This window comes from Dorea acetigenes, assembly GCF_025567385.1.
GTDB lineage: Bacteria > Bacillota > Clostridia > Lachnospirales > Lachnospiraceae > Claveliimonas > Claveliimonas acetigenes.
Genome location: NZ_JAOQJU010000001.1, coordinates 230,685 through 461,370 on the forward strand (window position 1 = coordinate 230,685; position 230,686 = coordinate 461,370).

The following is a 230,686-nucleotide window of genomic DNA, read 5'->3' on the forward strand; positions in this document are numbered from 1 at the left end:
TAGAGCGCAAGGATATTCCGGAACATCCGCAGCGGAGCCGGCTTTTGCGGGCGCTGGGATGCGAGGGGGAAGAGGCAGAAGTACATGAACCGGTGACCTTGGGCAAGGGGAGACATGCCTTTTTGCTCTGTACGGATGGATTCTGGGAGTATTTTAGCGATGAAGAAATCGGTGAAGTATTGGATATTTCTGCAACAGCAGAGGAGTGGCTTACCAAATTACATGGGCGGCTGAAAAAACGCTGCGGAAGTGAAAATGATAATAATACTGCGACAGCAGTTATTCTGGAGGTATAGGGATGAAGGGAAGAAAGAGGAAGAATCTGAGGTATCCATATATTTCTGTACTGCTTCTTTTGGGAGCGCTGTTCTTTTCATCCATTCCGGCAGAGGCTTCTTCCGGCGGATTTCTGGAAGGATATGAAACAGAAGAAGGACAAATAAAACTTTTTTGTGACATTCCGGAAAATGGAGAAGCAGCCGCAGAGGAAACGCAATTTGCGGTTACACTGAGTTCTCAGGAACTTCCGGCATTGGGGATTACTACGGCAGGAGAAGAACATACACCCATGACTTTTTATTGCCTTGTGGATGTCTCCGGTTCTATGGGACAGGAGCAGATGGATCAGGCGAAGGCAGTATTGACGGCAATCAGTCAGGGGATGAACGAGAACGATAATATGGTGATAAGCTCTCTTGGCAACCAGCTCTCGGACAGTGGTTTTTTGTCTGATAAAAATGCGATTAACGCAGAAATCCAGAATCTGCAGATTGGAAATGAGGATACGAATTTATACGCGGGGATTGTAAAAAGTATTGATATATTGAAAACGGACATCAGGGTGAACCCGAAAAAATGCCTGTTAATCTTGTCGGATGGGCAGGACGACCAGAAAAGCGGCATTACCCAGAGTGAGGCAGAGCAGGCGGTCCTGGATTCATCGATACCGATTTATACAGTGGCGACACTGCCAAGCGATCCCTCTGGCGGGCAGCTTGAATTTGCGAAGCTGTTGGGCAGTTTTGCAAGGATATCGGTGGGTGGAATCCATTACGCACCGGTTGTGGATGGTACAGATGCATCATCGGTTGGACAGGCCATTTTGCAAAAAGAGAGGAACTGTGTGGTTCTGACGCTGGATACTTCGCAGGTCGATGCGGAGGGAAAGGATATTCTGCTTTTACGGGTAATCTATACGGCAAAAGACCAGACTGTCCTCGAAGATACGATGGAGATTTTTTCAGAAGACCTGAAGATTGCGGAGGCGCCGGATACGGAAGAAGGTGCAGAACCCGGATCGGAACCTGAATCAGAGCCAGAAGAACCGGAACCGGAACCTGCCCGGGAGCCGGAACCGGAACCTGAATCAGAGCCGGATCATCGGTTGTGGATTGCCATAGGGGTACTTGCGGTGCTTGTTATTATAGCAGGAATCCTCGCCGTCTTTTTCGCTAAAAAGAAGAAGGGGGAAAAATTGTCTGCAGAAGAGTCCGGGGCAGGGGACTTCGGGGTGGAAGATTACGAGGAGAAAAAAGCGGATGAAATAGAACCTTCAAAAGAGGATGGACAGGCGGAGCAGAAGGAGAACAGGCGGATTGTGTACGAAGTGCGGTTTACGGCTATCGGGTATGAAAATATTTGCCGTACGCTGCAGATGGAAGAGGGGCGTGTTATGACGCTTGGGCGCGACAAACGCTCAGAACTCATCCTGAATCCGGAAGATAAACGGTTGTCGGGCGTCCACTGTAAAGTATGCTGCGAGAAGAATCAATTCAATATCCAGGATATGGATTCGCGGAACGGAACCTTTGTCAACGGTGTCCCGATCAGGAACCTTGGAATGACGGCAGTGGAAAACGGCCACACTGCCCGGATGGGAAGCTACGAATACAGGATTACGATTATGAGAAAAGAGGAGTAGAGGAATGGAGATAAACAGATGTGTGGGATGTATGAACGAGCTGAAGCCCGGGGAAAGATATTGTCCTGTCTGCGGCTGTGACAATCTGAATATTGAACAGCCGTCGTATGCGCTGCGTCCCCATACGATTTTACACGGAAGATATCTGATTGGCAAAGTTCTTGGAAAAGGGGGATTCGGAATCACATATATCGGCCTGGATCTGACCCTGAATGTGAAAGTTGCCGTGAAAGAGTATTTTCCCATGGGGGAAGTATCCAGGGAGCAGGGGCATTCGGCAGCCCTGCGGTGGAATCCGTCGCGGGCGGGCACAGAACACCGGCAGAAGGGATATGACAGTTTCCTGAAGGAAGCCCGCAAGATGGCAAAGATTGATCAGATTCCCTCAATTGTCCGGGTGCGGGATACCTTTCTGGAAAATGAGACCGCCTACATTGTAATGGATTACGCAGAGGGAGTTACATTAAAAGAAAAGCTCCTGAAAAACGGAACCATGACATTTTCGGAATGTGTTCAGTTATTCAGCCCGATGATAGAAGATCTGGCAAAGGTACATAAGCAGGGGATGATCCACAGGGATATCAGCCCGGACAATATTATGGTTCAGCCGGACGGCAGTGTCCGGCTTCTGGATCTGGGGGCTGCCAAGGATACAACGGCTGCGCAGGGGCCGGAAAGCCAGTTGGTTACCAAGAAAGGCTTCAGCCCTCTGGAACAGTATATGGATGCGGGAAAAATCGGCCCGTGGACGGATGTGTATGCGCTGTGCGCCACCATCTACTATTGCCTTACGGGAAAAGTGCTTCCCGCTTCCATGGATCGGATAGACCATGAAGAGCTGCAGTTCCCGGAAAAGATGCGGGAGCCGTTGTCGCCGAAAGCAGCAGGCGCATTAAAAGCGGGGCTGGCGGTGAAACCGGAAAAGCGTATAAAAAGCATGGAGGAATTGCTTCAGAGGCTGCAAAGCGGGAAGCCGCCGAAGCCACCTAAACCAAAATGGCTGCGCCTGGCACTGGCAGCCGCCTGTATTGCCCTTGTTCTGGGAGCAGGGATCTTCCTTGCCGGAAGAGGCGGCGGAGTAACGGTGGAACGCATGGGGAATTCCAATGCGAATATGCTTAATTATGGAGGCTTTGCAGTAATCGCTAATGAATATGAATATTTTATCGGCGCCGACAACGCCTTGTATATGTGTGCTTATGACAAGGAGGAACAGACTTTTTACATGGGGGACAGCCAGAAAATGGCAGACTATGGCGCCTATATTAATCTGAGTGAAGAGTCTGTCTATTATATAACGACAGATTATGTAGAGAATGCGATTTACCGGATGAACCTTGACGGAACAGAAGCAGAAAAAATTCTGGTAAGTGAAGACGGAAAATTTTTCGGATGTATGCAATATGCTGCATTATCCAATGGAGAAGAATACCTCTATTATACGTTGGAAAAAGAACCTGGTACATACCTCTATGAATTATACCGGTATAATCTGAAGGATGGCGTTTCAGAACTTTTGACAGATGACGACGTAGTCTGGTTCAATCTTTATGGGAGCAGTCTCTATATGATTCTTGCGCAGGATATAGGTACGGATCCTAAAAGCGTTTTGGTTCGCGCGGATCTGGAAGCCGGGGAACAGGAAATCCTGGACGATGAAAAAATGTATAGCAGAGGCTTTGTGGAAGAGGATACGATGTTTCTGTATTCCGATAAACAAGAATCTTTAGTTGTCTGCGATCTTGACGGAGAAGAGGACAGCAGTTTGGAAGGTTTTTATGATATTGACATTGATCCAAACGGGACGATTGGCTATGGAGAGGGGTGGATTTACTATGCAAGCAGAGAAGATCAGCAGATCCATCGGGTACGGGCAAACGGAACCGGAGACAGAGTTGTGATAGAGAATCATACTGGCGTAAACATTTGTTACGACGATCATGCACTCTGGTTTATAGCGCAGAATGGCGAGGAATATACCTCTGAAATCCAGTTATATATTGCGGGAGCCGACGGCAGTTATATCTTCGAATTATTCGAACCGGAGTCGGGATGGAGATTGCCGGAAGCCATGATTGCAGATTTTGATTATGAAAAGAGCGGGGATGGGATTGCCATTACCGGATACCACGGGAAGCGGAAAGAATTTTCCATACCGGACGAGATAGAAGGGCTGCCGGTGAAGACAATCGCAGAGGAAGCATTCATGGAAAGCGACGTAGTAAGAGTGGGGCTTCCGCAGACGGTGGAGACGATTGAAACTCAGGCATTTTGTACCTGTACAAGCCTTCAATTTATCGGTCTCCCGGAAGGTCTTGTAGAAATCGGGATAGGCGCTTTTGGAGCTTGCTTTTCCCTGACGCAGGTCGAATTTCCGGAAAGCCTGCAGAAGATAGGAGGGCTGGCATTTCATGGGACCCCATTATCGGAAGTTTATATTCCGGCAAATGTAGAATCTATCGAAACAGGGGCATTTTCCCTGAGTCAGGATGCGAAACTGACAGAATTTAAAGTCAGCGAGGAAAATGAGAGATTTTATCAGCAGGATGGCGTTTTATACGTTACCGAAGAGGACATTAAATTGCTTGTAAGTTATCCTCAGGGCAGGGAAGGGGAATTTGCGATTCCTGACGATGTAGACGGGATTGCACCTTATGCATTTGCCAATTGTCATAAGATGACGTCCGTGAAAATACCGGAATCGGTTATTCGTATTTTTGAGAATGCATTCTATAACTGCGAACATCTGGGCACCATCTCTGTGGCGAAAGGATGCCAGGTAGAAGACCTGGGAGATAACAGCCCGAAGGTAGAGTACTATTAAGAAGGAGGGAAAATTGTGATGAAGATAAGTGAGAGTGGGAAGTCAAAGAAGAAATGGCTGATCGTAGCTCTGGCAATCGTTTTGGTGATTGGAATTTTTGCGGCTATAGGCGTCATGAATGGCAGTCAGGAAGAACCGGAATATTCAGAAGACTCCGGCAACGAGGAAGACCAGTCGGTATATTCACCCGATTCCGCTAATGAGGAAGACCAGGGAGAAGTAGAAGAAGTAGAAGCTGATTCTGATTATTCTGATTTTGTCTGGATGAAAAATGAAACTGGAGATGGGATTGTCATTTATGGATATAACGGAGAAGAGACAGAGGTGCAGATACCGGCTGAGATAGACGGAATGTCTGTAACGGAGATTGGCGAAAAAGCTTTTTACATTAACTCTTTTTTAACAGCAGTGAACTTGCCGGACAGTATTGTGAAGATTGGAAAAGATGCTTTTAATGGTTGTTTTAATTTGGCAGAAGTGAACTTGCCGGATAGTGTTGCAGAGATTGGTGAATATGCTTTTTGCGGTTGCAGTTCTTTAATAGAAGTGAACTTGCCGGACAGTGTTGCAGAGATTGGATCAAGCACTTTCCTCAGCTGTACTTCTTTGACAAAAGTAGATTTACCGGACGGTCTGAATAAGATAGGAATGTGCGCTTTCTCTTGGTGTGAGAATCTGAGAGAAATAGATTTCCAGGATTGCAGTGGTCTGCAGGAGATTGGGATGCTTGCATTTAGTGAATGTGGGAATCTGGGAAGCATTTCCGTTCCCCAAGGCTGTAAAGTAGAGGATCAGGGTGAGAACAGCCCCCGGATAGAATACTATTAAGAAAGGGCAGTGTGTGATGGAAATAAACAGGTGCTTAGGATGCATGAATGAGTTGGAGGCAGGGACAAGATATTGCCCTGCCTGCGGCTTCGATAATCAGAATACAGAACAGGCGCCGTATGCCTTGCGGTGCAATTCCATTCTGCACGGCAGATACCTGGTGGGAAAGGTGCTTGGGAAAGGCGGATTTGGAATTACTTATATCGGTCTGGATCTGACGCTGGAAATCAAGGTCGCTATTAAGGAATACTTCCCCATGGGAGAAGCAACCCGGGAACAGAGCGGCACGTCCGCTCTGCAGTGGAACTATTTTGGAGAAGGAGCCGCTCTGCGCCGGAAAGGCTATGAGAGTTTCCTGAAGGAAGCACGGAAAATGGCGAAGCTGGATCAGGTGCCATCCATTGTCCGGGTGCGGGATACCTTTCTGGAAAATGAGACTGCCTATATCGTGATGGACTATGTGGAGGGGACGACGTTAAAAGAAGCGCTACGGAAAAACGGAACGATGACATTCTCGGAGTGTGTCAAATTCCTCCGCCCCATGCTGTTGGATCTGGAGAAGGTACATAAGCAAGGCATGATTCACAGGGATATCAGCCCGGACAACATTATGGTGAAAAAGGACGGTAGCGTGTGTCTGCTGGATCTTGGTGCGGCAAAAGATATGACGGCGGTGAAGGGACCGGAATCCCAGATGGTTACGAAGAAGGGGTTCAGTCCGCTGGAGCAATACGCGGACGAGGGGAACATCGGTCCCTGGACCGATGTGTACGCCCTGTGCGCTACGATATATTATTGTATCACGGGCAAAGTCCTCCCGGCGGCAATAGACCGGATAGAGAAGGATAATCTGCAGTTCCCGGAACACCTGCGGGAACCGCTGACGCCAGAAGCGACGGATGCACTGACGGCAGGACTGGCACTTAAGTCGGGAGAACGGATTCAGAGCGTGGAAGACCTGCTTAGCAGGTTCGAAACCGGGAATCAGGAGCCGTCCAGGGAAGAGACGGAAGAGACGGATCAGTCAGAAGAGATTCGGGCATCTGTAGAAAAGAAGAAGGGAACGGAAGAAAAAACTCCGCGGTCAAGGAAGAAATGGCTGATAGCGGCGCTGACGGTAGTTGCGGTGGCTGGGGTATTTACAGCTATAGGCAGCTTAGGGGGAAGTCAGGAGAAGTCGGCTTATTCGGATGCTTCGGGGGATGAGAAAGACCAGGGAAAAGAAGCAGAATCTGATTATTCCGATTTTAACTGGGAAAAAAATGAAACTGAGGATGGGATTATCATTACTGAATATAATGGGAAAGAGACAAAGGTGCGGATACCGGGGGAGATAGAAGGATTGCCTGTAAAAAAGATTGGCTCTTGGACTTTTAATGAGTGCAATTTTTTGGAAGAAGTGGAATTGCCGGACGGTGTTGAAGAGATTGGACAATGCGTTTTTTGGTATTGTTCCTCTTTAGAAAAAATAAGCTTGTCAGATAGACTTGTATAGATTGGTGATTCCGCTTTTTTGGGTTGTTCTTCTTTAACAGAAGTAAATTTGCCGGACGGTGTTGTAAGTATTGGAGCTAGAGCTTTTGATGACTGTACTTCTTTGACAGAGATAAATTTGCCGGACAGTGTTGAAATACTCGGCAATAGTGTTTTTGCTGGTTGTGTTTCTCTGAAAGAAGTAAAATTGCCGGATGAGATTGGATTCATTGATTTTTGTGTTTTTAATGGCTACGATTCTTTAACAAAAGTAGAATTGCCGGACAGTGTTGAAAAGATTGGCAGCGATGCTTTTAATGGCTGCATTTCTTTGAAAGAGATAAATTTGCCAGACAGTATTATAGTAATTTGGGATAATACTTTCAAGGGATGCAGTAGTTTAACAAAAGTAAATTTACCGGACAGTTTGGAGAGAATAAGGGAGAATGCCTTTTTGGATTGTAAACAGCTGAGAGAAATAGATGTCCAGGATTGTGGTAGTTTACAGGAGATTGGGCTGAAAGCATTTAAGGGGTGTGACAATCTTGAAAGTATTTCCGTTCCCCAAGGCTGTATAGTAGAGGATCAGGGTGAGAACAGTCCCCGGATAGAATATTATTAAGGCGTTTGCCAATAATTTTATAATGGGAAGAAAAAGCGCATCGGTGCAGCAGAAAGATAGCTGTATCGGATGTGCTTTTTTAAACGGAAATTTTTTTCAAACATTTTTAGCGAGTCTGCTATCGTTTATATCAAGCGAGGGGCGCCGCATATGGAAGTGAACCGCAGATTACAGCTCTCCCTTCAAGCCTTTCATATAGGCGATTGCCAATTGCTTTTTGGCGTCCGGGAGGGAATTGAAAATCTTCAGGCATTGCTGCTGTTCTTCCGACATATGCTTCAGATCACGGCCGGGATCGAAGAAATCAGCAAGGGATATTCCGAAACCGGAGCAGATTTTCTCCAGGGTAGTTAAGGATGGCAGGTTGTTGTTATTTAAAAGTGTGCTGATGGTGGAATAAGATAGCCCTGATGATTTTGCAAGCTGATAGTAGGACCAGTCTCTCTCTGCACAAAGTTCTTTAATATGTAAAACAGGATCATTGACTGACATAATGTTTACCCTCCGTGTTGTCTTTTTATATATTATATGCAAAAAATAATCGAAACAAAAGACGTGTATAATCGTTGTAAGCATAACGAATATACGATATAATGTGATTATATGATGTTGGGGTCAAAAGCCCCCAACTATGATGCCCACGGATTGCGACGCGTAGCTAGTCCTTTAGGGTTCCGTGCTACGCATCTACGTTTCACTTCGGTCGTTGCTAAACGAGTGCCACTGGCACTCAGCAACCCACAATCCTACCCAATATTCGCATATCGTGGGATGTACATCCCACTTTTATGCTCATATCGGGGCGGGTTCCAAGGTCTTCCCCCACTTATGAGCAAGCTCACGTGGATCCAGACCTTTTGACCCTGGCATCATTATATCTTGACAGCAGAAAAAGGCAAGGGGCGACAGAAATTTCAGTTATGATTTGGAAAGTGTGGCATTATGAGGAAAAATGAAAAGTTATTATTGCTGCAGGCGTTGAAAGGGGAGGCCGCTGCATGGAGAAAACTGGCTTTGCAGATATCGGCGGAGGAGGAAGAGGGCATAGATCAGGAATTGTGCCGTGTTCTTTTGAATCAGGCGATGGAGCTTGGAGATGAGGAAAGTTTTTTCCTGTATTATCGGATGTTCCCGGAAGAGAATATACAGTTTGACGATGAATCGTATAAGGAAATGACGATGGAATATCTGGAGACGGATGACCCGCAGGTAAAAGAAGGATTAAAAAGATATTTAACATTTTTTCGGGAAAAGAGGCAGATGAATAATTAGTATCAGTTCAGCCACAACAGCTCGAATTAGCTGCTTCGCAGCTTATTTCGCCGCATACGCGGCTAAATTCTCGCTTATGGCAGAACGCCATATACAAAGTACACAAAAAATCTTCATTTTCAAACAAGTTTGAACTCAGATTTTTGTGACTTTGTGCAAGGCTGAACTGATATAATAATTACTCAGAAAAGAGTTGCATATTATGCAAAATAAGTGTATAATCATGCAATACCAAAAATTTCTTTACAATAAGAAGAAAGTGGTATACACTTTAACGGGTGGCTTTGTACGCCCGATGCGAAAGAGAGGATGATAGCAATGATTAAAGTTGGAATTATCGGATCTACCGGGTACGCCGGAGGCGAGCTGGTGAGAATCCTGACCGGACATAGAGAGGCAGAGATTGTGTGGTATGGTTCCAGAAGTTATATAGATCAGAAATATGCAAGTGTATATCAGAATATGTTTCAGCTTGTGGATGCAAGATGTATGGATGATAATATGGAAGAGCTTGCGAAGCAGGCGGACGTGATTTTCACGGCAACACCTCAGGGACTATGTGCATCTTTGGTAAATGAAGAGATTCTGTCTCAGACAAAGATTATTGATCTGAGTGCAGATTTCCGCATTAAGGATGTGGCGGTCTATGAGAAATGGTATAATCTTGAGCATAAAAGCCCGCAGTTTATTGAAGAGGCAGTCTACGGGCTTTGTGAGATTAACAGAGAAGATGTGAAGAAGGCAAGACTGGTAGCGAATCCCGGATGTTATACCACCTGTTCGATTCTGACGGCATATCCGTTGGCGAAGGAAGGTATTATTGATATGAAGACGCTGATCGTGGACGCGAAATCGGGAACGTCCGGTGCGGGAAGAGGGGCGAAGGTTCCGAACCTGTATTGTGAGGTTAATGAGAATATGAAGGCATATGGCGTGGCGTCCCACAGGCATACGCCGGAGATTGAGGAGCAGTTAAGTTATGCTTCGGGAGAAGAGGTTGTGATTAATTTTACGCCCCATCTTGTGCCGATGAACAGAGGAATCCTGGCGACAGAGTATGCGTCTCTTAAAAAAGATGTGACCTATGAAGAAGTGAAAGCAATCTACGATAAGTATTATAAAGATGAGAAGTTTGTCCGTGTGCTGGATGAAGGCGTATATCCGGAAACCAAATGGGTGGAAGGCAGTAATTATGTAGATATTAACTTTAAGATTGATCCGAGAACGAACCGTATTATTATGATGGGGGCAATTGATAACCTGGTGAAGGGCGCTGCCGGGCAGGCAGTGCAGAATATGAACCTGATGTTCGGGCTTGACGAGGCGGAGGGACTGAATCTGGTTCCTATGTTCCCGTAGAGAGGTGTTTTATGATTAGGGCAATGACGATTGAGGATTACGATGAGGTCTATCATTTGTGGAAGAAAATCCGTGGATTCGGAATCCGGAGTGTGGATGATTCCCGGGAGGGAATTGCCAGATTCTTAAGACGGAATCCGACCACCAGTGTAGTGGCAGTGGAGGATGGCAGAATCGTAGGGAGCATCCTGTGCGGCCATGACGGAAGACGGGGATGCTTCTATCACGTGTGTGTGGAGGAAGCATACCGCAGGCATGGGATTGGCAAGGCAATGGTTGTCAGGGCGATGGAAGCTCTGAAGGCGGAGGAAATCAATAAGGTCTGTCTGATTGCGTTTACCCAGAATGATATTGGCAATGCTTTTTGGAATAGAATAGGCTGGACAAGAAGGCTGGATCTGAATTATTATGATTTTACGTTGAATGAAGCAAATATTACGGCATTTAATGAAGGATAGCGGTGAAAGTTAGGAGAGTGGATGGAATGGAGATTATCAAAGGCGGCGTGACCGCAGCAAAAGGATTTGAGGCAGCAAGCACAGCGGCAGGGATTAAGTATACGGACCGTACGGATATGGCGATGATTTACAGCCAGGTGCCATGTGAGGCGGCGGGAACATTTACAACGAACGTAGTGAAGGCGGCTCCTGTCAAATGGGATCGGCAGGTGGTAGACAGCGGAAAGAAAGTTCAGGCTGTCATTGTAAACTCAGGAATTGCTAATGCGTGTACAGGTGCAGAAGGTTTTGGGTATTGTAAGGATACTGCAGACGCAGCGGCTGAGGCGCTGGGAATTGATGCAGAGGGTGTGTTGATTGGTTCTACCGGCGTCATCGGCAAACAGATGCCGATGGATAAACTGACTGCAGGAATTCAGGTTCTTGCGGGCAAGAAGAATGATTCTTTGGAAAATGGTACGGAGGCTGCCAAAGCCATTATGACTACCGATACCTGTGAGAAAGAGCTGGCGGTTACCATTGAAGCAGGCGGCAAGACAGTAACCATCGGTGGAATGGCAAAGGGTTCCGGCATGATTCATCCCAATATGTGTACCATGCTTGCATTTATTACGACGGATGCAGTGATTACAAAGGAAGCGCTTCAGAAGGCGCTCAGTGAAGATATCAAGGATACCTACAATATGATTTCCGTGGACGGCGACACTTCTACCAATGATACCGTTCTCCTTCTGGCGAATGGAATGGCGGAGAATGAGGTGATTTCGTATGGCACGGCAGCTTATGAAGATTTTAAGACGGCGCTTCATACGATTAATGAATACCTTGCAAAGAAGATTGCAGGAGACGGTGAAGGTGCAACTGCATTATTTGAAGCAAAGGTAGTAGGAGCAGAGAGCGTGGAGCAGGCGAGGGTACTTGCGAAGGCAATTGTGTGCTCCAATCTTACCAAGGCGGCGATTGCGGGACACGACGCTAACTGGGGAAGGATTCTCTGTGCGATGGGATATTCCGGGGCACAGTTTGACCCGGAGAAGGTGGATCTGTTCTTCGAGAGCAAGGCAGGAAGAATCCAGATTGCCAGCGATGGAACTGCCGTGGATTACAGCGAAGAAGAAGCTACGAAGATCCTTTCTGAAGCAGAGGTGACGGCAGTTGCAGATGTGAAGGCGGGAACATTTACGGCAACGGCATGGGGATGCGATCTGACCCATGGATATATTGATATTAACGCAGATTACAGGAGTTAAGGAAATGGACAAGAGTATGCAGAAATATCTGGACAAGGCGGAGGTGCTGATTGAGGCGCTTCCTTATATCCAGAGATTTAACAGGAAAGTAATTGTAGTAAAATACGGCGGAAGCGCTATGGTAGACGAAGTTCTTAAGGAACAAGTGATTCAGGATGTTACTCTGCTGAAGCTGGTTGGCTTCAAGCCTATCATCGTGCATGGCGGCGGCAAGGAAATCAGCCGATGGGTCGGCAAGGTGGGCATGGAACCTTCTTTTGTAAATGGCCTGCGGGTAACGGATGAGGCAACCATGGAACTGGCGGAAATGGTTCTTGGCAAGGTGAATAAAGAGCTGGTACAGCTTGTGCAGGGGCTTGGCGTTCGCGCCATCGGTATCAGCGGTAAGGACGGCGGCCTTCTGAAGGTTAGGAAAAAGTATGCCGACGGCGAAGATATCGGATTTGTGGGAGATGTGAAGGAAGTGAATGCAGAGATTCTGTATGATCTGCTGGAGAAGGATTTTCTTCCGATTGTATGTCCGGTGGGACTGGATGATAAGTTCTACACCTACAATATCAATGCAGACGATGCAGCGTGCGCGATTGCGCGGGCGATGCATGCGGAGAAGCTGGCGTTCCTGACAGATATTGAAGGGGTCTATAAAGACCCGAAGGATCCGGAGACACTGATTTCTGAGCTTCGGGTGTCGGAGGCGCACAAACTGATGGAAGAAGGCTATATCGGAGGCGGGATGCTTCCGAAGCTTAACAACTGTATTGAGGCGATTGAAAATGGTGTGTCAAGGGTACATATTCTGGATGGGCGGATTCCACACTGTCTGCTGCTTGAGATTTTTACCAACCAGGGAATCGGAACGGCAATCCTGGACGATGGCGGGGAAATGTATTCCGGCAAATAAGAAGTAATAAAATACCAATTATCGGATATACTAAGGCGGAAAAAGAAAGCGGAGGTATATCGGATGATTGGTTTTTTTATTGCGCTTTTATCGGGTGCGCTGATGAGTGTGCAGGGGGTTTTTAATACGCAGGTAACAAAGACAACGGGAATGTGGGTCAGCAATGGCTGGGTACAGTTCAGCGCTTTTATTGTCTGTCTTGTTATGTGGCTGATTATGGGACGGGACAGCGTTGCTGCTATCGGGAAAGTGGAGCCGAAATACATGCTTCTCGGAGGCGTGATTGGCGCAGGAATTACCTGGACGGTCATAAAGAGTATGGCGCAGCTTGGGCCGGCAAAGGCAGCGCTTCTGATTGTTATTTCCCAGTTGATTGTTGCTTATGTAATTGAGCTTTTCGGACTGTTTGGCGTGGAGAAAGAGCCGCTTGAATGGCGGAAGGTAGGAGGCATGGCGCTGGCGTTGATTGGAGTTGCAATTTTTCAATGGAAATAGTACAATAACATTGTCTGGGCATAAGAGGGATATTTACAGTTTCGACATGCTGTAAAGGAGAGTTTTTATGCATAGAATAAGAAAAAATCATCGTTATGGTACAAAAGGAATCTGCCTTTTGCTGGCTGCGATGCTGGCAGTTTCGGCAGTCGGCTGCAGGAAGGAAGAGGCGGTTTCTCTGGAAGAAGCAGATTTTTCTCTGGAAGAGGAAGGGCAGGAAACCGGGAGCGAGGAAGTCGCCGGAAGTGATGCCTCCGATGGAGCCGAGGAAGGGCAGCCGGAGCAGATTTATGTATATGTCTGCGGACAGGTAGCAAATCCGGGCGTCTATGAATTGCCGCCCGGAAGCCGTGTATTTGAGGCGATCAATGCTGCGGGAGGCCTTCTGGATGCTGCGGCAGGTTACATGCTGAATCAGGCGGAGAAGATGGAGGACGGACAGAAGATTTATGTGCCATCGGAAGAGGAAGCGCAGGCAGGGGAGGCTGTGCCGGGACAGGCAGACGGCATGCCGGCAGGAAGCGCAGGCCCGGAAAGCGGCGAAGACAGCGACGGCAAGATAAATATTAATTCTGCCACGAAAGACGAGCTGATGACACTCTCAGGAATCGGAGAGAAGAAGGCACAGGCTATTATCAGTTACCGGGAGAGCCATGGTGGCTTTCAGTCCGCAGAGGAGCTGATGGAAGTGGAAGGGATTAAGACGGGAACCTACGAGAAGATAAAAGACAGAATTAAGATATAGCGAGGGAGAATGGTTATATGGGTAAAAAAGTGTTGGTTGTAGATGATGAAAAGTTAATCGTGAAGGGAATCCGTTTCAGTCTGGAGCAGGACGGGATGGAAGTGGACTGTGCCTACGACGGGGAAGAAGCTCTGAAGCTTACCAGAGAGAATCTGTATGACATTGTTTTGTTGGATGTGATGCTTCCGAAGGCAGATGGTTTTACGGTGTGCCAGCAGATCCGGGAATATTCAGATGTTCCGATTATCATGCTTACAGCGAAAGGAGACGATATGGATAAAATCCTGGGGCTGGAGTATGGAGCAGATGATTACATAACAAAACCTTTTAATATTCTGGAAGTGAAGGCGAGGATTAAGGCAATTATGCGCCGTACCGGAAAGAAAAAAGATGGAGACGGGGATGATAAAGTCCTGGTAAAAGGTGAAATGAAGATTGACTGTGAGAGCAGACGGGTGTTCATTGGTGAAAAAGAAATCAATCTTACAGCGAAGGAATTCGATCTTCTGGAGCTTCTTGCTATGAATCCAAACAAAGTGTACAGCAGAGAGAATCTTCTGAATATTGTGTGGGGATATGAATATCCGGGCGATGCAAGAACTGTTGACGTCCATATCCGGCGGTTGAGAGAGAAGATTGAGACGAATCCGAGTGATCCGAAATATGTGTACACGAAGTGGGGAGTTGGTTATTATTTTAGAGGTTAAGAAGTTTGTGAAATTCCGGTTTTTGAAGAGCCTCCGCCTCCGTATCGTCCTGATTCTGATGCTGGTAGGAATTCTCCCCTGTATTGTCATGAAGGCGATTGTTCTTGAAAGCTATGAGAAGAGAGCTGTGGACGTTCGGACAGCAGAAATACAAAATCAATGTACGATTCTATGTAATTCACTGGGCAATTCTAATTATCTGGCAGACGGCACTTCGGAAATCCTTCAGGCAGAATTGATACAGTTATCTAATATATACAGCGGCAGAGTGATGGTGATTGATAACGAGTTCCGGGTTGTAGAGGATACCTATAACCTTGACAGAGGCAAAACCATTGTGTCGGGAAATGTAATAAAGAGCTTTGCCGGAAAGGGAACCAGCCAGTATGATGACAAGAATAGTTATATTGAAGTAACGATGCCCGTTACGGCAGAAGGCAGCGATGCGGTACTGGGCGTAATACTTGTGAGTGTATCCACAGATACGATTGTGGCTACCATGGATGTGTTGGAAGGAAAAGCAAACATTGTAGAAGTTATCCTGGTTTTTGTCATTATTATATTGGCGGTTCTTGTCGGTACGAAGATGCTGCGGCCTTTTGACAGGATTACTAAATCCATTGAGGACGTGACAGAAGGATACGATGATAATTATCTTCATGAGGATACTTATACAGAAACCCATCTTATTTCGGAGGCATTTAATAAGATGCTGGGAAGGCAGAAAGTGCTGAATGATTCCCGGCAGGAATTTGTGGCGAACGTATCTCATGAGCTGAAGACGCCTCTGACATCTATGAAGGTTCTTGCGGATTCGCTTCTGGCTCAGCAGGACGCTCCCGTGGAACTGTACCAGGAGTTTATGGCAGACATGTCAGAAGAAATTGAAAGAGAAGACAAGATTATCAATGATCTGTTGTCATTGGTTAAGATGGATAAAGCGGCTGCGGAGATTAATATAAAGTCCGAGAATATTAATGAGCTGGTGGAACGGATCCTGAAACGGCTGCGTCCAATTGCAGCTGTCAGGAATATTGAACTGGTTTATGAGAGTTTCCGGCCGGTTACGGCAGAAGTGGATGAAGTGAAGCTGACACTTGCCGTATCCAATCTGGTTGAAAATGCAATTAAGTATAACAATGAAAATGGCTGGGTGCACGTTTCTTTGAATGCAGACCACAAGTTTTTCTATATAGAAGTGGCTGATTCGGGAATGGGGATTCCGGAAGAAGCGCAGGAGCATATATTTGAGCGTTTTTATCGGGTGGATAAGTCTCATTCCAGAGAAATCGGCGGAACAGGGCTGGGGCTTGCGATTGCCAGGAATGCAGTTGTTATGCACAGAGGTTCTATTAAAGTGTACAGTCAGATGGGAGAAGGTACTACATTTACTGTGCGGATCCCTATCAGCTATGCAGCGTAAGGAGGGCGGATATGAGGAAAAAGATATGGCGTATGCTTGCTTTGTTCCTGGGAATTATTCTGCTTGCTGCGTGCGGCAGGAGCCGGGAGCCGAAAGACGGAGAAGAGTATGTATATTGTCTGAGCACGGACGGAATGAATCTTATAAAGCAGGTGTGTTCATGGAGCAGTGAAAATCCGCTGGGAGAGGTGGACAATATACTGGATGCAATGAAGAATCCGGAGCAGTCTGTAGACTGTAAGTCTGCAATCCCTTCCGACGTGGAGGTTATAGATTTTACATTGGAGGATGGCAGGCTTGATTTACATTTTAATGAAGCTTACAGGAAGATGCAGAAGACAGAAGAACTGCTCTGCCGGGCAGCAGTGGTACAATCACTGACGCAGATTGCGGATGTGAATCTGGTGAAGTTTTATGTGGGAGACGAGACGCTTACACGAAGCGACGGTACGGAAGTGGGGTATATGCGGGAGGAAGATTTTCTGCAAAATGCGGGAGCCAGCCTACATTCTTATCAGGAAGCGTCCCTGAAGCTTTATTATGTAAACGCCTCCGGAGATAAGCTGGTAAGTGAGACGATGAAGGTGCGGTATAACAGTAATATGTCTATTGAAAAGGTTATCGTGGAGCAGTTGATTAAAGGCCCCAGGAGCAAGGAAATGCAGGCGGCGATTCCGTCGGAGACAAAGCTCCTTGGCATATCGGTGAGAGATGGAATCTGTTATGTGAATTTTAATGAAGGGTTTCTGTCGCCGAATTATAGTATTGATCCCACGGTTGCCCTGAGTTCTCTTGCCAATTCGATTATTGAGGGAGGAACGGCAAATCAGGTGCAGATAGCGGTAAATGGGGATACGAATGTCCTGTTTCAGGATGTGGTTGATCTCAGCAAGCCGATTGAAAGAAATCTTGACGTAGTGGAGGAAAACAATTAGTTTTGAAAGAAAGAAAATTATTTACTATATGTCTTTCTTTTATTATCGTTCTATTTGTGGTGACTTTTTTTCTTGGAGGGTATTTTCCTGGAATATCAGGACCCTCCGAAATAGAACGGTCTGTCCCGGACGGCGGAAGCGTGGTTGCTGCGGGACGGGTATACAGAAGAGAGCAGAAATCAGATTATCAGATCTTATATCTTAAAAATGTATCTGTTTATTATCAGGAAAAATCATTCAAAGAGTCCAGGTTGATTATTTATGATGAAGAAAAAGAAAGAATTGGCATTGGCAATCGGATTGTAGTGAAGGGAGAAGTTTCTTATTTCGATCCGGCAGGTAATCCCGGCAATTTTGACAGAAAATTTTATTATCAGAAACAGAAAATCCATGTTTCTGTATGGAGTGATACGGTCAGAGTCGCGAACGGGGGCGTGTATCCTGTTCGGAATGCACTGGCGGATATCAGAGAGCATTGGAAAGAAGTGTTGATTTCTTATGCCGGGGAAGAAGACGGCAGTATTCTATGCGCTGTGATTCTTGGTGATAAGTCAGGGATGGAAGAAGAGATGAAAGAACTCTATCAGAAAAATGGAATTGCACATATTCTTGCAATTTCGGGGCTGCATCTGTCTTTTGCAGGAACTGTGATTTACCGCCTTCTGCGAAAATGCAGCGGTTCCTATCTGGCAGGGGGATGCGCGGGACTCCTGTTCATGGCGCTTTATATTTTGATGATAGGGGTGAGTGTATCTGCCCTTCGGGCAGTTATTATGTATATGTTTCGGGTGGGAGCGGATATGTCAGGGAGAGTTTACGACGGGGCTACCGCGATAGCGGCTGCCATGCTAACAGTCATTATTTGGCGTCCCCTGTCTTTCTATGATGCCGGGTTTCAGTTATCTTTTGGGGCCGTAGTAGGAATGATGGTTCTCAGCCCTCTATTATCTTCAAAAAAGAAATCAAATAATTTCTTAAAAAACGGATTTATAACAAGTTTTAGTATTAATCTGGCAACATTTCCTATGATTTTATATCACTTCTATGAAATTCCTTTGTATTCTGTTTTCCTGAATCTGGTAGTCATTCCGCTTATGAGTGTCCTGCTGGCGGCAGGGATGGCGGGAAGCGCCTGTGTGTGTATCTGCCCTCCGGTGGGAATGGTGTTTATAAAGGTGTGCAGCAAAATTCTGTGGGTTTATGAAGTCTTATGCAAAGGGGCAGAGAAGCTCCCTTTGAACCGTATCATTACCGGACAGCCAAAAATATGCTGGATTGTACTGTATTACATGTTGCTGTTTCTTGGCGTGGCAGCGGCGCTTTCCCGGAAAAAAGAAAAGGATGCCATATCGGACAGGATTTTTGTGGAAAGAAGAGCAGCGGTTTTGTCCGGTGGTTTTCTGGGCGTTATGCTGATTTTTCTGACCTGCCCGGCTGTGAGACATGATGACCTGGAGGTTACGATGCTGGATGTAGGGCAGGGAGAGTGTATTTTCCTGAGAAATGAGAAGGGAATCAGTATGCTGGTGGACGGTGGAAGCAGTGATGTGAAGCAGGTAGGAAAATACAGGATAGAACCGTTTCTGGAAGCCCGGGGAGCGGGGTGCCTGGATTATGTATTTATTTCCCACGGGGATGCAGATCACAGGAATGGAGTTGAACAGTTACTGGAGAGGCAGGAACAGGGGGTGAAGGTGAATTGTCTTGTTCTGCCGGAGAAAAACGTCTGGGATGAAGGGCTGGAAGAGCTTGCAGGGAAAGCGGTGGAGCAGGGGACGAAGGTGGTGATTCTAAAGCAGGGAGATAAGATTGAGGCAGAGGGGCTTGTAGTTACCTGTCTCCTTCCGGAAAGAGATTATGCCGGCGAGAAGGGAAATGAGGCTTCCATGGTGCTGGATATTCGTTATGGATATTTTGACATGCTTCTGACGGGAGATCTGGGAGCGGAAGGAGAGAGAAGGCTTGCACAGAATCATGAGAAAGATTATGATGTTCTGAAAGTGGCACATCATGGTTCTGATTTTTCCTCCGATGAAGAATTCCTTTCGGCAGTAAAGCCGGAAGTTGCCCTGATTTCAGCGGGAAAAGAAAATCGTTACGGACATCCCGGAAAGGAGACCATCGCAAGACTTAAGAATGCGGGATGCCGGATATACTGTACGAAAGAAACAGGGGCGGTTATTCTGAAAACAGATGAAAAAACTATAGCCAAGCCGGAAATTTTCAAGTATAATGGAAGCTATGAAAAGTTTGAATGAAGATATAAAGGCAGGAAAATTTAAGAATGTATACCTTCTTTTTGGAGAAGAGGCTTATTTAAAAAAACAGTATAAAGACCGTCTCACGAAAGCCATGCTGCCGGAGGGAGATACCATGAATTATGCCTATTATGAAGGAAAGGGAATCAGTATTCCGGGAATTATTGACCTGGCGGAGACGATGCCCTTTTTTGCGGAGAGAAGGCTGATTGTAATCGAAAATTCCGGTTTCTTTAAAAATGCGGCGCCGGAGCTGGCAGACTATATTAAGACGATGCCAGAGACTACGCATTTCCTGTTTGTGGAAGAGGAAGTGGATAAGCGCGGCAGGATGTATAAAGCTGTGAAGGACAAAGGGCGTGTGGCGGAGATGACGCGCCAGGATGAGAAGACACTGCTGATTTGGCTTGGCAGGACGGTGCGGCGGGAGGGAAAGCAGATACAGGAATCTACCCTCCGCTATCTGCTTTCTATAGCGGGAACTGATATGGAGAACCTGGAAAAGGAATTGGAGAAGCTTTTGTGTTATACCATGGACAAAACAGAGATTACCAGGGAAGATATTGACGCGATCTGCACGGTTCAGATTACGAACAAGATTTTTGATATGGTGGAGGCTGTAGCATTGAAAAAGCAGAAGACAGCGCTGAATTATTATTATGATCTGCTTGCGCTGAAGGAACCACCTATGCGCATCCTTTATCTTTTGAGCAGACAGTTTAAACAGCTTCTGGAAGTGCGGGAACTTTCTAAAAAAGGGTATGGGAAGAAGCAGATTGCAGAGGCGGCAGGACTCCATCCTTTTGTAGCGGGCAAGTATATTTCCCAGTGTAAGGCGTTTTCAGGCAGTGAGCTGCGCAGGATTCTGGAAGAAGCGGCGGATCTGGAGGAACGGGTGAAGACGGGAAGATTGAATGACAGAATGAGCGTTGAGCTTTTTATAGTAAAGTATAGTGGAAAGGAGCGATGAAATTGGCAGGAATTGATCAGAGTAAAATTAGAAATTTTTGTATTATTGCCCATATAGACCATGGCAAATCTACATTGGCAGACCGTATTATTGAGATGACAGGACTTCTCACCAGCCGTGAGATGCAGTCCCAGGTTCTGGATAATATGGAGCTGGAAAGAGAGAGAGGAATTACCATTAAGGCACAGACCGTGCGTACGGTATATAAGGCGAAGGATGGGGAGGAGTATATCTTCAACCTGATTGATACGCCGGGACATGTGGATTTTAATTATGAAGTGTCCAGAAGCCTTGCCGCCTGCGATGGTGCAATCCTTGTGGTAGATGCAGCACAGGGGGTGGAGGCACAGACCCTGGCAAATGTATATCTTGCCCTAGATCACGACCTGGATGTGATGCCGGTAATCAATAAGATTGATCTGCCAAGTGCAGAGCCGGAGCGGGTGATAGAGGAAATTGAGGATGTGATTGGGATTGAGGCGGAGGATGCCCCTCTCATTTCAGCGAAAACCGGACTGAACGTAGAAGAAGTCCTGGAACAAATTGTGTTGAAAATTCCGGCGCCGGAAGGAGATCCGGATGCTCCGCTGAAAGCGTTGATCTTTGATTCTGTATATGATTCCTATAAGGGCGTGATTGTGTTTTGCAGAATTAAGGAAGGCAGCGTGAAGAAAGGCACGCCAATCCGCATGATGGCAACGGGAGCAACGGCGGAGGTTGTGGAAGTAGGATATTTTGGCGCAGGTCAGTTTATCCCCTGTGATGAGCTGAGTGCGGGGATGGTTGGTTATCTAACTGCCAGCTTGAAGAATGTGAAGGATACCCGTGTGGGTGATACGGTTACTAACGATAAGAATCCTTGTGCAGAGCCGCTGCCGGGATATAAAAAGGTAAATCCGATGGTATATTGCGGAATGTATCCGGCGGACGGAGCAAAATATCCTGATCTCAGAGACGCCCTGGAGAAGCTTCAGCTAAACGATGCTTCCCTACAGTTTGAGCCTGAGACTTCGGTCGCTTTGGGATTTGGGTTCCGCTGCGGATTTCTGGGACTTTTGCATCTGGAGATTATTCAGGAACGTCTGGAAAGAGAGTATAATCTGGATCTGGTAACCACAGCGCCCAGCGTTATTTATAAAGTGCATAAGACAAACGGCGAAGTCATTGACCTGACGAATCCGACCAATCTTCCGGATGCATCCGAGATTGAATATATGGAAGAACCTATGGTAAAAGCAGAGATTATGGTTACTTCTGAATTTATCGGCGCAATTATGGATCTGTGTCAGGAGCGCAGAGGCATTTATCAGGGAATGGAATATATCGAAGAGACGAGAGCCGTGCTCCGCTACCATCTGCCGCTCAATGAAATTATCTATGATTTCTTTGACGCACTGAAATCCCGTTCCAGAGGGTATGCTTCCTTTGATTATGAGATGCTGGGCTATCAGCAGTCTGAGCTTGTGAAGCTGGATATCCTGATTAATAAGGAAGAAGTGGATGCGCTTTCCTTTATCGTGCATGCGGGAACGGCATACGAGCGTGGAAGAAAGATGTGCGAGAAATTGAAAGAAGAAATCCCGAGACAGCTCTTTGAAATCCCGATTCAGGCGGCTGTGGGCAGCAAGATTATTGCCCGTGAGACAGTAAAAGCCATGCGTAAGGATGTGCTTGCCAAGTGTTACGGCGGTGATATTACCCGTAAGAAGAAGCTTTTGGAAAAACAGAAGGAAGGAAAGAAGCGGATGCGCCAGGTGGGTAATGTGGAAATCCCGCAGAAAGCATTTATGAGCGTGCTGAAACTGGACGATAAATAAAGGGAGAGTCATATGAGAGAACTGGAGTTGTATATTCATATACCCTTTTGTGTGAGAAAATGTAAATATTGTGATTTTCTGTCTGCCCCTGCCGATGCAGGGGAGCGGCAGAAATATGTGGAAAGCCTTTGCAGGAAAATCCGGTCTTACGGTGCGCTTGCGAAGGCTTATCATGTTGTCAGTATTTTCCTGGGAGGAGGGACGCCCTCCGTGCTTGACGCGGGGCAGACAGAGAAAATATTTGACGCAGTCTATGATACATTTATGGTGGATAAGGATGCCGAGATAACCACAGAGCTAAATCCGGGAACGGTGACAGAAGAAAAGCTTAGAATGTATCAAAAGGTGGGGATAAACCGCCTGAGCATCGGTCTGCAGTCTGTCAACAATCATGAGCTAAGGATGCTGGGAAGAATCCATACGTACGAAGATTTCATTGACACCTTTGTAATGGCTAGAAAGACAGGATTTGACAATGTGAATGTGGATTTGATTTCTGCCATACCCGGACAGACGGTGGAAAGCTGGGAAGATACGCTGCGCACGGTGGCGGAGCTTGAGCCGGAGCACATTTCCGCATATAGCCTGATAATCGAAGAAGGCACGCCATTTTATGAGATATATGGGGAAGAAGGTGCGGCATCGGGCGGAATGGCAGTATTATCTGGTGAGGGTGCAGCGCTTCCGGACGAGGACGCAGAGCGGGAGATGTATCAGAGAACGAAGCGGATTCTGGAAGAATACGGTTATCGCCGTTATGAAATATCCAACTATGCAAAAGAAGGTTTCCGGTGCCGCCATAACCTCGGTTATTGGGAACGTCGGGAATATCTGGGAATCGGACTGGGAGCCGCATCATTGATTGATAATGTCAGGTGGAATGAGTACGCCTCCGTGGAAGAATTTTGCCGGAAATATGGGGAAGGGATAGAGATTGTTCCGGAATTTATCTGTGTCAATGAACCGGAGAGTATTACAGGAAGTAAAGTGAAGGTCCCAAGAGAGGATGGAGAGCGGTTAAGTGTAAAAGAACAGATGGGAGAATTCATGTTCCTTGGGCTGAGGAAGATGGAGGGAATTTCGAAGGAGCGCTTCCTGCGGACGTTTCATGAGCCTGTGGAGAAAGTTTATGCAGACCAGATTCCTGATTTGTGTGAAAAAGGTCTGTTAGAGTGTGAAGGAGATTTCATCCGTCTTACGGAGAGAGGGATAGATATCAGTAATTATGTAATGAGTGAATTTATTTGACTTTTATTATAAAAATACAGATAAACTGTCACGCATAAATAAATGTAACAGTTTATCTGTATTTGTTAAAAATCAAATTTTTATGCGCCCTTGTGTGCCAGCGCAGCTTCCACGAATCCCTTAAATAATGGATGTGGCCTGTTTGGTCTGGATTTCAATTCGGGATGTGCCTGGGTAGCAATGAACCAGGGGTGTTCCGGTATCTCTATCATCTCAACGATTCTTCCGTCTGGGGACAGTCCGGAGAGCATCATGCCATGCTCTGTAAGAGCGTCACGGTAGTCGTTATTTACTTCATAGCGGTGCCTGTGGCGTTCTTTGATTTCTTCTGTTCCATATAATTTGTAAGCTTTTGAATCCTTGTCGAGGATACATGGGTAAGCGCCAAGACGCAGGGTTCCGCCGATATTTTCAATACCAATCTGTTCCGGCATAATATGGATGACCGGATGTGTGGTCTGGGAGTCCAGCTCTACGCTGTGGGCGTCGTTGTAGCCGATGACATTGCGTGCAAATTCCACAATAGCAAGCTGCATACCGAGACACAGGCCCAGGAAGGGAACTTGGTGGGTTCTGGCGTAGCGGATTGCTTCGATTTTGCCGTCAATGCCGCGGTCGCCGAATCCGCCCGGGACGAGGATGCCGCTTACATCGCCCAAAATCTCTTCCACGTTATCTGCAGTTACCGTTTCAGAATCCACCCATTTAATATTAACGGTGGCATGGCTGAAAATACCGCCGTGCTTGAGGGCTTCGACGACGCTGATATATGCATCGTGAAGCTGGATATATTTTCCTACAAGGGCAATGGTGACTTCCGTATTCGGATGACGCAGGTAGTCTACCATTTCAGCCCAGTCTTTCAGATCCGGTTCCGGACAGTCTAAATGAAGGCATTCACAGACAACCCCTGCCAGGTTTTCTTTCTCCATCGCCAGAGGCGCTTCATAGAGATACTCTACATCCAGGTTCTGCAGTACATGGTTGGCAGGTACATTACAGAATAGTGCAATCTTGTCTTTTATGCCGTTGCCCAGAGGATATTCTGAACGGCATACAATCACATCCGGCTGAATCCCCATTCCCTGAAGATCTTTTACGCTGGCCTGCGTCGGTTTCGTTTTCATTTCCTGGGAGGCGCGCAGGTAAGGAATCAGGGTGACATGGATTAAAATAACATTTTCATGTCCCTTTTCATGCTGGAACTGCCGGATTGCCTCCAGAAATGGCTGGCTTTCAATGTCTCCTACCGTTCCGCCTACTTCGATAATGGCAATTTCTGTATCCGTTGCTGCCGGGTTGCGGTAGAAACGGTCTTTGATTTCGTTGGTAATGTGAGGGATAACCTGAACGGTTCCTCCGCCAAAATCCCCGCGCCGTTCCTTCTGCAGGACGGACCAGTAAATCTTGCCGGTGGTTACATTGGAATTCTTGCTCAGGCTTTCGTCAATAAATCGCTCGTAATGTCCCAGGTCTAAGTCTGTCTCGGCACCGTCATCGGTGACAAATACTTCTCCGTGCTGCACCGGATTCATCGTTCCCGGGTCAATATTGATGTAAGGATCGAATTTCTGCATAGTCACCGTGTAACCACGGGCTTTCAGAAGGCGCCCTAATGATGCCGCTGTAATGCCTTTTCCTAGTCCTGATACTACACCGCCTGTAACAAATACGTATTTTACTGCCATAATTGCCTCCTTGTGTGAATGATTTCCGCCTTTTTAAAAACAGTATTATACAACTTTTTTTCTAAAAAATACAGCTTTTTTTTCATACTTTGCTTCAAATGTTGCCTGGATGGACAGCTTTTTAAATTGTTTCATATCAACAGAGCTTACCATAACAGAAGTATGAGCCTGGCATCCCTTTAGTTTGGGAAGCTGTTCCAGGGCAAGTTGTGCATATTTATCCATTGCCGCACTGACGGACAAGGCAATCAGCACTTCGTCAGTATGGAGCCTGGGGTTTTTACTCCCCAGATAGTTTACTTTGAGCTTTTGGATTGGCTCGATGGCGTCAGGAGAGATTACATGCTTTTCATGGTCAATGCCGGCCAGCTCCTTCAGGGCATTCAAAAGAAGCGCCGCAGAAGCTCCCAGCAGTTTGGAAGTCTTTCCTGTGATGATCCGTCCGTCGGGAAGTTCAAGTGCCGCTGCAGGACCGCCTGTCCTTTCGGCACAGGCAAGGGCGGCATCTACGACGGGGCGGTCGTGTACTGTAATTCCTGCCTGGTTCATCAGCATTTCTATCTTATAGACTTCTTCTTCGGAGCAGGATCCAATCAGAAGACGGCGAAGTGCGTCATAATATCTGCGGATGATTTCCTGGCAGGAAGCCTTTTGGCATATCTCGTCATTGCAGATGCAGTTTCCGGCCATGTTTACACCCATATCGGTAGGGGAGTTGTAAGGGCTTTTCCCGTAAATCCGTTCAAATGTTGCACGGAGCACAGGGAAAATCTCTACATCCCGGTTGTAGTTGACCGTAGTTTTTCCATAAGCTTCCAGGTGGAAAGGGTCGATCATATTTACGTCATTCAGATCGGCGGTTGCAGCCTCATAGGCAAGGTTTACCGGATGCTTCAGCGGGATATTCCAGATGGGGAAGGTCTCGAACTTTGCATATCCGGCGCGGATTCCACGCTTGTGCTCATGATAAAGCTGCGACAGGCAGGTGGCCATTTTGCCGCTTCCGGGGCCGGGAGCGGTAATGACTACCAATGGCCGCGTGGTTTCGATATAGTCGTTCTTTCCATAGCCGTCGTCGCTGACAATTAATGGGACATTGCTGGGATAGCCCGGAATCATATAGTGGATATATACCCGGATTCCCAGCCGCTCTAAGCGGGACTTGAACAGATCTGCACTGCTCTGGCCGGTGTACTGCGTGATAACGACGCTGCTTACATAAAGTCCGTTGTTGGTATAGGCTTCCATAAGTCTTAATACATCAGAATCGTAGGTGATTCCCAGATCTCCGCGGATTTTATTCTTCTCAATGTCTCCGGCGCTGATGACAATAACGATTTCAGCCTGGTCGGAAAGTTCTTTCAGCAGCCGGAGTTTGCTGTCCGGGCAAAAGCCGGGAAGAACTCTTGAGGCATGGTAGTCGTCAAATAGTTTTCCGCCGAATTCCAGATATAATTTGTTATCAAATTGATTAATCCGCTCACGGATGTGTGCGGATTGCATGTTAAGATATTTTTCGTTGTCAAATCCAATATTCATTTGTAACTCCCTCGTATTCCTCAAATTAAAATAAGTATACTACATTATAAGGCCAGTTTACAATCTTTTCATAATGTTTTTGCTTGTTTTTATTGATTTTAAATGAGGCTGTCCGTATAATAAAATGGTAGTGTCAGGATGTGTCGGCACTAAAATACTAGGAGGAGAAATATGGATAATCAAAATAATCAGAATAGAAATAAGAAGCCGAATCAGGATAACCGACAGGGATTCCCGTTTATTATTCTTGTGACATTGCTTACAGCGATACTGGTTCTTGCTCTGTATCAATTTCAGGGAGCAACGAATGCACAGGAGATTACTTACAATGAATTCCTGAAGATGATTGATGACGGAAAGGTAGATAAGGTTACGATTAGCAGTGATCAGATCACAATTACGGAGAAGAAACAGGCAGGAAGTAATTTTTCCAGACAATATTATACCGGAATCATCAATGATGATAAGCTGGTGGAAAGGCTGGAAGATGCAGGCGTTGAATTTACACAGGAAATTCCGGATGCTACATCAGCTATTATTTTAAATGTGCTTCTTACGTTTCTGCCTATTGTCCTGATAGCGGGATTCTTTGTATGGATGACAAGGAAGATGTCGAAAGGCGGCGGCATGATGGGCATTGGAAAAAGCAATGCCAAGATGTATGTAGAGAAGGAAACCGGAGTTACCTTCAAGGACGTGGCAGGCCAGGACGAAGCGAAGGAATCCCTGCAGGAAGTTGTGGATTTTCTGCACAATCCGGGCAAATATACCGGCGTGGGGGCGAAGCTGCCTAAGGGAGCGCTTTTGGTGGGGCCTCCGGGAACCGGTAAGACGCTGCTTGCGAAGGCAGTTGCAGGCGAGGCAAAGGTTCCGTTCTTTTCTTTGTCAGGATCTGCTTTTGTGGAAATGTACGTAGGTGTTGGAGCGTCGCGAGTGAGAGACCTGTTTAAACAGGCACAGCAGATGGCGCCATGTATTATATTTATCGATGAGATTGATGCAATTGGTAAGAGCCGTGATAATCAATTGGGAGGAAATGATGAGCGTGAGCAGACGCTGAACCAGCTTCTGGCAGAGATGGATGGCTTTGATACGAATAAAGGCTTGCTTTTGCTGGCGGCGACTAACCGTCCGGAGATTCTGGATCCGGCGCTTTTGCGTCCGGGGCGGTTTGACAGAAGAATTATTGTGGAACGTCCTGATCTGAAGGGACGTATTGACGTACTGAAAGTGCATTCCAAGGATGTGCGCATGGATGAGACGGTTGATTTGGAGGCGATTGCGCTTGCAACATCCGGTGCTGTCGGATCTGATCTTGCGAATATGATTAATGAGGCGGCAATCAATGCTGTTAAGCATGGACGGAATGCTGTATCCCAGAGTGATCTGTTTGAGGCGGTAGAAGTAGTGCTGGTAGGTAAGGAAAAGAAAGACCGCATTATGAGCCAGGAAGAGCGGCGGATTGTTTCCTATCATGAGGTAGGACATGCACTGGTAAGTGCTTTGCAGAAGGATGCGGAGCCGGTACAGAAGATTACAATTGTACCAAGAACTATGGGAGCGCTTGGATATGTGATGCAGACGCCGGAAGAAGAGAAGTTCCTGAATACGAAGAAAGAGCTGGAGGCGATGCTGGTGGGGATGCTGGCAGGCCGGGCGGCAGAGGAGATTGTATTTGATACGGTTACGACAGGAGCTTCTAATGATATTGAAAAGGCGACGAAGATTGCAAGAGAAATGATTACGCAATATGGTATGAGCGACCGGTTCGGACTGATAGGACTGGAATCTATCCAGAATCGATATCTGGATGGAAGGGCAGTTATGAATTGCGGTGAGAAGACTGCCTCTGAGATTGATGAGGAAGTTATGAAGATGCTGAAGAAGGCTTACGAGGAGGCGAAGAGGCTTCTTGGCGAGCACAGAGAATCGCTTGACAAGATTGCGGCATTTCTGATTGAGAAAGAGACCATTACAGGCAAGGAATTTATGGAGATATTTCATAAAGTCGAGGGCATTGATCCGGAGGAGAAGAAAGAGCCGGAAGAGCGTATTGGCATGAAAACAATATAGGAAATGTATAAAACTCCCGTCCCTTTATTTCAGGGGCGGGAGTTTTAGGCAGTGGGAAAAGAGCAGCAGGATGTAGGCGGGAAGGAAATTGGTATGTTTGATATTCAGGAGGAGTTGAAGAAATTGCCCGGTAGACCGGGCGTCTATCTCATGCATGATGAGAAAGATGAGATTATCTATGTAGGAAAAGCAATCAGTTTAAAGAACCGTGTCCGCCAGTATTTCCAGAGCAGCAGAAATAAGGGCGTCAAAATTGAACAGATGGTAACACATATTGCCAGGTTTGAGTATATTGTGACAGATTCCGAGCTGGAAGCGCTGGTGTTGGAATGTAATCTGATTAAGGAGCACAGACCTAAGTATAATACGATGCTGATGGATGATAAGGCTTATCCATTTATCAAAGTAACTGTCGACGAGCCTTTTCCAAGAATTATGCTGGCGCGCAGAATTGTGAAGGATAAGGCGAAGTATTTTGGACCTTATACCAGTGCCGGAGCTGTAAAAGACACAATAGAGTTAATCAGAAAACTTTATAATATTAGAAGCTGCAGCAGAAGGCTGCCAAGAGATATTGGAAAAGAGAGGCCTTGTTTGAATTATCACATTCATCAGTGTAAGGCACCGTGTCAGGGATATATTTCGCAGGAAGATTACAGAAAGGCAATTGATGAAGTGTTGTCCTTTTTGAATGGAAATTACGATGGTGTTCTGAAAAATCTGGAAAAGAAGATGACAGATGCTTCTGAGGCGATGGAATTTGAAAAGGCAATCGAATACCGGGAGTTGATTGGCAGTGTGCAAAAAATAGCACAGAAGCAGAAAATTACGGACACAGCAGGAGAGGATAGAGATATTCTGGCGGTTGCTGTAGAAAATACAGACGCAGTGGTTCAGGTGTTTTTTATTCGCGGCGGCCGCCTGATTGGGCGGGATCATTTTTATCTGAGATTGACCGGAGAAGAGTCGACTAGTGAAATCCTATCCAGTTTTTTGAAACAGTTTTATGCCGGAACACCCTATATTCCGGCGGAACTTATGCTGCCGGAGGAGGTGGAGGACGCAGCTTTGCTGGAAGAATGGCTTTCCGGGAAGCGGGGACATAAGGTTCATATTAAAGTACCCAAGAAAGGTACTAAAGAAAAATTAGTGGAGTTAGCAGGGGAAAATGCCCGATTGGTCCTTAGTAAGGATAAGGAACGGCTGAAGAGAGAAGAAGGACGTACGATAGGAGCAGTAAAAGAAATTGAAAAATTGCTTGGGCTGGAAAGGGTTGTAAGGATGGAGGCTTATGATATTTCCAATATCAGCGGTTTTGCCTCGGTTGGTTCCATGGTGGTTTATGAAAAAGGAAAGCCGAAGCGGAATGATTACCGCAAATTTAAGATAAAAAGTGTGCAGGGACCGGATGATTACGCAAGTATGAATGAGGTATTAACCAGAAGATTTCAGCATGGATTGAATGACCAGAAGGAAGGAAAGGATATGGGAAGTTTCCAGGCTTTTCCGGACCTGATTCTGATGGACGGCGGAAAAGGTCAGGTGAATGTGGCGCTTCAGGTTCTGGAAAAGCTGGGACTTCATATTCCGGTCTGTGGGATGGTGAAGGATGACAACCACCGGACGAGAGGCTTATATTATCAGAATAGAGAAATCCCGATAGACAAGAACTCCGAGGGCTTTAAGCTGATTACACGAATTCAGGATGAGGCACACAGGTTTGCAATTGAGTTTCATCGTAAGCTGAGAAGCCAGGGGCAGATTCATTCTGTTTTGGATGACATACCAGGTGTCGGGCCTGCAAGGCGGAAAGACCTTATGCGGCATTTCCAGAATCTGGATGCAATAAAGAGCGCTGAGGTAGAGGAATTAAAAAAACTGCCCAGTATGAATGAAAAATCTGCACAAGAGGTATATAAGTTTTTCCATTAATGTGGTAAGATGAGGACAGGAGCCGTGGCTGACGGTACAAAGCGGCAGAAGCAGTATGTTGGAGAAGAGCGGCGAATGCAGAAAAGAAAGGAAAATAATCATGGCGAAAGTTGAAATGCAAAAGATCGTGGAAAAGATGAATTTAAAGAATCTGACTCCGGATGTATCATTGGAGGACCGGGCGGTGGGAGTACCTGACACAAACAGGCCTGCGCTGCAGCTGACAGGTTTTTTTGAACATTTTGATTATAAGAGGGTACAGATTATCGGATATGTGGAATATACCTTTTTAAAGACAGTGGATGAAAAAGAGAAGGAGAGGATATACGATACGCTGCTGTCTTATCAGATTCCCTGCATCGTATTCTGCAGAGACCTGCAGCCGGAGCCGATGCTTTTGGAGAAGGCAAATGAGAGGCAGGTTCCTGTTTTTTCAACAAATGTAAAGACATCTGCTTTTACTGCAGAATTAATCCGCTGGCTGAATGTTGAGCTGGCTCCGTGTATTTCGATACATGGTGTGTTGGTGGATGTTTATGGTGTGGGCGTCTTGATTATGGGTGAAAGCGGAATCGGAAAGAGCGAAGCAGCGCTGGAATTGATTAAGAGAGGCCATCGTCTTGTCAGTGACGATGTGGTAGAGATACACAAGGTCAGTGATGATACGCTGGTGGGAAATGCCCCCGATATTACGAAGCATCTGATTGAACTTCGGGGAATTGGAATTGTAGATGTTAAGACGTTGTTCGGTGTGCTCAGCGTAAAAGAAACACAGAATATAGACATGGTTATTACGTTGGAAGACTGGAATAAAGATAAGGAATACGACCGTCTGGGTCTGGAGGAACAGTACACAGAATTTCTGGGAAACAAAGTGGTATGCTATTCACTGCCAATCCGTCCCGGAAGAAATCTGGCGATCATTGTCGAGACGGCGGCAATCAACCACAGGCAGAAGAAGATGGGATACAATGCGGCTCAGGAGCTTTATAGAAGAGTTCAGCAGAATTTGATTAATAAGTAGAGGATTGGATATGGAATATTGTTTTGGAGTGGATATTGGCGGTACTACCGTGAAGATGGGATTGTTTTCGGCGGAAGGTGAGCTGATTCACAAGTGGGAGATTAAAACACAGACGCAGAATGAGGGAGAGAGAATTCTTCCCGATGTGGCGGAATCTATCCTTCGAGAGATGGACGAAAGAGACATTACGGCAGGTCAGGTATTAGGAGTGGGCGTGGGTATTCCGGCGCCTGTAAATAGCGAAGGTATTGTGCAGAATACCGCTAATCTTGGCTGGGGATATAAGGATGTGAAGGGAGAGCTTAGCAAATTGTTGTCCGGGCTAGAAGTAAGAGCCGGCAACGATGCCAATGTAGCCGCTCTTGGTGAAATGTGGATGGGCGGCGGCCAGGGACGGAAGAATGTGGTTATGGTTACTTTAGGGACCGGCGTAGGCGGTGGAATTATCCATAATGGCAGAATTGTAGTAGGTGAGAATGGCGCTGGCGGAGAGATTGGGCACATCTGTGTGAATTACGAGGAAAAAGAGAAGTGCGGATGTGGAAAGACCGGGTGTCTTGAACAGTATGCATCAGCGACGGGAATTGCGAGATTAGCGAGAAGGCGGCTTGCCAAGTATCATGAACAAACGATTTTAAACAGGGAAGATATTAGTGCAAAGACAGTTTTTGACGCGGTGAAGAAGAAAGATGAAGTAGCAATTAAAATAGCGGAAGAATTTGGTGTATATCTGGGACATGCGCTGGCAAATATTGCAGTTATCTTTGACCCGGCAGTAATCGTAATCGGCGGAGGCGTCTCCAGGGCGGGAGAGGTATTGCTCCCCTTCATTGAAAAGCCCTTTCGGGAAAGAGCCTTTTTTGCAAACCAGAATACGGAATTTGCATTAGCTATGCTTGGAAATGATGCGGGAATATATGGAGCCGCAAAATTAGTTCTTGATGAGTAATATAGACAGATGAAATGCCAGCATTTTGCTGGCATTTTATAATTTGTGTATTTTTATTTGCAGTTTTAGGTTCCTGATTCCGTTGACGGGATGTCTTCTGTGGATGGAATATCTTCGGGTTCTTCCGGTTCCTCCGGCTCATAGCTCGGTGTTTCATCCCAAGTGTCGGAAGGTGTATCGTTGTAATTGTCAGAACCAGAAGATCCGGAAGTTCCAGAAGATCCGGAAGAACTTTCTTCATCTTCATCTTCATCATCGTAGTAATCATAATAAGACCAATGATCTCCATCGCATCCCTCTGTTGGCACAGTTTCCGGTGAAAAATATTCTGAGACAGAAGGACAGCCGGAACGTGCCAGCAGACCGGTCTCTGTGCATACCCATTTCTTTTCAACAGAGTTGGGCATTGTGAATTCTTTGTATTCAAGATTCTCATGTATCCGACTCATGATGCTTCGCCAGAGGCGGAACCGGAATGTGGTATCAATATTGGTTAAGGATTTGTTCTCGTCATATCCGCCCCATACTGCACAGGTATAATATGGAGTATAGCCACAGAACCATAAGGTCTGATCGTGGTCTGTTGTACCTGTTTTTCCGGCTACCGGCATATTGTTGAGGGAAGCAGCGCTTCCCGTACCGCTTTCCACTACGTCTTCCATTGCGCTTGTCAGCAGAGCAGCAGTGGTTTCTTTAATCACGGTATGAGTATCGGATGCTCCTTCCAGAAGTACATTGCCATCATGATCCAAAATTTTGGTGTACAGGGTCGGTCTGTTATATACTCCTTTATTTGCTATGGCAGCAAATGCTGCGCACAGTTCATAGTTATAGACACCCTTTGTCAATCCACCCAAGGCGAGAGATTCTACTTTGTCAGATTCTTCCAAAGTAGTGAATCCGAATTTCTCAGCGTATTCGTATCCTACCTGAGGCGTAATCTCGTTAATCATCTTAACGGCACATACATTTTGGGAATACTTGATTGCAGTGCGCATGGTAATGTCGCCCATGTAGTTGTTCGTGGCATTCTTAAGGGGCGTGCCGTCGGAATATTCCCATGGCTCGTCTCTGATAACTGTGGCAAGAGTTGCTTCGCCGGTATCCAGAGCCGGAGCGTAGGTTGAAAGAATCTTAAAACAAGAACCAGGTTGTCTTGGGGATCCTTTGTAGGCTCGGTTCAGGCTCAGGCTTGTAGTCTTGGCGCCACGTCCTCCTACCATAGCTTTGACCTGTCCGGTTGCCTGATCGATAATTGTAACGGCAGCCTGGGGCTGAGGCGTCAGGTTGATGACTTCGTCATAGGTATCTCCTTCTCTGGCTATGGTAGTTTTCCATTCTGCAATCATAGCCTGTGCTTCCTCCTCACTGGAGAAGAGAAGTCCCTGTTCATCCCCATAAGTATTCTGGACATATTGATTGATATGGCCGGAACTGTAATTTTCAACCGTTCCGTCTGCCCGGGTAACAGTCAGGGCGTAATCCAGACCAACTTCCACAAGCCATGGATAATTCTCATCATTATTCATTTCTTCGTCGCAGATCTGCTGCATAGCAAGATTCTGGGTTGTGTATATCTGTAAGCCGCCGCTGTATAAGGCATTATAAGCACGTGTCTCTGAAAAACCGAGACGATCCTGCAGATCTTCGATAATCTGCTGGGACAGTGCGTCTGTAAAATACGTGGTCGGCGTATCATCCGTAATCTGGCTGTTTACATTCTGGATTCTGGCATAAACATCATCTGCCTTGGCACTGTCATATTCCTCACGGGTAATATATCCCTGATCCAGCATTTTCTGCAGGACTTCATCGCGGCGTCTCTGGTTGGCCTCCGGATTATCAATCGGGTTCAAGGTTGTAGGACTCTGAGTAATACCCGCAATAACCGCCGCCTCAGAAAGGGTTAGTTCCGATGCATCCTTATTGAAATAACGCATGGACGCGGACTGAATGCCCAGCGTATTCTGCCCCAGATTGATGGTGTTCAGGTAACTTTCCAGAATCTCGTCCTTTGACATCTGCTTTTCGATTTTCAGGGCAAGATACTGCTCCTGAATCTTTCGCTCAGCTCTTTCAAAGAAGGTGTTTTCGGATACGAAATTGGGGAAAATATTATTTTTAATCAGCTGCTGGGTAATCGTACTGGCGCCTTCCGTAAAATGTCCGCCATTTGCAACGCCCCGGACAAATGCTCTGGCGATACCCATGGGATCAATTCCGTTGTGTTCATAGAACCGCTCGTCCTCAATTGCCACAAATGCATGCTGTACATCCTCCGAAATCTCGGAAATGGACTTGTAGACACGGTTCGAGCCTGAGGTTACAAAGCGTTCAATTTCCGTGACGCCGTCGTCTGCATAAGCAATAGAAGTATAACCGCTTGGCCGTACATCTTCGGCGGTTATGTCCGGTGAATCATCAATAATCTTCTTCAGGAACACAAACCCGGCAATGATACAGGCGATGACAATAAGAAGCAGGCATAATAAAAAAGCTTTGAAGAGCCTTACGCCTATCCGCTTGCTTTGCATAGTCGCTTTTGATGTGATTTCCTTCTGTTTCTTAGAAGCTTTATTTTTTCCATAATTCATGAAGCTATGCCTCCTTTTATACTTGTTCCATTATAACAAACTTGCCTATTGAAATAAAGAAAAAAATGAAAACTTCACATTTCAGTAGGAAAATCTTAAGAAATTCGTTATAGTATATGTAGAAACAAAAAGAAAAGGTGAAAATTATGTTGAAGAATTATCGAACAGTATACCAAGGCGGAGAAGGAGAAATTGTTGAAAAAAAATCCAGGTTTATCGCGACGGTGATACCGGCGGCAGAAGAAGAAGAAGCGCTGGCATTTATAGAAGCTATGAACAAGAAATACTGGAATGCAACGCATAATTGTTTTGCGTATGTGATTGGAGAGCGAAATGAAATCCAACGCTGCAGTGATGATGGAGAGCCTTCCGGCACGGCGGGGAAACCAATGTTGGATGTGCTTTTGGGAGAAGAATTGCATAATACTGCGGTGGTAGTGACCAGATATTTTGGCGGTACGCTTTTAGGAACCGGCGGTTTGGTGCGTGCTTATTCTTCGGCGGTAAAAGCGGGGCTTGCTTCATCTGTGATTATAACCAAAAAGCAGGGGATTAAACTGGAAATCACCACAGAATATACCGGGTTGGGGAAAATCCAGTATATACTGGCGGAAAAGGGAATGACGGTTCTGGATACTCTCTATACGGATAAAGTGGAGATGACGGTTCTGGTTCCGGCGCGGGAGCTTGAAGGTCTGAAAGCTGCAATTATGGAGGGAACCAATGGCAGGGTGCGCATGGAAGAAGGTGAGACATGCTATTATGCGGAAATAGAAGGTAAAAACAGGGTCCTGGAAGACTGAGTTTCCAGGACCCCGATGGAGATATTATGAAGAAATCAACGGAATTCAGGTTCGATCAGACCAAAAGTTCCGTTTTTACGCTTATAGACTACATTTACTTCTTCTGTTTCTGCGTTGCAGAACACGAAGAAATCATGGCCCAGAAGCTCCATCTGTACACAGGCATCTTCCGGGTACATCGGTTTGATGCCGAATTTTTTGGAGCGTACAATTTTAATTTCATCGTCATCATCGGGCTCGTCAGAATCAAAAAACGCCTGATTAAAATTAACGCCCTCCTGATGCCTTGCTACTAGTTTGTTTTTATATTTCCTAAGCTGGCGCTCTATGACTTCTTCTACAAGATCGATGGATACATACATATCGCTGCTTACTTGCTCGGACCGGATCAAGTCCCCCTTGACCGGGATGGTAACTTCAATTTTCTGACGCTCTTTTTCTACGCTTAATGTAACAATGATTTCCGTATCGGGAGTGAAATATCTTTCTAACTTCTCCAGTTTGTTCATAATTGTCTTTTTCAGACTTGGTGTTACTTCGATGTTTTTTCCACTGATGATAAACTTCATGTTGTTCAACCCCTTTTCGGTATAATTTCAAATAGACAGGGAAATTGCCCGTTAATATCTGATAAAAATATCATTGTGCAATAATCTATCTGATATATTGAGTATACCATGTTTGTCGCCTAATGTATAGCTCTGATTACCTCAATTCTTGAAATTTTTCCGTTATACATTTTGGCGACCCGCAGACCGCAGTCAGAAAAGTAGGTACAGGCACCGACTCCTATTTCCACCTCATCTTCTTTAAATTTTTTCAGGATGATGTCACAGAGAGTTTCGTCATCCTCATAAGGGATGGACATTTCCATAATTTTATTGACGACTTTTACTTTGGATGTTGCCCGGAAAATATTCTTATCTGAGATGTCGAAATCACAGAAGAGAAATTTTCTTGTAGCAAAAAGTACGGCAATGGCACAGACCCCAATCAGACTGCTGAGGGCAGAAGAGTGGTCGATGATAATCTGCCTTGCAATTGCAAATAAAAGAACTTCGAATACAGTGTCCGGTGTGTGGCAGTACATCATGCGGATCAGTTCAACACCGATAATCAGATTGAAGCAGGCTTCCAGAAGATCTTCGTAATTGGGGTAAGCGCTCAGGTTAGGAATGTTAGCTAATGATCCGGCGAGACGGATACTAAGGAGGATGATTCCGATTGCAAGCATAACAGAGATGAAAAACTCCAGAATCATCGCTACACGGGATAAGATTGCTGTTGCATATTTTTTCATGGCATCCTCCTTTTGGCTATTTGCTGAGATTGCTTCGTTTCCTTAACTTCGGATCCAGGATTTTCTTGCGGATGCGAAGTGACTTGGGAGTAATTTCAAGAAGCTCGTCCGTATCGATGAAATCCAGTGCCTGTTCCAGACTAAGTATACGGGGCGGCGTCAGCCGGAGCGCTTCGTCTGCGCTGGAAGAGCGGGTGTTGGTAAGGTGCTTGGTCTTGCAGACATTTACCTCAATGTCGTCGGTCTTGCCATTCTGTCCGATTACCATGCCGGAATATACCTTTTCGCCGGGACCGATAAATAAGGTTCCGCGCTCCTGCGCACTGTAAAGGCCGTAGGTTACGGATTCTCCGGTTTCAAAAGCAATCAGGGATCCCTGTTTGCGGTACTGGATGTCTCCTTTGTACGGGGCATAACCGTCAAAAGAAGTGTTCATAATACCGTTTCCTTTGGTATCGGTAAGAAACTCTCCCCGGTAACCAATTAAGCCGCGGGCGGGAATGGAGAACTCCAGACGGGTATAGCCGCCGCTGATAGATCCCATATTGCGCAGTTCGCCCTTTCGCTGTCCCAGTTTTTCAATTACGACCCCGGTAAATTCATCCGGAACGTCAATATAGGCAATTTCCATAGGCTCAAGTAGTTTGCCCTTTTCATCCCTTTTATACAGAACCTCCGCCTTGCTGACCGCAAATTCGTATCCTTCTCGGCGCATATTTTCGATAAGTACGGATAAATGCAGTTCCCCGCGCCCGGATACTTTGTAGCTGTCGGTACTGTCAGTCTCTTCGACACGGAGGCTGACATCTGTGTTCAACTCACGGAACAGCCTGTCACGGATGTGGCGTGAAGTCACGTATTTCCCTTCCTGTCCCGCAAAGGGGCTGTCATTGACGATGAACTGCATAGCAATGGTAGGTTCGGAAATCTTCTGGAAAGGAATTGCTACCGGGTTCTCAGGTGAGCAGATGGTGTCTCCGATGGAAATGTCGGAAATACCGGAAATAGCAACGATGGAGCCGATGGTAGCTTCTTTTACATCTACCTTTTCCAGACCGTCAAATTCATATAATTTACTGATGCGGACCTTTTCCCGGCGTTCCGGGTCATGTTCATTTACAACGGTCATATCTTGATTTACCCGGATAGTTCCGTTGTCAACCTTGCCAATTCCAATACGGCCGACATATTCGTTGTAATCAATAGTACTGATCAGTACCTGGGTGTCAGCGTCCGGATCGCCCTCCGGCGCCGGTATATAGTCAAGAATTGTCTCGAAAAGAGGAATCATATTTTCCGGTCCGTCTTCCAGTTCCAGCACGGCGTAACCCGCTTTTGCCGAGGCATAAACGAAGGGGCAGTCAAGCTGTTCGTCGGAGGCTTCCAGATCAATGAAAAGCTCCAGCACTTCATCAATGACTTCTTCCGGCCTTGCCTCCGGACGGTCAATTTTATTGATACATACGATAACCGGAAGTTTCAGATCCAGTGCCTTTCTGAGTACAAATTTGGTCTGCGGCATGGCGCCTTCAAATGCGTCTACCACAAGGATGACGCCATTTACCATTTTCAGTACACGTTCTACCTCGCCGCCAAAGTCGGCGTGTCCCGGAGTATCAATGATGTTGATTTTAGTTCCTTTATAATAGACGGCTGTATTTTTGGAAAGAATCGTAATTCCACGTTCGCGCTCGATGTCGTTAGAGTCCATGACACGTTCTTCTACCTGCTGGTTTTCACGGAACACACCGCTTTGCTTTAATAATTCATCTACCAGGGTAGTCTTGCCATGGTCAACATGGGCAATGATTGCAATGTTACGGATGTCTTCTCTCTTAGTCTTCATAAAAACCTTCCTTTTCTATCTTTATTATACAAATAAAATATCTGGCGGTATTATACCACATTTTCAGAAATTTACAAGAATTATAAAAGTGTGGTTCTAAGATGGGGTTTCCCGGCATAGATTAAATAGTGACTTTATATTAGTAAAATACGATTCAGAGGAAGGGAGAAAAAAAGTCATGTCAGATAAGATTATTGAAAATAATCAGGTAACAATTATGGGAAGAGTGGCATCAGAGTTTGTGTACAGCCACGAAGTATTCGGGGAAGGATTCTATATGGTAGATGTCCTTGTGAAACGATTAAGTAACTCAGAGGACAGAATCCCGCTGATGGTATCCGAGCGGCTGATTGATGTAACGCAGGATTATACGGGAGAATTCATTGTGGCCAGCGGACAGTTCCGCTCATATAACAGGCATGATGAACAAAAGAACCGGTTAATTTTATCGGTGTTTGTGAGGGAGATTGTCTTTGCCCAGGAAGAATTGGATGGTGCGAAGACCAATACAATTTTCCTGGATGGCTATATCTGCAAGGAGCCGGTTTACCGGAAGACTCCGCTGGGAAGGGAAATTGCGGATCTGCTTTTGGCAGTAAACCGCCCTTATGGGAAATCGGATTACATTCCTTGTATCTGCTGGGGGAGAAACGCCAGGTTTGCAGCAGGCTTTCAGGTAGGAGAACATGTACAGATTCTGGGAAGGATTCAGAGCAGAGAATATGTGAAAAAGCTGTCGGAGACGGAGACACAGAAAAGAGTGGCATATGAAGTTTCTGTGAGTAAATTGGAATGTATGGAAGATTAGCCGAAAAACAGATAAAATAGAGAGCCTGACAGAAAGGGATTCATTGACATTAGAAATGAATAATGATAAACTTTTTTAAAGATACTAAATTAGGAAGTCAGGAGGAAGAATATGGCTATTTTTACAGGTGCAGGTGTAGCGCTGGTTACACCGTTTCACAAAGATGGAAGTATTAATTATGATAAACTGGATGAGCTGATTGACTATCACTGCGAGAATGGAACAGATAGTATTATTATATGTGGTACGACAGGAGAATCTTCTACTTTATCAGAAGAAGAGCATATGGAGTGCATCAAATTTACAATTGAGAGGACGAAGAAGAGACTCCCGGTAATTGCAGGTACCGGTTCTAACGCTACATATACGACAATTGATATGTCGAAAGAGGCAGTGGAATACGGGGCAGACGGTCTGCTTCTGGTGACACCTTACTATAATAAGGCGACACAGAAAGGACTGATTGCCCACTATAAGGCAGTGGCTGCAGAGGCGAAAGCGCCGATTATTATGTATAGTGTTGCCAGCAGAACGGGGCTCAATATCGCTCCGGAGACGGCGGCTACCCTGATAAAAGAAGTGGATAATATTGTCGGGATTAAAGAAGCTTCCGGTAATATCAGCCAGGTGGCAAAGATTATGAGCCTGACGGATGGGAAGGCAGATCTGTATTCCGGCAATGACGACCAGATTGTGCCGCTTTTGTCCCTGGGAGCAAAGGGCGTGATTTCCGTGCTCTCGAACGTGGCACCGAGGGAAACCCATGACATTTGCGCGAAGTTTTTTGATGGAGATGTGAAGGGAGCCTGTGAATTGCAGCTTAAAGCAATTCCGTTGATTGAGCAGCTGTTTAGTGAAGTGAACCCGATTCCGGTCAAGAAGGCTGTGAATCTTATGGGAATGGAATGCGGCGGCGTGCGCATGCCGCTTACAGAGCTTACTCCGGAGCATGAGAAAACGCTGGCGCAGGCAATGAAGGATTTTGGCATTAAGCTGGCATAAGACGGCAGGAGGAGAGACGTATGGTACGAGTGATAATGCATGGCTGCAATGGGAAGATGGGGCAGGTGATTACCCGGATTATTGAAGAAGATCCGGAAGTGGAGATTGTTGCGGGCGTGGACGCCTATATGGGAATAACGAATACTTATCCGGTAGTTGAAAGTATTGAGAAATGTGACATTCCGGCGGATGTGGTTATTGATTTTTCCAATGCGGCAGCAGTAGACGGAGTATTGGATTACTGTGCGGAAAGACGGATTCCCGTGGTGCTCTGTACGACAGGGCTTTCAGAAACCCAGCTGCAGCATATGGAAGAAGCGGCAAAGGAGACGGCGGTACTGAAGTCGGCAAATATGTCCCTGGGAATCAATCTTCTGATGAAGCTTTTGAAGGATGCAGCAAAGGTACTGGGAACAGCCGGATTTGATGTTGAGATTGTAGAGAAGCATCATAATCAGAAGGTAGATGCCCCCAGCGGGACGGCGTTGGCACTGGCGGATTCTGTGAATGAAGCGTTGGAAGAAGCGTGTACCTACAATTTTGACAGAAGTAAGGACAGAAAGAAAAGAGAGAAGAATGAGATTGGTATTGCTGCTGTCCGGGGAGGCACGATTGTCGGCGAGCATGAAGTGATTTTTGCAGGAACCGATGAAGTGATAGAATTTAAGCATACGGCATATTCGAAGGCGATTTTCGGCAAGGGAGCTGTGGAAGCGGCGAAGTTCCTCGCAGGAAAGCCTGCCGGTCGCTATGATATGTCTGATGTGATTCAATTATAAAACCGAAAGATAAAGGGTACGTATGGGAGGTAAAGAATATGGAGGATCTGAAATTCAAGTATTTGGAAAGACTTTCTGAAATTTATCCCACCATCGCTCAGGCATCGACGGAAGTGATTAATCTGCAGGCGATTCTGAATCTGCCGAAGGGAACGGAACATTTTCTTACAGATATTCATGGGGAATATGAGGCGTTTGCCCATGTTCTTAAGAATGGCTCTGGTTCCGTGCGCCGTAAAGTGGATGCTGTTTTCGGAAATACTATGAGTAGCAGGGACAAACAGGCCCTTGCTACTCTTATTTATTATCCGAGAGAGAAGATGGATAGGGTTAAGAAGGAAGAAAACAACATGGAGGATTGGTACAAGATTACACTGTACCGTCTGATTGAGGTGTGTAAAAGAACGGCTAGTAAGTATACCCGTTCCAAGGTGCGCAAGGCGCTGCCAAAGGATTTTGCCTATGTGATTGAAGAATTGATTACGGAGAAAGCAGAGCTTACGGACAAAGAATCTTACTACAACGAGATTGTGAATACGATCATCCGCGTCCGCAGGGCGGAAGAATTTATTATTGCGCTCAGCGAGCTGATCCAGCGGCTGACGGTGGATCATTTACACATTGTGGGGGATATTTACGACAGAGGACCGGGTCCTCATATTATTATGGATAAGTTAATGCAGTATCACAGTGTGGATATCCAGTGGGGAAACCATGATATTTTGTGGATGGGAGCAGCAGCGGGACAAAGAGGCTGCATTGCCAATGTGATCCGTATCTGCGCCAGATATGGGAATCTGGATATTCTGGAGGACGGGTATGGGATTAATTTACTGCCCCTTGCTACATTTGCACTGTCTAAGTATGCAGATGACCCTTGCGAGTGCTTTGGGTTAAAGGGAAGCACCAGCTTTACGGCGCAGGAAAAAGAGATGGAGATAAAAATGCACAAAGCAATCTCGATTATCCAGTTTAAGGTGGAGGGACAGATTATCCGTAAGAACCCTGGGTTCAAGATGGAAGGGAGAAATCTGCTGCACCGCATTGATTTTGAGAAGGGAACCATTGATTTGGATGGGCAGAAGTATGAACTTCTGGATAAGAATTTTCCAACAATTGACCCAAGGCATCCTTATACGTTGACAAAAGAAGAAGAGGATATCATGGAGCGTCTGGAGAGAGCCTTTTTGAACTGTGAGAAACTTCAGGAACACATGCGTTTTCTCCTGAATAAGGGAGGACTCTATAAGGTATATAATAACAATCTTCTGTATCATGGCTGTATTCCTCTGAATGAAGACGGAAGTATGAAGCAGGTAAAGATTTATGGTAAAACATATAAGGGAAAGGAACTCTACGAAGTTCTGGAAAGTTATGTGCGCAAGGGATTCTTTGCGGTAGAGACAAAGGAGAAGGAACGGGGCAGGGATATGATGTGGTATATCTGGCTGAACGAGAATTCCCCCTTGTTCGGAAAAGACAAGATGGCTACCTTTGAGCGTTATTTTCTGGCGGAAAAGGAGACGCATCTGGAAAAAAAGAATCCTTACTATTCGCTTCTTGAAAATGAGAAAGTGGTGGACAGCATCCTGGCAGAATTCGGACTGTCCGGCGAGTGCATCCATATTGTAAACGGACATGTACCGGTGAGAAGCAAAAATGGTGAAAGCCCTATCAAGTGCGGCGGCAAGGTATTGGTAATTGACGGCGGATTTTCTAAAGCCTACCAGAAAGAAACGGGAATTGCCGGATACACATTAATTTATAATTCGTATGGACTGATTCTGACGGCCCACGATCCTTTTGAGTCTACGGAAGCAGCAATCGAGAAAGGCAGTGACATTCATTCTGACAGCATTATCGTAAAACGGGTAATGGCCAGGAAGCGTGTAGAGGACACCGATGACGGTAAAAGACTGAAGGAGAGGATCCGGGATTTGGAATTTTTGCTGGAAGCATACCGGAGCGGCCGTATTACAGAAAAAATATAAAATAAAAATGTAAAAAACTACCTTTCATGCCGGAGTATATATTTAAAAAAAATGCAGATATTACTAGAAACATAAAACTGACATGAAAGGAAGTAAAAAGATGAAAAAGTTTAAAAAATTAATGACAGCATTACTTTGTGTGGGAGTATTGTGCGGGCTTACGGGTTGTGGAAACAATGGAAAAGCTGATGATGATGTGGCAAATAACAATTCTGCAACGGAAAACAGCGGTGTAGAAAATAACGAAGATAAGAATAATGATTCTAAGACGGATAACAATCATACAAATGGAACCAACGACGGTGAGGGCGTAATGGATGAAATCGGCGATGATGTACGTGATGGTGCCGAGGATATTGAAAATGACCTGGATGGAAATGACGATAGAAACCGTACGGATAACGACGCTGATAATGCCAATAATACCGATCGCAATACTGACAGCAACACGGGAAATAACAGATAACTGCACAGAAAAAAACATACCACAGGTAGATTTCCAGACGTACCTGTGGTATGATGCTTTCAGGCAAAAGACAGGAATAACGTGAATGATAAGTAAGGGAGATACATAGAATGGAAAAGAAATTATTGATGGGTAATGAGGCGATTGCTCTTGGTGCGATTCGTGCGGGAGTGAATCTGGTTGCCGGTTATCCCGGAACGCCGTCTACAGAGATTCTGGAGACGGTGGCAAAATATAATGACGGAAGTATCCATGTGGAATGGTCTGTAAATGAGAAAGCGGCGCTTGAGGTGGCCGCAGGCGGAGCCTACGCGGGAGCAAGAACGCTGGTGACTATGAAGCAGGTAGGGTTGAATGTGGCGTCTGACCCGCTGATGAGCCTTGCTTATATTGGAGTGAAGGGCGGCATGGTAATCGTATCGGCGGATGACCCGGGCCCGATTTCTTCTCAGACGGAGCAGGATACGAGGCTTTTTGCATTGTTCTCCAAGCTTCCGGTATTTGACCCGGCTTCTCCGGAAGAAGCCTATGAGATGATTGGGGATGCATTTGCATATTCGGAAAAATACGGGACTCCTGTTTTGTTCCGCCCGACCACCAGAGTCTGTCATGGCTGCGCGGTGGTGGAGATGAAAGAGAAGGAAAAAAGGGAGAGGCCGGAAGGCTTCGTAAGAGATACGGAGAGATGGGTAATCTTCCCCAGACTGTCCTATCAGAATCATATAAAGATTGAAGAAAGAAATGAATTACTTTCTAAAGTGCTTTCTTCCTATACATATAATAGGATTGAAAATAATAAAACGGGGAAGAAGGGAGTTGCCGCGGGTGGAATCAGCTATGCTTATGTGAAAGAATCATTGCCGGAAAATATTCCGCTGCTGCGCGTGGCGACGCCGCATCCTTTTCCGGAACCACTTGCGGCAGAATTCCTTAAGAGTGTGGAGGAAGTGCTGGTGCTGGAAGAACTGGAGCCGGTAATCGAAAAAGAATTGCTGAGAATTGCAGGGAAATATCATCTTCCTGTCACCATAAAAGGAAAGCTCACCAAAGACACCAAAATTGCCGGGGAGAACAGTGTAGAGAGTGTTCGGGAAGATTTAAAGCGCTTTTTGCCGGAGTGCGCGTCGCTTCAGACCGTTTGGGAGGCGGCAGAACAGGCAGAAGATATGCCGCAGCTTCCGGTACGCCCTCCGGTACTCTGTGCGGGATGTCCTCACAGAGCGTCTTTTTACGCGGTAAAGCAGGCGGTGAAGGGGAGAAAGGCGGTATTCTCCGGAGATATCGGATGTTACACTTTGGGCAACTCAAAGCCTTTGGATATGGTAGATACCTGCCTTTGCATGGGAGCGGATGTAACCATTGCACAGGGAATCCATATTGTGGAACCGGATACATTGAACTTTGCATTTATCGGGGATTCGACTTTTTTCGCGTCAGGGATTACCGGAGTGGTGAATGCGGTTTATAATCAGAATGACATTATTCTGATCGTGCTTGATAATTCTACCACGGCAATGACCGGACATCAGCCACATCCGGGAACCGGAAAGACGATGATGGGAGATGTAGTGAATCAGATCAGTATTGAGAAGATACTGGAAGCAGTGGGGGTAGCAAAGATTGCGTATGCCAATCCACTGCATTTGGAAGAAGCAATCCGGGCCGTCCAGGATGTAGCGGACGAGAAAGGGGTGCGCGCCGTTATTTTCAAATCCCCGTGTATTGCGGTGAGCAGGCCGGAGAGGATGTATCAGGTGGAAGAAGAGACTTGTACCGGCTGCAGACAATGTATCAGGGAGCTTGGATGCCCGGCAATTGTAACGGATGAGGGCAGGGTGAAGATAGAGCCTTCCCTCTGTTTTGGATGTACAGTTTGTTCCCAGGTATGTAAATTCGGAGCAATAAAGGAGGTGCCGTTTAATGCGTAAAAATTGTCTGTTATGCGGTGTAGGCGGTCAGGGTGTTGTGCTGGCTTCTAAGCTGATTGCTTATGCGGCGCTGGATAAAGGGATGTTTGTAAGGACAACGGAGACGATTGGTATGGCACAGAGAGGCGGCTCTGTGGTGAGCCATGTGAGGATGGGGGAAGAAATCCATTCTCCTATGATTCCCAAAGGGCAGGCAGATGTTATTCTTGCTTTTGAGCCGGCTGAAGCAGTGCGCAGTCTTCCCTATCTGCGGGAAGGAGGAATGCTGATTGTAAACCGGAAAGCGGTGAAACCGGTGACGGCTACCCTTGGCGGAGGACAGTATGATGGGCATGAAATGCTGGATTTTCTGAAAAAGAAGGTGGACAACCTTCTGATTATGGATGGAGAAGCTGTCTGCAGACAGGCAGGATCCGCGAAGGTGCTGAATGTAGCGCTGCTGGGAGCTGCCGCAGCCAGTGGTGCTCTGGATATTTCTATACCGGATATGGAAGTGGAGATAAAGAAGAAGGTTAAGCCGCAGTTTGTGGAGCTGAATCAGAAGGCGCTTGCCCTGGGCGCAGCAATTGCCGGTGCGCAAAGGAAAGCGGATGGGACAAAGACAGAAGTAAGATAGGATGAGACGGAGGACGGAGTTATGAAAATGACAGAACTGCAGATGAGGCTAATTAAAGAAAACCTGAAAGTATTAACCTCAAAAGACTGCTTTTATAAAGAAAAATTCAAAGATATTGATGTGGAAGCCATTCAGACACAGGAAGATTTTGAGAAGCTTCCATTTACATGGAAGGGAGATCTGCGGGAAGCGTATCCATTGGGACTCCAGGCAGTGCCGGATGAGGAAATTGTAAGAATTCATTCCTCGTCAGGTACAACAGGAACCCCTGTTATTATCCCTTATACGCAGAAGGATGTGGATGATTGGGCGAAGATGTTCGCACGCTGCTATGAGATGGCGGGCATCACTGCTCTTGACCGTATCCATATTACGCCGGGCTATGGTCTGTGGACAGCGGGAATTGGGTTTCAGTTGGGAGCAGAGCGGCTGGGAGCTATGACAATCCCGATGGGGCCGGGCAATACGGACAAGCAGCTTCGGATGATGCAGGACATGAAGTCTACGGTTCTCTGCGCAACCTCTTCCTACGCACTTCTTTTGGCAGAAGAGATTGCAAAACGAGGGCTGACGGATAAAATTTATCTGAAAAAGGGCGTAATCGGCTCTGAGCGGTGGGGCGATAAGATGCGCAAAAGGATTGCGGCAGAGCTGGGAGTGCAGCTTTATGACATTTACGGGTTGACGGAAGTGTACGGGCCGGGGATTGCCATGAGCTGTGATTATGAATGCGGGATGCATTATTGGGATGATTATGTGTATTTTGAAATCGTTGATCCGAAGACCGGAAAGAATGTACCGGACGGCGAGATTGGCGAGCTGGTAATTACGACCCTCAGAAAACAGGGGGCGCCCCTGATCCGTTACCGTACTCATGACTTGACAAGATTTGTACTGGGAGACTGCCCGTGCGGCTCCAGATTCCCGAGAATTGATACACTGATCGGACGTACGGATGATATGGTAAAGGTAAAGGGGGTTAATATTTTCCCGAGCCAGATTGAAGAGATGTTAAAGGATGTGCCGGAGGCATCCAGTGAGTATCAGTTTATGTTAGACCATTTGAATGGTAAGGATGTCTGCACTTTGTTTGTAGAGATAAATACGGGAGTGGAGAAAAGTCAGGCAGAAAAGGCGGTACAGCAGGCATTTAAAGAAAAAATCGGAATTACGGTGCTTGTAAAACCGGTTTCTATAGGAGAACTGCCCCGCAGCGAGAAGAAATCTACACGGATTTTTGATAACAGATATTAGGAGATATTTATGAGATTCAGACCATGCATTGATATACACAACGGTAAAGTAAAGCAGATTGTGGGAGGAAGCTTAAGAGACAGCGGCGACCGGGCACAGGAAAACTTCGCGTCGGAATACGACAGCGCTTATTATGCAAAATTGTATAAAAAAGACGGGCTGACGGGAGGACATATTATCCTTTTAAATCCGGCTTCTTCTGAGTATTATGTAGCTACAAAGGAACAGGCATTGCGCGCATTGCGTGCTTTTCCCGGCGGAATGCAGATTGGCGGCGGGATTACGGCGGAAAATGGAGTGGAATATATCCGTGCGGGTGCAAGTCATGTGATTGTTACCTCCTATGTTTTCCGGGACGGAGAAGTTCTGTGGGACAATCTGAAGAAGCTGGTGGCAGCAGTGGGAAGAGAGCATGTTGTCATTGATGTAAGCTGCAGGAAGAAGGGCGGGGAGTATTATATTGTAACAGACCGCTGGCAGACATTTACCAGAATGAAAGTAACCGTAGGAATGTTGGAAAAACTGTCCGGTTATTGCGATGAATTCCTGGTTCACGGGGTGGACGCAGAAGGAAAATCTTCCGGTGTGGAAGAAGAGCTGGTGAAGGTTCTTGCCGGATACGCGGGACGCCCGGTTACTTACGCGGGAGGCATCGGAAGTATGGAGGATTTGGACCGGTTTAAGCAGATCAGTAAAGGCAGACTTGACTTTACTATCGGCAGTGCGCTGGATCTGTTTGGCGGGAAACTGCCTTATGAAACGGTAAAAAAGGAATATGGACAGTCTATGAGCAGTCTGTGAACAGTTTATAAATTGGTTGAATTGCTTGCATGATAGTGCTAAAATGGTGAGTGAATCTTTTGAATATTGGACAAGGAGTTAGGAAATACCATGGGTTTTTTACAAAAAATATTTGGGACACACAGCGAGAATGAATTGAAGAGGATTTATCCGATTGTTGACCATATTGAAGAGCTTGAACCTCAGATGAAGGAATTATCCGATGAAGAGCTGAGAGATAAGACGAAGGAATTTAAGAGAAGGCTGGCGGATGGAGAGACGTTAGATGATATTCTTCCGGAAGCATTTGCTGTAGTGAGAGAAGCGGCATCACGTGTTCTGGGAATGCGTCATTACCGGGTACAGTTGATTGGCGGAATTATTCTGCATCAGGGGCGTATTGCCGAGATGAAGACCGGTGAAGGTAAGACCCTTGTGTCGACGCTTCCGGCATATCTGAATGCTCTTACCGGAGAAGGGGTACACATCGTTACGGTCAATGATTACCTTGCCAAACGTGATGCGGAGTGGATGGGGCAGGTTCATGAGTTCTTGGGACTTAAGGTCGGTGTTGTGCTGAATAGCATGGATAAGGATGAAAGACGGGAAGCATATAACTGCGATATTACCTATGTGACGAATAATGAATTAGGTTTTGATTATCTGCGAGACAACATGGTAATCTACAAAGAACAGCTTGTTCAGAGAGGATTGAAATTTGCAATTATCGATGAGGTGGACTCGGTATTGATTGATGAGGCGAGAACTCCGTTGATTATTTCGGGGCAGAGCAGTAAGTCCACGAAACTTTATGAAGCGTGTGACATCCTGGCGCGCCAGTTAGAGCGGGGTGAGGCAAGCGGAGAGTTCTCCAAGATGAACGCTATTATGGGTGAAGAAATTGAGGAGACGGGAGACTTTATTGTAAATGAGAAAGAGAAGAATGTAAATCTGACCGAAGATGGCGTGAAGAAGGTTGAGAAGTTCTTCCACATTGACAACCTTGCCGATGCAGAGAACCTGGAGATTCAGCATAATATTATTCTTGCTCTGCGTGCGCATAATCTGATGTTCCGTGACCAGGATTATGTGGTGAAGGACGATGAAGTACTGATTGTAGATGAATTTACCGGACGTATTATGCCGGGGCGCCGTTATTCTGACGGACTTCATCAGGCGATAGAAGCGAAAGAGCATGTGAAGGTAAAGAGAGAAAGCAAGACGCTGGCTACGATTACCTTCCAGAATTTATTTAATAAATTTGAGAAGAAGAGCGGTATGACGGGTACTGCCCTTACAGAAGAGAAGGAATTCCGGGAGATTTACGGCATGGATGTTGTAGAAATCCCTACCAATGTTCCGGTTGCCCGTGTGGATCTGGAGGATGCGGTATATAAGACGCAGAAAGAGAAGTTCCGCGCGGTATGTGATGCCGTGGAGGAGGCACATGCCAAAGGCCAGCCGGTTTTGGTTGGTACGATTACGATTGAGGTATCAGAACTTCTGAGCGGTATGCTGAAAAGAAGAGGAATCCAGCATAATGTCCTGAATGCGAAGTTTCATGAGATGGAAGCGGAGATTGTAGCGCAGGCAGGCCAGCATGGCGCAGTTACCATTGCCACCAACATGGCAGGACGTGGTACGGATATTAAGTTGGACGATGCGGCGAGAGAGGTGGGCGGACTTAAGATTATCGGTACGGAGCGGCATGAATCCAGGCGTATCGATAACCAGCTGCGCGGACGTTCCGGGCGTCAGGGGGATCCGGGTGAATCCAGATTCTACATTTCCCTGGAGGATGATTTGATGCGTCTATTCGGTTCAGAGAAGCTGATGAATGTGTTTAATACACTTGGAGTGGAAGACGGAGAACAGATTGAACATAAGATGCTGACGGGCGCTATTGAGAGAGCGCAGCAGAAGATAGAGAGTAATAACTTTGGCATTCGTAAGAATCTTTTGGATTATGACCAGGTTATGAATGAGCAGAGAGAAATTATATATGAAGAGAGGCGTCGGGTTCTGGATGGCGAGAGTATGCGGGATTCCATTTATCATATGATAAATGAATACGTGGAGAATCTTGTGGACAGCAACATTTCGCCGGATCAGGAGCCGGAGGACTGGGCGCTGGCAGATTTGAATGTGACTCTTCATAATACGATTCCGATGGAACCTGTGAGCTTAGAGGAAGTAAAGAACTTAAATCAGAAAGAGTTTAAGCATATGCTGAAAGAACGTGCGGTCAAGGCTTACGAGATGAAAGAAGCGGAATTCCCGGAAGCGGAGCAGCTCAGAGAGATTGAACGTGTAGTTCTTTTGAAGGTGATTGATGGCAAATGGATGGATCATATCAATGACATGGATCAGCTCCGGACGGGAATCGGCCTGCAGGCATATGGACAGAGAGATCCGAAGATTGAATATAAGATGGTTGGATATGAGATGTTCGACGAGATGACGAAAGCGATTACGGCAGATACCATCCGTACGTTGTTCCATATTCGGATTGAACAGAAGGTAGAGCGTGAAGAGGTGGCGAAAGTAACCGGAACGAACAAAGATGACAGTGCGGTCCGCGCGCCTAAGAAGCGTGAGACGAAGAAGATATATCCGAATGATCCGTGCCCGTGCGGAAGCGGTAAAAAATATAAGCAGTGTTGTGGAAGAAAATGATGAAAGAGGTGATAGAGTGGTAGAACTGGATCAGTTTAAAAGTATCATCAGCTCTTATGAAGAACCTCTCGCTGAAATGAGGGATTCACTTTGACGTCTCCGGCAAAGAAAAGCGAGTAGAAGAGCTGGAGCGAAAGATAGAAGAGCCGGGATTCTGGGATGACACAGAAAAATCCCAGAATATAATGAAAGAATTGAAGAACTTGAAGGATTGTCTGGAAGAGATGCAGAGTCTGGAGGAAAAGTATGAGGACATACAGATTCTTCTGGAGATGGCATATGAGGAAAGCGATCCGTCCATGGTTCCGGAGATTGAAGAGGAAGTCCGGGGATTTGAAAATCAGTACGAAGCTCTGAGAATCCGGACTCTGCTGTCGGGAGAATATGACCGCTACAATGCGATTGTCACACTGCATGCGGGGGCGGGAGGCACGGAGTCCTGCGACTGGGCAGGGATGCTGTACCGTATGTACGGACGCTGGGCAGAGCAGAAGGGCTTCGGAATTACTGTGCTGGATTATCTGGATGGTGATATTACCGGGATTAAGAATGTAACTTTTGAAGTCTGCGGAGAGAATGCATATGGTTATCTGAAGTCCGAAAAAGGCGTACACCGCCTGGTTCGGATTTCCCCGTTTAATGCGGCAGGCAAACGGCAGACGTCATTTGCGTCCTGCGATGTGGTGCCGGATATTGAGGATACCATTGATATTGAAATTGCGGAAGACGATTTGAAAATTGACACCTACCGTGCCAGCGGCGCCGGAGGTCAGCATGTCAATAAGACTTCTTCGGCTATCCGCATTACCCATCTGCCTACCGGGATTGTGGTACAGTGCCAGAATGAACGGTCTCAGCATCATAACAAAGAGAAGGCGATGCAGATGCTGAAGGCAAAGCTTACTCTGCTGAAAGAGCAGGAGCAGGCAGAGAAGGTGTCCGACATCCGCGGTGAAGTGAAAGAAATCGGATTTGGCAATCAGATACGTTCCTATGTTATGCAGCCGTATACGTTGGTGAAGGATCACCGGACAGGTGAGGAGACCGGCAATGTGGCAGCAGTTCTGGATGGGGCAATTGATATATTTATTAACGCATATTTAAAACAGAAAGGTCAGTAGCGATACGAGGGAGAAGATATGGTAAATGTAGCAGTACTTGGATATGGAACAGTTGGATCTGGTGTGGTGGAGGTTATCCGCACAAACCAGGAGGTTATCAATCAGCGGGTGGGTGAAACACTGAATTTAAAATATGTGCTGGATTTACGGGATTTTCCCGGAGACCCGGTACAGGAGATCATTACCCATGATTTTGAAGAGATTGTTCAGGATAAAGAAGTAGATATTGTAGTGGAGGTTATGGGAGGAATCGAGCCGGCCTACACATTTGTGAAGCGTTCGCTGGAAGCAGGGAAGAGTGTGGCAACCTCCAATAAAGCTCTGGTGGCAAAACACGGCGCGGAGCTTTTAAAGATTGCGAAGGAGAAGAATGTGAATTTCTTGTTTGAGGCAAGCGTAGGTGGAGGAATTCCGATTCTGCGGCCGCTTCATTCTTCGCTTACCGGAGATGTGGTGGAAGAAATTACGGGGATTTTGAATGGGACCACCAATTATATGTTGACAAAGATGTTCTATGAAGGCGCTAATTATGATGAAGTCCTGAAAGAAGCCCAGGATAACGGGTATGCGGAACGCAATCCGGAAGCAGATGTAGAAGGTTACGATGCCTGCCGCAAAATTGCAATTCTTGCGTCTATCATTTCAGGAAAACAGGTGGATTTTGAAGATATTTATTGTGAGGGCATTACGAAGATCACGGCAGATGATATGAAATATGCGAAAGAGATGGGGATGACGATCAAGCTTCTTGCTACCTGTAAGCGGGAAGGAGATAAGATTTGTGCTATGGTTTCTCCGTGCCTGCTCCATAAGAGTCATCCGTTATTTAATATCGACGGAGTGTTCAATTCTATCTTTGTACATGGAAATATGCTGGGAGATGCGATGTTCTACGGAAGCGGGGCAGGAAAGCTGCCGACAGCAAGTGCGGTAGTAGGAGATATCGTGGAAGAGGCGAAGAATCCAGGTAGGAATTTAGGTGTTATGTGGAGTGAGGAGAAACTGGAGCTGGAAGGAAAAGAGGAATTGAAGAGACGCTTTTTTGTCCGGATGAAAGGTTCTCCGGAAGTTGTAAAAGGAAAGCTTGCGGCGGATTTCGGTGAGATTGAATTTGTGAACATCGAAGGTATGCAGGGTGAGTTTGGATTCGTTACGGCATTGATGCCGGAGGGCGAATATGAAAAGAAAGCGGTAGCTTATCAGAGTGAGATTATCAGCATGATAAGAGTGGAAAAGTAAGAATCGGCGGATGGAAAGAGGGCGGCAGTTATGAAGTATGTGATTGTTCTTAGTGATGGAATGGCAGGAAGACCGTTAGAAGAGCTTGGCGGCAAAACGACACTGGAGGCGGCGGCAACTCCGGTTATGGACCGGCTGGCGCAGAAGGCGGAAATCGGGATGGCGGCGATGGTTCCGGAAGGAATGGCGCCGGGAAGTGATACGGCGAATTTGTCTGTAATGGGTTATGATCCCAGGGAGTATTATACAGGGCGTTCTCCTCTGGAGGCTCTCAGTATAGGCGTGGATATGGCAGATTCGGATGTGTCTTTTCGCTGCAATATTGTGACGCTTTCGGAGGAAGAAGAACCGTATGAAGAAAAGATCATGCTGGATCACAGTTCTGATGAGATTCCGACAGAAGAAGCGGCAGTATTGGTAGATGCCCTGAAGGAAGGACTGGAGAGAGAAGGCTATTCCTTTTATGTAGGAACCAGCTACAGGCATCTTTTGATTCAGAAGAACGGGAAACTCATAGAGCTGACTCCGCCTCATGATATCTTGACGAAGCGAGTGGGAGAGTATCTGCCTCAGGATGAAGTGCTTAGAGATATGATGAAGAAGAGTTATGAGATATTAAATCATCATCCGATAAATGAAGAGCGCAGAAGGAGAGGGCTGAAGCCGGCGAATTCTGCCTGGTTCTGGGGAGCCGGCACAAGACCGTCCCTTGCACCTTTTGAAGAGAAGACCGGAAAGAAAGGCGTAATGATTTCTGCGGTAGATCTTTTGAAAGGAATTGCCGTAGGTGCCGGAATGGATCGGGTCATTGTGGAAGGAGCCAATGGAGGGTTGCATACCAATTACGCCGGTAAAGCGGACGCAGCGGTAGATGCCCTGCTGCATCAGGGTTATGATTTTGCATATGTCCATGTAGAGGCTCCGGATGAGATGGGGCATCAGGGAAGTGTGGCTGATAAGATTACTGCGATTGAACAAGTGGATGAAAAGGTAGTGGGAAGAATTGTGGAAGGACTTGATGAAGCGGGTGAAGATTACCGTATTATGGTGCTTCCGGATCATCCGACTCCCATTTGTGTGCGTACGCACACGAGCGAACCGATTCCTTACCTGATTTATGATAGTAGGCGGACGGTGGACGGCGTCCATACATATAGTGAAGTAAAGGCAGCAGAAAGCGAATGGAAGTGGCCGGAAGGATATCGGCTGATTGAGCATTTACTGGAGATTTAGGGAAAAGGATGAGAGACAAAAAACAGGAGGGCGTATGTTAGTAGTAAAGAAGTTCGGCGGCAGTTCTGTCGCTAATAAAGAACGTATCTTCAATGTTGCAAAAAGATGCATTGAAGATTATAAAGCGGGGCATGATGTGGTGGTGGTTCTCTCTGCCATGGGAGATACTACCGATGAACTGATTGAGCTTGCGCATAGTATTAATCCAAATGCCAAGAAAAGGGAGATGGATATGCTTATGACTACGGGAGAACAGGTGTCTGTTTCCCTGATGGCGATGGCAATGCATGCGCTGGATGTACCTGCCGTGTCATTGAATGCATTTCAGGCAGGAATGGTGTCCACCTCCAGTTATGGCAACGCCAGATTTAAAAGGATTGACACGAAGCGTATTCAGCACGAGCTGGATGCAAGAAAAATCGTTATTGTGACAGGATTCCAGGGAGTGAACAAGTACGATGATATCACAACTCTGGGAAGAGGCGGTTCGGATACAACGGCGGTTGCGCTGGCGGCGGTGCTCCATGCAGATAAATGTGAGATTTATACAGATGTGGATGGTGTTTACACTGCGGATCCCCGTGTAGTGAAGAATGCAAGGAAACTGGATGCCATTACTTATGATGAGATGCTGGAACTGGCAACGGTAGGAGCAAAGGTACTGCACGGCAGGTCTGTGGAGATGGCAAAGAAATATGGAGTGGAGCTGGTAGTACGGTCGAGTCTGAATCGTTCGGAGGGAACCGTTGTCAAGGAGAAGGTAAAGATGGAAAAAATGTTAATTACAGGCGTGGCAGCCGATAAAAATACAGCGAGGATTTCAGCGATAGGAGTAGAAGATAAACCGGGAACAGCGTTTAAAATCTTTAATACCATGTCAAAGAATCATATTAACGTAGATATTATTCTTCAGTCAGTAGGCAGAGAGGGGACGAAAGATATATCCTTTACTGTTTCAGAGGATGATTTGGAACCTGCCCTTCAGATTTTGGAAGAACATAAGGAAGCTCTGACAATCCAGCAGATTTCCTACAATAGGGATGTGGCGAAAATCTCTGTAGTCGGCGCGGGAATGATGAGTAATCCAGGCGTGGCAGCGAAAATGTTTGAATCTTTGTATAATTCCAGGATTAACATTAATATGATTTCGACCTCTGAAATCCGTATTACAGTCCTGGTTGATGAAAAGGATATTGACAAGGCGATGAATGCAGTCCATGAAGGCTTTGCACTGGCATTGACCGATTAATTATTTTGAATGTGAATCAAGAAAACCGGTAATGATACGTTTGTTGTCATCAGAAAGAGAGCGGAATTTTGTAATCAGCTCCGTCTCTTCTTCTTTGAGATAGAGCGTATTTCCGGTTTTGATGTCAAGTGCCATGTAATATGGCACTTTTTCTTCGGAAAAGCTTTGGACAGGATTGGAAAGGTTGCCATTTACCAGCTGTTCTAAAGTTACATGATAAAAGGAAGCAAGGCGCAGCAAAGAATCCAGATCAGGGGTACGCTTACTATTCTCATAGTTTGAGTACGCCTGTCTGGAGATGTTAAGCATATCACTTAAATCACCCTGGTTCAGATTGTTTGCATCCCTTAAAGCACGAAGGTTCTTCGCAAGCTGAATATTGGCCATTGCCATACCTCCATCTGTTATTACAGGTTTAGTATAGCAATTAACCAGAAAAATAGATAATTATGCGCCGAAAAGAAGCTAAGTGGCGGAATGCAACAAAATGTTGCTCAAGGTGCTGTTATGGTAGGCGGGCGAGAAGGTCACATCCTCTGCAAACCAGGAGGGGGGGACGAAGGTGTCTGCCGCCTCTACGGAAGGAAATTCTACTTCTGCTAAGACTAGGGGAGCAAGATCGCCGTGGAAAGTATCAAGTTCAATGAAGAGGTTGTCCGTGTAAGGAATGACCTGTCTTGTCTTTTTTATCAATCTTCCGTCAATCTTTGTTTTTAAGTGTTCATATGCATTGGCGGTGAGAGGAAGATTGTATTCTTCCCGAACCATGAGGCCTTTAGATTTGTAGGTCAGAATATAGTCCTCATTATCCTTGCGGATTCGTACCACCGGACCTGTGCAGAGGTATCCCTGTTCGATATGGTGGGTTTCTGTGACAGTTAAGTTTTCGGGGATGTGGTGAATCAGATATTTTCGTTCGATTTCCATGTATGGACTCCTTTCCGTCTGTAAAAAGTAATTATTAAATATTACCATTCACAGCACCCCACCCGCATGCGCATTCGTCGCATCTTCGATGCTCCAGTCCCGCTCCTTACGGAGCTAAGAATGCTTATGCGGGTGGGGTGACTGCTCCACAGACCGGATTTGAAATCCAATATATCTTCTTACGTGCAAGCACGACGAATCCATATTGAATTTCAAATCGGCTGTGAATGGTAATATTAAAATCATAATATAAAAAAAGTAAATTGTAAATGCATTGATTTTTTTGAGGTTGTTTGTTACTGTTTAAGAGAAGATATTTTTAGGAGGGTCAATAATGAGAAAAGTAGCGGTGTTATTAGCAGATGGATTTGAAGAGATAGAAGCATTGACTGTTGTGGATCTGCTGAGACGTTCCATGATATATGTGGATACAGTATCTATTACGGAGGAATATATGGTACACGGTGCACATGGGATCGGCGTGCAGACAGAAGATACATTTGAAGAAGTGAATTTTGCAGAATTTGATATGGTCATTCTTCCGGGAGGACAGCCCGGAACTACGAATTTAAGTGAACATGAGGGTGTGAAACGAGTCATACAGGCTTTCTGTGAAGAAGGAAAATATGTGGGAGCAATCTGCGCGGCACCGGGAATCCTGGGGAACATGGGGCTTCTGAAGGGAAAACGGGCAACCTGTTATCCGTCCGTGGAGGAGCAGCTTCAGGGAGCTGTAATTGTGAAAGCTCCGGTAGTACAGGACGGTAATATTATTACCAGCCGCGGAATGGGGACGGCGATTGATTTCGGATTGAAGCTGGTGGAAATCCTTTTTGATAAGGCGGAAGCTACTGCGCTTGCAGAGACAATCATATATTTGAAATAAATGCTGGCTATTTTGCAGGATTTGTGTTATACTCTCTTAATGAGTATTTATGTAGTCGACCTGTTCTTTAGACTACGAGAAGGCAGGATAGAAATAGGAGGAAGTTATTCATGAGTTTACAGGTAGAAAAACTGGAAAAAAACATGGCGAAGCTTACAATTGAGGTTTCGGCAGAAGAGTTGGAGAAGGCACTTCAAAGTGCATATCAGAAGCAGAAATCTAAAATTAGTATCCCGGGATTCCGTAAGGGAAAGGTTCCGCGTCAGATGATTGAGAAAATGTACGGCGCTGCTATTTTCTATGATGATGCAGTCAATGAATTGATTCCAAAGGCATATTCCGACGCATATGATGAATGTGAGCTGGATATTGTGTCTCAGCCGGAGATTAATGTTGTTCAGATTGAGAAGGGCAAACCATTTATTTTTACAGCAGAAGTTGCAACGAAGCCGGAGGTAACTCTTGGAGAGTACAAAGGGCTGAAAGTAGACAAGATTTCTACCCGTGTCACACAGAAGGAAGTAGATGCGAAGATTCAGGAAGAGGCAGAGAAGAATGCGCGGACGATTACCGTAGAAGATCGCCCGGTACAAGATGGCGATGAAGTAATCCTCGACTTTGAAGGTTTTGTAGACGGTGTTGCATTTGAAGGCGGAAAGGGAGAAAATTATCCGCTGACAATCGGATCCGGTGCCTTTATCCCAGGATTTGAGGAACAACTGGTAGGGGCAGAATCTGGAAAAGAAGTGGAAGTCAATGTAACCTTCCCAGAGGATTATCAGGCGGAAGACCTGAAGGGAAAAGCGGCAGTATTTAAATGTACCGTGCATGAGATTAAGGCAAAAGAGCTTCCGGAGATTGACGATGAATTTGCGGCGGAAGTATCAGAATTCGATACTTTAGAGGAATATAAGGCAGACGTTAAGGCGAAGATCAAAGAGCAGAAAGAGACAGAAGGAAAGACGAAGAAGGAAGATCAGGCTGTGGAGCAGGCTGTTGCCAATGCTACTATGGAAATTCCGGAGCCAATGATCAATACGCAGACCAGACAGATGGCAGATGATTTTGCTCAGAGAATGATGCAGCAGGGTCTTACTATGGAACAGTATTTCCAGTTTACCGGATTGACAGAAGAGAAGATGCTGGAAGATTTGCGCCCGCAGGCGCTGAAGCGCATTCAGACACGTTTGGTTCTGGAAGCAATTGCCCAGGCTGAGAATATTGAAATCAGTGATGAGAAGCTTGATGAAGAGATTGCCAAGATGGCAGAGGCCTACAATATGGAAGCTGATAAGCTGAAAGAGTACATGGGCGAAAATGAAAAGAAACAGATGAAAGAAGATATAGCAGTTCAGGAGGCAGTAACCTTCCTGGTAGAGAATGCAGAAGAGAAATAGTATTTGCTACCAGTGACAGACATCATAGTTAGGGGGTATTTACATGAGTCTGGTACCTTATGTCGTTGAACAGACGAGTCGTGGGGAGCGTTCCTACGATATTTATTCAAGATTATTAAAAGACAGAATTATTTTTCTTGGAGAAGAAGTGACGGATACAGCGGCAAGTATCATTGTTGCGCAGTTAATGTTCCTGGAAGCAGAGGATCCGGAGAAGGATATCCATCTGTACATTAACAGTCCGGGCGGCTCTGTGACTGCCGGACTTGCGATTTACGATACGATGCAGTATATCAAATGTGATGTAGCCACCTACTGTATTGGAATGGCGGCAAGCATGGGTTCTTTTCTTCTCTCAGGAGGGGCAAAAGGTAAGCGTTTCGCGCTGCCAAATGCAGAGATTATGATTCATCAGCCGTCAGGCGGCGCGCAGGGACAGGCAACTGAGATTCAGATTGCCGCAGAACATATTCTGAAGACGCGTCAGAAGCTGAATCAGATTCTGGCAGAGAATACAGGACAGCCGATTGAAGTTATTAGTGCAGATACAGACAGAGACAATTTCATGTCTGCAATAGAAGCAAAAGAGTACGGCTTGATAGATGAAGTAATCACGAACCGTAAATAAAAAACAGGACGGGTATACTGTAAACAGTCTGCCTGTCCTTAGTTTGTCTTAGTCAAAGCGGTGCTTTAAGCATGGAATGAAAGACGGCTGAAATGTTTAGAAACAGAGAGGTGAAAGTATGGCAGGAAGAAATGATGAGCAGATTAGGTGCTCTTTTTGTAATAAAACCCAGGCGCAGGTACGTAAGTTGATCGCGGGGCCCGGCGGAGTCTATATCTGTGATTCCTGTGTAGATGTTTGTGCAGAGATTATAGAAGAAGAATTTGAGTATGATAACAGGCGTACGAATCCATTTGATGAAATCAATCTGCTTAAGCCGGAAGAAATCAAGGCGTTCCTGGATGATTATGTAATCGGGCAGGAAGAAGCGAAGAAGGTACTGTCTGTTGCGGTATATAACCATTATAAAAGGATTATGGCAGAGAAGGATCTGGGGGTAGAGCTTAAAAAGAGCAATGTCCTGATGCTGGGTCCTACCGGCTGCGGTAAGACACTTCTGGCGCAGACGCTGGCAAAGATACTGAATGTACCGTTTGCCATTGCTGATGCAACGGCGCTTACGGAAGCGGGGTATGTAGGTGAAGATGTGGAAAATATCCTGCTGAAAGTTATTCAGGCGGCGGACGGCGATATTGAGCGGGCAGAATACGGAATTATTTATATTGATGAGATAGATAAAATTACAAGAAAATCAGAGAATCCGTCTATTACGAGAGATGTGTCGGGCGAAGGCGTTCAGCAGGCGCTCCTTAAGATTATTGAAGGCACGGTGGCAAGCGTACCGCCCCAGGGCGGGAGAAAGCATCCGCATCAGGAATTGATTCAGATTGATACGACAAATATTCTATTCATCTGCGGAGGTGCGTTTGAAGGACTGGACAAGATTATTGAGACCCGTCTGGATAAGAAATCGATAGGATTTAATGCAGAGATTGCCGAGAAGCATGAGGACGATACAGATAGGCTTTTGAAGCAGGTTCTGCCCCAGGATCTTGTGAAATTCGGATTAATTCCGGAGTTGGTAGGGCGTGTTCCGGTGACTGTTTCACTGGAGATGTTGGATAGAGATGCGTTGATTAGGATTCTGACGGAGCCAAAGAGCGCCATTGTGAAGCAATACCAGAAGATGCTGGAGCTGGACGGTGTTGATCTTATCTTTGACCAGGCTGCGCTTGAGGCAATTGCAGATACGTCCCTGAAGAGAAAAACCGGTGCGCGGGGGCTTCGTGCAATTATGGAAAATATTATGATGGATACCATGTATCATGCCCCGTCGGATGAGACGCTGGTTTCCTGCCGCATTACAGAAGATGTGGTGAAGGATAAGAGCGCACCAATTTATGAGCATGACCAGGAGAGAAGACCAGAGAGTGCATAAGACATAGGCGGACGCAGAAAAAGCAGCGTCCGCTTTATTATATAACAGGAGGAAATATGGAAAGAGAAGTAAGAAGCCTTCCCATGGTTGCCCTTCGGGGAATGACGGTTCTCCCGGAGATGGTGATACATTTTGATGTTAGCAGACAGGCTTCGATAGAAGCAATCAATGCAGCTATGCTGGAAGAAGGTCAGAAGATTTTTCTGACAGGACAGAAGGATTTTAATATCGAAGAGCCGGGAATCGGGGACGTTTTCCGGGTTGGGACAATAGCCGCTGTGAAGCAGGTGGTGAAGCTGCCGAAGAACATTTTGCGTGTCCTGGTTGCAGGAGAGAGGAGAGCGGGATTGAATGTGTTGGAATTTACGGATCCCTATCTGCGGGCGAATGTTACGGTTATAGAGGATGTTGATGATATCCGGGAGCAATTTGGTGAGAATGATGCAGATACGAATCTGGAAGCTATGGCAAGAGGCCTGAAGGAAATCTATACGGAATTTATGCTGAAAAACCCGAAATTTCCCAAAGATATGGTGAAACAGATTAACGAATATACGGATCTTAAGAAGGTCATAGATATGATTGCTGCAAATTGTCCGTTGAGCGATACGGATCAGCAGGAAATCCTGGAGGAAGCAAGTTTACTGAAACGGTATCATCTTCTTGCTTTTAAGATCGTGAATGAGATGCAGATTATGGATATAAAGGAAGATATCCAGAATAAGGTGAAAGAGCGTGTAGATAAACATCAAAGAGAATATATCCTGAGAGAACAGCTCAAATTAATCCGGGAAGAGCTGGGAGAAGATAATACGCTTACCGATGCGGAAGAGTTTCAGGAGGCGGCTGATAAGCTGGAAGCTCCGGAAGAAGTAAAGGAAAAACTTAACAAAGAAATCAAGCGGTTTAAAAGTTCTATGAATAGTCCGGCAGAGAGCGGCGTTATACGTACCTATATCGAGACGATGCTGGAGATGCCATGGGATAAGATGTCGGAAGATAATGAAGATATTGCCTATGCGAAACAAGTACTGGAAGAAGACCATTACGGACTTGAGAAAGTGAAGGAGCGTGTGCTGGAATTTCTGGCAGTGCGCACACTTACGAAAAAGGGAGACAGCCCAATCCTCTGTCTTGTGGGGCCGCCGGGAACCGGCAAAACATCTGTCGCCCGTTCATTGGCGAGGGCGTTGAACCGTTCTTATGTCAGAATTTCTCTCGGAGGAGTAAGGGATGAAGCAGAGATCCGAGGACATCGAAAGACCTATGTGGGGGCGATGCCGGGCAGGATTGCGAATGGACTGAAAAGCGCAGGAGTGAAGAATCCGTTGATGCTTCTGGATGAAATTGATAAGGTCAGTACAGATTATAAGGGAGACACTTTTTCCGCGCTTCTGGAAGTACTGGATAGTGAGCAGAACAAAAAGTTCCGGGATCATTATCTGGAGGTTCCGATAGATCTGTCTGAGGTACTGTTTGTGACAACAGCAAATACGCTTCAGACGATTCCGAAACCCCTTCTTGACCGTATGGAGATTATTGAGGTCAGCAGTTATACTGAGAATGAGAAGATTCATATTGCTATGGAGCATTTGATTCCAAAGCAGCTTGACAAGCATGGGCTGAAGCCGGGACAACTTACGATTAGTAAGGGAGCCGTGTGGAAGATGGCAAGGAATTATACCAAGGAAGCCGGTGTAAGGCAGTTGGAGCGTAAAATCGGGGATATATGCAGAAAAGCAGCCAGGGAAATTCTGGAGAATCAAAAAGAGAGAATTCGGGTGACGGAAAATAACCTGCATAAATATCTGGGGCAGGAATTATATACCTATCAGATGGCGAATCAGGTTGATGAGATTGGAATTGTCCGGGGACTTGCGTGGACCAGTGTGGGCGGTGATACTCTGCAGATTGAGGTTAATGTGATGCCGGGGAAGGGAGAAATCCTTTTGACCGGGCAGATGGGTGATGTGATGAAGGAATCGGCGAGAACAGGAATCAGTTATATTCGTTCCATAAGCAGGAATCACGGCATCGCGGATGATTTCTTTGAAGAACACGATATTCATATACATATTCCGGAGGGAGCGGTTCCCAAGGATGGCCCGTCTGCGGGAATTACCATGGCGACAGCAATGTTTTCCGCTGTTACAGAGCAGAAGGTGCGCGCTGATATTGCCATGACAGGTGAGATTACCCTGCGTGGGCGCGTGCTGCCCATCGGAGGGCTGAAGGAAAAGCTTCTTGCAGCGAAGAGCGCCGGGATACGGACGGTTCTGATTCCCGGAGAAAATGAAAAGGATGTCGGAGAATTGTCGGCCGAGATTACAAAGGGACTGCAGATTCTGCCTGTATCCCATATGAATGAAGTGCTTGAACAGGCGTTGGTAAAGGAAATTTAGATTTAAGAAGAATGAGGAAAATAGAATGATTATAAAGAATGTAAATCTGGAAACGGTGTGCGGAATTACGAGCAAACTTCCGGAAAATGATAAACCGGAGATTGCATTTGCCGGAAAATCCAATGTAGGCAAATCTTCCCTGATTAATGCGCTGATGAACCGGAAGTCTTATGCGAGAATATCGGCGACGCCGGGGAAGACCCAGACCATTAATTATTATAATATCAATGATGAGCTGTATCTGGTGGATCTTCCGGGATATGGATATGCAAAGGTTTCTGAGCAGGAAAAGGCACAGTGGGGACGGATGATTGAGAATTATCTCCATTCTTCCAGGCAACTGAAAGCAATTTTTCTGTTAATAGATATCCGGCACGAACCGTCGGCGAATGATAAGATGATGTATGAATGGGTAGTTGCCCAGGGATACAATCCGATTATTATTGCCACCAAATTGGATAAGCTGAAGAGAAGCCAGGTGGATAAGCATGTGAAAATGGTGAAGCAGGGATTAAATCTTATCCCGGGAACGATAGTGATTCCCTTTTCAGCAGAGACAAAGCAGGGGAGAGAGGAAATCTGGGAGCTGACAGAGACAGAATTTCTGGGAAAAGAGACAGAATAGGCGAAATGAGGTGACAGAGTATGCAGATGAATGTCAGGGAGCGGCTGCAGGATAACCGTCCGTATTGGAAGGTAATTGTCAGTCTGGCTTTCAGCCTGATCGGAACCATCTTATTTATCTATATTGGGATATGGGCGCTTTCTTTCTTCATGCCTTTTGTCATAGGGTGGTTTCTGGCATTTGTAGCAAGCCCGCTGGTGCTTTGGCTGGAGAAAAGACTGAAGATTGTAAAGAAGCTTAGCTCTGCCATCGTGGTAATCCTGGTTTTAGTAGGATGCGTGGCGCTAATTTATTTTGCGGGCAGTAAGTTGTGGAATGAAGTTTCCAGCTTGATTCGGAACTTCCCTGAGCTGTATCAGGATTTGGAAAAGGGACTTACAGAAATTAGTGGAAAAGGCAGCCAGTTTTTTAAACTCCTGCCGGAAGGTGTACAGAACGGTTTTCAGACAATGGCAGCGAATTTAGATAAGACGGCAGGAGATCTGATTGCCGGGATTAGCGAACCCACCGTGGAGGCTGCGGGAAACTTCGCGAAAGGAATTCCCTCTATTTTGGTTTCGACGATTGTAACCATTATTTCCGCATATTTTTTTATCTCAGACAGAGAGGCTGTACTGATTTGGGCGAAGAAAATTTCTCCTGAACCGATTGTTAAGAGAATGACGATGGTTATGGATAACCTGAAATATGCGGTAGGAGGGTACTTGAAAGCCCAGTTTAAGATTATGGGAGTGGTATTTTTGATTTTATTGTTAGGGTTTTCCGTGATGCGAATTCATTTCTCCATTCTTTTGGCGATGGGAATTGCTTTTTTGGATTTCCTGCCCTTTTTTGGAACAGGAACAGCCTTACTGCCCTGGGCTCTCTATAAATTACTTGTAGGTGACTATAGGACAATGGCAGGACTTATCATTATTTACGCGGTTACTCAGATTGTGCGTCAGATCATCCAGCCGAAGCTTGTGGGAGACAGCATGGGAATGAATCCTCTGTTTACGCTGGTGCTTTTGTATGTGGGATATAAAGCCGGAAGTGTATTGGGAATGATATTGGCAGTGCCGATTGGCATGATTATTGTAAATTTGTACAAAGCCGGGGCGTTTGATTATATTCTGGACGATGTAAAGATTCTTGCAGAGGGAGTGCTGAGCCTGCGGGTGAAGAAGTAACAGGAATTACCGTTAAAATTCCGATAAACAGGCGGCGCCAGCCATTCACCCTCATTCAGAGTTTTTTCAGGCAGAAGCGGTTATAGGTTTCTCTGGCTTCCTTATATTTTCTTCGGGTAATATGAATCATTTTCCCGTTGGACATGAGGAAAGAATCCTTTGTCAGTTTCACTACTTCATGCAGATTGATAATCATACCCTTGATAGGGGAGAAGAAATAGCCGTAAGGGAGCAGGAGGTCTTCCAACTCTGCCTGTGAGATACGCAGGGAGTACGAATCTTCTGTTTTGAAATAAAATGTAACTACATGATTGAAATAATTGGTATAGAGAATCTGGCGGAGCCGGACGGAATAACCATTCGGAAGAATCATTGTCTGGGATAGCTCCATACGCTTAAGGTTCAGCCGCCGGAACATTGCGGAGACATTTTCCTGTGTGAGAGGCTTGCGCAGGTAGTAGTCAGCGTTCACCTCATAGCTCTCGGAAGCGAATTCATTGCTGGCTGAACAGAAAATCAGATGTACAGTATCGTCAGACTGTCGGATCTTACGTGCAAGCTCTATTCCGCTTAGACCATTCATAAAAATATCCAGGATAATAACATCGTAGATTTCTGTCCGTTCCCGGCCAAGAAAAGACTCTCCGCTGGGGTAGGCATCTATTTTATAATCCGGGCAGCCAATGGAGGATAATTCTGTAAGGATCATTTCTGACAGTAGGGAAATCTGTGTGCTGTCGTCGTCAATTAAAGCAATTCTCATAGTATCCCTCTTTAAATCGTAATTCTAATGTCAATGCATGGAAGTTCTAATGTTCTTTATATGCTGACATTATTTAAATCATAGCATAAAACATAGCATTTGTCTTTTTTTATTTTTCTACCAATTAAGTTATTTTTTAACCAAAAAAGTCAGGAGGATGGAAGTAGAGGACAGAATATTTATATAATAAGTGTTGTAGTTTTATAACAGGGAGGAGATTGCGATGAAAAGAAAGAGAAAAATATTCCCACTTTTGTTATTTACAATGTTGATATTGGGAGCCGCCGGAGGAGCTGCTTTTGCCAACGGCGGAGGGATTGCGCCGGAAGCGCCGACCTATGAGGACTTAAGTAATGGTGATTCCAATCATACAGCTATTGCTGTTACGATTAAATGTGTAGAAGATCATACAGCATGTTATAGTACGGAATATAAATTATTTGAGAATACAAGCAGTAAAGTAGGATATAGTCTGGGTGAAGTGCAGTGGGATGTAGAGACAGAGCGCTGGTATTGTGATGTTACGATTATTCCAGATGATTATATTACAAGTTACAGTAAATCCAGCCGTGCAAAATATACCGCACATGAGCTTACAGAGAATGAAGAAAAAACAAAAGTGATTCGGTTCTGGTACATGGAAGAATATGCCGCTAAGGGTACGAATCCGTGGAGGACAGAGGATGGCTACAGCGGTACCGGAGGCAATCCGCCACAGCGCAAGGTAACATTTGAGGTGATACATACTGTGATTCCTCGTGCCATTACCTGTAAATTGGACAATGTTACTTCGGATACAATAAATCTGAGTGCGGATGTCAGCCAGAAAGCTGGCGATAATGAGGTGGTTTATTATGCTATGAGCACTACGCCAGACGCAGATCCATCTACATTAAGCTTCATCCCTTTTTCTGAGTTTACGGCGGAATGGGATGGAATTTTGCCTAACACAACTTACTATTTCTGGGCTAAAGTAAATCAGAGCAACAGCACAGGACTTGTGGAAGCCATCAGTGAACCGATTGCAGTTACCACGCTTTGTTCGCACACGGATGATGCATCCATATTGACGCATCACGGGAGAGTGGAGGCATCCTGTACGACGGCAGGAAGCACCGAATACTGGAGCTGTGAAGTATGTGGAAAGAACTTCGCAGATGCAGAAGGAAATACAGAAATAGATGCGGTGGATATGGTGATTCCGGCAATGGGACATGATTTTGGCGAGTGGGAGACGGCAGCCGCTCCAAGTTGTACCGGACAGGGCAGTGAACAGCGTACTTGCAGCAGGTGTGAATACAAGGAATATAGAGACATGGATCCTGTAGGGCATGACTGGGAGGATGACTTTACTGTTGACCAGGAGCCTGCATGTACGCAGGACGGCAGTAAATCAATCCATTGCAGCAGATGTGACGCCATAAAGGATAGTACAGTGATTCCGGCAACTGGACATAGTTATACGGCTTATGTAACTGAGACGGTTGCTACCTGTACGGAGAAGGGAACAGAGAAAGCTGTCTGTGATAATGGATGCGGAGAGACAGACGTCCGTGAACTGCCTGCTCTCGGCCATGAGTGGAGCGATCCGGAGTGGAAATGGGCAGAAGATTATAGTAGTGCTGTAATAAGTTTTACTTGTAAGAGAGACGAAGCGCATGTGGAAAATGTGGAAGCAAAAATCAGTAAGAACACAACAGCCGCTACTTGTACAGAAGCAGGCAGTATGAAGTATAGCGCAAGCGCTTCGTTTGAAGGAAAAGTATATACAGATGAAAAAACAGAAATAATTGCTGCAGTCGGACATCGTTTTAAATGGGTGATAGATAAAGAGGCTACTGCGACAGAAAAAGGTTCTAAGCACGAGGAGTGTGAAGTGTGCGGCAACAAGAAGGATGCGGTTGAGATTCCGGCAACAGGTACGGTCACGACAAATTCCAATGGGAATAATTCTGCGACAGGTACTGTGAGCAATACAAGTAGTAGTTCCGGCAGTCCGAAAACCGGAGATGACAGCTATATGATCTTGTGGATCGTGTCTATGGGAATGGCGCTGATTGTTTTGGCAGGAACGGTGATTTACAGACGAAGGGTAAGATAGTGAAAGAAAGGAATTTGCGGCAAGAGTAGTCTGTTGTAAAAGGAGTTTGTTCAGGGAGAGATGTGACTCGGATGAGTTACACCTCTCTTTGTGTTTTTAAGGACTTTCTTCACTCTTTTATTTTGGCTGTATTGGTGTTATAATGTAGAAAAATGTCTGCAGTCAGACAAAGGAAAGGATACATAAAATGTTTTCAATGAAACAGACAGCTGTATATTTTAAAAAGATAGCAAGAATTGCAATCCGGGAGAAAGCCTGGAAGTTTGTTGTGTTTGCGGTGATTATTGCAGCACTCGTAGCATCTGTTGTGGGGGAGAATATGTTTACTACATATGAGAGTACAAAATCAGGCTTTTTTACGATTGTATCTGCCTGTATCTGGATAGGTATTTTTAATTCCGTCCAGTCTATTTGTAAAGAACATGAGATTATCCGTTCTGAGTACAGGCAGGGGATGCGGTTATCTTCTTATATCTTTGCGAATGTGGGCTGGCAATTTTTGCTGTGCCTGATCCAGAGCTGTGTGATTTTTGGTGTGTGTCTGGTATTCATTGATTTTAATACAGAAGGGATTATTACAAGTGCTTATGTTGAGTATTTTATTACCATATTCTTGTTGACATTTGGATCGGCAATTATGGGAATCATGCTGTCATCCATAGCGGGAAACCCGACGACGGCGATGACAATCATGCCATTTGTACTGATTTTACAGTTGATTATGAGTGGCGTGCTGTTTGAATTAAGCGGAATGAGCAAGAAGATTGCCTATATTACTTTTAGTAAATGGGGAATGTCTGCATTTGGCAGTATAGCCGACTTGAACAATGCAAAGTATCCGCTAAAGATCAGTGCGGCATACCCGATGGTGGAACGTCTGGAGACAGAAGCCTGTTATGACTGTGTGGCGGAAAATCTGTTTACGGCATGGGGATGGTGTGTTGGCCTTCTGATTTGCTGTATCGGAATTAGTATACTGAGTCTGAAGATTAAAAACAGAGATTCATAGAGTGAGGCGAGGGTGAGAGTACATGGTGGATGAAAACAGGACATTTATTTACAGGGCGCCGGAGAAACAGGGGCGGTCGGCGTCTTTGATTATTCTGGATGCGGGAAATAAGCCGACGGTTATTTCACTTCAGGGGAATATGACCCTGGGCAGAGTGTATGAAAAGTCATCCTGTGATATTTGTGTCCATTCCAGGATCACGGGAAGACGGCATGGAGAATTTGTCTATGAAGAGAGGACAGGAGATTATTATTATATTGACAATAATAGCATGAACGGTACTTATGTAAATGGGAGGAAGCTTCTGCCTTATGATGCACGAGGCTCTGCTCCGCATAAACTTGAGGAAGGAGATATACTCCGAATTGACAAGAGCCGACTTGACGACCCGCATCCGGAAGCTGTTCTTATGATTTTCACATACAGTTATGTGAAAGGATCCAGATGGACTTCCTGTCCCGTGGGTGTTAGCGGAAGTATTTCGATCGGAAGGGATGAAAGAAATACCCTTGTTTTGGATGATATGATGGTTTCGCGCAGACATGCGGTAATCTGGCAGAATGGGCAGCAGTGGTGGATTGAAGATATGCAGAGCCAGAATGGAGTGCGCCTCAATGGCCGGGAAGTGCATGGGCGAGAGAGGCTGCGTAATCATGACGTATTATTTATCGGAAATACACTTATGATTTTCTGGTTTCAGACGATAATATATAATTGTTTTGGAGAGCCGGAAGGAAGGCTGTCTGTGAATATCAAAAAGAAAGATGTTAATTTTGGCAGGAAGATATTGATTCGGGATATTCATTTTGAAGCGGAAAGCACAGATTTTGTATTAATCCTTGGTGGGTCAGGAGCCGGGAAGACGACACTGATTAATGCAATATTAGGTGAGAAAAAGGCAGATGGAGAGATATTGCTGGACGGCCAGGATTTGTACAAAAATTTTAAAAGCATGAAGACGAAGATTGGCCTGGTTCCGCAGTTTTTGAATCTCAGACTGAGCGATAAGGTTCGGGAGACGCTTATGGATGTGGCTGAGATAAAACTGAATAAGAATGATTATTCTAAAGAGGATAAGAAAAAGAGAGTACAGGAGACGATGGAAAAGGTCGGCGTTCAGAAGCTGGAGAACCATCTGATTAGCCAGTTGAGCGGAGGGCAGAAGAAGAAAGTATCCGTTGCCGCCCAGTTGATAGGATTCCAGAAAGTCTTTATATGTGATGAGCCAGACTCTGGCCTGGATGCGGCCTCCAGGATGCAGCAGATGGAGATTTTGAAGGAGATTGCAGATAATGGGAAAATTGTTATGGTTATTTCTCATGAGCCGGATGACGCTGTTGACAGCCAGACTGGAAAGAGCCTTTTTACAAAGGTGCTCGTGATAGCAAAGAGTACCAATGACCAGAGCGGTCATATGGCATTTTACGGAGACGTAGAAGAGGCAAAACATTTCTTCGGAGTAAGCCGGCTGCAGGACATTATGCTGGAGATTAATCCGCCTTACGAAGGAGGAAAAGGAAAAGCAGATTACTATATTCAGAAATACAGGAATAGAGTACACGGATAAGGGAGATAGCAAGGATGAAAAAATATTGTTTGAATTGTATGAGAGAGGTTACATCCGGAACATTTTGTGCGGATTGTGTGAATCTGAATATTCGGGAGACGGCGCCCCATCAACTGAAGCCGGGGACTATCCTGAAAGAGAAATATCTGGTCGGGACGGCCATAGGCGAGGGCGGATTCGGAATTACTTACATAGGAAGGGATCTTGTGCTTGATAAAAAAGTGGCAATTAAAGAATTTTATCCACTTGGCCATATTAATAGGAATAGTGAGACGTCTTCTCATCTAACCATTGCGACGGAAGAACAGAGAGATATGGTAAGGAAAGGGATAGACAGATTCCTGGATGAGGCGAGAAATATAGCACAGTTCTCAGAAGAACCGGGAATTGTGGATGTGAAAGATTTTTTTGAGGAAAATGATACTGCATATATTATAATGGAATATCTGGAGGGAAGGACGCTGGCTTCCCACATAAAGGAATTCGGTGCTATGAGCGCAGAGAAGGTATTTGAATTGATGATCCCGATTATGGGAGCGCTTGCCAAAATCCATAAATTAGGCGTAATCCACCGTGATATCAGCCCGGATAATATTATGTATCTGAATACAGGCGTGCTGAAGTTGATGGATTTCGGGGCGGCGCGGCATTATATGGAAAGAGACCGGGAGCTTACAAGTACGATTAAGAGAGGCTATGCTCCGGTGGAACAATATACAAGAAATAGTGAGCAGGGACCGTGGACGGATGTGTACGGGTTATGCGCAACTATGTATAAGTGTATTACCGGAGTGACCCCTGCGGATGCATTGGAACGGATGTCCCATGATGACATCAGACGTCCTTCCACATTTGGAGTGAGGATTACGAAGTCGTTGGAAGATGCGCTTATGTATGGGCTTGCCCTGCATGCAGAAAACCGCTGCAGGAGTATGGAAGAGCTTTTGAATCTTGTCCAAAATGGAATGAGAGAGATGCAGGAAGCGGAAGCAGATGAAGACTATACGGTATATGCTGACCGGACAGTTTATACGGAACAAGGGAGAACTACAGGTCCCGGTGGCTATACGGAGCAGGGAGGATACACAGGCTCCGGCAGTTATACGGAGCAGAGAGGATACACAGGTCCCGGTGGTTATACGGAGCAGAAAGGATACACAGGTCCCGGCGGTTATACAGGGCAGGATTGGTATACAGATCAGAGGTTTGCATCGAATATTCCGGAAGATGACAGCAGGAACCAGAAGAATAACAATACGGGCAGAAAAAAATTCCTGATACTGGCTATAGCAGGAGGGCTGGCGATTCTTGCCGCTGCATTTTTCCTTATATGGGGCATCGCTTTTCATGATGATGAAGAAAAAATAGAGACTATTGGCGATTATTATGTAACAGGCTGCAAGGAAGTTATGAAGGTTCGCGAAACAGAAGATAAAGACAGTAAAGTCGTAGCGAAGCTTGACAATGGCGAAAAAGTAGCTTTGATGGAAAAGAGCGAGGGAAATTACTGGAAGGTATATATAGAAGCAGAAGAAATCATCGGTTATATTGACTATCATTATTTAACCAATAAAGAGGATGCGGTAACCGATCCGGTTACGAGATATGTCCAGGTAGAAGAAGGAAACAGACTGTCTATATTAAATACGCCGGATGCGGATGGCGCGGCGATTGGAATGGCTGAGCGGGGAGACGAAGTGACTGTGCTTGCGAAGCCGAATGATACCTATGCCTATATTTATAATTCAGAAAAAAGAGCTTATGGATATGTAGAGCGAAGTAAACTGAGCGAAGAAGAGCCTGAGGAGAAGGCGAAGGAAGAAGAGACGGAAGCAAAACAGGAGGATACGCAGCCTGCGCAGGCACAGACACAGCCTGCCGGAGATATCTTAGGTGCGGGCAGTCCGCCTTCCACTTATCAGGGAATCTACTATGTAAATGTAGCGAGCGGATATCTGGCGCTGCGCAATGCGAAAGCCTATGATGTGTCAAACGAAATCGGAAAGATGTATAATGGAGATTATGTACAGGCAATCCGGACGAATGAGCAGTATTGGTATGTATATAGTCCAAGTCTGGGGGCTTACGGCTATACAAACAGCAGCTATTTGACTTCGTCTGCCACAAGCAGTCCGCAGGTATCTTCCGGCAGCAATGTATATTATGCCAGTGTGTCCAGCGGGTATCTGGCGCTACGCAATGCGATGGCCTATGATGTTACCAATGAGATTGGCAAGATTGCAAATGGACAGGAAGTAGATGTTGTGGATTCGTCTACGGGAACATACTGGTATGTGTATGTACCGGCGCTGAACCAGTACGGGTATGTGAATAGCAACTACCTGAGGAGATAGAGTATGAAGAGCAGATTAAAAAAAATCCTGATTATAGTGCTGGCTGCTGTTCTGGCAGTATCTGCAGGGGCAGTAATTTGGAAAGTGCGGCAGGGGACTTCATCTGCTAATAAAGAGGGAGAAGTAGTTGAAGGGGAAGTCGTAGACGATTCGGAAATGTCTGAGGCGGAAGCCGGGAAGGAAGTGCCCGGGATTAAGATTGAGAAGGCACAGCCACAGGAATCTGAGCAGACAGAACAGCCCTCTTCGGAAAACAATCAGCCTTCAGAGAATACACCGGAACAGACAACCACCCCGCAGTCTGCAGGACAGACCGGGATAAGTGAGATACAAGCCCGGTTGGAGAACCTGGTTTATACAGAATACGGCGCAGGCGGCAAGGTTGCAGTCTGTACCGGCAGGGTGAATGAAAACGATATGGCAATGGTTAACGGAGGCGCGATGCAGGCGGCCAGCCTGATTAAGCTGTATGTGGCAGGATGCGTGTATGAGAATTACGGCTTAGTCAGTGCATATGAGTCCTATAGCGGCGAGACGGAATCTCTGATTAGTATTATGATAACGGTCAGTGATAATACGGCATGTAATACTCTGGTAACCAGATTGGGAGACGGAGATGCACAGACCGGAATGGCTCGTGTGAATCAATATTGCGCGAATCATGGGTTTTCTGACACACACATGGGGCGGTTGATGCTGCAGCCAAATGATGTGGATGATAACTACACGTCGGTACGCGATTGCTGTAACTATCTGAAAATGGCGAGTGCGGGCCAGCTGCAGGGCTCTTCCAGTGTGCTTGGTTATATGAATCAACAGCAGAGAAGAAGCAAAATTCCGGCAGGACTGCCGACAGGCGTAACGGTGGGCAATAAGACGGGCGAGCTTTCTAATGTGGAAAATGATGCAGCAATCGTATACAGTGCCGGTGGTACGTATGTATTATGTGTGATGTCAGAGAATCTTTCGGACACATACCAGGCGCAGCAGTTCATAGCACGAACATCCAGCGTGGTGTATGAGGCTATGCAATAGTTTTACTTTTCTATTGACATATCTTTAAAAGCATTATAAAATATAACAGTGATATATAACACTGTTATAAAATTGTGGAGAAAGTATTTATGAGCGAAGCAGAACAGACAACTTTGGATTCCATCCATTCAGCGGCTATGCAGGAATTTCTTGAAAAGGGTTTCAGGACCGCCTCCCTGCGGAACATTGTCAAGATGGCGGGTGTGACTACGGGAGCCTTTTATGGCTATTATAGCAGTAAGGAAGAGTTATTCGAGTCATTGGTAGGAGAGCAGTATCATACTTTTTTGAATGAATATAAAAAGACGATACGGGAATTCCGCGAGATGTCTCCGCAAAAACAAATGGAGAATCTGGGTACCTTTTCTTTTCAGTGTGTACGGAATATGCTCTTGTATGCGTATGACAATCTGACGGAATTTAAACTTCTGCTTTGCTGCTCGGAAGGTACTCGTTTTGCCGGGCTGCTGGACGAGATGGTGGAGATTGAGACAGAAGCGACGCATGATTTTCAAAAAATCCTTGATAGTATCGGAAAACCTTCGCCGCATATTGATCCAATGCTGGAACATATTTTGATTACCGGGATGTTTAACACGTATTTTGAGTTGATTATCCATGAGATGCCGATAGAACGGGCAGAAATTTATCTGTCCGAGATGTGGGATTTTTATTGTGCGGGATGGTATAAAATTATGGGACAGTAGCATTATGCTACAGAAAAATAGAATCCTTGTAAAATGTGGATTCTATTCTTTTCCCCGCAAGTTAGTTAAGGCTAATAAAAGTTTGGAGAGAATAATGGAACGACTGCAGCGTTCCCTTATTATATATTATAAAAAGAGGAGGTTTTATCTTTGAAAAAAGAGTCTAATCTGAAGAAACTTTTAGGTTATGCCGGAAACTATAAATATTTAACGATAGCTTCCTGGGTGTTGAGTGCTTTTAGTGCGTTTGTGGCATTGCTTCCTTTTGTGTACATCTGGAAAGTTATAAAGGAAGTTCTGGAAGTTGCCCCGAATTATGCAGAAGCACAGAATTTGGCATATAATGGCTGGATGGCAGTATTATCTGCGGTTGCAGCAATTCTTATTTATGTGATGGCCCTGCTGTGTTCGCATTTGGCGGCGTTCCGCGTACAGGCAAATATTCGGATGAAAGCGATGCATCATATTGTAACATTACCGGTAGGATTTATGGACAGCGTTGGAAGTGGCAAAATCAGAAAAATCGTATATGAATCCAGCGCGGCGACAGAGACCTATCTTGCCCATCAGCTTCCGGATAAAGCAAATGCTCTTGCAACGCCTGTGGGGCTGTTGATTTTGCTTATGGTTTTTGATTGGCGGCTGGGACTTTTAAGTCTTTTGCCCATTGCAGCGGCATTTATAATTATGAGTGTGATGACAGGAAAGCGCATGGCAGAGAAGATGAAGGAATATAATGACGCACTGGCACAGATGTCCAATGAGGCAGTGGAATATGTAAGAGGAATATCCGTTGTTAAGACATTTGGGCAATCCGTATTTTCTTTTAAACGATTTAAAGAGTCTATAGATAATTATGAAAAATGGGTGATTGCATACACAAAGGATCTGCGTCTGCCGATGATGGTCTATACAACTCTTGTAAATGGTGTTTTCGCGGTACTGATTGCGGCGGCGCTGGTGATGACATCGGACGGTGTGACAAATGAGTTCCTTCTGAATCTGATGTATTACATTATCATTACGCCGATTATTACACTAACCCTTACAAAAATCATGTATGCAAGTGAGAATAAGTTGATTGTGGCAGATGCTATGTCACGAATTGATAGTATTTTAGAAAGAAAGCCGCTGCCGGAAACGAAAAATCCCAGGCATCCGGAAAATAATTCTGTTGAGCTTGACCGGGTTTCCTTCTGCTATAAGGAAGGGGATAAGAATGCATTGGATCAGGTTTCCATTAAAATTCATGCAGGCGAACATGTTGCCTTCGTGGGACCTTCCGGCGGCGGGAAAACGACGCTTGCGAGTGTTGTGGCAAGGTTCTGGGATGTAAATAGCGGCTCTGTAAAAATCGGAGGCGTAGATGTAAGGGATATCCCGAAGGAAGAACTGATGAATATGGTTTCCTTTGTGTTTCAGGATTCAAAGCTTTTGAAAACATCCATTCTTGAAAACGTGCGGATAGCGAGGCCGGATGCTTCCCGGGAAGAAGTTTTGGAAGCGCTTCGCGACGCACAGTGCGGCGACATACTGGATAAACTGCCGGAAGGCGTGGATACAGTTGTGGGTGCAAAGGGGATATACCTGTCAGGAGGAGAGCAGCAGAGAATTGCTATTGCCCGTGTTATGCTGAAAAATACGCCTATTCTTATATTGGACGAAGCCACGGCATTTGCAGACCCTGATAATGAAGCGAAGGTACAGGCGGCGTTCCGTATGCTTGCGAAGGGGAAAACGGTACTGATGATTGCACACAGGCTGTCTACCGTAACGGGTATGGACAGGATTGTTGTAATAAAAGATGGAAAAATTGCAGACAGCGGAACGCATGAACAATTAAAAGAAAAAGATGGTCTGTATGCTGAAATGTGGAAGCAGTACAACAAGGCTGCAAAATGGAAAGTGGGTGTTGTGAATGATTGAGAATTAAAACACACCTTTGCCCTGTCCGAGAAAGGGGCAAAGGACATGGTTAAGGCGTTTCTTGCATGTATTCTGCATAATATTTCTATGATGATTCCGGTAATTCTTTTGTACAACCTTGTCAGTGACCTGTTGGATGGAGGAATACCGAATGGGAAAATTGCATTTTACATAGGAGGTATCATCCTTGCGCTTGGAATTATATGTTTCACCTATTATCTTCAATATAATGCGACTTTTTTTGCTACCTATGTAGAAAGCGGAGTACGCAGGCTTGCCCTCGCGGAAAAATTAAGAAAAATCCCTCTGGCTTTTTTCGGAAAGAAGGATTTGGCGGACTTAACGAATGTTATTATGGGCGACTGCGCTTCTCTGGAAAGCGGCTTGTCACATTGGGTCCCGGAGCTGATTGGCTCCGTTGTATCGACACTGTTGATTGCGGTTGGTATCTTTATTTTTAATTGGAAAATGGCTCTTGCTTCTTTGTGGGTATTGCCGGTTTCTTTTGGCATTCTGATTCTTGCATCGGGTTCAATGAGGAAATCGGAGCGAAAAGTGAATGCATCTCAGGTCTCCTGCTCTGATGGAATACAAGAGTGCCTGGAAGCTATGAAGGACTTAAAGGCCAATAATGCGGAGCAGGAATATTTGAAAGGGTTGGATGAAAAAATAAAGCTGGTTGAAAAACAGACCGTATTCAGTGAGCTTACGCATGCAGTATACAACACTTCAGCCAGAATGGTATTAAAGATAGGAATTGCTACTACAGTCTTGGCCGGAGGAATGCTGCTGGCTTCCGGACAGATTACCCTGCTTACATTCTTTGCATTTTTGATATTGGTTTCTCGTGTCTATGACCCGCTGATTGCTGCTTTGGATAATCTGGTGGCAGTTATGATGATGTTGAATATCCAGTGCAGACGGATGGATGAAATCTTAAGTTATCCTGAGCAAGGAGGAACGGACAGATTGACAAACCAGGGATACGATATTACCTTTGAAAATGTGGGGTTTTCTTATAATAGTGGGGAAACGGTATTAAAGGATGTATCTTTTACTGCAAAACAAGGAGAGGTTACCGCTTTAGTGGGTCCATCCGGCGGCGGGAAAACAACGGTGTCACGTCTTGCTGCAAGATTTTGGGATATACAGAAAGGAAAAATCAGTGTGGGAGGCATGGATATCTCGGAGATTGATCCGGAAACACTGATGTCGCTGTATTCCATTGTGTTTCAGGATGTTACTTTGTTTAATAACACCATTATGGAAAATATCCGCCTGGGCCGGAAAGATGCAACAGATGAGGAAGTCCTTGCGGCGGCAAGACTTGCAAATGTAGATGAATTTGCTGCAAAGCTGCCGGACGGCTATCGCAGCATGATTGGAGAAAATGGCTGTGAACTTTCAGGAGGAGAACGCCAGCGTATTTCCATTGCAAGAGCATTTCTGAAAAATGCACCGATTATTCTTATGGACGAAGCAACCGCTTCTCTTGACGTAGAGAACGAAACACTGATTCAGGAATCTTTGTCAAGGTTGATTGAAAACAAGACAGTGATGATTATTGCACATCGTATGCGTACCGTAGCTGGAGCGGATAAGATTGTGGTGCTTGCAGACGGAAGGGTGGCAGAACAAGGGCATCCCGATATGCTTCTTAAAAAGGATGGTTTTTACGCCCGGATGGTAAGACTTCAGACACAGAATCAGGAGTGGGTAATGTAACTCCAAATGGAGTGCTGACAATTTTAAATGAGGAGAGATGAGGAAGTATTAAGGCGTGTGAGATGTTACCATTTCATGCGTCTTTTTTTGGTGTGCCCGGTGGCGCACGTTCTGACGGGTGAAAGTCCCTAATCCGCCTGGAATTGTATTTAGTAGTTATGGAGCGAGTATAAGAGGGAAAGAGATAGCAATATATACTTGACTTTTAAATATTACAGATGTAATATTTAATAAACCTGTTATATCAAATGGAACCTAAAAAATTTAATTTTAAATATTACAATCGTAAGAAAGGAGATTGGTATGAAAACCAAAAAGATTTTGGGATTTATTTTTGTTGTATTATGCATATGTACTGGTTGTAGAAAAGAAGCTGCAAATGAAATGCAAGATAACACAGAGAAGCAGGATATGAGTGAAAGCCAGTCGAGTGTTTGCGATAATTCCATAAAAGTGGCGGAAATTTACAGAGATATTTATGAAAGAGCAGTAGAAGAAAATGCTTTGGATATACTGGAAATAGAGGAAGAAATTATAAATTGTCTGGGAAGTGCGGGATATGTAGCAGTAGACGGAGAAAATCAGATTGATATGGTTCATTACGAGAGAGTAATAAAATTTTGTGAAAGTGCTCGGAATGGAGAAAATGCGGAGATAGATATTGTCTCATTGTTATCATTAGATGGATTTGTACATTATTATCTGAACGCAGCTAAAGGAGAAATAAAAGTAACGCTAGTTACAGTTCGGTGGGAAGAAGGGTTCCCCGAAGTGACTTACTATCATGAATTTTCTGCATACACATGGAAATACACAGATGGAGGTTACCTTTTTATTGAAGAATATCATCCGTTCGGCTATGACGGTGCTCCGGGACAAAAAGGATTTCGTGTCATGCCCCTTGATAAAACTTGCAGGGAATTGAATCGGAAATATGTGATGCCGATTGGGTACGAATGCAACAATATGTTGATTACAGATTGGAATGAACAGAATTATGCGGATTTAGATTTTTATGATATGTATGAAATCTTGTATTATTTGGAAACTGGCAGTTATGTTTCTTATGAAAATAATTATAATGGAACGGAGTATGAGATACCGAAATCAGATTTTGAAGAGGTAATCCAGATGTATTTTCAAATAGAGAGTCAGGAAATCGAAAATCATACCGTCTATAATACAGAGCGACAGACATATCGCTATCGGGCGAGAGGTCTATATGATGCCGAATTTCCATATGAGCCATATCCAGAAGTGATTGCTTATGAAGAACAAAGAGATGGGACAGTAAAATTGACAATAAAGGCAGTTTGGGAAAGAGAAAAGCAGGATCAGGCTTTTTTCAGTGAATTAGTTGTACGTCCGTTAGAAGATGGACGGTATCAATATGTATCAAATCAAGTGATTGAGACAGGAGAAAAGCAAGAGCCGGTCTGGTATATGCCCCGTCTGACAGATGAAGAATGGGAGATATACTACGGAGGAAAGCAGGAGTAAGATAAGGAGGTATCGTGATTTGGAAGATATAAAGTGGTTAAAATAGCGGAACAACCCCAAAATAGTTTATCTGAAACAGTAAATGAAACAGATGCGAATTATACGCCTACATATTTTGGAATCTCTATGCCGGAAGTGACGGGGATACGGGAAAATGATGACGGAACGATGACATTAACGGTAGAAGCAGTATGCGATATGGTTATTTGTAATGACGCAGTTATCACACATGAACTTACTGTACAATTTAAAGACGATGGAACTTTTCAATATTTGAGAAATGAAATACTTGATGATGGAATACAAAACATACCGGATTACCAATACCGTATTCAGGTAAAGTAGTTGTATGAGGTAACCAAATGAAAAAAGGAATTAAAATTATAATATATTTTGTGGGCATAATTGTCATACTGGCTGCTGTGTTTTATTTGAGCCTTTTTTATGTAACAAATTGCAAGAAAATTGACTGTGATGTTTCGGTTTCTCCTAATCAAAACTATGAGTTGACGCTTCAGCAAATCGGAGAGCCAGACTGGCCATTTGGATCGGTAAGCGGAAGGTTGGTTCTTGTGGGGAATAATAGAAAAATAGTTCAGGCAGATTTTGAATTGCGTAATGACGGTGCGTCAATAAGCGATGTTTGCAATGCATAAGGTTTTTTGGAAAAACAGAATGTTTATTGCAGAAAAGCTTATTTTAGAGAAACAGTATCTAAAGGCAGAAGAACTTTTAAGTAGAGATAAAGAGAAATTTCTTTATAATGAAGTGATTCGAAATTATTTATTAGGGGGCTGCTATGATAAATTGGGAGAGCAGGAGTCGGCTAAAAAATACATGGAATATGTGAAACAATATGGGAACACAATGCCTTGCAAAAAGCAGGCGCAGGAATGGTTAGAGACGAAGTTACAGGGGAGACTGATAAGCATATAACAGTCTCCCCTGTAGAATATATGATCAAAGAATGTTAAGGAGATAGCAGATTAGTTCCATATTTGCAGATCAGAGAGAATGGATGTAGTGATCTCTGCCGCCTTGCTTCCGGTTGTCTCAGATTCACCTTGAATATTTGTGGCAAAATAATAGACATTTCCGGATTTTTCAAGAAAACCGATAAACCATCCGTTCACGTCCTGCCCATCGACACGTCCGGTTCCTGTTTTCCCGTAAAATGAACCTTCGCTGTTAGAAATCAGGAGAATGGAATTTTTTACAGCCGCTATATTTTCAGGAGAAAATTCAAATTCGTTATCATGAAATTCCTCTAACATTTCAATCTGTTCCAGCGCAGATATTTTCAGAGAATCGTCTGTCCAGTATAAATCCGTATCGGTGCTTGCTGTTTGATTTCCGTATCCTATTTCATGCAGATATTTTTTTACAGAATCAAGTCCTATTTGTGAATCAATGGATTGAAAGTACCAGTTTACGGAATTTTGCATAGCAGAATTTAAATTTTGATCCGCTTCCCAGGCATCAAAAGGATAATCTTCTCCGTTCCATACCATGTTAGAATGTTGCGGTGTGATGATGTCATTTTCTAAACCTAGCAGAGCATCATAAATTTTGTAAGTGGAATTTGGCGCTATACGTTTTTGTGCTGAATCCCTATTGTATATGTTCCATGAGCCTGCATTGGAATCGTATAGGACAAAACAGCCCTCGTACCCGTCAAAATTTCGTGTCAGGTCAATATAAGTGATATTTTTCTCATCTTCATTGAAATTGTATTGGTCATAGCCGGAGGCATGAATAGAAAGAACCGGCGCACACCCTAACAATAGGCAGGCAACAAAGACAAATGCGATGATTCCCTGTATTTTTTGGGTCAGGGGTTGCTTTTTGAAATTTGCAATGCTTAAAATTCTCTTTTTCATTTGTTTCATACTGCCGCTGATTCCGGTGGCAAATGGAAATGGCGACAGAGATATTTTTTCTGCAAAATTAATCAATGTATTTCCGTATGCCTCATAATCAGTTTCGTTTAGTAGTTGCAGTACAGAACAGTCACAGGCAATTTCTCTGTCGCAGCGCATTTCCTTTAAGGAATACCAGATCAGAGGATGAAACCAATACAAAATACCAATCAGATTCATAATATGTCCGATCAGGGCATCTTTATATCGATAGTGCTGCAGCTCATGTAAAATCATAAAACGCATATCTGCCGGGTGCAAGTCGGAAATCAGATGGATCGGAATGTAAATACGGGGTTTGATAAAACCGACAGTTACCGGAGATTTCAAAAAAGCAGTACTGTACACAGGAATTTCCTTCTTAATTCCGGATTCAGCAATACAGTTTTGAAAGATTACTTTTACTTGTTTGTTTTGCAGTGGCAGTGCAGATTGTTCTATGGTACGCAGTCGTTTCAATGAGCGACAAATCAGTAATATCATTGCAAATATTCCAATTCCCCAAATAACCAAAAGAAACGTATTTACATAGGATGGAGTTTGGCTGCTGACAGAAACTGCAAAGTCATTCACTTTGCTGAAAGCAGAATCTGAAGCAGCGAGAGTTGTGCCGGACATATCTGTAACTGCATTTTCTGCCTGTGTTCCCCATTGAAAGTTGTACCATGAAAGGAAAGATGTAACGGGCAAGGAACGGATTGGCAGGAAAGGTATTGCAAGAATAACTAGCAGTATGAACCAAAGATTGTACTGCATACGGGCGGATAAATGATTCCTCAACAACCGCTTGAAAGTAATAATGATGCCGATAAATAAGCATATCAGTACATTGCATATAAGGAAATGAATCCCAAAGTGATACAAGCAGACCGCCTCCTTTATTACTTATGCTCAGATAGAAGATGACGCAGTGAAGTAATTTCCTCTTTGGACAAATCATCATTTTCAAGATAAGAAGACAACATGGCAGAGATGTTGCCGTTATAGTACCGTTTCAGAAAAGAATTGCTTTCCTGACGGATATATTCGCCTTCATCTACTAAAGGTGTGTAAACAAATACACGACTTTGTTTTTCGTAGGTAAGAGCTTTCTTAGCAACCAGTCTTTTTAACATGGTCTGTATGGTTTTCGGACTCCAGTTGGTAGTTTTTGTTAGCTTATCAGTCACTTCATTTGTGCTGATAGGGGCATATTTCCATACAACTTTCATGACTTCAAACTCTGCCTCTGAAATTTGTGGTAATTTACTCATAGAATTCCCTCCAAATCTTACATATGTAATAAAGATATTATATAAAGATTTGTTGGAAAAGTCAAAGGGATGCTATAAAAGTATTAGATGGATCCTTAACAGATGAAATGAAATTACTATTAGAATGTGTTAATATGGATTGACACAAACAAAAACATAGAGTAATATTATATAGAACACTTGTTCTTGGAACTCGTTTTTAAAATTTTGTAGAACCTTTGAAAATGATATAATTTGGATGTGATAATTTCGGTTGGGTATCGTGTGAAATCTCATCGTGGAACACAATTTCGTATTTGCCCCATATTTTGTGGACTATACGGATTGAATGGACAGGATAAAACTATTTGGACTGAATGGGTTTAGTGACCTCCATTCGTAAAGGGAATAAAAGAAATCATTGTATTTGACAAGAAGTAATAGAAAAATCATATTGAATGTTCTAAGAAGGGAAGCGAATTATGAAAAAGAAAAACGAAGTATCAATCATACGTTCTTCAGCAGCGGAATACTTGACTTTTATTACGGCTACTGGTGAAAGCGATGTAAATGCGATATATTTTGAAGAGAATGTCTGGCTTACACAGAAAATGATGGGTCTGCTTTATAATGTGGAAACACATACAATTAATTATCACCTGAAAAAAATATTTGCAGATGGTGAGTTGGATGAAAATTCAGTTATTCGAAAATTTCGAATAACTGCCGATGATGGGAAAAACTATAATACGAACCATTATAATTTAAAAGCGATTATAGCTGTAGGAAATAAAGTGGATTCCCCGAGAGCAGTTCAGTTTCGAAAGTGGGCTATGATAATTTAAAGTTAATGAGAAGATTTTATCTTAGTTGGTCGCACTATATTATTTTGATGAGAATTTCTAATATAGATGAGAGACATTTTTATGAGATAGAAGCGTATAGAAATGGCTGGAGCAAAGATGAATTGGCACGACAATATGGAAGCTCTTTATATGAACGATTGGCGTTAAGCAGAAATAAAGAGGAAGTAATGCGCCTTGCAATGGAAGGTCAATCTAAAATCATAGATAATTTACAAAAATTTTTGTTGGAACTAGGAAGAGGGTTTACTTTTGTTGGAAGGCAAGTAAGGTTTACGTTTGAAGAGGAGCACTTTAGAGTAGATTTAGTATTTTATAATCGTTTACTTCGTTGTTTTGTATTGTTTGATTTGAAAATTGGACAATTGAAGCATCAAGATATAGGACAAATGCAGATGTATGTTAATTATTATGATCGGAAAGTAAAACTGGAAGATGAAAATCCAACTGTTGGTATTATTATTTGTAAAGATAAGAAAGATGCAATTGTAGAAATGACACTGCCTAAGGACAATAATCAAATCTTTGCAAGCAAATATCAAACTGTTTTGCCGAGTAAAGAAAAATTGAGGATGTTGTTAAATGAAAAGGATACAGAATAAATTGTGTTGTATGAGATAAAGTGACTATCGAGTTTTTCTCGAGGATTCAAACATAGAGGAGTATTATATGGATCATTTTGAATTAGTATCAGAATACGCCCCCACCGGCGATCAGCCGCAGGCGATCGAACAATTAGTAAAAGGCTTTAAAGAAGGCAACCAGTGCCAGACCCTCTTAGGTGTCACAGGCTCAGGCAAGACCTTTACGATGGCCAACGTCATTCAACAATTAAATAAACCAACCCTTATCATCGCCCATAATAAGACGCTTGCGGCGCAGTTATACGGTGAATTTAAGGAGTTTTTTCCCAACAATGCGGTGGAGTATTTTGTCTCCTATTATGATTACTACCAGCCGGAGGCTTATGTACCCTCATCAGATACCTACATTGCTAAGGATTCTTCTATTAATGATGAGATTGACAAGCTGCGTCATTCTGCTACGGCAGCGCTCTCTGAGCGTAGAGATGTTATCATTGTTGCCAGCGTATCCTGTATTTACGGTTTGGGTTCACCCATTGATTATCAGGAGATGGTGATTTCCTTGCGGCCCGGTATGGAAAAAGACAGGGACGACGTAATCCGCAAGCTGATCGAAATTCAATACGACAGGAACGAGATGGACTTTCACAGAGGGACGTTCCGTGTACGGGGTGATGTGTTGGAGATTATTCCGGCGTACACGGAAAATGTGGCGTACCGGATAGAATTTTTCGGAGATGAAGTGGACAGAATTACAGAGATAGACGTTTTGACGGGAGAGATTAAGAGCTCGTTGAACCATGTGGCAATCTTTCCTGCTTCCCACTATGTGGTATCTAAGGAAAGTATGGATCGTGCGATTGCTGATATTGAGGTGGAACTGGAAGAGCAGATCCGGTACTTCAAAGGGGAAGGGAAACTACTGGAAGCGCAGAGAATTTCTGAACGGACGAATTTCGATATTGAGATGATGCGGGAGACGGGATTCTGTTCCGGTATTGAGAATTACTCCAGACATCTGACAGGGCTTGCGCCGGGACAGCCACCTCATACACTGATTGATTATTTCCCGGATGATTTCATTATGATGATTGACGAGTCGCATATGACGGTGCCGCAGGTGGGCGGGATGTATCACGGGGATCAGTCCAGGAAACGGACGCTGGTAGAGTATGGATTTCGTCTGCCGTCGGCATTGGACAACAGACCCTTGAGTTTTGATGAGTTTGAGAGTAAGATTAATCAGGTTCTGTTCGTATCAGCGACGCCGGGATCTTATGAGGAGCGCAATGAACTGCTCCGTGCGGAACAGGTAATCCGCCCGACAGGGCTTTTGGATCCGGAGATAGAAGTGCGTCCCGTAGAAGGGCAGATTGATGACCTTGTGGGAGAAGTGAATCGGGAGATTGCAAAGAAGCATAAAATCCTGGTGACAACGCTTACCAAAAGGATGGCTGAGGATCTGACGGATTATATGAAGGAGCTTGGTATCCGGGTGAAATATCTTCATTCTGATATTGATACGCTGGAACGGGCAGAGATTGTAAGGGATATGCGTCTGGATGTGTTTGATGTATTGGTAGGAATTAATTTGCTGCGGGAAGGGCTTGATATTCCGGAAATTGCCCTGGTGGTAATCCTGGATGCGGATAAAGAAGGCTTCCTGCGTTCTACGACTTCGCTGATACAGACGGTAGGGCGTGCGGCGCGTAATTCAGAAGGCCATGTCATTATGTATGCGGATAATATGACAGATTCTATGAAGGTGGCGATTGAAGAAACGAAGAGAAGACGCCGGATTCAGATGCAGTATAACGAAGAGCATGGGATTACTCCGCAGTCTATCCATAAGTCGGTCAGGGATTTGATTAGCATTTCCAAGAAGGTTGCGGCAGAAGAGCTCCGCATGGAGAAGGATCCGGAATCTATGAATAAAGAAGAACTGGAGAAGCTGATTAAAGATATTACGAAACAGATGAAAAAGGCAGCCGCAGAACTGAATTTTGAGGCGGCGGCAGAGCTGCGGGATAAAATGACGGAATTAAAAATACAGCTGAATGATATAAAAGATTAAGAAGGGCAAAAAAAGATGACATTAGATAATAATAAGCAGTATATAAAAATCAGAGGAGCGAACGAACACAACCTGAAGAATATTGATTTGGATATTCCGAGAAATGAGCTGGTAGTGCTGACCGGGCTTTCCGGGTCGGGAAAATCTTCGCTTGCCTTTGACACGATTTATGCAGAAGGACAAAGAAGATATATGGAGTCGCTGTCTTCTTATGCGAGACAGTTTCTGGGACAGATGGAGAAGCCGAATGTGGAAAGCATTGAGGGACTGTCGCCTGCTATTTCCATCGACCAGAAGTCAACGAATCGGAATCCCAGATCAACAGTGGGAACCGTGACAGAGATTTACGATTATTTCCGGCTGCTTTATGCCAGGATAGGAATTCCACATTGCCCGAAATGTGGCAGGGAAATTAAGAAGCAGACGGTAGACCAGATGGTAGATCAGATTATGGAGCTTCCCCAGGGGACGAAGATCCAACTTTTGGCACCGGTAGTCAGAGGAAGAAAGGGATACCACGCAAAGTTATTTGAACAGGCAAGGAAAAGCGGATATGTCCGTGTGCGTGTGGATGGGAATTTATATGAATTGTCAGAAGAGATCGCACTTGACAAGAATATTAAGCATAATATTGAGATTATCGTGGACCGTCTTGTAGTGAAGCCGGGGATTGAAAAGAGGCTTACAGATTCTGTAGAGAGCGTGCTGCACCTGGCAGAAGGTTTGCTGATCGTAGACGTTATCGGGGGAGAACCGATTAATTTCAGCCAGAGTTTCTCCTGCCCTGACTGTGGAATCAGCATTGATGAGATTGAGCCGAGAAGTTTTTCCTTTAACAATCCTTTTGGAGCATGTCCGGTGTGTTTCGGTCTGGGGTATAAAATGGAATTTGATGAAGACCTAATGATACCGGATAAGTCGTTGAGCATTAACCAGGGGGCGATTGCTGCCATGGGATGGCAGTCCTGTACATCGAAAGGAAGTTTTACACGTGCAATCCTGGATGCGCTTACGGAGGAGTACCACTTCTCATTGGATACGCCTTTTGAGGAGTACCCTCAGGAAATTCATGATATCCTGATTCATGGTACGAATGGAAGGGAAGTGAAAGTACACTATAAAGGGCAGCGTGGGGAAGGTGTTTATGATGTTGCGTTTGAAGGGTTGATCCGCAATATGGAGCGTAAGTACAGAGAGACGGGCTCCGAGATAATGAAAGCGGAATATGAAGAGTTTATGCGGATTACACCGTGCCATGAGTGCGGCGGCCAGAGGCTGAAAAAAAGTGCGCTGGCGGTTACTGTGGGAGAGAAGAATATTGCGGAGATTACAGCTCTGTCGGTTGATAAACTGCAGAAATTTCTTGATACACTGGAACTTACCAGGCAGCAGCACTTGATCGGGGATCAGATATTAAAGGAAATCAAGGCAAGACTGCAGTTTCTGTTGGACGTAGGGCTGGATTATCTGACGTTGGCGAGGGCAACAGGCTCTTTGTCAGGAGGAGAAGCGCAGAGGATCCGGTTAGCAACACAAATAGGTTCTGGTTTGGTGGGTGTGGCATATATTTTAGATGAGCCGAGTATTGGGCTTCATCAGCGGGATAATGATAAGCTTCTGGCAACCTTGAATCATTTGCGGGATTTAGGAAATTCTGTCATTGTGGTAGAACATGACGAGGATACGATGCTGGCAGCAGATTGCGTGGTGGATATTGGACCGGGAGCCGGAGAGCATGGTGGGGAAGTGATTGCCCAGGGTACGGCGCAGGATATTATGAAAAATGAGAAATCAATTACGGGAGCTTATCTAAGCGGAAGGATTCGGATTCCGGTGCCGGAAGAGCGGAAAACGCCGACGGGCTGGCTGAAGGTTGTAGGAGCACAGGAAAATAACCTGAAAAATATTGATGTGAAATTCCCACTTGGCGTGATGACCTGTGTGACAGGAGTATCCGGTTCAGGAAAGAGTTCATTGGTGAATGAGATCCTGTATAAGACCCTTGCTAAGGAATTGAACCGCGCGAGGACGATTCCCGGGAAGCATAAGAAGATTGAAGGAATACGGCAGCTTGACAAGGTAATCAATATTGATCAGTCTCCCATTGGCCGGACGCCGCGTTCCAATCCTGCAACGTATACCGGGGTGTTTGATTTGATTCGGGATCTTTTTGCTGCGACACCAGATGCAAAAGCCCGGGGATATAAAAAAGGACGTTTTAGTTTTAATGTAAAAGGCGGGCGCTGCGAGGCATGTGCCGGTGATGGAATTCTGAAGATAGAGATGCATTTTCTGCCGGATGTCTATGTCCCATGTGAAGTGTGTGGGGGAAAAAGGTATAATCGGGAGACCTTGGAGGTACACTACAAGGGGAAGAATATTTATGATGTACTGGATATGACTGTGGAAGAGGCCATGCATTTCTTTGAACATGTACCAAGTATCCGAAGGAAGATGGAAACTCTTTATGATGTGGGATTGTCTTATATTCGGCTGGGACAGCCTTCTACTACGTTGTCCGGAGGAGAGGCTCAGAGGATAAAACTTGCGACGGAACTAAGCAAAAGAAGCACAGGGAAGACGATTTATATTTTGGATGAGCCAACGACGGGACTTCATTTTGCAGATGTGCATAAGCTGACGGAGATTCTGAGAAGACTTGCGTCAGATGGAAATACTGTAATTGTTATTGAACACAATCTGGATGTGATTAAGACGGCAGATTATATTATTGATATCGGGCCGGAGGGCGGCGATAAGGGTGGAACCGTGATTGCAGAAGGCACACCGGAAGAAGTGGCGGATAACCCTGCTTCCTATACCGGAAAGTATATCAGAGGAATGCTTGACAGATACTATGCTGATGAAAATAAGAAATAATGGCTTTTTATTTTAGAAAAACATGGTAAGATATAAGAAGTGCTTAGCACTTGGTAACAGATAGAGCAGAACGAAAGGGGAACGGGGATGTCAGTGGATATTGGAATTGATCTTGGAACAGCCAGTGTTCTTGTATATGTGAAAGGTAAGGGTGTTATATTAAAGGAACCGTCTGTCGTGGCATTTGACAGAGATACAAATTCTATCAAAGCGATTGGTGAGGAAGCGCGCCTGATGCTGGGGAGAACGCCGGGCAATATTGTAGCGGTCAGACCACTTAGACAAGGCGTGATCTCAGATTATACCGTAACGGAAAAAATGATAAAATATTTTGTGCAGAAGGCAATGGGAAGGCGGACATTCAAAAAGCCGCGTATCAGTATCTGTGTGCCAAGCGGTGTGACAGAAGTAGAGAGAAAGGCGGTAGAAGAAGCGACCTATGCGGCAGGAGCAAGGGAAGTCCTTTTGATTGAAGAACCGGTTGCGGCTGCAATCGGCGCCGGAATTGATATTTCCAAGCCTTGCGGCAATATGATTGTAGATATTGGAGGCGGTACTGCAGATATAGCTGTTATTTCTCTTGGGGGTACAGTTGTCAACACTTCGATTAAGATAGCCGGTGACGATTTTGATGAGGCAATTGTCAGATATATCCGTAAGAAGCATAATCTTTTAATCGGGGACCAGACGGCGGAAGATATTAAGATTAAGATTGGTACGACCTATCCTCTTGTGGAAGAAGAAACCATGGAGGTAAGAGGAAGAAATCTGGTAACGGGACTGCCTAAGACAATTACCGTAACGTCCTCTGAGACAGAGGAAGCTTTTCGGGATGCTACGGGGCAGATTGTAAATGCTGTGATTGGAGTTCTGGAGAAAACGCCGCCGGAGTTGTCGGCTGATATCCTTGACCGGGGAATTATGCTTACGGGCGGAGGGGCGATGCTCCGTGGCCTGGAAGAATTGATTGGTGAAAAGACAGGAATCAATACGATGACGGCTGAAGAACCCATGAAGGTAGTGGCAATAGGGACAGGTCAGTATGTGGAATTTATGGCAGGACGCAGGGATTTTTAGGAACTATGGAAGAAATAAAAGGATATGTAGAGCATATTGTATTTAGAAATGAGGATAATGGATATACGGTATTTCATTTGAATAATGATGATGGCGAGCTGACCTGTGTAGGGACATTTCACTATATTGCTGAGGGAGAGCTTTTAAAGCTTCGCGGCGATTATGTGAATCACAGTCTCTATGGCGTGCAGCTTCAGGTGAAGGAATCGGAAGTGTGCGAGCCGGAAGATTTGATTTCTATTGAGCGTTATCTTGGTTCAGGAGCTGTAAAAGGTTTAGGAGCAGCGCTTGCAGGGAGGATTGTGCGAAAATTTAAAGAAGATACTTTTCGGATTATTGAAGAAGAGCCGGAGCGGCTGGCAGAGATTAAAGGAATCAGCGAGCGCAAGGCAAGGGAAATTGCCGTGCAGGTAGAAGAAAAGAAGGATATGCGTAAAGCAATGATATTTCTTCAGAAATATGGCATTTCTACTTCCCTTGCAGCAAAAATCTATCAACGGTATGGAAATGGAATTTATCGCGTGATTGAAGAAAATCCCTATCAAATGGCAGATGACATTGCCGGAATTGGATTTAAGACGGCAGATGAGATAGCCGGGAAAGTGGGGATACATACGGATTCCGATTATCGCATCCGAAGCGGGCTTCTCTATACACTCCTGCAAAGTGTCGGCGAAGGCCATGTTTATTTGAGCCAGGAGGTTTTGCTTGCCAGAACAGGAGATCTTCTTGGGGTAGAGATAGAGCATATTGAAAAATATCTGATGGATTTGTCCATGGAACGGAAGATTATCCTGAAAGAGAAAAAAGAAGAGCGCCGCGTATATGCCGCCAATTATTATTATATGGAACTGAATACTGCAAAAATGCTTCATGATCTGAATGTCAGATTTGAAGAATCAGACGCTGCTGTCAGCCGGCGCCTTGCGCAGATTGAGAAAAATATGGATATTCCGTTGGATTCTATGCAGCGTACGGCGGTCATTGAGGCGGCGAAGAATGGGCTTCTGATTCTAACCGGAGGTCCGGGAACAGGTAAAACGACAACAATTAATGCTGTTATCCGATATTTTGAAAGCGAAGGAATGGATATTTATCTGGCAGCGCCAACAGGAAGGGCGGCAAAGAGAATGACGGAAGCCACCGGGTGTGAGGCACAGACGATTCACCGACTGCTGGAGGTAAGCGGGAATCCTGAAGAAGAGCAGAAGAATGGGTTTCAGCGCAACAGGGAGAATCCCTTGGAAGCGGATGTCGTGATTATCGACGAGATGTCAATGGTGGATCTGCCGCTGATGCATGCTCTGCTGAGCGCGATATGTGTAGGAACGCGGCTGATCCTGGTGGGCGACGGCAATCAGCTTCCTTCTGTGGGGCCGGGAAGCGTTTTGAAAGACATGATTGATTCTCATTGCTTTTCGGTGGTGATGCTGACAAAAATATTTCGTCAGGCAGGCGAAAGCGATATTGTTGTAAATGCGCATAAAATTAACAGAGGAGAGCCGGTTGTACTGGATAATAAGAGCAGAGATTTCTTTTTCCTGAAGCGGCAGGATGCCAATGTAATTATCAGTGTATTGCTTACTTTGATTCAAAAGAAGCTGCCGGGATATGTTCATGCCGATACCTATGATATCCAGGTATTGACGCCGATGCGGAAAGGATTGCTGGGAGTAGAACGCTTAAACGGCATTTTACAGGAATACCTGAATCCTCCTGCACAGAATAAAGAAGAGAAGGAATTTGGTGAAAAAAAATTCCGTGTCGGCGATAAAGTAATGCAGATCAAGAATAATTATCAGCTGGAATGGGAAGTATCTACGAAATATGGAATGACGATTGATAAAGGAATGGGGGTTTTCAATGGAGACATGGGAATCATCAGGGCTATCAATTCATTTGACGAAACCTTGCAGGTGGAGTATGATGAACATAGAGTAGTTACGTATCCTTTTGAACTGTTGGACGAGTTGGAACTTGCCTATGCGATTACCATACATAAAGCACAGGGGAGCGAATATCCGGCAGTAGTGATTCCGCTTCTCCAGGGCCCAAGGCAGCTTTATCACCGTAATCTTTTGTATACTGCAGTGACGAGGGCAAAAAAATGTGTGACGTTGGTTGGCAGTGAGCAGGTATTTCAGGAAATGATAAGAAATACAAATGAGCAGAACAGAAATACCAGTCTTGCCGAGAGGATCAGAGAATTTTGCTTATGAAAAGAAGAATTATGAAGTGTATCGCAGAGGGAGGAAGGAAAATCCTGGGGCTTCTTTATCCCCATACCTGTCCCCTCTGTGGGAAAACGACAGCAGAAGAAATCTGCGGAGCGTGTGCAGATAAGCTTCTGTTTATTGCAGAGCCAAGGTGCATGAAATGCGGAAAACCAATCCGCAGCGATGAAGAAGAGTATTGTTATGACTGTGCACACAGGCAGCATGAATATGAAAGAGGATACGGAATGTGGGTGCATCAGGGTGATGTGCAGGCTTCTGTTTATCGTTTCAAATATCAGAATCGAAGAATCTATAGTGAATTCTATGCGAAAATGCTGGCAGAGCAATATGGATCGGCAGTTCGCCGTTGGAAAATCTGTCTGATTATTCCAATACCCCTTTATCGAAAAAGAAGAAGACAGAGAGGATATAACCAGTCTGAATTGGTAGCAAAAAAGCTTGGAAAAATACTGGACATTCCGGTGGACTCCAAAAATCTCCGGCGGGTACGCAATACCAATCCACAAAAGAAAATGAACGCAAGAGGGAGAAGAACCAATCTTAGGAATGCCTTTAGGGTGCGGGACGGGTTCGCCCCGGTGCAATCAGTGTTATTAATTGATGACATTTATACTACAGGGAATACCATCGATTGTGCTGCACGGGAATTGAAAAAAGCAGGCGTTCAAAAAGTGTATTTTTTAACCATAAGTATTGGACAAGGATACTGATATTTGTTATACTTAAAATGATGTTTAAATGGAGAAAGTATAGTTTAGAGGTGTACTATGTTAGATGAACGGAAAGTGAAGCTGATGACGAAGATGGCCCTTTATGAGCAGAAGGAGGGCAAGGAGGATTTTAAGGTCAGTGCATATTATAGAAAAGATTACGCAAGTGTGCATACAATATATTCCATTCTCTGGATGACGGTTGGGTACATTTTACTGATTGTTTTGATTGGTTTTGCTGCCATGGATTCGCTGACAGCAAATATGACATTGTCAGTTATTGTCCTTTTGACTGGCAGTATTATAATAGGATATTTTCTGGTTGTATTTATTGGCGGGGTGGCTTCACATCAGTTTTATAATAACAAACATCAGGAAGCCAGATCGAGAGTTAAAAAATACAATCATCATTTGATAAGATTATTAAAGATGTACGAAAAGGAGAAGCGGTAAGATGGAGAGTTTATTTGTGTTGAAGGGACAGCTGCAGAGGTTCTATGCGAAATATTCAAAGATTGTTGATAAAACAGTCCAGTTTGTGCTGGCGCTGGTCACATTCTATATGATTAACCGTGATATAGGATTTATGAAGGAACTGACGAATCCGGTTATCACGCTGGGGCTTGCGGTTGTGTGTACATTTTTGCCTTCTGCCGTTACGGTGCTGGCTGCAGCGGTAATGATTCTGCTTCATATGTTTTCGGTATCTATGGGAATGGCTGTGGTTACGGCAGTAGTTTTTTTGATTATGTTTATTTTTTACATCAGGTTTACTCCTAAAAAAGCAATTATCATTCTGTTGGTGCCGGTTGCGTTTATGCTGAAGATTCCTTATACAGTTCCGATGGCGTTTGGGCTGCTTGGGACTCCTGCGTATGTGATTCCGATTACCTGCGGTACTTTTGTGTATTATATGATTGATTATGTGAAGACTGCGGCGCCTACTCTGGCGACTGCGGAGGATGCATCTGCGGTTTCTCAGGTTACCGCGCAGGTTACTACTTATGCAAAACAGGTGTTTCGAAGTAAGGAAATGTGGGTTGTTATAGCGGCATTTGCTATTTGTCTGCTTGTTACTTATACGGTGAGAAGGATGTCTATAGACCATTCATGGAAGATCGCACTGCTGGTTGGCGCACTGTTGAATATTCTGATTATAGGCGGGGGCGACATGATTCTGGATGTGGGAGCTTCTTATCTGGAGCTGATAGGCGGTAATGTGGCGGCGATTGTGATTGGACTGGTATTGGAATTTCTATTCTTTTCTGTGGATTATTCCAGAAGTGAAAGTATGCAGTTTGAAGACGATGAATATTACTATTATGTAAAAGCAGTGCCGAAGATTGTTGTCGCTGCTCCGGAGAAAACGGTAAAGAGAATTAACAAAAGAGAAAATGTGTCTGAGACGGAGATTATTGATACAGATGAAATTCGCAGAAAGGCTTCCGTCCAGTCTGCGAAAAAGCATCAGAGTAAAAAGCGGCAGGAAACGAAAAATGGCGGCAAGACCGGAAATATGGATCACCTGCTCTTGACGCAGAGCCTGAGAAAAGAATTTGATTTAGATAAATAAACGGGGTGTGAATGGATGGAACAGAGGATTACGCAATTCCTGACGAAATATGTAAAGGGATGGTATTTCCCGGAGATGCGTATAACTGATGTGGTAGAAATTATCATTATTACTTTTCTTGTATATCAGATTGTGGTTTGGATAAAGAATACGAAAGCATGGATGTTGTTAAAGGGAATTACGGTTTTGAGTATTTTTATTCTTTTGGCATTCATTTTCCAGATGCATACGATTTTGTGGCTGGCAGAGAATGCTGTGACTGTAATGGCTACGGCTGCGGTTGTCGTGTTTCAGCCGGAACTCAGAAGAGCGCTGGAGAAGCTGGGAGAAAAGAAATTTCTTACATCGGTTGTGCCGTTTGATATGAACCGGGAAAGCGTGCGGTTTGGTGATGAGACGATAGAGGGAATTGTGAGTGCGTCTTTTAGCATGGGCAAAGTAAAAACAGGCGCTTTAATCGTGGTGGAACAGGCGATTAAATTGACAGAATATGAAAGTACGGGTATCAAATTGGACTGCATTGTGTCAAAGCAGGTTCTTATCAATATTTTTGAACATAATACGCCACTGCACGATGGCGCGATTATTGTGCGGGGAGACAGAATCGTGTCGGCAACTTGTTATCTGCCGTTGTCTGATAATATGGGACTCAGTAAAGACCTGGGTACGAGACATAGGGCGGCTGTTGGAATGAGTGAGGTTAGTGATGCGTTGATCGTGGTGGTGTCAGAAGAGACGGGTCAGGTATCTGTGGCTCAGGGAGGACAACTGACCCGGGGAGTGGACAAAGAAGAACTTTGGAAGAGACTGGAACATATTCAGAATAAGAAAGCTGATTCTGCCGGGATTTTAACAAGATGGAAAGGAAGACTGATGAATGAAAAAAAGTCTGACAAATAATATAGGATTGAAATTGTTAGCTTTTGTCATTGCTTTCCTACTGTGGCTGTTTGTTGTAAATACGGATGATCCGATTATTGATCAGGTGTATAAAAATATAACGGTGACGGTGGAACATGAAGAAGTCATTACGCAGGCAGAGACAAAGAAAACATATCAGATTGTTGATAATACGCAGGCGGTAGACGTTACAGTAACGGCGAAGCGTTCTGTGCTGAACAAAATAAAAGCGGAAGATATTGTGGCAATAGCAGATATGAAGGAACTGCATTTGGATTCGATGGTGCCGATCGAAGTGCAGATTCCGGGCTATGAAGATTCTTATGAAGAGGTGGTGACTAATCCGCGCAACTTGCAGGTGAAGATTGAGGAAAATGTAAGTAAGACGCTACCGATTACGCCGACGACGACAGGAACGGTCCGAGACGGATATTTTTTGGGTGAAGTGAAGGCAGATCCGGAAAAAGTTACGCTGAATGGGCCGGAATCCATTATTAATACGATTACGAAAGTGGTTGCGGAGGTGAGCGTGTCCGGCCTCTCACAGGATGCAAACCTGGAATCATCTATTATTTTATACAATTCCGATAATGAAGTGATTGATCAGTCGCGGCTTGGCAATAATCTTGGAAATATCGGAGTCAGTGTGCATGTTAGCCTTCTGAAGGTTAAATCGGTGCCTGTTTCCGTGGATACTTCCGGCATCGTCGCAGAAGATGGATTTTCTATTGCGGATATTGTTTATGAACCGCAGGAAATTCAGATTGCAGGAGAGGAGGAAGTGCTGGAATCGCTTTCTGCTATTGAAATTCCCGCGGAAGCATTTGATACGGAACCTGTATCTAAGAAGACGGAGATGACAATAGATATTAAGCCATATCTGCCGGATGATGTGAAGCTTGTAGATGAGAATGGCAATAATATTCTGGTAACAGTCTCTGTTGAAAAGGATGGGACAAAGAGCTTCAATCTCCCGATAGGCTCGATTTCCGTAAAGAATTTGAGCGATAGCCTTAAAATGAGTTTTGCCACTCAGGACGATCTGGAAGTGCATGTGCGGGGGAAAAAAGAGGTTTTAGAAAACTTTTCCATTGAACAGGCGGCAAGCATAGATTTGAAGGATTTGGACGAAGCCGGGGAATATACTGTACCGGTGAAAATAAATCTTCCAAGCGGGTGTACATTAGAGGGTGACGTGGAAATTGCAGTGAAGCTGGAAGAAAAGCAATAAGTAAATGGAGGGAAATTATGGTTAGCAAAAAGGTTAAAATTATCAACCCTACAGGCCTTCATTTAAGACCTGCCGGCATGTTTTGCAACACAGCGGTAAAATTTAAAAGCAAGGTTCTTTTTCAGCATGGTACGACACAGGCGAATGCTAAGAGTGTGCTGAGTGTGCTTGGCGCATGCGTGAAACAGGGAGATGAGATTGAGCTGATCTGTGAAGGAGAGGATGAAGGAGAGGCTCTTGCAGCGATGGTAAGTGCGGTTGAGGATGGGCTTGGTGAGTAAAAATGATTCATTAGCAGAGCAGGCATTTTGCGGCAATATCACAGAATGCCTGTTTCTGTGTTGATTATAGCGTTTGAAGTGCATATAGAAGAAATTGGAGAGTACATGAAATGAATAAATTGAAAAAAGCTTTTGTTCTGGTCGGTATGGTGACTGCTGTTCCGATCACGGTAATAGCGTTGCTTGTGGTTTTTAGCATCCAGTGGATGTTTCATACATGGAGCAATTTGACAATGGAAGAATTGATGTTTCATTTACAGGCTCCGCTGGAAGGTACAAATGAAGGGATGATTGTGGATTACTTGAATACTTGTGCTGTTCCGGCAATCCTGATACTGCTTACGATGATTCTGATATTACTTAGCTGCCGGAAGCAGAAGAAATGTTTTTGGATTACACTTATATCAGTAGTGGTTTCTGTTTCGGCTATGGCGACATCGGTGAGAGCTGCGTGGAACAAACTGGATGTTGGAGGATATACAGAATCTCAAAGCACATACTCGACTTTTGTTGACGATTATTATGTGGATCCGGCTGGGGTTGAAATTACTTTTCCGGAACAAAAGAGGAACCTTATTTACATATTTCTTGAATCCATGGAAACTACTTATACGGATATAGAGAATGGAGGAGGGTTTGAAGAAAATTTCATACCGGAGCTGACAAAACTGGCACAGGAAAATGAAGATTTTTCGGGAAATGATAATCAGTTAAACGGCGGCTATCCAATGCCGGGAGCAACTTGGACAATGGGAGCAATGTTTGCACAGACGTCGGGGCTTCCGCTGAATATTCCGATTGACGATAATGCTATGAATACGCAGGATTCTTTTTTTGAAGGAGCTGTTACGCTGGGAGATATTCTGGAAGATGCCGGGTATTCGCAGACTTTAATGATTGGTTCAGAAGCTGATTTTGGGGGAAGGAAGCTTTATTTTACAGAGCATGGCAACTATGATATACTAGATTTTAATTATGCACATGACAATAATCTGATTCCTCAGGATTACCGGGTGTGGTGGGGCTATGAAGACGAAAAACTTTTTGGATTTGCAAAAGAAAAATTGCTCGAGCTGGCAGATGGAGAAAGCCCGTTCAACTTTACGATGCTGACAGTTGATACTCATTTTGAAGATGGATATGTCTGCCAGAGTTGTCCGGATACGTTTGGCGACAATCAATATGCAAATGTCATGGCATGTTCAAGCAGACAGGTTGCCGAATTTATTGAATGGATACAGGAACAGCCGTTTTATGAAAATACGACGATAGTTCTGGCGGGGGATCATTTAACTATGGACAGCGATTTCTGTGAGGATGTTGATGAAGATTATGTAAGAAAAACTTATGTTTCCTACATAAATTCTGCAGTTGAAACAGAGAATAACACAGAGAGACGGGAATACACAACATTTGATATGTTCCCGACAGTACTTGGAAGTATAGGAGTACAAATAGAAGGAGAAAGGCTGGGACTGGGAACGAATCTGTTCTCAAATACACAGACTTTATCTGAACGATTTGGAAATGAAAAAATTTCCGAAGAGGTTACTAAAAAGTCTAAATTGATAGAAGAGTTATCAGACATAAAAGAAGAAACAAGTGAGACGGTAACCGAAGAAATAGAGCCGACTGCAGTAATTACTGCGGGCACTTATGATTTTACTACGGGAAATCTGCCGGTAATAATAAGTCAGATTCAGGATGCGCCGGACACGATCCAGTCAGTGAAGATTGCAGTGTGGACACAGGAGGATCAGAGCGATCTTCAATGGATTCAGACAGGCATGGATGAGAATGGAAATTTTGCCGTAGATGTTAATATAGCCGGTTTTAATTATAGAGAAGGAATGTATTATATTGTTGCATTTTTGGAAGATGATGCGGGAAATTTGTATACAATTGGCGGAACTATAGGTTTCGTCGATTGATTATAAATTATAATGAAAGAACACATTTAAAGAAAGGGAATACGTATGAAAAAAATAACATTGGTTATCATGGCAGCTGGAATTGGCAGCCGTTTTGGAGGCGGAATTAAGCAGTTGGAACCTGTGGGACCTAATGGTGAAATTATCATGGATTATTCTATTTATGATGCTTTGGAAGCAGGGTTTAACAAAGTTGTTTTTGTGCTCAGAAAAGATTTGGAAAAAGATTTTAAAGAAATTATTGGAAAAAGGATTGAGGATAAAGTCGAAGTGGAGTATGCATTCCAGGAGTTGAACGATATTCCGGGTGAATATCTTTACAAGTTCAAAGGGCGAATGAAGCCATGGGGAACAGGACAGGCGATTTTGTGCTGTAAAGACGTAGTAAAGGAGCCGTTTCTTGTAATTAATGCGGATGATTATTATGGAAAGGAAGCCTACAAGGTAGCTTATGAATATCTTACAGGAACAGAGGGCGGCAAGCAGCTGGAAGCATGCATGGTTGGTTTTGTTTTAAAAAATACACTGAGTGATAATGGCGGTGTTACGAGAGGAGTCTGCAAGGTTGGCGACAGCAGGATGCTGACAGATATCGTAGAAGTCCACAATATTATCAAAACTCCCGATGGAGCCGGAGTAGAGACAGATGACGGAGTGAAGCCAATAGATATTAATTCGGAGGTGTCTATGAATATGTGGGGGCTCACGCCGGACTTTTTCCGGATACTGGAAAATGGATTCCGCCAATTCCTTGAAGAGACGCCGGCAGATGATCTGAAGGCAGAATATTTGCTGCCAACGATTATCGGAGATTTGTTAAAAGAAAATAAAATACAGGTAAAAGTATTACAGTCAAAAGATAAATGGTTTGGAGTAACCTATAAGGAGGATAAAAAAGAAGTTACCGAGGCGATTAAAGAATTGATTCGCTCCGGTTTGTATCAAAATTATTGATTTGCATTAGGGGCCAGGGTGATAACATATGATAAGAAAAAATAAAATCGGTTTCATGAGCATTTGTATTTGTCTCGGAATTCTGTTGGGGTTGGGAATGAATGCCAGAGCCGAAGAATATCGTGAAAAAACCGTGACTGCCATGGATGAAAATGGAAACATTTATGAAGTGGGAGAAGAAAGTGACTTAGAAAAGGAAGATGCGGAGATATCTGTATTTAGCCTGGAAGAAAGTGGGAAAGTCGTTAATTTTAATACGAAGGGCAGTGTGCTTACAGAGTATTTAGAAGATTCGACCAGAATTGAAGGATATACCTGCGGAGCGTATGCGGCAGATGCCGCTTATCTGGGTGAATATGACGGAAAAGTGAAGTTTTTGCTGGGCGGCGTCGTTGGCTGGGTGAGTGCATCAGAAGTGCAGGTGCTTGACAGGGCATCCGTCAGTTCGGTGAGTTATTATACGGTGAATAACGGAAGGTTAATACATAAAATTACTGCGAATGTTCAGAATGATTCCTATGTATCAACACTTGATAACGGTCCTGCGCCTTCCTATCTGTCAGAGGGGAAGAAATACTATAGTTATGATGGACATTATTTCTATCCTGAAGGACAGTGGAATATTATGCAGGATGATTATTATTACGCTTCAAGAGAGAGGGCGTTAAACGCAGATTCTCCATTTTATAATTATTTTCAATTTCTTCCAATTAGAAGCCGCACGAATTATTCGGCGTCTGAACTGGGAAAGATGATTAATGACAGAGTTTCCTCAACTTCCAAAATGAAAAATATTGGAAGTGCTATGGTGGAAAAGCAGAATACATATGGCGTAAATGCACTGATTATGACAGGAATTGCTGCAAATGAGAGCGCGTGGGGGGCAAGCAGCATTGCTCAAAATAAAAATAATCTGTTTGGATTGAATGCGGTAGATTCTTCCCCCGGACAGAGTGCAAACTATTTTGCCAGTGTGGAACAGTGTGTAAAGGAGTTTGCAGATACCTGGATGTCCAGGGGATATCTGTATCCGGATGATTGGAGATATTTTGGCGGATTTCTGGGGAACAAAGCAAGCGGGCTCAACGTAAAATATGCTTCTGACCCATACTGGGGTGAAAAAGCAGCCGCTGTAGCATGGACTCTGGATAAAGCCGGTAATAATATTGATCAGTATCAATATACGATTGGAATTAAGGGAACGGAAAGACGGACAAATTCGCATGAAAATGTAAATGTCCGTGCACAGAGCAATACGGAATGTACAGTGTTGTATAAAACAGGAGAGCAGAAGGAATCTGCAGTTCTTATTCTGGACAGTACTCCGGAAAATGGATTTTATAAGATTCAGAGCGATGGTGTGCTAACCAGCAGCAGAAACGGTATAACGAAAGAAACCGGTCAGTATTCTTTTAGCAGTATGTATGCTTATATATCAGCAGAATATGTTGATATTGTCAGCAGTGGCACAGAAGGATTTCGGGATGTAAAGACCGGAGACTGGTATTATGATGCTGTTATGTATGTGTATGAAAAAGGAATTATGACGGGGCTTAATGCCCAGTTGTTCGGAGCATCCCAGAATTTGGCGAGAGCACAGTTTGCTGTTGTTCTGCATCGTATAGAGGGAGAACCCCAGAGTTCATGGTCAGATGTGTTCCCGGACGTGCCGCAGGGAATCTGGTATACGGATGCCGTTTCCTGGGCAGCTGAAAAGGGAATTGTACGGGGATATGAAGCGACAGGATTATTTGGCCCTGCTGACTTCATTAACCGGGAACAATTTGTAACAATGATGTATCGATATGCTTTGATGAAAGGCTATGATACCGGTGCGCGGGCAGATATCAGCGGATATCCTGATGCGTCAGATGTGAATGAGTTTGCGCAGGATGCAGTAAAGTGGGCGGTTGCCTGTGGAATGATACAGGGAGACAATGGATATCTGAATCCGCAGGGTTATGCGAATAGAGCGGAATGTGCAACGATTATTCAGCGTTTTATTGAAGCATTTGAAAATTAGTTTAGGGCGGATGGATATGGTACGTAAGAAGAAAAAGGTAAGATGCATAGCGGCTGTTTTGGTTATCGGGGCGCTGCTTTGTGAGAGATATATGCCTGTTCAGGCAAAAACAGTGCCTGAAAATTATGAACAGGGCGAGATTCTGGTATTATATGAAGAAGGAGTACAGATATCTGAAATAATAGAAGATGTGCCTGACGAGGTGGAGAGAACGGAGGTTCTGGCAGAATCCGGGGATGAAGCAATTGCGTTGGTTCAGTTTCAGGAAGATGTGGCGGTAGATGAGGCCGTAAAGGAATATGAAAAAAAGGACGGCGTGCTGGCTGTAACGCCGAATTATATTTTGGAACTGAATGAGACAGAAGTGCCGGATGATCCGGGAATAACCGATCAGCAGTATTTGTCAAAGGTTTGTGCAGAAGAAGCATGGGAGTATTACGGGCAGATGATACATGAAAAAGTCCGCGTTGCTGTTCTGGATACGGGGGCTGATATCCATCATCCGGATCTGCAGAATATCATTAATCTTGAGGTGAGTGGGGAAGTGCTGGATAAGAACGGCACCATGGGCCCTCTTCAGGGAGATGATTATATCAATGGTACGTATTCATCATCAGGAACGGGGCATGGAACCCATGTTTGTGGAATTTTAGCTGCCGAGGCCAATAATCAGCAGGGAATTGCGGGAGTTGGAAGCTGTCTTGATAATTCGGCGATTGAACTGATGGTAATTGATATTTTCTCAAATGTTAAGACAACAAACATGGCGTATCTCATCTATGGTATGGAGTATGCTGCCGAACAAGGGGCAAAAGTTATTAATTTAAGTCTGGGTGTGGATAAAAACCGAATAGATGATACAGTTTTGAAAGCTGAATGCGACAGGCTGAAGGAAAACAATATTACGCTGGTGTGCGCGGCCGGAAATGATGGAACCAGTGATAAAGGACAAGTGCAGGAAGTTCCCTGTGATTATGATTCAACAGTTGGTGTTGCTGCGGTAGATGCAGAAAATCAGCGAGCTTCTTTTTCGAATTATGGAACGAAAAAAGATATTGCGGCACCGGGAGTGAATATATACAGTACATTAAAAACCTCTTCTTATGGAAAAAAGAGCGGAACATCTATGGCTGCACCTATTGTTTCAGCGGCAGCCGGCATGATATATGCACTTAGGCCTGATATTACAACGGCAGAGGTCAAGGAGATTTTGAAGAAGACCGCCGATCGGATTCCTGATGAAGATATGCAGGAAATCGGTGTTTTAAATTGTGAGAGCGCATTGAAAGCCACAGGGGGAAAGGTATGGCTGCCTTTTAAGGATGTTGCCGTAAACAGTTGGTATTATGATCATGTTGCTTATATATATAAGCAGGAAATAATGACAGGACTGACGGATACTATTTTTGGACCGGAAGATGGTCTTGTAAGAGCACAGTTTGCTATGATTCTTTATCGTCTGGTTGGAGAACCCGAGGCACTTTATATGTGGACATTTCCGGATGTAGGAGAAAATGAATGGTATACGGATGCGGTAGCCTGGGCCGGAGAGTGTGGAGTAATAACCGGTTATACGAACAATGGCTGTTTTGGACCGAATGATCTGATTAACCGTGAACAGCTTGCCGTTATGTTATACCGTTATACAAAGATTCAGGAAAGCGATATGGGACCTGTTGATTATAGTGAGATGGAACGGTTTGAAGATTCGGCTTCTGTTAGTGATTTCGCCAAAGACGCGGTAGCCTGGGCAGTAAATGCAGGAATTATACAGGGAGATAATGGGAGAATAAATCCACAGGGAAATGCAAGCCGTGCAGAATGCGCAACAATGACAGAGCGGTTTTTGAAGGTGATTGGAAGATGAAAAAGGTATTGATATATGCATATATGGCGGGAAATCTGGGGGATGATCTGATGGTTCTGGTATTATGTCAAAGATATCCTAATGTGAACTTCAGACTTTGGGCAGACAAATCTTATAAAAAAAGGTTTCAGCATATCCGTAATTTGAAAGTTTACTCACCGGATGATAAAAAAGTTCTTTTTTGGAATCGTTTCTGGAATAAAATGAAAAGAAACGATAAAGATATTTTTGGAATGCTGGTAAGAAATTCAGACGCTACTGTGCATGTAGGAGGATCCGTTTATATACAGCATGAGAATTATGAAGCAACTTATAATCTCGACAATATGCTGCGAAGTGCAAGTAAAAGAATGTATGTGTGCGGTGCAAATTTTGGACCGTATGAAGATGAAGAGTATTATAGAAGATATTATGACCTTTTGAAACGGTATGACGGGGTATGCTTTAGAGACCAATATTCTTACCAGTTATTTAAAGAACTGCCGAATGTGCGGTATGCACCGGATATTGTCTTTAATTATAAGACGCCTGAGAGTAATAAGTGCAGCGAAAAAAGACAGGTACTTTTTTCCGTGATCAGGCTGGATGACCGAAAGGGGAAATTTGCAATCAGCCAGTATGCGGAAAATTACAGGCGCTTTATGGTAAAATTAGCGGAGACATATATTCAGAAGGGATATAAAGTAAAATTTGTTTCTTTCTGTAAAATGCAGGGAGATGAACAGGCAATTTTGCAGATAACAGAAGCTATTTCCCCGGATAAAAAGGAAGAAGTTGATGTTTATTTCTACAGAGATAATCTAGCAGAGTGCCTGGAACTTTTTGATGAGTCGGAAGTTGTTGTGGGGACAAGGTTCCATAGTATTATTTTAGGATGGCTGAAAGGGAAAAAAGTACTTCCAATCGTATATGATAAGAAGACACTTCATGTGTTGGAGGATAATAAATGCCGAAATTATGTGGAACTGGGACAATTGGACCATATAGACACGGATAGTTTGCCGGACAAGGCTGAAAGACTTCCGGAAGAGCAGAGAGAATATCTGATCAGAGCGGCAGAGGGGCAGTTTGAAAAATTAAATGAATTGCTGGAAGACAGATAACTTTATTTTAATTATGTGAGAGGAAGAGTAGAGATGGAAAAGATAGAACAGCCTTTGGTAAGTATTGTAATGGTAAATTATAATCATGAAGAATATATTGGCAAATCTATTGAAAGTGTGTTGGCACAGACTTATGAGAAGTGGGAACTTATTATTATAGACGATGGTTCAACAGATGAATCGGTGAATATCATTTCTTCCTATGCCGCAAAAGATGACAGGATTAAGTTCTATCCACAGAAAGAAAACAGCCAGATTTGTATTGTAACGAATATAGGTTTTTCTTATGTAAAGGGAGAACTGGTGGCAAGACTTGATAGTGACGATATCTGGAAACCGGAGAAGCTGGAAAAACAGTTGCAGTATATGGCAGAAAATCCGGAAGGGGCACTGTGCTTCACAAAGTTAGATATCATCAATGAGAATGGCGTCATTATTAATGATGAGATGCCGGAGCTGTACCGGGCATATAACAGCAGAAGAGAAAACCGGCAGGGGTGGCTCAGGCAGTTCTTCTTTCAGGGCAATACGTTGATTCAATCCACGCTTCTTATGAAGAAAGAAGTGATTGATGAAATAGGAATTTTTAATCTTGCATATATGCAGGGACATGATTTTGACTTCTTTGTGAGGTCGGCTTTAAAATATGATTTTATTTTTTTAGAAGAACCACTGACAGAGTATCGAAGAACTGCCAGACAAAACAGCGCACTGAACCCGGATAATAACAGACGCTTTTTCAATGAATTTATGAATGTAAGATTTCATTATTTCGATAATATGCCGGACGAATTATTTAAGGAAGTGTTTCAGGAGTATTTTTTGAATAAAGAATCCTCCAGTCACGAAGAATTATTGTGTGAACAGGCGTTTTTGCTGTGCAGGTGTACGGATGAAGATGATCCGAATCCGGTACTGGGGTTGGCTAAACTGGAAGAATTGATGGAAAATCCCCGGATAGTTGAATTATTAAAGGAGAAATTTCATTATACTCCAAAAGATTATTACGAACAGTCCCGAAAGCATTTATTCTATTCTCAGGAGATTGCTGCAGAGAAAGGTGAATTGATGTGGAAAAATAACCAGTTGGAGATAGAGATAGACAGTTTAAAGAAATGGCAGAAGCAGGCTCATGAAAAAGAACAGCAGAAAGAAGAGCAGCTGCGGCAGATGAATCAGGAAATGCAGTTAAAAGAACAACAGATTCAGATTTTGCGGGAAAAGGTTAATCAAATGGAAAATTCGACAAGCTGGAAGATTACAAAGCCGCTTAGAGAAGTGGGAAAACGAATGAAATAGCGATACATTTGGATAGAGTGGAACCGGCTCATATGAGCCGGTTCCACTCTGTTTGTTTTCTACTTGTAAGATTCTGCCGTGTTGCTTTCTTTAATAATGTAGATCGGACGGTGCTTAACTTCCAGATATGTTTTGGACAGATATTGTCCAAGAATACCGATTGAGAATAGCTGAAGACCACCCAGCAGGCAGATCACGCACATCATGGATGGATAACCCGCTACCGGGTCTCCCCAAATGAGAGTTTTTACAATAATTACAATGATAAATATAAGAGCGATAAACAAAAAAAGGATTCCCAGTATAGAAGCTATGGACAGTGGAATCGTGGAGAATGCGACGATGCCGTCCAGTGAATATAAAAACAGGCTCCAAAAAGACCATTTCGTGCTTCCTGCCACGCGCTCAACATTCGTGTATTCCAGCCATTTCGTTTTAAATCCGACCCAGCCGAATATACCTTTGGAAAAGCGGTTATATTCCGGCATGTTTAAAATAGCATCTGTCATTTGACGTGTCATAAGCCGGAAATCTCTGGCTCCGTCAACGATGCTGGTTTTTGAAATCTTGTTAATTAATTTGTAGAAACAGCGGGCAAAAAAGGAGCGGATGGGAGGTTCGCCTTTCCGGTCAACTCTTTTCGTGCCTACACAGTCATAAGTCCCTTCTTTTATAGTCTCATACATCTGAGTAAGTAATGAGGGCGGATCCTGCAAATCTGCATCCATCAATGCGACATAATCGCCGGTCGCGTGTTCCAGACCGGCTAAAATAGCGCTTTCTTTTCCAAAATTGCGGGAAAAAGAAAGATATTTAATTTTCGGGTCTTTAGAAGCAAAGGATTTGATGATGGACAGGGTATCATCCCGGGAGCCGTCATCTACAAATAGTAATTCGAATTCAACCGGATACCTTTCCTGCATATGGGAAATCACTTTCTGGATTTCTTTATAAAAAAAAGGAAGAGATACTTCTTCGTTATAGCAAGGTACAATAACAGATATCAAATCTGACATAATTATCATTCGTCCTTTCTTGGCTTTATCCATTTATTATAGCGAATGAAAAGAGAAAAATCAACGTCCATTTCAGGATACCCCGGGGCGTTGGTTGACAAACGGCAGGGAAGCATTTAAAATAGCAGAAGAAATGAAAAGATTGGAGAATTTGCCGGTATGAAAGAAGAAAAAAAAGATTTTTGGAAATTGCCGTCTGTAATAGAATTTACTAAAAAAAGTAAAACCAGTCTTTGGGTGACCGGTATATTTTTACTGGCAGTATATGGGATTAAAGTGTTTAACGTATCTATTTCGCATGATACGGAAGCCATTATGGCGGTGGCAGATAATCTGTATAACAGTTGGTACATGATGGGACGTTTTGGACTGATTTTTCTGAAGAAGCTGCTTGGAACGTATTTGTTTAATCCCTTTATTGCATCTTTTTTTATGTTTGTAACAATGATTGCCAATAGTTTTCTGTGGTCTTACTTGTTTTACTGGCTTGGTGCGAAGCAGGAGAAAGGAATTCGGAACAATTGGATTTTTCCGGTCGTTTTTTTTACTTCCATGATTATGGCGGAGCAGTCGGGATTTCTTCTGCAGGCTTACGAGGTGAACATAGCCTTATTGCTGGTTGCTTTGGCGCTTATTGTCATATACGAGGTGATTCTGGAAAAAAGACGATGGTATATGTACTTTCCTGCAGTTATTTGCTGTGTGCTGGCTTTTTCAACCTATCAATCTTTGGTTCCGCTTTTTATGACGGGGGCTGCAGTCTGCTTTCTGCTGGTGTATGACAAATGTGCAGAGCAGGATGAAGCGGGGGCCGGTATGAAATTTTACTGGGGGATTATAGGAAAGCTGATTGCTGTTTTCGTGTTTTCTTTTGGTGTGTACCAGGTGGTGAACAAGATTGTCCTCTCTGTGCTGGGAATAGAGACGACTCCGTATATTACGGAACAGGTTATGTGGGGCAATGCATCTGTCGCAGAATGTGTGTCCGATATTATAGAGCATATAAAAGAAGTGCTTCTCGGCGATGGACTGTTTTTTACAGAAGCGATGGGAATAATCTATGTAATAGTATTGATCTACAGTATTGCAAGGATCCGGGAGAAGAAGAAGTGTTATTTTATGTACCTTTTGGCATTGGCGTTTTGTATGATAAGTCCGTTTCTTATGACATTGCTTCTCGGCACGGCACCGATGATCCGGGTAGAGATTATGATTCCTTTTGTTACAGGTTTTTTTATACAGTATATGGTCAATACTTTAAGTCCCGATTCCGGAAAGATAATGAAGGGTGCATATGTTGCTGCTGTAACGGTGGTTTTCTTCTTTTCCATGTATCAAAGCCTGCTTTCGGCAAGACTGTATTATACGCAATATGTCCAGTACGAGGAGGATGTGCGCCTGGCGGTGAAAATTACGGATAGGATAGACCAGCTTGATTGTGGGGAGGAACCGGAAGAATCGGTTGTGTTTGTGGGAAGCAGAATGCCGCAGCGCAATGAAGTATGTATAGCAGATGAGGAACTTGAGCTGATTGGCAAATCTTTTTTTGAAATGTCCTTTAGTACGAATCATGGAACCTGGGTTATGAATCATTTTCTGGATACGCTGGGATATTCTTATGAGATGCCTGAAGCGGAAGATATTGCCGTAGCGGAAGAAGCGGCGCAGAACATGCCGTCGTGGCCGGACAGCGGCAGCGTTGCAATGAAAAATGGTGTTATTATAGTAAAATTGGGATAATATTAGGATAAAGGAAAAATGAAGGATTTACTGTTAAAATATAAAGAAGTAATTTTGTATCTGTTTTTTGGTGTTTGTACGACGCTGGTAAATATCGTGTCTTATGCGGTGCTTACCAGGAGTTTTGGAGTTGGCGTGATGGCATCTACTGCATGTGCGTGGGCTTTGTCAGTGGCATTTGCTTATGTTACGAACCGGATATGGGTGTTTGAAAGCAAGGTGCGTTCTTTTACCGGGGTATGCAGAGAGATTGCAAGCTTTGTGGGATGCCGCGTGGCCTCCGGTGCGATGGATATATTTTTGATGTGGCTTTTGGTAGAGATGATGGGGTTTTCCGATATGATTATTAAGATCCTGTCAAATATACTGGTAATTATTTTTAACTATGTGGCAAGTAAGTTTTGGATATTTAAGAAGAAAGGTCAATAACGGATATGAAAAAAGAACGGTTGTTTTATCTTGATTTTGTCCGCGCGGTTGCGGCGGTTTCTATAGTGATTACACATTTTAATGCGCGGTATCTGTATCTGAACCCTCCGATGCCGGAGAAAGCCGTGCTTACTACAACGGTAAGTAATATTTATATCGGAGACTGGGGAGTTTCCCTTTTCTTTATTATATCCGGCGCGGCGCTGATGTACGTATATGAAAAGAAATGTGAATTAAAGACTTTTTATAAAAAAAGGTTCTTTTCCATTTACCCGATGTTCTGGATGGCATACATTGCGGCATTTATTTATTCTTTTTATGCAGACAAGATGATGCCGGGGACAGGAGTGCCGAAGTGGCGGTTTATTTTTACAGTGACAGGGTTTGACGGCCTTTTGATGACGAATGGCTATGGTACTTTTTATATTTTAGGAGAATGGTTTCTGGGAGTGATTATTCTGATGTACCTGGTTTTCCCGCTTCTTCGGAAAGCCATGAATGCAAAGCCGCTCCTTTTGCTTGCAGCAGTTGTAGTTATGTATGTGGCGGGACTCTGGCTGTGTTACCGCGGTCCTTACCCGGTGGTGGCGGCAACCATGCTTTTTATCCGTTTCCCGGAGATTGTCTTCGGTATGTTTTTTGTAAAATGCAGTTGGAAGGTGGATTGGAAGGCGGCGCTGGCAGCGTTTGTTGTGCTGGTGTTAAATGGAGTGCTTAAGCCGGGCTTTTTGTCGAACATTCAAACTACTTATGTAGGGATTGCATCTTTTGTCGTGCTGGTGTATCTTTCTTATTTTGTAAAGTTTGCGCCGGTAGAGAAAGTGTGCGGTGTCCTGAGTAAATATTCTTATGCGATATTCCTTGTTCACCATGTCATTATCGACAGGGTGATGGCTTCGGTGGATCTGGTGAATATTTCTGTGAAACGCAGTTATCTTCTGTTTGTAGTTATCTGCTGCATGATAGCGGTTTTTGCGTGGCTTTTATTCTTCCTGCACAAGAAGCTTATGGGATGTATCCTAAAACTGCGGGCAGGCAAGTGAGGGATTGCAAGACAGGACGAACTGTTGTAAAATAAAAGTATTAAGGAAAGAAATGGAGACTGGTTTTGAAAAAGATATTGATAACAGGCTCTCAGGGCCAATTGGGGAAAGCATTGAATGAATTTTACAAAAATGATTCGGATGTGCAGATTGTGAATACGGATATCTCTGAGATGAACATTACGGACGCAGAAGACGTGATGCAGACAGTACGGCAGATAAAGCCTGATATTATCATCAACTGTGCTGCGCATACGCAGGTGGATGCCTGCGAGACGGATCAGGAACGGGCATATCAGATTAATGCAGCAGGACCGAAGAATCTGAGTGAGGCGGCAAACGAAGTGGATGCTGTGTTAGTCCATCTTTCTTCAGATTATGTGTTTGACGGTGAGAAAAGACAACCTTATGTTGAGGGAGACTCGTACAACCCGCAGTCTGTCTATGGAGAGACGAAGCTTGCCGGAGAAGAATTTGTCCGCCGGATTGCCGGAAAGTATTTTGTGGTTCGTACTGCATGGCTGTATGGAGAGGGCAAGAATTTTGTTAATACGATGTTAAGGCAGGCTGAGACGAAGGATACAGTCAGGGTTGTAGGAGACCAGTTTGGTACACCTACGAGTGCGAAAGAGGTAGCGAAGGTCATTGATCTTCTGTGCCGTTCTGATAAGTACGGAACTTATCATGCAACCTGCGAGGGAAGCTGCTCCTGGGCGGAATTTACCAGGGCGATTTATAAAATGTGTGGGAAGGATGTATCGGTTATTCCGGTTACGACAGAAGAGTACGGGGCGCCCGCAAAAAGACCTGCATATTCCATATTGGAGAATAAGAAGCTGAAAGAAGAATTTGGGTATACGATGGCAGAATGGCAGGAGGCATTAAGAGAATATCTGGCAGAAAGAAATTTGATAAAAAAGGAGAATGGTCATTTCATGAAGAAAAAGGTATTGGTAACAGGAGCGAATGGTTATATAGGACGTCATGTGGTATCAGCACTTTTGGATATGGGACATGAAGTTATTGCATCAGATTTTTCGTTTGACGGCGTGGATGAGAGGGCAGTAAGGTCGGAGGTGCAGTTGTTTAGCGGAGATGAGAATATTTATGAACAGTTTGGCAGACCGGATTCCTGTATCCATATGGCTTGGAGAAATGGCTTTGTCCATAATGCGGATTCTCACATTCAGGATTTGCCCAACCATTATACCTTTATTAAGAATATGATTGAAGGCGGGCTTCCGCAGCTTGCCGTAATGGGTACGATGCATGAAATAGGCTACTGGGAAGGTGCAATTACAGAGGATACGCCGGCGAATCCGGTGTCCCTTTATGGAATTGCCAAGAACGCTTTGCGTCAGATGACATTTCTCCTGGCAAGCGGCAAGGATGTGAAGATTGACTGGCTGAGAGCTTATTATATTCTTGGCGATGACAAGAAGAGTAAATCTGTCTTTGCCAAAATTGTTGGCTGGGAAGAAGAAGGGAAAGAAACCTTCCCGTTTAATTCCGGAAAGAATAAATACGATTTTATTACGGTAGATGAGCTGTCAGCACAGATTGCGGCTGCAGCAACGCAGGATGAGATCCATGGAATCATTAATTGCTGTACCGGAGAGCCGCTTTCTCTGGGCGAGAAGGTAGATGAGTTCATTAAGGAACATGGATTTAAGATCCGGCCGGAATATGGCGCGTTTCCGGATCGTCCTTATGACTCGCCGGGAGTCTGGGGCGATGCAGAAAAGATAAATAAAATCATGAAGAATAGATAAGGAGAAGAAAAAATGAGGACATATTTAGTGACTGGCGGAGCAGGCTTTATTGGTTCAAATTATATCCATTATATGTTTAAGAAATACGGAGATGAGATTCGGATTATTAATGTGGATAAACTGACTTATGCGGGGAATCTGGAGAATTTAAAGGATATAGAAGACAGAGAGAATTACACTTTTGTAAAGGCAGATATCTGTGATGCGGATGCGATCAATCAGATTTTTGAGGAAAATGATATTGACAGGGTCGTACATTTTGCGGCGGAGAGCCATGTGGACAGAAGTATCAAGAATCCGGATGTATTTGTGAAGACGAATGTACTTGGAACATTGGTTATGCTGAATGCTGCGAAGGCGGCCTGGGAGCTTCCTGACGGAACATTTAAGGAGGGAAAGAAGTTTCTTCATGTTTCAACGGACGAAGTATATGGCTCATTGGAGAAGGAAGGTGAATACTTTTATGAGACAACACCTTATGATCCACACAGCCCATACTCTGCAAGTAAGGCATCCTCAGATATGTTGGTGAAGTCTTATATGGACACTTATAGATTCCCGGCGAATATTACCAACTGCAGCAATAATTACGGACCGTATCAGTTTCCGGAGAAATTGATTCCTTTGATTATTAACAATGCCCTGCAGGGCAAGAACCTTCCGGTATATGGCGATGGAAAGAATGTAAGAGACTGGCTCTATGTGGAGGATCATGCAAAGGGAATCGACATGGTACAGGAAAAGGGCAGGTTGTTTGAGACTTATAATATCGGCGGCCATAATGAGAAGCAGAATATTGAGATTATCCATATCATTCTGGATACTTTGCAGGAGATGCTTCCGGAAGGCGACCCGCGCAAAGAGCTGGTAAGCGAGAAGCTTATCACTTATGTACAGGATCGAAAGGGACATGACAGGAGATATGCCATCGCACCGGATAAAATCAAAGCAGAGGTAGGCTGGGTTCCGGATACGATGTTTGAGGAAGGAATCCGTCTGACGATTAAGTGGTTCTTTGAGAATGAGGAATGGATGAAGAATGTGACAAGCGGAGAGTATCAGAAATATTATCAGGAAATGTATAAGTAAAAAATGGTTTTTTCAAATAGTTTTTTTATTTTTGCTTTTTTACCCGTGACAATGGCGGGATATTATCTCCTTCTTCCGTGGCGAAAGATGCAGAATATATGGTTGGTTCTGGTGAGTCTGTTTTTTTATGCATGGGGAGAACCGCGGCTGGTGCTGCTAATGCTTTTGTCAATTGTGATGAATTATATATTCGGACTCTGGATTGACAGAAGACGGGGTGATACGGTAAAAGAAAAAGGAATCATTGTATTGATGCTGTTCTATAATTTGTCGCTCTTGTTTGTCTTCAAATATATGAATTTCGTGTGCGGTATTTTGGGATTGGAACTTTCGGGGTGGAATATTACGTTGCCGATTGGCATCTCCTTTTACACCTTTCAGGCGATTTCTTACGTGATAGATGTGTACAGGGGACAGGGAGAGGTTCAGAAGAATCCACTGAATGTAGCGCTTTACATAGCGTTTTTTCCACAGTTGATTGCCGGTCCTATTGTTCGTTACCAGACGATTGCGGATCAGATCGAACATAGGAAGGAAAGCTGGAGTGATTTTTCTGACGGAGTAGAACGATTTATCATCGGACTCTCTAAAAAGCTGATACTTGCGAATTCTTTTGCTCCTATAGCAGATTATGCCTTCGGTCATATTTCTGAATTGTCGGGAGTATCAGCTTGGATAGGCGCACTTTGTTATACCTTTCAGATATACTTCGATTTTTCCGGATACTCTGATATGGCGATCGGTCTTGGAAAAATGTTCGGGTTTCAGTTTTTGGAGAATTTCCGTTATCCTTATCTGTCGGTTAGCGTGTCAGAATTCTGGAGACGATGGCATATATCCCTTGGAAGCTGGTTTCGGGATTATGTGTATATCCCGCTGGGCGGTTCAAGGGTGAAGACGAAGGTAAGGCTCATAGGGAATCTTTTTGTAGTGTGGACGCTGACGGGAATCTGGCATGGGGCGAATTGGACATTTCTGCTGTGGGGACTGTGGTACTTCCTGCTTCTGACATTTGAAAAGATGACAGGAATTCCTCAAAATCTTCAGAAAAAATCAGGAAAGATTTTATATTATATATTTACGATACTGTGTGTAATTTGGGGATGGGTTCTGTTCAGGGCGGATTCGGTTCAAGAAGCATTTGCATACATCAGAATTATGCTGGTACCCGGAAAAGAGATAGGGGATTCTTTGGCTGCTTTCTGGCTGAAAGATTTAAAAGTTCTTCTTCTTTTGGGAGTTGCCGCCTGTACTCCGCTTGTGAAGAACTGTTACCATATCGTTAGAGAAAGCAAATACTATGTGATTGGCGATGTTCTGAAAACGGCGGCATATATTGGATTGTTCCTGGTTTGTATTTCCTACTGCGTAAATAGTTCTTATAATCCGTTTATTTATTTTAATTTCTAGAAGAAAGGGAGCCGGGGTATGGGCAAGAAAAGTAGAATTGCATATTTGATTCCAGTCTGCTTCCTTTTTATTCTTGTAGGAATCGGCGGACTCAATGCAAAAGCAGTGCTTCCTCTTGTGGAAGAAAAACTTGCGCTCGATGAAGGTTATTTGAAAGAGGGCGGAAGTCAGTTGGAAGAGGATTACCGAACTTCCTTTTGGAAGCAGAGGGAATGGGTGAACCTGTATGGTATGATTCAGAATGCTATGGGAAAAAGGCTATCCGGCAATATGCGGTTTATACGTACAGACAGTGGGCTGATGGACTATGTAACCAAGGAATCGGATGTATATCCTTTTGCTGAAGAGATGTTGGAACTTAAGCAGGTTCTTGACGAGAAAGGGGTTCCACTTTTGTATGTGCAGATGCCGGTTAGAGAGCCGGAAGAGTCTTCGGAACCGGATATACTGATACGGACGAGAACATATTACAGCCAGATTAGAGAGATTACGGACGCTGCAGGTATTCTCTGTATGGACGAGGAAGAGATCCTGGAAGGAGAGGAAGCGCCGTCGCGGGATGAATTCTATTTTAAGACGGATGTTCACACAACGACTCAGGGCGAAATATGGATGGCTAATAAAATTGCCGAAAAGCTTGAGTCAGAATACCGGGTGGCTATACTGGATGTCATTCAGGAAGAGGATGAGAGATTTGAAATACATTCTCATCCATTTGCGGGAAATCTTGTACAGTCTTTGGGAGTTTATTATGTGGGAATTGATGAATTTGAAGAATATATTCCAAAGGAGCAGCCCACTTATCATTTGGAAGACGTGTTTGGCGGATGGTATGCAGATGGGAAATATGAGGAAGTCATTATGAATGGCTATGACCAGAGCAGCGAAGATGAAACTTACACTTATTGGATCACTAATTATCTGCGGTATGGAGCAGGCGGCTATCATGTGGAGAATCTGGACTCAGATGGTCCAAGCTTGCTGGTTATTTGTGATTCTTTGTGTTATAGGACGCTTTCCTATTTGTCGTTGGAATGTAAGAATATTACGGTGATTGATCCAAGGTTCATACCGGCGGACGGTACAGATTATGTGAAGAAGGCGTTAGAGGATAAAATGTATGATGCGGCTATTTATCTGCATGGTACGTTTTACACCACCGATCACTCGATGTTTGGACAATGGTCTTTGCAAGAAGATAATTAATGCCAGATATTATGAAGTCATTTTTGTGGGGATTATTGAAATAGAGTTTTATTTTCGTTATAATAGAGTGCGAAACAGCAGGAGAGGCAGGTGAAAAGATGAGAAAATTTATAAAAAGAAATTTCGTTGCATTGGTACTTGCGTGCACACTGGCATTTGAACCTTATTGTGTTTTGGCTTCGGAGACCGGAATGCTGACCGGGGAAATGACTGAGAGCGAAACGGTGAATGAACCTGAGGCGGCAGAAGAAGAGCTTTCTGATGCAAAACCGGAAATGACGGAAGAAACAGATGTGCCGGAAGTGACAGAAGAGGCGGGAGGAATAGAAGAATCGGAAGTGGAAGAAGACGGGGAAGAAGCTGTAAATTCCTGTAAAGAATCTGTGGAAGAAAAGATACAACAGGTTACTGAGGTGTGGAACGAGCCTCATATCAGAGTGGCAGATATCCGCCTGACTGATCTGGGAACGAGGATTGAAGCAGAAGCAGTATATGAATCGAATGATCAGAATGTACAGTTCCGGTGGGTTCAATATAATCTTCAGACACAGAAATGGACGGTGCTTAAGGAATGGCAGGAAAGCAGCCAGATCACATGGTATCCGCCGGAAAAAGGAGATTATTGGATCTGTGTTGCGGTGAAACTTTCAGATGGAAGGACGACTTCCAAGACAGTGGCTTATCGCTATAAAGGGGTATATGCAAATTTAACCGACATGTGCGTGGTAGATAAAGGAAACCATTTTGAACTGGGAGTATCTTATGAGACCAATGATCCCGATATTGTGTTCCGCTGGCGGTATTACGATGTGGCGGAAGATGAATGGCGGCTGATCAGAGACTGGGATGCCGGTAACTGGGCATCATGGAAGGCGGTTCATCCGGGGGATTTCCTTATGTATGCGGAGGCGAAGCTTAGCGATGGCACTGTGGTTGCCAAGTCCTGCGGACACCGGGTGAAGAAGACGGGTATTGCATCGTTTTATACAAATATCCAGTCGCCTGGATGGCTTGAAAGTGAAATAAAATTACAGGGGAAATATAATGATTCGTTTGATGTGGTTGGTTCTGAAAGATATCTGGTATACGATGGCAACACATGGAGAACCATTCCCCATACTTCTGACGGGGCGGTGTGGTCTCCGCAGTCGCTGGGGAAATATCTGTTTTGTTATGAGATATATAATAAGAACGGAGGCTTGATTGAACAGTCGTTTATAGAGTTTTCTGTTGAGGCCCCATACGTAAATTTCGGCAATATCAAAATCAACAATGCGGCGGACCTGGAGTATATATTATCCGTAGATGTTGATACGAATGATTCCGCAGCCGAGTACAGATGGATGTATTATAATGTTTCGGAAGGACAGTGGCATACGATCAGCGATTGGGGTAAGACAAGTGATTCCTACTGGTATGCCCCAGATACGGGGAATTACTGGCTTCATGTGGAAGCGCGGCTTCATGACGGCACAGTCCAATCCAATACGGTTAGCTATACGGCCCAGCAATATCCACCGGATCTGGCTGCGATGATGCTGTATGCAAATATGTATTCCAGTTCTACCCCATATATTATTATGGTGAACAGAGATGCTTGTAAAGTCGGTATATTCCAGGGCTGGCAGGGCGGCTGGTCTCCGGTCATGTATATGGACTGTACGGTAGGTAAGCCGAGTACTCCGACTGTATCCGGGGTGTTCAGAGTTGGAAGCAGAGGGTACTATTTTGATTCCTATGGATCCAGATGTTTTTGGTGGACACAGTTTTACGGTAACTATCTGTTCCATTCCGTACTGTACTATCCGAATGGCTCGCTTATGGACGGAAGGGTGGGAATGGCGTTATCCCATGGTTGTGTGAGACTTCAAATCGACAACGCAAAATGGATATATGACAATATTCCTTCCGGAACGACGGTAGTTGTATATTAATGGGAAAAATAAAATTCCCGGCAAAATATAGGCGTTTGCTGTAGTTTGTCGGGAATTTTTGTGATAGCGGTACGAACTGTCTGCCTGGGAAGTGCAGAGATGGAAAATGAAGGAGAATAGAAAAGAATTATGATGATTAACAGTGCAAATGCCAAAAGACTGGCAATTTATTTCTTTTATGATAAAATGGGAGTTGTCGACCGTTTTGTGCCATATTTTTTGGAAGACCTGAAAAGAAATGTGTCAGAAATATTTGTGATATGTAATGGGGAACTGCAAGAAGAAGGCAGAAAAACCCTGGAACAGTATGGACAGGTAATGGTGCGTGAAAATAAAGGATTTGACGTCTGGGCATATAAGACTGCTTTAGAGACCTACGGATGGGATAAGCTTCAGGAATATGATGAAGTAATTATGATGAACAGTACGATTATGGGTCCGGTATTTCCGTTAAAAGAAACTTTCGATAAAATGGATGCCAGAGATGTGGATTTCTGGGGGATTACCGAGTATGCAAAACAAATGTGCGATCCTTCGGGCTGCTGTAAGTATGGTTACATTCCTACGCATATTCAGTCGCATTTTATTGTGTGCAGAAGATCCCTTATAAGCAGCCGGGAATTCCAGGAATACTGGGATGAGATGCCGATGATCCATTCATACTGGGAAGCGGTTGGAAAGCATGAGATGATTTTTACAAAGCATTTTGAAGATTTAGGCTTTGTGAGCGCCACATCTGTGAAGACAGATCAGATGAGGGAGTACAGCGGTTATCCGCTGATGATGTGCCCGGTAAAACTGTTAAAAGAGCAGAGATGTCCCATTTTCAAACGCCGGATGTTTTTCCATGATCCGAAGGATTTCCTGAGCCAGACAGCCGGGGAACAGGTAGAAGAATTGTTCCACTATCTGGAAAACGAAACGGATTATGATGTAGATTTTATCTGGGAGACGATCTTAAGGAATTATAATCAGGCGGATATTGTTAAGAATCTGAATTTGAATTCTATTCTTTCAGAGAAATATGCCGATGAAAGAAAATATGAAGAGGCGGCCGGACGGAATCGGGTGGCGCTGATTATGCATCTGTATTTTGAGGATTTGCTGGAAGAATCTTTGGAATATGCCATGTCGATGCCGGAGAATGCAGATGTCTATATTACAACGGATTCAGAAGAAAAAAAGAAAAAAATTGAAGAAGTATTTGCAGGACTTCGCTGTAAGCATCTCGAAGTCCGGGTGATTGAAAACAGAGGAAGGGATGTAAGCAGTCTGCTCATAGGCGTCAGGGATGTGATTGACGATTATGATATAGCATGTTTTGTGCATGATAAGAAAACGGCGCAGGTAGTACCGGGAACGGCAGGGGCAGGGTTCGCTTACAAATGTCTGAAAAACACGCTGGCAAGCAGAGAATTTGTAAAGAATATTATTATTGAATTTGATGAAAAGCCCAGACTGGGATTGCTTTCACCGCCGGAACCTAACCATGGTCCATTCTTTACCACATTGGGAAGAGAATGGAGAGGAAGTTATAAATTGGTGAAAGAACTGGCGGAGGAATTGGGAATTACGGTGCCGATTTCTGAGTCGAAGCCGCCGGTCGCTCCCTTTGGGACAATGTTCTGGTTCAGACCCGCAGCTATGAAGCCGTTATACAGCAAGAAATGGGAATATACGGATTTCCCGCCGGAACCCAATGGGATAGATGATACAATCTTACATGCAATTGAACGTATTTATCCATTTGTAGTGCAGCAGTCAGGATATTATCCGGGGATTGTGATGTCTGATTATTTTGCGCAGATTGAATATGGAAATCTAAAGTATTATGTGAGAGAATATAATAAAATTATGATGCAGTATGGCATTGAGGATTTTCATCAATACATGTGTTTTGCATTAGAAAACAGGCTGGAATTATCTGTGGATCCGGATTCTCTAAAAGGAGTGTTAAAGCGCAGAGCCAAAAACCGCCTGAGACGGATTCTTCCGGAGTCTGCGTATAATAAATTGGAAAGTGTTTGGAAGAGCAGAAAGAAAGAATAGAACGAAAGGTGGGAAAAACAAAAGTGAAGACGTATATTCATAATTTTATTGCTTATAAAGAGTTGTTAAAAGAACTGGTTCAGCGGGATATCAGAATAAAGTACCGCCGGTCTTTTTTGGGAATGTTGTGGTCTGTTCTGAATCCTCTTGGAATGATGATTATTATGACGCTTGTTTTTTCACATGTGTTCAGAGCGGGGATAGATAATTTCCCCGTATATCTGATGTGCGGACAAGTCATATTTAACTTTTTTAATGAAGCGACTACAATGGCGATGCAGTCTATTTTGGGAAATGCGCCTTTGATCAGAAAAGTATACCTGCCTAAATATTTGTTCCCGATGTCAAAAGTATGTTCTTGTTTTGTGAATCTTCTGACATCCTGTATCGCGCTGGCGCTGGTGGTGGTCGTGACAAGAACTCCGCTGACGTGGAAATTGGTTTTGTTTGTGTTCCCGATTTTATATGTATTTTTGTTTTCGCTTGGCATAGGAATTTTATTATCTGCTGTTGTGGTGACGTTCCGCGACCTGCAGCATCTCTATGGGGTAATTATTACAGGGCTTACTTATCTGACACCTATTTTCTATCCAATTGAGATTTTGCCGGGCTGGGTGAAAACTCTCGTTGAGATGAATCCGCTTACCAGTTTTGTCGAGATGTTCCGTGATGCAGTTCTATATGGCGTTGTCCCGGGGATGGAACTGCATATAAGATGCATCGCAGCATGCGTGGTTGCACTAGTGTTAGGAATATGGAGCTTTATTAAACAGCAGGATACATTTATTCTGAAAGTATAGGGGGGAAGAGAAGTGGAGAATCCGATTGTAGAAGTCAACAATGTGTCGATGATGTTTCGCCTCTACAGAGAGAATGTTGACAGTTTAAAAGAATTTTTAATAAAGAAAGTAAAGCGTCAGATTACTTATGAAGAATTCTGGGCGCTTAGTGATATTAGTTTCCAGGTGAATAAGGGAGAATCTGTGGCTCTGATTGGGCGGAATGGATGTGGGAAAAGTACGCTCCTGAAAACGATTGCCGGCGTTTTAAAACCTACGAAGGGGAGTGTGCATATTAATGGCACGGTTGCGCCGATGATTGAATTGGGCGCAGGATTTGATATGGATCTTACTGCGCGGGAAAATGTATTTTTGAATGGCGCCATTCTGGGGTATCCTAAAGAAATGCTGGAGGAAAATATGCCCGCGATTGAAGAATTCTCAGAATTGCATCAGTTTATGGATGTCCCCATTAAGAATTTTTCTTCCGGTATGCTTGCCAGACTGGGATTTGCCGTGGCTACGATCTACACTCCTGACATTCTGATTGTCGATGAGATCTTGTCGGTAGGAGATTACCGTTTTCAGGAGAAATGCCATGCAAGAATCCATGAGATGCTGGAGCAGGGAACAACACTTTTGTTTGTGTCGCACAGCATCGATCAGGTGAAAAAGGTCTGCAATCGCGCTATTTTACTGAACCAGGGTCATATGCTGTTTGACGGCGGGGTAAAAGAGGCATGGAATCGGTATGATTCGTTATAGAATACGTCTATACTATCTATAAAAAGAAGCGATTGGACTAGCCCGGGGAAGAAGACTTATAATATATAGATAATAGTAAACGGCCTTTTTGGTAGGTCAGTAGGAGGAAAGAGTATGAAAATGAAAACAACATTAGCGCTGTTTGCGGCAATGGCAGCAGTAATGGCGGTACCACTTTCAGCAGATGCTAAGGAATTTACGGATGTTGCTTCCGATCATTGGTATTATGATTATGTATCTGAGATCAGTGATAAGGGAATCATGACCGGTAAGGATGCGGCAGGTACAGTTTTCGCACCGGCGGAGAATATTCCGCGTGCGCAGTTTGCGACGGTTCTGTACCGTATGGCGGGGAGTCCGGAGGTGAAGTACAGCTCAGTATTTAAAGATGTGCCGGACGGACAGTGGTATACGAAACCGATTATGTGGGTATATCAGGCGAAAGTTGCCAATGGATATACGGATGGCAGTGGTAATTTTGGTACCAATGATCAGATTACGAGAGAACAGATTGCCAAGATGATGTACAGCTATCAGAAATATATGGGATATGATGTGTCAGGGACGACAGAACTTGACACGTTTCCGGATGGCGGTAGTGTCAGCTCTTTTGCGACAGAATATGTGAAATGGGCAGTGGCAGAGGGAGTTATCAGTGGAAAAGAAAATGCGGCTACAGGACAGAAGTATCTTGATCCGCAGGCAAGTGCAAACCGTGCGGAAATTGCAACGATTATTTCCAGAACACTGGTTCCGTTCGAGGGTGATTATGTGATTGATGCCGCTGAGGCGAAAAGTAAGATCGGCGAAGAAGACGTAATCTTTGTAGATGGCCGTGGTGTTGAGAAGAGTGCGGAGACTATAAAGGGAGCAGTTATTTCCGATTGGAAAGACTGGTCCGTGAATTTAAACCCGGATAACAGCAGCACAGGTGTGCCGGGATGGTGGCAGATGCAGAGTGTGGAAAAGATGAATGAGACTTTCAGTAATCTGGGACTGTCTAAGGACAAAGAGATTATCCTTCTTGGCGAGACGGTTAATGGCTGGGGCGATGATGCAAGACTGATGTGGCAGCTTCGCGTGGCCGGATATGAGAATGTAAAGATTGTTGACGGTGGTTACAGCGCATTGATCGCGGCCGGAGCGCCGACACAGAAGGGAACATCTACACTTGCGAAGGTGGATGCAGAGGTTACTTCTAAGAATCTGAAGCATGTAGTGACGACAGACATACTGAAGGCAAATTATGATTCTTATAAAATTGTTGATGTCCGCGCGGATGAAGAATATAACGGCGAATGTCTGTATAATGAGAAGGCAGGTGGACATCTTCCGGGCGCTGTTCATCTGAGATATACAGATTTGTTCTATGCGGATGGAACCCTTCGTCCGGTAAATGAGCTGACAAAATGGTTTGAAAGTGCCGGCCTGGATAAGGAAGACGAAATTGTATCTTATTGCACGGCGGGGATCCGTTCTTCTTATATGCAGGTGGTTATGGAAATGTGCGGATTTGAGAATTCCATTAATTATGACGAATCATTCTGGGGATGGACAGAAAACGAAGGTTTGCTGGAGAAGTAATAAACTGGAAATTATTTCAAAATGTTGACAAAATATTACAAATATGTCACAATGTTAATCGACGTATAACATTGTGACATTTTTTTGAAAGGCAAGGTAGGATATGAAGAAAAAGATTGGTGTGTTTATACTGACACTGACTTTGATGTTTGGATTATGTTCAAATACAGTTTTTGCAGCATACTCAGATGTATATCAGAACGGATGGTATTATGGAGCAGTTCAGTACGTATCTCAGAATGGAATTATGACCGGATTAAACGATACATATTTTGGCGTAGGAGAATCCTTAAAGAGAGGGCAGTTCGCACTGATATTATATCGCCTGGCAGGTACTCCGGATGTGGAATTTGAGAATAAGTTTCCCGATATCGGAGCAAATGATTGGTATGCAAATGCGGTGATTTGGGCGAGCGACAACGGAATTGTGACCGGATATACGGATACGGGTCTTTTTGGACCTTCTGATGAGATTACAAGAGAACAGATGGTAACAATGCTGCACCGCTTTGAAGGAAGTCCTCAGGTAAGCGCTGATCTTAGCGGATATCCGGATTCCGGTTTGGTAGGAGCCTGGTCTTTGGCAGGAATGCAGTGGGCAGTTGCGAATGGAATTATCAGTGGAGATAACAATATGCTTAATCCGCAGGGCATAACTACCCGAGAAGTATGTGCGACCATCATTATGCGCTTCCAGGGGGGAGAGTATATTGAGACGGAAGCGGGCCCCGGAGGGTTCGTGAATCCATGTCCGGGAGCGAACTATGTATCCTCTGAATTTGGTTACAGGGTTTCACCTACAGAGGGCGCAAGCAGCAATCATCAGGGAAGAGATTATGCTGCGTCAGAAGGAACCGCGATTTTAGCGGCGGCATCAGGAAAGGTTGTGCTTGTTGGCTATACCAGCGCCAGAGGAAACTATATAGTAATTGACCATGGAAATGGAGTGGAGTGTTACTATCAGCATTGCTCAAAGATTATTGCTTCTGCGGGCGATATCGTGGAGGCCGGTGAAAAAATTGCAGAAGTTGGTTCTACAGGAATTGTATCAGGACCACATCTTCATTTTGAAGTACATGAAAATGGAGTGCCGGTCGATCCGAGAAAATACGTACCGGAGTAAAGCGTTTTATAAAAGGGAAGACAGATGTTTTGTTCTGTCTTCTCTTTTTACAGTTGAGAAAATGTTAAGAATATGTTACAATAAATCGATATAATAAGTTATGATATGATTTTTAATACGATATTAGGAGGAAGTTATGAAAGGAATTATATTAGCAGGTGGTTCAGGAACACGATTATATCCCCTGACAAAGGCAGTATCCAAACAGATTATGCCGGTGTATGATAAGCCGATGATTTACTATCCTTTGTCAATATTGATGCTTGCGGGAATCCGGGATATTCTGATTATTTCTACGCCAAGAGATCTGCCTACGTTCCAGGAATTGTTCGGAACCGGCGAAGAACTGGGACTTCGTATGTCCTATGCAGTTCAGGAGACTCCGAGAGGTCTGGCGGATGCATTTATCATTGGAGAAGAATTTATCGGCAGTGATAATGTTGCACTGATTTTGGGAGACAATATTTTCTATGGACAGAGCTTCTCGAAACTGTTGAAAGAAGTTAGCTCCAGAGAAAAGGGAGCTACTATTTTCGGATATTATGTCCGTGATCCGAGAGAATATGGAGTTGTTGAATTTGATGAGAATGGAAAAGCACTCTCCATAGAAGAAAAACCGGAACATCCGAAATCAAACTATGCGGTTCCCGGTTTGTATTTCTATGATAATGATGTAGTAGAGATTGCTAAGAATGTAAAGCCTTCCGCAAGAGGCGAAATTGAGATTACGAGTGTAAATAATGCATACCTTGAAAGAGGAGATCTGCATGTGGAGACGATGGGACGTGGTTTTGCCTGGCTTGATACCGGTAATCATGACGCGCTTCTTGACGCAGCGGATTTTGTGGCTGCATTTCAGAAGAGACAGGGGCTTTATGTTTCCTGTATAGAAGAGATTGCCTATAAACGCGGCTTTATTACCAGAGAACAGCTTATTAAACTGGCAGAGCCGTTGCTGAAGACAAATTATGGAAAATATTTAATGGAAATTGCAGATGGTCTGTAAAATATTTGATATTTAGAAAGAGGATGATGGGAATGGGTAAGATTCAGGTTGAAACATGTAATATTGAAGGTCTTAAAGTGATTACTCCAACGGTGTTTGGCGATGAACGCGGATATTTTATGGAGACATACAATTACAATGATTATAAAGCGGCGGGAATTGATATGGAATTTGTGCAGGACAACCAGTCCAGCTCCAAAAAAGGAGTTCTGCGCGGACTTCATTTTCAGATTAACTATCCGCAGGATAAGTTGGTGCGTGTTGTAAGCGGCGAAGTATTTGACGTGGCGGTTGACCTGCGGGAAGGCTCGGCAACTTACGGACAATGGTATGGGGTGATCTTGTCTGCTGAAAATAAAAAACAGTTTTTCATCCCGAAGAATTTTGCACATGGTTTTCTGGTGCTTTCTGAGTCGGCGGAATTTGCGTACAAATGTACAGATTTCTACCATCCAAATGATGAGGGCGGTCTGGCGTGGAATGATCCGGATATAGGAATAGACTGGCCGATTCCGGAGGGAATGGAACTTACGATTTCAGAAAAAGATCAGAAATGGAAAGGAATCAAGGCGGGGAGATAACGTATGCGGATAGAAAGCTCGGATGCAAAAAGGCTGGCGATATACTTCTTTTATGATAAGAATGGAGTTGTGGATAAATATGTTCCTTATTTTTTGGATGATTTAAAAAAGAATGTATCGGATATATATATTGTATGTAATGGAAAGCTGAATGATAAGGGAAGGGAAATCCTGAAAACCTATGGAGAATGCCATGTCCGGGAAAATAAAGGCTTCGATGTATGGGCTTATAAATCTGCATTAGAACATTATGGCCGTCAGCAGCTTGTGCAATATGACGAAATTATTCTTTTGAATAATACGATTATGGGACCCGTTTATCCGTTTTCGGAAACTTTTGCAAAGATGGATGGGCAGGATCTTGATTTCTGGGGATTAACAGAGTATTTTAAGATTCCGTATGATCCATTCGGATATTCGCCATATGGATATCTGCCTGACCATATTCAGTCACATTGGATTGCGTGCAGGAGAACGCTTGTAGAGAGCAAGGATTTCTGGGAATACTGGGAGAATATGCCGGAAATTGAAAACTATGAGCAGGCTGTTGGTAAGCATGAATCCATATTTACAAAAACATTTGCGGATAAAGGCTTCAAATGGGGAGTCTCTGTGGATATGGAGGATTTGAGGAAATACAGCGGCTATCCTTTGATGATGTGTCCGCAAAGGCTGATAAGCGAGCGCAGATGTCCTATTTTTAAGAAAAGAAGCTTTTTTCATCTCCATGCGGATTATCTGAATAATACAACCGGAGAAGCGGCAAGTATGTTGTTTGAGTATCTGCGTGATGAAACGGACTACGATGTGGATTTTATATGGGAGACGCTGCTGCGGAATTACCATCTGTATGACATTGTAAAGAATTTAAATCTTACCTATGTCCTGCCGACGAATCAGTGCGATAAGGAAAAACTGGCTGTGCAGACCGGCCGGATGAAAATTGCGCTGGTTATGCATATCTATTTTGAAGATTTGCTGGAATCATCTTACCGCTATGTTTCCTCCATGCCGGAAGAGACGGACGTATATATTACGACGGATACGGAAACAAAAAAGAAAGCTATAGAAAAGGTGTTTTCCCCGCTGCCGTGCCGTAAGTTGGAAATACGTGTTATAGAGAACAGAGGCAGAGATGTGAGCAGTCTGCTGGTCGGTGTAAAAGACGTGATTATGCAGTATGATTTAGTGTGTTTTGTTCATGATAAGAAGAGCGCTCAGATTTCGCCGGAAGCGGTTGGGGCATCTTTTGCATACAAGTGTTTTGAGAATACTCTGTCAAACCGCACTTATGTTACAAATGTAATCAATACTTTTGCAGAAAATCCGCGGCTGGGGCTTTTAGCGCCGCCGGTGCCGAATCACAGTACATTTTTTACAACGGTAGGATTTGAGTGGGGACCGAACTTTAAGGTGACGAAGCAACTGGCCGAAAAAATCGGGCTTACTGTACCTATGAGCAAAAAAGTACCGCCGATTGCGCCGCTTGGGACAATGTTCTGGTTCCGGCCATGTGCAATGGAACGGTTATATGCGCAGGATTGGAATTACCAGGATTTTCCGAAAGAGCCAAATAAGATTGATGGTACGCTGCTTCATGCCATTGAAAGGATTTATCCTTTTGTTGTGCAGGAGGCTGGTTATTATGCGGCATACGGAATGACAGATAAATTCGCGGCGATAGAGTATAACAATCTTTATTATTATGTACGCGGATATAATCAGGTAAGTGTGAAGTTCGGTATCGGTCCTTTCTATAATCAGATGTTAGAAAGAATAGATGATATTTTGGGGCATCAGGGTTCGTTTAAGAGAGTAATAAAATACAGGCTGAAACAGGATCTCAAAAGAATAATTCCCGAAAAAATTTATTTGAGATGCAAGAAAATATGGAAAAAGATGAGAAAAAGCCAGAATTACAACAGTGTGCGGGTTAAAGGCGAGGAGTAAGCAATGGGCAGTAAGATAGACTATAAAAACATAGTAAAGAAGTTATCCCCTTATAATATAAAAAAGGGGATACTTTATTTCAAACACTATGGTGCAAGGGAATTCTGGATTAAGCTGACAGAACGCTTTCAGAAGGATGATATTGACTATAACCGATGGTTTGCCAATCACCGCCCAACGGACGAAGAGCTGGACAGGCAGAGGAGAAAAGTTTTTGGCTGTGCGCCTGTGATTAGTATTCTTGTTCCTGTATACAATACACCGGAGCTTTTCCTGAAACAGATGATTCAGTCGGTGAGAGAACAGACCTACTCAAATTGGGAACTTTGTATTGCTAATGCTAACCCGGCGAATCGGGAAGTGGCGGAGATTCTAAGAATTGCCGCTAAGAAGGATGCAAGGATCCGGATAGCAGAAGTTCCTGAAAATGAAGGGATTGCCCAGAACACAAACCGTGCTCTGCAAATAGCGACAGGAGAATTTATTGCACTTTTGGATCACGATGATCTGCTGGCTCCCAATGCCTTATACGAAATTGTGAAGGCCGTTAATGAAAGTAAAGGAGCCGAAGTAATTTATACGGATGAAGATAAGGTTACTACAGATTTGGAAGAACATTTCAAACCACATTTTAAACCGGATTTTAATCTGGATTTATTAAGATCAAACAATTATATCTGCCATCTTTTTGTGGCAAAGAGAGAGCTTGTTGAGCGTGTGGGCGGTTTCCGAAAAGAATTTAACGGAGCACAGGATTATGATTTGATACTCCGGTGTACAGAGAAAGCAGAAGCAATCGTTCATGTACCAAAGATTCTCTATCACTGGCGTGTGCATAAAGAATCCACATCGGACAATCCTATGAGTAAGATGTATGCATATGATGCAGGCAAGAAGGCGATTGAAGAGCATCTGAAACGATGCGGGACGCCCGGAGAGGTCTTGCACACAAAGAATCTGGGCTTTTACCGGGTGAAATATCCGGTTCAGGGTGAGCCGCTGATTTCTATTCTTATTCCAAACAAAGATCAGGTAGAAACTTTGGATCAATGTCTGCGTTCCATAAAGGAAAAGACGGATTACTCTAATTACGAGATTGTCATTATAGAGAACAACAGCGAGAAAGAAGAGACATTCCGGTATTATGAGAAGATTTCTTCTGATAAAATCCGGGTGATTCGGTGGGAGAAGGAATTTAATTATTCCGCTATTAATAATTTCGGAGTCCGTCATGCGAAGGGAGATTATCTTCTTTTTCTAAATAATGATATAGAAGTCATTCATAGTGACTGGCTTTCAGAGATGGTGTCACATTGCCAGCGAAAAGAAGTCGGTATTGTGGGGGCACGTCTCTATTATCCTGACGATACGATTCAGCACGGAGGAATTATTGTTGGAATCGGCGGAGTGGCGGGAAGTGTTTTTGTGGGACTTCCAAGGGGATATTCGGGATATATGCATAAGGCGGCCCTGCAGCTTGATTTGAGTGCAGTGACAGCAGCGTGTATGATGATGAAACGCAGGGTCTTTGAAGAAACCGGCGGGTTTGAAGAAAAATTGAAAGTAGCGTTTAATGATGTGGATCTATGTCTGAAGACCCGGGAGAGAGGTTACCTGGTTGTCTATGACCCATATGTGGAGATGTATCATTATGAATCGAAGACAAGAGGGGCAGAAGATACGAAAGAGAAAGTCAGGAGATTTCAGACGGAGATTGAATATATGCGGAGCCATTGGATTCACATCTTAAAAAACGGCGATCCGATGTATAATGTGAATCTGACTCTGACAAAATGGGACTACTCTCTTAAGAATAATGAGCGGAGATAGATTATGTGTGAAGTGACAGTTGTAATACCGAATTATAATGGGAAAAAGTATCTGTGTTCCTGTCTGGAAGCGCTGTATGAGAATACAAAGCTTGCATTTAGGACTCTGGTGATAGATAATGGTTCCGGAGATGGAAGTATAGAAGAAGCCAAAGAAAGATTTCCCCAGGCAGAGTATGTTCTGCTGGAGAAAAATTTTGGTTTCTGCCGTGCAGTCAATATTGGTATTAAAAGGAGCAGTACGCCGTATGTTATTTTATTAAATAATGATACGGAGATAAGAAAAGGATTTGTAGAAGTGCTGTTAAGAGCGGTGAAGCAAAATGACAGAATTTTTTCGGTTGAGTCTAAAATGATTCAGTACCGGGATCAGACATTGATTGACAGTGCAGGAACTTTTTACAATGCTCTGGGGTGGGCATTTGCAAGAGGAAAAGATAAAAAAATTCATTGTTACAGCCGCTGCTGCCGGACTTTTGCGGCGTGCGCGGGGGCAGCGATCTACCGGAGAGCGGTTTTTGATGAAATTGGTTTTTTTGACGAGCGGCATTTTGCTTATTTGGAGGATATTGATATCGGTTACCGTGCCAGGCTGCATGGGTATATCAATTTGTACGAGCCGGAAGCTGAGGTTATTCATGTGGGAAGTGCGTCGAGCGGCTCCCGCTACAATGAGTTTAAGACAAAGTACTCTGCCCGCAATAATATTTATTTGATTTATAAAAATATGCCGCTGCTTCAGATTATTCTGAATTTTCCATTTTTGTTTGCGGGATTTGCAGCGAAAATTATTTTTTTCTTTCGGAAAGGCTATGGCGGAATTTATTTGAAAGGATTGAAAGACGGGCTGTGCTTGTGCACAAAAGAACGAAAAATGGCGTTTAAAAAAGAAAATTTGACACATTATATTAGAATTCAGTTGGAATTGTGGGTTAATATCTTCCGCAGATTTACTGACAGGTGAGAGTTCTTAAGGCAGGATTAAGATGGTATTAAGGTTCTTTTCCTTGCTCTTTAGAAAGAAATCATGTATGATGTTATAGATAAATTATTGCAAAAGATGGTGATATTTTGATTAGAGATAATCAGCATATATTAAATCGAATACATGTAGTTGCTGACGCAGGGGTTATTGTTATATCTTATGTGCTTGCATGGTATCTGAGGTTCGAAAGCGGGTTGTTCCGGCAAGATCCCTGGTTTCTGCCATGGCGGGTTTATATGACGGCCCTTGTTTTTATTGTGCCCGGGTATTTGATTTTGTACTATATTTTTAAGCTTTATACGCCGAAGAGAGTACAAGGGAGAAGACTGGAAGCCTGGCATGTCATTCAGGCAAATGTGATTGGGATGCTGGTGTTCATCCTGGCTTTGTATCTGCGCCATCAGACGAATTTTTCGCGAATGATGATCTTCGTATTTTTCTGTGTGAATGTTACACTTGAGATCTTCATGCGGAATATTATACGGATCATACTGAGAAAGATACGCAGTAAGGGCATGAATCAGAAGCATGTTCTGCTGATTGGATACAGCCGGGCTGCTGAGCAGTACATTGACCGGGTGAAGACGAATCCGGAATGGGGATATAATATTCGCGGAATCCTTGCAGATAATGTGGAACGCGGACATGAGTATAAAGGAGTAAAGGTGTTGGGGAGAATTGATAATTTGATGATCGTACTCCCTGAAAATAAATTGGACGAGATTGTGATTACTCTGGGACTGGCAGAATATCACAAATTGGAGCGAATCGTAAATATGTGTGAGAAATCCGGAGTGCATACGAAGTTTATTCCGGATTATAATAATGTGATACCGACGAAGCCTTACACGGAAGATATTCAGGGTCTGCCGGTAATCAATATCAGAAGAGTTCCTTTGAACGATCCCATTAACCGCTGGATGAAGCGGGGGGTAGATATATTCGGGGCGACGGTGGCGATTATAATATTTTCACCGATTATGCTGGCGGTAGCGTGCGCGATTCGAAAGACATCGCCGGGACCGCTTGTTTTTGAGCAGGAAAGAGTAGGACTTCAGAATAAACCGTTTAAAATGTACAAGTTCCGTTCTATGGTTGTACAAGACACGGCAAAAGAAAAGGGAGAATGGACAACGAAAAATGACTCCCGTGTGACGCCGGTGGGGAAATTTATACGTAAAACCAGTATTGATGAGCTTCCACAGCTTTTTAACGTGTTGAAAGGAGATATGAGTCTTGTAGGACCAAGACCGGAGAGACCACAGTTTGTAGAAAAATTTAAGGAAGAGATTCCCAGATATATGATTAAGCATCAGGTGCGTCCCGGAATGACCGGTTGGGCGCAGATTAATGGTTACCGGGGAGATACTTCCATTAAAAAGAGAATTGAGCATGATTTATATTATATAGAAAACTGGACGATGGGATTGGATTTTAAAATATTGTTTTTAACTTTCTTTAAAGGATTTATTAATAAGAATGCTTATTGATCTTGAAGGAGATAATGATGAAAAAAAGCAGAAAGATTAGTGAAAGACGAAAGATGCAGCGAAAAGAGCAGATAAAGAAGAGACGCAGGAAAAGAATCGCAGTGATCGTTATAGAGCTGATTATACTGTGTGTGCTCGGAGTAACTGCATTTGCAATGTTCAAGTTGGGCAAATTGAATCATATAGGTCTGAATAGTGATGGCTTGGTAAATAATGGACTGGCGCAGGAAGGATACACGAATATTGCGCTTTTTGGAACGGATAACCGGGAAGGCGAAGTGGAAGGCGTCCGCAGCGATTGCATTATTGTGGCAAGTATTAATAATGAGACGAAAGAAGTAAAAATGATGTCTGTATATAGAGATACGATGCTGCTCCAGGAGGATGATACGTTTGATAAGGCAAATGCGGCTTATGCGCTCGGAGGACCGCAGGCAGCAGTGAATATGCTGAATAAAAATCTGGATTTGGACATCGAAGATTATGTAACGGTGAATTTCCTGGCACTGGCAGATGTGGTAGATGAGCTGGGCGGTCTTGAAATGGATCTGACCTATGAAGAAGTAGTTCATATGAATAACTATTGTGTGGAGACGTCGGAGATCACAGGGAAAGATTATGAGAGAATTGAGCCGGAGGAAGCAGGAACCTACCATCTCAATGGTGTTCAAGTGGTGTCTTATTCCCGAATCAGATACACATCAGGCGGCGATTTTGAGAGAACCGAGAGACAAAGGCTGGTTCTTGAAAAGATAGCAGAGAAGGTCAAAGCATCGAAGCTTTCGACGATAAATAAGATTATTGACAAGGTGCTTCCGGAGGTAACTACAAGCTTTAGTTCTTCAGAGATTTTGAAGCTTGCGTCAGGAGTGTTCGATTATAAGATTGGTGAGACGGCAGGATTCCCGTTCGATCCGGCGACGCCGGAGTCGGTTCCGGGATATACAGGTTCCTATGTTGTGGCAGTGGGACTGGCCGACAATGTAACAAAAGCCCATGAATTTTTGTTCCCTGATATGGAGTACGAGCCGACAGAAACGGTGAAAAGTATTAATAATGAATTGTTTGATATAACGGGAATTGGTCCGGGCTGGGTAGACGGAACCGGAGAGGATAGCGTCAATACAGATGATGGTACAGACGACAGTTCGTATGATGACAGCACCTATGATGATTCGTATGACGACAGCACTTATGACGATTCGTATGATGACAGTACCTATGATGATTCGTATGATAGCAGCACTTATGATGATTCCTATGATGACAGTGCCTATGACGATTCGTATGACGACAGCTCGTATGATGATTCCTATTATTAGGATATTGATAGTTAATACAGAGGAACGATATGAAGAAAACGATTGATGTAATAGTTCCGGTATACCGGCCGGACAGAAAATTAGAACAGCTTTTATACCGCTTATCCAGGCAGAGTTTGGAGATTCGCAACATTATTCTGATGCATACACAGGATGGTTGTGGTCTGGAGTGGGCTATGGAAAAATATCCCAACATCATTGTAAAAGATATTTTGCCGGAAGATTTCGATCATGGAGGAACGAGAGATGAGGGAATCCGGATGTCGGATGCAGATGTTATTGTGTGTATGACACAGGATGCAGTGCCGGCGGATGAGAATCTGATTGCGGAGCTTACGGAAAAGCTGGGGGAGGACGGCATTGCTGCTGCTTATGCCAGGCAGCTTCCCGGGGAGGACTGTGACATATTGGAAAGGTATACCCGAAGATTTAATTATCCTCCGGAGAGCCTGGTGAAATCTTCAGCAGATCTGGAACGACTTGGAATTAAGACATACTTCTGTTCTAATGTGTGCGCGGCGTATTGCAGGGAAATATACTGTGAGCTTGGGGGATTTGAGTCGGGAACAATTTTTAATGAAGATATGATTTATGCAGCAAAGCTTATAAAGTCAGGGTACAGCATCGCTTACTGTGCAAAAGCCAGGGTCATACATTCCCATAATTATACGAATTTTCAGCAATTTCAGCGAAATTTTGATATGGCAGTGTCTCAGGCGGATCACCCGGAGATTTTTAAAGGGGTGAAGTCTGAAACGGAGGGGATGCGTCTGGTGAAAAAGACGGCGGGGTATCTGTTCCGATCGGGACATCCGTTCCGGCTTTTTTCATTGTTTTTGAAAAGTGGGGCGAAGTATGCGGGCTATCAGGCAGGACTTCATTATCGCTTGCTTCCATGCCGGATAGTAAAAAAATGTACCATGAATCCAAGATATTGGGTAAAATGCAAAAAACCCGATGAAAATGTTGAAATTTCACATAAAATGGGGTAATATGAAAGACGGATTATTGATATTTGAATTTTATTCATGTCAGAAAGGGTACAAAGATGGCGAGAAAAAAGCGGAGAAGAAGGGGAAGAAAGCGGGGATTTGCCGCCTGGTCAGCGGGTAAAAAGATTGGTGTTGTTGTCGGATGCCTGTTTCTTGCGCTTCTTGTAACAGGTACATTATATGCTGCAAGTAAGATAGGTAAGCTTGAGACAACGACTCTGGATGCAAATAAGCTGAATATATCAGAAGAGACAGAAGTTCAGGCGACGGGATATACGAATGTCGCATTATTTGGTCTTGATTCCCGTGAAGGCGATCTGGGTAAAGGGAACCGAAGTGATACGATTATGATAGCGAGCCTGAATAATGAAACAAAAGAAATCAGGTTGGTATCCGTTTATCGGGACACTTTAATGGAACTGGATGACGGAAGCTATAATAAAGCGAATGCGGCGTATTCATTTGGAGGACCGGAAGGCGCGATATCCATGATTAACCGAAACATGGACATGAATATTGAAAAGTATGTAGCGGTGAATTTTAATGCGCTTGTCGATGTGATTGATGCTCTGGGAGGAGTTGATATTACGATGACGGCAGAAGAAGTGGTACATATGAATAATTATTGTGTGGAAACTTCTGAAGTTACAGGCGTTGATTATACACGAATTGAGCCGGAAGTGGCAGGAACATACCATCTGAATGGCGTTCAGGCTGTATCTTATTCCCGAATCAGATATACGGCAGGGGGAGATTTTGAGAGAGCTTCCAGACAAAGGCTGGTGCTTAGTCTGATAGCAGAAAAGGCGCAGTCTATGTCGATTGGACAGATTAATAAGATTATTGATAGCGTGTTCCCGCAGATTTCGACGAATTTTACCCTGACAGAGATGTTGGCTTATGCGGCGGACTTCCAGAAATATAAGATGGGAGATTCGCTGGGATTTCCGTCAGAGAATACGTCGGCTATGCTCAGTGATGTGGGAAGCGTAGTGATACCAAATACCTTGTCTTCTAATCTGAAGGAAGTGCATTTCTTCTTATTTAGTGAAGAGTCTTATACAGCTTCTTCACGGGTTCAGGAGATAGAGTCGGGAATAGAATTGAGGGCCGAGGGAACTTCAGATGTCAGTGATGATTATGAAGATTATGAAGATTATGGCGGCTACGATGATTATGAGAGCTGGGATGACGAATATGATTCCTATGACGGCTACGGCAGTGGAAGTGGTACGAACAGCAGTCGTGATAATTATGATTCTTCCGGCGGCTATAATGATTATACCGAAGACGATACCTATGATGATTCCTATAATGATTCTGAAGATTATTATGTGGAAGAAGACAGTAGTTATTGGGAGTAAAATGCATTGAGAAAGGAACAGGAACGATGAAAAGGATAAAAAAGACAATATTATCTATGCTTTGTGTGAGTATGCTGGCAATGTTGATGCCGACAGTCGCGTTTGCTGCTAATGGAGAACTTCGTTTTTCCGATCCGACAGCATCTGCCGGCGCAACGGTGGAAGTGACAGCTAAGTTCAGCGCAGATGCAGGTATTACGGATGCAAAAGCTACTTTGAGTTATGATACCAGTTATCTTGAGTTTGTAAGCGGAGATGGAGCATCGGGCAGTGATGGGCAGATTGAACTGACAGGAACCGGAGACGGAAGCAGCACAGAGCTGAATTGGACATTACAGTTCCGGGCGCTTGCAGAAGGTACGGGGAAAGTTGAAGTTCTGACAGCCACAGGTACGGCTTCTAATGGTACAAGTATTCAGGTGACGAAAGGAAGTTCTACTGTAACGATTGGACCTGGCGATGGTACACAGACAGCGGCGGCGGATACGACTGCGGTTGGAAGCGGAGCAGCAGTAGATGTAAATGGAACACAGTATACGGTTAATAATGATTTTTCAGATGCACTGATTCCGCAGGGGTTTGAGCGGACACAGATAGAATTCGAGGGTCAGACTTGCAATGCGGCTATACAGGCCTCCAGTGGAAAGTATGTAATCTATCTTACCGGACAGAGCGGAGAGAGCACATTTTTCCTGTATGATCCGGATGACGGTTCAATTAGTCCGTTTGAGCAGATTAATATTTCAGCTTCAAGGTATATTATACTTTTAGATGACGACGTAAGCAGCAATCTGCCGACCGGTTATCAGAAGACAAGCATTGAGGTTGAAGGCAATGAGTTCCCGGCATGGCAGAAAGAGGGGGATGTAGACTACTATGTAGTTTATGCACTGAATAGTGATGGGAAGAAAGGCTTTTACCAATATGACGTAGTAGATGAAACTTATCAGAGAACAGCGCCTGAAGCGCAGGAAGAAGAGACAGCAGAGTCATCTTCAAGGGTTGGGAAAGTGTTGGACAAGGTAGAAAAGTACCTGGATATTATCGCTATTGTGATAGGTGTTCTATTCTTGCTCCTGATTATTATATTGATCGTCAAATCTGTACAGTTAAGACATCGGGATGATGAGTTGGATGAGCTTTATGACAAATATGGAATTGATGAAGAAGACGAGGAAGATGAAGAAGAGCTTCCGGTGAAAAATAAAAAAGAACCGAAGGTAAAAGAAAAGAAAAAGAAAGCGGTATATGACGAAGAGGATTATCCTGAGATGGATTATGAAGAGGCGGTCAGAAAGAAAGATTCCAAAAAGAAAGCTTCTCAAAAAAAATCTAAGGGTGAAGATGATTTTGAAGAGTTAAGCGATTTTATGGATGAAGATTATGATGACTATGAAGAGGATGATTTCGACGATTTCGATGAGGAATTGGAGAAACTGCCGAAACGCCGCAGTCATGCCGAAGAAGATGATACATTTAAAATGGATATTATTGATCTTGATTAATCAAGTGTTAAGGAGGATGCTGAGAGGCATTCTCCTTTTGACATATAGGAGGCAATTTGCTACAATAGCAGTGATAGTGCAAAATGGTATTTGTACAAATAATAAGTTAGGAGTAGAAAAAATATGTGTGGAATTGTAGGCTACATTGGAAATCAGCAGGCAGCGCCGATTCTTCTGGATGGGCTGGGAAAACTGGAGTACAGAGGATATGATTCAGCAGGCATTGCAGTATATGATGGTAACGAAATAAATATGGTGAAATCCCAGGGACGACTGAAAGTATTGAACGAGCTTACTCATGATGGTGAGACATTGAAAGGAACGCTGGGAATCGGCCATACACGCTGGGCAACACATGGTATACCTTCAGACGCGAATGCACATCCGCATTTTAATAAAGACAAAAGTATTGTAGTAGTACATAATGGGATTATTGAAAATTATCTGAAGTTAAAGAAAAAGCTGCTTGCTCATGGATATGAATTTATGTCCGAGACGGATACAGAAGTTATCGCTCATTTACTGGATTATTATTATAAGGGAAATCCGCTCCAGGCAATTACAAAAATCATGCATCGAATGGAGGGCTCCTATGCGCTGGGAATCATTTTCAAGGATCATCCGAATGAATTGTACGCAGTGAGAAAAGATAGTCCTTTGATTGTGGGAAAGACGGATGGAGGTAATATTATTGCGTCTGATGTGCCAGCGGTCCTTCGTTATACAAGAGATGTTTACTTTATTGAAAATGAAGAAATTGTCAAGATGACGGAGACGTCAATGGAGTTCTACAATGTAGATGAGGAAATCATAGAGAAAGATTCTACTCATATTGAGTGGGATGTAAATGCTGCGGAAAAGGGCGGATATGAGCATTTTATGCTGAAAGAGATGTATGAACAGCCCAAAGCGATTACGGACACATTTTCTCCGCGGCTGAAGGATGGAAAAATTGTAATTGAAGAGTTGGGAATGAGTGACGAAGATATTCTGGCAATTAAGAAGATTATGATTGTTGCCTGTGGTTCTGCTTATCACACAGGAATGACCAGCAAGTATGTATTTGAAGGGCTGGCGCGTATCCCCGTAGAGGTGGATTTGGCCTCAGAGTTCCGTTATCGTGATCCAATTATTGAGGAGGGGACACTTCTTATCGTAGTCAGCCAGTCGGGTGAGACTGCGGATACGTTGGCGGCATTAAGAGAAGCAAAGGCAAAGGGAGCCAGAGTTCTGGGTATTGTGAATGTTGTGGGAAGTTCCATTGCCAGAGAAGCAGATAATGTAATGTATACCTGGGCGGGACCGGAAATTGCGGTTGCTACTACAAAAGCATATTCCGCTCAATTAATTGCTTTATATCTGCTTGCGATGAAATTCGCGCATGTCAGAGGAAAGCTGGACGATGAAAATCTGGCTTCTATGATTGAAGAGTTAAAAGAAATTCCAACGCAGGTAGAGATGCTTTTGAATAATAAGAATAAAATTCAGAAGTTTGCGAATCGTTATCTTGCCGCAAGAGATATTTTCTTTATCGGGCGGGGCGTTGATTATGCGATATCCCTGGAAGGTTCGCTGAAATTGAAGGAGATTTCCTATATACATTCTGAGGCTTATGCGGCAGGGGAACTAAAGCATGGGACGATTTCTCTGATTGAGGAGGGAACTCTTGTAGCAGCGGTGCTTACGCAGGAGGATCTTTACAAGAAAATGATTAGTAATATGGTAGAGGTTAAAACCAGAGGAGCCTTTGTTATGGCAGTGACGAATGTGGATAACACAGAGGTTGAAAGAGCGGCGGATTATGTGGTTTACATTCCGAAGACCAATAAGTATTTTACCAACTCCCTGGCAATTATTCCGCTTCAGTTATTTGGCTATTACGTATCTGTTGGAAAAGGGTGTGACGTGGATAAACCGAGAAATTTGGCAAAATCAGTAACAGTTGAATAAAATGGGAGGGTTTCAAATATTTTTAATCCTTTTATCACAATTTCAACACAATTTGGCGTTAGACTACTAACATAAATAAAACAAAAGCATTTATGGAAGGAGTCTTAACCATGTATAATGAATATAATTACTATGATCCGAATCAGGAGGATCCGAACAACATATTTGATGAGCAGCCAAAAGAGACAAAACAGCCAAAGCAGAAGAAAAAGATGCCCAATTGGGGAAAAGCGGTCTGCCTGGGGCTGGTCTTTGGATTGACAGCCGGTGTGGCATTTCAGGGTGTCAATTGGGCTGGAAATAAGATCACAGGAGATTCCGGGAAGACGCAGGAAGTAAAGCAGGCATCCACAGTTAATACAACGCAGCTTTCACAGTCTTCCAGTACGGTAACTGCTGATGTATCGGCGATTGTAGAAAAGGTAATGCCGTCGGTAGTATCCATTACGAATCTGAGCGTTCAGGAGGTACAGAGCTTCTTTGGAAGTATCCAGCAGCAGGAGAGTATCAGCGTGGGTTCGGGAATTATTATCAGCCAGAATGATTCAGAACTTTTGATTGTAACGAATAACCATGTGGTAGAGGGCGCGAATACATTGACGGTTACATTCGACGATGGAGAAAGTGTAGAGGCAAATATTAAAGGAACCGATGCAGCAAAGGATCTGGCAGTAGTAGCAGTTCCCCTGGATTCCATTGAAGATTCAACAATGGAGGCGATTGCAGTTGCGTCGCTTGGAGATTCTGATGCATTGCAGGTTGGAGAGCCGGCGATTGCAATTGGGAACGCATTGGGGTATGGACAGTCTGTTACAACAGGGATTATCTCGGCACTGAACCGAGACCTGGAGATGGAAGGTTTTGACAGTAAATTAATCCAGACCGATGCAGCAATCAATCCCGGAAACAGCGGCGGAGCACTCTTAAATGCAAATGGAGAAGTTATTGGGATTAATACGGTTAAGGTGAACGCAAATGCAGTAGAGGGCATGGGATATGCAATCCCTATTTCCGATGCAAGTGAGGTAATTACGAATCTTATGAACCGGGAGACCCGTACAAAAGTATCTGAAGATGAACAAGGATACTTGGGAATTGAAGGCGCAGACGTATCCTCTGACAGCGCGCAGATGTATAACATGCCGGTAGGTGTTTACATTTCTAATGTAATTGATAATGGAGGTGCAAAAGAGGCGGGGCTCTCTAAGGGAACAATTATTACAGAACTGGACGGAATCACAATCGACAGTATGTCTACTTTGAAGGAACAGCTTCAATATTATAAAGCTGGTGAGACGGTGACTTTGACGGTACAGGTACCAAATTCCAGAGGAGAGTACACGGAGCAGGAAGTTTCTGTTACACTTGGTGACAGCGCAAATTAAATAAACCCATGACAGACGGCAGTCCGGCGGACTGCCGTTTTCACGTTCTGGAATATTTTCCATATCATAATACTGTAAATGTTTATGGAAGGAGTAATGCACATGCCGAATTATCGTTATAATACACCGGAGTACATGCGCCGCGGTAATTCTTGCGGATGTCAGCAAGAACGCCGGCAAATGACAGAAAACAGGCAGACGGGACAGATGACAGAGCGGCGGACAATGCGAAATACAATGCGGGATGACATGCAGGAAGATACCTGCTGTGAATGCCTGACAGATATGCCGCTTGCAATGGCGTATGTTCCGTGGCAGGAATGGCGTGCAATATATGATGTAGATAAAGGATTCCATTGTGGCACGATTTTCGAGGAGCTTACAAAACCATTCAAGGGAGGGTGCTGTTGATGGCTGATAACAAACCATGCAGAAGAGAATTGATGGAATGGATCAATGTGGTAAGTTTTGCAGTAGATGATGTAAAACTATTTTTGGATACACATCCTTGTGATAAACAGGCGCTTGCTTTTTTTGAAGAATATCAGAAACAGAGGAATCATGCTTTGAAAGAATACGCAAAGTATTATGGTCCGCTTACAATCGACACAGTTGATACGGATGCGTGCGAGAACTGGAGTTGGGTGAATGAACCATGGCCGTGGCAGGAAGGAGGATGCTAGTGTATGTGGAATTATGAGAAAAGATTACAGTATCCGGTAAAAATCTCACAAACCAATCCCAAAATCGCACAGGTAATCATCTCGCAGTTTGGCGGACCTGACGGGGAACTTGCGGCTTCTATGAGGTATCTGGCTCAGCGATATACAATGCCTTATAAAGAAGTGACAGGGATATTGACGGATATAGGGACGGAAGAATCCGCCCGTAATTGTTGTTACTAATGAAAAAGCCCCTAAATACGCGGGATTCGGGGCTTAAGTGTCAGTTCAAAAGTGGGGGTGTCTTTCTTCCCACGTTTATTTTTTTCTGTTTTCTTATATTCTACACCTTCCAGGAGAATTTTCAACGCTTTATTCCGTTCCGGGATGGACAGCTCCCAGTAATAGGCAAGGAGGCTTTTGCAGGCCGGGAGAAAATTATTGATGTTGGCGTCTTTTTCCTTTTCATATTCCAGATCCTTTTCCAGAATTGCTAATTGTGTGGTTGATTCCCGGATGCGCTCCTGAAGCTTCTGTGAGCGTTCTAAGAAGGTTTGGGTAGAATACACACCCTGTTCCAGTAAATCATGCAGACGCTCATTTTGTTGAATCAGGAGGGCATGATTGTGTTGTGCTGCGTCAACAAGCTTTTGCTTTTCCGGTACATTACTTTCTGGAAGCAGGGACTTGAGTTCGTATCCAGATACCCAATCTTCCAGACATGCAATCAGCTGCTTTTCTACCAGTGTAAGTGGGCTGCCGACGGTGGGGCATCCGTCTGTTTTGCAAATCAGCATATCATACTTTGCCCCGTTTTTAAATGCAGGGTTGGCAGCAGGACGCCTTTGCAGACGTTTCTTGCATTCGTTGCAGATAAGAAGTCCGGCAAGCGGATTCTTCGTACCGTAAGACTCCGGAGGTTTTGGCGTTCCAAGACCGAGGTATGACTGGGCTTCTGCAAACATGTCGTGCTCAATCAATCTGGGCTGACGTCCCTCCACGATAATATCATAATTCCCGGAGCGTGGTCTGGTCTTAACTGGTGAACCATCCACGATCTGAACAGATTGCTTCCTTTTTCCGATAGCCACTTTCTTATCATTTACCGGGTTGGAAAGAATTTCCCGGATAGTGCTCTCTGTCCATTTTCCCCCATTTCTCGGCTTGATTCCACGGTCATTCAAGTGGTGGACGATAAAAGTTACCCCTACACGGTCAGAGCCGGTGAAAAGGGAAAATATGAGCTTTACGACAGGCGCTTCGGTTTCGTTAAGTATGAGCGTCCATCCTTTTTCGGATTCCAGTTTTTTTCTGTCCCATCCATAAGGAGCTGAATTGAACGGCCACTTCCCTTCCTGAACGGCCGCATACCTTCCGGCCTGCATCCTCCGTTTGATGGTCTTATATTCCCTCCGGGACATAAATAACCCAAACTCAAAATATTCCTGATCGAACTCATTTGCCGGGTTATATGTTTTGAGAGGTGTGATAATGAGCGTGTTTGAATACTGGAAGGCACGCTGAACCATTCCTTGATCTATGGTGTCACCTCTTGCCAGACGCTCCACTTCCATGACGAGTACACCGTCCCACAGACCGGATTCTACTTCGTGGAGAACCTGCTGGATGACCGGACGGTCCGCAATTGTCTCGCCGGATACAACCTCACGGTAGATAGCCCCGATGATAAGATTCTGCCGTTTGGCAACGGATAGGAGTGTGTGCTCATGCCTTGCCAGAGTCTCGCCTTCTCCGTGCTGTTCCGCTTCTAAATCCTTTCGGGATTTTCTTAAATAAATACAATATGACATTCTATCACTTCCTTTGTAAATTTATGAAAAAAGAGTATAAAAAATACACCTGTACAGGTGCCAAAGGTTTGTGATATAATCTACTTGTTCAGGGTAGACTATATTGACCTTTGGTCTGTATAGCATCTTAAAGACCGTTCCTGCTTACGCAGGGGCGGTTTAAGTAACTATTGGAATAGTCGTCCTAATCTTTGTCAGGGAGCAGGACGGCTATTTTCTATGTGTGTAAGTCAGTATTGCAACAATCAGTAACGCTACGGAAACTATCAGCTGTAATTCTTCGTACGTGTTCATAGACACCACCTCTTTCGCAAGACTCCGAAACAGATGGAAAGCTGTCCTTCCCAGTTGCCTGGGTAAAGATATTATTTAGTTGGTTCCCGGCGCCGGAGCACCAGGCGTGCTTGAATTAAAGACTGGATAATTTTATGCTTATAAATTACTCTTCCAATGTGAGTAATCTGTTAGAAATTGCCTGTGTTAAGTTATTTTGCTGTGTTGCAGTCAAATTTGAGGAAGTTCGTATAACAATGCTTCCTAATACTGTATGTGAACCAGAGTTAAGAATACCTGCTCCATCAAATGCAGAGAGGTAAGTATTTCTTTTTTCAGCATCTTCAGCGGATACATAAACTTCGACACATCCACCACAATCGGTTCCTTTATCTACTATATCGCTTCCATAAACGTCATCTTGATTAATCCACGAACTTGAAAAATATATTGCGGCAGTATATCCACCTTGCTTGTTCAGATTGCCATTGGGGTCATGGTCTTCTGTAACAGCCTGACATGCAGAAATGCCGTCAATACCTTGTAAGCGCTGTACGATAAAATCACCACTTGGATTTGTGATTTGCTTCATTTGCTTTACGCTATTTTCTAATGCGGCTTGCTTATCTGCAATATTAGCAATGGCAGAAGAATAATCTAATGGTTCAAGTAATTTTTGAGTGGCAGAATTGATGTCAGAAGTTTTGTCTGGAAGTTCCGGGATGGTTCGCTTTTCAAGATTAGCATCTGAAATAGCTAAAGTAACATCGTTTATCACAGTTTCGTCATAGACAGGTTCATTTGCGTCTAAAACTGCTTGCGCAGAATCAATTGCATTATCAAGCTCAGAATTTTTTTCCGCTACTTGTTTTGCGACAATATTGAATTCCGATACGGCTGTGTCGTACGGTTTTTTGATTTGGAAGTACCAAAAACATAGCCCTGCGACAACAACAGCGATAATCGCAACAATTAAAATAATAAATTTCCCTGTGACTTTTTTTCTACTTTTTTCCTCCATATGTCTCTTTACCTCTCTTTCTTTAGTTTTGAGAAGCCGTCTATCTTGAAGTGTTAGAATTTCCAATATTTACCAGTAGTCATTAACCACAATTTATACTACAGTAGAAATATGAAAATTTTACTTGGCGAAATAATGTATAGGAAAAACTTAACAATACGCCAAGTTTCTATTCTTACAGGCGTCCCAAGATCCACAATATCAGACATAATATCTGGGAAAACCAGTCCACGGATGGAAACGATGGAACAACTGGCAGCAGGCTTGAAGATCAGGATTGCCGACCTGTATGAATCTGATTACAAATAAGTGTCCGTATTTTCGGACAAATTTCAAAATGCCATAAGTTTTGTAATTTTAATGTGTCTGCATTAATAGAAGATAAAATATAGCACGTAAAAAACCAATGCAAAACGGAGGGCGTACATATGAAAAATAATGATGAAAACAAAAAAATGGAAAATATCAAAAGTATAGTTGAATTACTAACGAGAGAGACACCAGAAAAGGTTTCTGAAATACTGGCGTTCATCAAAAGTTATCTCTCGAAGTAATACAATATTAAGAGTCAGTTTGCTGGCTCTTTTTTAAATTCTCCACATATTGTAACGCTATTTTTTCAAGGACGGATTTACTTGTATCATCTAATTGCTCATAGGTAACAATTAAAGCCTGTATAGCGTTCGCTACTGCCGAATCTTTATCTTTCAGGAGGAGTCCGGCGTATTTCATCAGCTTTTCCTGTTCGGTTATCTCTTCAAACATTTCCCCTTCTCCTGTGCGAAGCCAGGTTTCATTTACGCCGAATTCCCTGCAGATAGATAAGATGATTGCATCAATTGGTGTATTTCTTCCAGTTTCATAATTTGCATAGGAATTTCTTTTAATTCCAATTCTATCAGCGAATTCTTGTTGAGTTATATCAAGGGATTTTCGCAATAGTCTTAGTCGTTCCTTCATTCACTCACCACCTTTAAAATGAAGATACCACAAAAATGTGCTAAAGTCAACAAAAAGTGCTAATACCAACAAAAAATATCTTGACAAAAGCTTCTATAGCACATATAATTGTTTCAAAAGCAACAAGAAAGCGAGGTGATAAAGATGCTGCATACAATATCTGTGCCGGCAATGGCAATAGCAGTTATTTTGATAGCAATTAATCAGATTTTGTTTATCAGGCATATTAAGGCAGTATATAAGGAAGTGCTGATATTACAGCAGCAGCTGCAGCGATTAATGAAACAACTAAACTAATCCAAAAACGTCTACGGTTGATTTTGGATTCTCGTTCAGAGTTTTCTTGCATTTTACGAAGAATATCGCACGTTTCAAATACGCAATCTTCAAGCATACCATTGTATTCTTGCTCAGGGATAATGCCCGAAGCGATTCGCTCGTGATTTTCTTCAATGGCGTTTTGCATGCTGTCCACGATTTTAGAAATATCAGTATTATCAAAATTCATAACAAGGTAATCCTTTCATTTATTTAATTAAGAGGATTGTACCACAAAAAAGGTGAGGTGATAAATATGCTGGGTTTAGAACAGGAAAAAGAGAAAGAGATAAAAAACATGGTATCCATTTTGGAGCAGATTGATTTACCAGGTATTCTTCTGCTTACGAGGGATGCCAACACCCTTCTGATGCATCAGAAGGAGGAAGAAGCAAGGAAAACAGGATAGGAGGTGAAGGAGGGAAATTATACCAGATAACAGCAACAAGTACAAACCGTAATGCATACATATTAGTAAGAAAACCGAGGTGATGCAGGTTGATTGTAGAAACCAAAAAAAGAGGAGAGTGCACCTGCCATATTGACGATAGTGGGTATTCCGGGAAGAACCCGGAAGAAGTTGAAAGAATCATCCAGACATTTTCAGAGTTTATTCTGGAGTGTCTGCGGAAGAGAAACGCTGCTTAAAGCAGCGGAAGGGAGGGACAAGCATTGAAAGAGATCCAGTTAATCAGCATCCGGCGGCTCGACGCCATAGACATCAGCCGGCAGCCGGACAGACCGGAGCGGAAACAGGCGCAGGAGTTTAACACGGTGAACGGGGCGCTGCTGGGAGTTATCCTGGCGGAGCTTATCATGATAGCGGTATTGATTCCATAAGGAGGTGAAAAGGATGGAGACATTAAGGCCGTATGACGAGCTGAAGGACGAGCCCCGAACAGGCTGGGATGCAGAATCCATAGGCTATGCCTTGGCTGCCGGGAAAACGCTCTACGTGGACGGCAATGGCGATGTATGGACGGAAGGGGCGCGGGAATATGCCGGGAGAATCAAAAACGAGTGCCCGGACACGGCGGCAACCGTGGGGCACTCAAGTAATTAAGCAAATTAAGTATAACGGAATTGGAGGAAATAGTCAAATGAAGAAATTTGAATTAACCACAGAATCGATAGAAACTGTTTCCGGAGAGAAACTGTTCCGCATCAAAGCCCTTGTAAGCTTTGACGCGGTTGAAGCCGGTGAGCTTGGGGGATATGTGGAAAAAGAGGAAAACTTAAGCCATGAAGGCAATGCATGGGTTTACGACAATGCACAGGTTTACGGTAATGCACGGGTTTACGGTAATGCACGGGTTCACGGCAATGCACGGGTTCACGGTAATGCATGGGTTTACGGTAATGCATGGGTTTACGACAATGCACGGGTTCACGGCAATGCACGGGTTCACGGCAATGCACAGGTTTGTGGCGATGCAGATATTTATGACAATTCGCAGAAATCCAGCGTAGACGGCTTTGGCTCTGAGAACAGGACAACGACTTTCTTCCGGGAGAAGTCAGGGGGAGTCGGCGTGAAGTGCGGCTGCTTTTACGGCACACTGGATGAGTTCCGGGAAAAGGTAAGGAAGACACACGGGGACTCTGAAATCGCACAGGAGTACCTGGCTATAGCTGACGTGGAAGAGCGCAGGTTTAAGAGAGTAGCGAAGAAAGGGGAAGAGACGGATGATTAAAGCGCAACTTGGAGAAGTAATAGTAGATGGGAACGTCCTCACACTGGCAATGGAATTTGAAGATATAGCAAGAGGGGTAAAAAAGGTCTTTTGTAATGCGTTGGGGGAGAAAGTGGGAAATCTTTTATGGGAAAAATGCGTAAATGAGGCGCGGAAATCTGATGAAGAACGGAAGCGTGAAGTGGAGGAAGAAATCAGGGGGTTTCGGGAAACAGAGACGGAGAAGGCAAAACTTGCAGATGCCCTTACGGAATTCGTATTAAAAGAGATAGGCAAGGGGCGGTAAGCGCCCCAGAAAGGACGGAACTATGGAAAAAGCTGAAGATAGGAGGGAGCTGACCCTCCAAGAGCTGAAAGACCTGCTTTTTTACCGAGCTGATACAGAGATGCGGTGTTATAAGGAAGCCTGTGAGAAGTACGGCCGGCAGAAAGCGGAACCGTTAAGGCTGTCGTACATAGCTGTATTTAATGTAATCCATGATGCGGTGCTGTGGGAAGAGTATGCGGAATACAGAGAAATACGGGAAAAAGAAATGGAAGAGATAGCACGGAGTAAAGAAAAAAATAAGCGTATCCATTGAGAGTGGATACGCCGCATAAGGCTTGCGCCCTACAGAAATAACTCGCATCATAAGTATACTGCCTGTGGGGCAAAAAGTCAAGGAAATGGGGGATTTTCGCCCCATTTTCTAACTCGATAAGAATATTAAAGATAGGACGCAGGCGGGATGATAAAGAGACTGACGAGCACATACCGGGATGGGGATGTGATTGATGTGGAGGAACATCCGGACGGCAGATATGGAGCCAGGGGAATGCCGCGGATGAAAAAGAAGAGACCAACCCCTGAACAGGTGAAAGAAATAAACCACCAGAACAAAGTAAGGAGGTGCCGGGCGTATCTGCTGGAGTATTTCCATTTTGGGGATCTGTTCATATCGCTTACTTACCAGGCAGACAAAAGGCCGGAAAGTATGGAAGGTGCACTGAAAGACTTCCAGAAAACCATACGGACTGTCCGGAGGGAATATCGGAAGAGAGGATATGAGATTTTCTGGATCCGTAACATTGAACAGGGGACAAGAGGGGCATGGCATATCCATTTAGTGGTGAATGATATCCCGGATGCCCCGGGGATCCTAAAGCGCGCATGGGATAAAGGGTTTGTAAACATGGTGACGATTAAAGATGACAGCCGCTTCCTGGATGAAGATTTTACGAAGCTGGCGAATTACCTGACGAAGGATGGAGATACCAGGGAACCGAAAAAGGACGGGACGCTGGCGAAGCCCAGGATAAAAGAAGCGAGTTACAGCCATTCCCGGAATATGCAGCTTACGGAACCGAAAAAGGACGAGCTTATCCGGTGGAAGAAAGAGCCGAAGCCAAAGAAAGGATATTATATCCTGCGGTGCATAGAAGGGATAAACCCGGTAACAGGCTATAAGTACCGCCGTTACACGATGGTACGGCTGAACAGGAGAATTTAAAATGATGGAAGTGAAAATTTACATAGAGACCACCCTCTGTGGTCCCGGGATAAAAGACGGTTGGTATGCGGCGGCAATCGAATACATGACGGGGAAGGGACCGGCGGTGCTGGGGATTGTTGGCATGGAAAAAGAAACCACGTATTACCGGAGCGTGCTGCTGGCAGCAGTAAAAGCGCTGGAAAGGCTGCGGGAGCGGTGCGACGTCAGGATTTATACCAGGTGCAGCTTCGTAAAGGATATGGTGGAAAAAGGGAACCTGGAAAGCTGGGGGCGCAGCGGATGGGTGAAGCCGGGAGGAGGGGAGGTTGCGAACAAAGAATTGTGGCAGCAGCTATTGCGGCAGCTGGGGTATCACAGGATAGAATTTTGCTTCAGCAGGCACCATGGCTATAAAGCGGATCTTTGGAGTGCAATAGAGAAAGCAAAAAAAGAGGGCTGAAAATGCCAGAAAAGCCCATAAATACGGAATGCGGAAGGCATTTCGGACAAAAAACGGAAAAATCAGTGCCAAAATGCCGGAAAAGCCTATAAATACAGAATGCGAGGGGAATTTGAAGATGGACATAATGTTTCCGAAGCAAGGAAGGAAGAAAAAGCGGAAAAGGCACAGGGCAAGCATCCTCCATGCAAAAGACGGGATGTGCTATCTGTGTATGAGATTAAACCAGGATTGCAGGACCAATAAGACCCTGCACGAACACCATGTTTACGGAGGGGCGAACCGAGCCATATCGGAGGCGGAAGGATTTAAGGTTTACCTGTGCCTGGCACACCACATTGACGGACCGGAAGCAGTGCACAATAACCAGAAGAATATGAGGCTCATACAGGAAGACTGCCAGAAGGCATACGAAAAGACCCACACGCGGCAGCAGTTCATGGAACTGGTGGGAAGGAATTATCTGGAAGGAGATGGAGAAAGCTATGGACATTAACGGGAACCAGGTCATAGCGGTGGATTTTGACGGGACACTGTGCAAACAGGCGTGGCCGGAGATTGGGGAAGCGAATGGGAAGCTGATCCAGCATTTAAAGGCGAAGCGGGCAGCAGGCGCACGGCTGATCCTGTGGACGAACAGGGAAGGGATGCTTTTAGAGGAAGCATTGGAATGGTGTGCAGAGAGAGGGCTGGTATTTGATACCGTAAATGAGAACCTGCCGGAGCTGATAGAGTTATACAAAAATGACTGCCGGAAGATCAATGCAGACATTTATATCGATGACAAGGCGGTGAACCCGGTAGGATACCGGCAGGCAGCAGGGCTTTCAGGGTTCGACCCCTATAAAAACCCGGTTGACCGGGAAGAATTTGCAGCAAGAAGCCCGGGAAAAAAGAAGGGCGGCAGGAAAAGGGCACTTCCGTAAAGGTTTGTCATATCACGGTAACTGTTGGCTGGATTGCCCCGCCTGGATGGCGGGGAGAAAGGAGGGAACCATCTTAAGCAAAAAACAGATAGTAAGAAAAGGTTTTCAGCAGCTGAGTGATTTTGAAAAATTCCGGATGGAATGGATATGTATCTGCGTGAAGCTGAATAAGGACAGCATAAATGCAGAAGATTTGGAGAAAAAGGAAAGACGGGCGGAATGCCTGGGGATAAAAGGATAAGGAAGGAGGCGGAGCTCCTGCAGGGCAAAGTGTACACGGCTCCTTCTATAAAATGGAGTGACGAAGTGATGAAAGCAATACTTAAATATCCGGGAAGTAAATGAAGTATAGCAAAATGGATTATTTCTTTCTTCCCGGAACACCACAGTTATCTGGAGCCGTTCTTTGGTTCTGGGGCGGTACTTTTTAATAAAGCAAGGTCAGATATTGAGACGGTAAACGATTTAGACGGGAACGTAGTAAATCTGTTCGAGTGGATAAAGAAAGACCCGGAACGGTTAGCGCATGAAATTTATTATACACCCTATGCAAGACAGATCTATGAGAATGCCTTTGCATCCACACCAGAAGACAGCTTAGATAGGGCGGTAAATTTCTACATTCGGTTGAACATGGGACATGGTTTCAGGACAAATGGAGAAAAGGTAGGCTGGAAGAATGATGTGCAAGGACGAGAGAGGGCTTATGCAGCGCAGGACTGGTGCAACATTCCAGATAAAATATTACAGGCAGCAGAGCGGCTGCGTGGAGTGCAGATAGAGGACCGGCCGGCAGTAGAACTGATACAGAGATTTAACTTTCCGAATGTGCTCATTTATGCAGACCCGCCATATGTCCTGAACACCAGGCACGGAAAACAGTACCGATGTGAAATGGATGATAAAGACCAGAATAATTTGCTGGATGCCTTGTTAGCGCATAAGGGTTATGTACTGTTGAGCGGTTATGATAATGGCCTGTATAATGACAGGCTGAGGGGCTGGCACAGGAAGGAAGCTACTTGTTATTCACAGGCCTGCAGCAAGAAAAGGGAAGTCCTGTGGATGAACTTTGAGCCGTGCGAGCAATTGACGATTGACGGATTTTTACAGGAGGAGACAGCATGGAAGATGGATTAATCATCGACTGCTTCGCTGGAGGAGGTGGAGCAAGTGTTGGAATAGAAATGGCGCTTGGCAGACAAGTGGATATAGCGGTCAACCATGACCCGGATGCTATTTTAATGCACAAGGCCAATCATCCGGATACCCTGCATCTAACAGAGGATATTTTTAAAGTTGATTTGCAGAAGCATATAAAAGGGCAGCATGTAGCACTTATGTGGGCGAGTCCCGACTGCACTCATTTCAGCAAAGCAAAAGGAAAAAAGCCGCTGAAACAGGAAATAAGGATACTTCCAATGGCCGTAGTGAAACACGCCAAAGTAATAAAACCTGATGTTGTCATTATGGAAAATGTGGAGGAAATACGGCAATGGGGGCCGTTGAATAAGAAAGGTCGGCCGATTCCGAAAAGAAAAGGAAAGCTATACCAGAAGTTTATGAAGAAAATGTATCTTGTCGGCTATACAAAAATAGAAACAAGGGAACTTGTAGCGGCAGATTACGGGGCGCCTACGACAAGGAAGCGCTGGTATGCGGTTTTCCGGCGTGACGGAAGGGAGATTGCCTGGCCGGAGCAGACGCACAGCAAAGGTGGAATCAATGGATTGCTGCCTTGGGAGTCAATTTATAAATATTTGGATTTGTGGGATTTGGGAAAATCAATTTTTGGTCGAAAGAAACCGTTGGCAAAGAATACTATGAACCGGATAGCAAAGGGATTAGAGAAATTTGTTTTTAACTGCCCGGATCCATTTATTGTTCAGGTGAATCATAGTGGTGAGAATTTTCGTGGGCAGAGCATCCACGAACCAATGCCGACGATAACGCAGAAACATGGTTTTGGAGTTGCTACACCAGTGACTATGCCGTATATGATGCGGAATAATACGGGCGCGCCGGGAAGTGACATTAAAGGGTCAATGTTGACGATAACCACGGGAGGACATCACGGATTGATTAGTCCGATGCTTATTCAATATCATTCAGAAACTACAAAGAATGGGGTACGGGGACAATCGGTTACGGAACCCATACAGACCATAGATACCGGTAACCGTTACGGGCTGGTAATGCTCTACACGACGAAGTTCTACAAGAGCGGAACCGGGCAAAGTCTGTATGAGCCGATTCACACGATTACCACATCACCGGGGCATTTTGGAATGGTATCAGTAATGGCTATACCAACAGGCGAACTGACAGAAGCCCTGAATAAAAATACAGAAAACCCGGGTGAAACAGACAATATTATCCAAAAGTGTACATGGGTCAGCCAGTTTATTATGGAGTATTACGGATGTGGAACCGGGCAGAGCTTACATGACTCATTACATACGATTGTAGTAAAGGACGGGTTTGCGCTGGTTACAGTATTAGGAAACGAATATATAATTTTGGATATTTTTCTGCGGATGCTGAGGCCAGAAGAGTTGAAGCTGGGGCAGGGATTTCCCAAGGACTATATCATAGACCGTGATTACAGAGGGCACCCGTATCCGGCAAGTAAGCAGGTGGCAAGAATCGGGAATAGTGTAGTTCCAACTGTGGCAAAGAAGCTGGTAGAGGCGAACTGCGGTTATTTAAAAATCGGTGAACGGATGCCGAATATGAAGATAGATGATAGTGAGCTGCAGCTAAGGTTTGTATAGGGAAGATACAGAAACGGCAGCAGGCAGGAAGGTAACGGCGCGGATACGGCTGCGAGTTGAACCCGGATTACTTCCGGGACGGGGTAGGTTACCTCCAGGCAGCAGAAGAAGAGATAGAGATGCCGACATTATTTGATTATATGGAGTGAAAAATGAATAAGCAGGAAGTATTGGATGATAGATACAATGAAGAATCTGACGAAATTCAGGCGCCGGACGATGGGCTTGCAGAATACAAAAAGAAAAAGGCAGAAGCAAGAGCGAGGATGGTTGCTATGCAGAGGCTTCCATATGAAGTTAAAAAAAGGCGTTCAAAAATTCGGGCATATGAATTCGTATCCGAAATGTACGAACGGGGATTCAATGCACACGTATCTGTTGGTGGGCTGGACAGCATTACATTGTTTGTATTCTTAAAGTCGATTGGGGTACATGTTCCGGCGATATCGGTATCTGGGTTAGAAGATAAAAGCATACAGAAAGTACATAAGGCGCTTGGAATCACGATTCTGAAATCATACAAGACAAAGGTGCAGGTGCTGAATGAATGTGGATTCCCGGTAATTTCAAAGAGGATAGCCGGTAAGATTAATCTGCTGCAGAACCCGAGTGATAAGAATAAGACGGTCAGACATGCAATTATTACAGGCGAGTGTGGAGAGCTTGGGCATTATGCCAAAAACAGCAGAATGAAGCTGCCACAGAAATGGCTAAAGCTGTTCGGCGGATATGAGAACGAAAACGAAGGGGTGCATTATCAGAAGCCGGATTTCAAGGTGAGCAACGACTGTTGTTATTGGCTGAAAGAAAAACCTTGTGATGATTGGGCAAAAGAGCATGGAAGCTATCCGTTTCTCGGAATGATGGCATCTGAAGGTGGACAGAGAGAAGAAGCACTCACCGATCACGGATGCAATTACTACGGTAAGACAACCATGAGATCTGCACCGTTCGCCCCGTATATGAGAAACGACATATTGAAACTGGCTTTAGAAATGGACGAATGGTATCACGAACATATTTATGTTTTTGAAAGATTATATTACAAACAGGATTATAGCCGGGACAAAGACGGGAATGTAATTCCATATGAGCCTGTAGATACAATCATTCCTGCCATATATGGGGAAGTGGTTGAGGATGAGAACGGGGATTTAAGGACTACCGGAGCTCAAAGAACCGGGTGCAGCATGTGTGGGTTTGGAATCCACATGGAAGAACGGCCGCACAGATTCGATAAGCTCAGAGAGCGGAACCCAAAGGAATGGGAGTTTTATATGTATAATTGCTGCACAGATCCAAAAACTGGAGAGAAATACGGATGGGGAAGGGTGCTTGATTATATTGGCGTGGAATGGGAAGATGTTCCGCCGGTACAATTAACCCTGTTTGATATGGAGGGATGAATATGGGTAAACCAACCAAAGAATTTGAATACCGGATGCAGGGAATGGTGTATGCACTCGACATAGCCAAAAAAGAAGGGATAGAAGCATTGGAGAGAGACATCAGGAAACGGGGATTCCTGAGGGCTCCGATGAAGTTTTCACAGAAGGAGATTGATGAATTTATAGAATTCACGTCTGAAAACCTATACCAGACATCCATGACGGTGTGGTTTATGGCACTAAATACGGCCTTTGGTTTTGGGAAAAAACGGTTTGCGAGGTTGAAAGAAGCGTTTGACAAGCATACAAGGGATGTTATGGATTTTGATTATCTTGGTGTTAGGGCGGCAAAGAAAGCAGGAGGCATTTCTGAATGGGAAGAGGGAATATAAGCCAAGGGTAAAGGAGCGTGAAACAGATTGAGGCATAAAAGGACAAGGCGGCAGCAACACGTAGACACATTAAGCCACCACGGTGACATGGCAGAAAGGAAGCCGGACAGCAAAGCGCGGGCGGATTTTAAGCGCCCGGCGTATCAGGCACGGAGCCTGATCGCCCAGCAGGGCAGGCAGATGCAGCGCGAGAGCGTGGAGGAGTACCTGGCAAGGAAATACAATATCAAAGGGGAGACACGGGGTGGACAAAAGCGTTCTGATTGAGTATGCGGATATGAAAGAAGAAATCAGGGATTTAAGGCGCAGGATTGAGAAAGACAGGCGTGAGCTGGACGGGCTGAATGAGATGGTGGTATCTGATTCCGTAACCTGCGGAAAGAAGGGAAGGAAGCCCATACGGACGGTCAGAATACAGGGGAAGCCGACAAAAGCTATAGAGCGCAAGCAGAAAGCCCTGGAGGGGAATATTGCAAGGCGCGAACATATGGAAGCGGAGCTTTTGGAGCTGCAGGGGCAGGCGGAAGAATACATAGAGGGTATCCGGAGGAGCGAGCTGCGCATTATGTTCCGGCTGTATTATATTGATGACCTGACCTGGTACCAGGTAGCGATAGAGATGAACCGGATATTCCCGAAGCGCCGGATAAAGTACACGGAAGACGGCTGTAGGATGCGCCATAATAGATTTTTAGAAAAAATTGAATAAATGTTCGGTAATGTTCGCTAAAAATCGGTTATAGTATAAACTGAACAAAGCGCAAAGTTACTTTTCACTAATATCCTCCGAGTATATAGAACCTGAAAGACGTTCCGGGATTCCCGGGGCGTTTTTCGTTCCCGGGGAAAGAAGCGGGCAGACGGCAGAGACATAGGGCACCCTACGGGGTGTCTTTTGTAATGTGTAACATTAAAAGAGACAGAGGAAGGTGTGGAAGATGAGGAATAGACCTGATAAAGATGGTACGCACAGAGGCGCCTTTGAGAGAAATAAAAAGAAAATATTTGCAACATGTACTACATGCGGGATATGCGGAAAGCCTGTTGATTTTTCGATAAAATACCCCCACCCCCTTTCGCCCTGTATAGACCATATTATACCGATAGCGAAGGGAGGACATCCAAGCGATATAGACAATATGCAATTAGCACATTGGACTTGTAATAGAGAGAAGAGCGATAAATTAATGAACAGAACTATGGAGAAACAAGGCGATGAAATTGTAAGTAATAGGGTGCTACCGCAATCGCAGGACTGGAAGAAGTATAGAGCATAGAAGATAGAGCATCTCTGAGGGGAAGAGGTGTGGAGAATAGGAACCATAAGAACAAAAGAGAAAAAATTATCAAATAAATTTTTTTTTAAAGAAAATTGAAGCCAAGGAATGGAACGAATGAAACAAAACGGGGGGGGCATACCTCCCGGCCGTGCAGCCGTTTCGACCTTCACGCCGTCACTGTGAAAAAAAACACACGCTAAGAAAAGAGGAACAGATATGGAGTATAAAGGAATCGAATATTTACGAAGAAAATTAGCAGGAAAAAGAAGCAGAGTAATCCTCAGATACAAATATTATGAAATGAAAAATAGCGTAAAAGACTTTGGGATAGCAACGCCTCCAGATTTAAAGAACTGGAAATCGGTTCTTGGATGGTGCGGGAAGGCCGTAGATTCAATGTCAGACAGGTTAGTGTTCCGGGAGTTCGCAGAAGACAACTTTGAAATTAACGAAATATTTCAAATGAACAATCAGGATATTTTTTTTGATAGCGCAATAATGTCGGCTTTAATTGCATCGTGCTGCTTTGTGTATATTTCAGAGGATGAAGAAGGATACCCAAGGCTGCAGGTAATTGATGCGGGGAATGCAACAGGAATTATAGACCCAATTACCGGAATGCTGACAGAGGGGTATGCGGTTTTAAAAGAAGACAAATATGGAAACCCGGTTACCGAAGCTTATTTTATAGCAGGAAAAACAGCTTATTATGAAAAAGATCAGAAACCGTACGATATAAAAAACAAAGCAATATATCCATTGTTGGTTCCGATTGTGTACAGACCAGATCCGGTGCGTCCGTTTGGACACTCGAGAATCAGTAGAGCCTGTATGGATATTATGGGGTCAGCGCTAAGGACGCTTAAAAGGTCTGAAATATCGGCAGAATTCTATTCTTTTCCACAGAAATATGTAGTAGGCACATCGCAGGATGCGGAACCTATGGAAAAATGGAAGGCAACGATGTCGAGTTTAATAGAAATAACAAAAGATGAAGAAGGAGACAAGCCGACGCTTGGACAGTTTACTCAACTGAGCATGAGTCCGCATATTGAGCAGTTAAGAATGTTCGCCTCATTATTTGCCGGAGAAACCGGATTGACACTGGATGATTTGGGATTTTCAACTGAAAACCCATCGACCGCGGAAGCGATCAAGGCATCGCATGAAAATTTAAGATTGTCTGCAAGAAAAGCGCAAAGAACATTTGGAACGGGATTTTTGAACGTAGGATATTTAGCGGCGTGCGTGAGAGATAGTTACCCATATTTAAGAAAACAATTTTATTTAACGAAACCAAAATGGGAGCCAGTGTTTGAAGCTGATGCGGCGGCATTAAGTTCATATGGAGATGGTGCGATTAAAATAAATCAAGCAATTCCGGGATACTTTGGAAAAGAGAGCCTGAGAGACCTGACGGGTATAGAACCAAGCATGTAATAAGGAGAAGAAATGGAAGATATAGCGCCGAATTTATTGAAAAACATACAAGCAGACTTTGAAAAGAGATTTCAAGAAAATGATAAGGTTAAAGGTTTGTATGCAAAAATAAGAAATGAAACAGCTACATATAAAGAAGCGCATGAATTTGCTATCGAAGCAGGTGAGATCCTTTCGGGAGTGTTCCGGGATAATCTGTCATCGGCGGTTTTGCCAGATGGGAAGATGTATTACAATATTGCAGAACGTATATTAAGGCCGCCGCTTAAAAATAATTACAAGCTTGTGTCAGATGTGACTGTGGATGTACAAAACATTCTGAATAAGGAAGCGGGAATAGGAATAAAGGCGATAAGGCCACAGATAAACGAAGACAGAGTAGCGGGGATTATAGATATTGTATCTGGAAAAGATAATTTTGATGACATTGCATATATGCTAACTGGAGCGGTGGAGAATTTTACGCTAGCAGTGGTAGATGAAGCGGTAAGAGTCAATGCAGATTTTCAGAATAAATCTGGGTTAAGTCCAAAAATACGCCGGATAGCAACCGGGAAATGCTGTGATTGGTGCAGCAAACTGGCAGGCGTGTATGATTACGAGACAGTGTCAGGCAGTGGAAACGCTGTGTTTAGAAGACATAAAAATTGCAAATGCTTAGTGGCGTTTGAAACGAGAGACGGTAAAATCCAAAACGTACACACAAAACGCCGGGTTGATGAAAATGAAATAGAAAAGATAGAGAAAAGAAAGCAGATTGGCCTTAAAAAAGAAATTAGAGCAGAAGACGTAACAAAGCAGTATTTTAATGGGGCAACTCCTGGGAAAGGGAAGTTTTTGATTGATGAAGGCTACGTAGAAGGACTGCATTCTGATGAAATAAAAACAGCGGAGCTGCTTCATAAAACATTAGGCGGAGATATAGTGTTATTGCGAGAATCAAATGCCGACCATGAAAAAACAGCTGACTACATATGGAATGAAAAGTTGTGGGATTTAAAAAGCACGAGCACGGCAAAAGCAGCAAATAGTGCTATTCGGCATGGATTACAGCAAATACGAGGCAATCCGGGAGGAATTATTTTAAATTACAATAAAAACGAAGTGATAATGGAAGAGGTAATAAACGTGATAGAAAGAAGGATGCAATGGTGCAACCTGGAGGAGGTTGATATAATGATTATTGCAGATGAAAAGATTAAAAAAATTTTAAGGTATAAATAAAAGGCAGCCCCCTCACCGAAAATAGCGAAGGTTCTGCCTATATTTATTTTATAATATATGCTCTTAAAAAGCAATAGTTAAAAAGGAGGGGTTATGGCAGAATTAAGAAGAGGACGTCAGACACCCACCCAATCCGTTGTGATTCCATATTCTGATACAAAGGGACCAGATGCAATAAAATTGTATAAAAAAACAGGCAATGAGCTACTGGAATGGCAGCAGTTAATTGCATGCGACATTATGGCGGTTAATAAGGAGGGGCTATGGGTTCATCAGAAGTATGGATATTCTGTGCCAAGGAGGAATGGAAAAAGTGAAAATGTTTTAAGCAGATGCTTGTGGGGGCTGAAAAACAAAGAAAGAATATTATATACAGCACACAGAGCAACGACATCCCACGCTGTCTGGGAGAGGCTTAGCAGGATGTGTGGAAAAGCAGATATACATATTTCTTCATCGTTTAAAGCATTTGGGAAAGAGCATCTATATACTTCGGATGGAGGAGTAATCGAGTTCCGTACGAGAACATCTAATGGCGGGCTTGGAGAAGGATACGATCTATTGATTATAGATGAAGCGCAGGAATATACAGAAGCCCAGGAGACTTCGTTAAAATATGTGGTATCAGACAGCAAAAACCCACAGACAATTATGCTGGGAACCCCTCCGACAGTAGTTTCAGCCGGGACGGTTTTTGTAAAATACAGGGAAACGGTGTTATCCGGACGAGGGTTTGATTCCGGGTGGGCAGAATGGTCGGTTAGCGAGCAGCATAGGCCTGATGATGTTGAGGCGTGGTATGAAACAAATCCGTCGCTAGGAACAATCCTGACAGAAAGAAAAATCAGGGCGGAGATAACTACGGATGATATTGATTTTAACATTCAGCGTCTTGGTTTATGGTTGAGATATAATCAAAAATCAGAAATCAGTAAAGCGGAATGGGAAGCGTTAGCAGTAAAGGCAATGCCAGAATTAAAAGGGAAACTATTTGTTGGAATAAAATACGGACACGATGGAGAGAATGTAGCGATGTCTGTAGCTGTAAAAACAAAAGAAGGAAAGATATTTGTAGAATCAATAGATTGCAGACCGACAAGAGCGGGAAACAGATGGATATTAGAAAATCTTGCGGCGATGGATTATAAGACCGTTGTAATAGATGGAGCGAATGGGCAGCAGCTGCTTGCAGACCAAATGAAGGAAATCGGTTTAAAAAATCCGGTTTTACCAACGGTAAAGCAAATTATTGTTGCAAATTCATCATTTGAACAGGGGCTATTCCAGAACAATATACGACATAATAACCAGCCATCACTGGTTCGTGCGGTAAGCAACTGTGAAAAACGCGCTATTGGAACCAATGGAGGTTTTGGGTACAGATCTATCAAGGAGGGCGTAGAAATTGCGTTGATGGAAAGCGTTATTTTGGCGTATTGGCAATGCGCGGAGAGCAAAGAAAAAAAGAAACAAAGATCAAGTTATTAACAGCATCCGGAAGGATGCTTTTAATATACATAAAGTTACTAATCTCACGAAAAAGAAAGGAGCAAAAATGAGCGATTTTGAACCAATTGAAACAAGGGAACAATTTGAAGATGAAGTTTCAAAAAGACTGGAAAGAGAGAGAGAAAGCATAGAAAAAAGATATGAAGGCTTTCTTTCGCCGGATGATGTGGCGAATAAATATAAAGAATATTTGTCACCAGACGATGAAAAGAAAAAGTATGAAGGTTATTTATCCCCAGAGGAAGCAGCTAAAAAGGACGCAGAAATAAAGCGCTATGAGACTAGCGCAATAAAAATAAAAATTGCGCATGAAGCAGGATTGCCATATGAACTTGCAGAGCGGTTGTCGGGAGAAAATGAAAAAGAGATGAAAAAAGACGCAGAAATGTTAAAAGGTCTGCTGGGAGAAAAAAAGAAAGCTCCGTTAAGAGAAACCGAAGGAAATAATAAAAAAAATGACGCGGCCTACAGAAGTATGCTGAGCGAGATGAAAGGAGAATAAAAATGGCGAGTATTTTAACAAGAGGAAGTTTGTTTCCAGAGGAATTAACAAGTGAAATGTTCAATAAGGTGAAAGGAAAATCTTCATTAGCTGCGTTGTCAGCAGCTGAACCGATTCCGTTTAACGGGAAAAAAGAATTTACATTTACTTTGGATAGCGAAGTAGATATCGTTGCGGAAAACGGCAAAAAATCGAACGGAGGGGCAACTGTAGAACCTTTTACAATTGTTCCGGTTAAATTTGAATATGGAACACGTGTATCAGATGAATTCATGTATGGAGCGGAAGAAGTTCAGGTAGAGTATTTAAGGGCTTTCGCGGAAGGCTTTGCAAAAAAAATGGCAAGAGGTATTGACATCGCGGCTATGCATGGATTCAATCCGAGAACTAAAATAGCATCAGCTGTTGTAGGGGCAAATAATTTTGATTCAAAAGTTACGCAGACGATTACTTATGAAGAAGCAAGAGCGGATGAAAATGTAGATGATGCAATTGCGGTAATTGAAGGTGCGGATGGAAGCGTGAGCGGCATGGCGATATCTCCGACGTTTCGGCAGGCATTAGCAAATCTTAAAAATTCATCGAACGAAAGGCTGTATCCGGAACTTGCCTGGGGAGGGAATCCTGGTACTTTAAATGGGCTTTTGCTGGATGTAAATAATACGGTGTCTTTTGGAGCATCAGAAGATTTGGCAATTATTGGAGACTTCCAGAATGGATTTAAATGGGGGTATGCAAAGGAAATCCCGATTGAAGTAATTCCCTATGGAGATCCGGACAATACCGGAGTAGACTTAAAAGGATCTAACCAGGTATACATTAGAGGCGAGGCTTATGTGGGATGGGGGATTTTACTTCCAGAATCATTTGCAAGGATTAAATCAGCGCAATAACAGGGAGGACAATAAAGGAGATAGAATGAGATACAAAAATAAAAAAACAGGTGCAGTAGTTGAGGTGAGGAGCGAGTTGAGTGGAGGGGATTGGGAGAAAATTGCACCAAAAACCATCAAAAAAACTACAAGCAAAACTGCTGAACGAAAAAGTGCGGTGAAGAAGGATGAATGAATTTGCTACGTTGGAAGACATTGAGAATCTTTGGCGCAATATGAGTGAAAATGAAAAAGAAAGGGCAAAGCCATTGCTTGCTGTTGTATCAGATAGCTTAAGAGGTGAAGCTGATAAGGTAGGAAAAGATTTAGATAAGATGATAGAAGAAAAACCTTATTTGAAAAATGTGGCAATGTCAGTAACTGTAGATATCGTAGCCAGAACGCTTATGACATCAACGAATTCAGAACCCATGACACAGATGAGCCAATCTGCATTGGGATATTCAACATCAGGGACATTTCTTGTCCCTGGTGGAGGGATATTTATTAAAAAAACTGAACTTTCAAGGTTGGGAATCAGGCGGCAGAGATGCGGGGTGATTGAATTATATGGCGATGATGAAAGGGATAACAGTAATACTTCTGGATAAGATTGAAATCGGAAGAGATGGATTCAACCGCCCGATTTATGAAGAAAATCCAATTGAAGTAAAGAATGTGCTTGTAGCTCCGGCGTCGGCAGATGATATCGTCAGCCAGCTTAATTTAACAGGGAAAAAAGCGGTGTATACGCTGGCTATACCTAAAGGAGATAAACACAACTGGTTAGATAGAAGAGTTCAATTTTTTGGAGAGACATGGCAGACATTCGGATTTCCGGTTAAGGGAATAGAAGAAAACATCCCTTTAGATTGGAATGAAAAAGTGATGGTAGAGAAATATGGGTAAATCAGATGTAAAAATAGTATTAAACAGAGAGGGAGTAGGAAACCTTCTTAAATCCGCTGAGATACAACAGGTTTTAAAAAGAGAGGCGGGCGGAATTGCCGAAAGAGGCGGAGGAGATGAAACAGAGATTTACGTTGCTTCATCCCGTGCAGTAGCACAAGTATCCACAAGAAGAAATAAAGGCAACAAGTTGCTTAAGGCGGTGAGACAATGATTGAAAAGTTGATCGCAGATTATTTAAATAGCAATCTGGAAACATCTGTGTATCTTGAAACCCCGGAAACCCCACCAGCTTCTTATGTTTTAATTGAAAAAACGGGAAGTAGCGAAGAAAACTATATTTATTCTGCAACACTGGCTATTCAATCTTATGCGGAATCATTAATTTGTGCGGCTGAGCTGAATGAAAAAATTAAAAAACTCATGCATAACGCAGTGAAACTAAATGAAATATGTAAATCAAAGCTAAACAGCGATTACAACTATACAGACACAGCTACAAAAAGATATAGATACCAGGCTGTGTTTGATGTGACATATTATTGAAAGGAGTGTGTTGAATGCAAGAAGCTAAAAATGTAACAACCGGGAAGCCAAAGATAAGCGGCGCAATTTACCGGGCAAAAAAGGGGAGTACGCTTCCTACAAACGCAAAAACAGAACCGGGCAGTGATTTTGGACAGCTGGGTTATATAAGTGAAGATGGAATATCCAATACTAATTCACCTGAATCAGATAAAATAAAGGCGTGGGGCGGCGATGTGGTAATCACAATTCAGACAAGCAAAGAAGACACGTTTAGTTTTAAATTGATTGAGGCGCTGAACGTGAATGTTTTAAAGACTGTGTATGGCGATAAGAATGTAGCAGGGACATTACAAACCGGGATAACAGTTAAAGCCAATAGCGAGGAAAGTGAAGAATACGCCTGGATTATAGATATGGTTATGCGGGGCGGAGTTTTAAAAAGAATTGTCATACCGTCTGCAAAAATCACAGAAATGGAAGAGATAACATATAAAGACGAAGATGCTGTTGGGTATGGAGTAACAATTACTGCGACACCTGACGAAAATGGAAACACACATTATGAATACATTGTTGCAAATACAGAAAGCGCTGCAAATGTGGAGGGGTAAAGATGGACGAAAGAGTAAAAGGAAGAACGGATACCGGTTTTGAATTCGATATACCAAGAACTGTATTAGATGACGTAGAAGTCGTGGAAGCAGTTGTAGAACTAGAAGAAAAAGGAGATCCTACCGCAATAACCACTCTGTGCAATAAGCTTTTAGGAACTGACGGAAAGAAGCGGCTGTATAAGCATGTAAAGCAAGAGGATGGAAGAGTACCGATTGAAGCTACAATTAAAGAGGTAGCGGAAATATTAAAAGCCTTTGGAAAAGCGGGAAAAAACTCTTAACCCTAGCCGCGATGATAGCGATAGATGAAGATGCCTTAATTTGTGATTTTGCGGAAACTTATCAAATCTATGATTATAGAGCGTTGCCGATAGGATTAGCGGCGGTGCTCGCATCCGGTCTGGGGGATGATTCAAGGGTAAAGAAAAAAATAAGCAAAAATAAAGCTGATACAAATACGATGTTATTAGCCGTGATTGCAGACAGGTTGGGAACGATTGCATGGATGCTTTCAGAAGACGGAAGGAAAGGAGACAACAAACCGGAATCTATATATCGGGCGATTGCAGGAACGGAAGCAGACGAAGAGGGAGGAAAAGCCCTCTTTTTTAATTCGCCGGAAGAATTTGAGAGAGAGAGGAAGAGAATACTGGAGGAGGTGAAGTAGATAGATGGCAACGGAAATCGCAAAGGCATATGTGCAAATAATGCCGTCTGCAAAGGGCATCAAAGGAGCGCTGACAAAGGAACTTAGTGGAGAATCTGCGTCAGCAGGAATGTCTGCAGGTGGGAAAATAGCATCTTCCATAAAAGGAGCCATAGCTGCCGCTGGAATAGGGACGGCATTAAAAGCAGCTATTACGGAGGGCGCTGCTTTAGAGCAATCAATCGGAGGTATCGAAACATTGTTCAAGGGCAGTGCAGACACGGTAAAAAGATACGCCGAAGATGCATATAAAACAGCTGGATTATCTGCGAATGAATATATGGAAACGGTAACGAGCTTTTCAGCAAGTCTTATATCTTCGCTTGGAGGAGATACAGCTGCTGCTGCGGAAACTGCAAATATGGCAATTACGGATATGTCAGACAATGCGAATAAAATGGGAACTTCGATGGAGGACATACAGAATGCATATCAGGGCTTCGCAAAGCAGAACTATACCATGTTGGATAATTTAAAATTAGGGTATGGCGGAACTAAAACAGAAATGCAAAGACTGTTGGCTGATGCGGAGAAGATTTCCGGTATTCATTACGATATAAGTAATCTTGATGATGTATATTCTGCAATTCACGTGATACAAGAAGAATTAGATATAACAGGAACAACTGCAAAAGAAGCAGCAACTACATTATCAGGTTCTTTGGCATCTATGAAAAGTTCTTTTAAAAACCTATTGGGGAATCTGGCTCTTGGAAAAGACATTGGCCCATCGTTGACGGCGTTGTCAGAAACTGTATACACTTTTTTGGTTGGAAATCTAATCCCGATGGTCGGAAATATCATCAAAGGAATCCCACAAGCGTTGAGCGGCGTTTTAAGTATGGCGATTAGGGGATTAAATTTAGCAGCTAATAATGCAGATGCAATTATACAAAGCGGGATGGAAGTTATTACACAGCTTGTTGTTGGGATTGTCAGTGCGCTTCCATATCTGGGAGAAGCGGCAATAAATCTTGTTGCCGCGCTTGGAACCGCATTGATGACAGCAGATTGGGCAGGAATGGCTTTGAATTTGATTTCTCAGCTGAAAAGCGGCTTAGATGTGGCATCAGTAGAAATCCTTGGGACTGACGGAAATATAATATCGGCAATAGGAACAGCAATCACAAACGGCCTTCCCGGAATATTGGAAAAGGGAATTGAAATTATAACCAATATAGCCAATGGAATATTAATAAATCTTCCAACAATCATTGCTGCGGCTGGAAGTTTGATGAATAGTCTTGTAGGATTTATTATGAGTAACCTCCCGACAATTCTACAGGCTGGTATGAATCTTGCGCAAAATTTGGCTCAAGGAATTGCAAGCAATCTACCGGCAGTCGTTTCCTCAATTGCCGGAGTGCTGGCACAATTATTGGCTACAATTGCAGAAAATCTTCCACAGCTCCTTCAGAGCGGGATAGAACTGGTTGGAGAATTGGCAGCGGGATTAATTGAGGGTATTCCGCATATTATAGCGGCGATTCCTAGCTTGATTAGCAGTGCAGTGGATTCTTTCTTGGGATACGACTGGGCAAGTTTAGGCGGTGACATTGTTTCGGGTATAGCGAATGGACTGAGGAATGCGGCTGGTAAGATTAAAGAAGCGGCAATGGAAGCTGCGAAGAACGCATTGGAAGCAGCTAAAGACTTTCTCGGCATACGTTCGCCGTCAAGGGTGTTTAGGGATGAAGTTGGGAAAATGGTATCTCTCGGTATGGCAGAAGGAATTAAAAAGAATATGTGGGCAGTGTCGGGAGCGGTGGATTATTTAACAAATCTTACAGATAAGGATATCAAAACACGTATTCGCAATACAACAGATTATAATTCCGGAAAGGTAAGCGAATTTAATGGAACGATAGGAAATTTGTTAGAAGCTGTCGATAGGTTAAATGGAGCGGTAATGTCACGCAATAATCAACAAACTATGGCGAATTTTTACCTTGGTAAACGCCTGTTTGCGAAGGCAATGGCCAAACCGATAGAAAAAGAATTAAATTACAATTCTAAAATATATGAAATGATGGGAGGTGTGAAAGCGTGAATGGATTATCCGTAAGATTCAATGGAGTAGAATTAAATGAGATTTTGTGCGTAACAGATGGGTATACAGTACATGATGGCGCAGACTGGAGTCCAGAGACGGAAAAAAACGGAAATGCAAAGGGGACACAATTTGTACGAACTGGATATAGTTATAAAAAAATAGTAATGCCATTCGCCATTCAAGGGGAATTAGAAGAAAAATATAATAAGCTACAAAAAATCCTGAATGTCTCTGCCCCTGAAGAATTGATATTTGAAAACGAATCAGATCGGGCATATTATGCTATACCAATCGGGACGTTGGATTTTAATGAATTAAACAAAAATGCTGGCACCGGCACAATTACCTGGCTTGTCCCGGACGGGCTTGCACATGCCACCACAGAGACATCCTTCCAGGCAGTAGCGAACAGCTCCGGGGTACTGGAAGCCACCATCGTGAATAACGGCACGGAATCTGTCCCGGTGGATTATACGATCCAGCACCAGCTCCCCGATGGGGACAGCGCAGACAACGCCGAGAACGGCTTTATCGGTGTGGTGAGCGAACACGGGGCGATTGAGCTGGGGGATATAAAAGAGCTGGATGGGGAGACAAAAACAAAGTCCGTGACGCTCTTAAACTACCGTTCCTATTCCGATTACATGACGAATATGGGTTCCGGGGGTATCTTTTATGGGGACTACGGCTTTGATGATGGCATGGAGATGGAATATCTACACGAAGGGACGTCCTGGTACGGCCTAAATGATTCCAAAACTTTCAATAAGCCAGGATGGCATGGGAGCGCGAGAACCGTGGCTCTTCCACATGTTTTGGGCGAAGACGGTACAGCAACGAATTTTGCCCTCCAAGGACAGGCGTGGTTCCGACCCTCGGATTATACCGTGAATGAGCTGGGGATTATGGAGTACTGCATCGGTGACGAGGACGGCAAGCACCTGATGTCGGTGCGGATTGCAAAGTGGGATCCGAACCGTCCAGAGGCTTCCATCCTCTTCTGTGTCGGGGGAAAACAGATGCAGGAACAGGTTACATATGACCCGCGTTATCAGAACATTACCACCCATGATGCGGGGCAGTTCCACATGGTGAAAAGCGGAGGGAAGTTTGAGTTTTGTTTCGAGGGATATTTCCGGTACAACTTCCCGGAACTGGCAGAAAAGAAAGCGAAGACCGTGTCCGTCTTTATCGGCCGGAGGGAGCAATACGCGATTGTGGACAGGATGCGGATGCAGTATTTAACCTTCCGGAAGGATAACGTATCGGAATGGCACGACATCCCCAACCGCTACCAGCCGGGGGACAAAGTCTACATAGACGGGAAAGCCGGGAAAGTTTACGTGAACGGTATCCCCAGCGCAGGTGACATTGTGAAGGGCAGCAGCTTCTTCCAGGCGCCGCCGGGGGAGACGAAGGTACAGTTTTATTTCTCGGACTTCTGCACGGAGAAGCCGGAGGTCACGGCAAAGATAAGGGAGACGTATTTATAAATGGAAAATGTAAGGATTGCAATTTTAGACACATACGGCAAAGTGCTGGCGTTCCTGGACAATACGGCGCCGGAAGCCCTGCATTTTTATGATGACGAGCTGCACACCTATATAAAAGGCTCTGCGGCTACGTACAGCTTTACCGCAGATGCGAAGCATGAAGACGCGCAGTACCTGGCAGAGGGGAACAAGCTGTCTTTTATTTACGACAGGAAGGAATATTATTTTACCATCATGCAGGTGGAAAAGGACGAATACAGCGTAAGCGTAACCGCATTTTCCTGCTCCTTTGAGCTTCTGAACGATGTGGTGGATGCAAACAGCTATTCACACCCGCTAAGATCCTTTGAAGAATACTTACATGCGTTTGATATTGACCGGGTGGTTGAGGTTGGGAGAAACGAGGTGTCCGCGGTAAAACTTCCCGGCTCCTTTGAGGAGGAGACCCTGCTTGCTCGGCTGTTTTCCCTTGCAGAGCTGTTCGACGCGGAGATCGAGCTGGTCCCGGTGCTGGCGAAGAATTACAGCCTGGAGAAGGTAATCTTAAACATCTACCGGGAGCACGACGACAGCCACCAGGGGATGGGGCAGGACCGCAGGGAGCTGACCCTGCGGTATGGGAAGAACATTGCCGGGATAAAGAAAACCTCCGACATCACGGAACTGTTTACCGCCATCCGCCCTGAGGGCAAGGATGGGCTTAGCATTTTAAGCGTAGAGCATACCGCAAAGGATGCGAACGGGGAGATAGAATTTTATACCGCAAAAGACAGCCAGGACATTTATGCCGTGCAGGCGGCGAAGCGCTTTCCAGCTTTTTCCAGGGGGAAAGAAGGGTACATTTGGAAAAATGCGCAGTACGATGAAACCGACGCCAGCTCCCTGTTCTTAACGGCTCTCCGGGATTTGGAGGAGGGCTGTGTGCCGAAGGTGACGTATGAGATAGACGTGTCCTACTGTGAGGAAACCGACAGGGTGTCTATCGGGGACACCGTCTCCGTAGAGGACACAGGGTTCCAGCCTACGTTATACCTGTCGGCCAGGGTGACGGAGCAGGTGATAAGCTTTACGGATCCGTCCCGGAATAAGGTGACTTTTAGTAATATCAAAGAGGAGCAGTCACAATTGTCCCCGGAGACCATTAAACGGATGCAGGCGTTAATCGACGCCAGCAAGACCTACGCCTGCTCCATTATTACGGACAATGGTATTGTGTTTAAGAACGGGGAAGGGACCACCACTCTGACGGCATCCGTGATGGACGGCGGAAAGGATTTAACGGATACGCTTACCATTACCTGGTACAAGGACGGGGAGGCACTGCTTGTGGGAAAGTCCCTTGCAGTGTCGGCAGCAGATGTAACCGGGAAGGCGGTTTACCGATATGAAGCCGTGGAAAACGGTGTGGTGAGGGGAAAGTGCGAAGTGACAGTCATAGATGTGTCAGATGGGCAGGATGGGGAAAAAAGCACATCCTATAAAATGCAGGTGAATGCGCTGGCGGTAAGAAAGACGTTTAACCGTACCTACTTCCCGGCAGAGATTACCGTATCCGGATTACAGCAGGTTGGGGAGGAAGAGCCAAAAAGCTACTATTGTTATTACGCGATAGAATTTGAGAATGAAAACCCGGAATCATCTGTAGGCGTACTTCTGCAGGGGACGAGCGCGTCTCACGAGATCCCGGAAGGGACGGTAAGCATTCAATGCTCCATGTACCATCAGTTTAACGACAAACTTCTGTTAGACCAAGTGACTATCCCGGTAATCAAAGACGGGGAAGACGGGAAGGATGGAGTGGACGGCGCAGAAAGCACTTCCTACCGGATGCAGGTAAATGCATGGACGGTAAAAAGAAGCGCGGCAGGGGAATTTACCCCATCCAATATTATCGTAACAGGCTTTTCCCAGACAGGTGATGGTGAACAAAGCACGCACTATGGCGTCTATGAGATTGAGTTTGACGGTTCTGCGGTATCAAGCCGGGGGTATTCTTTCTACCGGGCAATCCCGGAAGGGACAGAGTCCATCGTGTGCCGGATGCGGACGTATGAAGGCGCCCTGTTATGCGAAGCGGAGATACCCATAGCGCAGGACGGAACTGACGGCAGTGGGATTTACTACGTCCCTGTCACGACAGCCGGGAAGGACACCAGCTACATATTATACAATGATATCTTAAATGCCGGATGTGAGCTGGAATATAAGGTGGATGATTTGATAATGACGGATTACAGCGATACTTCCGAGCATGACCCCGTGACCGGGGTGTCGGTTTACCGGGTGACTGGGCAGGACAAAAACTCCTACACCGTGAAATACCTGTATACAATCAAGGACGGAGAAAATGCTGTAAGCCCGGTTTTGACGCTGAATGCGGACACTTCCCTAACCATTACGGACGTGAACGGCACACGGACAACCCCGGTGCTGAAAGGGGCAGACGGAGCCAATGGAGCAGACGGGACAGACGGTGCGGACGCCACAGCCTATAGGATGCTGGTAAATGCCCTTGCGATTGGGAAGACAGCTTCCGGGAGTTATAAGCAGTCCACCATTACTGTGCAGGGGCGCAGGCAGGTTGGGAGTGGTTCGTTCACATCGTATGCCTGCAGGTTTAAGGTAGAGACAACTACAAGCGCCAACTTGTCTTCGGCGTCCTGGACAAGCCGGTACACGTCCAGTTCCAACACATCCAGCTACATTTACACAATCCCGTCCGGGGTTACGGGTATCCGGTGTTCCATGTACGCCGCAGGCGGCACAACGACGCTGTTAGATCAGGTAATTATCCCGATTATTGCGGATGGTACGAATGCGTCCCTTCCGGCAGTAGAAGACCTGTCTTCTGGCATTACGGCATCCGGGACTTATGTGGATACCACAAAGCAAGTGGAGAAGCTTGCCTACCGGTATGGGAAGGTGGTACAGGCGCACCTTACGTTTTATGCCAAAACTGCCCTAAGCAGCGCGGTTACATTGTTTAGCGGCTTGCCCGGGATGAACAATACCATGCAGTTTGTAGGCATGAACTACACCAAGAATACGCCTGTGATATTTGCGGTAAGGGAGACTGGGGAATTCCAGAAGTGGTATGCTGGGGATATAGCTGCAGGAGACCTTGTAAGAGTAGGGTTCACATACATTTGTCAATAGAGGAGGTATTTATGGATACAATCATTTCAGCCTGCATCAGTGCGGGCGTAACACTTTTTATATGCATTATTAACAACCGCGGGCAGCAGGAAAAAACAAGAGCGTTAATGGAGTATAAGCTGGACGAGCTGACGAAGAGGGTTGACAAGCATAACAATACCGTAGAGCGGACGTTCCATCTGGAAGAGCAGATGGGGATACAGGAAGAAAAAATGAAGGTAGCAAACCATAGGATAGAAGATTTGGAAAAGAAGGTGGAATCATGAGAGATTGGAAGAAATGGGCGAAAGCCGCGGGCATCAGGGCAGTGAAGACCGTGGCGCAGACAGCCGTGGCGACAATTGGGTCAGCGGCGGTATTAAGCCAGGTGGATGTAAAAATGGTGGTTTCCGCAGCGGTGCTGGCAGGGATCCTTTCCCTGCTTACCAGCGTAGCAGGGCTGCCGGAGATGGAAATAAATACGTAAAAGCACGTAAAATATATTGACATACGTAAAAATACGTGATATCATATAAGCATGATAAGGAAAGGAGATACAAAAGATGCCAATGACACCGATGGAGATGATAAAACATCTCAAGAAAAACGGGTTTGAGGAAATCAGGCAAAATGGTTCCCATGTTGTTATGAAGAACCGGGCTACTGGGAAAACAGTAGTTGTTCCTTATCACTCCAAAGACCTGAAAAAGGGACTGGAGAAGGCAATATTGAAACAGGCGGGGCTTAAATAGCCCCAAGGCCTGCCAAAAAGAAGCGGAGGGATCACGTATGGAAAAATTATTTTATCCTGCAATTTTTCACAAAGCGGAAGAGGGAGGGTTTTGGATTTCCTTTCCGGATATCCCGGAATGTTTTACAGAGGGCGAAAACATGGCGCAGGCATACGAGATGGCGGTAGAAGCACTCGGGCTTGCATTGACAAACCGGAAAGAAGAAAAGGAAGAAATCCCGGTTCCTTCAGAAGCCGATAAGATACTGGTTGATGATGGAGTGCTTGTAATTGTAGAGTTTGACATGCGGGAGTATCAGAGGAAACATAATTCGAAGGCAGTAAAGAAAACATTGAGTATTCCAGAATGGATGAACGAGGAAGCTGTTGAGATGGGAGTAAACTTCTCGCAGGTACTGCAAGAAGCTTTGATGAACAAACTGAATGCAGGAAGGTAAGAAATAATGCAGGAGAGCTGGAGACAGCTCTCTTTTTCGTGAGGTAAACCATGGTTAAGAGAATTGATTTTAGCAGGGAAACACCCGAAAGCAGGCGTATCTACGTAAACCAGTGGGATTATGGGCTAGTCCTCCACATAACAGGGATACAGGCAAAGGAAGCGCATTTTGCCGTTGAAGGGAGCCTGGACAATGCGCTTGTAGTGCCGCTGGCAGAGGAAGGCGGAATCCTTTCGGCAAACGTCCCGGACAGGTTCCTTACGCAGGAACGGGAGATATACGCTTATTTGTATGAAGAAACCGGGGAAGATGGGCGTACAGTGGGGAAAGTAACCATCCATGTGAAGCCCCGGGCGAAGCCGGAGGATTACATCCACACTCCGGAAGAGCTGAAAAAGTATGAAGAGCTGGAAGAAGGGATAGGCGGGATAAGGGAAGAGTTGGAAAAGCTGGGACGCAGGGGCGTTATTGCGGACTTCGTGTTTACGGAAGAGAACCTGCGCGCTGCATCCCCGGATCCGGTCTTTTACGGCGGCGTACCGTCGGACTATCTGTCGCAGGCAGCCTGTGCGAAGACGCAGAACCTTGCGCCGTATGTATTCGATGCAGAAAGCGGAGGGCTTATATTCACGAGCGACCAGAAGGCGCATTTGATAGTCAGCATAGGGAACCGGACGCTCCTGGCCGGGCTGTCAGAGTTTACGGTTTCTTATGACTGCAAAAGCACCGGGGAATTTACAAAAGCGTGGCTGTGCTATCTCTGCCCGCATGATGCTGCACAGAGCCTGGAAACCTGTGATTATATAGGGATACTGGATTATCCGGACCATGTCCAGGTAGACCGGGCGTCGCAGGCACTTCCGATGGATACCTATACGGCGCCTGACGGTACTTACGCAGGGTGGCATCACGTAGATGTGGTATTCCGTGCACACGGGACAGAGGTTTATATTAACGGCGTGTTCATGGACATCATGCACAATCCCTTGAATCCGACCGACCTGCTGAAGAGCGGCGGTGTGTTTTATATCGGCAGGGCGAACTGGGGAAGCGGGGAGTACTACGACGGGATAATAAAGACATTCCGGGTATACAACCGGGCGCTGTCAGCTGCTGAGATAGCTGAGGATTATGCCGGAAGGAAAGAACGAGGGGAGGATGTGCTTACAGGGAAAAACCAATATGGTATTTCCATATACCGTAGTGGGGAAACATACACGTATCCGACGGATGAAAACGGCGACCTCTTCTCCGGATGGTTTGAGGATGCCGCACTTACAAAGCAGCTGAAAGATTCTGGCGTTGCTGCCGGAAGGTATTATGCAAAGTTTGTGGATAAGAATGTTTTGAGGGTGAAATACCAGAGAGCTGTCTACGATAAAGAGGATGGTAGAGTTTATAATATTCGCATGTATTCAACGACGGATTCACTGAATTATTCTGGTGGCGGATTTATTATAAATAACGGAGACGAAGAACAGAAAACTTTTAGTAGGTCAGTGTTTGACTCTTACAATGGAATTACTCCGGCACAAGTTGGTGGGGAAAATGCGAAATATTTGCGTGTAGATACGCTTGAAAATGTATCGCCCGGCACAATATTGATGGTTACTTCATACTGGGTAACAATGGATGGAACAACTGTTATGGGAACTGCAGCGACGATACAAGTTCCTCAATAACAAATGCAGAGGTTCATAGAATGGCTGTTTAAGGTGGAGGTGAGTGGGAAATGGATACGAAGAAGCAGTCCTGTGAAGGCAAAGAAACCGGGAAAGATGCCGGAGGGCTTTTGAATGTAGGGGAATATAACGGTACGGATGCCGGGGAGTTTGGCGAGCTGGAAGAGGGGAAGGATATCAATCCTGAAATTATTTAAGAAAATCAATATAAGCCGTTGTGACGTCGCAATAGGGTGCAAATAGGAATAGAATGGAGTACGCTGCTATTTTGGCAGCGGCTTCTTAAGGTATGCTGTGTTTTCGCAGCGGAAAGGAGAAAGAGTATGGCACATTTATTTTTTATAGCAGGACACGGAGCAGGTGACCCCGGGGCAATGGGGAACGGATACCAGGAAGCAGAGCGGGTACGCGCGCTGGCTGGGAGAGTTAAGGCGTTGGGAGGCAACAACGTAACCATTGCGGACACTTCCCGGAATTGGTACGCGGACAAGGGAATAAATACGCTTGTAATTCCAGACGGTTATGCAATCCTGGAAGCGCACATGGACAGCGGTGCCGCATCCGCCAAAGGAGGGCACGTAATCATTAAGGCGGGACTTGAGCCGGATAATTACGATAACGCCCTGGCAAGATTCCTGGCAGGGATCCTTCCGGGAAGAGCGAATACCATCGTGGGGAGAAGTGACCTCGCCAATCCGAACAGGGCGGCAGCCAGAGGGTTTAATTACCGCTTGGTAGAATTTGGCTTTATCTCCAATGCTGGAGATGTAAACATCTTTAACAGCCGGATGGACGATATTGCAAGGGGCGTACTGGCAGCATTTGGCATTCCGGCAGCCGGAGCGCAGGAGCAGCAGACATCGGAAGTACCGCAGATTATCAACGCCACCATCCAGGACAATACAGGAGCCAACAACATGCGCCTGTTTATAGAGGATGCGGAGGACGGACACTGCCGGATCCGGAACAAGGAAGGGTATTACCTTACGGCTGCGGGAAGCATGGCAAATGTGAATGTGGACTTCCGTGCCTTCGACTGTGGGGCGTATTCCCAGTGGAACCTTATTAAGAAAGAGTATAAGAACGCCGTGTACCACATGTTGCAGTCCGCGGCAAACGGGGAGCTGTTCCTGTCGGCGGAGAAGAACGGTGTCGGCAGTAGTAACTTAAAACTTTACACCGACTTGCACAACCAGCAGCAGAAGTTCTACGTTAGGGAAGAGTCGGATGGAGCGACGCTGCTGATCCATGCGTACACCGGGAAGTGCGTGGCGGCGAAGGAGTAAAAAGAGTTTCTACCTATTAAATATAGTTCATTTCTAACAATTACGGGCGGAAGAACTGGCGCATATGGAAATGATCTGCGCAATTGTTCATCAGCTTACAAGGAATCTGACGCCGGAAGAGCTGGAATGCTCCGGTTTTGACAAATATTATGTGGATCATACCCTTGCCCTCTGGCCGCAGGCCGCAAGTGGGGCACCGTGGACCGCAACTTATTTCCAATCTAAGGGAGATCCGATCACAGATCTTCATGAAGATATGGCCGCAGAGCAGAAAGCCCGCACGACTTATGATAATATTCTGCGGCTTGTGAAAGATCCGGAAATCTGCGACCCGATTCGTTTCCTGCGGGAGAGGGAAATTGTTCACTATCAAAGATTCGGTGAAAGCTTAAGAATCGTACAGGATAAATTAGATAGTAACAATTTCTACGCAATCAATCCGGAGTTTGATATTCGCAGATCCTGCAAATAAGAACAAGTAGAATGCTGCCTTCGAGTAAAATTGTGTATCGGTTCAGCCATATACAAAAATATTTATTTGAAGGCAGCGTTTTCTTGACTATTTGTGAGAGCGGTGCTACAATAAAGGAAGTTCAGAAGACGGGGAGCTTGTGTAAGCAGGCTGAGAGTAAGCTGTATTGCTTTGACCCATAACCTGATTTGGATAATGCCAACGTAGGGAACACATAGTTTTAGTAGTTACGATATGCGCTTGGCATATCGTTTTTTTTGTGTGATATAGGAAATCTTTGGATTCCCATATCACAAGCCCCTCGTGAGTGAGGGGAGTGGGGAGCTGAGGTGGGCTTTTCCACTTTGTTGCGATAGATTGGGGGCACCACTTTCTGTCGCGTTATAAAATTAATGATACGCTTGATTTGGCTTCATTAATATCGCCGGAAGGGTTTCTGGTGAAGGTACCGGCTTTTGATAAAAGAAGGGCGTTTTCTGCCTGATTCTGTCTGTGTCCGGTATTTCGCATGCATTATCCAGTATTTTATATATTATTTTGGCGGGAAGCCGGGAGGAAGGAAAAAATGTCTGATTATACTACACAAATGAATGCTGCACGTCAGGGAATTATTACCCCGCAGATGGAGATCGTGGCAGAGAAAGAACACATGGATCCGAAAGAGCTTCGAGAATTGATTGCAAAAGGAGAGGTGATTATTCCTTGTAATAAGAAACACAAATCCTTGGATCCAAGCGGAGTGGGAGCGAAGCTGACTACAAAAATCAATGTTAATCTGGGGGTATCCCGTGACTGGAAGGATGTGGACATGGAATATGAGAAGGTAAGGGCCGCCGTGGAGATGGGAGCGGAAGCTATTATGGATCTGAGTTCCTATGGCGATACCAGAACCTTCCGACGAAAATTGACAGAAGAATGTCCGGCAATGATCGGTACGGTTCCGATTTATGACGCGGTTGTATATTATCATAAAGCGTTGGGCAAGATTACGGCTAGGGAATGGCTGGATATTGTCAGAATGCATGCAGAAGACGGTGTGGATTTTATGACGATTCACTGTGGGATGAACCGGGCTACGGCAAAGCGGTTTAAGCAGAATAAACGGTTGATGAATATTGTTTCAAGAGGCGGGTCTATTATGTTTGCATGGATGGAGATGACGGGAGAAGAGAATCCGTTTTATGAATATTATGATGAAATCTTAGATATCTGCCGTGAATATGATATTACCATGAGTCTGGGTGATGCCTGCCGTCCGGGATGTATTGCTGACGCTACGGATACGGCTCAGATTGAGGAATTGATTACGCTTGGTGAACTTACGAAGCGCGCGTGGGAGAAGGATGTCCAGGTTATGATTGAGGGGCCGGGACACATGCCGATGAATCAGATTGCGGCGAATATGGAGATTCAGAAGACTCTGTGCCATGGAGCGCCGTTCTATGTGCTGGGACCTTTGGTTACGGATGTGGCTCCTGGATATGACCATATTACTTCTGCAATCGGAGGAGCGATCGCCGCGTCTGCGGGAGCTGCGTTCTTATGTTATGTTACGCCGGCAGAGCATCTGCGGCTGCCAAATGCGGACGATGTGAAAGAAGGAATTATTGCGGCGAAGATTGCGGCTCATGCGGCTGATATTGCGAAGGGGGTCCCGGGAGCAGCGGACTGGGATTACAAAATGAGTGAGGCAAGAAAGCGCCTGGATTGGGAAGCGATGTTTGATTTGAGTATGGATCCGGAGAAAGCGCGCCGCTACCGTGCAGAGGCAAAGCCGGAGAAAGAGGATACCTGCAGTATGTGTGGAAATTTCTGTGCAGTGAAAAACACGAACCGGATTCTGGACGGTGAGATTGTAAGTATTTTTGATGAATAAAAGACAAGATTTTAGATTGCGCATAAAGCGCAATCTAAAAATGAGAAGCGGTGCTTTAAGATGTTTTATGAAATCCTGATAAAGCTATTGAATTTTTTGCGAAAAAATGATACATTTATTTCGTTCAATGATTTTGCAGCAGTGGTCGAGCGGCTGATGGCATCTGCCTCGAAAGCAGAAGAGCCGAAAGGCTCCGGGGGTTCAAATCCCTCCTGCTGCGTTTTTTATGATATAGGAAATTCTTTCGAATTTCCTATATCATAAAACGGGATATAGAGAGTTCGACGCGGACTTGTCCGCTTTTTTATTACACACAGGAAAAGTTTCCCGGCATTTCCTGTGTGTAATAGAGTTTTTAGGGTGAAATGGGATGATGGAAGATGGATAATATAACACAGATGCCGAAGGACAGCAGTAAATTGAAACGGACTGGCAGAGAGAAGACGAAAAAGACGATCAGGTATTTTGATTACAGCCTTCTGGCTGTGCTTATTTTTCTTATGTGTTTTGGACTTGTTATGTTATATAGTGCCAGTGCATATAGCTCCATGGTTAAGTATGGAGATAGTATGCATTTTTTTAAACGGCAGGCTCTTTTCTGCGCGGTCGGTCTGGTAATTATGTACGTTGTTTCGAGAATTGATTATCATATTTATGCGAAGTATGCGAAATATATCTATGGGCTTGCGATTTTTATGATGGCGTTAGTTCAGACACCTCTTGGAATTGAGGTTAATGGGGCAAGACGGTGGCTGAAGCTTCCTTTTGACCAGCAGCTTCAGCCGTCGGAGATTGCTAAAATAGCAGCAATTTTATTGATTCCGGTAATTGTCTGTAAGATGGGAAAGGAAATAAACTCTTTGCGGGGAGTTGTCCGGGTGTTGAGCTGGGGAGGTGTTCTGGCCGGATGTGTCTATTTCCTGACTGACAATCTGAGTACGGCAATTATTGTATTTGGTATTTCCTGTGTGATCGTATTTGTTGTCCATCCCAGGACGGCTCCTTTTATCGGGATAGTTACTGTCGGCTTTGCATTGCTGATGGCAGGAGTGAAGATTCTGGGAAGTATGATACAGACGAGCGATCTGGGCGATAATTTCCGGTTAAGAAGAATTATTGTGTGGCTGGCTCCGGAAAAGCATGCTTCTGATTGGGGATATCAAGTTATGCAGGGGCTGTATGCGATTGGCTCAGGAGGCTTTTTTGGAAAAGGACTTGGCAGCAGTGTGCAGAAGACGGTTATTCCGGAGGTTCAAAATGATATGATTCTGTCTGTCATATGCGAAGAACTTGGAGTCTTCGGTGCAATTATGGTTTTGATGCTGTTTGGGCTGTTGCTTTACCGGCTTCTGTTCATATCTCAGAATGCGCCTGATATCTATGGTTCGTTAATCGTAGCGGGAATATTTGCTCATATTGCGCTTCAGGTTATTTTAAATGTGGCGGTTGTACTTAATCTGATCCCCACGACCGGAATTACCCTGCCGTTCATCAGTTATGGCGGAACATCCATTCTGTTTTTGATGATAGAGATGGGACTTGCGCTGGGAGTTTCCAACAGAATTAAATTAGATTAAAGAATTAGGGAATCATACCGATAAAACCTCTTTTCAATCCATAGAAAATGTGCTATTATTTAAGAAATGGTTTTTAATACTACATATAATAGAAATAAAAAACATACATTATGGCTGCTCCTGCAAAGCTGTGGAGGACAGGGGTGTATGTGGGAGGATTGAAATGGATTATAAAGTGATTGTCGATAGCTGTGGAGAATTGACGGAGGAGATGAAGGTTTCCGGGCATTTTGAGACAGCGTCTTTGAGTATTGATGTTGATGAATATCATATCGTTGATGATGAAAGTTTTAACCAGCAGGAATTTTTGCGAATTGTGGCGGCGAGTCCGAATTGTCCAAAATCTTCCTGTCCATCGCCGGAGCGGTATATGGAAGGATTTCGATGTGATGCGGAGAGGGTGTATGCAGTTACTCTGTCATCTGAATTGAGTGGTTCGTATAACAGTGCAGTGCTCGGTAAGAATCTTTATCATGAAGAATACGGAGAGAAGGATATCCATGTATTTAATTCTAAATCAGCGTCTATTGGCGAGACATTGATTGCACTTAAGATAGCGGAATGTGAAGAGGCAGGAATGGACTTTGCGGAAGTCATTCGGACGGTTGAGGATTATATTGAAAGCCAGCACACATATTTTGTACTTGAATCATTAGAGACACTGAGGAAAAATGGCAGGTTGAGCGGTCTGAAAGCGGTAGTCGCAACTGCGCTGAATATTAAACCGGTCATGGGTTCCACACCCAAAGGGGAGATCTGTCAGTTAGGACAGGCGAGAGGAATTAAGAAGGCGCTTGGAAAGATGGTAGAGGAAGTTGTGAAGAATGCAGAAAATCCGTCTGAGAAAACGCTGGCAATCAGCCACTGTAACTGCAAAGAGCGTGCCCTTTGGGTGAAGGATTTGATTTTAGAAAAGATAAAGCCAAAAGATGTTATTGTCTTGGATACGGCCGGCATCAGCAGTATGTATGCTTCTGACGGTGGTGTGATTGTCGTGATATAGATGTGAAATTGGGTTGTACAATTGGGCGGTTTGTGTTAGAATACTACTAGTTGATAAAAAGGAGTACGTAGTATGAGTCAGGAAAAGGTAAATAAATATAAAGAAGAAAAAGTGAACCGCAAGAAGAATATGAAGAAAGAAAAGATGGAGCGTCTGGTACGCCGGACAGTGGCCGCCCTGGTCGGGATTGTAATCATCGGATGGATTGGATATTCTGCTTACGATATTTATGAGACGAACCGTCCTAAGCAGACGGCGGAGATTAATTATGATGCCATTGATAATTACCAGCAGGGACTGGACAGTGAGGCAGAATAATAACAGAATAAGGGACAAATGTAATGGAGAACGGGAAGTTTACTTCCCGTTCTTTTATTATGGGGAATTATCTGCTTTGCATTCTGTAGCGGAACACAGTATATAAAATACATGTCTGAACTATTACCTAAAAAAAGTAAAAAAGGGCTTGAAATCATAGAAAAAGTGTTTTACAATGGTTTCAAGTGGTAGAAAGTGGTGAAAAGTGGTATAAAGTGGAGTCAAAGTGGAGCCACTTTATGAAAGAAGGTGAGTTCTGATGTTGAAAGGAGAATACAGCCATAATATTGATCCCAAAGGCCGGTTAATCATTCCGGCAAAGTTTCGTGACGATCTAGGGGAGAATTTCGTCATAACAAAAGGGATGGAAAATTGTCTGTATGTATATCCCGAGACAGAATGGAACGCCTTTGAAGAAAAACTTAACGCCCTGCCAACCACCACTGACAAGAAAGCCAGAGCTTTTGCTTATTTTTTTCAAGGGAGCGCGACAGACGGCGATCTTGATAAGCAAGGCAGAACACTGATTCCGTCTGTGCTGAGGAACTATGCGCAGCTTGATAAAGAGGTTGTGTTTATCGGTATGGGAAAGCGTGCCGAGATATGGGACAAGGCAAGATGGGAGAAGAAGAATGCTGAAGTGGAACTTAACATTGAAGATATTGCATCGGATATGGAAGAGTGTGGATTCAGTATCTAGAGGGAGAAGATATGGAATTCAAACACAGGTCAGTATTACTTGAAGAAACTGTAAATGGACTAAACATTAAGCCGGACGGCATCTATGTAGATGGCACGCTTGGCGGCGGCGGACATGCCTATGAAGTGTGTGTGCGGCTGAATGACAAGGGGAGTATTGTAGGAATAGACCAGGATGAAGCAGCGATTGAAGCTGCCTCTATCCGATTAAAAGACTTCGGAGAGAAGGTTACGATAGTCAGGAGCAACTATTGTGATATGAAGTCGAGGCTCCATGAATTGGGCATTGACAAAGTCGATGGGATCATGCTTGATCTTGGCGTATCTTCGTATCAACTGGATACGCCGGAACGGGGATTCTCCTATCGCGAAGATGCAGCTCTGGATATGCGGATGGATAGGCGTCAGACAATGACGGCCAGAGACATCGTCAATGACTACAGTGAGATGGAACTCTATCGTGTGATCAGGGATTATGGTGAGGACAAGTTTGCGAAGAATATCGCCCGCCATATTGTTCTGGAACGCGAGAAGAGTTCCATCGAAACAACTGGGGAACTTACAGAGATTATAAAGCATGCGATTCCGATGAAATATCAAAAAAAGTCGGGACATCCGGCAAAAAGAACATTCCAGGCAATCCGTATTGAATTAAACCGGGAATTGGAAGTTTTGAGAGATTCGTTGGATGATATGATTGAAATACTGAATCCTGGCGGAAGGCTGTGCATTATTACCTTCCATTCATTAGAAGACAGGATCGTAAAAAGTGCATTTAAAAAGAATGAAAATCCATGTACCTGTCCGAGCCATTTCCCGGTCTGTGTCTGTGGAAATGTTTCAAAGGGGAGGATTATTACAAAAAAGCCTATTCTGCCAAGTGTAGAAGAGCAGGAAAGTAATAGCCGTTCTAAGAGCGCGAAGCTCAGGATTTTTGAAAGGGTATAAATAATTTGATTCATAAGAAAGGGTGAGCGGCATGGCAGGAAGAACTGCTTCAACAAGAAGGTCACGCAGATATTATAACAATGCAGATTCCATGCGCCAGATGTATGTGTATGGCAATGCCGTGGAAAAACCGGCGTATGAGCCAAAAACGTCGGTAAAGAAGACAAGAAAAGAGAAGAAAATAAGTGCGCAGGTGCGCAGAAATCGGAAGAAAGCATTGCGCCTGAATAAAGGTTATGTTGTTTTTATGACGATAGCTGCGGTTTTGGCGCTGGTTGTGTGTGTGAATTATGTGAAATTACAGTCTCAGATAACCAGCAGGTCTAAAAATATTTCTGCTTTGCAGGAAGAGCTGGCGTCTATGAAAGAAGAAAATACAACCAGGTATAATGTGCTTGTAGATTCTGTTACATTGGAAGAAGTTGAAGACAAGGCAAAGAATGAGCTTGGCATGGTTCCGGCTAATGATAGTCAGATTGTAGAGTATGAGAATTCTTCTGACGACTATGTGAAGCAATACGAAGAAATTCCGGAGGACGGCGTAGTGGCAAGTTCAAAAAACGTACAGAATTAAGGGGGAGACTATGGCGAAGAAAAAAAGTGCGTTGAGAAAAAAGTTTCCTAAATTTATGCAGAAAAAGCTAGTAATGCTCTATGTGGCAATTATACTAGCTTTTGTTGGTCTAGTAGGAAGAATTACATACATTAATGCCTCGAAAGGCGATGAATATACAAAACTTGTGTTAGAACAGCAGCAGTATGACAGTAGGACGATTCCTTATAAGCGCGGGGATATCCTTGACAGGAATGGCACGAAGCTTGCCACAAGCGAGCGTGTTTATAATGTCATTCTGGATGTAAAAGCAATGCTCAGTGACGAAGATTATGTTGAACCAACGATTCGGGTGTTGACAGATTGTTTTGGTGTTGACGAGGCGACAGTAAGAGCATTAATTCAGGAGAATCCGGATAGCAGATATGAGCCTTTGTTAAAAGGAATTGATTATAATAAAGCGAAGGAATTTGAAGAGATTGATGCAGATGAGGAAAATTATCCTGATGTACAAGGAATCTGGCTGGAAGAAGATTATGTAAGAAATTATCCTTATAACACGCTGGCGAGTGATGTTCTGGGATTTACGGTAGATGGGAATGTGGGGAATGCGGGAATTGAGGCGTCCTATAATTCCATCTTGAATGGAACTGACGGAAGGGAATATGGATATCTGGATCAGGATTCTACTGTTGAACATACAGTAAAAGAACCTGTAAACGGCAGCACAGTAGTCTCTACAATTGATCTTCAGGTGCAGAGTATTGTGGAAAAGCATATACTTGCTTTTAATGAAGAGCATAGAAATGAGGCGTCAGTTGGAGAGGGAAGCGCTAATACGGGCGTGATTGTTATGAATCCGCAGAACGGAGAAATTATAGCAGAAGCTTCGTATCCCAATTTTGATTTGAATAATCCGAGGGAGTTATCTGCTTATTATACACAAGAACAGCTTAGTGCTATGACTGATGAAGAACAGATAGAAGCGTTAAATGCTCTGTGGAGAAATTTTTGTGTCAGCGATACCTATGAGCCGGGTTCGACGATAAAGCCATTTACGGTGGCAGCAGGATTGGAGACGGGGGCACTTACAGGTGATGAGTATTTTAACTGCGGCGGTATGCTGCATGTGGGAGATCATGATATTCATTGTATTAACCGGAGTGGTCATGGAACACAGTCACTGAAGGAAGCGGTGGAGAATTCTTGTAATGTGGCTTTGATGCAGATTGGCAGCATGATTGGTGTAGATGATTTTTGTAAATATCAGCATATTTTTGGCTTTGGCGAACTGACGGGCATAGACCTTCCCGGAGATGCCTCTACGGCCGGTCTTTTGTATACACCGGAAAATATGGATGACGCCAGTTTGGCAACCAATGCATTTGGGCAGAATTTTAATGTGACGATGACACAACTTATAGCGGGATTCTGTTCTTTGATTAATGGCGGAGAGTATTATGAACCTCATATTGTAAAACAGATACAGGATGAAAATGGGAATATAATCAGTAATGAGGAACCTGTTCTGGTAAAGAGAACCATTTCTCAGGAAACCAGTACGATGGTAAAAGATTATATGCGGGGAGTTGTGCTGAACGGAAGCGGCAATAAGGCAGATATGGAAGCGTACGAAGTCGGAGGTAAAACAGGAACGGCGGAGAAGCTTCCCAGAGACAATGGAAAATATCTGGTTTCTTTTATTGGTTATGCACCGCAGGAGAATCCGGAGGTGGTTATCTATGTGGTAATTGATGAGCCAAATGCTGAGGATCAGGCACAGAGTGCATTTGCTGTACAGCTCGCAAGAGATATTATGGATGAAATATTCCCATATCTTGGAATTACAAAAATTCCGGGTTCAGAGAATACGACCGCGGAGGATGAGATGACAGAAGATACGGATGAGTCTTATGATGAGGAGACGTCGGATGATGAATCTTATGATGACTCCTATGATGACTCCTATGATGACGAATCCTATGACGAGTATTATGATGAATCTTATGACGAGTACTATGATGAATATGAATAAAATATGATATCTGGAATAACCTTGCAGGAGCGTTAATAAATTATAACAATAGTTTCTGCGAGGTTTTTTCGTTTGAAGAATAAGACATATAATAAGAAAAAAATATTTATTGTATTTATTGCCGCCTTTCTTATTATCCTTTTTCTGATAGGAAGGCTTGTCTATCTTATGGTATTTGATGCGGAGTACTATCAGAAAAAGGCGGAAGAGCTGCATGAACGGGAGCGGGATATTAAGGCGGCCAGGGGAGAAATTGTGGATGTGAATGGTACTGTTCTTGCAACCAATAAGACAGTTTGTACTATTTCGGTCATCCACAGTCAGATAAAGGAGCCGGAAGAGGTGATAAAAAAACTTTCTTCTATTCTGGAACTGGACGAGGAAACGGTAAGAAAACGAGTGGAAAAGGTATCTTCTATCGAAAGAATTAAGACAAATGTAGAGAAAGAGACGGGAGATGAGATTCGTAATCTGGAATTAGAAGGCGTAAAGGTAGACGAAGATTTTAAGCGGTATTATCCCTACAATGAGCTGGCTTCTACGGTACTTGGATTTACCGGAGGGGATAACCAGGGAATTATTGGATTGGAAGTAAAATACGAAGAATATTTAAAAGGGCAGGATGGGAAGATTTTAACTACTACAGACGCAAGGGGAGTGGAACTGGAAGGGGTTGCGGAAGACCGCATGGAACCTGTGGCTGGTGATACCCTTCAAATTAGTATGGATTATAACGTGCAGATGTATGCGCAGCAGATGGCAGAAAAGGTTATGGAGGAAAAGCAGGCAGACGGGGTTTCGATTATTCTGATGAATCCGAAGAACGGAGAAATATTGACAATGGTAAATGTACCGGAATTTAATCTGAATGATCCGTTTACGCTGAATACAGGAGCTGACGGGAATAGTCTCACCGAGGAAGAAAAGCAGGACGCATTGAATCAGATGTGGAGAAACCGGTGTATTAATGATACCTATGAGCCGGGTTCGACTTTTAAAATTATTACTTCATCTGCCTGTCTGGAGGAAGGTGTGGTAAATCTTACAGATAATTTCAGCTGTCCCGGATATCGTGTAGTGGAAGACCGGAAGATACGATGCCATAAGGTAGGCGGACACGGAGCGGAAACCTTTGTGCAGGGGGTTCAGAACTCCTGTAATCCGGTATTTATTGATATTGGGCTGAGACTAGGGGCTGATAAATTCTGTGATTATTTTGAAAAATTCGGTTTGATGGGGATGACCGGAGTAGACTTGCCCGGTGAGGCGTCTACCATTATGCATAAGCGAGAAAATATTGGATTGGTGGAACTTGCGACTATGACGTTCGGTCAGTCCTTTCAGGTTACTCCCATGCAGATGGCGGCGACGGTCAGTTCTTTGATTAATGGTGGAACCAGGGTTATCCCACATTTTGGAGTCCGGGTTCTTACGAAAGAAGGAGAAGAGGTGGAGACATTGAGGTATGACAGCGGTGAGAGGATTCTTTCGGAAGATGTTTCTGAAACGATGCGAACAATTCTGGAAAGTGTTGTATCCGAAGGATCCGGCAAAAACGGGGCGGTAGAAGGATACCGGATCGGTGGTAAGACTGCTACATCCCAGACACTTCCCAGAAGCGCTAACAAATACATTTCTTCTTTTATTGGATTCGCTCCGGCGGATGATCCTCAGGTTCTCGGAATGTGTATTATCTATAATCCCCAGGGAGTCTATTATGGAGGAACGATTGCGGCTCCGGTAATCGGTAAAATTTTTGAAAATGTCCTTCCCTATCTTGGCATTGAAAAAGAGTAGGAAATGAAGTATACTATTGTAAGTCGAAAAAAGAGATTAACAAAAGAAGTAAAGAGGTGTATATATGGATTACAAGGTGTTTATACCAGTATTGATTTCCTTTGCATTGAGTGTGATAATGGGGCCGCTGATTATCCCGGTGCTGCGTAAATTGAAAATGGGGCAGACAGAGCGGGAAGAAGGGGTGCAGTCACATTTAAAGAAGGCAGGAACGCCAACTATGGGCGGTGTCATCATTCTTCTCAGTGTTGTAATAACATCCGTGTTTTATATTAAGGATTATCCGAAGATTATTCCTATTTTATTTGTGACGCTGGGATTTGGATTGATTGGATTTTTGGATGATTATCTGAAGGTGGTTATGAAGCGCTCCGATGGATTGTTCCCCAAACAGAAGATGGCGCTTCAGATTCTGGTTACGGCGGTGTTTGCGTTCTATATTGTTCGTTTTACGGATGTTCCGCTTACCATGTTGATTCCGTTTTCTGGAGGAAAATATCTGGATATTGGCTGGCTGGCGATTCCGCTTCTTTTTGTAGCAGTGATCGGCACGGTAAACGGGGTCAATTTTACAGACGGTCTTGATGGTCTTGCCTCCAGTGTGACGGTTTTGGTAGCTACGTTCTTTACGGTAGTGGCAATCGGGACGAAGAGCGGGATAGAGCCGATTACCTGCGCAGTAGTAGGAGCTTTACTCGGCTTTCTGCTTTTTAATGTGTATCCGGCAAGCGTATTTATGGGAGATACAGGTTCACTGGCGCTGGGAGGATTTGTGGCATCCACGGCGTATATGCTTCAGATGCCGATATTTATTATGATTGTGGGCCTGGTTTATCTGGTAGAAGTATTAAGTGTTATGATTCAGGTAACATATTTTAAAAAGACCGGAGGCAAGCGGTTTTTTAAGATGGCGCCAATTCATCATCATTTTGAATTGTGCGGGTGGTCCGAAACAAGAGTTGTGGCAGTATTTTCAATTATTACGACAATTCTCTGCCTGATTGCGTTGATGGCAATGTAGCAGAGCAGTGATTTTGTACGGGGAGGATATTATGGAAGTAGCAGAAAAAAAGGTTCTGGTGTTTGGTTCCGGTATCAGTGGAATCGGGGCTGCGGGACTTTTGGAAGAACGTGGAGCGAAAGTTGTATTATATGACGGTAATGAGAAGCTTGACAGACAGGCAGTAAAAGATCAGCTTGGTACAGACAGCAAAACAGAGATTGTGCTGGGGGCTTTTCCGGAGGAATTGCTGGGTGTGCTGGATATGGTAATTATCAGTCCGGGTGTTCCCACAGATCTTCCGATTGTAAAGAAAATGCATGAGAAGAAGATTCCGGTGATTGGTGAGATTGAGCTTGCTTATCAGCTTGGAAAAGGCGAGGTGCTGGCAATTACAGGGACGAACGGAAAGACGACGACGACGGCGCTTTTGGGAGAGATTATGAAGAATGACCGGGAAAGTGTTTTTGTGGTTGGAAATATTGGAAATCCTTATACGACGGTAGTTGATGATACCCGGGAAGATTCTGTTATCGTGGCTGAGATGAGCAGCTTTCAACTGGAAAGTACGGATGCCTTCCGCCCCAGAGTCTCTGCAATTCTGAATCTGACACCGGATCATCTGAACCGTCATCACACGATGGAAGCTTATATTCAGGCGAAGATGAATATTGCGAAGAACCAGACGCAGAACGATGTCTGTGTATTGAATTATGAAGATGAAGTTCTCAGAAAGTTTGGAGAAAAGATAGAGGCTCAGGTTCTGTATTTTAGCAGCAGGCGTAAGCTGGAAAAGGGAATTTATCTGGAAGATGGGAATATTATTTATAAAAACCCGGAAGAATGTCTGGTATGTAATGTAAAGGAGCTGAAACTTCTGGGAATGCATAATTTTGAAAATGTCATGGCGGCGGTGGCGATGGCGGCTGCTTACGGTGTACCAATGGAGAAAATACGAGAGAGCGTCAGGACGTTTGCAGGGGTGGAACACAGAATAGAATTTGTGGCAGAAAAAAATGGAGTTGCCTATTATAATGATTCCAAGGGCACGAACCCGGATGCTGCCATCAGAGGAATCCAGGCAATGAACCGTCCGACTGTGCTGATTGGCGGAGGGTATGATAAGAATTCCGATTACAAAGAGTGGCTTATGAGCTTTGACGGAAAGGTAAAAGAACTTGTCCTGATCGGTCAGACGAAGGAGAAGATCGCAGAAGAAGCAAGAGAGTGCGGATTGCATAATATTACGCTGGCGGACACTTTTGAAGAAGCAATGGATGTTTGTATCCGTACTGCTAAGCCGGGAGATGCTGTCCTTCTTTCACCGGCATGTGCAAGTTGGGGGATGTTTAAAAATTACGAAGAGCGGGGAGATAAATTTAAAGAAATTGTAAATTCCTTATAAGGAGAGGGCTTCAGGTTGCCGGATTCAAAAAAAAGAAAATATGATTACACTTTGCTGGCTGCATTATTCCTGCTTATCATTACGGGACTAGTGATTCTTTACAGTACAAGTGCCTACAACGGAGAAGTGAAATTTCAGGATTCTTTTTATTATTTGAAAAAGCAGGTTTTTGCCACAAGTCTTGGGATTGCGGCGATGTTTTTTATGGCAAATACAGATTATCATATCTGGCGGCACCTTGCTGTGTTGGGATATATTACGGCAATTCTTCTGTCAGTAGCCGTTATATTTGTAGGAGATGAATACAATGGGTCCAAAAGATGGCTGTCTTTAGGACCTCTTTCTTTTCAGCCGTCAGAGTTTGCCAAAGTGGCGATTATTTTGTTTCTTGCACATATTGTAACGAAGAATGTAAAACAGATGGGAAATATGAAGACGCTTTTGAAAGTTATGATTTCCATCCTGCCGATTGTAGGGCTGGTAGGAGCCAGTAATCTGAGCACGGCAATCATTATTCTTGGGATTGGAGTTGTTTTGGTATTTGTTGCCAGCCCGAAGTATGGGCAATTCCTTTGGATGGGAACGCTGGGAGCAGGATTTATGGCAATTTTCCTGGCACTTGAAAGTTATCGGCTTGAGCGTATTGCTATTTGGAGAAATCCGGAAGCATATGAGAAAGGGTACCAGACGCTGCAGGGACTTTATGCAATAGGCTCCGGCGGCTTGTTCGGGCGGGGACTCGGGGAAAGTGTTCAGAAACTGGGATTTGTGCCGGAAGCTCAAAATGATATGATTTTTTCGATTGTTTGTGAGGAATTGGGGCTTTTTGGGGCGGGATTCATATTGATCCTGTTTTTGATACTTATCTGGCGCTTTTTTGTGATTGCGACGCAGGCGCAGGATCTTTTTGGAGCGCTGATTGCGTCAGGAGCAATGGCGCATATGATGATACAGGTGATTTTAAATATTGCAGTTGTTACCAATACCATACCGAATACGGGGATTACGCTGCCGTTTATCAGTTACGGCGGAACTTCGGTCGTATTTCTTTTATTGGAAATGGGGCTTGTGTTGAGTGTGTCTTCTCTGGTAAAATAGCAGATGTGGAAAAAGAGGAGGAGTGATATGATTCGGAAGAGAAAGAAGAGTTACAAGTTATATGCGTTGACTGTTATTGTGCTTGGTATTGCAATTATTGTGATGTCAGTATTCCTACTCTTTTATGTACAGAAGATAGAAGTAACGGGAAATGAATATACGGATAGCCAGGAGATTGTGGAATTAGTAAAAGAAGATAGATACACTTTTAATTCACTGTATGTTTTGTGGAAATACCGTTTTTCAGATTATGAGAAACCGGGCAGTGTTGTTAGCATGAAAGCAAGCCTTAAGAATCCATGGACGGTGAAAATCCGTGTCGGGGAAAAAGAAATCATTGGCTATGTGTATGACGAAGGAAGTTATGTATATTTTGATAAAGAGGGCACGGTGGTTCTGAAGGAAACGAAGATTCTGGAAGGCGTTCCCTGTATTGAGGGGATTTCTGCCGCCGGCACGGAATTGTATGCGACGATTCCTAACATAGATGAAGATCTTTTTGAGGCGATTCTGGATACGACGACCCAGTTAAAGCAGTTTGAATTGGCGCCGGACAGAATTGTCTGCGGAGACAGTGGTATTTATTTGGTTTTTCAGGATGTATGCGTAGCGCTGGGAGATAAGGTTACATTGGAGAAAATGGCGCAGATACCGCCGATTCTTTCTAAGCTTCAAGGCCAGACAGGGACGCTCCGACTGGAGCATTACGAAGATGAAAGTAATACGATTACTTTTGATTCTGGTGAATTGCCGGAAGAAGTGCAGGAAAAATAGGCGAAAATCAGGAAAAATAGGTAAAATTCTATTGATATTTTGATTAAAAACCTATATTATATAACTTAGGTGGCAGAGATTTTGCTTACGGGATGTATAATATTTTATTAAGGATGGAACGAAGGAGGAGAAACCCTTGTTAGAAATTAAAACAAACGAATCAGAAGCAGCAGCTAAGATAATTGTTATTGGAGTAGGCGGAGGCGGTAACAATGCTGTCAACCGTATGATTGATGAGCAGATAGCCGGCGTTGAATTTATTGCGATTAATACAGATAAACAGGCACTTCAGTTATGTAAGGCTCCTACACTTATGCAGATTGGGGACAAGCTTACCAAAGGACTGGGTGCGGGAGCGAAACCAGAGATTGGTGAGAAAGCGGCAGAAGAAAGCTCAGAAGAGATTTCAGCAGCATTGAAGGGCGCAGACATGGTATTCGTAACTTGCGGTATGGGAGGCGGAACCGGAACGGGGGCAACTCCTGTGGTAGCAAAGATTGCGAAGGAGCAGGGCGCTTTGACTGTAGGTGTTGTGACGAAGCCTTTCCATTTTGAGTCTAAGACAAGAATGAATAATGCTCTCTCAGGAATTGAGAAGTTAAAAGAAAGTGTTGATACACTGATTGTAATTCCGAATGATAAGCTTTTGGAAGTTGTAGACAGAAGGACTACGATGCCGGAGGCGTTGAAGAAGGCTGATGAAGTATTGCAGCAAGGTATTCAGGGAATCACGGATCTGATTAATGTTCCGGCTCTGATTAACCTTGACTTTGCGGATGTCCAGACCGTTATGACGGATAAGGGTATTGCTCATATTGGTATCGGCGAAGGCCGCGGTGACGACAAGGCTCTTGAGGCAGTAAAACAGGCTGTTGCGAGTCCGCTTCTTGAGACGACGATTGCAGGAGCTTCTCATGTAATCATCAATGTATCCGGTGACATTACACTTATGGATGCCTCTGACGCGGCAGAATATGTACAGGATCTTGCAGGTGAGGATGCGAATATTATTTTTGGTGCGATGTATGACGATTCCAGAACGGATGAGGCAACGATTACCGTTATTGCGACAGGATTACATAATGTCGGCGGTACAACCTCTAAGCTGAAATCCAGACTGGAAAGCAATCAGCGGTCTAATATGGTTCCGCCCGCATCAGGATATGATAGAAACGCACATGCGTCGAAGGTAGATTTTGGCGCTGCGCCTACATCAGCAGGAGGGACAACTTCCGCTCCGAGAAGAACGGTGGGAGGAACGATGCCTACTTTAGAGACGCCGAAGACACCAACCAGTAAGGTGAAGGAGCAGTCTATCAAGATTCCGGATTTCTTTAAAAGATAATAAATATGTTTACAAAAAGCAGTTTGAACGTAAGTTCAGGCTGCTTTTTTTGTCGAAGAAAACTTTTGTCCATCTACCAGTATCTGACAAATTCTTCAGAGATCTATTCGTATAATTAATCATGCTTAAGTACCAAATCGATTTAGTATCATAAGAGAAGGAGAAGGTGGAACGTGTATTATGAATTGTACATAGACGTATTGTTTTTAGTAAACTTTATGATGGATTATATACTGCTTTTGATTACACGCAGGCTTATCAAAGCGGATGCTTCGTATGGCCGTGTCTGTCTGGGCGCGCTTGCAGGATCTATATTGACCTGTGTGATAGTAGTAATACCTGTCCCGTATACGTTTATAAAATTCATTTTGTTCCATACAGTTGTAAATGTTGTGTTAATTAAAACGGGGCTCGGGATCAAGTGGGGGCGGATTTTTGTAAAAGCGCTGATTACCCTTTATATTAGTGGGTTCCTGGTAGGCGGCATCTTTTCCTGTCTTGATCAGTATGTGAAAACAGGCAGTCTTTTTTTTGCCTTGGCAGTGGCAAGCTATTATATTGCTTCTGCTGTGCTGGCATTTTTGATGTCGCTGCTGCATTTTGGAAAATATTTCTGCAGGGTTGAATTGTATCTGGGTGAAAAATCCTGTACGGTCAGAGCGCTTTTGGATACCGGTAACCGGTTGAATGATACCTTTACAGGCAAAGCGGTCAGCATCGTTGACAGGAAAACCGCGGAGGATTTATTTGACGGAAAGATTCCGGAAAGCATCCGGTATATCCCTTACCATTCAATTGGCAGGAACAGAGGGGTGATTCCGGTTGTGACACTGGATAAAATGTGTATCTGCGGCGAAGAAGAAGAGTGGATAGAACTTCCGGTTATCGGAATCAGCGATGGAGAAATATCCCTGGGAAAAGAATATGATATGATACTGAACCCTGAAGTATAGAGGAGGAATGGAACATGATGATTAAAATAGCAGTACCGAATCAATTTAAACTAAAAGTTATCCCGGATTTTCGTACATTGCTATTACCTGATAAGAGAGATATACATTATATAGGTGGGTCGGATATCCTCCCTGCCCCCCTGGAAATGGATGATGAAGCGAGGACAATCCGTAAGCTGGGTACAGAAGAAGATAAGACTGCTAAGAAGAGGCTGATTGAACATAATCTCCGTCTGGTGGTGTATATAGCCAAAAAATTTGATAATACGGGCGTCGGAGTGGAGGATTTAATTTCTATAGGAACGATTGGGTTAATCAAAGCAATTAATACATTTAATCCGGAAAAGAAAATTAAACTCGCAACTTATGCGTCGAGGTGTATAGAGAATGAGATTTTAATGTATTTGAGGCGTAATAATAAAACAAAGCTGGAGGTTTCTATCGATGAACCGCTGAATGTGGATTGGGATGGCAATGAACTTCTTTTGTCGGATATTCTGGGGACAGAGGAGGATACTATTTATAAAGATCTGGAAAATGAAGCGGAGCGAAAGCTTTTGATAAAGGCACTCAGCCATCTTTCAGGAAGGGAACAGATGATTATTAAGATGCGTTTTGGTATAGGTATGCCGGACGGAGAAGAAAAAACACAGAAGGAAGTGGCAGATATTCTGGGGATTTCCCAGTCTTACATATCCAGGCTTGAGAAGAAAATTATGCAGCGTCTGCGGAGAGAAATGGTGAAATATTCATAGTCACATAATGAAAAAGGTGGTACAATAAAAGAAAAAGGGGTTGGGTGTATGAGACTTAGCTTTTTTGGAGCAGCCCATGAAGTAACAGGAAGCTGTCATTTGCTGCAGGCATGTGGAAAGAATATTCTGATTGACTGTGGGATGGAGCAGGGACCGGATCTGTATGAGAATCAGCCGCTTCCGGTGTCGGCCAGAGAGATTGATTATGTTTTACTTACGCATGCGCACGTAGATCATTCCGGCAAATTACCGCTTCTTTGCAGGCAGGGATTTTGCGGAGAGATTGTTACCACATTTGCCACGTCGGATTTGTGTAATATTATGCTCCGTGACTGTGCACATATTCAGGAATTTGAGGCTGAGTGGAGAAACAGGAAGGCAAAAAGAAGCGGGGCGGAGCCATATGAACCGATGTATACCATGGAAGATGCGCAGAATGCGATAAAGCTATTGGCGCCTTGCGACTATGGACAAAGAATAACGCTCTGTGACGGGATTGAGGTACAATTTAATGATATCGGCCATCTTCTTGGTTCTGCAAGCATTGAGGTCTGGGTTACGGAAGGAGACGTAAGGAAAAAGATTGTATTTTCCGGTGATGTGGGGAATACGGATCAACCAATTATCAAGGATCCGCAGAAGGTGAAGGAAGCAGATTATATTGTGATTGAGTCAACTTACGGAGACAGAACCCATGGAGTGGAAAGACCGGATTACATAGGAGAGTTTACCAGGATATTGAAAGAGACTTTCGAAAAAGGAGGTAATGTGGTGATTCCTTCCTTTGCGGTAGGAAGGACGCAGGAACTTCTCTATTTCATCAGAGAGATTAAAGAGAAAAGGCTGCTTCCTGAATATCCGGATTTTGATGTGTATGTGGATAGTCCGCTTGCGGTGGAGGCAACCAATGTTTTCAATAAAAATGTGAAATCTTGTTTTGATGAGGAAGCAATGGCACTTGTGGAACAAGGAATTAACCCATTACGGTTTCCGGGGCTTAAGACATCTGTTACCAGCGAGGATTCCAAAGCCATCAATATGGATGAAAAACCGAAGGTAATTATCTCTGCTTCCGGTATGTGTGACGCGGGACGTATCCGACATCATCTCAAGCATAATCTATGGAGACCGGAGTGTACGATTTGTTTTGTGGGATATCAGGCAGTGGGTACATTAGGGCGCAAATTAATTGAAGGTGCGGAATGTGTGAAACTGTTTGGCGAAAATATTACAGTAAATGCGCGGATTGAATCTTTGAAAGGGATAAGCGGACATGCGGATATGAACGGTCTTCTTGACTGGCTGAAAGGTTTCGAGAGCCGGCCGGAAAGAATCATTGTTGTACATGGCGAGGATACTGTGACGGAAAGATTTGCAAAAGTTGTTGAAGAAACAATAAAGTGTCCTGCGTTCGCTCCATTTTCAGGAGGCTGCGTGGATCTTGTGACAAATACCATACTTTCTGAAGGCGTCAGAGTGCCGAAGAAGGCGGTAGAGAAGCCGGAGAGAGCAAGGGCATCTGCGGCGTTTGGCCGTGTGGTAGCTGCCGCAAAATACTTGATGGAAGTTGTGCTTAAGAATGAGGGACTTGCGAATAAGGAGCTTGCAAAATTCGAGACACAGATCCACAATCTGGCAGATAAATGGGACAGATAAAAGATAGTGGAAGAAAAGGTGCTTTGTGATGCAAAGCCCTTTTTTTATTTGGAAAAGAGTGGTAAACTGATAAAAGTCTTTGGCACGGACATAATGAAAAGAAAGGGAGAAGGTAGGAGAAGTAAAATGAAACGGTTACTTGGATATTTAAAAGACTATAGATGCAGAACGGTGATAGCCCCTCTTTTTAAATGTCTGGAAGCATGCTTTGAGCTGCTGGTTCCGCTGGTTGTGGCAGACATGATTGATAATGGGATACGTAGAGCCGATAATGCGTATATTTTAAGGATGGCAGGGCTTCTGGTGCTTTTGGCGCTGATAGGGCTCACGTGTTCTATTACGGCACAGTATTTTGCGGCAAATGTGGCGATACGTGCCGGTACGAGTATGAGAAAGGATCTTTTCCGGCATATTCTGAGCCTGGAATATACAGATATAGATATGGAAGGGACTTCAACTCTGATTATACGTATGACATCAGATGTTAATCAGGTGCAGACGGGAGTGAATATGTTCCTCAGATTATTTATGCGTTCGCCTTTTATCGTATTTGGAGCGATGATTATGGCATTTACGGTGGATAAAGAGGCTGCAATGACTTTTGTGGTAACTATTCCGGCATTGGCGGTGATCGTCTTTGCTGTTATGCTGTGTTCTATGCCTCTTTACAAGAAGGTGCAGAAGCAGTTGGATAAAGTGATGCTGATTACCCGCGAAAATCTTCTGGGTGTCAGAGTGGTGCGTGCATTTAACCGTCAACAGAACGAAAAGAAAGAATTTAAAAACGAAAACGATTTTTTAGTTTCTTCGCAAGTGTTTGTGGGAAAGATTTCAGCACTTTTAAATCCCTTGACTTATATTGTGGTGAATCTGGCGGTTATTCTCCTGCTTTATATCGGCGGGAAAAGAGTGGATACCGGAAGTCTCAGCCAGGGGCAGGTGGTTGCCCTGGTAAATTATATGCTGCAGATTCTGACAGAATTAATAAAACTGGCAGATTTGATTATCTTAATGTCAAAAGCATCTGCCTGTCTTTCCAGGATCAATACGGTATTCGATATAAGACCGTCTGTGAAAAGCGGCGAGGACTCTGTGGGTATCAATACTCAGACGGAAGAATTACTGGTATTTGATAAGGTGAGCTTTTCCTATGCCGGAAGTAAGGAGCCGAGCCTGAAAAATGTGAATTTCAGCGTGAAAGCAGGAGATACCATTGGGGTTATCGGAGGAACCGGAAGTGGGAAAACGACATTGGTGAATCTGATTCCAAGATTTTATGATGTAACGGAAGGAGAAATCCGTTTTAAAGGTGTACCGATAAAGAATCTGAATCTGGAGGAATTGAGACGGCGGATTGGAGTTGTGCCCCAGAAAGCAGTCCTTTTTAAAGGAATGCTTCGGGAAAATATGAAATGGGGAAAAAAAGATGCAGATGATACGGAAATCAGGAAGGCGTTGGAGATTGCACAGGCAGCAGAAATTGTGGAGAAGAAACGAGATGGATTAGATATGCCTGTAGAGCAGAATGGAAGAAACTTAAGTGGAGGGCAGAGGCAGCGGCTTACCATTGCAAGAGCCTTGGTACGGCAGCCGGAAATCCTGATATTGGATGATTCGGCATCTGCTTTGGATTTTGCTACAGATGCGGCACTTCGGAAAGCAATCAGAGAAAATACAGAAAATATGACGGTTTTTCTTGTGTCCCAGCGCGCGGCTACCGTAAAAAATGCGGATAAGATTGTGGTATTGGATGATGGGAAGATTGCGGGAGTCGGAACGCATAGAGAGCTTCTGACCGACTGTCCAGTATATCAGGAAATCTGTCTGTCACAGTTTTCGGAAGAGGAGGTGATGCGCCATGCGTAAAGAGGGAATTGCAAAACGAGGTGAGAAAAACAAGACAACGATCCGAAAAATTTTGAATTATATTTCCAAATATAAGGGAATGGTGTTGGCATCTGTAATCTTGGCGGCAATATCGGTAGTATTTACCCTGTATATACCAATTTTAATCGGGCAGGCGGTGGATCAGATTGTAGGACCGGGACAGGTCAATGCATCTGCGCTTTTTGTGATTTTAAAAAAAATATTGGTGGTATCCCTGATAACTGCCGGTGTTCAATGGATGAAGAATCATATTAATAACAGAGTAACTTATTACGTAGTGGAGGATATCCGCACGAAAGCATTTAATCATATCCAGGTGCTTCCCATCAGTTACCTGGACAGTCATCCTTCGGGAGATATTGTGAGTCGGATTATTACAGATACCGACCAGTTTTCCGAAGGGCTTCTGATGGGCTTTACACAGTTGTTTACAGGAGTGACGACTATTATTGGAACTTTGCTTTTTATGTTGAGTATTAATCCCGTTATTACGCTTGTAGTGGTTGCGGTAACGCCACTGTCCTTTTTTGTGGCAAGATTTATTGCCGGAAAGACTTTTACCATGTTTAAATGTCAGTCAGAGACCAGGGGAGCCATTACGGCATTGACAGATGAAATGCTGGGAAATCTTAAGGTGGTGAAAGCATTTTCCCATGAGCAGGAAGCACAGAAGGAATTTGAAGAAATCAATGAAAGGCTGGCAGGATATTCTATGAAAGCGACATTTTTCTCATCCATCGTGAATCCGGCTACCAGATTTGTTAATTCCATCGTTTATGCAGCGGTAGGAGTGATAGGGGCACTTTTCGCTGTAAAAGGATTCATTACGGTTGGACAGCTTACCAGCTTCTTGAATTATGCCAATCAATACACGAAGCCCTTTAATGAAATATCAGGCGTCGTGACAGAGCTTCAAAATTCCATTGCGTCCGCCTCCAGAGTGTTTGAACTAATTGAGCAGCCTGCATTAAAAGAAGAAACAGGGGATAGCTGTGTACTGGGAGATGCGCAAGGGTATGTAGACATGCAGCATGTTGCTTTTAGTTATGAGGCAGATAAGAAATTGATAGAAGATCTGAATCTTCATGCAGAACCCGGACAGAGAATAGCGATTGTGGGTCCCACCGGCTGCGGCAAGTCTACCTTAATTAACCTCTTAATGCGGTTTTATGAGGTTAATTCCGGAACAATTAAAATAGACAGTATGGATACCCGGAAAATTACCAGAGAAAGCTTGCGCGCAGGCTTTGGCATGGTATTACAAGAAACCTGGTTGAAATCCAGTACAGTACGGGAAAATATAGCCTATGGAAAACCAGATGCCACGGAAGAAGAAATCATTCGCGCTGCAAAAGAGGCACATTGTGATAGCTTTATCAGAAGAATGCCGGAAGGTTACGATACCGTACTTGGAGAAGACGGCGGTATGCTGTCACAGGGGCAAAAACAGCTTCTTTGCATCGCCAGAGTCATGCTCTGCCTTCCGCCAATGCTAATACTTGATGAGGCAACCTCATCCATTGACACGCGGACGGAACAGAAGATACAGAACGCTTTCGCCAAAATGATGGAAGGAAGAACCTCCTTCATCGTAGCCCACCGGCTATCCACCATCAAAGAAGCAGACGTCATCCTCGTCATGAAAGACGGAAACATCATCGAACAAGGAACCCATCAAGAACTCCTCGCCCAAAACGGCTTCTACACCCAACTATACAACGCCCAATTTGCGCGTTAGGCATGAGCCGTGCAAAAATGGAAAGACGAACAATTGCGTGTGCTTGCACACTGGCAATTGTTCGTCTTTTTATTTTTATAGGGCGAAGCCCGCGGACCGAGGTTTCGCGGAGCGAAAGCGAGGTACGAGCACGGCGAGAGTGTATAGGGCGAAGCCCGCGGACCGAGGTTTCGCGGAGCGAAAGCGAGGTACGAGCACGGCGAGAGTGTATAGGGCGAAGCTAAAAACTGTATCAGTTCAGCCATAACAGCTCGAATTAGCTGCTTCGCAGCTTATTTCGCCGCGTACGCGGCGAAATTCTCGCTTATGGCAGAGCGCCATATACAAAGTACACAAAAAGTCTTCATTTTCAAACAAGTTTGAAATCAGATTTTTGTGACTTTGTGCATGGCTGAACTGATACTAAAAATTGTCAAGGGCTAAAACTTTATTAAATTTCATCCCCATGCGAATAGCAAAAGTGCATAATGAGAATCATTTTACTAGATTTAAAATTACTTCATACATCTAGGAGGGTACTTATTATGGCACAGGGTAAGGTTGAGATATGCGGTGTAAATACGGCGAAGCTTCCCGTCCTCAATGACAAGGAAAAAGAGGCGTTGTTTGCACGGATTAAGGAAGGGGATGAATCGGCGAAAGAAGAGTATATCAAAGGAAATTTAAGGCTTGTTCTAAGTGTGATAAAGCGCTTCTCAAATAGTAATGAGAATCCGGATGATCTGTTTCAGATTGGGTGTATTGGACTGATTAAAGCTATTAATAACTTTAACACAGAGTTAGATGTGAAATTTTCTACCTATGCGGTACCGATGATCATCGGGGAAATCCGAAGGTACATGCGGGACAACAATACAATCCGCGTCAGCCGTTCACTTCGGGATACGGCATATAAAGCGATTTATGCAAAAGAAAATTATGTGAAACGGAATCTGAAGGAGCCCACCGTACAGGAAATTGCAGAAGAAATTGGCATATCAAAAGAAGATATAGTATTTGCCCTGGATGCAATCCAGACGCCTATGAGTTTGCAGGAGCCTGTTTATAACGACGGGGGAGATGCCTTATATGTGATGGATCAGCTTAGTGATAAGAAAAATAAAGAAGAAAAATGGGTAGAAGACCTGGCGTTGGAGGCTGCTATGGAGCATCTGGGCGAGCGGGAGAAATATATTATTGAATTGCGGTTTTTTGAAGGCAAGACACAGATGGAGGTAGCAAAAGAAATTAAAATATCGCAGGCACAGGTGAGCAGGTTGGAGAAAAATGCATTGCGCACAATGAAGCAGTACCTGAGCTGAATATAGCGGATTTTAGCAGGATAGATTTAGAAAAAACAGGACAAAAACAGAATGAAAGTAAGCCGGGGATGCGGGAAAGAATTATTTTACTGCATCTCCGGTTAAATTGTTGTTGAAAATTCTTACGGTTCATACTATGATAAATGCAAGAAGAAAGGAGCAGTGTATGAGAGCTTGTATATTTGATCTGGACGGAACATTAACCAATACATTGGAATCCTTAACATATTCCGTAAATGAGACATTAAAGGAAATGGGACTTAGAACAATCTCAAGTGAACAGTGCCGGCAGTTTGTCGGAAATGGGGCACGCTGTCTGATGAAGAGGGCGCTTCAGGTGTCCGGCGATGAGAATGCCGGGAGGCTGGAGGAAGGCATGAAGGTATATGGGCGAATATTTGGCGCTAATTGTACATATCATGTAACACCCTATGAAGGGATTCCGGAGATGCTGGACGAATTAAAAAAGCGGGGAATGAAGCTGGGTGTGCTGTCAAATAAACCACATGGACAGACAGTGGATGTGGCAGAGAAGATTTTCGGCAGCGGAATGTTTGATGAGATACAAGGGCAGAGTGAATCCCTTGCAAGGAAGCCCGATCCGGCAGGCGTGTTTTATCTGCTTGAAAAGATGCAGATATCGAAAGAAGAGTGTCTGTATATCGGGGATTCTGAGGTGGATATTGCAACAGGCAGTGCTGCGGGTGTAAAAAGCGTAGGTGTCAGTTGGGGGTTCCGTTCCAGGGAAACATTAAAAGAAGCAGGGGCACAGATTATTATTGATGTCCCACAGGAATTATTACAGTATGTGTAATGAAAGAACGCTATTGCGGCAGAGAGGCGTTTCATAAGGTGAGAGATTTAAGGGAGGATATTAGTTATGTATGAGTATGATGAAGAATGTTTGAAAACTTTTTTGGAGAAGCAATTGCAGTTGTTTGATGAGCCGGTGGCGGAGACGCTGGAAGAAGCAGAAGCATTTTTGGAAGATTGTATTGCGGTAATCGTGGACAGTATCCAGGATGTAAAGACTTTCTTTGAAGAAGAAGGAATGGATGTGGATGATATGTCTATGGAAGAATTGGAGGAAGCTTCAGAAGTATTCCCATTGCCAAATGGCCAGTATTTGATTGTAGAGGGATAAGGTTTCCTGTTACAGGAAGAAAAGCCGCTGCTATTTTGCCGCGGCTTTTTTAATGGCGTCATCAATTGCATTAATGATGACCTGAGAAGTGTAGGGACTGTCGGAGGAATATTCAATATTATCCAGAGATTGTTTCTCATAGATCTGTTCGGCGATATCTTCGATCGTTGGCTGAATCAGAGGATACATAGTAGTTACGGTTTCATCCAGATTGGAAAAGCGGATGGAGTTAATGTGCGATTCGTCTACAGTTACCTCTACTTCCAGCGGAGTATTATTCAGAGTGACCGTAGAAGTATAGATTCCGGGCATATATTTTTCTTCTGCCGTTTTGGAATCTTTGCTGTGAGGAAGAAACATAAAAATAAGCAAAAGAATTAAAACTATGGCTAACACGGCAAAAAGTACCGTGTAAATAATTTCTTTCATATGTAATACAACGATTTTGGTTTTGGAACCCATAAAGCCCTCCCGTATCTGGAAATTATAGTTTTGCTTTTTATAATATATGAACCTTTGGGAAAAAATATTCCGGTGGTAATTTTCCTGGTGACAAAAGGAAATGCTTCTTGTAGAATGGAGGGCAGAGGTCAAAAAGGAGGAAACAGCTATGTTTATTATTGTCGGACTCGGAAATCCCACGCTTCAGTATGAGGGAACCAGACATAACGTGGGATTTGACGTCATAGATAAAATTGCAGCGGAATATAATATTTCCGTAGATTATAGAAAGAGCAGGGCATATATAGGAAAAGGGATTATTAACGGGCAGAAGGTGATTCTGGCAAAGCCGCAGACTTATATGAATTTAAGCGGCGAGAGTGTTCGCAGCCTGGTGGATTATTATAAAGTGGACGAGGAGAGTGAATTGCTGGTAATATACGATGACGTCAGCCTCGATGTGGGACAGCTTCGCATTCGGAAAAAAGGAAGTGCAGGAGGGCATAATGGAATTAAGAGTATCATTTCTCATCTGGGAACGGATGTGTTCCAGAGAATAAAAGTAGGTGTTGGAGAAAAGCCGAAGAACTATGATTTGGCAGATTATGTTCTCGGACATTTTTCAAAGGCAGAGAAAGAGCTGATGGAAGAAGGATATGATTGTGCTGTCAATGCGGTTTCATTGATTGTAGCGGGTGAGGTGGATACTGCCATGAATGAATATAATAAAAAAATAAAAAAGATAAAGGAGTAGGGTTATGCAAGCCTTAATAAGGCCGCTTTCTGAATTGGCGGAATATGAGGAAATCCGGAAGCATCGTAGGGACAATCCGGGAGTGATTCAGATCACAGGGTGTGTGAATTCGCAAAAAACACATATGATGTATGCGCTGAGCGATGGCTGTAAATATAAAGTCATCGTTTGTTCTGGTGAAATGAGAGCGAAGCAGGTCTATGAAGAGTATCATTTTCTGGACAATAATACCTTTTACTATCCGGCAAAAGATTTTCTGTTCTATCAGGCAGACCTTCGTGGAAAAGAGCTTTTGAAACAGAGGATGTCGGTGGTAAAAGCGCTGATGGAAAAAGAAGAAATTACGGTGGTAACAGAATTTGACGGCTTTATGGATGCGCTGCTTCCGAAGGAAATGATTTTGCAGCGTACCTTGACGATTACAAATGCCGGGAGTATTCACCTGGATGAAATAGAAAGACAGCTTGCGTTTATTGGATATGAAAGAGAAAGCCAGGTAGAGGTGCCGGGACAGTTTGCAGTAAGAGGCGGAATTTTGGATATTTATCCATTAACAGAAGAATTGCCTGTACGAATTGAACTATGGGGGGATGAGGTGGATTCTATCCGTACTTTCGATGTTGACAGCCAGAGATCAATAGAAAATCTGGCAGAAATCCGGGTTTATCCGGCAGATGAGTTCATTTCGGAGGAGGTCGGGAGAGTATCTTTTCTTGAGTATTTTGACGAGGATTCATTAATCCTTTTTTTGGATGAGCCGTCAAGGCTGGTGGAAAGAGGCGAAGCAATTGAGCAGGAATTTACGGAGGCGCAGGCGAAGCGCCTGGAGAATGGATATGATGTCACGGATACGGAAATGGAATTGTACTGTACAAAAGATGTAATAAAGAAGATGAACCGCTATCCTGCCATTGGCTTTTCTTCTTTGGATATGAAGATGGCAGACTTTAAAATACGGCAAAGGTACGCACTGCAGGTAAAGGGGGTAAACCCTTATAATAACAGCTTTGAAATGCTGACGAGAGACCTGAAAAAATTGAAACGCAGCGGTTACAGAGTGGTGCTCCTTTCCGGCTCCAGAACCAGAGCAAAGCGTTTGGCGGAAGATCTCAGGGATTACAACCTGAGCAGCTTTTATAGTGATGATATGGACAGAGAAGTGCAGCCGGGGGAAATCATGACGGCATACGGATATGCGGCGGAAGGCTATGAATATCCTATGTTGAAATTTGTAGTCATCTCAGAAACGGATATTTTCGGGAAGGTAAAGAAAAAGCGGAAGCGTAAGACCTATGAAGGACGGAAAATCCAAAGCTTTTCAGAATTGAAGGCAGGAGATTATGTCGTACACGAAAACCATGGGCTGGGTATTTACCAGGGAATTGAGAAAATAGAAGTAGACAAGGTCGCAAAGGATTATATGAAAATATCTTATGCCAAGGGCGGCAACCTGTATATCCCGGCAACCCAGCTTGATTTGATACAGAAATATGCCAGCGCGGATTCTAAGAAACCGAAGCTGAACCGGCTGGGAACCCAGGAGTGGACAAAGACGAAGAAAAAAGTCCGGGGTGCTGTTAAAGAGATTGCAAAGGATCTGGTGGAGCTTTATGCGGCAAGACAGCAGCAGGAAGGTTTTGTTTATGGAGAGGATACGGTCTGGCAGAGAGAATTCGAGGAAATGTTCCCCTTTGAGGAGACAGAAGACCAGCTTCTTGCCATTGAAGCTGTAAAGAAAGATATGCAGAGCACGAAAATTATGGATCGGCTGATTTGCGGGGACGTGGGTTATGGGAAGACGGAAATAGCGATTCGAGCTGCATTTAAGGCGGTTCAGGAAAATAAGCAGGTGGTGTATCTGGTTCCGACTACCATTCTTGCACAGCAGCATTACAACACCTTTACGCAGCGGATGAAAGAATTTCCGGTAAGAGTAGATCTGATGTGCAGATTTCGTACGGCCGCCCAGCAGAAGAAAACGATCGAAGATACGAAGCGGGGGCTGGTAGATATTATCATCGGAACCCACAGGGTATTAAGCAGCGACCTTCAGTACAAAGATCTGGGACTTTTGATTATTGATGAAGAACAGCGTTTCGGTGTGCAGCACAAGGAGAAAATTAAAAAGCTGAAAGAAAATGTAGATGTTTTGACGTTGACAGCGACGCCGATCCCAAGAACGCTTCATATGAGTTTGATTGGCATCCGGGATATGAGTGTGCTGGAGGAAGCACCGGAAGAGCGTATGCCTATCCAGACCTATGTGATGGAGTACAATGAAGAGATGGTGCGGGAAGCGATTGAGCGGGAATGTGCCAGACAGGGACAGGTATATTATGTATATAACCGGGTAGAGGATATTGTGGAAATGACCGGAAGGATTCAGAAACTGGTGCCGGATGTGACCGTGGCTTATGCCCACGGGCAGATGCGGGAACATGAGCTGGAAAAGATTATGTTTGACTTTATTAACGGTGAGATAGACGTACTTGTGTCCACCACGATTATTGAAACGGGTCTTGATATTTCTAACGTCAATACAATGATCATCCATGATGCAGACCGGCTGGGGCTTTCACAGCTTTACCAGCTGCGGGGGCGTGTGGGGCGCTCGAACCGGATGGCTTATGCTTTCCTTTTATACCGCAGGGATAAACAGTTAAAAGAAGTGGCGGAAAAGCGTTTGGCGGCAATCCGGGAATTCACGGATCTGGGATCCGGATTTAAAATTGCCATGCGGGATTTGGAAATCCGCGGCGCCGGTAATCTCCTGGGAGCTGAACAGCATGGAAATATGGAAGCGGTCGGATATGATTTGTATTGTAAAATGCTGAATGAGGCGGTCAGGCATCTGAAGGGTGAGATTGAGGAAGAGACTTATACGACAACCATCGACCTGAATGTAGATGCTTATATACCAGACAGCTATATTAGCAATGAATATCAGAAGCTGGATGTTTATAAGAGGATAGCGGCCATAGAAAATGAAGAAGAAATGGAAGATATGACAGAAGAGCTGATAGACAGGTTCGGAGATATTCCGAAGAAGGTAGAGCAGCTTCTTGCTATTGCCGGACTGAAGGCGCTTGCCCATAGCGTGTATGTAACGGCGGTGGAACAAAAAGGCGGGCAGTATCTGTTTACCATGTATGAAAAAGCGAAGATACATCCGGAAAAAATTCCGGAATTAATTGCAGAATATAAAGGAGCGCTTACTTTTAAGACGGAAGAACAGCCCTGCTTTGTGTATGCGAAAACAGGGCGTAATAAGAAAGAAAAAGATGAAAATGTCATGGAAGTTGTGAAAAATGTGTTAATTTCCATGAAAGGATTGCTTGAATAAGAAAAAAAAGGTATAATGAAAAACAATGGCGGGAGGAGAATGCCCGCAGTGTGAAGCACTAAGGAGGTTATGGAAGAGTAATGAAGAGAAGATTAGCAATATTAGTTCTGGCGGGGGCGATGGCGGCAGCATCTCTCACCGGCTGTAGCAGTTTAAATGAAAACGCCGTAGTTGCAACAGTAGACGGAGATGAGATTACGGCCGATGTGGCGAACTTTTATGCCAGATATACGCAGGCGCAGTATGAGACTTATATGGCACAGTATCTGGGCGAAGATATGTGGTCAAATGAAGGAGAAAGCGGAGAGACGTACGAGACGTCTGTGAAGGAGTCTATTCTGGAGTCTTTGGAAAATATGTATTTGTTAGAAGACCATATGGAAGAATATGAGATTACGGTCAGTGATGAAGAGAAGCAGAAAATTGCAGATGCGGCAGCAGAATTTGTTGAGGCGAATGATGAAGCAGATGCGAAGAAAGTATCCGGTTCTCAGGAGACGGTGGAACGTGCGCTTACATTGATTACGATTCAGCATAAGGTTGCAGATGCGATTATGGATACGGCAGATACAGAGGTGTCCGATGAAGAAGCAGCTCAGAAAAAGATGCAGTATGTGAAGTTCTCTTTTACAACGGCGGATGACGACGGTAATAGCGTGGATTTGACCGATGAAGAAAAAGAAACACTGAAGCAGGAAGCGGAGAATTTCGCAGAAGGTGTAAAAGACGCGAAAGATTTCTCTGAATATGCAACTGAAAATAGCCTGGAGGCACAGGAAGCAACCTTTGATGCAGAATCCACATCTTATGACACAGCGTTGATTGAGGCGGCAGATGCGCTGGAAGAGGGTGGAGTTACAGGTCTGGTAGAAGGAACGGACGGTTACTATGTGGCAAAAGTTACCAGCCTGTTTGACGAGGAAGCAACAAGCCAGAAGAAGGAAGAAATTATATCACAGCGTCAGAGTGAGAAATATAATGAAGTTCTGGATGGATGGCGTGAAGATGCCGAGATTACCGTTGATGAAAAGGTATGGGCGAAAATTGATTTTAATGAGTTAAGCGTAACGGCTAAGCAGACAGAGACTGAGGACGCATCGGAAGATGCAGCGGCGGAAGATACGTCTGAAGATGCGGCAGCAGAAGATACAGCCGGGGATACGGAAGCGGAAGACACGGCAGAGGATACTACGGAAGAGTCTGGCGATACCGCAGAATAAGCAGAACAATTAAAAGGCTGCCTGGAATACCAGGCAGCCTTTTGGATATATTATTTCATAAATGATGTGAGGACTTCGTTTACCAGTTTGCCGTCTGCCTTCCCTTTTACTTTTGGCATCAGGACTTTCATAATCCTGCCCTTATCTTTGGCTGTAGGAGCGTCAATCCCAAGCTCTGCAAGAGTGGCGCCAATTACTTCTTTGATTTCTGCTTCGTCCATCATTTTAGGAGCATAGGATTCTAAGACGGCAAGACGTTTGCTGCATTCTTCGATGATTTCAGTACGGTCTGCAGGCGTCATTTCCAGAGTTTCTTTTGTCTGTTTGATTTCCTTTAAGATGACCTGGACTTCTTCTTCTTCCGTCAGGTCGGCACGTTTATCAATGGCTTTATTCTTAAGAGCGGCCAAAAGCATGGATAAAGTTTCTTTTGTCTCTTTGTCGCCAGCTTTCATGGCAGCGACCATTGCACTTCTTACTTCTTCAATTTTGCTCATATTTTTTCCTCCTTTGGTTCGTCTTTCTCTATTATACAGGATTATAGCAGATTGTGCAAAAGGGAAAATTGATTCTTTCCTGAAATTCCTGTATAATAAACATAATATTTAAAAGGAAGAGGAGAAAGAGACTATGTTTTCAGAAATTATTTCTTTTGTCAGTGATTTCATGTACGGAAAGATGCTGATTGTTTTACTGTTGTTTGCCGGACTTTATTTTACGGTTCGTGGGCGCTTTGTACAATTCCGTATGATGAAGCAGGCAGTCTTATCGCTTATGGACAAGCCTGCTGATAATGAGGGGAAGGTGTCCAGTTTTCAGGCGCTTATGGTTTCTACGGCATCCCGTGTGGGTACAGGGAATATTGTGGGAGTATCTACTGCAATCTGCCTTGGAGGGTTTGGCTCGGTTTTCTGGATGTGGATTATCGCGATCATTGGCAGCGCGTCGGCATTTGTGGAAAGTACGCTGGCGCAGATTTATAAGAAACGGGGAGATTCCGGCAGTTACGGCGGGCCTGCTTATTATATTGAGGCGGCGCTTCACAGCCGTCCGCTGGCACTTTTGTTTTCCGTGTTTTTGATTCTGACATATGCATTTGGATTTAATATGCTGGCGTCCTATAATCTTCAGTCGACGTTTTCGTCTTATCGTTTTTATAATCCGAAATGGACACCCTGGATAATAGGCGCGGTTCTGGCGGTTATTGTTTTATACTGCCTGTTAGGCGGCGGACGCCGGATCGCTCAAATTACGAGTGTTTTAGTTCCGGTTATGGGAGTCCTCTATGTTTTGGTTTCACTTTTGGTTATCGTGTTGAATATTACGTATCTGCCGGAAGTGTTTGGAAGGATTCTGGAAGAAGCGTTTGATATCCATGCGATTTTTGGAGGCTTTAGCGGTTCCTGTGTGATGTATGGCATTAAGCGTGGGCTGTTCAGCAATGAGGCCGGTGTGGGATCTGCCCCGAATGCGTCAGCTTCTGCGGATGTCAATCATCCGGCGGCGCAGGGATTGGTGCAGGTGTTGTCAGTTTTTATTGATACGTTACTGCTTTGCTCGGCGACAGCTTTTATGTGCATGTGTTCTGGAATTGAGCCTTCGGAAGCACTCTCCGGTGCTCCCTATGTGCAGGCGGCGCTGGAAAAAAGCCTGGGAAGCGTAGGGCCGATATTTATTACGGTTTCTATGATTTTGTTTGCATTTACAACATTGCTGGGGAATCTTTTTTATGTCGATAATGTTTTGAATTATATCCTGGGGCATGTTCCGGGGAAAGTATTTATGACGATTTACCGTATCATTGCCGCACTGGTAATTTTTGTGGGTGCAGGGCTGAATGCAGGACTGTTGTGGGATATTGCAGATGTTACGATGGGCGGTATGACTATTATTAATATACCGGTGATATTGATACTCAGTAAATATGCTTTCCGCGCATTGAAGGATTATGAGAGTCAGATAAAACAGGGGAAGAAACCGGTATTCCATGCGAAGGATATTGAACTTCCGCAGAAAGTGGATTACTGGCAGTAACTGTTATTTTTGGAAAAGGGATGTAAAGGAATAATAGAGGTATGTGCAGGGAAGTTTATCTCCATCATGTTCATTGAAATCTCCGTCATTTCATGGTAAAATGATGGAGATAAAACAAAAATGAAGGAGATTTTTATGCGAAGATTTGATTATATAAAGCAGCCGGAAACGCTTCTTACGCCGGAAATTGTCCAAATGATTGTCAGTATTCATGAACACAAAGGAAAACAGGAGCTATTTCTTGAAGCAAATATTGACGAATTGAAAACGCTGCTTGCAGTTGCGCTGATACAAAGTACGGGGGCGTCCAATCGAATTGAAGGCATTTTTACAAGCGATAAGCGGTTGGAAGAACTGGTAAACCAAAAATCAGAACCTCGTAACCGTTCCGAGCAGGAAATCGCCGGATACAGAGAGGTCTTGGCTACTATTCATGAAAGTTATGAATATGTTGTCCCAAGACCGAACATCATTCTCCAGCTTTACCGTGATCTGTATTCCTATTCGCAGGGAGCTATTGGAGGAAGTTATAAAAATTCGGATAATGTGATCGCTGAAATTGACGCAGAAGGTAATCAAAAGGCAAGATTCATACCGGTTCCGGCATTTCAGACTGCAGAAGCGATGGATGAACTGTGCAGCAGGTTTCTGGAAGCATGGGAAGCAGATCATATGGATAAGCTGGTATTGATTCCCATGTTTATATTAGACTTCCTTTGTATTCATCCTTTCAACGATGGAAACGGGCGCATGAGCCGATTGCTTACATTATTGCTGTTCTATAAAGCGGGTTATATCGTCGGTAAATACGTGAGTATGGAAATGCTGATAGAAAAGACAAAAGAAACTTATTACGAAGCATTGCAGGCAAGTTCAGCTGGCTGGCATGAGAATGAAAACAATTATGCGCCTTTTGTAAAATATTATCTCGGAATTGTTTTGAAGGCATACAATGAATTTGAAAATCGTGTGGAGCATTTAAAAAACAGAACTTTATCAAAACCAGACCGGATAAAAGCTATGATAGATCAAAAAGTGGGGAAAATCACAAAGAAAGAGATTATGGAACTTTGTCCGGATATAAGCAAAGTGACGGTGGAAAGAACTTTAACAGAGCTGGTTAAGAGTGGATATATAGCAAAAGTGGGTGCAGGACCGTCTACGGGTTATGTCCGTATTTAAAACTAACATGGTTATATTTTTTAAAGATGGGTACTTACATTAAATTGGGTGAAATGTATAAAATCCTTTCGTTTACAGATACTATTTCCATCAGTGGAAAGTACAGTAAATGGAGGAATTTTATATGAAAGCTACAGGAATTGTCCGGCGGATAGATGATCTTGGAAGGGTGGTAATACCGAAGGAGATAAGAAGAACCCTGAGAATCAGGGAGGGAGATCCGCTTGAAATATTTACAGACAGAGAAGGAGAGATTATCTTAAAAAAATATTCGCCAATCGGTGAACTGTCCGTTTTTGCCGGACAATATGCGGAAAGTCTTGCGCAGACGCTGGGGTGTCTGGTGTGTATCTGCGATATGGATCAGATTGTGGCGGCTGCGGGAAGCGGTAAGAAGGAAGTACAGGAGAAGTATATTACCAAACAACTGGAGAAGATTCTGGAGGAGAGGGGAGAACGGATTGCTTCCGGTGATGACAAAAACTACATTAAAGTGGTGAATGACCAGGAGGAAAATTATGCTTTTCAGATTATCTATCCGATTATTTCCGAGGGAGATGTAATCGGAGCAGTTATTTTTCTGACGAAGGATGAGAAACGTAAATTTGGAGAGACAGAACAGAAGGTTGCTTTGAGTGCGGCCGGATTTCTGGGGAAACAGATGGAGCAGTAGGTGAAACTGAAGAAATTACCTTTCTGTAAATCTGTTATCATATTCCCGTTTTATGCTGCATATTCATTAGATATGAAAGGGCGGACAAGGAGAGGGAATATGGAAAGAAGATTCAGAAGAGATTCAAAAGCTCTGTGGGTATTAAAGGCTTTGTTGGTGTCTTATATTGTAACGGGGGTATTATTGCTGGTATTGGCGATGCTTCTTTATAAGTTTGAACTGGATGAGAAAACAGTGTCGGCCGGAATTGTTGCTATTTATGTGGCTTCAACCTTGATTGGCGGACTGGTGCTGGGGAAAATGGCGAAGGTGAGAAGGTTTTTGTGGGGACTGGGTCTTGGTATTGCATATTTTGCCCTGCTGCTTTTGATTACACTGGGGGTATACCATACGTTAGAAGGAAATGGAATAAATGTGATGACTGCATTTGTCCTCTGCGCGGGAGGAGGAATGACGGGAGGCATGATTTCATGAAAAAATACTTTCCAAAAGAAAGGGCTTGTGTTATAATACAATGCAGATTACAGTATCTAGGAGGACGTACAAGATGAAACATGTAAAGACATTAAATACACAGACATTGAACAACACAATGAAGAAGGGCGGATGCGGAGAATGCCAGACATCCTGCCAGTCAGCCTGTAAGACTTCCTGCACGGTAGGAAACCAGACTTGTGAACAGAAGAAATAATTAAGCAATTGAAAAGTAATGCTCAAAACAGCGGCTTTACAGGTCGCTGTTTCTTGCTGTTACGTTAAATAAGGGATGTTTTTCCTGTCAAGGTGGACATCGTATGGCAATTGTTTTGGAAGGAAAGGGGTTGTGGCATTGATTCATCAGTATCGGAATAACGGTTATAATATTGTGCTGGATGTGTGCAGCGGCGCCGTACATGTGGTGGATGACCTTTGTTACGATGTTATTGAACGGCTGAACGGACAGAACGAAGGACATACTGCAGATTCTTTGAAAAAGCCGGAGGTTTTTGAAGATTTAAGGGAAGCTCTGGGTGTGAAATATACGGAAGAAGAACTCAGGGACGCGCTTTTGGATGTGACGGAGCTTACACAGGCGGGACAGCTTTTTTCACCGGATGTGTATGAAGATTTTATTGGTGAAGTGAAAAAGAGGAAGACGGTTGTGAAGGCACTTTGCCTGCATATTGCCCATGACTGCAATCTGGCGTGCAGGTATTGCTTTGCAGAAGAAGGAGAATACCATGGAAGAAGGGCTCTTATGAGCTATGAAGTGGGGAAAAAAGCGTTGGATTTTCTGATTGCCAATTCAGGGAACAGGCATAATCTGGAAGTGGATTTTTTTGGCGGAGAGCCGTTGATGAACTGGCAGGTTGTGAAGGATCTGGTTGCATATGGAAGAGAGCAGGAGAAAATCCATGACAAGCATTTCCGCTTCACGGTCACTACAAATGGGGTTCTTCTGAATGATGAGATTCAGGAGTTTATCAATAAAGAAATGGATAATGTGGTTCTGAGTCTTGACGGGCGGAAGGAAGTAAATGATAAGATGCGTCCTTTCCGGAACGGGAAGGGCAGTTACGATCTGATTGTTCCCAAATTCCAGAAACTTGCGGACAGCAGGAATCAGGAGAAATATTATATCAGAGGGACATTTACCCGGAATAATCTGGACTTTTCCAATGATATCCTGCATTTTGCAGATCTGGGATTTAAGCAGATGTCTATTGAGCCTGTGGTGGGAGAAGAAACAGATCCTTATGCTATCAGAGAAGAAGATCTGCCGCAGATTTGTGAAGAGTATGATAAGCTTGCGAAGATTATGATTGAGAGAGAAAAGGCGGGAAAAGGTTTCAATTTCTTCCATTTTATGATAGACTTAGAAGGTGGGCCGTGTGTAGCAAAAAGATTGTCAGGATGCGGTTCAGGAACGGAATATCTTGCTGTGACTCCGTGGGGGGATTTGTATCCTTGCCATCAGTTTGTAGGAAAAGAAGAGTTCCTGATGGGCAATGTGGATGAAGGAATCATAAAACCGGAGATTGCGGAGGAATTCCGGGGGTGCAGTGTGTATTCCAAAGAAAAATGTAAGAAATGCTTTGCAAGATTTTACTGCAGCGGAGGCTGTATGGCAAACGCATACAATTTCCATGGCACGATTCATGATGCCTATGATATTGGGTGTGAGATGCAGCGTAAGCGGGTAGAATGTGCCATCATGATGAAGGCTGCAATGGCAGAGTAATAGAGAGAGGAGAAACAAAGTAAAATGAACAAAAAGAAAGGAATACTGAGCCTGGTTGTGACGGCTGTCCTGATTGTGCTTTTAGGATTCACAACCATTCAGGGGTTCGGACCGACACAGACCGGGGCAGCAAAAAACATTACGTTAGGTCTTGACCTTGCGGGTGGTGTAAGTATTACATACCAGGTTAAGAACGACAATCCTACCAGCGAAGAGATGAGTGATACCATCTACAAGCTGCAAAAACGTGTGGAACAGTACAGCACAGAGGCAAGTGTTTATCAGGAAGGCGATGACCGTATTAGTATCGAAATCCCTGGTGTGACGGATGCCAATACGATCCTGGATGAACTTGGCAAACCCGGTTCTCTGGAATTTCAGACAGAGGATGGCGAGACGGTTATCACCGGTACGGATGTAGAAACCGCAACTGCCAGATCCGGCCAGGATGATATGAAGAACACGGAGTATACAGTAGAACTTACTCTGACGGATGAGGGAACCACGAAGTTTGCAGAAGCAACTACTGCGAATGTAGGCAAATCCATCTCTATCATTTATGATGGCGAGACTATCAGCGCTCCGACGGTAAATGAGGCGATTACAGGCGGACAGGCTTATATTACGGGCGATTTTACTTATGAAGAAGCGGAGAATCTTGCTTCTACTATCCGTATCGGCGGATTGAAGCTGGAACTGGAAGAACTTCGCTCTAATGTGGTAGGCGCCCAGCTTGGTGAGCAGGCGATTAGTACCAGTGTAAAAGCGGGCGCTATCGGTCTTGCAATTGTCATTATTTTCATGATTGCTGTATACCTGCTTCCGGGTCTTGCATCAGGACTTGCGTTGATTATTTATACAGAGATTGTATTTATTATTCTGAATGCGTTCAATGTAACGCTGACACTGCCCGGTCTTGCCGGTATTATCCTGAGTATTGGTATGGCGGTGGATGCGAATGTTATTATTTTCGCCCGTGTAAGAGAAGAGATGTCAAAGGGCAAGAGTGTACGTAGCTCTCTGAAGACAGGTTTCCAGAAAGCGATGTCAGCAATCGTGGATGGTAATGTAACGACTCTGATTGCAGCGGTTGTCCTGTGGTTTATGGGAACAGGAAGCGTAAAGGGATTTGCACAGACTCTGGGAATCGGTATTGTGGTTTCCATGTTCACGGCTCTGGTTATTACCAGAATGATTATATATGCATTTTATGCAGTTGGACTTAAGAAAGAAAGTTTGTATTATAAGCCCAGAAAGGAAAGGGCGTCCATCAATTTCCTTGGAAAGAAGAATATTTGCTTTATCCTTTCTGCAGTTGTCATTCTTGGCGGTATTGCAGTTATGGCAATTAATGCGGGAAGCGGAAAAGGCGCTATGGCTTACAGCCTGGAATTCGAGGGAGGTACATCAACAAATGTAACCTTTAATGAGGATTATACGATTGATGAAATTGATTCTGAGATTGTCCCGATTGTCGAAGAAGTAACAGGCGATCATAATGTACAGACACAGAAGGTTGCAGATACTAATCAGGTTATCATTAAGACGAAGACACTGGATCTGGATACCCGTGAAGCTTTAAATCAGGCACTGGTAGAGAATTTTGACGTAGATGATTCTCTGATTACAGCAGAAAATATCAGTTCTACCGTAAGCAACGAGATGCGTCAGGATGCGATTATTGCAGTAATTGTTGCCACAATCTTTATGCTGATCTATATCTGGTTCCGGTTTAAGGATATTCGTTTCGCGGCCAGTGCGGTTGCAGCACTTCTGCATGATGTGCTGGTAGTAATGGCATTTTATGCAGTTGCGAGAATTTCCGTAGGTAATACCTTTATCGCATGTATGCTGACGATCGTAGGTTATTCTATCAATGCGACGATTGTTATCTTCGACCGTATCCGTGAAGAACTGCGTCTGAAGACGAAAGACACAGATCTGGCTGAAGTGGTGAATAAGAGTATCACACAGACTCTTACCAGAAGTATTTATACTTCCTTAACAACTTTTGTTATGGTAGCAGTATTATTTGTATTAGGCGTAAGTTCCATTAAGGAATTTGCACTGCCTCTGATGGTAGGTATTGTATGCGGTGCTTATTCTTCTGTATGTATCACAGGCGCTTTGTGGTATGTAATGAAAACAAAGCTTGGAAAGAAAAAAGCAAATTAATACAGTGAGAAAGGGCTGCGGATGGCAGCCCTTTCCTATGTTATAGAACGCAGGGAGTTCGAGGCGGACTTGTCCGCTTTTTATAGAGGGCAGAGGAACAAAAGAATGGAACAATGGGTTTTGCTTAGAAAAGGTGCGGATTTTAAGGCAATCGGTGAAAAATTTCACATCAGCCCCAGGCTTGCCTGCCTGATTCGGAACAGGGATATTATTGGCGATGAGAATATAGAGAATTATCTTTACGGAACGATTGCTGATTTGTACGATGGAATGCTTCTTCAGGATATGGACAGGGCTGTGAGTATTCTTATGGAGAAAATAAAAGCCGAGGAAAAGATTCGTATTATTGGTGATTATGATATTGACGGAGTGTGCGCTACTTACATTTTACTGGAGGGGCTGGAAAACCTGGGTGCAGATGTAGATATTGATATTCCGGACAGGATTTTAGATGGTTATGGGCTGAACAGGCATTTGATTGATCGTGCATTTGAAGCAGGGGTTGATACGATTGTGACCTGTGATAATGGAATTGCGGCGGCAGAAGAGATTGCATATGGAAAAAGTCTCGGCATGACGATTATCGTGACAGATCACCATGAAGTTCCTTATGAAGAGAGAGAAAGCGAAAGATGTTATTTACTGCCGGCCGCCGATGCGGTGGTGGATCCGAAGCGTGGCGATTGCAGTTATCCATTTAAAGGGCTGTGTGGGGCGGCGGTTGCGTATAAACTGGTGGAAGCGCTCTATGGAGCTATGGGAAAAGATGCGGAAGATATGGATTATCTGATGGAAGAGGTGGCAATTGCCACGGTGGGAGATGTAATGGATTTGATTGGAGAGAACCGCATTTTCGTGAAGCAGGGGCTGGAGATGCTGCGCCGAACCAGTAATAAAGGGCTGAAAGCATTGATGGAGTGCACCGGAGTAGAGGCAGGCAGAGTATCTTCTTATCATATAGGTTTTGTGCTGGGCCCCTGTATGAATGCCAGTGGCAGGCTGGATACGGCGAAGCGGGCGTTGGAGCTTCTTCGGGCAAAGACGAAGAAAGAAGCAGATATTCTTGCGGGTGATCTGAAAGCATTGAATGACAGCCGAAAAGATATGACGGAAGAGGCTGTAAGGCAGGCAGAAATTCAGGTGGAAGAAACACCTGTGGGAAGAGAAAAAGTGTTGGTGATATATTTGCCGGATTGCCATGAGAGTCTTGCAGGGATCGTGGCAGGAAGAATCCGGGAAAAGTATTATAAGCCGACGTATGTGCTCACAGAAGCAGAGGAAGGTGTGAAAGGCTCGGGACGGTCTATAGATACTTATCATATGTACGAAGAGTTAAGTAAATGTAAAAATTTGTTTACCAGATATGGAGGACACAGGCTGGCGGCTGGGCTATCCCTCCCGAAAGAAAATGTAGAGCGATTCCGGCAGGCGGTGAATGCGGTTTGCACATTGAGTGAAAAAGATTTGCAGGAGAAAGTGTCCATTGATATGCAGATGCCTTTTTCCTGTGTAACCGAAAGGTTTGTGGAAGAGCTGGAGCTTCTGGAGCCATTTGGCAAAGGAAATCCCAAGCCTGTATTTGCAGAAAAAAATGTGGAAATCCTATATGCAAAGAGAATCGGCAGAAATAAAAATATGCTGAAATTACAGGTAAAAGACGAGGCGGGTACAGCGATTGAAGCGCTATATTTTGGAGAAGCACAGAGCCTGCTTGATGCAATTGCCGGAAAATACGGGAGGGCACAGGCAGAGAGAATATTTACCGGACAGTGCCGGGGAGTAAAGATGTCAATTACCTATTATCCCGGAATCAATGAATATATGGGAAGGAAAACACCACAGATAATCCTTACACATTTTCAGTAAAAGTTTGAAATGCCATAATATAGGTGATATAATGAGCGCATAGCGACGAGCGCAGCTTCATGCAGAACGCGGATGTCTGCTTGCAGACAAGACGCGGGAGGCAGGAAGCTATGTGAGTGCAACGAACACCGAGCAGGCTGTGCATGCGAGGTGAGCGCGAGGAGCGAAGACGAGCGCGAGCGGAAGAGTGCAACGAACACCGAGCAGGCTGTGCATGCGAGGTGAGCGCGAGGAGCGAAGACGAGCGCGAGCGTGAGTAGTGCAACGAACACCGAGCAGGCTGTGCATGCGAGGTGAGCGCGAGGAGCGGTAAGACGAACGCAAGACAAATAGAAGGGAATGAAAGTCAAGATGAAACCAATAGAAGAATACGTAGTTAGTATCCCGGACTTTCCGGAGAAAGGAATTATTTTCAGAGACATTACAGGAATATTACAGGATGCAGAAGGATTGCATCTTGCTATTGATTTAATGGAAGAGAAGCTTGCCGGTTTGGATTTTGATGTAATTGTAGGACCGGAGGCAAGAGGATTTATTTTTGCGATGCCCCTGGCTTACAATTTGCATAAGTCACTGGCGGCAGTGAGAAAGAAAGGGAAGCTTCCCAGAGAAACAATATCGGTAAAGTACGATCTTGAGTACGGCACGGCAGAGGTTGAGATGCATAAGGATGCTGTGAAACCGGGACAAAAGGTTGTAATTGTAGATGACCTGATGGCAACAGGAGGGACGCTGGAAGCTATTGTTAAGATGGTAGAAGAGCTTGGCGGAGAAGTTGTAAAGATCGTGTGTCTGATGGAACTTGCCGGTTTGAATGGCAGAGAAAAGCTTGATGGCTATGATGTGGATGCCGTTATTAGCTATCCGGGCAAATAGGGTGAGCGGTGTTTTGATTATGAAAAAGAAAGGGGGATCTGTATGGCAAATGTAACGACGTATGAATCAGATTCGTTGAATCGCATTGCTCCGGAATCGATTACGCAGAATTCGTTGGAAGGGCTTGAGATTGTGGATGGCCATGCGGTGAAGGCACCTGCGGATTACCAGAATCCGGATGAGCTTTATGACTTATTGATTAAACGCATATGTAAATACCATCCATCCACCGATGTTTCCATGGTTGAAAAGGCATATCGCATAGCTAAGAATGCACATGAAGGACAGTTCCGAAAGTCGGGGGAAGCCTACATCATTCATCCGTTGTGGGTAGCGATTATTCTTGCAGATTTGGAGATGGATAAAGAGACGATTACGGCAGGAATCCTTCACGATGTCGTGGAGGATACCATTATGACGGAAGATGAGATCCGCAAGGAATTTGGCGATGAAGTGGCGCTTCTTGTCGATGGCGTAACCAAATTGGGACGATTGTCTTATTCTGCTGATAAGCTGGAAGTGCAGGCAGAGAATTTGCGAAAGATGTTTCTCGCAATGGCGAAAGATATCCGCGTGATTATTATTAAGCTGGCAGACCGGCTTCACAATATGCGGACTCTGCAATTTATGCGTCCTGAGAAACAGAAGGAAAAAGCGAAAGAGACGATGGACATTTATGCTCCGATTGCACAGCGGCTCGGTATTTCCAAGATTAAGACAGAGCTTGATGATCTGGCGTTGAAATATTCCCAGCCGGAAGTGTTTTTTGATCTGGTAAATCAGATCAATGCAAGAAAAACGGAGCGGGAAGAATTTGTGGCACAGATTGTGGAAGAAGTTTCTGCACATATCCATAATGCCGGTATAAAGGCGGAAGTAAACGGGCGTGTAAAACATTTCTTCAGTATTTACAAGAAAATGGTGAATCAGGATAAAACGGTAGACCAGATATACGATCTGTTTGCAGTCCGGATTATTGTGGATTCTGTAAAAGACTGTTATGCGGCGCTGGGAGTCATTCATGAGATGTATACGCCGATCCCGGGACGTTTTAAGGATTATATTGCCATGCCGAAGGCGAATATGTATCAGTCTCTTCATACGACATTGATGAGCTCCGTCGGGCAGCCTTTTGAGGTTCAGATCCGTACCCAGGAAATGCATAAAACCGCGGAATATGGTATTGCTGCCCACTGGAAATATAAGGAATCTAACGATGGCAAAAAGAGTGTGGAGGCTCAGGAAGAAGAAAAGCTGAACTGGCTGCGCCAGATCCTGGAGTGGCAGCGTGATATGTCCGACAACAGAGAATTTCTGAGCATGATCAAAGGCGATCTGGATTTGTTTGCAGAGGATGTCTATTGCTTTACGCCCAACGGGGATGTGAAGAACCTGCCAAATGGCTCAACGCCGGTGGATTTTGCCTATGCAATCCACAGTGCGGTCGGTAATAAGATGGTGGGCGCCCGGGTGAACGGAAAACTTGTTAATATTGATTATAAAATCCAGAACGGAGACAGGATTGAAATCCTGACATCCCAGAATTCCAGAGGCCCAAGCCGTGACTGGCTGAACATTGTAAAAAGCACGCAGGCGAAAAATAAAATTAATCAGTGGTTTAAGAAGGAATTTAAGGAAGAAAATATTGTACGTGGCAAGGAGATGACTGCCACCTACTGTAAGTCCAAATCCATAGTTCTCAGTGACATCATGAAGCCGAAATATCAGGAAGTCGTACAGAGAAAATACGGTTTCAAGGATTGGGATTCTGTGCTTGCTGCAATTGGACACGGCGGCCTGAAAGAAGGTCAGGTAGTCAATCGTCTGATGGAAGAATACGGCAAGGAGCACAAGAAGGAAATTACCAATGAAGTAGTGCTGGAAAAGGTGGCGGAGGCTGCGAAGAACAAAGTTCATATTGCCAAATCCAAAAGTGGTATTGTAGTAAAAGGAATTGATGATGTGGCAGTACGTTTCTCCAGATGCTGCAACCCGGTTCCGGGCGATGAGATTGTAGGCTTTGTCACGCGCGGAAGAGGACTCTCCATTCATCGTACAGACTGCGTAAATATGATTCATTTGACAGAATCGGAAAGGGCAAGGCTGATTGATGCAGAGTGGGAAAGTGAGGTAGCAGAAGAAACCGGCGGACAATACCTTGCTGAAATTAAAATGTACGCAGAAGACCGGCAGGGACTTTTGATGGAGATAACAAAGATATTTACCGAAGCTAAGATTGATGTAAAGTCTATGAATATACGTACCAGCAAGAAACAAGGAACGGCTACGATTGAGACGGGATTTATCGTGCATGGCAGGGAGGAACTTGGCCGTGTGATTGAAAAACTCCGTCAGCTGGAAAGCGTGATAGACATTGAACGTACAGTTGGATAGAGACAGGAGAGATTATGAAAGTAGAAAAATTTGTGACGGGAATTATCAGTACGAACTGTTATCTGGTGATAAATGAAGAAACAAAACAGACGGTTGTCATTGATCCGGGGGCATGTCCAAAGCATCTGATGGGACATATAAAGAGTGAAGGACTTGATATTCGGGCAATCCTTCTTACTCACGGACATTTTGATCATATAATGGGAATTGATGATTTCCTGAAAGAATTTGATGTGCCGGTGTATGTCCATGAGGGAGATAGAGAGACGATTACGGATGCGTCCCTGAATCAATCTAGTGTGTACACGGCGGGGTACACATTTTCAAAGGCAGTTTATACAAAAGACGGACAAGTGCTTTCCTTTGCCGGATATGATTTTAAAGTAATCCATACGCCCGGGCATACACCGGGCGGTGTTTGCTACTACGTAGAATCAGAAAATGTATTGTTCAGCGGCGACACTCTGTTTCAGAATTCTGTGGGACGTACCGATTTTGTAAATAGTAGTACTTCGGATCTGGTGAGAGGAATTCGGGAAAAGCTTTTTACGCTGCCGGAAGACGTGCTGGTGTATCCGGGGCATATGGGTGAGACCACTATTGGACATGAAAAAAACTACAATATGTTTGTGTAAGGTTTCATTGGGGACGTAGTAAAGTGTCACTTTACTACGTCCCCAACCGCCTAAAGTGGTGTCCCCAATTGATTTTTTTACGGAGATTAGGGAAAGTTATGATGGAAATTATCTGCAATAATGAATTATATACCTATAATGTTTATCATATTGCGAAGGCGTTTTTTCCGGCGGAAGAGGTGCGCCAGCAGGTAGACCGGGAGTCGGGGATGGTAGTCTGTGTCACATTGCCGGATGGACAGAAGATTATGCTTCCTGAACAGGAGATGAGAAGCAGGCTACGGGCTTTTGGCGATGGTGAGGTGCGCAAGCTTTGTAAATATACGGTGGACTGTTGGCTGTATGACAGGTTCAAAGAATATACGGGGCAGGTGCTTTCCTGGGGAATCCTTACGGGGGTGCGTCCTACGAAGATTGCTATGCAGAAGGTGGAAGAAGGGATGGGGGCGGAGGAATTCGTGTCCTGGTTCCGGAAGGATTCGCTGGTTAGTGAGAGAAAGGCGAGGCTGGCATATGAGATTGCTCTTCGGGAGAAGGATATCTTAAGTCCGCTGGATTATCGGGATGGGTACAGCCTCTATGTGGGAATCCCTTTTTGCCCGTCGGTGTGCAGCTATTGTTCTTTCAGTTCCGGCTCCATTGTGGAATGGAAGGATTGGGTGGAGTCCTATCTGGATGCATTGTGCAAGGAGATTCGATTTGTCGGAGAGAAGTCAGAAACGAAGAAGCTGAATACGATTTACATTGGCGGAGGTACGCCGACGACATTGACGGCTGAGCAGTTAGAGCGGCTGCTTACCTGCATAGACGAGACGTTTTCCAGGAGAGATTTGTTGGAATATACCGTGGAAGCGGGGCGCCCGGACAGCATTACCGAAGAGAAGCTGAGAGTATTAAGGGCGCATGGGATTACCCGGATTTCCATTAATCCTCAGACCATGCAGCAGAAAACGCTGGATTTGATTGGAAGAAAACATACGGTGGGAGATATTTGCCGTGTCTATGAGATGGCAAGAATACTAGGCTTTGACAATATTAATATGGATTTGATTGCAGGACTTCCGGGAGAACGGATTGCGGATATGGAAGATACCTTGAGACAGATAAGAGAAATGTCCCCGGACAGTCTAACGGTGCATTCTCTTGCAATTAAGCGTGCAGCGAAGATGGGCCGCGAGAAGTCGGAAACAGGATATATTAAAGATTTGGCAGAACTAACAGAGCATCCGGAAGAGATGGCAAAAGAGCTGTCTGCCATGATAGAAGCGGCACATGAGACAGCGGAGAAGATGAGGCTTTTGCCTTATTATCTGTATCGCCAAAAGAATATTGCCGGAAATTTTGAAAATGTTGGTTATGCAAAGGTTGACAAAGCCGGAATATACAATATACTTATTATGGAAGAAAAGCAGTCCATTGTTGCTGCAGGAGCAGGTGCGTCCACAAAGATTGTGCTGGATAAGCCGATGATAGTCCCGGGCAGTAAAAACGGCAGAAAGACAACATTGATGCGGGTAGAAAATGTAAAGGATATTCGAGCATACATTTCCCGTATTGATGAAATGATAGAGCGAAAAGGAGAATGGTTATGGCATTAAAGAAAAAACCGGTCACAGGGATGAAGGATATGCTTCCAAAGGAAATGGAAATCCGCGATTATGTGATTCACCTGATTAAAGAGACTTATAAGGCTTACGGGTTCTCTTCCATGGAGACTCCGTGTGTGGAGCATATTGAAAATCTTTGCAGCAAACAGGGCGGAGATAATGAAAAGCTGATTTTTAAGATTCTGAAGCGTGGTGAGAAGCTGAAAATTGACGAGGCGAAGGAGGAAGCCGATTTGGTGGACGGAGGTCTTCGTTATGATCTGACGGTTCCCCTTGCCAGATATTATGCAAACCATGCCAATGAGCTTCCGTCTCCTTTCAAGGCGATGCAGATTGGTAACGTGTGGCGTGCAGACCGACCTCAGAGAGGGCGGTTCCGCCAGTTTATGCAGTGTGATATTGATATTCTGGGCGAGGCTGGGAATCTTGCGGAGATAGAGCTGATTCTGGCTACCACGGCGATGCTGGGTAAGCTGAACTTTAAGAATTTTACCGTATGTATTAATGACCGGAACATTCTGAAAGCGATGGCGGCATACTGCGGATTTAAAGAAGAAGATTACGATGAAGTATTTATCGTTCTGGATAAGATGGACAAGATTGGCAGGGACGGCGTTGCGGCAGAGCTGATTCAGATGGGCTATGCTAAAGAAAATGTAGACACCTACCTGGGGCTGTTTGATGAAGTGGCACCGGACGTGTCCGGAATCCGTTATCTGAAGGAGAAATTGGGCGACTATTTAAAGAGTGAGACCGCAGATGGCATGGAGACAATTATTTCCAGCGTGGAAGCGGCAAAGGAGGCAGAATTCGGAATCCGGTTCGACCCGACGCTGGTGAGAGGGCAGTCTTACTATACCGGAACCATTTTTGAGGTTACGATGGACGATTTCGGCGGCTCCGTAGCGGGAGGCGGCCGTTATGATAAGATGATTGGGAAATTTACCGGGCAGGATACCCCTGCATGTGGATTTTCTATTGGGTTTGAAAGGATTGTTATGCTGCTTCTGGAAAATGGCTACGAAGTGCCGGGAGGCAGGAGGAAGAAAGCTTACCTGATTGAAAAGAAAATGCCAAAAGAGGGTATGCTAAAGGTGCTTTCCCTTGCGAGAGCAGACAGAGAGAATGGTTATCAGACCATGATTGCCAATATGAAGAAGAATAAGAAGTTCCAGAAGGAACAGCTTGAGGCGGACGGATATACGGAAATTGTGGATTGCTATGCGGATTCCGTAGATCGTTTATAGGCAGAAGAATCAGAGAAATCTTAAGAGAATAAAGGAGAGAAATATCATGGCAGAATCAATGCAGGGATTAAAAAGAACCCACCGCTGCGGGGAGCTTTCTGTAGCAAATGTGGATGAAACAGTAACCATCATGGGATGGGTGCAGAAGAATCGTAATAAAGGCGGATTGGTCTTTGTAGATGTAAGGGACCGCTCCGGTATCATTCAGGTTGTATTTGAGGAGGGAAAGGCAGATGCAGCTTTGATTGAGAAAGCGGCGAAGCTTCGGGCAGAATTTGTGGTTGCTGTTGTGGGAACGGTTGCGAGACGTTCCGGTGCAGTCAATGAGAATCTGGCGACAGGAGAGATAGAGTTGATTCCCGAGCAGTTACGTATTCTGTCCGAATCAGAGACGCCTCCTTTCCCGATTGAGGAAAATTCCAAGACGAAGGAAGAAGTGCGTCTGAAATATCGTTATCTGGATCTTAGAAGGCCGGATTTGCAGCGCAATCTGATGATGCGCAGTAAAGTGGCTACACTTACCAGACAGTTCCTGGCAGAAGAAGGATTTCTTGAAATCGAGACGCCGGTGCTGATAGGAAGCACGCCGGAAGGAGCCAGAGATTATCTGGTGCCCAGCCGGATTCATCAGGGACATTTTTATGCGCTTCCCCAGTCGCCGCAGCTTTTTAAGCAGCTTCTGATGTGTTCCGGTTATGACCGTTATTTCCAGATTGCAAAATGTTTCCGTGACGAGGATCTTCGTGCAGACCGGCAGCCGGAATTTACCCAGATTGATATGGAACTTTCTTTTGTGGACGTGGATGATGTAATTGACGTCAATGAAAGACTGTTGGCGAAGTTATTTAAAGAAGTGCTCGGTGTGGAAGTGTCTTTGCCAATCCCGAGAATGACTTGGCAGGAGGCAATGGACCGCTACGGCTCTGACAAGCCGGATATCCGTTTTGGCATGGAGCTTCAGAATGTGACAGAGACGGTGAAGAACTGCGAGTTTGTTGTATTTAAAAATGCCATTGAAAATGGCGGGACTGTTCGTGGCATTAACGCCAAAGGACAGGGAGGAATGCCAAGAAAGAAAATTGACAAATTGGTATCTTTTGCAAAGGATTACGGCGCAAAAGGACTTGCTTATATTGCAATCCAGGAGGATGGCACGGTAAAATCTTCCTTCGCCAAATTCATGAAGGACGAAGAGATGGATGCCCTGATTGCAGCCATGGATGGAGAAAAGGGAGACCTTCTGCTTTTTGCGGCAGATAAAAATAAAGTAGTCTGGGATGTGCTGGGTGCGCTGCGTCTGGAGCTTGCCCGCCAGATGGAACTTCTGGATAAGAGTGAATATAAGTTCCTCTGGATTACAGAATTTCCGCTTCTTGAGTGGAGTGAGGAACAGAACCGTTTTACGGCAATGCATCATCCGTTTACCATGCCGATGGAAGAGGATCTGCAGTATATTGACAGTGACCCGGGACGTGTCCGCGCAAAGGCGTATGATATTACACTGAACGGAAATGAGATCGGCGGCGGAAGCGTGCGTATTTTTAATCCGGAGATTCAGAGTAAGATGTTCGAGGTTCTCGGGTTTACTCCGGAGCAGGCACAGGAACAGTTTGGTTTCCTTCTGACTGCATTCAAATATGGAGTGCCGCCCCATGCCGGACTGGCATATGGACTCGACCGTCTGGTTATGCTGATGGCAAAAGAGGACAGTATTCGTGACGTCATTGCCTTCCCGAAGGTAAAAGACGCTTCCGATCTGATGACAGAAGCGCCAACCAGAGTGGATCAGAAACAGCTTGACGAACTGGGGCTTGCTGTGGTAGAGGAAGAAGAGTAGCAGGCGCTATGATAACAGCTCAGCGCGCGCCATTCGCAAAACGCATCTGCGATGCTTCACCGCTGCAAAAGCAGCTATTTTTGCTCATTACCGGGCGCTAAGTTCATAATCGAATCAACTCGTTCATTCATGCAAGCATGATTCACTCGATGTTTCGATTATGGCTGAGCTGTTGTGAAAAAAATTTAAAAAGTTGTTGACAAACCGATGAGTCTGTAGTATAGTAATTATTGTTCTGAGGAACACAGTTAAGAAATGCGACAGTGGCTCAGTTGGTAGAGTACGACCTTGCCAAGGTCGGGGTCGCGGGTTCGAACCCCGTCTGTCGCTCTTGGAAGAGATTTTCCGGTCACCGGGAAGTCTCTTTTTTATGATATAGGAAAGTTTTTACTTTCCCATATCACAAAACGCTCCGCAGGATGCGCATGATTTTTCAGGAATATTTAGAAACAGAATATGGAGGGTAATATAAGAATGAGTGAAAAGATAGAAAAGAGTAATCCGCTGGCGACAGAGCCTGTGGGCAGATTGATTGCAAAGTTTGCGATACCGGCAATTATCAGTATGCTGGTAAGCTCGTTGTATAATATCGTAGACCAGATTTTTATCGGTCAAGGTGTTGGGATGCTTGGGAATGCGGCGACGAACATTGCCTTTCCTATATCCATTATATGTACGGCGACCGCCCTTCTTCTGGGAATCGGGAGCGCTTCTAACTTTAACCTGGAATCCGGGGCGGGCAACCGGAAACGCGCGGCAGAGATTGCCGGGACGGGGCTTTCTATGTTGGTAATCTGCGGAGTGGTAATCGCAGCGGTTGTCCTGATTTTTCTGAATCCTATTTTGCAGATATGTGGTGTAACGCCGGAGGTGCTGCCTTATGCACAGGATTATACGGGAATCTGTGCAATCGGAATACCCTTCCTGATTCTGACAACAGGAGGAAATCATCTGATTCGGGCGGACAGAAGCCCTACATATTCCATGGTATGTATGTTGACGGGAGCAATCATTAATACGATTTTGGACCCATTGTTTATCTTTGGCTTCCACTGGGGAATCAAGGGGGCGGCGTGGGCAACCGTTATCGGGCAGGTCATATCCGGAATGATTGTAATCGTTTATTTTGCAAGAATCCGGCATATGGAGTTGAAAAGAGAAATGTTCGCTCCCAAAGGAAGATTTTTAAAAATGATTGTTTCCCTTGGGATGGCCTCCTGTATCAATCAGATTGCTATGGCGATTGTACAGGTTGCCATGAACAATACGCTTCGTCATTATGGGGCGGAATCCATGTACGGCATGGATATTCCTCTGGCTTGTGTGGGCGTTATTTCTAAGGTCAACATGGTGTTTATGGCAATCTGTATCGGTATATCCCAGGGATGCCAGCCTATCTGGGGATTTAACTATGGAGCGGGCAGATATGACAGGGTGAGAGAAACTTACCGGAAAGCGGCGGCAATATCCATGACAGTGGGAATCTTATTTTTTATCTGTTTTCAATTGTTCCCGCGCCAGTTGGTCAGTATTTTCGGGAATGGGAGTGAAGAATACTTCCATTTTGCAGAAAGATATTTTAAAATATTTATGTTCATGACTTTTATAAATGGAATACAGCCTATGTCGTCAGGGTTCTTTACGTCCATCGGCAAGGCAAAACTGGGCATCGTGGTGTCACTGACGAGGCAGGTTATTTTCCTGCTCCCGCTGATTCTTATTTTCCCATTATTCATGGGTATTGACGGGGTTATGTATGCGGGACCGATTGCGGATGCGGCAGCAGCGGCAGTGGCAATCACGCTGGCATTAAGGGAACTGAAGAAGATGAAACAATAATCAAGTGGAGGTTGGGTTTTATGAGTTACGCAGACAAGGTTTTTATAGATATGTGCCGTGACATTATTGATAACGGAACCAGCACAGAGGGGGAGAAGGTCCGCCCGGTATGGGAGGACGGAACCAGCGCCTATACTATTAAGAAATTCTGTGTTGTGAACCGATACGATCTGTCGAAAGAGTTCCCGGCGCTGACCCTTCGGAGGACTGCGATTAAGGGCTGTACGGATGAACTTTTGTGGATCTGGCAGAAGAAGTCTAATAATATCCATGAGTTAAAGAGTCACATCTGGGACAGTTGGGCAGATGAGAATGGTTCCATCGGCAAGGCTTATGGCTATCAGATGGGGGTGAAGCATCCGTACAAAGAGGGGATGATGGATCAGGTGGACAGAGTGATTTATGATTTGAAACATAATCCTTATAGCCGCCGGATTATGACAAATATTTATGTGCACCAGGATTTGCATGAGATGGCGCTCTATCCCTGTGCGTACAGTATGACTTTCAATGTGACGAAGGAAGCGGGAAGTGATAAACTGACGTTGAATGGAATCCTGAATCAGCGTTCGCAGGATGTACTGACGGCAAATAACTGGAATGTATGTCAGTATGCCGTGCTGCTCCATATGCTGGCGCAGGTATGTGATATGAAGGTGGGCGAGTTCGTGCATGTGATTGCAGACGCCCATATCTATGACCGTCATATTCCGCTGGTTGAAGAGCTGATTAGCAGAGAACCGCTCCCGGCGCCGAAGTTCTGGCTGAATCCTGAGATTAGGGATTTCTATGATTTTACGCCGGATGATGTGAAATTGATTGACTATGAGACTCATGAACAGATTCGGAACATTCCGGTGGCAATTTAAGAAAGGTAAAAAGGGAGAAACGATATGAATATAATTGTTGCAGTGGATAAGAATTGGGCAATCGGGCTTCAGAATCGGTTACTGGTAAGTATTCCGCAGGATATGAAGTTCTTCCGGGAGACGACAACGGGGAAGACCGTGGTTATGGGAAGAAAGACTCTGGAGAGTTTTCCGGGCGGACAGCCGCTTAAGAAGAGAACGAATATTGTGCTGACGGGAAAGAAGGACTATCAGGTAAAAGATGCTGTCATTTGTCATTCTGTGGAAGAGGTGCTGAAGGAAGCCGGGAATTACGAATCGGATGATATTTATGTGATTGGCGGCGAGAGCATTTACCGGGAACTTCTGCCTTACTGTGATAAGGCATACGTGACGAAGATCGGGCATGCTTATGAGGCGGATACCTGGTTTCCCAATTTGGACGAGGATCCACAGTGGGAGATGACGAAGATCAGTGAGGAACAGACCTATTTTGATCTGGAATATGTATTTACAGTTTATGAGCGAAAGGGAAAGTAATTTAAACAAATGAGGATACTAAGTATTACAGCACAGAAGCCGGACAGTACCGGAAGCGGCGTGTATTTGACAGAGCTGGTGAAAGGATTCGCCCGACAGGGACATGAGCAGGCGGTGACGGCAGGCGTTTATCAGGAAGACCGGACGGTGTTCCCGGACGGGGTGGAATTCTATCCGGTATATTTTTGTACGGAGGAGTTGCCTTTTCCCATTGCGGGCATGTCGGACGAGATGCCTTATGAAAGCACGGTTTACGGGCAGATGACGGCAGAGATGGTTAGGCAGTTTAAGGAAACCTTTGCGGCGCATATCAAGGAAGCAGTGGAAAGCTTTGGGCCGGATTTGATTATCTGCCATCACCTGTATCTTCTTACGGCACTGGTGAAGGACATGTTCCCCCGGCGCAAGGTGTATGGTTTCTGTCACAATACGGATCTGAGGCAGATGGAGAAGACGCCGCTGGAACGGAAATTTATCAGAAAGCAGATACAGAAGCTGGATGCAATTTTTGCTCTCC

General features: G+C 44.3%; 206 protein-coding genes, 2 tRNA genes, 6 pseudogenes and 1 riboswitch (2 of these 215 only partly in view). Of the genes and pseudogenes, 195 read left to right on the forward strand and 19 right to left on the reverse strand.

Annotated features, from left to right (window positions below; genetic code table 11):
* The 6 genes in view from OCV99_RS01210 to OCV99_RS01235 are tightly spaced (at most 43 nt apart) and all read left to right on the forward strand, a layout consistent with a single transcriptional unit that may run on beyond the window.
* Positions 1–296 carry the 3' end of a PP2C family protein-serine/threonine phosphatase gene (locus tag OCV99_RS01210; RefSeq protein ID WP_158367367.1) on the forward strand. It extends 427 nt beyond the left edge of the window, so the window shows 296 of its 723 coding nt (coding positions 428–723); the start codon falls outside the window, past its left edge; it ends in the stop codon at positions 294–296.
* Positions 297–298: 2 nt separating this feature from the next.
* Positions 299–1,921, forward strand: a complete 1,623-nt coding sequence (locus OCV99_RS01215) for an FHA domain-containing protein (RefSeq protein ID WP_158367369.1) — start codon at positions 299–301, stop codon at positions 1,919–1,921.
* A gap of 4 nt (positions 1,922–1,925) precedes the next feature.
* Positions 1,926–4,745 carry a leucine-rich repeat protein gene (locus OCV99_RS01220; protein ID WP_158367370.1) on the forward strand — a complete coding sequence of 940 codons (2,820 nt, stop codon included), beginning with the start codon at positions 1,926–1,928 and terminating at the stop codon, positions 4,743–4,745.
* Between the two features lie 18 nt (positions 4,746–4,763).
* Positions 4,764–5,573 (forward strand): leucine-rich repeat domain-containing protein, encoded by an 810-nt coding sequence (locus OCV99_RS01225; RefSeq protein ID WP_227192303.1) that lies wholly within the window; start codon positions 4,764–4,766, stop codon positions 5,571–5,573.
* Positions 5,574–5,616: 43 nt separating this feature from the next.
* Entirely contained in the window at positions 5,617–7,068 is a 1,452-nt protein-coding gene (locus OCV99_RS01230) for a protein kinase domain-containing protein (protein WP_227192198.1), read from the forward strand.
* Positions 7,069–7,668, forward strand: a complete 600-nt coding sequence (locus OCV99_RS01235; RefSeq protein WP_158367376.1) for a leucine-rich repeat domain-containing protein — start codon at positions 7,069–7,071, stop codon at positions 7,666–7,668.
* A gap of 168 nt (positions 7,669–7,836) precedes the next feature.
* Here OCV99_RS01235 and OCV99_RS01240 read toward each other — a convergent pair whose 3' ends face one another.
* Entirely contained in the window at positions 7,837–8,160 is a 324-nt protein-coding gene (locus OCV99_RS01240) for a helix-turn-helix transcriptional regulator (protein ID WP_158367378.1), read from the reverse strand.
* A gap of 111 nt (positions 8,161–8,271) precedes the next feature.
* Between OCV99_RS01240 and OCV99_RS18180 the strand changes: the two are divergent.
* The 15 genes and pseudogenes from OCV99_RS18180 to hemW all read left to right on the forward strand — a co-directional run bounded on the left by OCV99_RS18180 (position 8,272) and on the right by hemW (position 23,506).
* Positions 8,272–8,529, forward strand: a pseudogene (locus tag OCV99_RS18180) (hypothetical protein).
* 81 nt (positions 8,530–8,610) lie between these two features.
* Positions 8,611–8,940, forward strand: coding sequence for a hypothetical protein (locus OCV99_RS01250; protein ID WP_158367380.1), 330 nt, complete (start codon positions 8,611–8,613; stop codon positions 8,938–8,940).
* A 318-nt stretch (positions 8,941–9,258) separates the two neighbouring features.
* Positions 9,259–10,299: an N-acetyl-gamma-glutamyl-phosphate reductase gene (argC, locus tag OCV99_RS01255; protein ID WP_158367382.1), complete on the forward strand. Its 1,041-nt coding sequence runs from the start codon at positions 9,259–9,261 to the stop codon at positions 10,297–10,299.
* Positions 10,300–10,310: 11 nt separating this feature from the next.
* Positions 10,311–10,757: a GNAT family N-acetyltransferase gene (locus OCV99_RS01260; RefSeq protein WP_158367384.1), complete on the forward strand. Its 447-nt coding sequence runs from the start codon at positions 10,311–10,313 to the stop codon at positions 10,755–10,757.
* 26 nt (positions 10,758–10,783) lie between these two features.
* Entirely contained in the window at positions 10,784–12,007 is a 1,224-nt protein-coding gene (gene argJ, locus OCV99_RS01265; protein WP_158367386.1) for a bifunctional glutamate N-acetyltransferase/amino-acid acetyltransferase ArgJ, read from the forward strand.
* A gap of 4 nt (positions 12,008–12,011) precedes the next feature.
* Entirely contained in the window at positions 12,012–12,908 is an 897-nt protein-coding gene (argB, locus tag OCV99_RS01270) for an acetylglutamate kinase (protein WP_158367388.1), read from the forward strand.
* 63 nt (positions 12,909–12,971) lie between these two features.
* On the forward strand, positions 12,972–13,403 hold the full coding sequence (locus OCV99_RS01275; RefSeq protein WP_158367390.1) for a DMT family transporter: 432 nt from the start codon (positions 12,972–12,974) through the stop codon (positions 13,401–13,403).
* Positions 13,404–13,470: 67 nt separating this feature from the next.
* The gene (locus OCV99_RS01280; protein WP_158367392.1) at positions 13,471–14,148 is read left to right on the forward strand and encodes a ComEA family DNA-binding protein; all 678 of its coding nucleotides are present in this window, start codon (positions 13,471–13,473) and stop codon (positions 14,146–14,148) included.
* 17 nt (positions 14,149–14,165) lie between these two features.
* Positions 14,166–14,855: a response regulator transcription factor gene (locus OCV99_RS01285; protein WP_158367394.1), complete on the forward strand. Its 690-nt coding sequence runs from the start codon at positions 14,166–14,168 to the stop codon at positions 14,853–14,855.
* Positions 14,812–16,278, forward strand: a complete 1,467-nt coding sequence (locus OCV99_RS01290; RefSeq protein WP_158367396.1) for a sensor histidine kinase — start codon at positions 14,812–14,814, stop codon at positions 16,276–16,278. Before OCV99_RS01285 ends, OCV99_RS01290 begins: the two co-directional genes overlap by 44 nt.
* A gap of 11 nt (positions 16,279–16,289) precedes the next feature.
* Complete coding sequence (locus tag OCV99_RS01295; RefSeq protein ID WP_158367397.1) at positions 16,290–17,213, forward strand: GerMN domain-containing protein; 924 nt, start codon at positions 16,290–16,292, stop codon at positions 17,211–17,213.
* A 2-nt stretch (positions 17,214–17,215) separates the two neighbouring features.
* On the forward strand, positions 17,216–19,471 hold the full coding sequence (locus tag OCV99_RS01300; RefSeq protein WP_158367399.1) for a DNA internalization-related competence protein ComEC/Rec2: 2,256 nt from the start codon (positions 17,216–17,218) through the stop codon (positions 19,469–19,471).
* A complete protein-coding gene (gene holA / locus OCV99_RS01305; protein WP_158367756.1) occupies positions 19,455–20,441 on the forward strand; it encodes a DNA polymerase III subunit delta in 987 nt (328 codons plus the stop codon). Before OCV99_RS01300 ends, holA begins: the two co-directional genes overlap by 17 nt.
* Before the next feature lie 2 nt (positions 20,442–20,443).
* Positions 20,444–22,258 carry a translation elongation factor 4 gene (gene lepA / locus OCV99_RS01310; protein WP_158367401.1) on the forward strand — a complete coding sequence of 605 codons (1,815 nt, stop codon included), beginning with the start codon at positions 20,444–20,446 and terminating at the stop codon, positions 22,256–22,258.
* A gap of 12 nt (positions 22,259–22,270) precedes the next feature.
* Positions 22,271–23,506, forward strand: a complete 1,236-nt coding sequence (gene hemW / locus OCV99_RS01315; RefSeq protein ID WP_158367403.1) for a radical SAM family heme chaperone HemW — start codon at positions 22,271–22,273, stop codon at positions 23,504–23,506.
* A gap of 80 nt (positions 23,507–23,586) precedes the next feature.
* On the opposite strand, the gene OCV99_RS01320 is transcribed toward hemW, so the two are convergent.
* A complete protein-coding gene (locus OCV99_RS01320) occupies positions 23,587–25,194 on the reverse strand; it encodes a CTP synthase (protein WP_158367405.1) in 1,608 nt (535 codons plus the stop codon).
* Between the two features lie 45 nt (positions 25,195–25,239).
* Positions 25,240–26,733 (reverse strand): DUF1846 domain-containing protein, encoded by a 1,494-nt coding sequence (locus OCV99_RS01325; protein ID WP_158367407.1) that lies wholly within the window; start codon positions 26,731–26,733, stop codon positions 25,240–25,242.
* A 171-nt stretch (positions 26,734–26,904) separates the two neighbouring features.
* On the opposite strand from OCV99_RS01325, the gene ftsH reads away from it, so the two are divergent.
* The 4 genes from ftsH to OCV99_RS01345 all read left to right on the forward strand — a co-directional run bounded on the left by ftsH (position 26,905) and on the right by OCV99_RS01345 (position 32,711).
* Positions 26,905–28,806 carry an ATP-dependent zinc metalloprotease FtsH gene (gene ftsH / locus OCV99_RS01330; protein ID WP_158367409.1) on the forward strand — a complete coding sequence of 634 codons (1,902 nt, stop codon included), beginning with the start codon at positions 26,905–26,907 and terminating at the stop codon, positions 28,804–28,806.
* Between the two features lie 93 nt (positions 28,807–28,899).
* Entirely contained in the window at positions 28,900–30,738 is a 1,839-nt protein-coding gene (gene uvrC, locus OCV99_RS01335; RefSeq protein ID WP_158367757.1) for an excinuclease ABC subunit UvrC, read from the forward strand.
* 100 nt (positions 30,739–30,838) lie between these two features.
* Positions 30,839–31,762, forward strand: a complete 924-nt coding sequence (gene hprK, locus OCV99_RS01340) for an HPr(Ser) kinase/phosphatase (RefSeq protein WP_158367411.1) — start codon at positions 30,839–30,841, stop codon at positions 31,760–31,762.
* Positions 31,763–31,772: 10 nt separating this feature from the next.
* Entirely contained in the window at positions 31,773–32,711 is a 939-nt protein-coding gene (locus OCV99_RS01345; RefSeq protein ID WP_158367413.1) for an ROK family glucokinase, read from the forward strand.
* A 65-nt stretch (positions 32,712–32,776) separates the two neighbouring features.
* Here the strand turns inward: OCV99_RS01345 and OCV99_RS01350 are convergent, their stop codons facing one another.
* Complete coding sequence (locus OCV99_RS01350) at positions 32,777–35,305, reverse strand: transglycosylase domain-containing protein (protein ID WP_158367415.1); 2,529 nt, start codon at positions 35,303–35,305, stop codon at positions 32,777–32,779.
* A gap of 146 nt (positions 35,306–35,451) precedes the next feature.
* Between OCV99_RS01350 and OCV99_RS01355 the strand changes: the two genes are divergently transcribed.
* The gene (locus tag OCV99_RS01355) at positions 35,452–36,108 is read left to right on the forward strand and encodes a YigZ family protein (RefSeq protein WP_158367417.1); all 657 of its coding nucleotides are present in this window, start codon (positions 35,452–35,454) and stop codon (positions 36,106–36,108) included.
* A gap of 35 nt (positions 36,109–36,143) precedes the next feature.
* Here the strand turns inward: OCV99_RS01355 and hpf are convergent, their stop codons facing one another.
* The 3 genes from hpf to typA all read right to left on the reverse strand — a co-directional run bounded on the left by hpf (position 36,144) and on the right by typA (position 39,254).
* The gene (gene hpf, locus OCV99_RS01360) at positions 36,144–36,677 is read right to left on the reverse strand and encodes a ribosome hibernation-promoting factor, HPF/YfiA family (RefSeq protein WP_158367419.1); all 534 of its coding nucleotides are present in this window, start codon (positions 36,675–36,677) and stop codon (positions 36,144–36,146) included.
* A gap of 119 nt (positions 36,678–36,796) precedes the next feature.
* Positions 36,797–37,408 (reverse strand): transporter, encoded by a 612-nt coding sequence (locus tag OCV99_RS01365; RefSeq protein ID WP_158367420.1) that lies wholly within the window; start codon positions 37,406–37,408, stop codon positions 36,797–36,799.
* 16 nt (positions 37,409–37,424) lie between these two features.
* Positions 37,425–39,254, reverse strand: coding sequence for a translational GTPase TypA (typA, locus tag OCV99_RS01370; RefSeq protein ID WP_158367422.1), 1,830 nt, complete (start codon positions 39,252–39,254; stop codon positions 37,425–37,427).
* Positions 39,255–39,432: 178 nt separating this feature from the next.
* Here typA and OCV99_RS01375 point away from each other — a divergent pair, with 178 nt between their 5' ends.
* From OCV99_RS01375 to OCV99_RS01440, 14 genes are all read left to right on the forward strand, one after another.
* On the forward strand, positions 39,433–40,062 hold the full coding sequence (locus OCV99_RS01375) for a single-stranded DNA-binding protein (RefSeq protein WP_158367425.1): 630 nt from the start codon (positions 39,433–39,435) through the stop codon (positions 40,060–40,062).
* A gap of 111 nt (positions 40,063–40,173) precedes the next feature.
* Positions 40,174–41,064 carry a 4-hydroxy-tetrahydrodipicolinate synthase gene (dapA, locus tag OCV99_RS01380; protein ID WP_158367427.1) on the forward strand — a complete coding sequence of 297 codons (891 nt, stop codon included), beginning with the start codon at positions 40,174–40,176 and terminating at the stop codon, positions 41,062–41,064.
* Positions 41,065–41,084: 20 nt separating this feature from the next.
* Entirely contained in the window at positions 41,085–41,843 is a 759-nt protein-coding gene (gene dapB / locus OCV99_RS01385; protein ID WP_158367429.1) for a 4-hydroxy-tetrahydrodipicolinate reductase, read from the forward strand.
* 38 nt (positions 41,844–41,881) lie between these two features.
* Positions 41,882–43,834 carry a fructose-1,6-bisphosphatase gene (locus OCV99_RS01390; RefSeq protein ID WP_158367431.1) on the forward strand — a complete coding sequence of 651 codons (1,953 nt, stop codon included), beginning with the start codon at positions 41,882–41,884 and terminating at the stop codon, positions 43,832–43,834.
* A 100-nt stretch (positions 43,835–43,934) separates the two neighbouring features.
* Complete coding sequence (locus OCV99_RS01395) at positions 43,935–44,300, forward strand: hypothetical protein (RefSeq protein WP_158367433.1); 366 nt, start codon at positions 43,935–43,937, stop codon at positions 44,298–44,300.
* A gap of 110 nt (positions 44,301–44,410) precedes the next feature.
* Positions 44,411–46,228, forward strand: a complete 1,818-nt coding sequence (gene iorA / locus OCV99_RS01400; protein WP_158367435.1) for an indolepyruvate ferredoxin oxidoreductase subunit alpha — start codon at positions 44,411–44,413, stop codon at positions 46,226–46,228.
* The gene (locus OCV99_RS01405) at positions 46,221–46,844 is read left to right on the forward strand and encodes an indolepyruvate oxidoreductase subunit beta (protein WP_158367437.1); all 624 of its coding nucleotides are present in this window, start codon (positions 46,221–46,223) and stop codon (positions 46,842–46,844) included. Before iorA ends, OCV99_RS01405 begins: the two co-directional genes overlap by 8 nt.
* A gap of 21 nt (positions 46,845–46,865) precedes the next feature.
* Positions 46,866–48,098 (forward strand): phenylacetate--CoA ligase family protein, encoded by a 1,233-nt coding sequence (locus OCV99_RS01410; RefSeq protein WP_158367439.1) that lies wholly within the window; start codon positions 46,866–46,868, stop codon positions 48,096–48,098.
* Positions 48,099–48,107: 9 nt separating this feature from the next.
* The gene (hisA, locus tag OCV99_RS01415) at positions 48,108–48,899 is read left to right on the forward strand and encodes a phosphoribosylformimino-5-aminoimidazole carboxamide ribotide isomerase (RefSeq protein ID WP_158367441.1); all 792 of its coding nucleotides are present in this window, start codon (positions 48,108–48,110) and stop codon (positions 48,897–48,899) included.
* A gap of 90 nt (positions 48,900–48,989) precedes the next feature.
* On the forward strand, positions 48,990–51,554 hold the full coding sequence (secA, locus tag OCV99_RS01420; RefSeq protein WP_158367443.1) for a preprotein translocase subunit SecA: 2,565 nt from the start codon (positions 48,990–48,992) through the stop codon (positions 51,552–51,554).
* Between the two features lie 16 nt (positions 51,555–51,570).
* Positions 51,571–52,675 (forward strand): peptide chain release factor 2 gene (prfB, locus tag OCV99_RS01425; protein ID WP_158367758.1). Its coding sequence is split into 2 segments (ribosomal slippage): positions 51,571–51,645 and positions 51,647–52,675, totalling 1,104 coding nucleotides; the frame shifts between segments, so codons are not numbered across the junction.
* An 18-nt stretch (positions 52,676–52,693) separates the two neighbouring features.
* Positions 52,694–53,914: a homoserine dehydrogenase gene (locus OCV99_RS01430; protein WP_158367445.1), complete on the forward strand. Its 1,221-nt coding sequence runs from the start codon at positions 52,694–52,696 to the stop codon at positions 53,912–53,914.
* A 30-nt stretch (positions 53,915–53,944) separates the two neighbouring features.
* Entirely contained in the window at positions 53,945–55,147 is a 1,203-nt protein-coding gene (locus OCV99_RS01435; protein WP_158367447.1) for a cofactor-independent phosphoglycerate mutase, read from the forward strand.
* A 34-nt stretch (positions 55,148–55,181) separates the two neighbouring features.
* A complete protein-coding gene (locus OCV99_RS01440; RefSeq protein WP_158367449.1) occupies positions 55,182–56,396 on the forward strand; it encodes an aspartate kinase in 1,215 nt (404 codons plus the stop codon).
* Here the strand turns inward: OCV99_RS01440 and OCV99_RS01445 are convergent, their stop codons facing one another.
* Together OCV99_RS01445 and OCV99_RS01450 are read right to left on the reverse strand one after the other, a co-directional pair.
* On the reverse strand, positions 56,397–56,783 hold the full coding sequence (locus OCV99_RS01445) for a helix-turn-helix domain-containing protein (protein WP_158367451.1): 387 nt from the start codon (positions 56,781–56,783) through the stop codon (positions 56,397–56,399).
* Positions 56,784–56,861: 78 nt separating this feature from the next.
* Complete coding sequence (locus OCV99_RS01450) at positions 56,862–57,323, reverse strand: CYTH domain-containing protein (protein ID WP_158367453.1); 462 nt, start codon at positions 57,321–57,323, stop codon at positions 56,862–56,864.
* A gap of 334 nt (positions 57,324–57,657) precedes the next feature.
* Here OCV99_RS01450 and OCV99_RS01455 point away from each other — a divergent pair, with 334 nt between their 5' ends.
* The 7 genes from OCV99_RS01455 to ytvI all read left to right on the forward strand — a co-directional run bounded on the left by OCV99_RS01455 (position 57,658) and on the right by ytvI (position 65,808).
* Positions 57,658–58,209, forward strand: coding sequence for a DJ-1 family glyoxalase III (locus OCV99_RS01455; protein WP_158367455.1), 552 nt, complete (start codon positions 57,658–57,660; stop codon positions 58,207–58,209).
* A 110-nt stretch (positions 58,210–58,319) separates the two neighbouring features.
* Positions 58,320–59,606: a trigger factor gene (tig, locus tag OCV99_RS01460; protein ID WP_158367457.1), complete on the forward strand. Its 1,287-nt coding sequence runs from the start codon at positions 58,320–58,322 to the stop codon at positions 59,604–59,606.
* A 43-nt stretch (positions 59,607–59,649) separates the two neighbouring features.
* Positions 59,650–60,234, forward strand: a complete 585-nt coding sequence (clpP, locus tag OCV99_RS01465; protein WP_158367459.1) for an ATP-dependent Clp endopeptidase proteolytic subunit ClpP — start codon at positions 59,650–59,652, stop codon at positions 60,232–60,234.
* 118 nt (positions 60,235–60,352) lie between these two features.
* Positions 60,353–61,612, forward strand: coding sequence for an ATP-dependent Clp protease ATP-binding subunit ClpX (clpX, locus tag OCV99_RS01470; protein WP_158367461.1), 1,260 nt, complete (start codon positions 60,353–60,355; stop codon positions 61,610–61,612).
* A 56-nt stretch (positions 61,613–61,668) separates the two neighbouring features.
* The gene (lon, locus tag OCV99_RS01475) at positions 61,669–64,014 is read left to right on the forward strand and encodes an endopeptidase La (RefSeq protein WP_158367463.1); all 2,346 of its coding nucleotides are present in this window, start codon (positions 61,669–61,671) and stop codon (positions 64,012–64,014) included.
* A 25-nt stretch (positions 64,015–64,039) separates the two neighbouring features.
* Positions 64,040–64,639 (forward strand): ribosome biogenesis GTP-binding protein YihA/YsxC, encoded by a 600-nt coding sequence (gene yihA, locus OCV99_RS01480; RefSeq protein ID WP_158367465.1) that lies wholly within the window; start codon positions 64,040–64,042, stop codon positions 64,637–64,639.
* Between the two features lie 20 nt (positions 64,640–64,659).
* Positions 64,660–65,808: a sporulation integral membrane protein YtvI gene (ytvI, locus tag OCV99_RS01485; RefSeq protein ID WP_158367467.1), complete on the forward strand. Its 1,149-nt coding sequence runs from the start codon at positions 64,660–64,662 to the stop codon at positions 65,806–65,808.
* Positions 65,809–65,863: 55 nt separating this feature from the next.
* Here the strand turns inward: ytvI and OCV99_RS01490 are convergent, their stop codons facing one another.
* Positions 65,864–66,571, reverse strand: a complete 708-nt coding sequence (locus OCV99_RS01490) for a LytR/AlgR family response regulator transcription factor (protein ID WP_158367469.1) — start codon at positions 66,569–66,571, stop codon at positions 65,864–65,866.
* A gap of 223 nt (positions 66,572–66,794) precedes the next feature.
* Here OCV99_RS01490 and OCV99_RS01495 point away from each other — a divergent pair, with 223 nt between their 5' ends.
* The 11 genes and pseudogenes from OCV99_RS01495 to OCV99_RS01550 all read left to right on the forward strand — a co-directional run bounded on the left by OCV99_RS01495 (position 66,795) and on the right by OCV99_RS01550 (position 81,431).
* Complete coding sequence (locus tag OCV99_RS01495) at positions 66,795–68,672, forward strand: LPXTG cell wall anchor domain-containing protein (protein WP_158367471.1); 1,878 nt, start codon at positions 66,795–66,797, stop codon at positions 68,670–68,672.
* Positions 68,673–68,859: 187 nt separating this feature from the next.
* Entirely contained in the window at positions 68,860–69,681 is an 822-nt protein-coding gene (locus OCV99_RS01500; protein WP_158367473.1) for an ABC transporter permease, read from the forward strand.
* A 22-nt stretch (positions 69,682–69,703) separates the two neighbouring features.
* Positions 69,704–71,248, forward strand: coding sequence for an FHA domain-containing protein (locus tag OCV99_RS01505; protein ID WP_158367475.1), 1,545 nt, complete (start codon positions 69,704–69,706; stop codon positions 71,246–71,248).
* A 14-nt stretch (positions 71,249–71,262) separates the two neighbouring features.
* On the forward strand, positions 71,263–73,602 hold the full coding sequence (locus OCV99_RS01510; protein ID WP_158367477.1) for a serine/threonine protein kinase: 2,340 nt from the start codon (positions 71,263–71,265) through the stop codon (positions 73,600–73,602).
* 3 nt (positions 73,603–73,605) lie between these two features.
* On the forward strand, positions 73,606–74,637 hold the full coding sequence (locus tag OCV99_RS01515) for a serine hydrolase (protein WP_158367479.1): 1,032 nt from the start codon (positions 73,606–73,608) through the stop codon (positions 74,635–74,637).
* Between the two features lie 89 nt (positions 74,638–74,726).
* Positions 74,727–75,344 carry a TetR/AcrR family transcriptional regulator gene (locus OCV99_RS01520; protein WP_158367481.1) on the forward strand — a complete coding sequence of 206 codons (618 nt, stop codon included), beginning with the start codon at positions 74,727–74,729 and terminating at the stop codon, positions 75,342–75,344.
* 150 nt (positions 75,345–75,494) lie between these two features.
* Positions 75,495–77,270, forward strand: coding sequence for an ABC transporter ATP-binding protein (locus OCV99_RS01525; RefSeq protein WP_158367483.1), 1,776 nt, complete (start codon positions 75,495–75,497; stop codon positions 77,268–77,270).
* Between the two features lie 45 nt (positions 77,271–77,315).
* On the forward strand, positions 77,316–78,995 hold the full coding sequence (locus OCV99_RS01530) for an ABC transporter ATP-binding protein (protein WP_158367485.1): 1,680 nt from the start codon (positions 77,316–77,318) through the stop codon (positions 78,993–78,995).
* Positions 78,996–79,298: 303 nt separating this feature from the next.
* Positions 79,299–80,840: pseudogene (locus tag OCV99_RS01535) on the forward strand (DUF6070 family protein).
* Between the two features lie 17 nt (positions 80,841–80,857).
* Positions 80,858–81,151 (forward strand): hypothetical protein, encoded by a 294-nt coding sequence (locus OCV99_RS01545; protein WP_158367487.1) that lies wholly within the window; start codon positions 80,858–80,860, stop codon positions 81,149–81,151.
* Between the two features lie 19 nt (positions 81,152–81,170).
* Positions 81,171–81,431 carry a hypothetical protein gene (locus tag OCV99_RS01550; RefSeq protein ID WP_158367489.1) on the forward strand — a complete coding sequence of 87 codons (261 nt, stop codon included), beginning with the start codon at positions 81,171–81,173 and terminating at the stop codon, positions 81,429–81,431.
* Between the two features lie 50 nt (positions 81,432–81,481).
* On the opposite strand, the gene OCV99_RS01555 is transcribed toward OCV99_RS01550, so the two are convergent.
* Both OCV99_RS01555 and OCV99_RS01560 read right to left on the reverse strand, forming a co-directional pair.
* Positions 81,482–83,278, reverse strand: a complete 1,797-nt coding sequence (locus OCV99_RS01555; protein ID WP_158367491.1) for a BlaR1 family beta-lactam sensor/signal transducer — start codon at positions 83,276–83,278, stop codon at positions 81,482–81,484.
* A 17-nt stretch (positions 83,279–83,295) separates the two neighbouring features.
* Positions 83,296–83,667 carry a BlaI/MecI/CopY family transcriptional regulator gene (locus OCV99_RS01560; RefSeq protein WP_158367493.1) on the reverse strand — a complete coding sequence of 124 codons (372 nt, stop codon included), beginning with the start codon at positions 83,665–83,667 and terminating at the stop codon, positions 83,296–83,298.
* Positions 83,668–83,895: 228 nt separating this feature from the next.
* On the opposite strand from OCV99_RS01560, the pseudogene rhuM (OCV99_RS18185) reads away from it, so the two are divergent.
* The 19 genes and pseudogenes from rhuM (OCV99_RS18185) to OCV99_RS01655 all read left to right on the forward strand — a co-directional run.
* A pseudogene (gene rhuM, locus OCV99_RS18185) lies at positions 83,896–83,964 on the forward strand (RhuM family protein); the annotation flags it as partial.
* 164 nt (positions 83,965–84,128) lie between these two features.
* Positions 84,129–84,491 carry a RhuM family protein gene (rhuM, locus tag OCV99_RS01570; protein ID WP_262574497.1) on the forward strand — a complete coding sequence of 121 codons (363 nt, stop codon included), beginning with the start codon at positions 84,129–84,131 and terminating at the stop codon, positions 84,489–84,491.
* A gap of 8 nt (positions 84,492–84,499) precedes the next feature.
* Positions 84,500–85,111 (forward strand): annotated as a pseudogene (locus tag OCV99_RS01575) (PDDEXK nuclease domain-containing protein); the annotation flags it as partial.
* A gap of 67 nt (positions 85,112–85,178) precedes the next feature.
* The gene (uvrB, locus tag OCV99_RS01580; RefSeq protein WP_158367495.1) at positions 85,179–87,167 is read left to right on the forward strand and encodes an excinuclease ABC subunit UvrB; all 1,989 of its coding nucleotides are present in this window, start codon (positions 85,179–85,181) and stop codon (positions 87,165–87,167) included.
* Positions 87,168–87,182: 15 nt separating this feature from the next.
* The gene (gene uvrA, locus OCV99_RS01585; RefSeq protein WP_158367497.1) at positions 87,183–90,047 is read left to right on the forward strand and encodes an excinuclease ABC subunit UvrA; all 2,865 of its coding nucleotides are present in this window, start codon (positions 87,183–87,185) and stop codon (positions 90,045–90,047) included.
* Positions 90,048–90,134: 87 nt separating this feature from the next.
* A complete protein-coding gene (gene mreB / locus OCV99_RS01590) occupies positions 90,135–91,124 on the forward strand; it encodes a rod shape-determining protein (RefSeq protein ID WP_158367499.1) in 990 nt (329 codons plus the stop codon).
* A gap of 5 nt (positions 91,125–91,129) precedes the next feature.
* Positions 91,130–93,343, forward strand: coding sequence for an SF1B family DNA helicase RecD2 (gene recD2 / locus OCV99_RS01595; protein WP_158367501.1), 2,214 nt, complete (start codon positions 91,130–91,132; stop codon positions 93,341–93,343).
* Positions 93,340–94,071 carry a ComF family protein gene (locus OCV99_RS01600; protein WP_227192227.1) on the forward strand — a complete coding sequence of 244 codons (732 nt, stop codon included), beginning with the start codon at positions 93,340–93,342 and terminating at the stop codon, positions 94,069–94,071. Before recD2 ends, OCV99_RS01600 begins: the two co-directional genes overlap by 4 nt.
* Positions 94,072–94,128: 57 nt before the next feature.
* Positions 94,129–94,524: a hypothetical protein gene (locus OCV99_RS01605; protein ID WP_158367503.1), complete on the forward strand. Its 396-nt coding sequence runs from the start codon at positions 94,129–94,131 to the stop codon at positions 94,522–94,524.
* 1 nt (position 94,525) lies between these two features.
* On the forward strand, positions 94,526–95,644 hold the full coding sequence (locus OCV99_RS01610; RefSeq protein ID WP_158367505.1) for a hypothetical protein: 1,119 nt from the start codon (positions 94,526–94,528) through the stop codon (positions 95,642–95,644).
* Between the two features lie 15 nt (positions 95,645–95,659).
* Positions 95,660–96,544 carry a diadenylate cyclase CdaA gene (gene cdaA / locus OCV99_RS01615; protein WP_158367507.1) on the forward strand — a complete coding sequence of 295 codons (885 nt, stop codon included), beginning with the start codon at positions 95,660–95,662 and terminating at the stop codon, positions 96,542–96,544.
* Positions 96,522–97,775 carry a CdaR family protein gene (locus OCV99_RS01620; protein ID WP_158367509.1) on the forward strand — a complete coding sequence of 418 codons (1,254 nt, stop codon included), beginning with the start codon at positions 96,522–96,524 and terminating at the stop codon, positions 97,773–97,775. The genes cdaA and OCV99_RS01620 overlap by 23 nt, the downstream gene beginning before the upstream one ends.
* Positions 97,776–97,792: 17 nt before the next feature.
* Positions 97,793–98,056 carry an HPr family phosphocarrier protein gene (locus OCV99_RS01625; protein WP_158367511.1) on the forward strand — a complete coding sequence of 88 codons (264 nt, stop codon included), beginning with the start codon at positions 97,793–97,795 and terminating at the stop codon, positions 98,054–98,056.
* 110 nt (positions 98,057–98,166) lie between these two features.
* Positions 98,167–99,987 (forward strand): GBS Bsp-like repeat-containing protein, encoded by a 1,821-nt coding sequence (locus tag OCV99_RS01630; protein ID WP_158367513.1) that lies wholly within the window; start codon positions 98,167–98,169, stop codon positions 99,985–99,987.
* A 45-nt stretch (positions 99,988–100,032) separates the two neighbouring features.
* A complete protein-coding gene (locus OCV99_RS01635) occupies positions 100,033–100,941 on the forward strand; it encodes a nucleotidyltransferase family protein (protein WP_158367515.1) in 909 nt (302 codons plus the stop codon).
* A gap of 28 nt (positions 100,942–100,969) precedes the next feature.
* A complete protein-coding gene (locus tag OCV99_RS01640) occupies positions 100,970–102,964 on the forward strand; it encodes an S-layer homology domain-containing protein (RefSeq protein WP_158367517.1) in 1,995 nt (664 codons plus the stop codon).
* Positions 102,965–102,980: 16 nt separating this feature from the next.
* Positions 102,981–104,831, forward strand: coding sequence for a S8 family peptidase (locus OCV99_RS01645; protein ID WP_262574504.1), 1,851 nt, complete (start codon positions 102,981–102,983; stop codon positions 104,829–104,831).
* On the forward strand, positions 104,828–105,934 hold the full coding sequence (locus OCV99_RS01650; RefSeq protein ID WP_158367521.1) for a polysaccharide pyruvyl transferase family protein: 1,107 nt from the start codon (positions 104,828–104,830) through the stop codon (positions 105,932–105,934). The genes OCV99_RS01645 and OCV99_RS01650 overlap by 4 nt, the downstream gene beginning before the upstream one ends.
* A gap of 33 nt (positions 105,935–105,967) precedes the next feature.
* The gene (locus tag OCV99_RS01655; protein WP_262574509.1) at positions 105,968–107,233 is read left to right on the forward strand and encodes a glycosyltransferase family 2 protein; all 1,266 of its coding nucleotides are present in this window, start codon (positions 105,968–105,970) and stop codon (positions 107,231–107,233) included.
* A 59-nt stretch (positions 107,234–107,292) separates the two neighbouring features.
* Here the strand turns inward: OCV99_RS01655 and OCV99_RS01660 are convergent, their stop codons facing one another.
* The gene (locus OCV99_RS01660) at positions 107,293–108,249 is read right to left on the reverse strand and encodes a glycosyltransferase family 2 protein (protein ID WP_158367523.1); all 957 of its coding nucleotides are present in this window, start codon (positions 108,247–108,249) and stop codon (positions 107,293–107,295) included.
* A gap of 159 nt (positions 108,250–108,408) precedes the next feature.
* Here OCV99_RS01660 and OCV99_RS01665 point away from each other — a divergent pair, with 159 nt between their 5' ends.
* From OCV99_RS01665 to OCV99_RS01805, 28 genes and pseudogenes are all read left to right on the forward strand, one after another.
* Positions 108,409–109,989, forward strand: a complete 1,581-nt coding sequence (locus OCV99_RS01665; protein WP_158367525.1) for a glucosyltransferase domain-containing protein — start codon at positions 108,409–108,411, stop codon at positions 109,987–109,989.
* A gap of 18 nt (positions 109,990–110,007) precedes the next feature.
* Complete coding sequence (locus tag OCV99_RS01670) at positions 110,008–110,418, forward strand: GtrA family protein (protein WP_158367527.1); 411 nt, start codon at positions 110,008–110,010, stop codon at positions 110,416–110,418.
* A gap of 5 nt (positions 110,419–110,423) precedes the next feature.
* A complete protein-coding gene (locus OCV99_RS01675) occupies positions 110,424–111,461 on the forward strand; it encodes an acyltransferase family protein (RefSeq protein ID WP_158367529.1) in 1,038 nt (345 codons plus the stop codon).
* A 65-nt stretch (positions 111,462–111,526) separates the two neighbouring features.
* Positions 111,527–113,233: a dTDP-4-dehydrorhamnose reductase gene (rfbD, locus tag OCV99_RS18005; protein ID WP_158367531.1), complete on the forward strand. Its 1,707-nt coding sequence runs from the start codon at positions 111,527–111,529 to the stop codon at positions 113,231–113,233.
* 12 nt (positions 113,234–113,245) lie between these two features.
* Positions 113,246–114,322: a dTDP-glucose 4,6-dehydratase gene (rfbB, locus tag OCV99_RS01690; protein ID WP_158367533.1), complete on the forward strand. Its 1,077-nt coding sequence runs from the start codon at positions 113,246–113,248 to the stop codon at positions 114,320–114,322.
* An 87-nt stretch (positions 114,323–114,409) separates the two neighbouring features.
* Positions 114,410–115,732 (forward strand): MBOAT family O-acyltransferase, encoded by a 1,323-nt coding sequence (locus OCV99_RS01695; protein WP_317247574.1) that lies wholly within the window; start codon positions 114,410–114,412, stop codon positions 115,730–115,732.
* 18 nt (positions 115,733–115,750) lie between these two features.
* On the forward strand, positions 115,751–116,938 hold the full coding sequence (locus OCV99_RS01700) for an alginate O-acetyltransferase AlgX-related protein (protein ID WP_158367537.1): 1,188 nt from the start codon (positions 115,751–115,753) through the stop codon (positions 116,936–116,938).
* Positions 116,939–117,036: 98 nt separating this feature from the next.
* A complete protein-coding gene (locus OCV99_RS01705) occupies positions 117,037–118,872 on the forward strand; it encodes a L,D-transpeptidase (RefSeq protein ID WP_158367539.1) in 1,836 nt (611 codons plus the stop codon).
* A gap of 129 nt (positions 118,873–119,001) precedes the next feature.
* Positions 119,002–120,921: a rhamnan synthesis F family protein gene (locus OCV99_RS01710; protein WP_158367541.1), complete on the forward strand. Its 1,920-nt coding sequence runs from the start codon at positions 119,002–119,004 to the stop codon at positions 120,919–120,921.
* A gap of 23 nt (positions 120,922–120,944) precedes the next feature.
* Positions 120,945–121,721, forward strand: a complete 777-nt coding sequence (locus OCV99_RS01715) for an ABC transporter permease (RefSeq protein WP_158367766.1) — start codon at positions 120,945–120,947, stop codon at positions 121,719–121,721.
* 12 nt (positions 121,722–121,733) lie between these two features.
* Positions 121,734–122,465, forward strand: a complete 732-nt coding sequence (locus OCV99_RS01720) for an ABC transporter ATP-binding protein (protein WP_158367543.1) — start codon at positions 121,734–121,736, stop codon at positions 122,463–122,465.
* Between the two features lie 114 nt (positions 122,466–122,579).
* The gene (locus OCV99_RS01725) at positions 122,580–124,049 is read left to right on the forward strand and encodes an S-layer homology domain-containing protein (RefSeq protein WP_158367545.1); all 1,470 of its coding nucleotides are present in this window, start codon (positions 122,580–122,582) and stop codon (positions 124,047–124,049) included.
* Between the two features lie 103 nt (positions 124,050–124,152).
* Positions 124,153–125,172, forward strand: coding sequence for a peptidoglycan DD-metalloendopeptidase family protein (locus OCV99_RS01730; protein WP_158367547.1), 1,020 nt, complete (start codon positions 124,153–124,155; stop codon positions 125,170–125,172).
* 136 nt (positions 125,173–125,308) lie between these two features.
* Complete coding sequence (rfbA, locus tag OCV99_RS01735) at positions 125,309–126,178, forward strand: glucose-1-phosphate thymidylyltransferase RfbA (RefSeq protein WP_158367549.1); 870 nt, start codon at positions 125,309–125,311, stop codon at positions 126,176–126,178.
* Between the two features lie 32 nt (positions 126,179–126,210).
* Positions 126,211–126,759, forward strand: a complete 549-nt coding sequence (gene rfbC, locus OCV99_RS01740) for a dTDP-4-dehydrorhamnose 3,5-epimerase (protein ID WP_158367551.1) — start codon at positions 126,211–126,213, stop codon at positions 126,757–126,759.
* A gap of 3 nt (positions 126,760–126,762) precedes the next feature.
* Positions 126,763–128,709, forward strand: a complete 1,947-nt coding sequence (locus OCV99_RS01745) for a rhamnan synthesis F family protein (protein WP_158367553.1) — start codon at positions 126,763–126,765, stop codon at positions 128,707–128,709.
* A 3-nt stretch (positions 128,710–128,712) separates the two neighbouring features.
* Positions 128,713–130,539 (forward strand): glycosyltransferase family 2 protein, encoded by a 1,827-nt coding sequence (locus OCV99_RS01750; protein WP_158367555.1) that lies wholly within the window; start codon positions 128,713–128,715, stop codon positions 130,537–130,539.
* A gap of 3 nt (positions 130,540–130,542) precedes the next feature.
* Positions 130,543–131,502, forward strand: a complete 960-nt coding sequence (locus tag OCV99_RS01755; protein WP_158367557.1) for a glycosyltransferase family 2 protein — start codon at positions 130,543–130,545, stop codon at positions 131,500–131,502.
* A gap of 107 nt (positions 131,503–131,609) precedes the next feature.
* Positions 131,610–133,013 (forward strand): undecaprenyl-phosphate glucose phosphotransferase, encoded by a 1,404-nt coding sequence (locus OCV99_RS01760; RefSeq protein WP_158367559.1) that lies wholly within the window; start codon positions 131,610–131,612, stop codon positions 133,011–133,013.
* A gap of 17 nt (positions 133,014–133,030) precedes the next feature.
* Positions 133,031–134,335 (forward strand): LCP family protein, encoded by a 1,305-nt coding sequence (locus OCV99_RS01765; RefSeq protein ID WP_227192242.1) that lies wholly within the window; start codon positions 133,031–133,033, stop codon positions 134,333–134,335.
* A 29-nt stretch (positions 134,336–134,364) separates the two neighbouring features.
* Positions 134,365–135,327 carry a glycosyltransferase family 2 protein gene (locus OCV99_RS01770; protein ID WP_158367562.1) on the forward strand — a complete coding sequence of 321 codons (963 nt, stop codon included), beginning with the start codon at positions 134,365–134,367 and terminating at the stop codon, positions 135,325–135,327.
* Positions 135,328–135,383: 56 nt separating this feature from the next.
* Entirely contained in the window at positions 135,384–136,691 is a 1,308-nt protein-coding gene (locus OCV99_RS01775; RefSeq protein ID WP_158367564.1) for an LCP family protein, read from the forward strand.
* Between the two features lie 26 nt (positions 136,692–136,717).
* Complete coding sequence (locus OCV99_RS01780; RefSeq protein WP_158367566.1) at positions 136,718–138,196, forward strand: cohesin domain-containing protein; 1,479 nt, start codon at positions 136,718–136,720, stop codon at positions 138,194–138,196.
* Between the two features lie 123 nt (positions 138,197–138,319).
* Positions 138,320–140,146, forward strand: a complete 1,827-nt coding sequence (gene glmS / locus OCV99_RS01785) for a glutamine--fructose-6-phosphate transaminase (isomerizing) (RefSeq protein ID WP_158367568.1) — start codon at positions 138,320–138,322, stop codon at positions 140,144–140,146.
* A 110-nt stretch (positions 140,147–140,256) separates the two neighbouring features.
* Positions 140,257–141,531: a S1C family serine protease gene (locus tag OCV99_RS01790; protein WP_158367570.1), complete on the forward strand. Its 1,275-nt coding sequence runs from the start codon at positions 140,257–140,259 to the stop codon at positions 141,529–141,531.
* Between the two features lie 102 nt (positions 141,532–141,633).
* Positions 141,634–141,942: a spore coat associated protein CotJA gene (locus tag OCV99_RS01795; RefSeq protein WP_227192245.1), complete on the forward strand. Its 309-nt coding sequence runs from the start codon at positions 141,634–141,636 to the stop codon at positions 141,940–141,942.
* Entirely contained in the window at positions 141,942–142,214 is a 273-nt protein-coding gene (locus OCV99_RS01800; protein ID WP_158367573.1) for a spore coat protein CotJB, read from the forward strand. Before OCV99_RS01795 ends, OCV99_RS01800 begins: the two co-directional genes overlap by 1 nt.
* A 3-nt stretch (positions 142,215–142,217) precedes the next feature.
* A pseudogene (locus OCV99_RS01805) lies at positions 142,218–142,418 on the forward strand (manganese catalase family protein); the annotation flags it as partial.
* 29 nt (positions 142,419–142,447) lie between these two features.
* Here OCV99_RS01805 and OCV99_RS01810 read toward each other — a convergent pair.
* Positions 142,448–144,004: a recombinase family protein gene (locus OCV99_RS01810; RefSeq protein WP_158367575.1), complete on the reverse strand. Its 1,557-nt coding sequence runs from the start codon at positions 144,002–144,004 to the stop codon at positions 142,448–142,450.
* Between the two features lie 439 nt (positions 144,005–144,443).
* Positions 144,444–145,298: an EbhA gene (locus OCV99_RS01815; protein WP_158367577.1), complete on the reverse strand. Its 855-nt coding sequence runs from the start codon at positions 145,296–145,298 to the stop codon at positions 144,444–144,446.
* 135 nt (positions 145,299–145,433) lie between these two features.
* Here OCV99_RS01815 and OCV99_RS18190 point away from each other — a divergent pair, with 135 nt between their 5' ends.
* The gene (locus OCV99_RS18190; protein ID WP_262574600.1) at positions 145,434–145,607 is read left to right on the forward strand and encodes a helix-turn-helix domain-containing protein; all 174 of its coding nucleotides are present in this window, start codon (positions 145,434–145,436) and stop codon (positions 145,605–145,607) included.
* 119 nt (positions 145,608–145,726) lie between these two features.
* Positions 145,727–145,852: a hypothetical protein gene (locus OCV99_RS01825; protein WP_262574525.1), complete on the forward strand. Its 126-nt coding sequence runs from the start codon at positions 145,727–145,729 to the stop codon at positions 145,850–145,852.
* Between the two features lie 7 nt (positions 145,853–145,859).
* Here OCV99_RS01825 and OCV99_RS01830 read toward each other — a convergent pair whose 3' ends face one another.
* Both OCV99_RS01830 and OCV99_RS01835 read right to left on the reverse strand, forming a co-directional pair.
* Complete coding sequence (locus OCV99_RS01830) at positions 145,860–146,258, reverse strand: helix-turn-helix transcriptional regulator (RefSeq protein WP_158367581.1); 399 nt, start codon at positions 146,256–146,258, stop codon at positions 145,860–145,862.
* Between the two features lie 226 nt (positions 146,259–146,484).
* Positions 146,485–146,766 (reverse strand): hypothetical protein, encoded by a 282-nt coding sequence (locus tag OCV99_RS01835; RefSeq protein ID WP_158367583.1) that lies wholly within the window; start codon positions 146,764–146,766, stop codon positions 146,485–146,487.
* A gap of 66 nt (positions 146,767–146,832) precedes the next feature.
* On the opposite strand from OCV99_RS01835, the gene OCV99_RS01840 reads away from it, so the two are divergent.
* The 66 genes and pseudogenes from OCV99_RS01840 (at position 146,833) to OCV99_RS02165 (ending at position 202,437) form a co-directional block, all read left to right on the forward strand.
* The gene (locus OCV99_RS01840; RefSeq protein ID WP_262574527.1) at positions 146,833–146,985 is read left to right on the forward strand and encodes a hypothetical protein; all 153 of its coding nucleotides are present in this window, start codon (positions 146,833–146,835) and stop codon (positions 146,983–146,985) included.
* A gap of 89 nt (positions 146,986–147,074) precedes the next feature.
* On the forward strand, positions 147,075–147,224 hold the full coding sequence (locus OCV99_RS01845; RefSeq protein ID WP_262574529.1) for a hypothetical protein: 150 nt from the start codon (positions 147,075–147,077) through the stop codon (positions 147,222–147,224).
* Between the two features lie 24 nt (positions 147,225–147,248).
* Positions 147,249–147,416: a hypothetical protein gene (locus tag OCV99_RS01850; protein WP_262574531.1), complete on the forward strand. Its 168-nt coding sequence runs from the start codon at positions 147,249–147,251 to the stop codon at positions 147,414–147,416.
* A gap of 13 nt (positions 147,417–147,429) precedes the next feature.
* The gene (locus tag OCV99_RS01855) at positions 147,430–147,639 is read left to right on the forward strand and encodes a hypothetical protein (protein ID WP_158367585.1); all 210 of its coding nucleotides are present in this window, start codon (positions 147,430–147,432) and stop codon (positions 147,637–147,639) included.
* Positions 147,640–147,676: 37 nt separating this feature from the next.
* Positions 147,677–148,270 (forward strand): LbetaH domain-containing protein, encoded by a 594-nt coding sequence (locus OCV99_RS01860; RefSeq protein ID WP_158367586.1) that lies wholly within the window; start codon positions 147,677–147,679, stop codon positions 148,268–148,270.
* Positions 148,263–148,556: a hypothetical protein gene (locus OCV99_RS01865; RefSeq protein WP_158367588.1), complete on the forward strand. Its 294-nt coding sequence runs from the start codon at positions 148,263–148,265 to the stop codon at positions 148,554–148,556. The genes OCV99_RS01860 and OCV99_RS01865 overlap by 8 nt, the downstream gene beginning before the upstream one ends.
* A 22-nt stretch (positions 148,557–148,578) precedes the next feature.
* Positions 148,579–148,851, forward strand: a complete 273-nt coding sequence (locus OCV99_RS01870) for a hypothetical protein (RefSeq protein ID WP_158367590.1) — start codon at positions 148,579–148,581, stop codon at positions 148,849–148,851.
* 147 nt (positions 148,852–148,998) lie between these two features.
* Positions 148,999–149,760: a rolling circle replication-associated protein gene (locus OCV99_RS01875; protein ID WP_158367592.1), complete on the forward strand. Its 762-nt coding sequence runs from the start codon at positions 148,999–149,001 to the stop codon at positions 149,758–149,760.
* A 1-nt stretch (position 149,761) separates the two neighbouring features.
* Positions 149,762–150,202: an RNase H family protein gene (locus OCV99_RS01880; protein WP_158367594.1), complete on the forward strand. Its 441-nt coding sequence runs from the start codon at positions 149,762–149,764 to the stop codon at positions 150,200–150,202.
* A 118-nt stretch (positions 150,203–150,320) separates the two neighbouring features.
* Positions 150,321–150,698 carry a hypothetical protein gene (locus OCV99_RS01885; RefSeq protein ID WP_158367596.1) on the forward strand — a complete coding sequence of 126 codons (378 nt, stop codon included), beginning with the start codon at positions 150,321–150,323 and terminating at the stop codon, positions 150,696–150,698.
* Positions 150,688–151,128, forward strand: coding sequence for a hypothetical protein (locus tag OCV99_RS01890; protein WP_158367598.1), 441 nt, complete (start codon positions 150,688–150,690; stop codon positions 151,126–151,128). Before OCV99_RS01885 ends, OCV99_RS01890 begins: the two co-directional genes overlap by 11 nt.
* Positions 151,129–151,174: 46 nt before the next feature.
* Positions 151,175–151,369, forward strand: coding sequence for a hypothetical protein (locus OCV99_RS01895; RefSeq protein WP_158367600.1), 195 nt, complete (start codon positions 151,175–151,177; stop codon positions 151,367–151,369).
* Positions 151,370–151,521: 152 nt separating this feature from the next.
* A complete protein-coding gene (locus OCV99_RS01900; RefSeq protein WP_416810587.1) occupies positions 151,522–152,268 on the forward strand; it encodes a DNA adenine methylase in 747 nt (248 codons plus the stop codon).
* The gene (locus OCV99_RS01905) at positions 152,253–153,902 is read left to right on the forward strand and encodes a DNA cytosine methyltransferase (RefSeq protein WP_158367602.1); all 1,650 of its coding nucleotides are present in this window, start codon (positions 152,253–152,255) and stop codon (positions 153,900–153,902) included. The genes OCV99_RS01900 and OCV99_RS01905 overlap by 16 nt, the downstream gene beginning before the upstream one ends.
* A 152-nt stretch (positions 153,903–154,054) precedes the next feature.
* On the forward strand, positions 154,055–155,308 hold the full coding sequence (locus tag OCV99_RS01910) for a hypothetical protein (protein WP_331490607.1): 1,254 nt from the start codon (positions 154,055–154,057) through the stop codon (positions 155,306–155,308).
* 2 nt (positions 155,309–155,310) lie between these two features.
* Positions 155,311–155,682: a hypothetical protein gene (locus OCV99_RS01915; protein WP_158367604.1), complete on the forward strand. Its 372-nt coding sequence runs from the start codon at positions 155,311–155,313 to the stop codon at positions 155,680–155,682.
* A gap of 27 nt (positions 155,683–155,709) precedes the next feature.
* Positions 155,710–155,949 carry a hypothetical protein gene (locus tag OCV99_RS01920; RefSeq protein ID WP_262574534.1) on the forward strand — a complete coding sequence of 80 codons (240 nt, stop codon included), beginning with the start codon at positions 155,710–155,712 and terminating at the stop codon, positions 155,947–155,949.
* The gene (locus tag OCV99_RS01925) at positions 155,927–156,391 is read left to right on the forward strand and encodes a hypothetical protein (protein ID WP_262574537.1); all 465 of its coding nucleotides are present in this window, start codon (positions 155,927–155,929) and stop codon (positions 156,389–156,391) included. The genes OCV99_RS01920 and OCV99_RS01925 overlap by 23 nt, the downstream gene beginning before the upstream one ends.
* 229 nt (positions 156,392–156,620) lie before the next feature.
* Complete coding sequence (locus tag OCV99_RS01930; protein WP_158367608.1) at positions 156,621–156,959, forward strand: HNH endonuclease signature motif containing protein; 339 nt, start codon at positions 156,621–156,623, stop codon at positions 156,957–156,959.
* 219 nt (positions 156,960–157,178) lie between these two features.
* Entirely contained in the window at positions 157,179–158,402 is a 1,224-nt protein-coding gene (locus OCV99_RS01935; RefSeq protein ID WP_158367609.1) for a phage portal protein, read from the forward strand.
* Positions 158,403–158,414: 12 nt separating this feature from the next.
* Positions 158,415–159,626, forward strand: coding sequence for a CdiA C-terminal domain-containing protein (locus OCV99_RS01940; protein WP_158367611.1), 1,212 nt, complete (start codon positions 158,415–158,417; stop codon positions 159,624–159,626).
* A 93-nt stretch (positions 159,627–159,719) separates the two neighbouring features.
* On the forward strand, positions 159,720–161,114 hold the full coding sequence (locus tag OCV99_RS01945) for a terminase large subunit (protein ID WP_158367613.1): 1,395 nt from the start codon (positions 159,720–159,722) through the stop codon (positions 161,112–161,114).
* Positions 161,115–161,181: 67 nt separating this feature from the next.
* A complete protein-coding gene (locus tag OCV99_RS01950; RefSeq protein WP_158367615.1) occupies positions 161,182–161,637 on the forward strand; it encodes a capsid assembly scaffolding protein Gp46 family protein in 456 nt (151 codons plus the stop codon).
* A 2-nt stretch (positions 161,638–161,639) separates the two neighbouring features.
* On the forward strand, positions 161,640–162,530 hold the full coding sequence (locus tag OCV99_RS01955; RefSeq protein ID WP_158367617.1) for a phage major capsid protein: 891 nt from the start codon (positions 161,640–161,642) through the stop codon (positions 162,528–162,530).
* A 25-nt stretch (positions 162,531–162,555) separates the two neighbouring features.
* Complete coding sequence (locus tag OCV99_RS01960; RefSeq protein WP_262574541.1) at positions 162,556–162,705, forward strand: hypothetical protein; 150 nt, start codon at positions 162,556–162,558, stop codon at positions 162,703–162,705.
* Positions 162,698–163,120 (forward strand): phage Gp19/Gp15/Gp42 family protein, encoded by a 423-nt coding sequence (locus tag OCV99_RS01965; protein WP_158367619.1) that lies wholly within the window; start codon positions 162,698–162,700, stop codon positions 163,118–163,120. The genes OCV99_RS01960 and OCV99_RS01965 overlap by 8 nt, the downstream gene beginning before the upstream one ends.
* Positions 163,080–163,418, forward strand: a complete 339-nt coding sequence (locus OCV99_RS01970; protein ID WP_158367621.1) for a hypothetical protein — start codon at positions 163,080–163,082, stop codon at positions 163,416–163,418. The genes OCV99_RS01965 and OCV99_RS01970 overlap by 41 nt, the downstream gene beginning before the upstream one ends.
* Positions 163,411–163,632 carry a hypothetical protein gene (locus OCV99_RS01975; protein ID WP_158367622.1) on the forward strand — a complete coding sequence of 74 codons (222 nt, stop codon included), beginning with the start codon at positions 163,411–163,413 and terminating at the stop codon, positions 163,630–163,632. Before OCV99_RS01970 ends, OCV99_RS01975 begins: the two co-directional genes overlap by 8 nt.
* Positions 163,629–163,964 carry a hypothetical protein gene (locus OCV99_RS01980; RefSeq protein ID WP_158367625.1) on the forward strand — a complete coding sequence of 112 codons (336 nt, stop codon included), beginning with the start codon at positions 163,629–163,631 and terminating at the stop codon, positions 163,962–163,964. The genes OCV99_RS01975 and OCV99_RS01980 overlap by 4 nt, the downstream gene beginning before the upstream one ends.
* 14 nt (positions 163,965–163,978) lie before the next feature.
* On the forward strand, positions 163,979–164,557 hold the full coding sequence (locus OCV99_RS01985; protein ID WP_158367627.1) for a phage tail tube protein: 579 nt from the start codon (positions 163,979–163,981) through the stop codon (positions 164,555–164,557).
* Between the two features lie 2 nt (positions 164,558–164,559).
* Positions 164,560–164,841, forward strand: a complete 282-nt coding sequence (locus tag OCV99_RS01990) for a hypothetical protein (RefSeq protein ID WP_158367629.1) — start codon at positions 164,560–164,562, stop codon at positions 164,839–164,841.
* Between the two features lie 11 nt (positions 164,842–164,852).
* Positions 164,853–165,227 carry a DUF5361 domain-containing protein gene (locus OCV99_RS01995; RefSeq protein WP_158367631.1) on the forward strand — a complete coding sequence of 125 codons (375 nt, stop codon included), beginning with the start codon at positions 164,853–164,855 and terminating at the stop codon, positions 165,225–165,227.
* Between the two features lie 4 nt (positions 165,228–165,231).
* The gene (locus tag OCV99_RS02000; protein WP_158367633.1) at positions 165,232–167,316 is read left to right on the forward strand and encodes a phage tail protein; all 2,085 of its coding nucleotides are present in this window, start codon (positions 165,232–165,234) and stop codon (positions 167,314–167,316) included.
* Positions 167,313–168,812, forward strand: coding sequence for a distal tail protein Dit (locus OCV99_RS02005; protein ID WP_158367635.1), 1,500 nt, complete (start codon positions 167,313–167,315; stop codon positions 168,810–168,812). Before OCV99_RS02000 ends, OCV99_RS02005 begins: the two co-directional genes overlap by 4 nt.
* Positions 168,813–171,968, forward strand: a complete 3,156-nt coding sequence (locus OCV99_RS02010) for a phage tail spike protein (RefSeq protein WP_158367637.1) — start codon at positions 168,813–168,815, stop codon at positions 171,966–171,968.
* 11 nt (positions 171,969–171,979) lie between these two features.
* A complete protein-coding gene (locus tag OCV99_RS02015) occupies positions 171,980–172,234 on the forward strand; it encodes a hypothetical protein (protein ID WP_158367639.1) in 255 nt (84 codons plus the stop codon).
* On the forward strand, positions 172,231–172,434 hold the full coding sequence (locus OCV99_RS02020; RefSeq protein ID WP_158367641.1) for a holin: 204 nt from the start codon (positions 172,231–172,233) through the stop codon (positions 172,432–172,434). The genes OCV99_RS02015 and OCV99_RS02020 overlap by 4 nt, the downstream gene beginning before the upstream one ends.
* Positions 172,435–172,510: 76 nt before the next feature.
* The gene (locus OCV99_RS02025) at positions 172,511–172,699 is read left to right on the forward strand and encodes a type II toxin-antitoxin system HicA family toxin (RefSeq protein WP_158367643.1); all 189 of its coding nucleotides are present in this window, start codon (positions 172,511–172,513) and stop codon (positions 172,697–172,699) included.
* 37 nt (positions 172,700–172,736) lie between these two features.
* Positions 172,737–173,135, forward strand: coding sequence for a type II toxin-antitoxin system HicB family antitoxin (locus OCV99_RS02030; RefSeq protein ID WP_158367645.1), 399 nt, complete (start codon positions 172,737–172,739; stop codon positions 173,133–173,135).
* Between the two features lie 50 nt (positions 173,136–173,185).
* Positions 173,186–174,817, forward strand: coding sequence for a LamG domain-containing protein (locus OCV99_RS02035; protein WP_158367647.1), 1,632 nt, complete (start codon positions 173,186–173,188; stop codon positions 174,815–174,817).
* Positions 174,818–174,867: 50 nt separating this feature from the next.
* Positions 174,868–175,014 carry a hypothetical protein gene (locus OCV99_RS02040; protein WP_262574550.1) on the forward strand — a complete coding sequence of 49 codons (147 nt, stop codon included), beginning with the start codon at positions 174,868–174,870 and terminating at the stop codon, positions 175,012–175,014.
* Between the two features lie 126 nt (positions 175,015–175,140).
* On the forward strand, positions 175,141–176,103 hold the full coding sequence (locus OCV99_RS02045; RefSeq protein ID WP_158367649.1) for an N-acetylmuramoyl-L-alanine amidase: 963 nt from the start codon (positions 175,141–175,143) through the stop codon (positions 176,101–176,103).
* Positions 176,104–176,152: 49 nt separating this feature from the next.
* Positions 176,153–176,575: pseudogene (locus tag OCV99_RS02050) on the forward strand (manganese catalase family protein); the annotation flags it as partial.
* Between the two features lie 119 nt (positions 176,576–176,694).
* Positions 176,695–176,802, forward strand: a riboswitch (TPP riboswitch).
* 338 nt (positions 176,803–177,140) lie between these two features.
* The gene (gene thiC / locus OCV99_RS02055) at positions 177,141–178,451 is read left to right on the forward strand and encodes a phosphomethylpyrimidine synthase ThiC (RefSeq protein ID WP_158367651.1); all 1,311 of its coding nucleotides are present in this window, start codon (positions 177,141–177,143) and stop codon (positions 178,449–178,451) included.
* Positions 178,452–178,586: 135 nt separating this feature from the next.
* A tRNA-Ser gene (locus tag OCV99_RS02060) sits at positions 178,587–178,671 on the forward strand.
* Positions 178,672–178,849: 178 nt separating this feature from the next.
* Positions 178,850–180,028 (forward strand): FtsW/RodA/SpoVE family cell cycle protein, encoded by a 1,179-nt coding sequence (locus tag OCV99_RS02065; RefSeq protein WP_158367775.1) that lies wholly within the window; start codon positions 178,850–178,852, stop codon positions 180,026–180,028.
* Positions 180,029–180,191: 163 nt separating this feature from the next.
* The gene (locus tag OCV99_RS02070) at positions 180,192–181,031 is read left to right on the forward strand and encodes a DegV family protein (RefSeq protein WP_158367653.1); all 840 of its coding nucleotides are present in this window, start codon (positions 180,192–180,194) and stop codon (positions 181,029–181,031) included.
* A 72-nt stretch (positions 181,032–181,103) separates the two neighbouring features.
* The gene (locus tag OCV99_RS02075) at positions 181,104–181,349 is read left to right on the forward strand and encodes a hypothetical protein (protein WP_158367655.1); all 246 of its coding nucleotides are present in this window, start codon (positions 181,104–181,106) and stop codon (positions 181,347–181,349) included.
* A 259-nt stretch (positions 181,350–181,608) separates the two neighbouring features.
* A complete protein-coding gene (mraZ, locus tag OCV99_RS02080; protein WP_158367657.1) occupies positions 181,609–182,049 on the forward strand; it encodes a division/cell wall cluster transcriptional repressor MraZ in 441 nt (146 codons plus the stop codon).
* Positions 182,050–182,060: 11 nt separating this feature from the next.
* On the forward strand, positions 182,061–182,996 hold the full coding sequence (gene rsmH, locus OCV99_RS02085; RefSeq protein ID WP_158367659.1) for a 16S rRNA (cytosine(1402)-N(4))-methyltransferase RsmH: 936 nt from the start codon (positions 182,061–182,063) through the stop codon (positions 182,994–182,996).
* A gap of 31 nt (positions 182,997–183,027) precedes the next feature.
* Entirely contained in the window at positions 183,028–183,570 is a 543-nt protein-coding gene (locus OCV99_RS02090; RefSeq protein WP_262574557.1) for a hypothetical protein, read from the forward strand.
* A 10-nt stretch (positions 183,571–183,580) separates the two neighbouring features.
* The gene (locus OCV99_RS02095; protein ID WP_158367662.1) at positions 183,581–185,584 is read left to right on the forward strand and encodes a peptidoglycan D,D-transpeptidase FtsI family protein; all 2,004 of its coding nucleotides are present in this window, start codon (positions 183,581–183,583) and stop codon (positions 185,582–185,584) included.
* Positions 185,585–185,656: 72 nt separating this feature from the next.
* Complete coding sequence (locus OCV99_RS02100; RefSeq protein WP_158367664.1) at positions 185,657–187,381, forward strand: peptidoglycan D,D-transpeptidase FtsI family protein; 1,725 nt, start codon at positions 185,657–185,659, stop codon at positions 187,379–187,381.
* A gap of 64 nt (positions 187,382–187,445) precedes the next feature.
* Positions 187,446–188,402 (forward strand): phospho-N-acetylmuramoyl-pentapeptide-transferase, encoded by a 957-nt coding sequence (gene mraY / locus OCV99_RS02105; RefSeq protein WP_158367666.1) that lies wholly within the window; start codon positions 187,446–187,448, stop codon positions 188,400–188,402.
* Between the two features lie 31 nt (positions 188,403–188,433).
* The gene (murD, locus tag OCV99_RS02110) at positions 188,434–189,786 is read left to right on the forward strand and encodes a UDP-N-acetylmuramoyl-L-alanine--D-glutamate ligase (RefSeq protein ID WP_158367668.1); all 1,353 of its coding nucleotides are present in this window, start codon (positions 188,434–188,436) and stop codon (positions 189,784–189,786) included.
* 15 nt (positions 189,787–189,801) lie between these two features.
* Positions 189,802–190,884, forward strand: coding sequence for an FtsW/RodA/SpoVE family cell cycle protein (locus tag OCV99_RS02115; RefSeq protein ID WP_158367670.1), 1,083 nt, complete (start codon positions 189,802–189,804; stop codon positions 190,882–190,884).
* 27 nt (positions 190,885–190,911) lie between these two features.
* Entirely contained in the window at positions 190,912–191,658 is a 747-nt protein-coding gene (locus tag OCV99_RS02120) for a cell division protein FtsQ/DivIB (RefSeq protein ID WP_262574563.1), read from the forward strand.
* Positions 191,659–191,794: 136 nt separating this feature from the next.
* Positions 191,795–193,003, forward strand: coding sequence for a cell division protein FtsZ (ftsZ, locus tag OCV99_RS02125; RefSeq protein WP_158367674.1), 1,209 nt, complete (start codon positions 191,795–191,797; stop codon positions 193,001–193,003).
* 173 nt (positions 193,004–193,176) lie between these two features.
* Complete coding sequence (locus OCV99_RS02130; RefSeq protein ID WP_262574566.1) at positions 193,177–193,956, forward strand: sigma-E processing peptidase SpoIIGA; 780 nt, start codon at positions 193,177–193,179, stop codon at positions 193,954–193,956.
* Between the two features lie 14 nt (positions 193,957–193,970).
* Positions 193,971–194,711, forward strand: coding sequence for an RNA polymerase sporulation sigma factor SigE (gene sigE, locus OCV99_RS02135; protein WP_158367676.1), 741 nt, complete (start codon positions 193,971–193,973; stop codon positions 194,709–194,711).
* Positions 194,712–194,759: 48 nt separating this feature from the next.
* A complete protein-coding gene (locus OCV99_RS02140; RefSeq protein WP_158367677.1) occupies positions 194,760–196,367 on the forward strand; it encodes an MBL fold metallo-hydrolase RNA specificity domain-containing protein in 1,608 nt (535 codons plus the stop codon).
* Positions 196,368–196,493: 126 nt separating this feature from the next.
* The gene (locus OCV99_RS02145) at positions 196,494–198,233 is read left to right on the forward strand and encodes an ABC transporter ATP-binding protein (RefSeq protein WP_158367679.1); all 1,740 of its coding nucleotides are present in this window, start codon (positions 196,494–196,496) and stop codon (positions 198,231–198,233) included.
* A complete protein-coding gene (locus OCV99_RS02150) occupies positions 198,226–199,992 on the forward strand; it encodes an ABC transporter ATP-binding protein (protein ID WP_158367681.1) in 1,767 nt (588 codons plus the stop codon). Before OCV99_RS02145 ends, OCV99_RS02150 begins: the two co-directional genes overlap by 8 nt.
* A 524-nt stretch (positions 199,993–200,516) precedes the next feature.
* On the forward strand, positions 200,517–201,293 hold the full coding sequence (sigG, locus tag OCV99_RS02155) for an RNA polymerase sporulation sigma factor SigG (RefSeq protein WP_158367683.1): 777 nt from the start codon (positions 200,517–200,519) through the stop codon (positions 201,291–201,293).
* 166 nt (positions 201,294–201,459) lie between these two features.
* Positions 201,460–202,107, forward strand: a complete 648-nt coding sequence (locus tag OCV99_RS02160) for an HAD family hydrolase (protein ID WP_158367685.1) — start codon at positions 201,460–201,462, stop codon at positions 202,105–202,107.
* 66 nt (positions 202,108–202,173) lie between these two features.
* Positions 202,174–202,437, forward strand: coding sequence for a glyoxalase (locus tag OCV99_RS02165; protein WP_158367687.1), 264 nt, complete (start codon positions 202,174–202,176; stop codon positions 202,435–202,437).
* Positions 202,438–202,467: 30 nt separating this feature from the next.
* On the opposite strand, the gene OCV99_RS02170 is transcribed toward OCV99_RS02165, so the two are convergent.
* Positions 202,468–202,899, reverse strand: a complete 432-nt coding sequence (locus tag OCV99_RS02170; RefSeq protein WP_158367689.1) for an FMN-binding protein — start codon at positions 202,897–202,899, stop codon at positions 202,468–202,470.
* A 148-nt stretch (positions 202,900–203,047) separates the two neighbouring features.
* Here OCV99_RS02170 and pth point away from each other — a divergent pair, with 148 nt between their 5' ends.
* From pth to OCV99_RS02185, 3 genes are all read left to right on the forward strand, one after another.
* A complete protein-coding gene (gene pth, locus OCV99_RS02175) occupies positions 203,048–203,632 on the forward strand; it encodes an aminoacyl-tRNA hydrolase (protein WP_158367691.1) in 585 nt (194 codons plus the stop codon).
* A gap of 4 nt (positions 203,633–203,636) precedes the next feature.
* The gene (gene mfd, locus OCV99_RS02180; RefSeq protein WP_158367693.1) at positions 203,637–206,975 is read left to right on the forward strand and encodes a transcription-repair coupling factor; all 3,339 of its coding nucleotides are present in this window, start codon (positions 203,637–203,639) and stop codon (positions 206,973–206,975) included.
* A gap of 80 nt (positions 206,976–207,055) precedes the next feature.
* The gene (locus OCV99_RS02185) at positions 207,056–208,195 is read left to right on the forward strand and encodes a SurA N-terminal domain-containing protein (RefSeq protein ID WP_158367695.1); all 1,140 of its coding nucleotides are present in this window, start codon (positions 207,056–207,058) and stop codon (positions 208,193–208,195) included.
* A 50-nt stretch (positions 208,196–208,245) separates the two neighbouring features.
* Here OCV99_RS02185 and OCV99_RS02190 read toward each other — a convergent pair whose 3' ends face one another.
* Positions 208,246–208,692, reverse strand: coding sequence for a GatB/YqeY domain-containing protein (locus OCV99_RS02190; RefSeq protein ID WP_158367697.1), 447 nt, complete (start codon positions 208,690–208,692; stop codon positions 208,246–208,248).
* Positions 208,693–208,825: 133 nt separating this feature from the next.
* On the opposite strand from OCV99_RS02190, the gene OCV99_RS02195 reads away from it, so the two are divergent.
* From OCV99_RS02195 to OCV99_RS02285, 19 genes are all read left to right on the forward strand, one after another.
* Positions 208,826–210,229 (forward strand): alanine/glycine:cation symporter family protein, encoded by a 1,404-nt coding sequence (locus tag OCV99_RS02195; protein WP_158367699.1) that lies wholly within the window; start codon positions 208,826–208,828, stop codon positions 210,227–210,229.
* Positions 210,230–210,349: 120 nt separating this feature from the next.
* Positions 210,350–211,411 carry a Fic family protein gene (locus tag OCV99_RS02200; protein WP_158367701.1) on the forward strand — a complete coding sequence of 354 codons (1,062 nt, stop codon included), beginning with the start codon at positions 210,350–210,352 and terminating at the stop codon, positions 211,409–211,411.
* Between the two features lie 124 nt (positions 211,412–211,535).
* Positions 211,536–212,084, forward strand: coding sequence for a stage V sporulation protein T (gene spoVT / locus OCV99_RS02205; protein ID WP_158367703.1), 549 nt, complete (start codon positions 211,536–211,538; stop codon positions 212,082–212,084).
* Positions 212,085–212,183: 99 nt separating this feature from the next.
* Positions 212,184–212,558 carry a TIGR04086 family membrane protein gene (locus tag OCV99_RS02210; RefSeq protein ID WP_158367705.1) on the forward strand — a complete coding sequence of 125 codons (375 nt, stop codon included), beginning with the start codon at positions 212,184–212,186 and terminating at the stop codon, positions 212,556–212,558.
* 73 nt (positions 212,559–212,631) lie between these two features.
* Positions 212,632–212,775, forward strand: coding sequence for a six-cysteine ranthipeptide SCIFF (gene scfA / locus OCV99_RS02215; protein ID WP_158367707.1), 144 nt, complete (start codon positions 212,632–212,634; stop codon positions 212,773–212,775).
* A gap of 138 nt (positions 212,776–212,913) precedes the next feature.
* Entirely contained in the window at positions 212,914–214,305 is a 1,392-nt protein-coding gene (scfB, locus tag OCV99_RS02220) for a thioether cross-link-forming SCIFF peptide maturase (protein WP_158367779.1), read from the forward strand.
* Positions 214,306–214,329: 24 nt separating this feature from the next.
* Complete coding sequence (gene secD / locus OCV99_RS02225; RefSeq protein ID WP_158367709.1) at positions 214,330–216,480, forward strand: protein translocase subunit SecD; 2,151 nt, start codon at positions 214,330–214,332, stop codon at positions 216,478–216,480.
* Between the two features lie 105 nt (positions 216,481–216,585).
* Positions 216,586–218,346 carry a single-stranded-DNA-specific exonuclease RecJ gene (gene recJ / locus OCV99_RS02230; RefSeq protein ID WP_158367711.1) on the forward strand — a complete coding sequence of 587 codons (1,761 nt, stop codon included), beginning with the start codon at positions 216,586–216,588 and terminating at the stop codon, positions 218,344–218,346.
* 351 nt (positions 218,347–218,697) lie between these two features.
* Positions 218,698–219,222 carry an adenine phosphoribosyltransferase gene (locus OCV99_RS02235; RefSeq protein ID WP_158367713.1) on the forward strand — a complete coding sequence of 175 codons (525 nt, stop codon included), beginning with the start codon at positions 218,698–218,700 and terminating at the stop codon, positions 219,220–219,222.
* Positions 219,223–219,264: 42 nt separating this feature from the next.
* Positions 219,265–221,616 carry a RelA/SpoT family protein gene (locus OCV99_RS02240; RefSeq protein WP_158367716.1) on the forward strand — a complete coding sequence of 784 codons (2,352 nt, stop codon included), beginning with the start codon at positions 219,265–219,267 and terminating at the stop codon, positions 221,614–221,616.
* A gap of 14 nt (positions 221,617–221,630) precedes the next feature.
* On the forward strand, positions 221,631–222,251 hold the full coding sequence (locus OCV99_RS02245) for an MBL fold metallo-hydrolase (protein WP_158367718.1): 621 nt from the start codon (positions 221,631–221,633) through the stop codon (positions 222,249–222,251).
* Between the two features lie 98 nt (positions 222,252–222,349).
* Positions 222,350–223,849 (forward strand): coproporphyrinogen dehydrogenase HemZ, encoded by a 1,500-nt coding sequence (gene hemZ, locus OCV99_RS02250; protein WP_158367720.1) that lies wholly within the window; start codon positions 222,350–222,352, stop codon positions 223,847–223,849.
* A complete protein-coding gene (gene hisS / locus OCV99_RS02255; RefSeq protein ID WP_158367722.1) occupies positions 223,834–225,105 on the forward strand; it encodes a histidine--tRNA ligase in 1,272 nt (423 codons plus the stop codon). Before hemZ ends, hisS begins: the two co-directional genes overlap by 16 nt.
* Positions 225,106–225,151: 46 nt before the next feature.
* Positions 225,152–226,942 (forward strand): aspartate--tRNA ligase, encoded by a 1,791-nt coding sequence (gene aspS / locus OCV99_RS02260; RefSeq protein WP_158367724.1) that lies wholly within the window; start codon positions 225,152–225,154, stop codon positions 226,940–226,942.
* Positions 226,943–227,199: 257 nt separating this feature from the next.
* A tRNA-Gly gene (locus OCV99_RS02265) sits at positions 227,200–227,272 on the forward strand.
* Positions 227,273–227,416: 144 nt separating this feature from the next.
* Entirely contained in the window at positions 227,417–228,781 is a 1,365-nt protein-coding gene (locus OCV99_RS02270; RefSeq protein WP_158367726.1) for an MATE family efflux transporter, read from the forward strand.
* Positions 228,782–228,801: 20 nt separating this feature from the next.
* Positions 228,802–229,650 (forward strand): thymidylate synthase, encoded by an 849-nt coding sequence (gene thyA, locus OCV99_RS02275; RefSeq protein WP_158367728.1) that lies wholly within the window; start codon positions 228,802–228,804, stop codon positions 229,648–229,650.
* A gap of 24 nt (positions 229,651–229,674) precedes the next feature.
* Entirely contained in the window at positions 229,675–230,169 is a 495-nt protein-coding gene (locus tag OCV99_RS02280; protein ID WP_158367730.1) for a dihydrofolate reductase, read from the forward strand.
* A 9-nt stretch (positions 230,170–230,178) separates the two neighbouring features.
* Positions 230,179–230,686, forward strand: the 5' portion of a protein-coding gene (locus OCV99_RS02285) for a glycosyltransferase family 4 protein (RefSeq protein WP_158367732.1). 734 nt of this gene lie beyond the right edge of the window; only the first 508 of its 1,242 coding nucleotides appear in the window; its start codon is at positions 230,179–230,181; its stop codon lies beyond the right edge, outside the window.

Coding starts and splice junctions, on each gene's coding strand:
- OCV99_RS01215 (WP_158367369.1), top strand. CDS start 299: ATGAAGGGAAGAAAGAGGAAGAATCTGAGGTATCCATATATTTCTGTA.
- OCV99_RS01220 (WP_158367370.1), top strand. CDS start 1,926: ATGGAGATAAACAGATGTGTGGGATGTATGAACGAGCTGAAGCCCGGG.
- OCV99_RS01225 (WP_227192303.1), top strand. CDS start 4,764: ATGAAGATAAGTGAGAGTGGGAAGTCAAAGAAGAAATGGCTGATCGTA.
- OCV99_RS01230 (WP_227192198.1), top strand. CDS start 5,617: ATGAATGAGTTGGAGGCAGGGACAAGATATTGCCCTGCCTGCGGCTTC.
- OCV99_RS01240 (WP_158367378.1), bottom strand. CDS start 8,160: ATGTCAGTCAATGATCCTGTTTTACATATTAAAGAACTTTGTGCAGAG.
- OCV99_RS01250 (WP_158367380.1), top strand. CDS start 8,611: ATGAGGAAAAATGAAAAGTTATTATTGCTGCAGGCGTTGAAAGGGGAG.
- argC (WP_158367382.1), top strand. CDS start 9,259: ATGATTAAAGTTGGAATTATCGGATCTACCGGGTACGCCGGAGGCGAG.
- OCV99_RS01260 (WP_158367384.1), top strand. CDS start 10,311: ATGATTAGGGCAATGACGATTGAGGATTACGATGAGGTCTATCATTTG.
- argJ (WP_158367386.1), top strand. CDS start 10,784: ATGGAGATTATCAAAGGCGGCGTGACCGCAGCAAAAGGATTTGAGGCA.
- argB (WP_158367388.1), top strand. CDS start 12,012: ATGGACAAGAGTATGCAGAAATATCTGGACAAGGCGGAGGTGCTGATT.
- OCV99_RS01275 (WP_158367390.1), top strand. CDS start 12,972: ATGATTGGTTTTTTTATTGCGCTTTTATCGGGTGCGCTGATGAGTGTG.
- OCV99_RS01280 (WP_158367392.1), top strand. CDS start 13,471: ATGCATAGAATAAGAAAAAATCATCGTTATGGTACAAAAGGAATCTGC.
- OCV99_RS01285 (WP_158367394.1), top strand. CDS start 14,166: ATGGGTAAAAAAGTGTTGGTTGTAGATGATGAAAAGTTAATCGTGAAG.
- OCV99_RS01290 (WP_158367396.1), top strand. CDS start 14,812: ATGTGTACACGAAGTGGGGAGTTGGTTATTATTTTAGAGGTTAAGAAG.
- OCV99_RS01295 (WP_158367397.1), top strand. CDS start 16,290: ATGAGGAAAAAGATATGGCGTATGCTTGCTTTGTTCCTGGGAATTATT.
- holA (WP_158367756.1), top strand. CDS start 19,455: ATGAAAAGTTTGAATGAAGATATAAAGGCAGGAAAATTTAAGAATGTA.
- hemW (WP_158367403.1), top strand. CDS start 22,271: ATGAGAGAACTGGAGTTGTATATTCATATACCCTTTTGTGTGAGAAAA.
- OCV99_RS01320 (WP_158367405.1), bottom strand. CDS start 25,194: ATGGCAGTAAAATACGTATTTGTTACAGGCGGTGTAGTATCAGGACTA.
- OCV99_RS01325 (WP_158367407.1), bottom strand. CDS start 26,733: ATGAATATTGGATTTGACAACGAAAAATATCTTAACATGCAATCCGCA.
- ftsH (WP_158367409.1), top strand. CDS start 26,905: ATGGATAATCAAAATAATCAGAATAGAAATAAGAAGCCGAATCAGGAT.
- uvrC (WP_158367757.1), top strand. CDS start 28,900: ATGTTTGATATTCAGGAGGAGTTGAAGAAATTGCCCGGTAGACCGGGC.
- hprK (WP_158367411.1), top strand. CDS start 30,839: ATGGCGAAAGTTGAAATGCAAAAGATCGTGGAAAAGATGAATTTAAAG.
- OCV99_RS01345 (WP_158367413.1), top strand. CDS start 31,773: ATGGAATATTGTTTTGGAGTGGATATTGGCGGTACTACCGTGAAGATG.
- OCV99_RS01350 (WP_158367415.1), bottom strand. CDS start 35,305: ATGAATTATGGAAAAAATAAAGCTTCTAAGAAACAGAAGGAAATCACA.
- OCV99_RS01355 (WP_158367417.1), top strand. CDS start 35,452: ATGTTGAAGAATTATCGAACAGTATACCAAGGCGGAGAAGGAGAAATT.
- hpf (WP_158367419.1), bottom strand. CDS start 36,677: ATGAAGTTTATCATCAGTGGAAAAAACATCGAAGTAACACCAAGTCTG.
- OCV99_RS01365 (WP_158367420.1), bottom strand. CDS start 37,408: ATGAAAAAATATGCAACAGCAATCTTATCCCGTGTAGCGATGATTCTG.
- typA (WP_158367422.1), bottom strand. CDS start 39,254: ATGAAGACTAAGAGAGAAGACATCCGTAACATTGCAATCATTGCCCAT.
- OCV99_RS01375 (WP_158367425.1), top strand. CDS start 39,433: ATGTCAGATAAGATTATTGAAAATAATCAGGTAACAATTATGGGAAGA.
- dapA (WP_158367427.1), top strand. CDS start 40,174: ATGGCTATTTTTACAGGTGCAGGTGTAGCGCTGGTTACACCGTTTCAC.
- dapB (WP_158367429.1), top strand. CDS start 41,085: ATGGTACGAGTGATAATGCATGGCTGCAATGGGAAGATGGGGCAGGTG.
- OCV99_RS01390 (WP_158367431.1), top strand. CDS start 41,882: ATGGAGGATCTGAAATTCAAGTATTTGGAAAGACTTTCTGAAATTTAT.
- OCV99_RS01395 (WP_158367433.1), top strand. CDS start 43,935: ATGAAAAAGTTTAAAAAATTAATGACAGCATTACTTTGTGTGGGAGTA.
- iorA (WP_158367435.1), top strand. CDS start 44,411: ATGGAAAAGAAATTATTGATGGGTAATGAGGCGATTGCTCTTGGTGCG.
- OCV99_RS01405 (WP_158367437.1), top strand. CDS start 46,221: ATGCGTAAAAATTGTCTGTTATGCGGTGTAGGCGGTCAGGGTGTTGTG.
- OCV99_RS01410 (WP_158367439.1), top strand. CDS start 46,866: ATGAAAATGACAGAACTGCAGATGAGGCTAATTAAAGAAAACCTGAAA.
- hisA (WP_158367441.1), top strand. CDS start 48,108: ATGAGATTCAGACCATGCATTGATATACACAACGGTAAAGTAAAGCAG.
- secA (WP_158367443.1), top strand. CDS start 48,990: ATGGGTTTTTTACAAAAAATATTTGGGACACACAGCGAGAATGAATTG.
- OCV99_RS01430 (WP_158367445.1), top strand. CDS start 52,694: ATGGTAAATGTAGCAGTACTTGGATATGGAACAGTTGGATCTGGTGTG.
- OCV99_RS01435 (WP_158367447.1), top strand. CDS start 53,945: ATGAAGTATGTGATTGTTCTTAGTGATGGAATGGCAGGAAGACCGTTA.
- OCV99_RS01440 (WP_158367449.1), top strand. CDS start 55,182: ATGTTAGTAGTAAAGAAGTTCGGCGGCAGTTCTGTCGCTAATAAAGAA.
- OCV99_RS01445 (WP_158367451.1), bottom strand. CDS start 56,783: ATGGCCAATATTCAGCTTGCGAAGAACCTTCGTGCTTTAAGGGATGCA.
- OCV99_RS01450 (WP_158367453.1), bottom strand. CDS start 57,323: ATGGAAATCGAACGAAAATATCTGATTCACCACATCCCCGAAAACTTA.
- OCV99_RS01455 (WP_158367455.1), top strand. CDS start 57,658: ATGAGAAAAGTAGCGGTGTTATTAGCAGATGGATTTGAAGAGATAGAA.
- tig (WP_158367457.1), top strand. CDS start 58,320: ATGAGTTTACAGGTAGAAAAACTGGAAAAAAACATGGCGAAGCTTACA.
- clpP (WP_158367459.1), top strand. CDS start 59,650: ATGAGTCTGGTACCTTATGTCGTTGAACAGACGAGTCGTGGGGAGCGT.
- clpX (WP_158367461.1), top strand. CDS start 60,353: ATGGCAGGAAGAAATGATGAGCAGATTAGGTGCTCTTTTTGTAATAAA.
- lon (WP_158367463.1), top strand. CDS start 61,669: ATGGAAAGAGAAGTAAGAAGCCTTCCCATGGTTGCCCTTCGGGGAATG.
- yihA (WP_158367465.1), top strand. CDS start 64,040: ATGATTATAAAGAATGTAAATCTGGAAACGGTGTGCGGAATTACGAGC.
- ytvI (WP_158367467.1), top strand. CDS start 64,660: ATGCAGATGAATGTCAGGGAGCGGCTGCAGGATAACCGTCCGTATTGG.
- OCV99_RS01490 (WP_158367469.1), bottom strand. CDS start 66,571: ATGAGAATTGCTTTAATTGACGACGACAGCACACAGATTTCCCTACTG.
- OCV99_RS01495 (WP_158367471.1), top strand. CDS start 66,795: ATGAAAAGAAAGAGAAAAATATTCCCACTTTTGTTATTTACAATGTTG.
- OCV99_RS01500 (WP_158367473.1), top strand. CDS start 68,860: ATGTTTTCAATGAAACAGACAGCTGTATATTTTAAAAAGATAGCAAGA.
- OCV99_RS01505 (WP_158367475.1), top strand. CDS start 69,704: ATGGTGGATGAAAACAGGACATTTATTTACAGGGCGCCGGAGAAACAG.
- OCV99_RS01510 (WP_158367477.1), top strand. CDS start 71,263: ATGAAAAAATATTGTTTGAATTGTATGAGAGAGGTTACATCCGGAACA.
- OCV99_RS01515 (WP_158367479.1), top strand. CDS start 73,606: ATGAAGAGCAGATTAAAAAAAATCCTGATTATAGTGCTGGCTGCTGTT.
- OCV99_RS01520 (WP_158367481.1), top strand. CDS start 74,727: ATGAGCGAAGCAGAACAGACAACTTTGGATTCCATCCATTCAGCGGCT.
- OCV99_RS01530 (WP_158367485.1), top strand. CDS start 77,316: ATGGTTAAGGCGTTTCTTGCATGTATTCTGCATAATATTTCTATGATG.
- OCV99_RS01545 (WP_158367487.1), top strand. CDS start 80,858: ATGAAAAAAGGAATTAAAATTATAATATATTTTGTGGGCATAATTGTC.
- OCV99_RS01550 (WP_158367489.1), top strand. CDS start 81,171: ATGTTTATTGCAGAAAAGCTTATTTTAGAGAAACAGTATCTAAAGGCA.
- OCV99_RS01560 (WP_158367493.1), bottom strand. CDS start 83,667: ATGAGTAAATTACCACAAATTTCAGAGGCAGAGTTTGAAGTCATGAAA.
- rhuM (WP_262574497.1), top strand. CDS start 84,129: ATGAAAAAGAAAAACGAAGTATCAATCATACGTTCTTCAGCAGCGGAA.
- uvrB (WP_158367495.1), top strand. CDS start 85,179: ATGGATCATTTTGAATTAGTATCAGAATACGCCCCCACCGGCGATCAG.
- uvrA (WP_158367497.1), top strand. CDS start 87,183: ATGACATTAGATAATAATAAGCAGTATATAAAAATCAGAGGAGCGAAC.
- mreB (WP_158367499.1), top strand. CDS start 90,135: ATGTCAGTGGATATTGGAATTGATCTTGGAACAGCCAGTGTTCTTGTA.
- recD2 (WP_158367501.1), top strand. CDS start 91,130: ATGGAAGAAATAAAAGGATATGTAGAGCATATTGTATTTAGAAATGAG.
- OCV99_RS01600 (WP_227192227.1), top strand. CDS start 93,340: ATGAAAAGAAGAATTATGAAGTGTATCGCAGAGGGAGGAAGGAAAATC.
- OCV99_RS01605 (WP_158367503.1), top strand. CDS start 94,129: ATGTTAGATGAACGGAAAGTGAAGCTGATGACGAAGATGGCCCTTTAT.
- OCV99_RS01610 (WP_158367505.1), top strand. CDS start 94,526: ATGGAGAGTTTATTTGTGTTGAAGGGACAGCTGCAGAGGTTCTATGCG.
- cdaA (WP_158367507.1), top strand. CDS start 95,660: ATGGAACAGAGGATTACGCAATTCCTGACGAAATATGTAAAGGGATGG.
- OCV99_RS01620 (WP_158367509.1), top strand. CDS start 96,522: ATGAAAAAAAGTCTGACAAATAATATAGGATTGAAATTGTTAGCTTTT.
- OCV99_RS01625 (WP_158367511.1), top strand. CDS start 97,793: ATGGTTAGCAAAAAGGTTAAAATTATCAACCCTACAGGCCTTCATTTA.
- OCV99_RS01630 (WP_158367513.1), top strand. CDS start 98,167: ATGAATAAATTGAAAAAAGCTTTTGTTCTGGTCGGTATGGTGACTGCT.
- OCV99_RS01635 (WP_158367515.1), top strand. CDS start 100,033: ATGAAAAAAATAACATTGGTTATCATGGCAGCTGGAATTGGCAGCCGT.
- OCV99_RS01640 (WP_158367517.1), top strand. CDS start 100,970: ATGATAAGAAAAAATAAAATCGGTTTCATGAGCATTTGTATTTGTCTC.
- OCV99_RS01645 (WP_262574504.1), top strand. CDS start 102,981: ATGGTACGTAAGAAGAAAAAGGTAAGATGCATAGCGGCTGTTTTGGTT.
- OCV99_RS01650 (WP_158367521.1), top strand. CDS start 104,828: ATGAAAAAGGTATTGATATATGCATATATGGCGGGAAATCTGGGGGAT.
- OCV99_RS01655 (WP_262574509.1), top strand. CDS start 105,968: ATGGAAAAGATAGAACAGCCTTTGGTAAGTATTGTAATGGTAAATTAT.
- OCV99_RS01660 (WP_158367523.1), bottom strand. CDS start 108,249: ATGTCAGATTTGATATCTGTTATTGTACCTTGCTATAACGAAGAAGTA.
- OCV99_RS01665 (WP_158367525.1), top strand. CDS start 108,409: ATGAAAGAAGAAAAAAAAGATTTTTGGAAATTGCCGTCTGTAATAGAA.
- OCV99_RS01670 (WP_158367527.1), top strand. CDS start 110,008: ATGAAGGATTTACTGTTAAAATATAAAGAAGTAATTTTGTATCTGTTT.
- OCV99_RS01675 (WP_158367529.1), top strand. CDS start 110,424: ATGAAAAAAGAACGGTTGTTTTATCTTGATTTTGTCCGCGCGGTTGCG.
- rfbB (WP_158367533.1), top strand. CDS start 113,246: ATGAGGACATATTTAGTGACTGGCGGAGCAGGCTTTATTGGTTCAAAT.
- OCV99_RS01695 (WP_317247574.1), top strand. CDS start 114,410: ATGCAGAATATATGGTTGGTTCTGGTGAGTCTGTTTTTTTATGCATGG.
- OCV99_RS01700 (WP_158367537.1), top strand. CDS start 115,751: ATGGGCAAGAAAAGTAGAATTGCATATTTGATTCCAGTCTGCTTCCTT.
- OCV99_RS01705 (WP_158367539.1), top strand. CDS start 117,037: ATGAGAAAATTTATAAAAAGAAATTTCGTTGCATTGGTACTTGCGTGC.
- OCV99_RS01710 (WP_158367541.1), top strand. CDS start 119,002: ATGATGATTAACAGTGCAAATGCCAAAAGACTGGCAATTTATTTCTTT.
- OCV99_RS01725 (WP_158367545.1), top strand. CDS start 122,580: ATGAAAATGAAAACAACATTAGCGCTGTTTGCGGCAATGGCAGCAGTA.
- OCV99_RS01730 (WP_158367547.1), top strand. CDS start 124,153: ATGAAGAAAAAGATTGGTGTGTTTATACTGACACTGACTTTGATGTTT.
- rfbA (WP_158367549.1), top strand. CDS start 125,309: ATGAAAGGAATTATATTAGCAGGTGGTTCAGGAACACGATTATATCCC.
- rfbC (WP_158367551.1), top strand. CDS start 126,211: ATGGGTAAGATTCAGGTTGAAACATGTAATATTGAAGGTCTTAAAGTG.
- OCV99_RS01745 (WP_158367553.1), top strand. CDS start 126,763: ATGCGGATAGAAAGCTCGGATGCAAAAAGGCTGGCGATATACTTCTTT.
- OCV99_RS01750 (WP_158367555.1), top strand. CDS start 128,713: ATGGGCAGTAAGATAGACTATAAAAACATAGTAAAGAAGTTATCCCCT.
- OCV99_RS01755 (WP_158367557.1), top strand. CDS start 130,543: ATGTGTGAAGTGACAGTTGTAATACCGAATTATAATGGGAAAAAGTAT.
- OCV99_RS01765 (WP_227192242.1), top strand. CDS start 133,031: ATGAAAAAAAGCAGAAAGATTAGTGAAAGACGAAAGATGCAGCGAAAA.
- OCV99_RS01770 (WP_158367562.1), top strand. CDS start 134,365: ATGAAGAAAACGATTGATGTAATAGTTCCGGTATACCGGCCGGACAGA.
- OCV99_RS01775 (WP_158367564.1), top strand. CDS start 135,384: ATGGCGAGAAAAAAGCGGAGAAGAAGGGGAAGAAAGCGGGGATTTGCC.
- OCV99_RS01780 (WP_158367566.1), top strand. CDS start 136,718: ATGAAAAGGATAAAAAAGACAATATTATCTATGCTTTGTGTGAGTATG.
- glmS (WP_158367568.1), top strand. CDS start 138,320: ATGTGTGGAATTGTAGGCTACATTGGAAATCAGCAGGCAGCGCCGATT.
- OCV99_RS01790 (WP_158367570.1), top strand. CDS start 140,257: ATGTATAATGAATATAATTACTATGATCCGAATCAGGAGGATCCGAAC.
- OCV99_RS01795 (WP_227192245.1), top strand. CDS start 141,634: ATGCCGAATTATCGTTATAATACACCGGAGTACATGCGCCGCGGTAAT.
- OCV99_RS01800 (WP_158367573.1), top strand. CDS start 141,942: ATGGCTGATAACAAACCATGCAGAAGAGAATTGATGGAATGGATCAAT.
- OCV99_RS01810 (WP_158367575.1), bottom strand. CDS start 144,004: ATGTCATATTGTATTTATTTAAGAAAATCCCGAAAGGATTTAGAAGCG.
- OCV99_RS01815 (WP_158367577.1), bottom strand. CDS start 145,298: ATGGAGGAAAAAAGTAGAAAAAAAGTCACAGGGAAATTTATTATTTTA.
- OCV99_RS18190 (WP_262574600.1), top strand. CDS start 145,434: ATGTATAGGAAAAACTTAACAATACGCCAAGTTTCTATTCTTACAGGC.
- OCV99_RS01825 (WP_262574525.1), top strand. CDS start 145,727: ATGAAAAATAATGATGAAAACAAAAAAATGGAAAATATCAAAAGTATA.
- OCV99_RS01830 (WP_158367581.1), bottom strand. CDS start 146,258: ATGAAGGAACGACTAAGACTATTGCGAAAATCCCTTGATATAACTCAA.
- OCV99_RS01835 (WP_158367583.1), bottom strand. CDS start 146,766: ATGAATTTTGATAATACTGATATTTCTAAAATCGTGGACAGCATGCAA.
- OCV99_RS01840 (WP_262574527.1), top strand. CDS start 146,833: ATGCTGGGTTTAGAACAGGAAAAAGAGAAAGAGATAAAAAACATGGTA.
- OCV99_RS01855 (WP_158367585.1), top strand. CDS start 147,430: ATGGAGACATTAAGGCCGTATGACGAGCTGAAGGACGAGCCCCGAACA.
- OCV99_RS01860 (WP_158367586.1), top strand. CDS start 147,677: ATGAAGAAATTTGAATTAACCACAGAATCGATAGAAACTGTTTCCGGA.
- OCV99_RS01865 (WP_158367588.1), top strand. CDS start 148,263: ATGATTAAAGCGCAACTTGGAGAAGTAATAGTAGATGGGAACGTCCTC.
- OCV99_RS01870 (WP_158367590.1), top strand. CDS start 148,579: ATGGAAAAAGCTGAAGATAGGAGGGAGCTGACCCTCCAAGAGCTGAAA.
- OCV99_RS01875 (WP_158367592.1), top strand. CDS start 148,999: ATGATAAAGAGACTGACGAGCACATACCGGGATGGGGATGTGATTGAT.
- OCV99_RS01880 (WP_158367594.1), top strand. CDS start 149,762: ATGATGGAAGTGAAAATTTACATAGAGACCACCCTCTGTGGTCCCGGG.
- OCV99_RS01885 (WP_158367596.1), top strand. CDS start 150,321: ATGGACATAATGTTTCCGAAGCAAGGAAGGAAGAAAAAGCGGAAAAGG.
- OCV99_RS01890 (WP_158367598.1), top strand. CDS start 150,688: ATGGACATTAACGGGAACCAGGTCATAGCGGTGGATTTTGACGGGACA.
- OCV99_RS01895 (WP_158367600.1), top strand. CDS start 151,175: ATGGCGGGGAGAAAGGAGGGAACCATCTTAAGCAAAAAACAGATAGTA.
- OCV99_RS01905 (WP_158367602.1), top strand. CDS start 152,253: ATGGAAGATGGATTAATCATCGACTGCTTCGCTGGAGGAGGTGGAGCA.
- OCV99_RS01910 (WP_331490607.1), top strand. CDS start 154,055: ATGAATAAGCAGGAAGTATTGGATGATAGATACAATGAAGAATCTGAC.
- OCV99_RS01915 (WP_158367604.1), top strand. CDS start 155,311: ATGGGTAAACCAACCAAAGAATTTGAATACCGGATGCAGGGAATGGTG.
- OCV99_RS01930 (WP_158367608.1), top strand. CDS start 156,621: ATGAGGAATAGACCTGATAAAGATGGTACGCACAGAGGCGCCTTTGAG.
- OCV99_RS01935 (WP_158367609.1), top strand. CDS start 157,179: ATGGAGTATAAAGGAATCGAATATTTACGAAGAAAATTAGCAGGAAAA.
- OCV99_RS01940 (WP_158367611.1), top strand. CDS start 158,415: ATGGAAGATATAGCGCCGAATTTATTGAAAAACATACAAGCAGACTTT.
- OCV99_RS01945 (WP_158367613.1), top strand. CDS start 159,720: ATGGCAGAATTAAGAAGAGGACGTCAGACACCCACCCAATCCGTTGTG.
- OCV99_RS01950 (WP_158367615.1), top strand. CDS start 161,182: ATGAGCGATTTTGAACCAATTGAAACAAGGGAACAATTTGAAGATGAA.
- OCV99_RS01955 (WP_158367617.1), top strand. CDS start 161,640: ATGGCGAGTATTTTAACAAGAGGAAGTTTGTTTCCAGAGGAATTAACA.
- OCV99_RS01960 (WP_262574541.1), top strand. CDS start 162,556: ATGAGATACAAAAATAAAAAAACAGGTGCAGTAGTTGAGGTGAGGAGC.
- OCV99_RS01965 (WP_158367619.1), top strand. CDS start 162,698: ATGAATGAATTTGCTACGTTGGAAGACATTGAGAATCTTTGGCGCAAT.
- OCV99_RS01970 (WP_158367621.1), top strand. CDS start 163,080: ATGGCGATGATGAAAGGGATAACAGTAATACTTCTGGATAAGATTGAA.
- OCV99_RS01975 (WP_158367622.1), top strand. CDS start 163,411: ATGGGTAAATCAGATGTAAAAATAGTATTAAACAGAGAGGGAGTAGGA.
- OCV99_RS01980 (WP_158367625.1), top strand. CDS start 163,629: ATGATTGAAAAGTTGATCGCAGATTATTTAAATAGCAATCTGGAAACA.
- OCV99_RS01985 (WP_158367627.1), top strand. CDS start 163,979: ATGCAAGAAGCTAAAAATGTAACAACCGGGAAGCCAAAGATAAGCGGC.
- OCV99_RS01990 (WP_158367629.1), top strand. CDS start 164,560: ATGGACGAAAGAGTAAAAGGAAGAACGGATACCGGTTTTGAATTCGAT.
- OCV99_RS01995 (WP_158367631.1), top strand. CDS start 164,853: ATGATAGCGATAGATGAAGATGCCTTAATTTGTGATTTTGCGGAAACT.
- OCV99_RS02000 (WP_158367633.1), top strand. CDS start 165,232: ATGGCAACGGAAATCGCAAAGGCATATGTGCAAATAATGCCGTCTGCA.
- OCV99_RS02010 (WP_158367637.1), top strand. CDS start 168,813: ATGGAAAATGTAAGGATTGCAATTTTAGACACATACGGCAAAGTGCTG.
- OCV99_RS02015 (WP_158367639.1), top strand. CDS start 171,980: ATGGATACAATCATTTCAGCCTGCATCAGTGCGGGCGTAACACTTTTT.
- OCV99_RS02020 (WP_158367641.1), top strand. CDS start 172,231: ATGAGAGATTGGAAGAAATGGGCGAAAGCCGCGGGCATCAGGGCAGTG.
- OCV99_RS02025 (WP_158367643.1), top strand. CDS start 172,511: ATGCCAATGACACCGATGGAGATGATAAAACATCTCAAGAAAAACGGG.
- OCV99_RS02030 (WP_158367645.1), top strand. CDS start 172,737: ATGGAAAAATTATTTTATCCTGCAATTTTTCACAAAGCGGAAGAGGGA.
- OCV99_RS02035 (WP_158367647.1), top strand. CDS start 173,186: ATGGTTAAGAGAATTGATTTTAGCAGGGAAACACCCGAAAGCAGGCGT.
- OCV99_RS02040 (WP_262574550.1), top strand. CDS start 174,868: ATGGATACGAAGAAGCAGTCCTGTGAAGGCAAAGAAACCGGGAAAGAT.
- OCV99_RS02045 (WP_158367649.1), top strand. CDS start 175,141: ATGGCACATTTATTTTTTATAGCAGGACACGGAGCAGGTGACCCCGGG.
- thiC (WP_158367651.1), top strand. CDS start 177,141: ATGTCTGATTATACTACACAAATGAATGCTGCACGTCAGGGAATTATT.
- OCV99_RS02065 (WP_158367775.1), top strand. CDS start 178,850: ATGCCGAAGGACAGCAGTAAATTGAAACGGACTGGCAGAGAGAAGACG.
- OCV99_RS02070 (WP_158367653.1), top strand. CDS start 180,192: ATGGATTATAAAGTGATTGTCGATAGCTGTGGAGAATTGACGGAGGAG.
- OCV99_RS02075 (WP_158367655.1), top strand. CDS start 181,104: ATGAGTCAGGAAAAGGTAAATAAATATAAAGAAGAAAAAGTGAACCGC.
- mraZ (WP_158367657.1), top strand. CDS start 181,609: ATGTTGAAAGGAGAATACAGCCATAATATTGATCCCAAAGGCCGGTTA.
- rsmH (WP_158367659.1), top strand. CDS start 182,061: ATGGAATTCAAACACAGGTCAGTATTACTTGAAGAAACTGTAAATGGA.
- OCV99_RS02090 (WP_262574557.1), top strand. CDS start 183,028: ATGGCAGGAAGAACTGCTTCAACAAGAAGGTCACGCAGATATTATAAC.
- OCV99_RS02095 (WP_158367662.1), top strand. CDS start 183,581: ATGGCGAAGAAAAAAAGTGCGTTGAGAAAAAAGTTTCCTAAATTTATG.
- mraY (WP_158367666.1), top strand. CDS start 187,446: ATGGATTACAAGGTGTTTATACCAGTATTGATTTCCTTTGCATTGAGT.
- murD (WP_158367668.1), top strand. CDS start 188,434: ATGGAAGTAGCAGAAAAAAAGGTTCTGGTGTTTGGTTCCGGTATCAGT.
- OCV99_RS02120 (WP_262574563.1), top strand. CDS start 190,912: ATGATTCGGAAGAGAAAGAAGAGTTACAAGTTATATGCGTTGACTGTT.
- sigE (WP_158367676.1), top strand. CDS start 193,971: ATGATGATTAAAATAGCAGTACCGAATCAATTTAAACTAAAAGTTATC.
- OCV99_RS02140 (WP_158367677.1), top strand. CDS start 194,760: ATGAGACTTAGCTTTTTTGGAGCAGCCCATGAAGTAACAGGAAGCTGT.
- OCV99_RS02145 (WP_158367679.1), top strand. CDS start 196,494: ATGAAACGGTTACTTGGATATTTAAAAGACTATAGATGCAGAACGGTG.
- OCV99_RS02150 (WP_158367681.1), top strand. CDS start 198,226: ATGCGTAAAGAGGGAATTGCAAAACGAGGTGAGAAAAACAAGACAACG.
- sigG (WP_158367683.1), top strand. CDS start 200,517: ATGGCACAGGGTAAGGTTGAGATATGCGGTGTAAATACGGCGAAGCTT.
- OCV99_RS02160 (WP_158367685.1), top strand. CDS start 201,460: ATGAGAGCTTGTATATTTGATCTGGACGGAACATTAACCAATACATTG.
- OCV99_RS02165 (WP_158367687.1), top strand. CDS start 202,174: ATGTATGAGTATGATGAAGAATGTTTGAAAACTTTTTTGGAGAAGCAA.
- OCV99_RS02170 (WP_158367689.1), bottom strand. CDS start 202,899: ATGGGTTCCAAAACCAAAATCGTTGTATTACATATGAAAGAAATTATT.
- pth (WP_158367691.1), top strand. CDS start 203,048: ATGTTTATTATTGTCGGACTCGGAAATCCCACGCTTCAGTATGAGGGA.
- mfd (WP_158367693.1), top strand. CDS start 203,637: ATGCAAGCCTTAATAAGGCCGCTTTCTGAATTGGCGGAATATGAGGAA.
- OCV99_RS02185 (WP_158367695.1), top strand. CDS start 207,056: ATGAAGAGAAGATTAGCAATATTAGTTCTGGCGGGGGCGATGGCGGCA.
- OCV99_RS02190 (WP_158367697.1), bottom strand. CDS start 208,692: ATGAGCAAAATTGAAGAAGTAAGAAGTGCAATGGTCGCTGCCATGAAA.
- OCV99_RS02195 (WP_158367699.1), top strand. CDS start 208,826: ATGTTTTCAGAAATTATTTCTTTTGTCAGTGATTTCATGTACGGAAAG.
- OCV99_RS02200 (WP_158367701.1), top strand. CDS start 210,350: ATGAAGGAGATTTTTATGCGAAGATTTGATTATATAAAGCAGCCGGAA.
- spoVT (WP_158367703.1), top strand. CDS start 211,536: ATGAAAGCTACAGGAATTGTCCGGCGGATAGATGATCTTGGAAGGGTG.
- OCV99_RS02210 (WP_158367705.1), top strand. CDS start 212,184: ATGGAAAGAAGATTCAGAAGAGATTCAAAAGCTCTGTGGGTATTAAAG.
- scfA (WP_158367707.1), top strand. CDS start 212,632: ATGAAACATGTAAAGACATTAAATACACAGACATTGAACAACACAATG.
- secD (WP_158367709.1), top strand. CDS start 214,330: ATGAACAAAAAGAAAGGAATACTGAGCCTGGTTGTGACGGCTGTCCTG.
- recJ (WP_158367711.1), top strand. CDS start 216,586: ATGGAACAATGGGTTTTGCTTAGAAAAGGTGCGGATTTTAAGGCAATC.
- OCV99_RS02235 (WP_158367713.1), top strand. CDS start 218,698: ATGAAACCAATAGAAGAATACGTAGTTAGTATCCCGGACTTTCCGGAG.
- OCV99_RS02240 (WP_158367716.1), top strand. CDS start 219,265: ATGGCAAATGTAACGACGTATGAATCAGATTCGTTGAATCGCATTGCT.
- OCV99_RS02245 (WP_158367718.1), top strand. CDS start 221,631: ATGAAAGTAGAAAAATTTGTGACGGGAATTATCAGTACGAACTGTTAT.
- hemZ (WP_158367720.1), top strand. CDS start 222,350: ATGATGGAAATTATCTGCAATAATGAATTATATACCTATAATGTTTAT.
- hisS (WP_158367722.1), top strand. CDS start 223,834: ATGGTTATGGCATTAAAGAAAAAACCGGTCACAGGGATGAAGGATATG.
- aspS (WP_158367724.1), top strand. CDS start 225,152: ATGGCAGAATCAATGCAGGGATTAAAAAGAACCCACCGCTGCGGGGAG.
- OCV99_RS02270 (WP_158367726.1), top strand. CDS start 227,417: ATGAGTGAAAAGATAGAAAAGAGTAATCCGCTGGCGACAGAGCCTGTG.
- thyA (WP_158367728.1), top strand. CDS start 228,802: ATGAGTTACGCAGACAAGGTTTTTATAGATATGTGCCGTGACATTATT.
- OCV99_RS02280 (WP_158367730.1), top strand. CDS start 229,675: ATGAATATAATTGTTGCAGTGGATAAGAATTGGGCAATCGGGCTTCAG.